This window comes from Burkholderia sp. IMCC1007 (assembly GCF_027257875.1).
Taxonomy (GTDB): Bacteria; Pseudomonadota; Gammaproteobacteria; order Burkholderiales; family Burkholderiaceae; genus Burkholderia.
In genome coordinates this window covers 279086-506858 of the sequence record NZ_JAPVQY010000001.1, presented here as the reverse complement: position 1 = coordinate 506858, position 227773 = coordinate 279086, and the positions used below count along the sequence as shown (strand labels likewise).

Here is a 227773-nt window from a genome sequence, read left to right as displayed (position 1 = left end):
CCCCGCGCTGATGACCGTGCTGACGATGCTGTGGGCCGAGTGGGTTGCATGACGGTGCCGGCCGCAGCGCCGGTCCGCCCCATCGGCGTAACGGTATATCGGCGTATCGGCGCACGCGGGTCGGAGGCCGTCCGGCAGCGCAGCGCGTCAGCGCGATCGGGTTTGCGCGCGGCGGGCATGATCCGCGCAGCCGGACACGGATCTCAACATTTCTTTTCGATTCGAACCCCAAGGTCTAGTAGCATGGGGCTTTCGATCGCGCCGGCATGGCGCAGCAGATTCTTCCTAGCATGCGATTGATTCCGATGTCCCGCCGCGCCGCGACGCTGTCCCTGGCGGCCAGCTGCCTGATGTTGCACGGCTGCGCGTGGTTCGATTCGTGGCTGCCGTTCTCGTACTCGCGTACCCCGCTGGCGAGGGCCGCGTCGCGGCATGGCGCAACGCGCGCCGACGTCGTCCGCGCCGCCGGCAATCCGCGCAGCGTATGGATGGTCCGCAACGGCAGCGGCGTCTGCTACAACTACTTCATCGAGCACGGCAACGATCATCGGCCTTACTTCGTCGTGTTCGACAAGGCCGGCGCCGTCACGCAACACGGCTTCGATACCTGCATGGACGCCGACCGCAAGGGCGTGCTGCAGCCGGGGCAGACCGCTTCCCGATAGCGCGGCGGCCGTCCGCCGCGCCTGCCGTAGCGATCGTGTCGGCCGGGGTTGCCGTCACGCGATCGTATCGACCACGCCGCCGTCCACGCGCAACGCCGCGCCCGTCGTTGCCGATGCCTGCGGCGAGCAGACGTACACGACCAGGTTCGCCACTTCCTCCGTCGTCGCCGGCCGCTGGATGATCGACGTCGCACGCTCGCTGCGCACGAACTCCACTGCAACATCGTCGATGCTGCGGCCCGTTTCGTCGGCCTGCGCCTTCAGCATCGTGCGCACGCCTTCCGACATCGTCGGCCCCGGCAGCACCGAATTGACCGTCACGTTCGTACCGGCCGCGAGCTTCGCGAGCCCGCGCGCAATCGACAGCTGCGCGGTTTTCGTGAACCCGTAGTGAATCATGTCGACCGGGATGTTCAGGCCCGATTCCGACGAAATGAAGACGATGCGCCCCGTATTGCGCGCGAGCATCCCCTTCAGGTAGTGCCGCGCGAGACGCACGCCGGACATCACGTTCATCTGGAAGTAATGGGCCCATTCGTCGTCCTCGATGTCGAAGAACGCTTTCAGCCCGTAGATGCCCGCGTTGTTCACGAGGATGTCGGCGTCCGGCGTGTGCTGCGCGATGCGCGCGGCGCCGGCGGCGTCGGACAGGTCGGCGGCGACGCCGTCGATGTCCGCGTCCGGCACCGCGGCGCGCAGCTGCGCGCGGGCGGATTCGACCGATTGGTCGCTGCGCCCGTTGATCACGACGCGCGCGCCCGCACGCGCGAGCCCTTCGGCGATTGCCAGCCCGATGCCGGCGGTGGAAGCGGTGACGACCGCGGTCTTGCCTTTCAGATCGATGTGCATGAACGTACCGGTTCGAAGAGGGAACGGAACCCGCCGCATGCGCCGCGGCGGCCGGAATTCAAAGCTTAGGCGATCCGGCCGCGACGCGCCCGCTGGTTGCATCGCGCGGCGCACTCTTGTACGGTGTGCGTTCGCCATCCGATCCGGGAGCCTGTCGCGTGAGCCGTTCCGCCAACACCGTTGCCGTGCCGTCGCCATTCTGGCGCGATGCCGCGCTGCCGTTCATCGAGGCGCGCACCGTCGACGACGGGCGGACGATCTGCTACGCGAAACACACGCACGATACGTTTTCGCTCGGCGCGATCGTCGGCGGCACGAGCACCTACCTGAACGGCGCGACGAAAGAGCAGGTCGGGCGCGGCGTGCTCGTGATCATCGATCCGGAACAGGTGCACGCGTGCAACCCGTACGGCCCCGACGCGTGGGCATACCGGATGATCTACGTCGACGTGCCGTGGCTCACGCGGCTGCAGCATTCGCTGGGGCGCGATCCGAACGGCGATTTTCATGGCTTTTCGCCGAAGTCGACGCAACGGCGCGACCTGTTCGCGCAATTCGGCGGGTTCTACCGCACGCTCGTGTCGCCCGCTGTCGACCCGCTCGGCAAGGAAAGCGCGGCGGTCGAATTCTTCACGCGACTGCACGGCGCGCTCGATCGCGACCTGCCTGCGGGCGCCGTGCGCGGCGCCGACAACGCGAAGCTCGCGCGCGCGGCCGACTACATCGCCGCGCATTGCCGGCAGGCCGTCACGCTCGATGCGATCTGCGCGGCCGCCGACCTGTCGCCGTCCTATCTGATTCGCGCGTTCAACGCCCGCTACGGGATGACGCCGCATGCGTTCCTGATCGATCGTCGCGTGCAGTACGGCCGCGCGGAACTGCGCCGCGGCCGGTCGATCGCGGACGTCGCGCTCGATGCCGGGTTCGCGGACCAGGCGCATTTCCAGCGCGCATTTCGACGGATTGCGGCCGCGACGCCGGGGCAGTATCGAAGCGCGGCCAACTGAGCGGGGGGACGGTCGGGCGGGTGCCGGACGCACGCGGCAGACCGCAACCTTGCGCAGCGCAAACCGCACACCGCACACGCAAACGGCACACGCAAACCGCAAACCGCAGCCCCCAAACCGCAGACCCCAAACCGCAGCCCCAAACCGCAGCCCCCAAACCGCCGGCAACGCGCTGCATCAACGTCCGCCGGCGGCGCCTGCCGCAACAACACACTTCGCCGAGACGACCCTAGACGTCGAGCAGATAAAGCGCGCTGCCCGCAAGCAGCAACGCCATCGCGCGGTTGAACAACCGCATCCGCCGCGCGTTCGCGAGCCGGTGCCGCAGCGCTGCGCCCGCATACGCCCAGCACGCGATCGACGCAAAACAGATCACCAGATACAGCGCGGCGAATTGCCAGACCTGCGTGCGGTCGCCGTCGGCCGCATACGCGCCCATCGCGGCCACGCACGCGAGCCACGCTTTCGGATTCAACCACTGCATCGCCGCGCCGGCCGCCGCCGACGGGCCCGCAACGTTCGGCGCGCCCGGATCGGCGGGGTCGGCCGACACCCGGCCGTCGTCGAGCGCGAGCCGCAGTGCGAGGTAGAGCAGGAACGCGATCCCCGACCATTGGGTGGCGGTGGTCAGCATCGGCCAGCGCGCGAGCGCCGCGTGCAGCCCGAGGCCGATCAGCAGGAACAGGGCGACGAAGCCGAGCGTCGCGCCGGCCGCATAGCGCAGGCTTGCGCCGAGACCGTGGCGCGCGCCCGCACTGAGCGCGACGATGTTGACGGGACCGGGTGTGATCGACGACGCCAGCGCGAACGCGGCCATCGAAACCAGCATGCTCATCGGATGTCTCCATGCGAAGGTGAAAGTCGCATCGAGACTAAACACGCGGGGCGGCCCCGTATTGAAGAAAACTGCCCTCGCCGGTGCGGCCGCCGTCAAGGCATCGCGCGCGACGCGGGCGCCGGGTGCAGCGTATGCGGGTCGGTTGCGTCGGCCGCGCGCAGCGGGGTGCCGGCGAACGGCTGCGTCGACACCGAGAAGCCGAACGTATTGATGCCGCCGGAGCACGCGACGAACACGCTGCCGCCGTGCATTTCCGCGACAGCCTTGACGATCGACAGCCCGAGCCCGTGATTCTCCTTGCTGTTCGCGCGCGCTTCCTCGAGCCGGTAGAAGCGCTCGAATACGTGCGAACGCTGCACGGGATCGATCGGCTCGCCGGGATTCGCGACCGACACGTCGACGAGCGTGTCGCGGCGCGTGATCGTCACGTTCAGCGTCGCGCCGGGCGCGGAATGCTGGATCGCGTTGATCAGCAGGTTCGTCATCGCGCGGCGGAACAGCGACGGATCGACGGCCGCGCGCGCGTCGCCGTCCAGTTCGGCGTGCAACTGCGCTTCATCGAGCGGAATCTCGAGGAAGTCGAGCATGCGCCGCACCTCGTCGGCGAGCGACACCTGCTTCAGGTCGGTCGCGCGCTCGCCGCGATCGCTGCGCGACAGGAACAGCATGTCATTGATGATCACGCGCAGCCGTTCGAACTCCTCGAGGTTCGACTGCAGCGTCTGGCGCATCCGGTCGACCGAGCGGTCGCGGCTCGTCAGCGCGACCTGGGTCTGGCCGATCAGGATGCTGATCGGCGTGCGCAATTCGTGCGCGACGTCCGCGTTGAACGCTTCGAGCCGCGCGTAGGTTTGCTGGATGCGTTCGAGCGCGCCGTTGAACGACGCGGCGAGATCGCGCAGCTCGGTGGGCAGCGCGTCGGTATGCAGCCGCTGGCGGCGGTTGGTGGCGCTGACCGCCGCGGCATCCTGCGACAGCCGTTCGAGCGGCGCGAGCCCGAAGCGCGCGACCGCGCGGCTCAGCAGCAGCGTGATGACGGTGGCCGTCGCGATCAGCGCGGCGAGCGTCCACACGAACCGCCGCAGCATCCGCTGCGTGCGCTCGCACGACGTCGCGACGATCAGCTTCAGGTCGGGCCGCTCGCCGCTGCCCTTGACCGCGACGGTCTTCGTCATCACGTCGTAGCTGCTGCCGTTGAGCGCGTACTGCTGGAACGCACCGAACGGTTTGCCGACGGGCACGCCGTCGACCGGATGGCCGAAGCGGAAGTCGGCGTCGGGGCCGTCGACCTGATAGCGCGTCGACCCGTCGGGCGGTTCGAGGTCGGCGAGCTTCTCCTGCATCAGGCGGCCGCGTGCGGCCGTGGTCGCATGCGACACGATCATCTGCGCGACCTTCGCGCGCGTGTCGATCGTCGCGCGCAGTTCGGCGAACAACTGGCGCTCCATCATCACGAACAGCCCGCAGCCGACCAGCGTGAACACGAGCAGCGACACGATGCCGAACATCGCGGAAAGGCGCAGCGTGATCGAGCGTTTCATGGGTGCCTCTCGCTATCGGCGTCGTCGCGCGCCTCGAGCACGTAGCCCATCCCGCGGATCGTGTGCAGCAGTTTCTCCGCGAACGGGCCGTCGAGCTTCGCGCGCAGCCGCTTGATCGCCGTCTCGACGACGTTCGCGTTGCTGTCGAAGTTCACGTCCCACACGAGTTCGGCGATCGTCGTCTTCGACAGCACCTCGCCGCTGCGCCGCGCCAGCACGCCGAGCAGCTGGAATTCCTGCGCGGTCAGGTCGAGGCGCGTGCCGTCGCGGGTCGCGCGGCGGCCGATCAGGTCGACGCGCAGGTCGCCGATCGAGATCAGCGTCGATTCCTGCACGCGCGCGCGGCGCGTCAGCGCGCGCAGCCGCTCGATCAGCTCGAGGAACGAGAACGGTTTGGTCAGGTAGTCGTCGGCGCCGCCGCGCAGGCCGCGCACGCGGTCGTCGACGCGGTCGCGCGCGGTCAGCATGATGACGGGCGTCTGCTTCTGCGCGCGCAACGCGCGCAGCACGCCGAAGCCGTCGAGCTTCGGCAGCATCACGTCGAGCACGACCACGTCGTAGTCGAACTCGACGGCCTTCCACGCGCCGTCCTCGCCGTCGAGCGCGGTGTCCACGACCCAGCCTTCCTCGGTCAGGCCACTTTTAAGGTATTCGACGACTTTCGGTTCGTCTTCGACGATCAGGACTTTCATAGGCTTGTCCGCGTAACCGGGTTAGGGGGCCACGCCCGTTTCGGGCTGCGGCGCCGCCGCCGCGACGGCGGCCGACGCGGCGCTGCCGTCCCAGCCGCCGCCGAGCGCCTTCGCGAGAAACACCACCAGCGCCGCGCGCTGGCCCTGGATCTGCACCGCCTGGCGCTCGCTCGTCAGCAATTGCTGCTCGGCGGTCAGCACGTCGATGAACGGCGCCAGGCCGCCCGCGTAGCGGTCCTGCGCGAGCGACACGAGCTTGCGCGCATCGTCGACGGCGGCCGACGCCTGCTGCGCGGCCTGCGCGAGCACCGACAAGCCCGTCACCGCATTCTGCACCTCCTGGAATGCGGTCAGCACGGTCTGCCGGTAGTTGGCCTGCGCGGCCACGTAGCCGGCCTGCGCGAAATCGACGCCGGCCTTCAGCTTGCCGCCTGCGAACAGCGGCTGGCTGACCGACGCGCCCACCGACCACAGCAGCGCCGGCACGGTGAACAGGCCGGCGAAGCGCGTCGCATCCCAGCCGATGTCGGGCGACAGCGCGATGTGCGGGAAATACGCGGCGCGCGCGACGCCGATCTGCGCGTTCGCGGCGGCCATCGCGCGCTCGGCGGACGCGACGTCGGGGCGCCGCTGCAGCAGGTCGCTCGGCATGCCGGTCGGCAACGGGGGCGCGTTGATCGGCACGACGCGCGCCGGCAGCGAGAACGCAGGGGCCGGCGTGCCGACCAGCGTCGCGATCGCGGTTTCCACCTGCGCGCGCTGCTGGATCAGCAACTGCGCCTGCGTGCGCGTCGCATCGAGCTGCGAGCGCTGCTGCAGCAGGTCGAGGCCCGAGACCGCGCCGAGGTCGTGGCGCGCGCTCACGTAGTCGAGCGCCTTCTGCTGCAGGTCGATCGAGCGCTTGACCACGTCGATCTCGGTATCGAGCTCGCGCAGCGCGAAGTAGCTCGACGCGAGATCGGCGGTCAGCACGAGGCGCGCGTTCGCGAAATCGTCGCGCGCCTGCTCCGAGCTGGCCTGCGCGGATTCGACATTGCGCCGCACGCGGCTGAACAAGTCGAGCTCGTAGCTGACGCTCGCGCCGACCTGGATGTCGTTCTGCACCGTCGACGCGCTCGCCGTCGCGTAGTTGGTCCGCGGCCGGTCGGCGGAGATCTTGAAGCGCTGGCCGCTCGCGTTGAGGTTGACGGCCGGATACTGCGCGGATGCGACCGACGCGAGCGTGGCCTTCGCCTGGTCGTAGCGCGCGGCGACGGCCTTCAGGTTCTGGTTGTTGCGCAGCGCGTCGGCCTCCAGCGCATCGAGCTGCGCATCGCCGAACGCGCGCCACCATGCCGGATCGAGCGGCGCGCGGGCCGGCGCGGCCGGCTGCCAGTACGCGTCGGCCGGATCGAGCCGCCACGCGGCCGGTGTAACGACGTCCGGGCGGTGGTAATCGGGGCCGACGGTGCAGCCGGCGAGGGCCGCGAGCGCGACCGTCGCCGCGGCCGCAACCGCCGCGGGGCGCACGCGCGCGCGCATCGCGATCACGACTTCGCTCCCGCAACCGTGGAGGCCGGCTGCGCGACCGGCGCCTGCACGACGACCGTGTCGCCTTCCGCGAGCGCGTCGCTCGGGTTCGCGACGAGGCGGTCGTTCGGCGTGAGCGGGCCGTCGACTTCGAGCGTCTGGCCGATCGTTCGCACGACCGACACGGCCTTCAGGCGCACGTGGCCGTTCGCATCGACGGTCGCGACCGTCGGCCCTTCGGCACGGAACAGCAGCGTGTTCGCGGGAATCTGCAGGCGGCCGACCGGCGTCATCGGCAGCGTCGCCTGCACGTATGCGCCGGGGAGCAGCCGGCCGTCCGGGTTCGGCAGCGTGATCTCGATCTGCAGCGAACGCGTCGCGACGTCGATCGCCTGCGACGTGCGCGTGATCGTGCCGTCGAAAGTGTGGCCGGCCAGTTCGGCCTGCCCGATGCTCACGTGCTGGCCGAGCTTGACCTGCTGCGCGTACGCCTGCGGCACCTGCACGTACAGGCGCAGCCGGTCGGCCTGCACGACGGTGAACAGCGCGCGGCCCGCGTTGCCGGCGTTCACGAGGTCGCCGACGTCGACGTTGCGCTGCGTGACGATCCCGTCGATCGGCGCGACGATGCGCTGGAAGCCCTTCAGCTCGGTGAGCCGCCGCACGTTCGCGTCGGCCGCGGCGAGGTTCGCGGTGCCCTGGTTGAACGCGCCTTGCCGGTCGTCGAGTTCCTGCTGCGACACCGCATCGCGCTGGCGCAACTGCTGCGCGCGGTCGAACGACGTCTTCGCGAGCGCGAGCGTCGCCTGCGCCTGCTGGCGCTGCGCGGTGGCCTGTGCGAGCTCCTGGTTCAGCTCGGGCGTGTCGAGTTCGGCCAGCACCTGCCCCTGCTTCACGTGCGCGCCGATGTCGGCCTGCCAGCGCAGCACGTAGCCGCTTGCGCGCGCGAAGATCGGTGCCTCGATGAAGCCGCGCAGCGTGCCGGGCAGCGTCAGCTTGCCGCCGCTGGCCGCATCGACCGGATGCACGACGTTCACGTACTGGCGCGTGTTCTGCTCGGCAACGGCGTCGAGCTGGTTGCGGTTCAGCACGTTGACGACGATCGTGCGCGCCGCGCCGGCGGCCAGCAGCACGCCGATCACGATCAGCACGATCCGCCCGCGCCGCGACACCGACGTGCGGCTCGGCAGGTGCATGCCATGTTCATCCACATGGATGCCGACGGAGCTGTGATGTTTCTCTTCCATGAATTGACCGGTCTATAGGCGAAAGTCAGTGTCCGGCCTGGCGCGCGCGCCGGCGGGCCAGCCGCGTATGCACGCCGCCGAACACGAGCGGCACGAACAGCAGCGTCGAAACGGTTGCGAACAGCAGGCCGCCGATCACCGCGCGGCCGAGCGGCGCGTTCTGCTCGGCGCCTTCGCCGAGGCCGAGCGCCATCGGCACCATCCCGATGATCATCGCGAGCGCCGTCATCATCACCGGCCGGATCCGCGTCGCGCCGGCTTCGAGCGCGGCCGTGAGCGGCGGCGCGCCGGCCGCGAGGCGCTGCCGCGCGAACGACACCACCAGAATACTGTTGGCCGTCGCGACGCCCACCGTCATGATCGCGCCGGTCAACGCAGGCACGCTCAGATGCGTGCCGGTGATGAACAGCATCCACGCGATGCCGGCGAGCGCGGCCGGCATCGCGCTGATGATGATCAGCGGGTCGAGCCACGACTGGAAGTTCACGACGATCAGCAGGTAGACGAGCACGATCGCCATCGCGACGCCCGCGCCGAGGCCGATATAGGACGTGCGCATCGTCTCGACCTGGCCGCGCACCGACAGCTCGGTGCCGCGCGGCAGCGTCGCGCGCGCGTCGGACACGACGCGGTCGATCTCGCCGGCGACCGAGCCGAGATCCCGGCCGTCGACGCTCACGTACAGGTCGATCGCCGGCCGGATGTTGTAGTGCGTGATCACGGCCGGGCTTTCCGCCGTGCGAATCTGCACCAGGTTGCCGAGCAGTTGCAGCGGCGTGTCGGTGCGGCCGCTCGCGGCAATCGGCGTGCCGAGCAGGTCGTCGACCGATGCGATGTTGTACTGCGGGGTCTGGATCTGCAGCGGGTACTGGACGCCGGTGCGCGGGTTGATCCAGAACGACGGGGTGGTCTGCGAACTCCCGGACAGCGAGATCAGCATGTTCTGCGCGACGTTCTGCGCCGAGAGATTGAGCTGCTGCATGCGCGTACGGTCCATGTCGGCCAGCAGGGTCGGCTCGTCGTTGCGTTGCAGCACGTGCACGTCGACTGCGCCGGGGATTTGCCTGATCTTTTTCATCAGGCTGCTCGCAATGGTCATGTTACTCGCGAGATCGTTGCCGAGCACCTGCACGTCGATCGCGGCCGGCTGCCCGAAGTTCAGGATCTGCGTGATGATGTCCGACGGCTGGAAGAAGAACTCGACGCCCGGGAAGCGCTGCGGCAGCAGCGTGCGCAATGTTTGCACGTAGTGCGCGGTCGCGCGGTGGCCGGGCTTCAGCGCGATCAGCAGCTCGCCGTCGAGCGTGCCGATCGTGCCGGCGTTGCTGTACGACAGGTTGATGCCGCTCACCGGCAGCCCGAGGTTGTCGACGATCGCACCGAGCTCGTCGGGCGGCACGGTCTCGCGGATCACGCGCTCGACGCGGTCGGCGAGCCGCGCGGTTTCCTCGATCCGGTAGCCCGTCGGCGCACGCATGTGCAGCCGGATGTTGCCGGAGTCGGCGTTCGGGAAGAAGTCGCGGCCGAGCACGAACACGAGGCCGGTCGACAGCACGCAGAAGCCGAGGAAGCAGATCGCGTAGAAGCGGCGGCGCACGAGCAGGATGCTCAGCAGCACGATGTACCACGCGCGCAGCCGCTCGAACGCGTGGTTGAACGCGTGATGGATGCGCGCGAAACGCGACGTCGAACGGCCGGCGTCGGTGTTCGCCTGTTGCGGGCGGAACAGCAGCATCGCGAGCGTCGGCACGAGCGTGCGCGACAGCACGTACGATGCGAGCATCGCGAACACGACGGCTTCCGCGAGCGGCACGAACAGGAAGCGCGCGACGCCGGTCAGGAAGAACATCGGCACGAACACGATACAGATGCACAGCGTCGATACGAACGCGGGCACCGCGATCTCGCCCGCGCCTTCGAGAATCGCTTCGTGCAGGTTCGTCCCCAGATGCAGATGGCGCTCGATGTTCTCGATGGTGACGGTTGCGTCGTCAACGAGAATGCCGACCGCGAGCGCGAGCCCGCCGAGCGTCATGATGTTGATGGTCTCGCCGAGCGCGGACAGCGCGATCAGCGACGTGAAGATCGACAGCGGAATCGAGATCGCGATGATCAGCGTGCTGCGCCAGTTGCCGAGGAACAGCAGGATCATCATCGCGGTCAGCACGGCGGCGATCAGCGCCTCGTGGATCACGCCCTGCACGGCGGCGTTGACGAACACCGACTGATCGAACAGCGGCGTGATCGTGAGCCCTTCGGGCAGCGTCGGGATCACCTTCGGCAGCAGTGCCTTCAGGTCCGATACGACCTTCAGCGTCGACGCGTCGCCGGTCTTCAGGATCGAGATCAGCACGCCGCGCTGGCCGTTCTGGCGCACCACGTTGGTCTGCGGCGCGAAGCCGTCGCGCACCGCCGCGACTTCGCGCAGGTAGGTCGTCGCGCCGTTGACGGTCTGGATCGGCAGGTTGTTGATGTCGGCGATCGTGTCGGCCGACGCGTTCGTGTCGATCCGGTATTCGGTCTGGCCCATCTTCGCAGTGCCGGTCGGCAGCACGAGGTTCTGCGCGTTGATCGTATTGACGATGTCGGCGGGCGTGAGGCCCTTCGCGCGCAGCGCCTGCGGATCGAGATCGATCGCGACGACGCGCGTGCGGCCGCCGTACGGGAACGGGATCTGCGCGCCGCGGACGGTGATCAGTTGCGGCCGCAGGAAGTTCAGCGCGATGTCGGCGAGCGACTGTTCGCTGAGCGTCTTGCTCGACAGCCCGAGCTGGATCACCGGGATGCTCGATGCCGAATAGGTGATCACGAGCGGCGGCGTCGCGCCCTGCGGCATCTGCCGGACGATCGCCTGCGCGGACGACACCGTCTGCGCGATCGCCGTCTGCACGTTCGCGCCCGGTTGCAGGAACACCTTCACGACCGCGATGCCGGGCAGCGACGTCGATTCGATGTGCTGGATGTTGTTGACCGTCGTCGTCAGGATCCGCTCGTGGACGGCCGTGATCCGGTTGGTCATGGCCGTCGCCGAGAACCCGTTGTAATTCCAGATCACGCTGATGACGGGGATGTTCACCGCCGGCAGCACGTCGACGGGCGTGCGCATCAGCGCAAGCGGGGTGGCCAGCACGATCATGATGGCCATCACGATGAACGTGTACGGGCGCCTGAGGGCGAGATTGACGATCCACATGGAGGGAGCGGGACGGGCGGTGATCAGGCGTCGGTGAAGGGAACCCGAATGATAGGCGTCGGGGCTGAACGCGTTACTGACATGAAACTGGCGGAATTGTCAGTTTCGGGCGCGGTGCGGATCGACCGATGGAAACGGGCTGGCGCGGGAGCCGGAAAGCGGCTGCCCGAGCGTCTGCGCACACTGCGTCGACGACGGTTGCGTTCATCGCGCCGCGCTCAGATCTGCTCCATGCCGACCTGCGCGAGCGCGGCCAGGTCGACAACGTCGATCTGGTTGTATGCGAGCCGCAGCACGCCGAGTTTCTCGAGTTGCTGCAGCGCCTGGTTGATCCGCTGTCGCGATACGCCGACGAGCATGCCCAGTTCCTCCTGCGAGATCGCGAGCGACGGGCCGGTGTCCGGATACAGATCGGGATTGAACAGTTGCGCGAGCGCCTGCGCGACCCGTGCATCGACGTCGAGCAGCCGGCTGTTCTGGATCGACGCGATGAACTCGCCCATCCGGTTGTTGAGCTGATGGATCACGAAGCGCGTGAACGGCAGGCTCGTGTCGAGCAGCGCATGGAACGTGTCGACCGGCACGAACAGCACGGTCGAGCGCTGGACCGCGACCACTTCGTATTTGCGCAGCTCGCGCTTGATCACGCTGCCTTCGCCGAACCAGCCGCCCGACGGCACGCCGGAAAACGTGCAGCCGCGGCCCGACGCATTGAAGATCGCCAGCTTCAGCAGCCCGCGATGCACGCCGATCCAGTACTCGGACGGCGCGAGCCGCTGCGCGATCACGTCGCCGGCTTCGCGCTGCTCGGCACGCGACTGCGCGAGCACCAGCGCCTGATGTTCCGGCGCGAGCGCGCGGAACCACGCGCATTGCGCGAACAGCGTCGACAGCGCCGGCAACGGGCCCGGTTCGAACGGCGTGCCGGCCGTGGTGGCCGGGGTGGCGGCCGCGTCGGGCGGCGCAACGAGGTGGTCGTGCATGAGTGCGGGTTTGCGAGGATAGGGATAACGCGCAGCGCGCGAAAGGCACTCTGTCGTTTCGATGACAGACGGCTCACAATAGCGCCCGTTAGGCTGTCGGCAATTGAACCACATCAAAACGAATCGGAGTGCACGCAACACGCACGCCGGCCGAACACGAGACCGATGCGTGCGCCGCGGCGTCGACGCACGCGCCGGTCGACAGACAACGGGAGACAGGATCATGACGCAGATGTTCGAGGCCGGACTCGGCCGCCGCGATGCCAACTACGTGCCGCTCACGCCGATCGACTTCCTGGTCCGCGCGGCCGAAGTCTACGGCGAGCGCCTGGCCATCGTGCACGGCGACGTGCGGCGCACGTGGGGCGAAACCTACACGCGCGCGAAGCAGCTGGCGAGCGCGCTCGCGCAGGCCGGCGTCGCGCGCGGCGACACGGTCGCGGCGCTGCTGCCGAATATCCCGGCGATGGTCGAGGCGCACTTCGGCGTGCCGATGGCCGGCGCGGTGCTCAACACGATCAACACGCGGCTCGACATTTCGTCGGTGCTGTTCATGCTGCGTCACGGCGAAGCGAAGGTGCTGATCGTGGACACCGAATACGCGGATCTCGCGCAGCGCGCGGCGCTCGAGGTGCCGGGCCTGAAGATCGTCAGCGTCGCCGACGCGATGCCGGCCGACCCCGCGCGCTTCGCGGGTGCGACCGACTACGAGGCGTTCGTCGCGGGCGGCGACCCCGACTACGCATGGACGCCGCCCGCCGACGAGTGGGACGCCATCGCGCTGAACTACACGTCCGGCACGACCGGCGACCCGAAGGGCGTCGTCTATCACCATCGCGGCGCGTATCTCGCGGCGATCAGCAACATCCTCGAATGGGACATGCCGAAGCACGCCGTGTATCTGTGGACGCTGCCGATGTTCCACTGCAACGGCTGGTGCTTCCCGTGGGCCGTCGCGGCGCGCGCGGGCGTGAACGTGTGCCTGCGCAAGTTCGATGCGAAGACGGTGTTCGACCTGATCCGCCGCGAGCGCATCACGCATTACTGCGGCGCGCCGATCGTGCAGAGCGCGATCGCGAATGCGCCGGCCGAGCTCCGCGAAGGGATCGATCACACGGTGCACGCGATGGTCGCCGGTGCGGCGCCCGCGCCGGCCGTGATCGCGAAGATGAAGGAGATCGGCTTCGACCTGCTGCACGTGTACGGGCTGACCGAGGTCTACGGCCCGGCGACCGTGTGTGCGAAGCAGGCGCATTGGGAAGCACTGCCCGATGACGAGCGCGCGCGCCTCAATGCGCGGCAGGGCGTGCGCTATCACCTGGAAGCGGGCGCGACGGTGCTCGACCCGGACACGATGGCGCCGGTGCCCGCCGACGGCGAGACGCTCGGCGAGATCATGTTCCGCGGCAACATCTGCATGAAGGGCTACCTGAAGAACCCGAAGGCCACCGACGAGGCGTTCCACGGCGGCTGGTTCCATACGGGCGATCTCGGCGTGCTGACGCCGGACGGCTATATCCGCATCAAGGATCGCCGCAAGGACATCATCATCTCGGGCGGCGAGAACATCTCGAGCATCGAGGTCGAGGACGCGCTGTACCGGCATCCGGCCGTCGCGGTCGCGGCCGTGGTCGCGATGCCCGATCCGAAGTGGGGCGAGGTGCCGTGCGCGTTCGTCGAATTGCGCGAAGGCGCGAGCGCGACCGAGGAGGAGATCGTCGCGCACTGCAAGCAGCTGCTCGCCGGTTTCAAGGTGCCGAAGGCCGTGCGTTTCGGCGAGTTGCCGAAGACGTCGACCGGCAAGATCCAGAAATTCCAGCTGCGCAACGCGGTGGGATCGGACAAGGCGATCGATCTGGCGGGGGACAAGAAGTAACGTCGCTGGCGCGCTTCGTGCGCCCGACGCCTCAGCGCGTCAACGCATCAATGCACGACGAGCCACGCGATCACCAGATACCGGCCGACCTTCGCGATCGTGACGATCGCGAGGAAGGTCGGTAGCGGCTCGCGCAGCACGCCCGCGATCATCGTCAGCGGATCGCCGATCACCGGCGCCCAGCTCAGCAGCAACGACCAGCGGCCATAGCGCCGGTACCAGCCCTCGGCGCGCGCGAGCGCGGCCGGCTTCACCGGAAACCAGCGGCGCTCGCGGAAATGCTCGATGCCGCGGCCGAGCGCCCAGTTGATCGCCGAGCCGGCGACGTTGCCGACGCTCGCGACCAGCACCAGCGCCCACACGGGTTCGCGCCCGGCGAGCAGCAGGCCGGCGAGCACGGCTTCGGACTGGAGCGGAAACAGGGTCGCGGCGACCATCGACACGGCGCACAGGCCGCCGTAAGTGAGCAATTCGGACATCGCGCGATTGTACCGGCCGCGCAGCCGCCGGAACCGGTCACGCGGCGTCGGCGGTGCCGAACAGCGGGTGCGAGATCATCGACTTGTCGACCGGTTCGTCGTTCAGCGTGCTCGCGAGGAGTTCGCCCGCGAGCTGCTGCGGCGAGAACACCATGTCGGGCTTCAGCAGGCGCAGGCGCTCGACGTTGCGCTGCTGGTTCACGAGGCGCCGCCCGCGGGTAGTGACGTGCTTCATGCAATCGCCCGGGCGAGCCGGGCATGTCCAACGAACCAGGCGCTACCCTGAAGCATTCCGCGCCCGGCTGCTTTTTCGAGACGGCGACACCGGGCGACGCGGCACCCGCTCGCGCCGCCGCCCCGTCTCCGGCCTCAGTTCCAGCCGACCATGATCGCGCCCATCCCCACCAGCAGCCCGCCCGTCACGCGATTCATCGCGCGCATCCGCGCCGGCCGTTGCAACGCGCGGCTCAGCCGGTGCGAGAACAGCGCCATCGACGCGACGCCGCCGGCGAACAGCACCGCGAAGGTCGTCGCGAGCAGCAGGAACTGCGCGTTCAGGCTCCAGTCGGCGTTCGGGACGATGAACTGCGGAAAGAACGACGGAAAGAACAGCAGCGTCTTAGGATTCAGCCCGGACGTCGCCACGCCGCGCCAGAACAGCGCGCGCCCGGTGTCGGCGTCGGATGCGGCAACCGCGGTTTCGGCCGACGCGGCACCCGCATTCGCCGGTGCGCGGCTGAGCCATTGCTTGCAGCCGAGCCATACGAGGTACGCGGCGCCTGCCCAGCGCAGCACGGTCAATGCATGTTCGTTGAGATGGACCAGCGAGTTCAGGCACAGCGCGGTCAGCGCGAGTTGCAGCAGCACGGCGAGCGTGCCGCCCCATACGCACGGCAGCGCGCGGCGCCAGCCGGTGCGCAGTGCCTGGTTCATCGTGAGGAGGTTGACGGGGCCGGGGGCGTAGATGAGGACGGCGGATGCAGCGAGGAACGACAGATAAAGCCTGAACGACATGACGGGATAGTACGGGAACAGGGAAGTCGGGCGCCGCCCGGCAGCCGGATAGGCCGCGCGGAGGCGGGGAATTGCATGCCTGCAGGTCCGGCGCCGCAACTCGTGATTGCGGCCAGGCGTCCCGGTGCGAGGGGGTTGTCGCGGAGAGCGTGCCGGACCACAGGCATGGAGAAAATGTATCAAGCGGGCCGGTTAAAAGGCTTCCTGTTTTCCAGCCAAACAGACCCGAAACCGGAATCCTGTTCAGATAGAATGCCGATTTTCAGTAGAAGATTCTTTCTGCCATGGCTACCCGCGAACGCACGCCGAAAACCCTCGACAACCAGGACCGCAAGATCCTCGGTGCACTGCAAAAAAATGCGCGTCTGTCGAACGCCGAACTGGCCGAGCAGATCGGCATGTCGACCACCGCGTGCTGGAACCGCACGCGGCAGCTCGAACTCGACGGCTACATCGACGGGTACGTCGCGCTCGTCAACCAGAAGATGCTCGGCTACGCGGACATCGTGATCCTCGAAGTCACGCTCGATCGCCACGAGGACGACGCGCTGGCGCGCTTCGGCGCCGAACTCGCGGCGCTGCCCGAGGTGCTCGAGGCGTATCTCGTGTCGGGCGAATACGACTACTGGATCAAGGTCGCGGTGGATGGCACGGCCGGCTACGAGCGGTTCCTGCGCGAGAAGCTGTACAGGATTTCGAGCATTCGCCACAGTCGCTCGATGTTCGCGCTGCGGTGCATGAAGGATGTGCCGTCGATTCAGGTATGACGGGACAGCGTCGGCCCGGCGATCCGTCGCGGCGGCGATGGATGCGGCTGTGCTGGGGAAGGACGGCGATCGGGCGGCGCGACGCGTGCGCGCGGCCCTGAACCGGATACGGGCGGGAAAATGCCGACGGGGCCGGAAAATGGATGAATCTTCCGCGGCGCCCCGGGCGCGATGCGACGCTGCGTGATTGCGCGTCGTCAGCGCACGCAGCGGCCAGCCGCGGCGTTCACTGACTGTCAAAACCCTGCCGACCGCATGTCGGCACCGGCCATCGCCCATGGCGCTCGCATCGTGCCGAGGCCATTCGAGTCAGGGCCATGCGGGCCTGTTTGATGAAATTCGTCCGGTGCCCCGATCCCGGGACGCGGCGGCCTTGCGGCGCGCGCCGTGACAAGTAGATCGGGCCGGTAATCGTGCCGCCGGCCGGCGGCCAGTTGCCGCGCTTAGCGCGGCAGGCGTGCGTGTGCTTCAGCGATGACTTCGCAGTTTTCCAGGTGGAGCGCCCAGGCTTCTGCGAGCAGCTCGCCAACGCGTGCGAGCCAGCCAGCGGATTCGGTGGAACGGTTCGAGACATTAGACGTTTGCATGACGAAACCCCGGAGAGGTGGTGGATTAGGGATAACCCTAATCATAAAGAAACTTCACCGCGGTGTGAAATGCGATTTCGTTATATGAGAATTACTGACACTTTTTGTTGCTGCCGCGCAACATGTAACGCACCCCCTGCGGACCGTCGTGGCGCGCACGGGCAACGCGGCCGTGGCGAGCACGGCCTCGCATCGAGGAAACGGCAAAAGGGAAGTCAGGCAGGGGGGCGAGCGGCGGCGGTGCAGCGGTCGTGCGGCGATCAGGCGCCGATCCACCCGAACCGCCACGACAGCCGGCGCGTCGCCGCGAGCAGCGTGTGCGCGAGCGCGCTGTCCGGCCCGCGCGGGAAGCCGCGCGACGAGCCGATGATCGCGATCACGAGCCGGATACTGCCGGTGTGATCGAACACGGGTGCGGCGATCGTGCCGATGCCGGGCACCGGCGCGTCGAACGCAAAATCCAACTCGTCCGCGCGGATTGCCGCAAGCCGCGCGCGAAACGCGTCGTCGACCCGCGTTGCGCTGCCGGCCAGGCGCACCGGCTCGTCGGCCAGCAGTCCGGCCAGCACGTCGTCGGACATGCCGGCCGCGAAGATCCGGCCGATCGCCGTATTGACGAGCGACATCACGGTGCCGACCTGCAGGCTCACGTGCTGCGGCCGAGCCGATTCCTCGAGGCGGATCACGGTCGGGCCGAGCGGCCCGAGCGTCGCGGCAGCCACGCTCATGTCGGTCGCGGCGGCGAGCGCGACGATTTCGGCTTCCGCATCGCGCGTCGGCGACACGCGCTGCATCGCGATCAGCCCGAGTGCCTGTGCGAGCGGCCCGCCGCCGAAGCAGCCCGCGTCGTCGCGGCTCAGCAGGCCGATTTTCTGAAGACTCACCAGATGCGGGAACGCCTTGGCAGCCGGCATCCCGGCCGCCGCCGCGAGATCGCGCAGCGGCAGCGCGCGGCCCGCGGAGACGAGCGCGAGCAGCAGCTCGCCCGTGCTGTCGAGCGCGTTGATTCCGCGTTGCGTCTTCGCGTCGTCGCCGAGTGCGGGCGGCACGCGCGACGTGGCCGGCGCCGCGGCCGGTGCGGCCGGCGGTGCGTCGCGTTCCGCGTCGAGCGACGCGATGGCCTGCCGCGCCGCGTCGCGCAACGCCGTCGCGATCGGGCCGTCCCAGCCGACATCGATCGATCCGGTCGAGCCGATCACGGTCAAGGCGAGTTGCAGGCGCCCGTCCGCGTCCAGCACCGGCACGCACATCGCGCTGACGCCGGGGCTCGGCCGATCGACGCCGCGCTCGATCCCGCGCGCACGAATCGCGTCGCATTCGGCCTGCCGCGCGCCGGCATCGGCCGCCGGCTGCGCGTCTTCCGCGCCGGCGAGCGTGTCGCCCGCGCCGGCCTGGCTGGCCGCCATCGCGTCGAGCTGCGCGGGGTCGCCGAAGGCGCGGAACACGCGGCCGGTGGCGGTCGTGTCGAGCGACATCACCGACCCGACGTGCAGGTTCACATGCAGCGGGTAACCGCCGTGCTCGATGCGCACGATCGTCGGCCCAAGCGCGCCCGGCACCGACAGCGCGACACTCAGGCCCACCGTCTCCGCGAGCCGCGCCGCGTGCGGCAGCGCCGCGCGATAGGCCGGCTGACGCTCGATCGACATCAGCCCGAGCCGCAGCGACAGCGGGCCCGGTTCGTAGTTGCCGGTGATCGCGTCGCGCTTGACGAGCGCGAGGCGCGTCAGGCTCACGAGATAGGTGTGCGCCTGCGCGCTCGACAACTCGGCCTCGGCCGCCAGCTCCGACAGCCCGAGCGGTTTGCGCCGGCGCGCGAACGCGTCGAGCAGCCGGCCGCCGACCTCGACGCTCTGGATGCCGCGCTGCGCCTTGGGCGGCGCGTCGTCTGCGCTGACTTCGTGGTTCTGCACGCGATGATTCTTCCGTTGACGAAACCCCGCATGGTATCCGACGCCATTTCCCGCGCGAGCCCACGCGTTTACCCGTATTAGACAATAGCAAGCGGATTTGCCATTGACAAATATCCGGCGCGGGACGATGATCCGCTCACTCCCCTCAACACATGGCTCGCAGCCACGGAACGCAACATGGCCAAAGCATTCGCATCCCAAGCCGATCTGGAAGAGAAGAAGGTCACCTGGACGAAGCTGTCCGAGAACGCATATGCGTACACCGCCGAAGGCGACCCGAACTCGGGCGTGATCATCGGCGACGACAGCGTGCTGATCGTCGACACGACCGCGACGCCCGCGATGGCGCAGGACCTGATCGCGAAGATCCGCAGCGTGACGGACAAGCCGATCAAGCACGTGGTGCTGTCGCACTACCACGCGGTGCGCGTGCTCGGCGCATCGGCGTATTTCGACGAAGGCGCGCAGCACGTGATCGCGAGCCGCGGCACGTACGAAATGATCGTCGAGCGCGGCGAGGCCGACATGAAGTCGGAGATCGAACGCTTCCCGCGCCTGTTCGCGGGCGTCGAGACGGTGCCGGGCCTCACGTGGCCGACGCTCGTGTTCGAGCGCGAGATCACGCTGTTCCTCGGCAAGCTCGAAGTGAAGATCATGCACGTCGGCTCGGGCCACACGAAGGGCGACACGATCGTCTGGCTGCCGTCGCAGAAGGTGCTGTTCTCGGGCGACCTCGTCGAATACGACGCCGCCTGCTATTGCGGCGACGCCCAGCTCGAACAGTGGCCGGCCACGCTCGAGGCGCTGCGCGCGCTGGGCGCCGAGAAGCTCGTGCCGGGCCGCGGCCCCGCGCTGCTGAATCCGGCCGACGTGAACAAGGGCCTCGACTACACGAAGGACTTCGTGACGACGCTGCTCGAGCAGGGCCGCAAGGCGGTGGAGCGCAAGCTCGACCTGAAGGCATCGATGGCGCTCACGCGCGAAGCGATGGACCCGAAGTTCGGCCACGTGTTCATCTACGAACACTGCCTGCCGTTCGACGTGTCGCGTGCGTTCGACGAGGCGAGCGGCATCACGCATCCGCGCATCTGGACCGCGCAGCGCGACAAGGAAATGTGGGACGCGCTGCAGGACTGAGCGGGTCACGATGGCCGGGCGTCCGGACGGACGTCCCGCCGTTTTCCTGAAGGCCCGTGAACGGCGGCGGCGTTGCGCCGCGGCTCACGGCGCCGATTTCCGGTCTCACAAGAAAGCAGGGCGCATGCACGCCCTCGGAGACTGCCGCGCGCTCGATTCGCGCGGCCCGTTTGGAGAGAGACATGCCCCAATCGCTTCCCGGCGAAGCGACGATCGCGCACGCGAGTGCCACGGCGTCGGCTTCCGCATCTTCCGCATCTCCCGCGTATGCGTCCGGATCCGAATCCGGCGACGCGCCGCTGTTCCGCAAGATCGCATGGCGGATCGTGCCGTTCCTGTTCCTCTGCTACGTCGTGTCGTTTCTCGACCGCATCAACATTGGCTTCGCGCAGTTGCAGATGAAGCACGATCTCGGCTTCAGCGATGCGATGTACGGCCTCGGCGCCGCGGTGTTCTACGTCGGCTACGTATTCTGCGAAGTGCCGAGCAACATGCTGCTCGCCCGCTTCGGCGCACGCCGCACGTTCACGCGGATCATGCTGCTGTGGGGCCTCGCGTCGACCGGCATGATGTTCGTGTCGGAGCCGTCGCATTTCTACGTGCTGCGCTTCCTGCTCGGCGTGTTCGAGGCCGGCTTCTTCCCCGGCATCGTGCTGTACCTGACCTACTGGTTCCCCGCGAACCGGCGCGCGGCGGCGATCTCGGTGTTCTTCGCGGGCGTCGCGGTGGCCGGCGTGCTCGGCGGTCTGATGTCCGGCTGGATCATGCGCGACATGAGCGGCGTGCTCGGGCTGCACGGCTGGCAGTGGATGTTCGCGATCGAAGGCGCGCCGGCCATCGTGCTCGCGTTCTTCGCGTTCGCGTATCTGGTCGACCGGCCGCAGAACGCCAAATGGCTCACGCCCGACGAAAAGGCGCGCGTGGCCGCCCTGTGCGCGGAAAGCCGCACGCACGGCGCCGCGCATGGCGCGCACGACGCGCGCAGCGTGGCGGCCGCGCTCGCGAACCCGCGTGTCTACCTGTTCGCGTTCATCTATTTCGCGCTGACCTGCGCATCGCTGACGCTCAATTTCTGGATGCCGCTGATGATCCGCGACTTCGGCGTGACCGACGTCGTGGCCGTGAGCCTCTACACGGTCGTGCCGAATGCGGTGGGCGCCGTGGGGCTGGTGCTGATCGCGCGCCGCTCGGACCGCACCGGCGAACGCCGCAAGCACTTCGCGTGCTGCACGATCGGCGGCGCGCTCGCGCTCGCCGCATTGACGCTGCATCTGCACAGCTTCGCGGCGATGCTCGCGTGCCTGTCGATCGCGGCGACGCTGATCTTCGCCGCGCTGCCGATCTTCTGGGCCGTGCCGACCCGCTACCTGTCGGGCAACGCGGCCGCGGCCGGGATCGCGCTGATCAGCAGCATCGGGATCACGAGCGGCATCGTCAGCCCGTGGGTGATCGGGATGATCCGCACGCGCACCGGCAGCATGGATCTCGCGGTGTACCTGCTCGCCGCGCTGCTCGCGCTGAGCGGCGCCGCGCTGATGCTCGGCGTGAAGCGCGAACCCGCGCCGCACGACTGAATCGCGCACGGTCGCTGCCGGCGCGCGGCGGCGACCGGCGTTCGATTCGACGGCCCGCATTCGTACCCAGCATTCGCATCCATCGAGGAGACGATCGATGTCAGCCCCCCTTCAAGCGGACGCCGCGCAAGCGGTCGCGTCCGGTTCCGTCACGACGGACAACGACGCGCTGTATCGCCGCATCGGCATGCGGATCGTACCGTTCCTGTTCATCTGCTACATCGTGTCGATCCTCGACCGCAGCAACATCGGCTTCGCACAGTTGCAGATGCGCCAGGATCTCGGCCTGACCGATGCGATGTACAGCCTGGGCGCCGTGCTGTTCTTCGTCGGCTACGTGCTGTTCGAGGTGCCGAGCAACGCGCTGCTGCGCCGCTTCGGCGCGCGCCGCACGTTCGCGCGGATCATGTTCCTGTGGGGCGCGGTGTCGGTCGCGATGATCACCGTCGACAGCGCGAAGCAGTTCTACGTGCTGCGTTTCCTGCTCGGACTGTTCGAGGCCGGTTTCTTCCCGGGTGTCGTGTTCTACCTGACGTACTGGTTTCCGGCGCGCAGGCGCGCGTCGGTGCTGTCGATCTTCTATGCGGGCGTCGCGGTGGCCGGGATGGTCGGCGGGCTGTTGTCGGGCTGGCTGATGCGCGGGATGTCCGGCGTGCTCGGTCTGCACGGCTGGCAATGGATGTTCGCGATCGAAGGCGCGCCCGCGGTCCTGCTCGGCGTGATCGCGTGGTTCTGGCTGTGCGACCGTCCCGAGCACGCGCGCTGGCTGTCCGACGACGACCGTCAACGGCTCGCGGCCGACCTCGCCGCCGATCGCGCCGGTGCACCCGCGCACGTCGCCGGCTCGTTGCGGCAGGTGCTGGCCGAGCCGCGCACCTATCTGTTCGCGTTCATCTATTTCTCGCTGACGACCGCGCTGCTGATGCTGCTGTTCTGGATGCCGCTGATGATTCGCGAATTCGGCATTCACGACGTCGTGCACATCAGCCTGCTGTCGATCGTGCCGAATGCGATCGGCGCGGCCGGGCTGATCGCGATTGCGCGGCGCTCGGATCGCAAGCGCGAACGGCGCCGGCACTTCGCCGCGTGCGCGTTCGGCGGCGCGGTGGCGCTCGCGTTGCTGACGCTGCACCTGCCGAGCATCGTCGCGATGATGGCGCTGCTGTCGATCGCGGCGATGCTGATCTTCGCCGCGCATCCGGTGTTCTGGGCCGTGCCGTCCGCGTATTTCGCGGGGGCCGGCGCGGCGGGCGGGATCGCGCTGATCAGCAGCATCGGCGTATCGAGCGGGATGATCACGCCGTGGATCGTCGGCGTGATCCGCACGCGCACCGGCAACATGGATTCGGCGATGCTGATGATCGCCGGATTGCTGGCCGCATGCGCGGTCGCGATGCTGCTGGGCGTGCGCGCCGCACCGCGCGGCGCAGGCCCCGCCGGCAACTAGCGCGCCGCGATGTAGCGGGGCGCGGGCGTATCGGCCGACAGATGCGGCGCCATCGTGCGGCGCGCGGCGTCGTACGCGTCCCATTCGTCACCCGCGTGCAGCGACGGGATCGTCACAAGCTCGCCGCGATCGAACCCGACCAGCGCCGCATCGACCATGTCCGTCGCCGTCATCACGATTTCCTTCGGCAGGTGCTCGAGCGGCAGGCCGCCCGTCTGCCAGAAATCGGTGGCCGTCGCGCCGGGCAGCACGGCCTGCACCTGCACGCCCTTGTCGGCGAGCTCGTGATGCAGCGACTGGCTGAACGCGAGCACGAACGCCTTGCTGCCGCCGTACACGCCGTTCAGCGTTTCCGGCGAGATCGCGACGATCGACGAAATGTTGATCACCGCGCCGCGGCCGCGTGCGACGAAGCCCGGCACGGCCGCATAGGTCAGCCGCGTGAGCGCGGTCACGTTCAGGTCGATCATCCGCGTCATCGCGTCGACGTCGCTGTCGAGCAGCGGCGCATGCGTGCCGATGCCCGCGTTGTTCACGAGCAGCGTGATGCTCGCGTCCTGTTTCAGCTTCGCTTCGACGGCGGCGAGCGCCGCGCGGTCGTTGAGGTCCGCGTCCACGATCTCGACGCTGCGCTGCGTGTCGTTCGTGATGCGGTCGGCGAGGGCGTTCAGCCGGTCGCGGTTGCGCGCGACCAGGATCAGGTCGTAGCCGCGGCGCGCGAGGCGGTCCGCGTAGACGGCGCCGATGCCCGACGACGCGCCGGTAATGAGGGCGGTACCGCGATGTGCTTGCGTCATGATGTGCTCCGTTTCGGTGAGACGAGGATGGCCGGATGGCGTGAACGCATTCTGGCCTCGAAGCGCTGCGACACAAATGACGTAGATGGGTATGATTCCGGACATCGGGCCAGTCGGCACGAAACGGGAGAACGCAGATGCACCGAATCGGTTTTCTGATCAGCGACGGCTTCCAGATCATGGCGCTCGCCGCGCAGTCGGTGTTCGAGTACGCGAACATGGGGATGGACGCGCCGTTCTACGCGATGCACAACTATTCGGTCGACGGCGGCGACGTGCGCTCGTCGCTCGGGCTGCCGGTCGCCACGCGCGCGCTGCGCGGGCGGCTCGGCGTCGATACGTGGATCGTCGCGGGCGTCAACGATCCGCTCGCCGCGCCGGCGCCGGCCGGTGTCGTCGCCTATCTGCGCCGCGCGAACGGGCAGGCGCGGCGGATCGCCGGCATCTGCACGGGCGCGTTCGTGCTGGCCGAGGCCGGGCTGCTCGCGCAGCGTCGCGCGACCACGCACTGGGCGTTCGGCCGCGACATGCAGCGGCATTACCCGGAGATTCGCGTCGAGGACGACCGGATCTTCATCGTCGATGGCCCGATCTGGACGTCGGCCGGGATGACGGCCGGCCTCGATCTCGCGCTCGCGATGGTGGAAAAGGATCTCGGCGCCGACGCCGCACGGTCGGTCGCGCACAAGCTCGTGATGCACCAGCGCCGCGCCGGCGGCCAGTCGCAGCATTCGGAAATGCTCGATCTCGCGCCGAAATCCGACCGGATCCAGAATGCGCTCAATTACGCGCGGCAGAATCTCGGCCGCGCGCTGACGGTCGAGGATCTGGCCGAGGCCGTGCACCTGAGCCCGCGCCAGTTCAGCCGCGTGTTTACGCTCGAAACCGGGCAGTCGCCCGCGAAGGCGATCGAGCGGTTGCGGCTCGAATCGGCGCGGCTGATGATCGAACAGAGCCGCCATCCGCTCGACGTGATCGCGAAGGAGAACGGCTTTCGCGACCGCCGGCACATGCGCGACGCGTTCGTGCGGGGGTTCGGCGTGCCGCCGCAGGCAATCAGGCGCGACGCGCGGGCGGATGAGCGCGAAACGGCCTGAACCCAGCGGGTCAGGTCAGCGCGTGACGAATGCCGTCGCGTCGTGTGGCGCCGTACGCGCATGCTTGCGCTGGCGCAGCAGCGCGACGCGGCAGTTCTCGCGCGCGGTTTCGCGGCCGTCGTCGTCGAGCAGCACGAGGTCGCCGCGCATCACGTTCAGCGTGATGACATCCTCGCCCGGTGCGCCGAGCGTTTCCGGCGTATGCACGGAGCCGGCCGGTTCCAGCACCGTCGAACCGGCATGCGCGACCCAGTCGTATTCGCGGTAGCGCCACGCGCCCTGCAGCGTATGGACGAACACTTCGCCGTCGTGACGGTGGCGCGGCAGCGTGCCGCCCGCCGGCATCTTCAGCAGCGCGGTCAGCGTGTCCTCGGCCGCATTGATGTGCAGGTATTTGATCGCGAGCCCCGGCAGGTCGGCGCTCATCGGCAGCCACGGCAGCGCGTCGCCGGGCAGGCACGAGATCGGCGGCAAGTCAGTGGAGAGCGGGGCGGACGGCTGCGTCATGGCGAAGGCGGGTGGGAACGGGAAGCCCGCATTATCGCAGAGGCGCTGCGAGCGGCCGAATGGGGTGCGGCGTCGCCACGAAAGCGTGCTCGACGGCCCGATCCTTACACGATGAGATGTACAGTCAAACTGTACAGTTTGACTGTCGATATGCTATCTTGAATTGATGAACTCGCCATTGTCTCCCCCCGAAACGCTCCCGTTGGCCGGTCTCGCCGGCGAACTCCGCATCTCGGTCGGCAAGCTGATGCGGCGGATGCGGGAGCAGACCCATCCGAGCGACCTCACGTCCTCGCAGAAATCGGTGTTGCTGCGGCTCGATCGCGACGGCCCGGCCACGGTGTCGGCGCTTGCGCGTGCCGAAAGCGTGCGCCCCCAGTCGATGCGCGTGACGGTCGCGGCGCTCGAGGCGCTCGGCGCGGTCGACGGAGCAGCCGATCCGACCGACGGCCGGCAGACGCTGATCGCGGTCACACCGGGCTTCCGCAAGGTGCTGCAAGCCAACCGCGCAGCCAAGGACGACTGGCTGCTCCGCGCGCTGCACGCGCAACTGTCGACGGCGGAACAGGCCGAGCTTGCAGCGGCCGTGAAGCTGCTGCAGCGGCTCGCCGAATTCCAGGATCCGGCCCGTCCGTAAACCGTATCGATCCGCCTGAGGCAAGGGCACCCCGCACATGAACCTCCTGCATCTCGTGTCGTACTTCTTCGGCGGCGCGTTTCTCGCGAACGCCGTGCCGCATCTCGTCAGCGGGCTGCGCGGCGAACCGTTCCAGACGCCGTTCGCGAGTCCGCCCGGGCGCGGGTTGTCGTCGTCGGCCGTGAACGTGGTGTGGGGCGTCGTGAACCTCGCGATCGCTTATGCGCTCGTGTGCCGCGTCGGCGATTTCGACCTGAAGCGCACGGCCGACGCGGTGGCGCTCGGTCTCGGCATCCTCGTGCTGGGCTTGTTTCTCGCGCGGCATTTCGGCGAACTGCACAGCGGCAACGCGCCCGACCGGGAGCGGCCATGAGCGTGCCGGCCGCGGGCGTGTTCCGCTCGCTGCGCAGCTTCAACTATCGCGTGTGGGCGATCGGGTCGCTCGTGTCGAACATCGGCACGTGGATCCAGCGCACCGCGCAGGACTGGCTCGTCCTCACGCAGCTCACGCATCACGATGCATCGGCGGTCGGCACCGTGATGGCGCTGCAGTTCGGCCCGCAACTGCTGCTGTTGCCGTGGACCGGCTACGCGGCCGACCGCTTCGACCAGCGCAAGCTGCTGATGGCTACGCAGGCGCTGATGGGTGCGCTGGCGCTCGTGCTCGGCGTGCTGACGGTTACGGGCGCGGTGCGGCTCGAGCACGTGTACGTGTTCGCATTCCTGTTCGGCTGCGCGTCGGCGTTCGACGCACCGGTGCGGCAGACCTTCGTCGCCGAGCTGGTCGGCGACCGCGAGCTCGCGAACGCGGTCGCGCTCAACTCGACGTCGTTCAACGCCGCGCGGATGGTCGGCCCGGCGGCGGCGGGCTTCCTGATCGCATCGGTCGGCACCGGCTGGGCGTTCCTTGCCAACGGGCTCAGCTTCTTCGCGGTGCTGGCGTCGCTGTCGCGGCTTCGGGAAGACGAACTGCGCGCGAACGTGCGGGCAGGCCGCTCGCGCGGTAGTTTGCTGGACGGGTTTCGCTATGTATGGCATCGGCCGGACCTGATGGCGATCCTCGTGATGCTGTTCCTGATCGGCACGTTCGGGCTCAATTTCCAGCTGTTCATTTCGACGATGGCTGCCAGCGTGTTTCACGTCGATGCGCGCGGGTTCGGCTTCCTGTCGTCGATGATGGCGGTCGGCACGATCTCGGGCGCGCTGCTCGCCGCGCGCCGCGAGCAGCCGCGGTTCCGTCACCTGTGGATCGGCGCGACGCTGTTCGGGCTCGGCTGCACGTTCGCGGCGCTGGCGCCCGGCTACTGGTCGTTCGCCGCCGCGCTCGTGCTGACCGGGATCGCCGCGATCACCTTCATGAATTCCACAAACAGCCTGATGCAACTGTCCACCGAGCCGGCGATGCGCGGCCGCGTGATGGCGCTGCGCCTCGCGGTCGCGCTGGGCGGCACGCCGATCGGCGCGCCGGTGGCCGGCTGGGTCGCGAACCATCTCGGCCCGCGTTGGGCGCTCGGCGTCGGCGCGGCGTCCGGCTTTGCCGCGGCGCTCGTCGCGACCCACTTCGTCATGCGCAAGCGCGGGCAGCTGCGCCCGGGAGGCGATGGGGGCTGAACGAAGCCGAACCGGAGCCGAAGCGGGGAGCTGAACCGGAAGCCGAACCCAAGCCGAAGCCGAACCTAAGCCGAACCGAAGTCCAAGCCGAAGCCCAAGCCGAACCGAAGCCGAACCGAAGCCGAACCGAAGCCGAACCGAAGCCGAACCGAAGCCGAACCGAAGCCGAACCGAAGCCGAACCGAAGCCGGAAGCTGAACCGGAAGCCGAAGCCGCCGCTATGCCACCGGCTGCCCCGCCGCATGCGCGGCTTCGAGGCACGACTGGAACAGCAACGCGGCCCGCGACGGTCGCGGCGAGCGCCGCAGCAGGCTCACGAACCGGCACCGGTAATTGAACCGGTGCGGCGCGATCGGCTGCATCAGCCCCTTGTTTTCGAAACTCTCCGCGTAGTGATCGGGCAGGAACCCGAGATAGCGGCCGGACAGTATCAGCGTCGCGATCGACTCCTGGTCCGACGCGGTCGCGCTCCGGGTGAGCTTCGCGCGATGGCTCAGCTCCATGTTCGGCGAATGGAACCCGAGCCCGGCGAACGCGTGGCTGCGGATCGTCGTCCACGTGAGCTTGCCGTGCGGCGCGTCGAAGAGCGGATGCTGGCGGCCGCAGTACAACAGCATCCGCTCGTCGAACAATTCCGAATACACGAGGCTGCCCGAGCTGCGGTGAGCCGGAATGATCCCGACCTGATAGCTGCCGTCGATGATCCCGCGCTCGACTTCGTTGATCGACGCGACATGCAGGTTCAGCGCGACGTCGGGCGCTTCGTCGGCAAACTGGCGGATCGCGTCGCCGAGCCGCGCGTTCGCGTTGGTGGCCGTCTTGTCGAATACGGCGATGTGAATTTCTCCGCCCATCTTGTCGTGAATCCCGTCGATCCTGCTGCGAAATGCCTCCATCGACGCGAGCAGTCGCAGCGTTTCCTCGTACACGGTCTGGCCTTCGGCCGTCAGCGTGAAGCCCGCGCGGCCGCGCCGGCACAGCACGAGGCCGAGGCGCGTTTCCAGATCCTTCACATGCCGGCTGATCGTCGAAATGCCGATATTCAGCTCGAGTTCGGCGGCCGCCATCCCGCCGCACTGCACGACGCCCTTGAAGACCCGCAGCAGCCGCAGATCCATGTCGCTGAGCTGCCCGAGCAGCGCGCGACTCTTCGGTTTCTTTGCTTGCATAATTGTGCAAGTGAACATTGATATTGCGATATTCAAAAGACTAATTGGCGTGCCGACAATGCGCAACATCAACACAAGGAGGAGGGGCGCGCCGCGCCGACCGACATGACCGACACGACCATCGCCAACCAGCACGAAGAGACGAATCTCCGCACCGACGCCGCGTGGCTCGACGCCCACTGGATGCCGTTCACGGCGAACCGCCAGTTCAAGTCGGACCCGCGCATGATCGTGTCGGCGAAGGACGCGTATTACACGGACGGCGAAGGCCGCAAGATCTTCGACGGCCTGTCGGGCCTGTGGTGCACGGGTCTCGGCCACGGCCGCGCCGAAATCACGGAGGCCGTGAGCCGCCAGGTCGCGCAGCTCGACTACGCGCCGGCATTCCAGTTCGGTCATCCGAAGTCGTTCGAGCTGGCGAACAAGATCAAGGAGCTGACGCCGGCCGGCCTCGACTACGTGTTCTTCACCGGCTCGGGCTCGGAAGCGGCCGACACGTCGCTGAAGATGGCCCGTGCGTACTGGCGCGCGAAGGGCAAGGGCACGAAGACGCGCCTGATCGGCCGCGAGAAGGGCTATCACGGCGTGAACTTCGGCGGCATCTCGGTCGGCGGGATCGGCGCGAACCGCAAGCTGTTCGGCCAGGGTCTCGACGCCGATTTCCTGCCGCACACGCAACTCGCGGAAAACAAGTTCTCGCGCGGGATGCCCGAGAACGGCGCCGACCTGGCCGATCGTCTGCTCGACCTGATCACGCTGCACGACGCATCGAACATCGCGGCCGTGATCGTCGAGCCGTTCTCCGGCTCGGCCGGCGTCGTCATCCCGCCGAAGGGCTATTTGAAGCGCCTGCGCGACATCTGTACCGCGCACGACATCCTGCTGATTTTCGACGAAGTCATCACTGGCTTCGGCCGGGCCGGCGCGATGACGGGCGCCGACGCGTTCGGCGTGGTGCCGGACATCATGAACTTCGCGAAACAGGTGACGAACGGCGCGCAGCCGCTCGGCGGCGTGATCGCGACGAAGGAAATCTACGACACGTTCATGGCCGCTGGCGGCCCCGAGTACATGCTCGAGTTCCCGCACGGCTACACGTACTCGGCGCACCCGGTTGCCTGTGCGGCCGGCGTCGCGGCGCTCGACCTGCTCGTGAAGGAAGATGCGGTGAACCGCGTCCGTGATCTGGCGCCGCATTTCGAGGCAGCCGTGCACGGGCTGAAGGGCCAGCGCCATATCGCGGACATCCGCAACTACGGGCTGGCGGCCGGCCTGACGATCGCCGCGCTGCCGGGTGAGCCGGCACGGCGCCCGTACGAGATCGCGATGCGCTGCTGGGCGAAGGGCTTCTACGTGCGCTACGGCGGCGACACGATCCAGCTCGCGCCGCCGTTCATCGCGGAGAAGCGCGAGATCGACAACCTGGTCAACGCGCTGTCCGACGCGCTGAACGAAGTGGACTGAGCCCGCGCTCGTTCCCAGCGATAACCGAATTCACGAAAGAGCCAGAAACATGAAACACGACAGCAATGTGACTTCCACCGTCGGCCACCTGATCGACGGCAAGCGCGTCGACGGCGGCAGCCGGGTCCAGCCGGTGTTCGACCCGGCCACCGGCGAATCGCACAAGAGCGTCGCGCTCGCCGACAAGCTGACCGTCGAAGCCGCGATCGCGTCCGCGCAGGCTGCGTTCCCCGCATGGCGCAACACGCCGCCGCTGAAGCGCGCCCGCGTGATGAGCCGCTTCAAGACGCTGCTCGAGGAGCACGCGGAAGAACTGTGCGCGTTGATCACGGCCGAGCACGGCAAGGTGCTTGCCGACGCGATGGGCGAACTGCAGCGCGGGATCGAGAACGTCGAATACGCGACCTACGTGCCCGAGCTGCTGAAAGGCGAGCACAGCAAGAACGTCGGCCCCGCGATCGATTCGTGGAGCGAATTCCAGGCGCTCGGCGTCGCCGCCGGCATCACGCCGTTCAACTTCCCGGTGATGGTGCCGCTGTGGATGTGGCCGATGGCCGTCGCGTGCGGCAACACGTTCGTGCTGAAGCCCTCCGAGCGTACGCCGTCGTCGACGCTGCGCATGGCCGAGCTCGCGCTCGAAGCCGGCCTGCCGCCGGGCGTGCTGAACGTCGTGAACGGCGACAAGGAAGCGGTCGACACGATCCTGACCGACCCGCGCGTGAAGGCGGTGAGTTTCGTCGGCTCGACGCCGATCGCCGAATACATCTACTCGACCGGCTGCGCGCACGGCAAGCGCGTGCAGGCGCTCGGCGGCGCGAAGAACTTCGCGGTCGTGATGCCGGATGCCGACATCGGCAACGCGGTGAACGCGCTGATGGGCGCCGCGTACGGCTCGTGCGGCGAGCGCTGCATGGCGATTCCGCTCGTCGTCGCGATCGGCGACGAGACGGGCGACAAGGTGGTCGCGGGGCTGAAGGCCGAGATCGAGAAGATGAAGGTCGGCCCCGGCAGCGGCGCGGGCGTCGACATGGGGCCGCTCGTCACGCAGCAGCATTTCGAGAAGGTGACCGGCTTCGTCGAAGCGGGCGTGGCGGCGGGCGCGACGCTCGTCGTCGACGGCCGCGGCGTGAAGGTCGACGGCCACGACGGCGGCTATTACCTCGGCCCGTGCCTGTTCGACGACGTGAAACCCGGCATGCCGATCTATCAGCACGAGATCTTCGGGCCGGTGCTCGGCGTGATCCGCCTGAAGTCGCTCGACGACGCGATGGCGCTGATCGACGCGCACGAATACGGCAACGGCACGTGCCTGTTCACGCGCGACGGCGAAGCCGCGCGCTACTTCAGCGACAACATCCAGATCGGCATGGTCGGCATCAACGTGCCGCTGCCGGTGCCGGTCGCGTACCACTCGTTCGGCGGCTGGAAGCGCTCGCTGTTCGGCGACCTGCACGCCTACGGCCCGGATGCGGTGCGTTTCTACACGAAGCGCAAGACGATCACGCAGCGCTGGCCGTCGGCCGGCGTGCGCGAAGGCACGGTGTTCAGCTTCCCGTCGAACCGCTGAAATTGCGGACGCGCGCCGCGGCTGCGCGCATCGCCCGCCCGCGAGCGGGCGCCGCCGCGTAGCCGGCGTGAAGACGCACAGGCCCGCCCCGGTGTTCGATCGGGGCGGGCCCTTTTACGTGTGCGGCGGTTGCGCCGTCGCGGAACGCGCGGAGAGAACGCTTACGGCGCGACCACGTGCCACACGTTCCTGAAGTTGTCGCCGTTGCGGTCGCCCTGTTTCATGTCCTTCGAGAAGAAATATAGCGGCTTGCCCTTGTACGCCCATTGCGGGCTGCCGTCGTCGCGCTTGACGATCGTGTAGGGCCCGACCGGAACGTCGGTCGCACTGGCCTTGTATGGCGGCCATAGGGTTTCGCATTGGCCCGAACAGGCGCTGGTGCCGCCGTTGGGCTTGTCCTTGTCGAACGTGTAGACGGTCATCCCGTTCGCGGCGACGAGCGCGCCGTTTTCTTCCTTCGTGATCGAACCTTGGGCCGAGGCCGAAACGGATGCGAGGGCGAGCAGGGCGGAACTGACGAGCAGCGCGGCTTTCATGGGTACCTCCTTGTAGTCCGGTGGGCGGCGCCGTCGCGCGCATGGCCGGGCGTGCGCGCACTGGCGGGGAATGGTGCCGGAACGCTGCGCCGTGGCCGCCGGTGCGAGCGACGCGGAGTCGAATGGCGGCAAAACGGGCGCGCTTCTTTCACCATAGGCGGTTTTTGGCGGGGCTGCGAGAAGAACGGGGGCGCATCGGCGCCGCGTATGTCTGACGCACGACATGGGCTTGACAGTCCGGTGACCGCATTCGACGTGCGTCCGAGGCCCGGTGCGACGAGGATGTTGCCGGCTTCGGTCAGCACCGGCTGGCGGCGCGACCCGTCGAACAGCTGCACGTTGTATTCCCTTTCGAGCCTGGATCTGCAGGCTCCCGGCCGACTGCGTGAGGCCGATCGCTTCGCCAGCGCGCGCGAAGGTCAGGTATCGGGCGATCGCGACGAGCGTTCTGATGCGCGTAGCGACACGGGCGAGGTGAGGTGGGTGGCGAAGGGCCGGCATGCGGATTGCTTCGCTGACCGATGTGGCGGATGGCGCCATGCGGATCCGGGCTATCCACAGCCGCCGAAGTTAACGAGCGCGGGCCGGGAGGCTGGCAGACAGCCTGCCCGCGCGTATGGAAACGGGCAACCGCGGCACAGGCCGACCGTAGCGACTGTTGCTGGGCGACGCGTGCGGGTTTCCGTGAATGGTCTCGCGTCGCGCGTGCGCGCATATCTGCGAACGCGGAATCGGTCGCGGTCGTTCACGCCGCCCGTATTCGTTTCATCGATGCGTCGAGGGTGCGCGGCCGTTGCGCGCACGCCGACCCTTCGCGGAGGTAACGACGATGCCTGACGACCCCGGTGAAGTCGCGCGCGCCAGCTATCGCGCGTATGTCGACAAGGACCGCGACGCGATCGAAGCGCTGATCGCGCCGGACTTCCATTTCACGAGCCCGCTCGACAACGGGCTCGGCCGCGATGCGTATCTCGCGCGGTGCTGGCCGAACAGCGCGATGCTCGCCGGTTTCGAGTTCGTCGACGTCGCCGTGCACGGCGAATACGTGTTCGTCGTGTACGAAGCCGTCACGACCGCCGGCAAGCGATTCCGCAATGCCGAGCGATTGCGCGTGCGCGATGGCCTGATCGTCGAGGCCGAGGTGTATTTCGGCTGGTACGTGCCGCACCCGGCGCCCGCCGGCGGGTTCATCGAATCGGGTGGTCGATCGGGTGCTTGATGCGGGGCGGGCAGCCGCCCGACACATCCAGAAGCGGTACATCCGGAACGATTCGTCTTCGGCGAAGCGTCGTACGAACTCGGTCGGCGAGAAGCCCGTGATGCGCCGCGTCGCGCGGCTCGGGTGCGCCTGGTCGGCGAACCCCTCGTCCAGCGCGAGCGTGGCCCAGTCGAGCTGTTGCCCGGCGTCCTGTTTTCCCCGTGCAGCGAAGAACACGCGTGCGGTGCAGGTGGCCGAACGCTGTTCACGCGATGCGGTGGCGTCGAATCGTCGGAATGTGAATGCGTGCCGGCAACGGATTTCGGCGCCGCTGGCGCGGCATCGCGCAGCACCTATGCTTGAAGGGCCCAGGCCGGGCAGAGCCCCAGGAGGATGATCATGCGCATGCTTCTCAACATACGAATCCCTCACGAGCCGTTCAACACGCTGGTGCGCGACGGCAGCGTCGGCGACGTGATCTCGCGAATACTCGACGCGGCGAAGCCGGAGGCCGTGTATTTCACCGAGCAGAGCGGCGCGCGCGGCGCCGTCGTGATCGTCAATCTGGATGATCCGTCGCAGATCCCGGCGCTCGCGGAGCCGTGGTTCCTGATGTTGAATGCAGACTGCGAGTTTCGTGTGGCTATGCTGCCGGACGACCTCCGGAACGCCGGGCTCGCGCAACTCGGCGCGAAGTGGAAGTAGCAGGACGCTGCGCATGACCACGCCCCGCTCGACCACCGGGCGGGACGCATGGCGCGGCGCTCGCGTGCCGAGGACACTGTTGTCGACGGAACATGCGTGACCGCTTCCCCGGATGACCGCGCGTCGACGCGACTCACGAATCGTGCCGGATTCCGCGTCCGTTGCCATCCGTCCTGATCGATGCGCTCATCCGGGTGCATCTTCCCCCAGCGCCTGAATGAACCGCGAAAACAGCTCCGGCTGCGACGAGATCCCGAGCTTCGCGTACAGATGCCGCCGATGCACCTTCACCGTCTCCGGTGAAATCGCGAGCCGCTCCGCGATCGCCTTCGACGAATTGCCGCGCAGCACCATCCGTGCGATCGACATCTCGCGATCGGTCAGCAGACCGGCGCCGAAGCGCGCGAGCGCCTGTTCGACGCGCGCGCCGAGGTCGGCGTCGGGCGTTGCGCGCGCGGCGTCACCCACCAGCCGCCAGTGTTGCCGGATCGCCGCGAGCACCCACGGCATCGCGGCCGTCAGTTTGCCGAGCGGCTCGACGTCGAAGCGCGTCGATGCACCGAGCGACAGCGACAGCAGCATGTCGGGGTTCGGCCGCAGCAGGATCTGGATCTCGTCGTCGCCGACCGCATCGCGGAAATAGCTCAGGAAATATTCGCTGTGCCGGAACAGGTCGGGCGCGACTTCCTCGAGCCGATAGCAGCCGTCGGCGAGCCCGTCGTGCGCGGCCTGCAGGAACGGGTCGAGCAGATATAACCCATTGAGGTAAAGCGGCACCGGCGACGCGCTGTCGGCGCCGCCCGCGTCGTATTCGTCGAGCACGAGCGGCACGCCGTCGCGGCCAATGGCGGTCGCGAGCGCGTTGTCGAACGGCACCATTTCGTTGAGCAGCAGCACCAGGAAACGCCAGAAGCGCGGCTGGCCGAGATGATCGATTGCGCGGCCGAGCGCCTGGTGCATCGCGATTTCGGAGAAGAGACGATCCATACCACCACCGGAGGGCGTAACACGAAGGGGGAATAGCGGTCGTGAATTTGGCTTCCTAGACTGCCACGCAATCAACCGGGCCCGAGTATGGGCGTTCAAAAAAAAGCAGGATAGAAGCTACAGGAGAACGAAATGGCGATGATGTCGGAATCGACGGGCACGCTGCAAGCGACGCCTGCCACGCAAGACGCGCCGCGCGCGTTGTCGCAGACGCTCAGCGTGCGCGACGCAGTGATGATCACCGTATCGGGCGTGACGCCCGCCAGCTCGATCTTCGTGATCGCGCCGTTCGCGATCCAGCAGGCGGGCAGCGGCGCGGTGCTGTCGTTCGTGCTCGGCGGCGTGCTCGCGCTCGCGTTCGCGCTCTGCTATGCCGAACTGAGCGCCGCGCACCGCAGCGCGGGCGGCGAGTACGTGATGGCCAAGCGCGTGTTCGGCACCCTGCCCGGCTACCTGACCTTCATCACGGTGCTGTCCGTCAGCGTGTTCATTCCGGCCGTGCTCGCGAGCGGCGCCGCGCCGTACCTGAACAACGCGCTCGGCACGCACTTCAGCAACCAGTCGGTCGCATTGACGATCGTGCTGCTCAGCTACGTGCTCGGGATGCTGAACATCAAGACGAACGCGTGGATCACCGGCGCGTTCCTCGTCGTCGAGATCGGCGTGCTGATGCTGATCGCGGGGCTCGGCTTCGGCTCCCCGCATCGCGGCGCGGACGTGCTCGTCGCGCCGGTCGTCGTGAGCGGCACTGCGCTGGTGCCCGCCACGCTCGCGGCGATCGTGCCGGCGATCGGTACGGCGATCTTCTGCTACAACGGCTTCGGCTCCGCCGCGTACCTCGCGGAAGACCTGCGCGGCGGCAACCGCAACGTCGCGAAGGCGGTGATCTATTCGCTGCTCGTGATCCTCGTCGTCGAACTCGTTCCGCTCACGGCGATCGTGCTCGGCGCGCCATCGCTGACGGAGCTGACGAAGAGTGCCGACCCGATCGGCTACGTCGTGCGCTCGCTGAGCAATCCGGTGGTGTCGCGCATCGTCAGCGGCGGGATCTTCCTGTCGGTGTTCAACGCGATCATCGCGATCGTGATCACGATGGGGCGCCTGCTCTACAGCAGCGGCCGCCACGCGCTCTGGTCGCGCACCTGCAACCGCGCGTTCTCGACGATCCATCCGCGCTTCGAATCGCCGTGGCTCGCGACGCTCGCGCTGGCGGTGCCATCGGCCGGGCTGGTGTTCGTGTCGAGCCTCGACGAGTTGACGGCATTCACGGTCGACCTGCTGCTGCTGATCTACCTCGTCGTCGGGCTGGCCGCGCTTGCGAGCCGGTACGTGCGCCGCGACGTCGAACATCACTACCGGATGCCACTGTGGCCCGTGACGCCGCTCGTCGCGGTGGCGGGCGCCGCGTACACGCTCTACACGACGCTGGCGACGGCGACGAAGTCGACCGACCTGTTCATCATCGGCGGGCTGCTGGTGGCTGCGCTGGTGATGTACGGCGTCTGGGCGCGCCACAGCGAGGCGTTCCGCTCGCTCTGAACGCCGTGGCGAAACCTTGCCACACCGAAACATCGAACCATTGAAACACTGGAGGAGCTGCATCATGCGCACGAGGGATCTCGGCATCCGCATCGGACTCGGCACGCCGGGCCGCTTCAACGCGATCACGGACGTACCGGGCGTGCGGGTCGGTCATTGCACGCTGAACGTCGAGAACGGCGACGCGTCGATCCGCACCGGCGTCACCGTCATCGAGCCGCGCGCGGGCGCCGCGCACGATGCGCCGTGCTTCGCGGGCGTGCACGTGCTGAACGGCAACGGCGACGCCACGGGCCTCGAATGGATCCGCGAAGCCGGCCTGCTGACGACGCCGATCGCCTATACGAACACGCACAGCGTCGGCGCGGTGCGCGATGCACTGATCGCGAACGAGCGCGAAGCGGCGGCCGGCCGCGTGTACTGGTGCATGCCGGTCGTGATGGAAACCTACGACGGTCTGCTGAACGACATCTGGGGGCAGCACGTGAGCGCCGCGCACGTGCAGCGCGCGCTGGCCGCCGCGCAGTCGGGGCCGGTCGCCGAAGGCGGCGTGGGCGGCGGCACCGGCATGATCTGCCACGAGTTCAAGGGCGGCATCGGCACCGCGTCGCGCGTGACCGCGGCCGACGCAGGCGGCTGGACCGTCGGCGCGCTCGTGCAGGCGAACTACGGCGTGCGCGACATGCTGCGCGTGGCCGGCTATCCGGTCGGCGACGTGCTGCGGCACGTGCATTCGCCGTTCCGCGCAGCAGAAGCGAAAGGCGAGGCCGGCATGGGCTCGATCGTCGTCACGATCGCGACCGACGCACCGTTGCTGCCGCATCAGTGCACGCGCGTCGCGCAGCGCGCGAGCGTCGGGCTCGCGCGCGTGGGCGGCGGCACCGAGGATTCGAGCGGCGACATCTTCGTTGCGTTCGCAACGGGCAACGACGGGCTGCCGGCCGCGAACTACGGCAGCAAGGGCGCGCCGACGACCGGCGTGCGGATGGTGAACAACGACCATATCTCCGCGCTGTTCGTCGCGGCGGCGGAAGCGGTGGAAGAGGCGATCGTGAATGCGCTGGTGGCGGGCGGCGACGTCGAGTCGCGCGGTGTGCGCGTCGAAGGGCTGGGGCATGCGCGCTTGCTGGATGCGTTGCGCGAAGTGGGCTGGCGGCCGGGGCGCGGCGCCTGAAACGGCATGCGCCGCTTCAATCGAAGCGGCGTGGCGAGCGGTGTTGCGGGAGCGACGATCGGCCGGCTCGCCGTGCGTTCGCGCATGCGCTGCGCGAGCGGCGGGCCTGGCCGTGACGACGCGGCGTCATGCTCAACTGCCGAAGTAGACGTTGCAGAAGCTGACCGGGCCGACGCATGCGTTCGGGTCGTCCTGCTTCGATTGCGCACGATCGACGCGGCCTGCAGCCTGTACGGCTTCGGCGCGGTTCGCCTGCTGTTGCGCGTCGTGCTCGGCCGGCGCAGGCTGTGCGTGTGCGACAGCGGCGGTGAGCGAAAGGGCAACGAGGGCGAGGTGCAGCGGCTTCATTTGAGTTTCTCCTGGGTGATTGCCAGTGTTGCTGGCAGTGAGGAAACTATAGGCTCGCACTGCTTGAAGATTAATCGCCGCGGGTGCAGAGCTTATTTCCAAACGGAACAAGGATGACGTTGCGCGCGCATCGATCGACGTCGCCTTTCAACGGCGGTGATGGTTGAACGGCGCGTCCTTGTCCAGCAGCGCGCTGCGGATGAAGTGCAGGCAGCCGACGATGCGCTGCATGCGACGGCGCGCGTCGGGCACCGCGTGCCACGCATGCAGCGTGTGCTGCGCCGCGCGGATCGCGAGGTTCACCGATTTCAGCGTGCGGGCGTGGTGGCTCGGCGTCGGATCGTCGAAGAAGCGCGGCAGCTCGTGCAGCACCGCGTCGATCGACGCGGTCCAGTGCAGCGTCTGCGGCGGTTTCGCTTCACAGAACGCGTGGAGCTCGTCGCGCAGGTCGATGACCGCGTGACCGACTTCGAGCGTCGCCAGCATCCAGCGCAGCGCGTCGCGATGCTGGCGCGTGCGTTGCACGAGCAGCGTGCGAAGCTGCGCCATCAGGTCGTGCGTGCTCGACTGGAAGCGCTGCGCGAGGCTGTCGCGCGCGCCTTCGCACGCGAGCGTGACCTGGCGGCGCAGGTCGTGCGCGATGCGGCCCGTGAGCCACGGCATGCGGGTCGGAAACACGACGGCGAACACGATCGAGCACGCGAGCATCGCGATGACGACCGCCAGGCCGTTGTTGATCAACACCTCGGGTGTATACGCGACGGCATTGTCGGGGCCCGCGAGCAGACAGAAGAACACCGCGAAGCCGATCCCGTAGCCGGACAGCCCCGGGCGCATCGCGAGAAACGCGCCGAGGCCGAGCACGGGCGCGAGCGCCGCGCACAGCAGCGGAAAGCCGTCGATGTTCGGGTACACGTAGCAGAGGAACACGTAGCCGACCGCGGTCGCGAACGCCGCGCCGACGCCCATCTGCGCGACGAACTTCGGCGCGCGCGGCGACGTCGAGCTCAGCGCGCACGCGATGGCGGTGGCGATCACGGCGAGCGAGCCGCTCGGCCATTCGGACGCGAGCCAGAACGCGCTCATCGCGCCGACGGCGACGAGCGTGCGCAGGAACGCGAAGCCGACGAAGAACGCATTGGTCTTCACCGCATAGCGCGTGACCGAGCGTTCGAGCGCGTGATTGTCCTGGTCGAGCGACGCGTAGGTATCCGCATAGCCGAGATATTCGCCGATGAAGCGATACATCAGCTCGATCGCGGTATCGAAGTCGAGCACGCCGCCGGCCGCGTGCACTTCGATCTCGCGGCGCGTCGCGCGCGCGGCCTTCGGCAACGCATCGTGAAAGCGGCGCAGCTCGAGCAGCGCGCCGGTCGTCGACGCGATGCCGCGCTGCCGTTCGTCGCGCAATGCGGCGATCCGTTGCGCGAGCGCATCGATGTGCGGGGCGAGTGCGTCGAGCACGGCATCCGACCGATTCGCGCGCACGCGTTTGATCAGCTGGTGCAGCGCATGCAGCCGCGTGCACGCGTTCATGAATTCGCTGTTCAGCCGAGCGAGCCGGCGGCTGCGCGCGCGAATGCGCGGATCCTCGAACGACGCGAATGCGCGATTGGCCTCGAAGCCGACGATCTCGTCGACGAAATCGGCAAAGCGCCGTTCGAAGTCGCCGCGTGCGAACTCGCCCGACAGCGCGCCGGCCGCGAACGCCGGGAATTTGACGTGACGGGCAGTCAGCGTGCGCATCAGCGCCTTCGCGGAGCTGAGCGGCAGGATCAGCGCGCTGACCGCGCCGGAGCAGGCGATGCCCAGCGCGACTTCTCCGGCGCGCGTGAGCGCCGACTGGAACAGCGTCTGCGGCGTCATGACCGCGGGCAGGCCGATCAGCGCGGCCGTGTAGCCCGCGAGCACGAACCCGTACCAGCGGAAGTGGCGGTTGCGTACCGCGAGCGCGATGCAGGCGCCGATCCACAGCGTGATGCCGGTCATGTACAGCTCCGGCTGCTGCGCGAACAGCCCGCCGAGCGCGAGCGCGGCGACGAGGCCGGCCGCGGTGCCGAGCATGCGGTAGAAGCTCTTCGCGAACACCATCCCCGACAGCGGCTGCATCAGCACGAACACGGTCGTCATCGCCGTGCGCGGCTGCGACATCTCGAGCCGCATCGCGATGCCCATCGCGAGCAGCGCGGCGAGCACGGTTTTCGCGAGGTGCAGCCAGATGAGCCCATCGCTCGCGGCCCAGTCGCGCGCCGCGTCGCCGAGCGGATCCAGCCATCTCCTCCATCGTGCCGGTTCGATGGGAGGTCGCTCGATCGCAGGTTGTGGCTTCATGAAGGAAAAAGGGCGCGTGCGGTGCCGCGGCGCGTCCGGACGGGTCCGTTCGACTGGTGAGGCGCCGATTGTAGGAGTGCGGCGCGCGCGCATTAACGCAGCCACGGGGAAACGATAGTTGCAGGCGACGTAACAATCTGCTGCACCCGCTGGAGGAAAATAGCAGCTCCGCTACAGGTGGCTCACAAGAATGGATACCTTACAAAACATGCGGGTGTTTACGCGCGTCGTCGAGACGGGCAGTTTCACCGCGGCCGCGCAATCGCTGAACTCGACGACGGGCGCGATGTCGCGTGCGGTGTCGGAACTGGAGGCGCGCCTGCGCACCCGTCTGATGAATCGCTCGACGCGCCGTCTCGCGCTGACGTCGGCCGGCGAAAGCTATCTGCGGCGCTGCCGCCAGATCCTCGCCGACGTCGATCGCGCGGAAGAAGAAGCGAGCTGCGCGCACGAACGGCCGGCCGGCGTACTGCGCATGCACAGCTTCGCGAGCGTCGGCCATCACTACGTGATGCCCGCGCTCACGCGCTATCACACGCAGTTTCCGGACGTGTCGATCGAGCTGTCGCTGTCGCAGCGCATGCCCGACCTGTTCGACGGCACGAGCGACATGGCGGTCGTGACCGCGTCGTCGCTGCCCGATTCGGAACTCGTGTCGCACCTGCTCGGCTCGACCTTCAGCATCCTGTGCGCGTCGCCGGAGTACGTGAAGCGGCACGGCGCGCCGGCACGTCCGCAGGATCTCGGCGCGCATGCGTGCCTGACGCTCTGCACGCCGGCCTTTCCGACGCACGAATGGGTGCTCGAGGGCGCCGACGGCGTCGAGCAGATTCACGTTGCCGGGCCGGTGCAGACCAACACCGCCGAATCGCTCGCGCTCGCGATCCGCGACGGGATCGGGATCGGCATGCTGCCGCTGTATTCGGCGATCGACGCGCTGCAGGACGGCACGCTCGTGCGCGTGCTGCCCGCGCACATCCTGCAGAAGATGAACGTGTATGCGCTGTATCCGTCGCGCCGTTTCGTCGACGCGAAGGTGCGCACGTGGGTCGAGATGCTGCGCGCCCAGGTGCCGGGCATGATCGCGCGCGATGTCGACATGCTCGACGCGATCGGCCGCGAACCGCAGGCCGCCTGAGCGCCATTCATACGCGTGTCGCGTACGAACCCCGGCCGTATCGTCACCGGCCGCCTTCCACGATGGCAACCGCGCCCGCGGGACACACGTCATGCGGGCGCGGTGCTGCGCGATGTCTTCACAGCGCGGGCTTCGCGGCAACGCCCGATTCGGTTGCGCCCGCAGCGGCCGGGCCATATGCGGCTTGCGCGGCCTTGTGCTCGGCGAGCCGCTTTGCCGCGAGGCGTTGCTGCGCGGCCATGAGGTCGTCCGGATAGTTGCCCGCGTCGCCGAGCGACGGGTTGTAGCCGACCGACTCGAGGTCGTACAGCTCCTGCAGCACCTGCGCACGCGTGACGGGCGACTTGGCGGACTGCGCGAACGACAGGGCCGGTGCGGCGAGCAGAACGGCAGCGGCGGCGGTTACGACGAGCGATTTCACGATGTTCTCCTGTAGACGGGTGTGAGGCCGGTTCGACGATCGATCCGCGATCCGAACCGTCGACGTCAGTCTATGCAGCGCGCTCGATCGCAAAAACCCCGATTCCAGGGAGGCAGCTTTCCAGATGGCACAACATTGGCGCGCGCTGCCCGCGGCGAACGAATCCGCCGGTTGCGGCAGGTTCGTTGCCGGCGGGCAGCGGTTGCCGATGCCGGTGCCGATCAGAACCGCGTGCGCATGCCGATCGTGCCGACGATCTGATTCGCGGTGCTCGATGCGCCGCCCGACGTGTTGATGAACGCCTGGTAGCCGCGGCCCGATGCGTGCTGGTACATCGCTTCCGCGTACACGTCGGTGCGGCGCGACAGCTTGTACACGGCCTGCAGGTCGACCTGGTGCCACTTCGGATCGGTGCCGTGCCGGCTGTCCGGGTTCGATACGGTGGCGTCCGTGTACACGTAGGCCGCGCCGACGCTGACGGCCGGCGTGACCGCATAGCGCACGTTCACGTCGAAGTTGTTGAACGCGACCTGGCCGGTCGAACCGAACGACCCCGAGTTGTCGTATTGCGAGCGCGTATAGACGAAGCCGACCGTCGCCGGGCCGAACACGTAGCCGATGCCGCCGCCGTACGCACGCATGCGATCCGCACCGACCGACCAGCCGCCCTGGCTCACGCCTTTCGCTTCGACCACGTCGGTCGCGCCGGCGCTCGCGCTCGTCGAGCCCTTCGTGCCGTTCATTTGCAGGTACGCGCCGGCCAGCTTCAACGGGCCGTTCGTGTAGCTCGCCGCGACGCTGTACGCGCGGTTGCCGGCGAAGTTCGTCGAGTTCGAGAAACCGTACAGCGCGCCGACCTTGAAGCCCCCGAGCGTGTCGCTCGTGTACTTGACCGCGTTGTTGATGCGCACCGAGTGGTTCAGGTTGTCGTTGTCGAACGGATGCGCGAAGCCTGTATCGCCGAACTCGCCGGACGTTGCGGACAGCGGCGCGACGAAGTCGACCAGCGTGTCGTACTGGCGGCCGAGCGTCAGCGTGCCGTAGCCGTTGCGGCTCAGGCCGATGTAGGCGTGGCGGCCGAACAGCTTGCCGTCCTGGCCGAGCCCGCCGTTGTTCGCGTTGAAGCCGTTCTCGAGCACGAACAGCGCCTTCACGCCGCCGCCGAGATCCTCGGTGCCGCGCACGCCGAAGCGGCTGCCGTTGATCGTGCCGGTGGCCATGCGCCATTGGGCGGCGCCATTCACGTTGTTCGTGTACGCGATGCCCGCGTCGATCAGGCCGTACAGCGTGACCGAGCTCTGCGCATGGGCGAGCGGGGCGAACAGCGCGGCGGTGCATGCGACGGTAGCGGTGGTTTTTTTCATGTAAGGACTCCTGCGTGTGGGGCTGGCGATCAAGTTCGGCGCAAGTGTAGAGGCATGTGCGCCAGATTCCGGCGGCGGACGCGCGAGTGCACCTTTGCGAGTCGCGCAAAAGTGCGTCACACAGCGTTCACAAACCGGCGCGAGCGCGGCGGGACGTGGTTTTTCGGCTGCGATGCGGCGTGTGGCGCGCGATGGTTGCGCACCCCGTGTCGCGCAGCGACAACATGCACGTTGGCGGGAACGGGAGTTGATTGCCGCAGCGCGTGCGTGGAGAATGAGCAATCCGACGACACGATCCGGAGACATCCGATGACCACGCCCCGCCGCCCGTCCTTCAGCGCCGCGCTATGCTATCGCGACCCGAAAGCCGCGCTCGCGTGGCTCGAGCGCGCATTCGGGTTCCAGCGCCTGATCGTCGTCACCACGCCGGAAGGCGACGTCGCACACGCCGAAATGAAATTCGGCGACGGTGTCGTCATGATCGGCGGTTCGTGGGCCGATTTCATCGCGTCGCCGGAAGACACCCGCGACCGGAACACGCAGAGCGTCCACGTGCATCTCCCCGACGACGCGGACATCGACGCGCATTGCGAACGCGCACGTGCCGCCGGCGCGGAGATCCTGCAGGCACCGGCCGACCAGTTCTACGGCGAGCGCGTGTATCGCGCCCGCGACCCCGGCCGGCACGTATGGACGTTCGGCAAGCACGTGCGCGAGGTGTCGAACGACGAGATGAGCGCGGCGACCGGCCTGAAGATCGAGGATTTCAGATAACGGCCGGGCGCGCTGCGCGAACCGGTTTTCCCCACCCATGCGGCCCCCGGGGCCGCACGACGCCTGGACCCACATGAACCTGTTCAATACACGCCTGCGTGGCCGCGACGGGCTGTTCACGATCGGCATCGACGCCGGCAAGATCGCGCGGATCGACGCGCAAACCGCACCGGTCGCGCCCGTCGGTGCCGACGACGTCGATGCGGGCGGGCGCCTCGCGATTCCGCCGCTCGTCGAGCCGCATATCCATCTCGATGCCGTGCTTACCGCCGGCGAGCCGGCCTGGAACATGAGCGGCACGCTGTTCGAGGGAATCGAGCGCTGGGCCGAACGCAAGGCGACGATCACGCACGAAGATACGAAGACGCGTGCGCACACGGCGATTGGCATGCTGCGCGATCACGGCATCCAGCATGTGCGCACGCACGTCGACGTTACCGATCCGACGCTCGCCGCGCTGAAGGCGATGCTCGAAGTGAAGGACGAAGCGCGCGGGCTGATCGACCTGCAGATCGTCGCGTTTCCGCAGGAAGGCATCGAGTCGTTCGACGACGGGCGCGCGCTGATGGAGCAGGCGATCGAGCTCGGCGCGGACGTCGTCGGCGGGATTCCGCATTTCGAGAACACGCGCGAGCAGGGCGTCAGTTCGATCCGTTTCCTGATGGATCTGGCCGAGCGCACCGGTTGCCTCGTCGACGTGCACTGCGACGAGACCGACGATCCGCATTCGCGCTTTCTCGAAGTGCTCGCGGAAGAAGCGCGCGTGCGCGGGATGGGCGCGCGCGTGACGGCGAGCCACACGACCGCGATGGGTTCATACGACAACGCGTATTGCTCGAAGCTGTTCCGGCTGCTCAAGCGCGCGGGGCTCAACTTCATTTCATGCCCGACCGAGAGCATCCACCTGCAGGGGCGTTTCGACACGTTTCCGAAGCGTCGCGGCGTCACGCGCGTCGCGGAGCTCGACCGCGCGGGCCTGAACGTGTGCTTCGGGCAGGATTCGATCAAGGATCCGTGGTATCCGCTCGGCAACGGCAACATCCTGCGGGTGCTCGATGCGGGGCTCCATATCTGCCACATGATGGGCTACCAGGACCTGCAGCGCTGCCTCGACTTCGTGACCGATCACAGCGCGACGGCGATGCACCTCGGCGACGGTTACGGGATCGCGGTCGGGCGCCCGGCAAACGTCGTCGTGCTCGATGCCGACAGCGATTACGAAGCCGTACGTCGGCAGGCGAAGGCCACGCTGTCGTTGCGGCACGGGAAGGTGATCATGCGGCGCGAGCCGGAGCGGGTGGCTTATCCAGAGTGAGGCGGCCACGGTGGGCGCGGCATTGCCCGCCGCGGAGCATCGGCGCTCTAGTATTCTCAAAATACATGAGTTGATCAGAAAAATACGTTTGTCTCATGAGAAGTCGGCGCCTACGATGCGGTCCTGACGGCGGCGCGCATGGTGCGCGCCGTCTTGTCGCTCCTCGTTCGACGACCTCATGCGCCCCGATCTCCCGTCCGCTCCCGCGTCTTCTTCTCCGTCCACCAGCCCGTTCGTACGGATCGCCGTCGTCACGGTACTGACCGGCGTCGGCGCGGGCTTCGGCGGGATGCTGCTCGCGCTGCTGCTGCACGCGATCCAGCATGTCGCGTACGGCTACAGCCTCCAGCACGTGGTCGGCACCGAGAGCTTTCTCACAGGCGTGACCCAGGCCGATCCGCTGCGCAGGCTTGCGGTGCTGGTCGTGTGCGGGGTCGTCGCGGGCGGCGGCTGGTGGGCGCTGTATCGATATGGGCGGCCGCTCGTCAGTATCCGCCGTGCGGTTCGCGCGGCCGACCCGCGGTTGCCGGTCGTCAGCACGACGGTTCACGCGCTGCTGCAGATCGTCACCGTCGCGCTCGGTTCGCCGCTCGGCCGCGAAGTCGCGCCGCGCGAGATCGGTTCGCTGCTGGCCGGGCAGCTCGCGCACCGTGCGGGCCTCACACCCGCCGACTGCCGGCTGATGGTCGCGTGCGGCGCGGGTGCCGGCCTCGCGGCCGTCTACAACGTGCCGCTCGGTGGCGCCGTGTTCGTGCTCGAAGTGCTGCTCGGCACGTTCGAAATGCGCGCGCTGGTCGTGGCGGTCGTCACGTCGGCGATCGCGGCGGTGGTGGCATGGATCGGTCTCGGCAACGACCACCAGTACGCGGTGCCGCCGTTCGTGCTGAGCGCGCCGCTCGTTGCGTGGTCGATCGTCTGCGGCCCGCTGTTCGGCTTCGCCGCGTACGGCTTCGTGCGGCTCACGACCCGCGCACGGGCCGATGCGCCGAAAGGCCGGTTGCTGCCGCTGCTCGCGCTGATCAACTTCGCGGTGATCGGCGTGCTCGCGATGCGGTTTCCGCAACTGCTCGGCAATGGCAAGGGACCGGCTTCGATGGGTTTCGACGGCTCGCTGACGATCGGTCTTGCTGCGGCGCTGCTCGTGCTGAAGGTGCTGATCGAGGCTGCCAGCCTGCGTGCCGGCGCGGAAGGCGGGTTGCTGACGCCGGGCCTCGCGAACGGCGCGCTGTTGGGTGTCGTGCTCGGCGGGGTGTGGAGCCTCGTGTGGCCGGGTGCGTCGATCGGCGGATGCGCGCTGATCGGCGCGACCGCGTTTCTCGCCGCGTCGATGCAGATGCCGATCACGGCCGTCGTGCTGCTGCTCGAATTCACGCGCGCGAATCACGACAGCCTCGTGCCGATGCTGCTGGCCGTGGCAGGTTCGCTTGTGGCGTATCGGTTTGCGCAGCAGCTGGCGGAGCGACGAGCGACAGCGATCGCAGCCGTCAGCACGCCGGAGGCGGCTGCTCGCTAGCGGGCTCGCGCCAGCGCCCGTGTACGCATCGATGAGCGCGGCGGACCCATGCCACGACGTGGCGTGTCTGGAGGGCGTCTCCTGGGTACGGGAAGCGCACGCACTGCTGACGCATCAATTCCGTTTTGGGGTGGATTAAAGCGCAAAATTCGACCGTAAGACCCAACATTCGGGAATTAGAATTCTTGAGCGCATCCCGCCTATAACTCTATAATGTTGTGAGTTATGACAGATATAGCGCCATAAGCCGCACTATGTTGGAATTAAGCTTTCGCAAGCCCGCTGAAATCGTCACACTGCTTTGCGCGAGGCTTCGCACGGAGCGGCTGGCGTTGCAACTGACGCAGAGCGACGTAGCCGCGCGTGCCGGCGTCGGTGCCAATACCGTGTCCAATCTGGAAGCCGGACGTAATGTGAGCCTCGAGACGGTAGTCCGTGTAGCCATGGTCCTGGGACGCAGCAAGGAACTCGAAGGACTGTTCCTGCCGAAGCTCGATAGCCTGGAAGACGTTCACCGGTATGAAAAGAGTGCCAAACGTCAGCGCGTGAAGAGGGGCAACCCGAAATGATCGAGCGGATCGATGTCTACTACGACGGCTGGGGCGAGGACTGGCTGTGGGGATCGATGGTTTCTACGACGGCGATCACTGGGCGCCCGTTGATCGTATTCGAATATAGCGACGACGCGCGCAAGAGGGGGCTGGAACTGTCGTCTTATGTGCTCCCATTGCATGGCGCGAGGCTGCGCAAGGACTTTCCGTCCCACCAGCTGGGATTGCCCGGCCCAGTCTATGACGCGCTGCCCGACGGCTGGGGCATGTTGCTCATGGACCGCTTGTTCAAACGCCGCGGTCTCAACGCGGCACGCATCGGGCCGATGGAGCGGTTGGCTTACATTGGCAACCATGCGATGGGCGCCATGTCGTTCGAGCCGGTCGCGCCCGAGATCCAGGCACCGCAGCCGGATATTCCTCTTGACCGGCTCGCGGCCGAGGTACAGGAAGTCCTCAATGGTGAGGGCGGCGAATTCCTTCATCAACTGCTGCAGGTGGGCGGCCCTCCGCAAGGTGCCAGGCCGAAGGCCCTCGTCTATCGTGATCCGCAGTCCGGCGTTTTTACCACGGCCGCGGTGGCGGGTTTTGAAGCGTGGTTGGTCAAGTTCCCGGCCCGGCAAGAGCATCCCGAGGTGTGCGCGATCGAAATGGTCTACGCCGAGTGCTTGCGCATGTGCGGCATCGAGACTCCGGACACGCTGCATTTCAATTTGCCTGACGGGATGGCGGCATTTGCGTCCAGGCGTTTCGATCGACGGGACGGTGTGCGCGTGCCCATGCAAAGCGTTGCCGCGTTTACCGGTGCCGATTACAAAACGCCGGGTGCGCTGGACTACGTGAACTTCTTGCGTGCGACTCACATGTGCACCAACGACGTACGCGAGAAGGCGCGGGCGTTTGAACGGGCTGTCTTCAATGTCGCGTTCAACAATCGCGACGATCATCCGAAAAACTTCGCATACGTCATGTCGCGATCCGGCCAGTGGAAACTCGCGCCGGCCTACGACGTGACATTCTGCGAGGGGCCGGGCGGTTACCACCAAATGGACGTCATGGGCGAGGCGCTGCGGATCGACCGGGCGGCATTGCTCGGACTGGCAAAGGAAGCGGAGCTTTCCGCAGCCGCTGCCGGCGACATGATCGACGGGATGTGCGGAGTGGCCAGCCAGTTCTCGGCCATTGCGAAGCGCCGCTACGAGGGGATCATCACAGAAGACACCCTGACGGACATTCAGCGTCGAATCGACGAGAACGTTGCGCTGCTGCGCTAGGGGCAGGAGTTGCCGAAAGCGAATCGGCGAGACGGGCGTTCGTCGGCTCACGGTATCGCACATGCATGATCGCACCGGCTCCTGGCAGCCGGGCGCCATACCTCGCCCTCGTCGTTGAGCTCGTCCCACTCAGCATCCGACGCCGCGCCGGGACGACAAGCCGTTACGACAATCACGCGCAAGCAAAGCGCGGTCTCCGGATAGCCGTTGTACCGCCGCAATGCTTCGAAAAACCCTTGAATTTGTTCGCGGGTCATCGCGGCGACGCTCTCACTGACCGGGAGACGGAGTAGCCCGCGCAGATTGAGGGATTGGCGATCGGATCCATCGGGACAAATGCAGGCGATCACATCGAAGCAAATCACGCGGTTCTGTGCAAGAATCCGCGCGATTCCGCGCACCGAACAACGAACCACACGCGCGGACGTCCCTATCAGGAAACGAGGAGCTCAAGTTGATTCAACGCATTTCCCGCTTTTTCACGCAGGTGGTCCACCGCGTGCTGCCCGACCCGTTGATTTTCGCGATCCTGCTGACGATCGTCACGTTCGCGCTCGCGTTCGGCCTCACGCCGAACACGCCCGCGCAGCTCACGACGATGTGGGGCTCGGGCTTCTGGAACCTGCTCGCGTTCTCGATGCAGATGGTGATGATTCTCGTCACCGGCCACGCGCTCGCGAGTTCGCCGCCCGTGCGGCGCATGCTCGTTGCGCTCGCAAGCACCGCGCGCACGCCGGGGCAGGGCGTGATGCTCGTCGCGTTCGTCGGCGCGCTTGCGTGTGCGATCAACTGGGGCTTCGGCCTCGTGCTCGGCGCGATGCTCGCGCGTGAAGTCGCGCGCCGCGTGGCCGGCAGCGATTACCGGCTGCTCGTTGCGTCCGCATACATGGGCTTCCTGAGCTGGCACGGCGGGCTGTCGGGTTCCGTCCCGCTCGTCGCCGCGACCAAGGGCAATCCGATGGAAAAGACCATCGGGCTGATTCCCGTGTCGCACACGATCTTCACCGGCTACAACGCGTTCATCACGATCGGGCTGATCGTGATGCTGCCGTTTCTCGCGCGGATGATGATGCCGAAGCCCGGCGAGGTCGTCAGCGTCGATCCGGCGCTGCTCGCCGAGCCGCCGAGCGTCGAGCGTCAGCTCGGACCCGACGCGACGTTCGCCGAACGACTGGAAGAGAGCCGCGCGCTGTCGATCTTCGTCGCGGCGCTGTGCGCGGTGTTCCTCGTGCTGCGCTTCATGCAGAAGGGCTTCGCGCTCGACATCGATACCGTGAACCTTGCGTTCCTCGCGGCCGGCATCCTGCTGCACCGGACGCCGATGGCCTATGCGCGCGCGGTGGCCGGCGCGGCGCGCGGCGCGTCCGGGATCATGATCCAGTTCCCGTTCTACGCGGGCATCCAGGCGCTGATGGATCACTCGGGGCTCGCGGGCGTGATCACCAAGTGGTTCGTCGATATCGCGAACGTGCACACGTTCCCGCTGCTTGCGTTCCTGAGCTCGGCCGTGATCAACTTCGCGGTGCCGTCGGGCGGCGGCCACTGGGTCGTGCAAGGGCCGTTCGTGATGCCGGCCGCGCAGGCGCTCGGCGCCGATCTCGGCAAGGCGGCCATGGCGATCGCGTACGGCGAGGCGTGGACCAACATGGCGCAGCCGTTCTGGGCGCTGCCCGCGCTGGCGATCGCGGGGCTCGGCGTGCGCGACATCATGGGGTACTGCGTGACGACGCTGCTGTTTTCGGGCGTGGTGTTCGTCGGGGGAATGTATCTGTTCTGACGGCGCACGCTATCGTGCGCATCGTGCGAATTTTTGGAGCCTGTCATGAAGGGAGTCTGGATTGCGATCGCACTGGCTTGCGCTGTGCTGCCTCTTGCAACGGTGTCGGCAAAGGAAGCGGCTCAAACGTCGCCGGAAGCCGGTTCACGGACATACCTGCAGAACTTCAAGGACATGGTGCTCGCGCAGTGTCTGGCTACCGCCTACAAGCAGGCGCCCGCCGTGAGCAAGGACATCGGCAGCAGCACGAACGCGTTGCGCGACTGGAGCTACTACGACCTGGAGCGCGCGCCGGATGTCGTGCATGCGCTGGTGGCGAAGTACCTTGCGCGCGATTACCGGAATCCGGTTGTCGATTCGGAAGTCGCGGACGTCAAGTTCGACTACCTGAAGTGCATGGATCTGTATCACGGCAAGGAACTGGACACCGCCGCGAAGAAGCTCATCCCGCGCCCGGGCAGCACGTACCGGGCCGAGAACCCGCGATAGGCGACCGCATTCGACCATCGCCGTCCCCGTTCCGATCGGGCAGAATCGACACCCCGATTCCCACCGACGGACACCGCATGCCCGACCCGAACGACCCACCCGCCCGCCGCGCATACGCGAGCTTCGCGCAACGCTACGCGGACATCGCGCCGACCAAGGCGCACAACGCACTCTACGAACGGCCGGCGACGATGGCGCTGCTCGGCGACGTCGACGGCCTGACGGTGCTCGACGCCGGCTGCGGGCCCGGCATCTGCAGCGAGCACCTCGCGCGCCACGGTGCGATCGTGCATGCGTTCGACGTGACGCCGGAGATGGTCGCGCTTGCGCGAACGCGTTGCGCCGGGCTGGCGGTCGACGTCGCGGAAGGCGACCTGGAGGCGCCGCTCGCGTGGTTGCCCGACCAGTCATTCGACAAGATTCTGTGCTCGCTCGCGTTCGACTATGTGCGCGATCTCGCGCCGACGCTGCGCGAATTCCGGCGCGTCGCGCGGCCTGGCGCGACGCTGGCGTTCTCGATGGCGCATCCGATGCGCGACTGGATGGACGAGCGCACGCACGGGGAGGGCACGTACTTCGACACGAACCGGTTCGGCCTCTACTGGTCGGGTTTCGGCGAACCGAAGCCGTATGTCGAAGCCTGGCGCCGCCCGCTTGCCGACATCCTGAACGCGCTCGCCGATGCCGGCTGGCGGCTCGACCGCTTGGTCGAACCGACGCCGCTGCCGGAGATGAAGGCCGTATCCGAACGACTCCATGCGGAGCTGTCGCGCGCACCGGCCTTCCTCTGCATCCGCGCGCGCTGCTGACCCGATGCGGCGCTGGACCGGCGCTCAGTGTTGCGCGGGCGCGTCGGTCAGCGTGCCGAGAAACGCTTCGATGTCCTGGATGTCCTGCGCGGTCATCGCGGGCTTGTCGCCCGGCTTGCGATCGAACGGCGCATCGGTCACGTCGACGTTCGCGCGGTACTTGGCCGGAATATCGTCGTATTCGTCGACCTTGCCGTCCGCGCCGCGCGAATAGAACTTCTGCGGCGAGATGCTGCGCTCGTTGTAGAACGCCATCACCTGATCGAGCGTATGGAACACGCCGTTGTGGAAGAACACGTGGCGCGTCGCGGCGTTGCGCAGCGTCGGCGTGAGGAACATCCCGCAATACTGCGTCTGGTCCTCCAGGTCGTCGCGGAACGGCCCGCACACGCCGAGATCGTAGAACGCCGGGTTGCGGTTCTGCGCGAGCTGCCGGTTGCGCGGCGCGCCGAGCGCCTCGTACTGATAGTCGGTGAACATCGGCGGCAAGCCGTCCTTGCCGGGCTTCGACAGGTGGCAGCCGGCACAGTTGGCCTTGTCCGGATCGTTGAACAGCCGCAGCCCGCGCAGCTCGGCCTGCGTGAGGCGCGCGCGGCCTTCGAGCCAGCGATCGTACTTGCTGTTGTACGGGTGGAACGACGGATCCTCGACCTGATACCGCGCGATCGCGAACATCGCTTCCGACACCGCGAGCTGCGGGCTGTCGAACACGCGCGGCCCGAACAACCGCTCGAACTGCGCGCGGTGCGACGACTGCGCGAGCTTCTGCGCGACGTCGCCGATGCTTGCGTTCGCCATTTCGACCGGATTCAGCAGCGGCCCGAATGCCTGCTGCTGCAGCGTATCGGCGCGGCCGTCCCAGAACATGCCGCCTTGCGGCACGAGCTGCGGTGCCGCCGACGTGCCGGCCACCTTCTGCGCCTTGACGACGCCGGCCGCCGACGCGGCCTGCTGCGCGACGCTCGGCGCGGCGTCGTTTTCGCCGGCATCGGGGCCGATGCTGAAGTTGGGCTGCCGGTACAGGTACATGAGCGACGGCGGCGGACGATAACCCTGCTGCGTCATCGCGAGGCCGCCCGGCTGCACGTCGAGCGCGTTCGGCGGCCCATACGCGTGATCGGGGCTATGGCACGACGCGCACGACTGCTTGCCGGAAGCCGACAGCGACGGATCGACGAACAGCGCGCGTCCCAGTTGCGCGACCGCGGACAACGGCTGCGCGGCCGGCCGCTGCAGCACGACCGGATGCGGATTGGCGCCCGTCCAGTCGGCGACGACGTCGCCGATCGCCGCCGGCGTGCGGGCCGGAAACGCGATCGCGAACGCGCCGTAGCCGAGCACGGCCGCGCCGAGCGCGAGCGCCGTACGGCGCAATGCGCGGGAGGGGGAACGCGGCGCGGCGGCGCCGGATGCGTCGGGAGACGAGTACGCGGGACGAACTGTCATGCTGTCGATCGGAAGCCGGGGTTCGGGCGCCGCATGACGCGGCGCGTGAAATGAAATGGCAACGGCCGGCGCACGAAGCGCCGGCCTGCTGCTGCTTGCTGCGACGTGTTACGCGCTGCCGGTCAGATCGCCGGCGCGGCGCTCAGCACGGTGCCTTGCGTCGGATCGAGATACAGCGGCGCGGTATTCGGCTTCGACGAGAAGTCGAACAGCCCGCGCAGATCGCCCGCCGACGCATCGAACGAACCGCCGCCGATGCGCTGGCCGCCGAGCCAGTTGTCCTCGATGAAGCGCACGACGGACGCCTGGTCGATCTGCGTGTGGTCGACGTAGTTCTGCTTCGCGTACGGCGAGATCACGACCAGCGGAATGCGCACACCCGGGCCGCAGCGGCCGTTCACGGTGCCGCCGTTCACGCCGGTGGTGCCGCCCGAGCCGCACTTGCCGTTGCCGTTCACCTGATCGACCGCGTCGGACGACGCGTGGGTCGGTGCCGTGTACGCGTGGTCGTACCAGCCGTCCGAATCGTCATAGGTGACGATCACGGCGGTGTTCTGCCAGTCGGGCTGCTGCTGCAGGAAGTTGACGACCTTCGTCACGAACGCCTGTTCGTCGAGCGGATCCGAATAGCCTGCGTGCCCGTCCTGTGCGGCAGGCGCCTTCAGGAAGCTGACCGACGGGAAGTTGCCGGCCTTCACGGCCGCGAAGAAGTCGTCGGTGTCGTACTGGTGGTTCGCCGGCTCGGCGGTCTTGCCGTCGGCTTCGACGCTCGAACCGATCGCCGCGACCGAGCTCGGCCGCGTGTGCTGCGGGTTCGACGTCGACCCGTAGTACTGGAACCAGTTGTGGTGCGGGATGTAGTCGGCCGTCGCGGCGTTCACGGCGGTGGCGACCGTGCTGCGCGCGCAGCCCGTCGTGCCGTTGCCGTTGGTCGTCGACAGGTTGAAGCCGCCCATGAAGCCGCCCCACGTGATCTTCGCGCCGTTCAGCAGGTCGCCGATGTTCTTGCCGGTCATCATCGCCTGGTCGGTCGTGCTCGAACACACGTCGTAGCCCGGGTCGACGTCGTTGATCATCGTGAAGCCGCCCTGGCCGTCGTTGATGTAGTAAGAGCTGGCGGCGAGGGTCGACGGCTGTTTCGACGTCTTGACGATCTGCATCCCGTTGGTCTGGCCCGACACGACGTTCAGCGCGCCCGGCGTCGACGGGCCGTACACCGTCGTGTATGCGTTGTCGCTCATCGCGAAGCGCTGCGCGTAGTTCCACAGCGCGGTGACGGTGTTGCCGTCGAAGTAGCCCATCACCTGGCCCTTCGTGCCGAATGCGCCGGCGCCGCCGGACGAGCCCTTGCCGGTGTATTTCGGGAACAGGTCCGCGAGGCCGTTGTCCTCGGCCTGCTGCTCGGCCGTGTATGCGTGGTTCTGGTCGGCGGTCGCGGCCTGCGTGCGATCGAGGCGGAACGGGTTCGCGGCGTCGGTGCCGTTGGCCGTGTTCGTGAAGTTCGGGTTCGCGGTGAGCAGCGTGCCGGACAACCCGTTGATCGCCGGCGTGCCGGGCTTCGCGGTGAATGCCGGTTCGCCCGACGGGTTCGACGCGTTCGGGTAGGTGCCGAAGTAGTGGTCGAACGACACGTTTTCGCCATAGATCACGACGACGTGCTTGATCGGCGTGGCGGTCTGCAGCGCGTCCTGCGACGACACGGCGGGCGTCGACGTGGGATCGTCGCTGCCGCCGCAGGCGAACAGCGCAAGCGCTGCGCCGGCGCAGGCGGTGACGAGCAAGGCTTGACGGAACATCGGGAAGCTCCAGATTGGGTTGCGATGGTGGAGATCGGCCCCGTCGCCGTGTCGGTTCGGCGCGGAGCGCGTCGATAGAGCACCGGCATTGAAACAGCTCGGTATGAAGATATGGGGGCGGAGCGGTTTCGCGAGGGTTGCGTTGCGGTATCGATTTCATTACGGCGCGGAGGGCGGCGAAAGAAAACGGAAAGGGGCGGGGCGTCCGCGACCGTTGCGACACATTCGGCCGGCCCCTCCGATCACTGCCTCGGACGCCATATCGGGCGGGCGATGGCGCGCGGCGGGCGGTGGCTGGCGCCGATCGGGCGGTCTGACGGCGGGTGGTTTTTGACAATCGCGTGACGCATTCATACGATGGACGGCCCGCGGCGACGATTTCGCGTTGCCGACCGTCAGCGAGTATTCAGCGTGCCGATTCCCGTTTTGTTTGCCGTGCTGTGCGCCGCGTTCCTGCACGCGTCATGGAATGCGCTCGTGCGCAGCAGCGGCGACCGGCTGCGTTCGGCCACCGTGCTGCAGATCGCGATCGGGCTGTTCGCGCTGCTGTTCCTGCCGGCCGCCGCGCCGATCTCGCCGGCGAGCTGGGCGTATGTCGTCGCGTCGGCGGCGCTCCACGTCGTCTATACGCTGCTGCTGGTGCGCGCATACGAACACGGCGACCTGACCGTTGCGTACCCGGTCGCGCGCGGCACCGCACCGCTGCTCGTCACGCTGGGCGCGGCGGCGTTCGCCGGCGAGCGGCTGAACGTCGGCGCGCAATTCGGGCTCGTGCTGATCTGCGCGGGGATCATGGCGATCGGGCTGGAGCGAGGACGCGGTGCGCGGCACCGGATGACGCAGGTGCTGCCGACCGCGTTTGCGACCGGCGTGTCGATCGCCGCGTACAGCGTGGTCGACGGGATCGGCGTGCGAGAAAGCGGCAGCACGATCGGCTATACCGCGTGGATGTTCGTGCTGACCGGGCTGATGATGGGCGCGTACTACCGGCTGCGGGCGGGCTCGCTGCGGCTCACGCAGGATGTCGGCGAAACGGCGAAGGCGGCGTGCGGCGGCGTATTCGCGGCGCTCGCGTACGGGATCGTGATCTGGGCGATGGATCGCGCGCCGATGGGCCCGGTGTCGGCGTTGCGCGAGACGAGCGTGGTGTTTGCGGCGCTGATCGCGCGCGTGTATCTCGGCGAGCGGCTGACGCCGCGTCGGGCGGGCGGTTGCCTCGTGATTGCTGCCGGCGCGCTGTTGATCAGTGCGTTCGAAGCGGTGCGGTGAACACGGCGACGATCGAACGACGCACGGCTCGGCGTATCGCTCGACGCGTCAGCTCTCCACCGGCATCGCACTCGTGCACTTGATCTCGTCGAGACACACGCTCGAATGCACGCCGCTCACGCCGGGGATGCGCATCAGCGTTTCGAGCAGGAACGTCGACAGCCCCTTCAGGTCGTGCGCGACGACCTTCAGCACGTAGTCGATATCGCCCGTCACCGAGAAGCATTCCTGAATCTGCGCGAGATCCGACACGAGTTTCTGGAACTTCGACAGATCGCGGATATGCCCGCGCTCCATCGTCACGTGCACGAACGCGGTGACGCCAAAACCGAGCGTATCGGGGCAAAGGCGCGTCTCGTAACGGCGGATCGCGCCGATCTCCTCGAGCCGGCGGTGGCGTCGCAGTGTCTGCGCGGGCGACAGCCCGACGGCCTTCGCGAGGTCGAGGTTCGACGCGCGGCCGTTCTCCTGCAACACCGACAACAAGTGGCGATCGATGCGATCGAGAACCGGTTCAGGCATTTTTGTTTCCTCATCTGTCTCCCGGATGCAATCTTATCTCATAATGTAGGGTTTGCATGAGCGGGTTACGCAACCCGATTTCGCCGTCGCGACGCTAAACTGACGCCGGATTTTCGTGTGCGACCGCAGCAATGCGGCGAGGACGACAGTCGGCGGCCGGTCTGCGGGCCCGTCGACGCGAATCATCGGGCGTTGCCACGCGAAGATTGCAGTCCCCAACCCGGTGGCTCCACGAACGGTCGCCGGCACAGCAAAACAGCGCCCGGCACACCGAGGCGCGCCGCACCGCTTCCGGCGGAGGCGGAGAGAGTGGAGAAGACATGGTTTCTGGAAACGAGAAGGACGGCCTGAAGCGGGGGCTGAAGAATCGCCACATCCAGTTGATCGCGCTGGGTGGCGCACTCGGCACGGGGCTGTTCCTCGGCATCGCGCAGACGATCAAGATGGCCGGCCCGTCCGTGCTGCTCGGCTACGGGGTGGCCGGCATCATCGCATTCTTCATCATGCGCCAGCTGGGCGAGATGGTCGTCGACGAGCCCGTCGCCGGCTCGTTCAGCTACTTCGCCGACAAGTACGTCGGCCACTTCACCGGCTTCCTGTCCGGCTGGAACTACTGGGTGCTGTACATCCTCGTCAGCATGGCCGAGCTGTCGGCCGTCGGGATCTACGTGCAGTACTGGTGGCCGGGCGTGCCGACCTGGGTGTCGGCGCTGGTGTTCTTCGTCGCGATCAACCTGCTGAACCTGGCGAGCGTGAAGTCGTACGGCGAGACGGAATTCTGGTTCTCGATCATCAAGGTTGCCGCGATCGTCGGCATGATCGGCTTCGGCGGCTGGCTGCTCGCGAGCGGCCATGCGGGGCCGGAAGCGAGCGTCGCGAACCTGTGGCAGCACGGCGGCTTCTTCCCGAACGGCGTGTCCGGGCTCGTGATGTCGATGGCGGCGATCATGTTCTCGTTCGGCGGGCTGGAGCTGATCGGCATCACCGCGGCCGAAGCCGACGATCCGAAGCGCAGCATTCCGCGCGCGACCAACCAGGTGATCTACCGGATCCTGATTTTCTACATCGGCGCGCTGGCCGTGCTGCTGTCGCTGTATCCGTGGGAAAAGGTCGTGTCCGGCGGCAGCCCGTTCGTGCTGATCTTCCACGCGCTGAGCAGCAACCTGGTCGCGAACGTGCTGAACGTCGTCGTGCTGACGGCCGCGCTGTCGGTCTACAACAGCGGCGTGTACAGCAACAGCCGGATGCTGTTCGGCCTCGCGAAGCAGGGCAACGCGCCGAAGGTGCTGTGCTCGGTGAACAAGCGCGGCATTCCGCTCGCCGCGCTCGGCGCGTCGGCGCTCGCGACCGGCGTGTGCGTGCTGGTCAACTACTTCATGCCGGGCAAGGCGTTCGAGGTGTTGATGGGGCTCGTCGTGTCGGCGCTGATCATCAACTGGGCGATGATCACGCTGATCCACCTGAAGTTCCGCCAGGCCAAGCGGATCGCCGGAGAGCAGACTTCGTTCCGCAGTCTGGGCTATCCTTTCACGAATTACCTGTGCCTGGCGTTCATGGCCGGCATTCTCGTCGTGATGTACCTGACGCCGGATCTCCGTCTGTCGGTGTACCTGATCCCGGTATGGCTCGCGGTGCTCGCGATCGGGTATCGCTTCCGTCAGAAGAATGCGGGCTATGCGGTGCGCGACGGCGCGTCCGCGCTGACTCCGCGTCGACCGCACTGACACGCAGGCCAGGCCACCCCCGATCATTCTTCCAAACGAGACCGACTCAAGCCATGTTCGAACACATCGACGCGTACCCCGGCGACCCGATCCTGACGCTCAACGAGAACTTCCAGAAAGATCCGCGCGATCAGAAGGTCAACCTGAGCATCGGCATCTATTTCGACGCCGAAGGCCGGATTCCCGTGATGGGCGCCGTGCGCGAAGCCGAAACCGCGCTGCAGCGCGACACCGGCCCGAAGCCCTACCTGCCGATGGTCGGCCTGGCCGCGTATCGCGACGCCGTCCAGTCGCTGGTGTTCGGCGCCGATCACCCGGCGCGTGCCGCCGGCCGCATCGCCACCGTGCAGACGCTTGGCGGCTCGGGCGCGCTGAAGGTCGGCGCGGATTTCCTGAAGCGCTACTTCCCCGACGCGCAGGTGTGGCTCAGCGATCCGAGCTGGGAAAACCACCGCTTCATCTTCGAGCGTGCGGGCTTCACGGTGAATGCGTACCCGTACTACGACGAAGCGACGGGCGGCCTGAAGTTCGACGCGATGCTCGCGGCGATCGACGCGCTGCCGGCGCGCAGCATCGTGCTGCTGCACGCGTGCTGCCACAACCCGACCGGCGTCGATCTCGACGAAGGCCAGTGGGAGAAGCTGATCGACGTGATCGAGGCGCGCGGGCTGCTGCCGTTCGTCGACATGGCGTACCAGGGCTTCGGCGCGGGGCTCGACGCTGACGCGTTCGCGGTGCGCGAGCTGGCCCGCCGCGGCGTGCCGGCGCTCGTCGCGAACTCGTTCTCGAAGAACTTCTCGCTGTACGGCGAGCGTGTCGGCGGCCTGAGCGTCGTCTGCGAGGATGCGGCCGCGGCCGAGCGCGTGCTCGGCCAGCTGGCCGGCGCGGTGCGCTCGAACTACAGCAACCCGCAAACCTACGGTGCGAAGGTCGTGGCGGCCGTGCTCAACACGCCCGCGCTGCGCAAGCAGTGGGAAGAGGAACTCGCGGCGATGTGCCGCCGCATCGCGCGGATGCGCCAGGCGATCCACGACGGCCTGCGCGACCACGTGAGCGGCGAGGCGCTGACGCGCTACGTCAAGCAGCGCGGGATGTTCACCTACACGGGCCTGACCGAATCGCAAGTCGAAGCGCTGCGCGAAGTGCACGGCGTGTACATCCTGCGCTCGGGCCGCATGTGCGTCGCGGGCCTGAACGACTCGAACGTCGGCATCGTCGCGGATGCGATCGGCAAGGTGCTGAAGAGCGGCGTCTGACCGGCGCGCCGGCGTCCCGTCCGCCGGATCGCATTGCCGAAACCGGCTGTCTCCATGCGGAGGCAGCCGGTTTTTTCTTGCGCGGCTGCGGCGCGGCGGTACGATGGACGATCGAACGCGGCGAAGGAGCGGCATGGCTATTCGAATCGTACGGCTCGGCACGCCACGCGCGCCCGGCGAGGGCGTGAGGATCGGCACGGTGCGCCGGCCGCCGCGCGGCGTGCCGAAAGCGGAATTCGCGTCGCGAAACTACTATGATGTATGGTTGCCGACGCTGTCACCGAGCGCCGAGCTCGTCGCGCAGGCGCTGGCAGCCGAGACCGACGCGCAGTGGCACGCGTTCACGCGCCACTTCCGCGCGGAAATGGCGCACGGCGACGCGCCGAAGGTGCTCGACCTGCTTGCTGCGCTGTCCGCAACGAGCGCATTCTCGATCGGTTGTTACTGCGAGGACGAACAGCGTTGCCATCGCAGCGTGCTGCGCGAGCTGCTGGCGGAGCGCGGGGCGACGATCGAGGCCGACGCGGGCTGAATCCGCCCGACCGCGCGCGATGTTGCGTGGGATCGCGTGGCCCGGCGAACCGGTTGACGTGGGTCAAGCAGGCGGCGGTGCACGCCGCTATGCTCTGGTCATGGGGTCGTTACGACGATGACAGGCGGACAGATGCAAATTGCCTTTCCACCGGACCCGCCCGAATACTGCGCGCGCGATCTGGTCGTGGCGTTTTCGGCGCTGGTCGACGGTCGCTGCGTGCAGTGCGCGGTCACGGCCGAAGCACTGGAAGACCATTTCGGCGCGCGCTCGCTGCTCGAGCGCGACTTGCTGGATGCGTTCGACGCGCATCGGTCGGCGATCGAGGCGATGGCACGGAGAATGCTCGAAGAAATCGGCGGTCGGCCGGTGTTGCTGCATAGCGGTCACTTCCGGCTCGACGACTGATACCGCAGGAGGGGGCATGACACTGCAGGGCAATATTCATGAACGCGACTGGTCGGTCGAAGTCGAGACACGGCCGTGCGAATCGGGCCAGTTCCGCTGTCGTGTGTCGGTCGAGCACGGCACGGGGCCGGCGCGCTTTCATCACACGTTCGAGCACAGTCACGCGTACCAGACCGAACACGAGGCGGCGATCGAAGGGCTGCGCGCCGGAATGACGTGGATCGAAATGAAGGCGTCGCAGACGTTCAGCGTGTGAACGGCCGCGTGTCGCTCGATACGGGCGCGCTGTACGGGTAGCGGTGCATTGCGTCGGCGGGAAACACGCGCGGCGCCGCACGTGCGCTAGGGGCCCCCCGCCGCTTGGTACGGCCGGCGCCGCATCCCGCAGCGGGCGCGCCAGTGGGCAGGCAACGCGGTCGACGAGCGGGCAACGCCGTCAGGAGGAGCGAAATGGGCGTGGGCATGCAGATCGTCTGCGTCGGCTGCACGAGCCTGGCCGCGCTGGAAGCCGAGGCGGGTGCGCAACTGGTGCGGCTCGCGCGATTCCGCGCGCGGCTCGGGGATTGCCGCCTGGCGATCGAGGCGCGCACGTCCGTCGACGGGGGCCGGACTTACGACGTGAGGCTGGAACTGGCGATGTACGGCCGTGCGCCGGCATCGCTGCCATGCTGCACCCGTGACGACGCAATCGACGCGCTGCACTGCGCGTTCGCGCAGGCCGAACGCATGCTGGACGCGTGGCAGGCGGGCGACGTCGAAGCGGTCGCGCTTCACGGCGCCGCGACCGGCGACGCGTCGCGATGAAGCGAACTCGAGCGTGACGGCGGTCAGACTTGCGCGAGCGCCTGCGCGTCGATGATCCGCACGCGCTTGCCGCGCGTTTCGACGAGTGCGTCGCGATGGAACCGGGAGAACATCCGGCTGACGGTTTCGAGCTTCATCCCGAGATAGCAGCCGATTTCCTCGCGCGTCATGCGCAGGTTGAATTCCGATGCCGAATAGCCGCGCGCCTCGAAGCGCGCCGACAGGTTCAGCAGGAAGTGCGCGACGCGCTGCTCGGCCGACATCGTGCCCAGCAACAGCATCTGGCTCGATTCGCGCACGATCTCGCTGCTCAGCATCTGATAGAGAAAATGCTGCATCGGCTTCATCTCGCGGCATGCGGCTTCGAGCGCGCCGAACGGGATGATGCACACCACGCTGTCCTCGAGCGCGATCGCATCGCAGCAGTGGTGGCCGCCGCCGATGCCGTCCATGCCGAGCGTTTCCCCTGCGATCTGAAAACCCGTCACGTGCTCGCGGCCGTCACGATGCATCATCACCGTCTTGAACGAGCCTGCGCGCACCGCATAGATGCTGTGAAACGGGTCGCCCGCGCGGAACAGCGCGTCGCCCTGGCGAATCTGCCGCGTCGCGCAGATGATCGCGTCGAGCCGGCCGTACTCGGCGGCCGTCAGGTCAGGCGGCAGGCACATCGAGCGCATCGCGCAGACGGAGCAGCGCGCGCCCGGATGTTTGGCGGCGTCGGCGGACGCAACCGCACGAAGGGCGATGGTTGGCCGGGGCTCGACGTACGGGCCGGCTGCACAGGTGGCGGCGGTGGACATGGGTCGCTCTGGCTCGGTCAGGGATGGTGCTCGCGAGCGTGCACCAGGGATTCGATGACGCGGCATGCGGCGTCGAATTCGGCGGTCTTGTCGAAGAAGTAATCGGCTCCGGCCGCCGCGCATGCCTCCCTGAATGCCGCTGCCGAATGATTCGTCAGCACGATCGTGACGACGCGCGGTACCGCCTTCGACAGCATCCCGATCAGGTCGAGGCCGCTGCCGTCGGCGAGCCGCAGGTCCACGATCACCACGTCCGCGTGGCTGCCGCGGATATGGGTCAGCGCGTCGTGGCCGTCTTCCGCTTCGCCGACGACCACGACGCCGCCGATCGCGCCGACGCGCAGCGCGATCCGTTGCCGGACAGCGACGGCATGATCGACGAGGAACACCCTGAGCGCGGTGGGTGACAGGCTGGCATTCATGCGGGCAGTATCGTGGCCCGCCGCCGAAAAGGAAATCGGCCGAATTGGAAGTTTGTGTAGGCCGCTTCGCCACGTTGTAGGGCGATTCCTACAACGCGTACGGCACGCGGCGGCGCGCGCAGGTCGCGATGACGGGCGCGCGGCAGGCGGGCAGCGGCGCGCTGCCGCCGAATCAGTTGCGCTGGCGCGCGTCCAGTGCGTCGCGCGCCGTGCGGCACGCGGCGAGATCCCACGCCGCACAGCCGACGCTCTTGAACAGCAGCGGGCCGCTGCGCTCGAATGCGCCGCGCAGCACGTCGGCGAGCGACGCGACTTGCTGCCAGTCGACCTGCGCGACGATCAGGTCGCCGGCTTCGTGGCGGGCGCCGGCCGGATCGTCGACGACGAGCCGGCTATGGCGCACGGTGTCGGCGTCGATCTCGGCGGCGTCCGCGGTGAATGCGCCGACGCCGACCACGAGCCGGCCCTCGCGCGCCGCTTCGCGATAGACGGGCGTGCGGCTCGTCGTCAGCGTGACGACGACGTCGATCGCATCGGGAATCGCGTCGCCGTCGAGCGGCACGAGCCGCGGCGCCTGCGCGCGGTGCGCGGCGCAGAACGCGGCTGCGCTGTCGGCGCGCGAGCCGCGCACGTGCAGGCGCGCGTCCGGGAAGATCGCCGCGAGCGCTTCCGCGTGATTGGCGGCCTGCTTGCCGGTGCCAATCAGCAGGATGTCGTGCGGCGCGGCGCCGTGCAGCGCCTCGATGCCGAGCGCCGTGACGGCCGCCGTGCGGCGGCCCGTGACCGTCGGGCCGTCGAGCACGAAGTGCATCGCGCCGGTAGTCGCATCGCACGCGATCACCTGTCCGAGAATGGTCGGTAGCCCGCGGGCGCCGTTGCCGGGGCACACGTTCACAAGCTTGTGGATCGCGAGATCGCGTGCGCTCGACGGCATCGACAGCATCACGCCGCCCGCCTGGAGCGGCACGACCAGCCGCTCGGGGCTGACGATTTCGCCTGCCGCGTATTCGGCGACGGTTTGCCTGAGCGTGGCGAGGAGCGCCGGGTAGTCGAGCAGCGCGGCCGTTTCGGCCGCGTCGAAAGCGGGAATCCGGGAGAGGGCGGTCATCGTGTGGATCGGTTGCGTCGGTGGGCATGGACGACGGGCGCAAGGTGCGCTCGCCACGGAGGCTGCGGTACCGCGACAGCGAATGTTCTGGATCGAATCTATACCAGTTACTGGCCATCCCGCAAGGCGGAAAATCGAACGGATCGCTAATTTTGGTTCTAATATCCGTCCAGATGGCGCTGCGCGTATCGGCACGGGTGTCGCTCCGGTATAGTGCGAACCCATTTCACGTCCACGCCCGCCGCTGCAGGAGCCTGCCGATGATGTCCGCCCGCCCCGAATCGCTCGAAGCCGGTTTCCGGCCGCTGCAGATCTACGAGCAGGTCGCCGAGAAGATCCGCGACGAGATCCGCGCGGGGCGCTACGCGGCCGATTCGAGGCTGCCGTCGGAGCGCGAACTGGCGGCGCTGTTCCAGGTCGGCCGGCCGGCCGTGCGGGAGGCGCTCGGCGCGCTGCAGAACGAAGGCCTCGTGTTCACGAAGCGCAATTCGGGCACCTATGTGGTTTCGGCGCCGCTCGACGTGCTCGCGCGGCGCGGCGACACACACGGCGCGCCCGACGCGGACTTCAGCCCGACGTCGACGCTCGACGTGCGGCTCATTCTCGAACCTGCGATCGCCCGCCTCGCGGCTGCGCACGGCCGCGCCGATCCCGTCGCCGAGGGCTATCTCGCGCAGATGGAAACCATCACCGACGTCGACGATCCGCAGCAGCGCGCGGTGTGGAACGAGAGCGACCGGCTGTTCCACCGGCAGCTCGCGCTGATGACCGGCGACGCGCTGATCGTGAAGATCGCGGACGAAGTCGCGAAGACGATGGACCAGCCGCTGTGGAAACGGCTGAAGGACGACGGAATCTACGATGCCGGCCGCATTCGGCTCTATGTGTCCGAGCACCGGCTGATCTACGAGGCGATCGTGTCCGGCGACGCCGACGCGGCTGCGTTCTATGTCGAGCAGCACATCCGCCGCGTGCGGCGCGACATCGCGCCGAAATGACGCCGCCGTATCGCTCTGGTATCGAAAGTAACCACATCGCCAAAAGTAATTTTGAAATTGCTTGCATGGCGACCACGCGTCGCCTACATTGGTTTCACGCAAAACCAATCAGGAGACGCCATGCGACACGTCTTGACCGCGCTCTCGGTGGCCCTCGCCGCCGGCGCGCTGACTTCCGCCCATGCGCAGGAAGCCGTGATGATCGGCCATTCGGCGCCGCTCACCGGCCCGCAGGCCGCCAACGGCAAGGACAATGAAAACGGCGCGCGGCTGGCCGTCGACGAGCTCAACAAGGCGGGCGTGAAGGTCGCCGGCAAGACCGTCACGTTCAAGCTGGTATCCGAGGACGATCAGGCCGACCCGAAAGCGGGCGTGCAGATCGCACAGAATCTGGTCGACAAGGGCGTCGTCGCGGTGCTCGGGCCGTACAACTCGGGCGTCGCGATCCCGGCATCGCGCGTGTACAACACGGCAGGCGTGCCGATGCTGCCGGTCGCATCGAATCCGGCGCTGACCAAGCAGGGTTTCAAGAACATCTTCCGGATCGGCGCGAGCGACGAACAGCTCGGCGGCACGATGGCAACGTTCGCCGCGCGCACGCTGCATGCGAAGACGGCCGCCGTGATCGACGACCGCACCGCGTACGGGCAGGGCGTGGCCGAGCAGTTCGCGAAAGTCGCGAAGGAGAACGGGATCAAGATCGTCGACCAGGAGTACACGAACTCGTCGGCCACCGACTTCCTCGGCATTCTCACCAAGATCAAGGCCGGCAACCCCGACGTGATCTTCTTCGGCGGCTATGCGGCGCAGGGCGCGCCGATGGCCAAGCAGATGAAGCAGCGCGGCTTGCGCGCGAAGCTGCTCGGCGGCGACGGCATCTGCTCGGCCGATATGGGCAAGGTTGCGGGCGAAGCGGCGTCGATCGTCTACTGCGCGCAGGGCGGCGTCGCGCTCGAGAAGACGGCTGCCGGCCGCGAATTCCTGAAGAAGTACCACGACACCTATCACACGGATACGCAGGTCTACGGCGTCAACTACTACGACGGCATGAAGCTGCTCGCCGACGCGATGGTCAAGGCCGGCACGACCAGCGACAAGGCGAAGCTGATCGCGCAGCTGGCGAAGACGAACTACGTCGGCGTCGCAGGCACCTACTCGTTCGACTCCAACGGCGACCTGAAGGGCGCGCCGACGACCGTCTACGTGATCCGCAACGGCCTGCCCGTGCCGTACGAGAAGTAATCGTCAACCGTCACCGGATGGCGGCGCGGCCGCCGTCCGTCGCTTCACGCATTCGATCGACCATGAAAATTTCCCGCTCCCTGTCCACCGTCGAGGTCCATACCGGCGGTGAAGCGTTCCGCATCGTCACGAGCGGGCTGCCGCGCCTGCCCGGCGACACGATCGTCCAGCGTCGCGCGTGGCTCAAGGAGAACGCCGACGAGATTCGCAAAGCTCTGATGTTCGAACCGCGCGGCCATGCCGACATGTACGGCGGCTACCTGACCGAGCCGGTCTCGCCGAACGCCGATTTCGGCGTGATCTTTCTGCACAACGAAGGCTATAGCGATCACTGCGGGCATGGCGTGATCGCGCTGTCGACCGCGGCGGTCGAACTCGGCTGGGTGCAGCGCACCGTGCCGGAAACGCGCGTCGGCATCGACGCGCCGTGCGGCTTCATCGAGGCGTTCGTCAAATGGGACGGCGAGCACGCGGGGCCGGTGCGCTTCGTCAACGTGCCGTCGTTCATCTGGCAGCGCGACGTGTCGGTCGACACGCCGTCGTTCGGCACCGTGACGGGTGACATCGCGTATGGCGGCGCGTTCTATTTCTACGTGGACGGCGCGCCGTTCGACCTGCCGGTGCGCGAAGCGGCGGTGGACAAGCTGATCCGCTTCGGCGCGGAAGTGAAGGCCGCCGCGAACGCGAAGTATTCGGTCGCGCATCCGGAGATCCCGGAAATCAACCACATCTACGGCACGATCATCGCGAACGCGCCGCGCCATCCGGGCTCGACGCAGGCGAACTGCTGCGTGTTCGCGGACCGCGAGGTCGATCGCTCGCCGACCGGCTCCGGCACCGGCGGGCGCGTCGCGCAGTTGTACCAGCGCGGCTTGCTCGCGGCCGGCGACACGCTCGTCAACGAGTCGATCGTCGGCACCGTGTTCAAGGGACGCGTGCTGCGCGAGACCACCGTCGGCGACATCCCGGCCGTGATTCCGGAAGTGGAGGGCAGCGCGCATATCTGCGGGTTCGCGAACTGGATCATCGACGAACGCGATCCGCTGACCTACGGTTTTCTGGTGCGCTGAGCGTCGGCGCCCGGCTACCGCGTTGTACCAGGCTTGGCGCGCGGTCCCGTCGCGGGACGCGCGCCTTTTTTTGCACCTGAACACGCGCGGCCGGACGCCATTCTCGCGTGCCCAGTGCGGCCACCCGCCGGTGTGCCGCGCGAGTTTTGGTACGATGCAGCCTTTCCAGCAGATCCCCCACCCGCGTGAATCGCCGAAACGTGTCGTCTGTGCGTGACTTTTGTGCCAACTGGGTCGCGCGCGCCCAACCCGTCGCGGCCGCTGCCGCCGTGCCCGTCAAGCGTGTCCTGGCCATTGCCAGGCACCATCTGCGTCATCCGACGCGCCGCAGCGTGCTGCTCGCGGCCGCCGCGGTGCCGGCGCTGTTCGCGCTGTACGTGCTGCTGCTGATCCCGTTCACGCCGGGCATCGGCGACATCCGCAAGGCGCGGGTCGACCAGCCCGCGCAGGTGCTGTCCGCCGACGGCAAGCTGCTGGCGGAATTCAAGCCGTCGAACCGCGAATGGGTGCCGCTCAAGCAGATCTCGCCGCACATGGTCGACGCGCTGATCGCGACCGAGGACCACCGCTTCTACGAGCACCATGGCCTCGACTGGAAGCGCACCGGATCGGCCGCGCTGCATACGTTCTCGGGCGACCGCCAGGGCGGCTCGACGATCACCCAGCAGCTCGCGCGCAACCTGTATCCGGACGAGATCGGCCGTGCGCCGACGCTCACGCGCAAGGTGAAGGAGGCGATCACCGCGCTGAAGATCGAGGCCATCTACAGCAAGGACCAGATCCTCGAGACCTACCTGAATACGGTGCCGTTCCTGTACAACGCGTACGGCGTCGAGATGGCCGCGCGCACCTACTTCGACAAGTCGGCCGACGAACTCGACGTGCTCGACAGCGCGACGCTCGTCGGGATGCTGAAGGGCAACAGCTACTACAACCCGGTGCTGAATCCGGAGCGCGCGCTGCAGCGGCGCAACACGGTGCTCGGCCAGATGGTGAAGTACGGCAAGCTGTCGCCCGCGCAGTTCGCCCAGTTGCAACGCCGGCCGCTGCGCATCGACTTCGAACGCCAGAAGGAGCCGCCGGGGCCCGCGCCGCACTTCGCGCAGCAACTGCGCAAATGGCTGATCGGCTGGGCCGACCGCAACGACTACAACATCTACTCCGACGGGCTGATCGTGCGCACCACGATCGACGCGCGGCTGCAGCAGATGGCGACCCAGGCGCTGACGCAGCAGGCGAACCAGCTGCAGGGCATCGCGAACAACGCGTGGAGCGGCCGCGACGGCTGCGGCACCGACAACGAGGTGTTCCGGACCTTCATGCGCGAGTCGCCCGAGTACAAGGCCGCGCTGGATGCGGGCAAGAACGATGCGGCGGCGATGAAGCAGCTCGCGTCCGATCGCGGCTTCATGCGCGCGCTGTGCAAGGCGAAGACCGACGTGCAGGCCGGCTTCGTCGCGATCGATCCGCGGGACGGGCAGATCCGCGCGTGGGTCGGCAGCCGCGACTTCACGAACGAGCCGTTCGATCACGTCGCGCAGGCGCGGCGTCAGCCCGGCTCGACGTTCAAGGCGTTCGTCTATGGCGCCGCGTTCGCGAGCGGGATGAAGCCGGACGACACGTTCCCCGATCAGCCGGTCGAGATTCCGCTGAAGGGCGGCGAGATCTGGCGCCCGAACGACGACGTGCCGCCGTCGGGCAAGCCGATGACGCTGCGCGACGCGGTCGCGCTGTCGCGCAACCGGATCACCGCGCAGGTGATGGAAAAGGTCGGGCCGGCCGCCGTCGCACGGCTCGCCCGCGACATGGGCGTGCGCGAAAGCCCGCTCGAGCGCGTGCCGTCGCTCGCGCTCGGTACGAGCCCCGTGACGCTGAAGGAAATGGTCGCGTCGTATGCGACGATCGCGAACAGCGGGCTGTATATCGAGCCGCAGATGGTGACGCGCATCGAGACTCGCCAGGGCGACGTCCTCGCCGAGTTCGCGCCGGCGCCGCCCGAGCGCGCGCTCGATGCCGAGACCGACAAGACGCTGCTCGACGTGATGCGCGACGTCGTCACGCGCGGCACCGGCGGCAGCATCCGCACCCGCTTCGGCATTCGCGGCGACGTGGCCGGCAAGACCGGCACGACGCAGGCCAACGCGGACGGCTGGTTCATCCTGATGCAGCCCGGCCTCGTCGCCGGCGCGTGGGTCGGCTTCGACGACGGCCGCGTGACGCTGCGCAGCGACTACTGGGGGCAGGGCGCGCACAGCGCGCTGCCGATCGTCGGCGAGTTCTTCCAGCGCGCGCAGCGTGCCCGGATCATCGACACGAAGGCGAAGTTCGACACCGAGCCGTCGCCGGGCTGGTTCGCGATGGTGCGCGACCGCGTGACGGATGTGTTCGACGGCTGGTTCAAACCCGACGCGAAGCCGCCTGTGCCTGTCAGGACGCAGCGTATCGAGCGTGAACCCGACGCGGAGGCCGACGCTGCGTCGGCTGCTTCCGCCGCATCGGCGCCCGATGCGGCGTCCGGCGGCGTGGTCGAGGAGTGGGTGCCGGCGTCCGAGGTGGCGGCGTCGGCGGCTGCGTTGTCGGCGGGGGCGTCGCAACTGCAACCGACGCAGCCTGCGCAGCCGGGGCAGCCGCCCGCTGCGGGCGGCAGCACGGCAGGCGCGGGCAGCGCAGGCGGCTCAGGCAGCACGGGTAGCGGTGCCGCGCCGGTTGGCACGCCCCCGGCTGCGCCGGCCCAATCGCCAGCACCGGCACCAGCGCCGGCGCCGGCTTCGCCGGACGCCACCGGCGGTTCGGAGTAACCGAGCCGTTCAGGTTTCGCGCGAAGTTGCCGTAATGAAGGCGTTACGACAGCTCGCGCGCTCACCGCGCGCTTTTCCGATGCGGCTTCCCACCGATCACGTCGCGCTCGCGCGCGACGACTTCTCCGCCGGCGTCCCGCTCGGCTTCGATCTCTACGATGCGAGCGGCGCCGCGCTGTTGCCGGCCGGCACGACGCTGCGCGATCCCGCGCAGCACGCATTCCTGTTCGATCATTTCCGCCCTGTGCGCAAGCGCGATGGCGCCGAGTCCGACCCGCGCACGCACGACACCGCGCCGGCCGCGACGCGGATGGGGCTGACGGCAGGCGCCGCGATCGGCATTCGCCGCCGCGTCGGCACGACGCGCGTGCTGCAGCGTTGCCGCCTGATCGGCGTCGGCGCGTCGGGCGTGCTGTTCGTCGAGCTTCAGCCGGCGACGGTGCTCGATTTCGCGCAGGGCGACGACGTCGAGGCGGTTGCGATCGGCCGTTCGGCGGTGTCGCGTTTCGGCGCGACCGTCGAATCGGTGCAGTTGTCCGGTGCCGCGCCGTTCATGGTTCTGTCGCGGCCGGGCTTCGTCGACCGGCTGCGGACACGCGCGGAGCCGCGCGTGCCGGTACGGATCGCGGCGTGCTGTTCGGGCGGCACGGAGGGGGCGGAAAGTATCGGGATCGTCCGCGATCTGAGCCTGAGCGGACTGTCGATCGCCGTCGACCGGCCGATCGCGGCGACCGGCGAGCCGCTGCACGTGCAGCTTCCGTGCATCGCGGCCGACCGCGTCGAGTTGTTGACGCTCGCCGGCACGGTGCGCGCGGTGCACGCCGATGCCGCGGCACCGGCATGGACGCTCCATCACGCTGCGTTCGAGGAAATGGCCGCCACCGACCGGATCCGCCTGAAGGCATTGCTGTTCGATCTGTCGATGGCGTCGGCGGAGGCCGATCCGGTCCGCTGACGTCGATGCGAGACGGCCGTTCGACCTTGACGCAAACCGGGCGGCCGCCAGGCGCGGGTGGCCTGTCCGCCTCTATTGGGGGCGGCCGAAGTGAGTTCGCTTGTATTGCGCTGGAATCCGAGACAATCATCTGACGATTTGATCGAACGCGCGCGAATTGTACGGTTTACGTCAACAGTGTATTAGCGATTTAGGTATTTACCCTGATGCTGGCCGAGCCTAGACTTCACTCATGCGCAACAGACCACGTGTCCCAGGCGCCTGACAAAACAATCTGGAGGTAAGCATCATGAAATCGCTGATCAAGGCAGTTGCACTGGCCGCTCTGGTGGCCGCACCGGTTGTCTCGTTTGCCCAATCGAACCAGCAGCCGCTGACGCGCGCTCAAGTGCGTGCCGAACTGGTCCAGCTCGAAAAGGCCGGCTACAACCCGAACGACTGGATCAACTACCCGGAAAATATCCAGGCCGCACAGGCGAAGATCGCCGCAGCGCAGGGCACGGGCGCGTCGGCTGACGCGACGGGCTACGGCTCGACCCCGCGCGCGACGTCGCAGTCCGGCCAGCGCGTGGTCGTGCCGGCCGCAGCCGACAGTTCGTCGGTGTACTTCGGCCACTAAGCCGTTTGTCGCACGGCGGTTTCCGACCCGCCGTCCGGTCGTATCGAAAAGCCCGCACTCTGAACCGAGTGCGGGCTTTTTTGCGTCCGCGGCGCGCGCGGCACCGGCTGACGGCACCGGCTGACAATCGGATGCGCGTGCGCTAGCATCGCGGTCGGTACCGACGCGGTACGACAGCCGTTGCGCCTGGGGGGCCAGCGCCGGCCTGTCGGCGGCACCGCGTGCCGACGCTCGGCCGCATCGCCGGTCGGGCATCCGGGTTCCACGACATCACGAACAACAAACAATCCAGGAGCATCCATGCGTGTGTTGACCGGCCTGCTGTGCTCGCTGGCGCTGACGGCGAACCTCGCCCATGCGCAGGCGAATTGCGCGGACGCGACGGATCAGGCGGCGATGACCGCGTGTGCCGATCGTGCCTACAAGAAATCCGATGCGGACCTGAACCGCACGTACCAGGCCGTCACCGCTCGGCTGCGCGACGTCCGGCCGCTCGCCGAGAAGCTCGTGAACGCGCAGCGCGCGTGGATCGCGTACCGCGACGCCGAATGCAACTTCTCCAGTGCGAAGGCCGAGGGCGGCAGCGTGTATCCGATGGTCATGTCGACCTGCCTCGACGATCTGACGAAGACGCGCACCGAGACGCTGAAGGGTTATCTGGCGTGCGAGGAAGGCGATCTCGCGTGCCCGGTGCCTGCCAGGTAACGGAAGGGCGCTTCGTTCATCCACACGCATACCGCGCGGCCGCCGCAGCGGTGCCGACTTCGTCCGCTACACGTCGCCGTTACACGTCGTCCGTTACACGTCGTCCGTTTCATCGAGCAGCTTGTGCCGCATCGCGTAGCGGACCAGCGCCGCTTCGTGCGGCATCTGCATCTTTTCCAGGATCCGCGTCTTGTAGGTGCTGACCGTCTTCGCGCTCACGCACAGCGCCTGCGCGATCTCGGTCAGCGTCTGGCCGGCGGCGATGCGCCGGAACACGTCGAACTCGCGATCCGACAGCCGTTGATGCGGCAGCGTTTCGGCCGGCTCGTTCAGGCTCTGCGCGAACTGTTCGGCCATCGCGAGGCTCACGTAGACGCCGCCCGACGCAACCTTCGTGACTGCGCCGACCAGCTCCGCGCTCGCGCTTTCCTTCGTCAGGTAGCCCGACGCACCCGCGCGGAACGCGCGCACCGCGTACTGCTGCTCCGCGTGCATGGTCAGCACGAGCACCCGCAGCGCGGGCTTCTCGTCCTTGATCTGCTTGATCAGTTCGACGCCGTTGCGACCCGGCATCGACAGATCGAGCACGAGCACCTGCGCGGGCGTCGAGCGGACGAGCGCGATCGTCGACGGGCCGTCGCACGCTTCGCCGGCCACCTCGAATCCCGTGGCGTTCTGGAGGATGTGCCGCAGACCGTCTCGCACGAGCGTATGGTCGTCGGCGATGAGCACCTTGATCATGTGAGGGTAGTTTCCTGTTGAACGGTGCTGAGCGGAAACGCGACGGTGATCGAGAAGCCGCGCGCGAGCGCGGTGTCGATCGTCACGGTGCCTCCGAGCATGTGCGCGCGTTCGCGAATGCCGATGAGGCCGAACGATTTGTCCTCGTGGGCCTGCCCGCCCGGCGCCGCGCCGCGGCCGTTGTCCGCGACGCGCAGCACGCAGAAGCCGTCCTCGACGTCGAGCCGCAGCGCGACGCGCGTCGCGTCGGCATGGCGCGCGACGTTCGTCAGCGCTTCCTGGACGATGCGGAACAGCGTGGTCGCGCCTGCGCTGGTGAACGTCAGGCCGCCGGTTTCGATGTGACGTTCGACATCGATGCCGTAGCGGTTCGTGAAGTCGTTCGCAAGCCACTCGATTGCGGGCACGAGGCCGAGATCGTCGAGCATCACGGGCCGCAGGTCGGCCGCGATGCGCCGCACCGATGCGACCGTCGCGTCGATCAGCCGGCGCATGCCCTGCAGGTGCGACAGCATGCCGTCGTCGGGCTGCGCGCGAGCGGGCGCGCGCAGTTGCTGTTCGACGACGGACAAGTCCATCTTCAGCGCGGTGAGTTGCTGGCCGAGGTCGTCGTGCAGCTCGCGCGCGATACGGGTCTTTTCCTCTTCGCGCACGTTCTGCAGGTTCGCGGACAGTTCGCGCAGTTCCTCGCGCGACTGCTTCAGCGCATTCTCGGCGCGCTGTCGCTCGGTGATGTCGCGCAGCATGACCGTGTAGAGCTTGCCCGACGCATCGCGGATCTGCGAGATCGACGCCTCGATCGGGAATTCCTCGCCGTTGCTGCGCAGCCCGAACAGCACGCGCTGACGGCCCATCTGCCGCTCGGACACGCCCGTCACGCCGAACTGGTCGACGTGCTTCGCGTGTGCCGCGCGGAACCGCTCGGGGATGAAGCGCGACAGCGGCGCGCCGATCGCTTCCATTGCCGACACGCCGAACACCTGCTCGGCCATCGGATTGAAGATCACGACCGTCTGCTTCTCGTCGATCGTGATGATCGCCTCCATCGACGAACGGATGATGCCCATCATCCGCGCTTCGTTGAGGATGCCGCGGCTGCTGGCACCGGCGTCGGCACGGCCACGCAGCAGCGCATGGACGAGCGCCGCGAACACGAACGATGCGATCAGTCCCGCCGCGAGCACCGTGCCTGCCGCGCGCTGCGCGCCGGTCGCGCTCGGGCGGCCGTCGGCCGAGTAGGTGAGCGTCAGCACGGTGCCGCCGAAATTCAGCTGGTGGGACCGCCGCATCAGATCCGGCGACATCGATGCCTCGTCGGTCGTCGTCTCGGCGCTCGCGATCGGGAGCGGATCGTTGCCGGCGCTCATCCGCAGATCGAGCCCGCGCTCCGCGTCGAGCGCGCGCTCGATCAGGCGATTCGGACTGACTTCCGCGAACAGCACACCGTCGATGCCGCGCCCGTGCGGACTGGACGACGCGGCGGCCGCGCGCGGCGAGGCCGCCGCGGGCAGGAACAGCGTGAGGGTGCGCGTGTCGCGCGACGTGTCGTCGGCGGCGTGGATGCCGAGCGCGACGTCGCCCGTGCGCAGCGTCCGCGCGAGCGGCGCGGCGTCCGACGCGCCGAAGCGGACGACGACCGAGCTCGACGTCGGGGCGCTGAGCGTGGCGACGGCCAGCGGGCCGGCCGGCATCGGCGCCTTGCCGGCGAGGGCGCTACGCGCGGCTGGCGACAGCGGCGCATAGCCGATCTGCCGGACCGGCGAATAGCCGCTGTCGAGATCGAGCGTGTCGGCATAGCGGCGCCATTGTTCGGGCGTCATTTGCGGCGCGAGACCGAACGCGCCGCGCGCGCTCTCGAGCACGGCCACGCCGGACTGCAGTTCGTGGCGCAGCATCGCCGTCACGCGCGCCGTGCGGCGTTCGAAGCGCGTATGGACGGCCCCTTGCCACTGCTCGCGAACGAGCAGCGCAACGCCGAGCGACAGCGCGGCGCCGACGCACAGCGTGACGACGCCAGCCGGGAGCGGCTGGCGTAACATGGTCTTGAGGCGCGTGGGCTCTCGGGCATCACGCGGCAGGGTTCCACTGGCGGTCATCGATGGCCATTCTGGTGGTCGGGGCGCCTGCGGCACGCAGGCGGCGCGGCAAAACCGGAAAAAATTCGCACCGGCCACGTGCGCGTCTATTTTCGAGATGAAATTGTGCGCGTTTTATATGCTTTTTGTAATAGGGGTCAGTAAAAAGACCATGACCGGCCGTTGCAGCGCGCGTACCGGCCGCGCTTGACGCGCATCAACCGGCGCGTCGGCACGTGGGGCAGACTGTTCGGCAGGCGAGCCGGCATCGGGCCGGTTCGCGGTGACGGGCCGTCGTGGCGCAAAGCGCGACGCAGGCCCGGTCGGAGGGCGGACCATGTACAAGCGGATTTTCGTCGGGCTCGACGGTAGCCCGAGTGCGCGTCTCGCGCTGAACGAGGCGATCCGGATCGCGGCGGCATCCGGCGGCGAAGTGACGTGCGCGTATGTCGTCGAGCACCGGCCGCAGCTCGTCGACGTCGACGCGGGCTTTGCGGCCGCGCGCGACGGCGATGCGGTCGCGTCCGATGCGGCGACGGCGGTGCTCGACGAAGCGAAAGCCGCGCTCGCGCAGCAGCATGTGACGGGCACCGTGCGCGCGCTCGACGCGTACGGCGAAGACGTTGCCGCGGTGCTGATGCGCACGGCTGCGGAAGCCGGCGCCGATCTGATCGTGATGGGAACGAGCGGGCGCCACGGCCTGCGCCGGCTGCTGCTCGGCAGCGTCGCGGAATCGATGCTGCGCGCGGCCGATCGGCCCGTGCTGCTGGTGCGGCACAACGAGGCGGCGGCAGCGGCGACTGCGTGACGGTGGACGGGCGGGCGGCGGCGGGCAGGGCTGTCGTGAGCAGGTTGCGGTAACGCGCGTGATCGCGTAATCGCGTGTTGCGCGCGCTGAGCGTCGCAGCGCGTACGCGCGCGTCGGCATAGCCGCCTCGCGGCACGGCCGGTTGCGTCGCGCCCCATCCTTCTGGCAGCATCGACCCGGGTTCGCTTCCATCATCGTGCGCTGCGTTGCGCGTGCGATCCGGTCGCCGCGTGCATGGCCGCGGCGACCGGCGCAGCGGTACGCCACTCACGGCCTCGCATCGTCGATCGGCCCGCGAGTCGCATACCGGTTCCATACTTCCTCCATATCATCCGCCATGCCGATTTCCGCCGCCGACCTGATTCACCAGTTCCAACTGCAGCCGCATCCGGAAGGCGGCTATTTCAGGGAAACCTACCGCGCGACCGGGTCGGTCCTACGCCCGGCCGACGGTGCGCCGCGCGCCGCGTCCACCGCGATCTACTACCTGTTGTGCGACGGCGCGTATTCGTCGTGGCACCGGATCCGTTCCGACGAGGTCTGGCATTTCTACGCGGGCGATCCGCTCGAAGTGTGGGTGCTCGACGAACAGGACGGGCTGACGATCCACCGGCTCGGCAATCCGCTCACACATCCGGGCACCGTGTTCCAGGCGGTCGTGCCGGCCGGACGCTGGTTCGGCGCGCGCTGCGCGTCGCCGCAGCACGTCGCGCTCGTCGGATGCACGGTGGCGCCGGGCTTCGAGTTCGCGGAATTCGAGCTTGCGGATGCGGCAGCACTGAGCGCCGCCTTCCCCGAGTACGCCGAATATGTCGCGCGGCTCGCGCAGCGTCCCGACGCGTAAGTACGCCGGCGATGATCGTGGCGATCTGCGATCTGCGATCTGCGATCTGCGTCCTGCGACCTGAGAGCTGAGAGCTGAGAGCTGAGAGCTACGACGTGCGACCGGCGACCGGCGATTTGCCACCCGCCACCCGGCGAGCGGCGAGCGGCGAGCGGCAACCACCGCCCACTTGCGGCCGCGCTCGGCCGCGGCCATTCCGCGCGGCATTGGTCAAACCCGTTTAGAATGCCCGTGATGCAGGGTTGGCTGCGGGCGTGCCGCGGCGACCGCTGCCAGCCGTATCGGCGGCCGCCCCAGCCGCACGGTTCGCAAGTCTTCCAGGAGCGCCGCCGTGTGGCACTTTCCCATCGCGATTCCCTCGTCGCTCGGCCCGTGGGCCGTGTTCGCGAGCGTGCTGATCACGCAGCTCGGCGTGCCGGTGCCGGCCGTGCCGATGCTGATTCTGGGCGGCACGATGGCGGCGATGGGGCAGGCGTCCTGGACGAGCATGTTCGCGGCGGCGATCGGCGCGACGATGCTCGCCGATTCGGTGTGGTTCTTCATGGGCCGCACGCGCGGCCGGCGTCTGCTGAACGGGCTCGTGCGTTTTTCGCTGTCGCTCGACACGACGTTGCGCTTCGCGCGTAACGTATTCGAAAGATACGGTGCACCGCTGCTCGTCCTGTCCAAATTTCTGCCGGGCCTCGGGCTCGTGTCGGCGCCGCTGCTCGGCACGACCGCGATCGGCGTCGGCGTATTCCTGTTCTGGGATCTGGCCGGTGCGGCGTTGTGGGCCACGGTGTGGCTCGTCGGCGGCGCGGCCGTGCACGACCAGATCGTGCAGTTCGTGCTGTGGGTGCGCGCGAGCGGCGGCACGATCCTCGACGCATTCCTCGCGATCTTCATCACGTTCCTGCTGTACCGCTGGGTGCGCCGCCTGCAATTCCGCCGTTATCTGGCACAGCTGCGGATCTCGCCGCCGCAGCTCGTCGAGATGATGACCTCCGACGAGCCGCCGCTGATCTTCGACGCGCGTCCGAAGGCGATTCGCGAGCGCGAGCCGTACCGGATTGCCGGCGCGGTGCCGGTCGATCTCGATTCGCCGGACCTGCTGGACCCCGAGGTGCTGAAGCGGCCGATCGTCGTGTACTGCGTGTGCCCCAACGAGGCGACCGCGAAGCGCCTGATCGCCAAGATGCAGCGCAAGAAGATGATCCACAACATCAAGGCGCTGAAGGGCGGGCTCGATGCGTGGGAGAAGCACGGCTATCCGGTCGAGCCGCTGCCGGCCGATCTCGACGCGGCGCGGTATTTCGTGCGACCGGATCACGGCGCCGCGCTCGAAGGCGAATATACGGTGCGGGCGACGTTGTCGAAGTGATGCGCGGAGCCGGTTGCGGCGCTCGAGAGCGCATATTTTTCCCATCTTGATTTATATATTTCCGACAAGCGAATTTCGCGACACTATCGCCGCTTATCTCGCAATGGTTCGACTCACCATATCACGGGCATCCGGCCACAATCGGTTGGTTGGCCCAGTGTCTAGAATTACGTCGCGCCTATCCCAATAAAGTCGCATCCCGCCTCAGAATTAACACTCTGAAAACATTATAAAAATATTAATTCTTCAGCATTTTTCAAAATCTCCCGGTACTAGAGCAACGAAGGCCAATGCGCCGCGTGTCGCATTACTCATTTCTTACAATGCGCGGTGATCGCTTCTGCTAGGATCGTGCGGTGGATATGAGGAGGCCAATTGCGAGCGCTGTCTCGCAATCGCGACATGCGTGAGAGGCGTTGTCGCCCTGACTATCCGTTGCAAGCGCGTTCAAGACCAGACGGCGAATTACGTTCGGTCCTATCGACGCTGAATTAAAATAAGATCGCAAGCGGGGACGCAGTGCGCGTCAATAAGGAATGAACAAGAAATGCTATCGGGTTGTGTTCAATCGCGCGCGCGGCGCGATGATGGTCGTTCAGGAAAACGGTACTTCGCCGCATGCAGCCGGGAATTCTAAAGGCGTGAGCACGCCATCGCGCTTGCGAATCGTTTGGCAGCCGATCGCGATGGCGGCTGCATTGCTGTTTGGCGTGCCGTTATTCAGCTTCGCGCAAATCGCGCCGACTCCGGGCACGAGCACACATGTGATCCAGACACAGAATGGCATCCCGCAGGTGAATATTGCCGCACCGTCGGGCGTTGGCGTATCGGTGAACACGTACAACCAGTTCGATGTACAAAAACCGGGCGCGATCCTGAACAACTCGTCGACGATCGTGAACACGCAGCAGGCGGGGATGATCAACGGCAACCCGAATTTCGGCGCAGGTCAGTCCGCACGGATCATCGTCAATCAGGTCAACAGCAATGCGCCGTCGCAACTGCGAGGTTACGTCGAGGTCGCGGGCAATCGCGCCGAAGTGATCTTGTCGAACAGTGCCGGTATTCAGGTTGACGGCGGCGGGTTCATCAATACGTCGAGAGCGGTTCTCACGACCGGCACGCCGTATTACGGCGCCGATGGCTCGCTTGGTGGATTCAACGTGTCGCGCGGCCTGATCTCCGTCAGCGGTGCTGGCCTGAATGCATCGAATATCGATCAGGTCGACTTGATTTCGCGCGCAGTGCAGGCCAATGCAGCCATTTACGCAAAGAATCTGAACGTCGTCGCAGGTGCGAACCAAGTCAACCACGACACGCTGGCGGCGACACCGATTGCTGGCGACGGTGCCGCATCCGCTATCGCGATCGACGTGAGCCAACTCGGCGGTATGTACGCGAACAGGGTCTTTCTCGTATCGAACGAGAACGGCGTCGGTGTCGCGAACGCCGGGACGATCGCGGCACAAGCGGGCGACCTGACGCTGCAATCCAACGGCCAGCTCGTACTCACCGGCAAGACGACTGCGAGCGGAAATCTCACGGCAACCGCAAATAGTGTTCAAAACAGCGGCACGACGTATGCGCAACAGAGTGCAAACGTTTCAGCAGCCAGTACATTGTCGAACAGCGGCACGCTCGCCGCACAGCAAAATACGACGGTCAGCGCAGGCAGCATCAATTCGACCGGGACGCTCGGCGCAGGTGTAAATAACGATGGTTCCGTCGGGAAAAGCGGCGATCTGAATTTGTCGAGCACCGGCCAATTGACGGCGACCGGGCAGAACGTCGCGGGCGGGAACGCGTCAATTTCGGGCGCTGCCGTGAGCCTCGCGGGTAGCCAGACGGCCGCGGACGGTAACGTGTCGCTGAACGCAAGCGCCGGGGACTTGAACCTCTCGAATGCGATAACGAGTGCGCAGGGCGCTCTCAATGTGAACGCAGCGGGTGCGTTGATCAATGATCGCGGCACGCTGTCGAGCCAAGGCAACGCAACGTTGACCGCGGGCAGCATTTCGAATCAAAGCGGCAAGATCTCGGCGCAAGGTCCGCTGAACGTGCAGTCGAACGGCGCAATCGCGAATCAGGGCGGCACGCTGGTTTCCGAAAGTTCGATGCAGGTGCGCGGCGGTGCAATCGCGAACAACCAAGGCACGATCCAGAGCGCGGCCGGAATGAATATTTCGGGACGCTCGTTGGACAATAGTGCAGGCCGCGTTACGTCGCTGAATTCGGATGGTCTGTCCATTGCGACGACGGGGCAACTGACGAATGCAGCCGGTACGACCGCACTCGGCGCCCAAGGGGGTGCAATCGGTGGCAACGGCGGCGTGGCGATTCAATCGGGCAGCGTCGTGAACCACGGCACAGTCAGTGCGCAAACGAATCTGAACGTCGGCACGCAATCTCTCGACAACGGCAGCGGTACGTTGTCAGCTGCACAAAACGCAGTGATCAATGCGGGTGCGCAGTTGACGAACGGTTCGGGCAGCATCACGGCCGGACGGTCCGCGACCGTGAATGCTGCGACGCTGAGCAACGATGCGGGTTCTGTACAGGCAGCGCAGTTGTCGCTCGCGGCGACGAATTTATCGAACCACGGCGGCACCATTACACAAACCGGGACCGGCGCAATGAATGTCGCCGTCTCGAACACACTCGATAATTCGAGCAACGGCGTTATTCAGACCAACAACACCGACCTGAACCTGACGCCCGCGACGCTGATCAACGACCACGGGAAAATTACTCACGCCGGAAGCGGTGCGCTGTCGATTTCGACCGGCGCATTGTCGAACCAAGGTGGCACGATCGCGACCAACGGTGCATTGAGCCTGAAAGCTGCAGCCGTATCGAATAGTGCAGGTACGCTGGCCGCGCAGCGACAGGCGGCGCTCGACGTACAGTCGCTCGATAACCATGCGGGCGGCTACGTCGGTGCGGACAGCATTACGCTGAAGGCTCAAGGCGCTGTCGATAACCGTGCGGGCACGCTCGAAGCGAACAACGGCGTTTCAGTGACGGCCGACAGTCTCGCGAATGATGGCGGTTCGCTCAAAAACGTGGGCACGAGCGCGCTGTTGGTTACGACGACAAACGCGCTGACGAATACGGCGGGCGGCACCATTGGCGGCAACGGGGACGTGTCGGTGTCGGCCGGCAGCGTCGATAATTCCGGTGGCTCGGTGCTGGCTGGACAGGCGCTTTCGGTGCAGTCGAACGGTGCAATCGCGAATGCAGCTGGTCTTGTTCAGGCGAACGGGAATCTGTCGCTGCGAGCACAGGGCGCGATCAACAACAACGCAGGGCAAATCGAAGCGAACGGCACGAATTCGACGCTCGCGCTGTCGGGGAGCAACGTCGACAACAGCGACGGGCGTATCGCGAATATCGGCAGCGGTGCAACGACGATCGACGGCGGCGCGTCGATCACGAACACGAACGCGTCCGGCAAAGCGGGGGCAGGCACGATCGGCGGCAATGGCGATGTTACGCTGACTGCGCAAACGTTGACGAATGCACAAGGCGGTCAGACGCTTTCCGGCCACGATCTGACGTTGAGCGTTGCGAATAACGTAAGTAATGCGAGTGGTGTACTGTCGGCCGCGAACAACCTCAAGCTGAGCGCGGCAAACGCTGCGCTGTCGAATCAGGCCGGGTCGATCCGTGCAAACGGCGCACTGTCGTTGAACACGGCATCGATCGACAACACGTCCGGCAAAATCGGTAACGACGCAGGCAGCGGCGGCAGTATTTCAATCCAGACCGGCACGTTTGCCAACCAGAACGGCGTTATCGGCAGCGATCAGGACCTGACGTTGACCGCGAGTGCGTTGAACGGTGACGGATCGATCGTAGCAGGCCGAAACGGTACGGTGACGCTCGGTAGCGACTACACGCAGACCACGGCGAACAAGTTGCACGCAAACGGCGACCTCACGTTTTCCACGTCGGGCAAGCTGACGAACGAAGGCGTGCTGGACGCCAACGGTGCGCTGACAGTGAATGCCGCGAACGTTGAAAACCAGGCGGGCGCCGATCTGAATTCCAGCACGACGACAATCAACGTCAACGGCGGCACGATCGATAACGCAGGTCGCATCGAAGGCGATACGGTCGCGACCAACAGCGCGACGCTGAACAACACCGCGACGATCATCGGGCGCGAAATCACCGCCAATGCGAGCACGATCGCCAATACCGGTGCAGCGGCGGTGATCGCCGCAGCCGAACGGGTGAATTTGTACGCGTCCAACCAGTTGTCGAACACGGGCGGCGCGAATGTCTTTAGCGTTGGCGACATCAATATCGCCGCGAACGGTCAGCGAGACGCGAACGGGTTTCTCGCGAACCGTACGCAAAATGTCTTGAATGATCAGTCCACGATCGAAGCGCAAGGCAGTATCGAACTCGCGGCTGGCACGTTCACGAACACGCGTCCGGCTCCGGTGGTGACCACTGAAACCACGAGCACGACGAGCAAGCACGAAACCAAGCGTCAGAAGTACATCGTGTGCGCGACGATGAATGCGGACCCGAACGGCGGGTGCTCGCAGGCAATGTGGGTGAACGGCTATAAGACGCCGCTCACCTCGACCTATAGCCCTTCGCAGGTTGTATCGGAAACATCCGGACCGAACGCGACTGACAAGGTGTTGGTCGTGAACGTGAACGGCAAGCAGCAGACGATTTACTACAACACGCTGACGACCAACGCTGACGGTACGGTTACGGTCAACTATTGGGATGCGTACGACCCGCACGTCAACTACGTTCCGGATACGGAATACACGACGCGCAGCGATGGCCACAACGGGTATCAGCGTGTCGAAATCTGGCGCGATACGACGACCACGGTTCAGCAGGACAAGATTGCAAGCCAGGCGCAGCAAGCGCAACTCGTGGCTGGCAACAACATCGTGATGAACAACGTCGGCACGATCAACAACGAATACAGCTCGATTGCGGCGGGCGGATCGATCAAGATCGGCGATTCGGATGTGTCCGGCAGTGCAGGTTCAGGCAGCTACGGTGGCACGGTCGTGAACAACGTCGCGCGGACGCTGTATCAGTATCAGACCGACAACATCGTATCGATGTACGCGTGGAACGAGGATACGACGCAGGATCGCGGCACGATCGTTCAACCTTCGAAGGTGTATACGCCGGTTGCCATCGGCGGCACTGGCGGCACGATCATCGCCAACCAGTCGGTGATCATCGACGCAAAGGATGTCAACAACCAGAACGTTGCGGCGCAGAATTCTTCGACTGGCGCAACCGGCGGCACGCTTGGAAATAATTCGGCCAATGAGGGCGTATCCGGCGGCAAGCTGACGCCGATCGGAGCCGCAGGCGGCTCATCGACACCGGTTGGCGCGCAGCAATCGGTGGCAAATGCGTCCGGCGCATTGCCGATCACGTTACCGACGAGCGGTCTTTATTCGATTCACGACGCCCCGGGCCAGCCGTATCTGATCGTGACCGATCCGCGCCTGACGAGCTATACGAACTTCATTTCGAGCGACTACATGCTCGGCCAGTTGAACCTGAACCCGGCGAGCATCGAAAAGCGCCTGGGTGACGGGATGTACGAGCAGCAGATGGTGCGCAATCAGATCACGCAACTGACGGGGCGCACTTTCTTGCCGGGCTACGCGAGTGCCGAGGATGAATATCGTGCGCTGATGACGAATGGGGCGAACTACGCAAAAGAGTTCGGCCTGGTGCCGGGGATGGCGCTGACGGCCGCGCAAATGAATGCGCTGACGAGCGATATCGTATGGCTGGTCGATCAGACGGTAACGTTGCCGAACGGCAGCACGACCCACGTGCTGGCTCCTGTCGTCTACATGGCGCAGACGCATGCGAATGATCTGCAACCGACTGGCGCGTTGATCGCGGCGGACGATGTGGAAATTCATGCGACGGGTAGTGCAACGAATTCCGGCGTGATCAAGGGCGGTACGAAAACCGTGCTGACGGCGACGGATATTTTGAATCGTGGCGGTACGATTTCGAGCAGCGGCAAGAACGGCACGACGGTCGTCTCAGCGAGCAATGATCTCGTGAATGCGTCGGGGATGATTACCGGCAATCGCGTCGCAGTGTCGGCCGGTCGCGATATCGTCAATACAACGTTGGTCGATACGGTTGGCGCAACCGGCACGTCGGGTGCGAGCAAGGTCAGCACGAGTCTGGTCGGCCAGCAGGGCACGATAGCGGCAACGGGTGATCTGTCCGTTGAGGCCGCGCGCGATTTGAGCATTCACGGCGCGAATTTGTCGGCGGCCGGCGATGCGCTGGTGACGGCAGGTCGGGATATCAACGTCGATACGGTTCAGTCCACGACGAACCAATCGATGTATCTGAATGATCAGCATCATTGGGAAGAATCCACGACGAAGAACGTGACGAGCGGCATCACCGCAGGCGGCAGCTTGGGGATGCAAAGCGGCAACGACATGACGCTGAAGGGCGCGACTGTATCCGCCGGAAAAGACTTGTCTGCACTTGCAGGCGGGAATTTGACGGCAACGACGGGCTCGGATACCGCGAGGCTCGACAATGTGGCGGCGGACAGCAAGACGCGTAAGGAAGTCGATCACAACTACGACGAGCACGCTGTTGGCACGCAATTCACCGCAGGCGGCAATGCGGCGCTCGCGGCAGCAAGTACCGATGCGTCGAAGGGCAACGTCACGCTAACAGGCTCATCGCTCACGGCAGGCATGACGAACGGCGTCGAAAACGGTACCGGTGCAGCGAACATCGGGGCGACGGGCAACGTCACAATCAACGAGGCTCGCGAGGAACACGACAAATATCAGTCAGTGCAGGTCCAGCGCGGCAGTTTCGTCAGCAGCACGAAAACCGATTCGATGCAGAACACGCAGGCGAATGTCGGTGTCGGCAGTACCGTGTCGGGCAATACGGTCAACATTCAGTCGGGTCATGATTTGACCATTCAGGGCAGCACGGTCGTCGGGACGAACGACGTGAGTCTTGCGGCAGTGAACAATGTCAATATCACGACATCCAAAGATACGGTTTCGCAGGACAGCTACTATCACGAAACGCATTCGGGTATCGGCGCAAGCGGCCTAAGCGTGAGTATCGGCACGCAGAAGAAGGCCGATACGGATCATGCATCGTCGGTTACGAACAACGCGAGCACGGTGGGCTCGCTCAATGGCGATTTGACTATCAAGGCTGGCGATACGTTGCACGTGACAGGTAGCCACTTGATCGCCCGGAAGAATTTGACCGGCGTAGCGTCGAATGTTGTGATCGATTCGGCAACCGATACCAGCAACAGGACCCATAGCGAGACAACCAGTAGCAGTGGCGTCACGCTCGGCTTGTCGGGTAGCATTGGCGATGCGATCAACGGCGCTTACCAACAAGCGCAGGCAGCGAAGAGCGGAAGCGGCGACGGTCGGGCGACGGCCCTGCACGCGATTGCAGCAGCAGGTAATGCTGCGATGGGTGTAGCCGGTCTGACGGGCGGTGCGCTTGCGGGCGGTGGTACACCGAGCATCGGCGTTCAAGTCAGCGTTGGATCGAGCCATAGCCGACTCGATACGTCGGAAAGCCAGACTACGCAACGCGGATCGAGCGTCAGCGCTGGCGGCACTACATCGCTGATTGCGACCGGCAACGGCGCGCCTGGTAGCGGCAATATCACGGTGGCCGGTTCGAACGTTTCCGGCAACGATGTGCTGTTGGCCGCGAAGAATCAGATTGACGTGCAGAACACGACGAACACCGATTCGACGCGCAGTTCGAATTCGTCATCGAGCGCGAGTGTCGGCGTGTCGATCGGCACGAACGGTATCGGGGTGTCGGCCGCCATGTCGCGCGCACATGGTGACGGCAACAGCGATGCGGTGATGCAGAACAACTCGCACGTGACCGGTGCGAATAGCGTGACGCTTGTTAGCGGTGGTGATACGAATGTAATCGGCTCGACCGTATCGGGCCGCACCGTCACTGCGGACGTGGGCGGCAATCTGAACTTGCGCAGCGTGCAGGACACGACCGTCAGTAGCGCGCATCAAAGTAGCGCGGGCGGCGGCATCAGCGTCAGCACGATGGGGGGGAGTGCCAGCTTCAGTTCGTCGCACGGAAACGCGAACGGCAATTACGCGGCCGTGAACGAACAGGCCGGGATTCAGGCAGGTGAGGGCGGGTTCAATGTAAACGTCAAGGGCAATACGGACCTGACGGGCGCGGCGATCGCCAGCACAGCCGATCCGTCGAAAAACACGCTGACGACAGGTACGCTGACCTATCGGGATATCGAAAACCATTCGACCTACAACGCGGATAGCAGCGGTTTTAGCGCGGGCGCAGGCGTTGGTGTCACCGGGAAGTCGATCGGACCGGGATCGGTCAGCGGTGCAGGTGGCGTAACGCCGATGATTTCGCAGTCGGATAGTGATAGTGAAAACGCGACCACACGAAGCGGCGTGAGCGTGGGCACGATCAATATCACTAACCCGGCGGGCCAGACGCAAGACGTGGCAAACCTGAGCCGCGACACGTCGAACCTGAACGGAACGGTATCGAAAACACCGGACGTGCAGAATCTGCTGGATAAGCAAGCCGATACGATGAACGCTGCGCAAGCTGCAGGACAGGTCGTCGCGCAAGGCATCGGCGCTTACGCGGATATGAAGCAGAAGGAAGCCCAACACGCTGCCGATGCGGCCAAGCTGGCAGGCGATACGACGGCGCAAGCCGCCTATCAAGCCGAAGCGGATTCTTGGGACGAAGGCGGAACTAACCGACTTTATCTGCACATAGCAGGCGGTGCGCTGATGGGCGGCTTGGGTGGCGGCGGAGTCGGCCACGCGGCGCAAGGTGCAACTGGAGCAGGACTGGCAGCGTTGCTGGCCGATCAGACGAAGCAGGCCGCAAATGCGGTGGCCGTTGCGACGGATTCGACCGTTGCCGGGAAGGTGTCAGGAAACTTGCTCATCGGCGCATTGGGCGGGCTGGTCGGTGGAACAGCGGGCGCAGCTACTGCTTCGAACGTAAACCTGTACAACCAGTGGAACCATACGGATACCGATACGCTTGAAGAGGCCAGTGGGCAAGGCACGGTTCGTAAGAAAACGACGGCGCTTGATCTTGTATTGCAGAGTATCGCCAATGGGCTGAACGCGGTTATTGGCGTTGGTGGTGGTAAGCCGCCGACGGCGAGTCCGGGACTGGTGTTGGCAGGAGAGGCAGGGGCGGGGGCGGGCGGGCAACTCATTAAGCCGGGCGTTGCGGGGTATGGACCGGATACGGCTACATTGGCAAAAAATGGGCAGCCGTCGGGCGCTAACGATTCCAATACTCCAATGTTGGGCGCTGACGGTACGCAGTTTCCTAGCAAGACCATTTGGAAGGGCGATGGCAAGGAGCGAATCGACGTGGAAAATCCGAATCCGGGTCAGCGTCCGGGCCAAATACACTATCAGGATGATCAAGGAAACAAGTATCTTTACGATCCTAATACGAACTCGTTCCCGGGGGCGCCGAACTCAGTTAACAAGCTGCTAAACAATTCAAGCTTCTATTCCGCAATTCAGAAGGGACTCAGTAAGTACCTTGGGGGTAAATGATGAAAATTAATCGTGCCATGAAGGGGGCATTAAGTGAGTTGAGATTGGACTACCCGCTCAATCCGTCGCTAAAGGGCATCGCAGATAGTGGATTCGATTTGCTTGAAGGATGTTACTTTCTTCATAGTCTATTGGGATCAACGAACGCGACGCGTGGGAGTTTTACCGATTGCACTGGTTACGAATGCTTCGTTAATTCTTTGCATGTTGAAGACTACGTTTCGGTGGCGCCGCTTGCACAGGCTGTCCTGCTCGTGAAAGAGGTGTTTATGGTATGGCATGCAATGCACCGAACATTGCAACTCGTCGCCATCATAAGTGCTGACGAATTTAGTGTTGTGATCAAATTCCATGTCCGGCGACCCGGGGAGCAATGGTTAAGCGATGACATCGATGGTTATGATGATCCAGTTATGTCGATTGATTCAGACGAAGATGTTATTTCTCAAATAGCGACGATTCGATGAAAGGATGCGTCACGTTCGGACGGTTGACATGAGAAAACGACGGCAAGATGCAGCTACGTCATGTTGTGTGCCCTAGGGGTTGAATATGGATACAAAGACGATTGTTGCAGCCAACGTCTTCTCATCGCCCGCCTACGACGAGAAATCCTTTACTGGTGTCTTGCACGAGCGAGGAATCTGGCAAGAGGAACAATATTGGATGCTGGAAGCGGCGTTGTACGCACTCGCCCACGAAAAGACGATCGCAGTTAATCTGTACGCAGAAGTCTTTCTGATTTTCAATTTCGTGATTAATGCGATTTGCTCCCACCTCGACCAGAACGATTTGTATGAAATCGAAAATCTTGATCGTGAGAAGGTTTATGATTTGCGTGAACGAATCCGCATGGTTTTTGAGGGATTTTTTATCAGACCAATGCCGGATCAAGGAGCGTGCTTCGATGAGAGAAATCCGTTGCTCGGGAGTAGGGAGGGAAGTTGATGGCTATGGAACTGAATCGAATCAAAACCTTGTTGCGGGACCTAGCGCTGTCACACGGCTTGACGGATCCTGATCTGCGTGCATGCAACGAAGAAGTGGACGACCTAGAGTGCTATATCAATTGGAAACGGGATCAAGATGAATTGTTCGCGAAAGAAATGCGCCACGTTCAGGATGCCCTCGACCTGTATGACTCCGCCATGAAAAATGGGGACAAGTTGACGGCAAAAGCTGGATTAATCCACGCTGGAATTGCTCTTCAGGGCCTATCTGGTTTTTTTGATGGCTTAATGCACGACGTAAAAAAGCGTATGCCGATCCTCGCTTCGGTTGGCAGGAATTTCCGAGTGATGACTGGAAAGTTCAACCTGAATATGGGTTCAAGGAATGACCGATCAAATCAAGCTAGTTAAGCTGATGGTCAGATCTATTAAGGTCAAGCCATAAAAATGCGAGAGACCAAAAAACTTCCACTCGTGGTTGATCTTGATGGCACGTTGACAACCTCGGATACCTTGATGGAATCCGTGATACGTGTCGTCAAGAGACAACCTACGAACCTACTGCGCCTGCCTTTCTGGCTCGCGGGCGGTCGCGCCACGTTTAAGGCCAAGGTCGCAGAGCATGCCGATTTTCGAGCGGAAATGCTTCCCTACCGCGAATCGCTCATCGACTACCTCACTCACGAACGCGAGAGCGGTCGAAAAATCGTGCTTGCAACTGCCGCACATTGTTCGATCGCTGAGCGTGTGAGCACGCATCTCGGCCTGTTCGATCGTGTCATCGCTACCAGTGGCGGCACGAATCTCAAGGGGGAGGCGAAACTGGCTTGCATTCGCGAGCAGATCGGCGACGACTTCGTGTATGCGGGTGACAGCAAAGCCGACTTGCCCGTTTGGGCCGGCGCGAGAGGGGCCGTACTTGCTGGCGTTTCATTTGATGTCGCCGCAGACGTTCGCAGCCACGTTCCCATCGAACACGAGTTCACGAATGTACGTGCAACGTTCTTGACCTGGTGCAAGGCCCTGCGTGTTCACCAATGGCTAAAGAACCTGCTGCTGTTCGTCCCATTGCTGACGGCCTTTGCATTCCTTGACGTCGACAAAGTTGGCGTGCTCGCACTGGCGTTCTTGTCAATGTCGCTTGGCGCGTCGGCAACCTACATCGGCAACGATCTTTGGGATCTGGACAGCGATCGCAGACATCCAAGAAAGCGCAATCGTCCGTTTGCGAGCGCGGTGTTGTCGATCAGTCAAGGCATCACATGCGCCGCGGTACTGCTGACATTGGCGTTTGCATTGGCGTTGGCGGTGTCAGCCGAATTTACCGGCATGTTCGCGCTCTATCTGTTCCTGACGACGGCGTACAGCTGGCGTTTGAAGTCAGTCGTGCTACTCGATGTGGTCGTTCTGTCATTGCTGTACACGTACCGAATCGTCGCAGGGGCAGTTGCAGCGGAGATTATGGTGAGTCGATGGCTCCTTGCGTTCTCAGTGTTTGCGTTTCTCAGCCTCGCGCTCGTGAAACGTTGCTCCGAGTTGGTGTTCTTGCGCCAAAGCGACAAAAACGCGACGGCCGGTCGGGATTATCGAGTGAGCGACCTCGAAGTCCTTTGGCCGTTTGGCATCGGTGCTTCCCTCGCTGCGGTGGTCGTGTTTGGTCTGTTCATCAACGCCCCGGAAACGGTGGCTCGTTACACGGTTCCGCACCTTCTCTGGTTCGTGCAGATCGGATTGATCTATCTGTTCGGCCGTCTATGGATCGCTACGGTTCGCGGCGTGATGCACGACGATCCGATAGTCCATATTCTCGAGAATCGCGGTAGCTTCAGCATGCTTTGCGTAATGGTGGCGATCGTGCTGGCCGCTCACTTCTTGCCAGCTCCGTGAGCGGCACAATTGCTATGACAGAAAAAAACCGAAACCGCGTGCTGGCGTTCTGCCGCTTCGCCATCGTCTATGTGCTGCTGTTCGTATGCGCGGGAAACATCACCAACAGCATGTTGCTGAAGTGGGGTTTTCGCGACGACCAGAAAGGGGATTTTGCAACAAGCTACAGCCTCGTCGGCATGATGAATGGCGAGGCGCCGAAGCCGTATGTCTATCGCTCGTCGTTCCCGCGAGCCGCAAAATGGGTAGCCGAGCGGCTTGGGCAGGAAAAGCAGGAAAAGCTTTTCAAATCGATCAAACGACATGATTCGCTGCACAACGCCTATTTCACCAGTGTGCCGGACGAATATTGGACACCGATCGTGGCACTCGTCTATCACCTGACGTACATCGCGATCGTGTTGTCGACGCTGTTCGCGCTGTTGCTGATCTACAAGCTGGCCAGACTACATGGCCTGAACTTCGGGCAATCCGTTGGCTTTCTGGCGGCGTTCGGCTTCATCTATCCGCTCACGTTTCAGCAGGGCGGTTACTACTATGACTTTTTCGAACTGCTCGGCGTACTCGGTGCCTGCTATTTCCTGTTGAAGAAGCGGATGCTGGCATGCACGTTGATGGTTTCCATCTTCTCCCTGAACAAGGAAACGTTCTTCCTTGTTCCGCTCGCGCTATTTTTCCTGCACGAGCGCGACGTTCCGGTATTGAAACGAGTCGGTTGGCTGGTGCTGCAGCTTGTGATCTGCGTGGGCACGCGCCATTTTATCATGAGCGGCTACGACGCGAATGCAGGTGGTTTCGTCGAATTTCACGTCTGGGATAACCTGAAATTCTGGCTTAATCCCTTGTCTTACCTGTCGTTCTACAACCTGATCGGCAAGGGCATCTTTACGCCAAGTCTCGAAAATCCGCTGATGCTTGTCCCGCTTGCGGTGTTCTTCGGCTCGGCGTGGCGCGCGACGCCACATCGATACCGTATCTATTTTTTTGCGGCATTCCTGCCGGTGCTGGTGTTGTTCTTCTTTTTCGGCTACCGCGATGAGGCGCGAAACTTTTCGGTCGTCTTTCCCGCCATCGTGCTGATCGCGCTCCATGGCGCGAATCGGTTCAATATGATTTTTGAGGGGAACACGGGCGCATCCGATGACATCCGCACAAACACCAGGCCGCGGCCGGATGTGGCAGTCGTGACGGAGGCCGCGCGGTGAACTGGCTGATCGTCGTCGCAAGTGGCTTTTTCGGTGGTCTCGCGAGCATATTGCTCCGAGTTGCGGCTCTCAAGGGAATCGCACTTGGTGAGTCGAGCATGTTGCCATGGATCGCCCGCGGGGCAGCCATAGGCGCCTACGGTGTCGGGTTCCTCCTTTACGCAATCGCGCTGCGCAAAACAACGCTAGGCGTTGCGTATCCGGCGATGGTGGCGATTTCCATGCTCGTGTTGTTGTCGTTCACGGCATTACACGAACACCTGTTGCGGCCGATGCAGGTCGTCGGTGCTGTCGTCATCCTGATTGGGGTCTGGATGATCACGCGGTACGCGTAATCGAGAGAATCAAATACATGAAGAAGAAGATCCGAGGGAGTTGCCTTGTCGCGGGGTCGTTGCTTATCGCATCGGCCGGTGCGATGGCACAATCGGTACAGCCGCTTGGCAACGAACAACAGGCCCGTCAGCAGGAAGAAGCACGCGAGCGTGAGCGAATCGTTTCCGCGCCGGGCATTCGTTCGAGTGTCGCTGCGAGTGCAGGCTATCCACAGCTTCCGACCGAAACGCCGTGCTTCCGAATTGATCGTTTCACGGTCGACGTTCCCGATTCGCTGCCGGACGGCGTGAAGGCGCAGGGCGCGTCCGTACTGCCCATGGATCGCTTCGCGTTCGCACGTGAATGGCTGGAACACTACACGGGACAGTGTGTCGGCAAGCAAGGGCTTGATGTGCTTGTCAAAGCGTTGTCGCAAGACATTCTTTCGCGCGGGTACATCACGACGCGCGTGCTGCTCCCCGAACAGGATTTGTCGTCCGGTACGTTGAAAGTCTCGCTGATTCCCGGCGTGATCCGACACGTGCGTTTCGCTGACGAAAAACTGCGCGGCACATGGAAAACCGCATTCCCGACGCGCGACGGAGAACTGTTGAACCTGCGCGACCTTGAGCAAGGTCTGGAGCAGATGAAGCGCGTACAGAGTCAAGACGTCTCGATGCAGATCGTTCCGGGCGACGTCCCGGGCGAAAGCGATGTCGTGCTCGACGTGAAACGCGGCAAACCGTGGACTGTAGTGGCATCGATCGACAACTCGGGCACGCGCGCGACCGGCAAGCTGCAAGGCAACCTGTCGATCGGCATCGATAACCCGCTAGGCCTGAACGACATCTTCAACGTCGGCGTGAGCCAGGACCTTGAACTTGGCGACAAGCGCCTTGGTTCGCACGGCTGGAACGGCTTCTACTCGATCCCGTGGGGCTACTGGACCGCGACGTTATCGGCCTACACGAACACGTACTACCAGCAAATCGCTGGCGTGAATCAAACGTTCGTTGCAAGCGGCAATTCGAAGACGATCGATTTCAAACTGGCACGAGTGCTTGCCCGTAGCCAGAACGACGTGTTGGGTGGCTATGTCCGCTTGTCCCGTCGCTTCGGTCAGAGCTTCATCGAAGATACGGAAATCTCGCAGCAGCGGCGCAACAACACGTTCGTTGAATTCGGCCTGACCGACCGTCACTACTTCGACGGGGCGCAGTTCGACGGCACGCTGGCGTACCGACAGGGTGTCGGGGGCTTGGGTGCGCAGGACGACATTCTTGCTGCCGGTGGCGGTCCGACTTACCGCTTCAAGATGGCGGTACTCGATGCGAACCTGTCAGTGCCTTTCGCGATCGTGAAGCAGCCGTTCCGATACGTGACGAGCATCCACGGCCAATATACCGGGAACTCGCTGTACTACATCGATGACTTGACGATAGGCAGTCGCTACACGGTACGCGGTTTCGACGGCGAAACGATGCTGGCGGCGGCACGCGGTTTCTACTGGCGCAACGAGCTGCAGATGTCGATCGGACAAACCGGACAGGCGATTTATGCAGGATTGGACTACGGTCGCGTTTGGGGGCCGCAGCCGGTTGCGTTGGTCGGTACGCAGTTGGCCGGGGCGGTAATTGGCGTCAAAGGCAGCGTAGCGACACGTTTCGGCGGCTACGGTTACGACCTGTTCGCCGGTACGCCGGCCTACAAGCCGTCTGGATTTCCGACCGCACGCGTGACGGTCGGATTTCAGGTGACGGCCCAATTTTGAGCGGGATCGTGACGCTCGTTGCGATCTCACGTTGTATTTCGCACAGTTGACACTGGCGAAGTCCCGACAGCAATCGAAGCAGGAAAATAGGGAACTGACCGGCTTCTGCGGCTAAGCGAGCCATCCGGCACAGGCGCATGCGATGGCCCATGTCATTCAGGCACCTGACCGGTCGGCAACCAGTGACGACCTCTGTCGGTGCGCATGTCCGACGCCACCAAAGCTGGTGGCGTCGCAGTCGCTCTCGTATATCGAGGTCTGTAGATCAGAACGCGCGTGCGATCCCTCGCATTCGAATCCAACCACCACTTTCACCAGCCGCGATTTTCCCCAAAATCGCCTGGCGTGAAACCGCCGATCTTCCCTATAATCCCGCCTGCATATTGCGTGCGCTTGATTGCGCACATTCGACGCGCGTTCGTTCGCGCCGAAGGCGATGGATCCCGTTACCGCTCGTCCCGCCCACAGCCGCATCGGACGGGCCGCTCGAGCGTATTCCGTGAAAGACCCGATCCGTTTTTCCGGATTGTCCCGGGAAATACGGATAATCCACGACAATTCCAACCGAATTGACGCGGCATCCATGTCGTTTCTCATTCGGAAATCGACAACAGGGATTATTTCGTTTTCGGCTGCCGAAATCGGTATGAACGGTCGCGCATTGTCATCGACACAATGACGACGGCCCGCGCGCGGCTGCCAGGAGACGGATTTGAAACAACCAGAAGACCAGCTGCACCGCGGGCTGGAAGAACGGCACATCAACCTGATGGCGCTCGGGGCGACGATCGGCGTCGGCCTGTTCCTCGGCTCGGCCACCGCGATCCGCACGGCCGGCCCGGCCATCCTGCTGACCTACCTACTCGGCGGCATCGCGATCTTCCTGATCATGCGCGCGCTCGGCGAGATGGCGATCACCAACCCGGTCGCCGGCGCCTTCAGCCGCTACGCGCGCGACTACCTCGGCCCGCTCGCCGGTTACCTGACCGGCTGGACCTACTGGTTCGTGTGGATCGTCACCTGCATGGCGGAAATCACGGCGGTCGGCGTCTACATGCACATGTGGTTCCCCGCCGTGCCGAACTGGATCTGGGCGCTCGCGGCGTTGCTGGCGATGGGCTCGGTGAACTTCATCGCGGTCAAACTGTATGGCGAATTCGAGTTCTGGTTCGCGCTGATCAAGATCGTCACGATCGTGCTGATGATCATCGGCGGCGGCCTGATGATCGCGTTCGGAATCGGTAACGGCGGCGTCGCGACCGGCATCTCGAACCTGTGGGCGCACGGCGGCTTCATGCCGCACGGCATCGACGGCGTGATCGGCGCGCTGCCCATCGTGATGTTCGCGTATCTCGGCGTCGAGATGCTCGGCCTCACGGCCGGCGAGGCGCGCAACCCGGAGAAGTCGCTGACGAAGGCCGTGAATTCGGTGTTCTGGCGCGTGCTGATCTTCTACATCGGCGCGCTGTTCGTGATCATGTCGCTGTATCCGTGGGACCGGATCGGCACGCAGGGCAGCCCGTTCGTGATGACGTTCTCGCGGCTCGGGATCCCGGCCGCCGCCGGCATCATCAATTTCGTCGTGCTGACGGCGGCGCTGTCGTCGTGCAACAGCGGCCTGTTCAGCACCGCGCGGATGCTCTACAACCTCGCGCAGCAGGGCCAGGCGCCGGCGCTGCTCGGCCGCGTGAACCGCAACGGCGTGCCGGTGTACGGCGTGCTCGTGTCGGTCGCGTTGCTGCTGATCGGCGTGCTGCTGAACTATCTCGCGCCGCAGCACGTATTCGTGTGGCTGACGTCGGTGTCGACGTTCGGCGCGATCTGGACGTGGTGCGTGATCCTGATCGCACAGATGCGCTTTCGCCGCACCCTGTCGGCCGACCAGGTCGCGCGCCTGCCGATCCGCGTGCCGTTCTATCCGCTCGGTTCGTTCGCCGCGCTGGCGTTCCTTGCGCTGGTCGTCGTGCTGATGGCGTTCGCGCCCGATACGCGCGTCGCGCTCGTGATCGGCCCGGTATGGATCGTGCTGCTGGGCCTCGCGTACGCGGTGTTCTGCGCGAACCGCCCGGCGACGTCGATATCGACGAAGTCGTAAGCGAGCCGGGCGACGAGCGCCGTGCCGCGCACCCGAAGTGCGGTCGCGGCGCAGCGCGGTCCGCGCGTGTGTTGATCGCGATCATGCACGGCCGGCGCGGGCGTCATATGCTGTTTGAATCGCTTGTCCGCGCTTCGCGTGGCCATCCGCCGATCGCTGCGACCGCGCCGGCCGTCCGGCCGTCGCGTGTCACCGCCGCGCGAAGCTCCGGGCGTCGTTTCACGACGATGCACCCGCGAGGAGGCCTTCGCCATGCAACCCACCCCGTCCATCCCGCCGCTCGCCCGGATCGCGCTGGCCGTCGACCCGACGCCGGAATCGCTGTCCGCCGCGCGCTATGTCAGCACGCTGCTGCGTCCCGGCATGCGGGTGCGCATCGTCTGCGCAATCGACAATCCGCGTCTCGTGCTGCCCGACATCCCGCGCATCGACGCGTTGCTGAGCTCGGCGCGCGAGGACATGGCGCGCGAAGCGCAGGCGGTGCTCGAGCGCACGGCCGCGCTGTTCGCCGGTGCCGGCGTGGAACTCGAGCAAACCATCATCGATACGTCGGTCACGGGCGGCACGGTGGCCAACGCGCTCGCGAACGACACGTCGACCTGGCACGCCGACGTGCTCGTGGTCGGCGCGAATCCGCATCACGGGTTGCTGCGGCTCGTCGAAGGCGCGATGTCCGACACGCTCGCCGCCCGCGCACGCTGCGCGTTGCTGATCGTGCCGGTCGGCTACGCGCGGCCGTCGGACGGGCCGCTGCAGCGTCTGATGTTCGCGGTCGACGGCAGCGAGCCGTCGTTGCATGCGGTTCATGTCGGGCTCGGCTTCGCGGCGCCGACGACGCTGCTGTACGCCGCCTACGTCGTCGATCGCGCGGTTCGTCTGACCGATATCGTGCCGGTGCGCGCGCTCGAGGATGCGTATCGCGCGGAGGGCGAGGATGCGCTCGCCCGCATCGGTCCGGTGTTCCACGCCACCGGGAACCCGACCAAGCGCGGCATCGTCGAAACCCGTCCGACCAGCGACGACGTCGCGCACGCGCTGATGCGCGACGCGGTGCACTGGCATGCGGAACTGCTGGTGGTCGGCACGCATGGCCGGCGCGGTATCGCCGCGTGGCTGATCGGCAGCGTCGCGCGCCGCGTTGCGCATCTGGCACAGGTGCCGGTGCTGCTGGTGCGCGGTGCCGCGTGAATGTCGCGATGGCGCACAAGCGAAGCGGACATTCGTTGACCTGTGTCAGAAACGGCGTCATTCGCACGTGAGACATTGACGCAACTTCGCACGTAGAGGGTTCGCGTCCGCGTGCGATGCGTGCGGCCCCGATCCATCGGTCGTGCAGCGCGTTGAACCGTGCCGTCGAAGTCCGCGTTCGAATGCGCGGCCGGCGTCGTCTCGCGCGGATCGTTTTCCGGACCCGGGCCATGCGTCGCGTGGCACGATCCGAGCAAGCACTCTCTGGCACGAGGGTAGGCGGCAGACTGCCGCCTTGGGCGACGGACGGGGTGTCGATCACCCCGTCCGCTTTCCCGGCCCCGTCGAACCACTTTCCTCGCAGGAATATTCTTTTGATGTCGCCGTGCGGAACGGCGCGCAATCGCAGGTACCGGCATGCGATCGCGGATTGCGGATCGGTGTGGATGGCGGCATGCGATGCGCTGTCGTCCATGCTCGGCGGTATGCGCCAGGCGCTACGCGTTCGGCCATCGCTGCCGATGTGCGACGCAGCCGCGCTGCGGCCGCGTGCCACGTCGGCTGCGTTCGTGCGTGCAGGCCCGGGTTTCAGGCCGTTACGTGATGCAAAGCGCGTGCGGCTCGCGCAGACGGCCGGCGCCGCGGCAGGCGCACGCATGGCGATGCGCGCCATGCAGTCGTCCTCGAGTGGCGGGCCTGTGATGGCGTAGGCGCGGCCAACCGGGGCGCGTCTTGCGGCGCGCTCCCGCAACGGCCGGTGCATCGACGGCGGCATCGGCGCGCGCGCACAGTGCGGCGGCGAACCGCTGCAGCGCGAACACCGACCCCGCGACGCTCTGGTATTTTTCGCGGCCGATCTGCCCGTCGAGCGTGACGAGCAAACCCGACTCGCGCGCGAGCGCGAGCAGCGCGTCCAGATCTGCGGGCGGGCGGATGCCGTCCTGCGCCGCGGGTGCGGCGTGCGCATGAGCGCGCCGCTGTCCGTCCCGGGCCCGGAAGTGACTTGATGCCATGATCGGTCTCCTGCGCCGGACCCCGCGTGCCGGCTCGACGGCCGGCTGAGCGATGACCCGGTATGAACGCTCAGTTCATGACTTCAGTATCGGTCCGGCAGCGGGCGTTGCCAATCGGCGCGCGCTGAAGTCGCTGTCAGGCATTGCGCGCCACCTATCGGAATCCGCTGACACGCGCAGCGGCCGATCTGCCGCGGCGCTGCGGTCCGGCACCGCGCGTACGACGCGCAGCGCGCCGGCCGCGCGCATTTCGGCCGACGAATCGTCGCGGGTGCCGACGCTTGACGCCGGCCTTCGGCCGGACTAAGTTCCCCACTGCATCGACGTCGCGCGGCGGTCCATCTCCCGCTCGATCGTCGGTGCCGCGCCTCGGGGTGGCGTGACAGTGCTTCCAATGGCTCGCGGGCGATCCTGCACCGCGGGCGCAGTGCGCGCACCGGTCCATCGGCGGATCGGCGCAGCGGTATGCAACGTACCGTTGAGCGAGCGCAAACACGCTTCGGCGCATCGCACGCCGGGCGGCCGTCCAGTCTCCAAACTTTCGGTAGCGTCATCTTTTCGTTCCTCGACCGTCAGGAGCCCGTTGATGTCACAGGACAAGTTGCTCGAATCACTCAAGGAAGTCGCCGAACGGCGCGCAATCGGCCCCGACCAGTTGCGTACGATGCTCGACGAAGAAGTACGGGCGCTGTCGTCCGACGCACGTGTGCACGACTACATCCACGTGTTCGCGATTCGTCACCTGCGCGAACGGATGCGCAGGCAGGCCGAACTCGAACGCGACACGTCGGCCGGTACGCCGCAACGGGAACCGGATCAGGCGACGAGTCGCCGTCTGTGAAAGACGTCGCGGCGGGCCCGTCTGCCCGCCGCGGCGTCCGCTCGATGGTCCTGACAGCGGGCTTGCGACTATCCGCGAGTTTCGTCAGACGATTCGCCGAATTGTCACGACGGCCTCAAGTAAGCGGCGCGAATGCCGTATACCCGGTGAATTCGTCCACCGGGCGTTCGCGCTCCCTTACCGAGTCGTTGCCATGTTCTCGTCCATCCGGACCCGTATTCTCGCCGCGTGCGTTGCCATCGTCGTATTCGCGCTCGTCGCCACCACGCTGATCAATTACTTCATCGCACGCTCGTACAACGACGACGCGATCGACCGCAACCTCACGTCCGTCGCCAGCGGCCACGTGGTCGGCATCGGCGACTGGGTCGCGACCCGCAGCCAGATGATCGCGTCGCTGCAGGACGCGGCGCTGTCGCCCGATCCGGTGCCCGTATTCAAGCAGATGGCCGCGGCGGGCGGCTTCACGAACGTCTACGTCGGCTACGCGGACAAGGCGTTCCATTTCTCCGACCCGACCGGCATCGGGTCCGACTACGATCCGACCAGCCGTCCGTGGTACAAGCAGGCCGCGCAGGCCGGCAAGCCGGTCGTCACGCCGCCGTACATCGACGCCGGCACCGGCAACCTGGTCGTCACGTTCGCGGTGCCGATCCTGCGCGACGGCGGGCTGAAGGGCGTCGTCGCGGCCGACGTCGCGATGGACAGCGTGATCGCGAACGTGAAGTCGATCCGCCCGACGCCCGCGAGCTTCGGGATGTTGATCGACAGCGCCGGCCACATCGTCGCGCATCCCGACGCGAAGCTCACGCTGAAGCCGGTTGCCGACGTGTCGCCCGATCTCGGCGCGATCAGCGCGGCGTCGCTCGCCGGCGCAAGCGCGCCGGTCGACGTGCACGTCGGCGGCGACGCGAAGCTGGTGCGCGCGCAGGCCGTACCGGGCACCGACTGGTATGCGCTGGTGCTGCTGGACAAATCCGAAGCGACGGCCGGGATGCGCTCGCTGCTGACCGCGTCGCTGATCACGCTGGTGGTGATCGTCGGCGTCGCGTCGCTGATCGTCGGCGCGATCACCACGACCGCGTTCCGCCGCCTGTCGCAGGTGCGTCAGGCGATGGCGTCGATCGGCTCGGGCGCGGGCGACCTCACGCAGCGCCTGCCGGCCGAAGGTCGCGACGAGGTGGCCGACATCGCGCGCTCGTTCAACAGTTTCGTCGACAAGCTGAACGACGTGATGCGCCAGATTCGCGATGCGAGCGAGTCGGTGCGAACGGCCGCGAACGAAATCGCCGCCGGCAACCAGGATCTGTCGTCGCGCACCGAATCGGCGGCGGCGAGCCTGGAGGAAACGGCCGCGTCGATGGAGGAAATCACCGCGACGGTCGGCCAGTCGGCAGCCGCCGCGGGCCAGGCCGACGAACGCGCGGCCGCTGCGTCGCGGATCGCGTCGCACGGCGGCGTGGTCGTGTCGGACGTCGTCGCGACGATGGAGAAGATCGAGGAAGCGTCGGGCCGGATCGGCGACATTATCGGCGTGATCGACGGGATCGCGTTCCAGACCAACATCCTCGCGTTGAACGCGGCAGTCGAAGCGGCACGCGCGGGCGAGCAGGGCCGCGGGTTCGCGGTGGTCGCGCAGGAAGTGCGCAGCCTCGCGCAGCGCAGCGCGCAGGCCGCGCGCGAGGTCAAGGTGCTGGTCGAATCGACGGTCGCGAGCGTGTCGGCCGGGTCGGGGCAGGTGCGCCAGGCCGGCGACACGATGCGCGAGATCGTGTCGAACGTGACGAACGTGACGACGATCATCTCCGAGATCACGCATGCGGCGAACGAACAGACGCGCGGGATTCAGGAAGTGAATCGCGCGGTCACGCAGCTCGACGAAATGGTGCAGCAGAATGCGGCGCTCGTCGAACAGTCGACCGCGGCCGCGACCGCGCTGCAGACGCAGGCGAACGCGCTCGCGTCGACGGTCGGGCAGTTCAAGGTCGCATGACCCGAGCCGGGCGGCGCGATCGGCAATTGCCGGTCCGTGTGCCCGCGATGCGCGTGACGGCGCCCGCCGTCACGTGTTGGCGTCGTCGCGCATCAGCGCGAGACGGTTGTAGAGCGTCTTCAGGCTGATGCCGAGCGCTTTCGCGGCTTGCGGCTTGTTGCCGTCGAAGTGATTGAGCGTCGCCGCGATGAAGCGCTGCTGCACATGGTGCAGCGTCGCACCGAGCGGCAGCGCCATGGCATCGTCCGACGTGAGGTCGGGTAGCATCGACGGCTTCGGCAGCGTGATGTCGATCCCGTCGTCGGCCAGGATGTACGCGCGCTCGATCGTGTTGTGCAGCTCGCGCACGTTGCCGGGCCACGAATACGCGCGCAGCGCGGCGATCGCCGCATCGGTCAACCGCTTGTGCGAACGGTGCCGCGCGTTGAGCGCATCGACGAATTCGTGCGCGATCGTCTCGACGTCGCCGTCCCGCTGGCGCAGCGGCGGCACATACAACGCGAATGCGGCGAGGCGGTAGAACAGGTCCTCGCGCAGCCGCCCGTCGCGCACGGCTTCGGCCGGATTGTGACGCGTCGCGGACAGGATCCGCACGTCGAGCGGAATCGATTCGGTGCCGCCCACCCGCACGATCGTGTTCGATTCGAGCGCCCGCAGCAGCTTCACCTGCAACGCTGCGGGCATTTCCGCGATCTCGTCGAGCAGCAGCGTGCCGCCGCACGCGGCTTCGAAGAATCCTTCGCGCTGCGCGACCGCGCCGGTGAAGCTGCCTTTCTCATGGCCGAACAATTGCGCCTCGGCGATATCGGCCGGAATCGCGCCGCAGTTGACGGGCACGAACGGCCCGTCGCGACGCGTGCTGAGGTCGTGCAGCCGGCGCGCGACGATATCCTTCCCGACCCCGCTTTCGCCGGCAATCATCACGCTCGCGCGAGTCGGCGCGATTTTCTCGATACGGCCGAGCAACGTGCGCATCGCGGCGGAGCGGCCCGACAGCCGGCGTGGGTCGGCGCGCTGTTTCGAACGGTTCGCGGATTCAGCCATGGGTTCAGGCGGGCCGGTTTGAAAATCGGCACCGCACGGTTCCTTCGTTGCAATATTTATCATCGACAGCGCAACGGACCGGAAGGTGCCTCAATATAGAAAATTCCAATGCGCGCGCCGATGCCGCAAGAAATAGGCGATCGCGGCCGGCGGGTCGCCGATGAGTGCATTTTTTACGACGCTTCAATGAAAAATCGAAAGCGACTGCAATTGCATGCGCGCATATGCGCGCTTGACCGATCGGTACCCCGGCCATGTTCCGACGCCGACCGTACCTGCGGCACGGCAGCGAACGTGCCGGCCGCAGGTACGGTCGTTGCGGCGCATTGAAAGCTCGCTCGGCACGCTCGACGGCTTGCCGGACCGCCGAGGCGGTGTGCCGTCGCATCACGGTTGCCGGCGTGATGCAAGGAAACGATGAGGACCTTTACCCGTGAACTGTTGCGGCAGGGTGTATGGGTCGTGCTGGCTGTCGGGGTGGCGTCCGCGCTCCAGGCGTGGGCGATTCGCGTCGTCGGCGTGCATGAACCGTTTGCACCGCTGCCTTTCTATGCCGGTGTCGCAGCCGCCGCCTGGCTGACGTCATTCGCCGGCGGGCTGGCCGCGACGGCTGCCAGCGTGGCCGTGCTCGCCGTGGTGTGGTGGCCGGGCGCGCCGATGGCCACGCTGCTCGCGCAGGCTGGCGCGTTCATCGCAATCAGTTTCGTCGAGTGCATGCTCGTGATGGCCGTGAAGCCGCTGCTCGCGAGCGACCGCCTGCGCGGTGCGGCCGATGCCGCCCAGGACGCCGCGCCGATGCCGCGCCGCGAACCGGCTCCCGCCACGCGCTCGCTCGACGACAACCTGCTGCGTCGCGTGGTCGATGCATCGCCCGACGCGATCGTCGGCGTCGATGCCGGCCGGCGGATCACGAGCTGGAACCCGGCCGCCCGGCGCATCTTCGGCATGGATGCCGCGACCGTGATCGGACAGGACGTGACAAGCCTGATCGCGCCGCGCTGGCTACGCCGGCATCCCGTCCCGGCGTCGTTCGCGAACACGCGCGCGCCTTCCGGCCCGCTCGACATTCTGTGTTTGCGCCGCGACGGCGGCCGCTTTCGCGCGACCGTCGCGGCATCGCCAATCGTCGACGCACAGGGCAACTGCACCGGTTTGTCGATGACGCTGCGCGAGGCGGGCGAGCGTCGCCTCGAAGAGCGGCGCCACGTGCGCTCGTTGCGCGGCGCGCGCGACGCGCGCGTGCAGGCCGACGAGTCGAACCGGATGAAGGACGAGTTGCTGGCCACCGTGTCCCACGAATTGCGCACGCCGCTGAACGTGATCTACGGCTGGGTCGAGGTGCTGCGCAGCGTCGACGGTCAGGGCTTCGCACACCAGGCGATCGACGCAATCGACCGTAGCGCGCGATCGCTGTCGCACATGGTCGGCAACCTGCTCGACGCGTCGTCGCTCGCGACCGGCCGCACGCACCTCGAGCGCGTGCCGGTCGACCTCGTGCGCATCGTGCGAGAAACGGCGCACGAACTCGGCGCGAGTGCCGAGGCGAGCGGGCTCCAGTTGACGACCGAATGCACGATGGCGAACTGCGTGATCTCTGCCGACGGCGAGCGCCTGCGCCAGGTGCTGTCCAACCTGCTGTCGAACGCGTTCAAGTTCACGCCGCCGGGCGGACACGTGAAGATCTCGCTGACGCGCGCGGGCGCGCGCGTCCGGCTGTCGGTCACCGATACGGGGCAAGGCATTTCCGCGGAGCGCCTGCCCCATCTGTTCGATACGTTCAACCGGCCCGAAGGCGCGTCGGCGTCGCCCAAGCGCGGGCTCGGGCTCGGGCTGTCGATCGTGCGCAACATCGCGCGCCTGCACGGCGGCGAAGTCGCGGCAACGAGCGAGGGCGCCGGGCGCGGCACGACGGTCACGGTCATGCTGCCGGTCGACCCGGGCGGCGACGAGTCGTTCGGCCACCCGATGCGGTCGGGCGGCGCATCGACGGCGGTCGCGCTCGACGGCCAGCGCGTGCTCGTGGTCGACGACGACGCGACGACGCGCGCGAGCCTCGCCGCGGCGCTCGAAACGCTGGGCGCTGAAGTGTCGACCGCGCAATCGGGACACGATGCGCTCGACGCCGTCGCGCAGCAGCGCCCGAGCGTCGTGCTGTCCGATCTCGCGATGCCGGACGGCGACGGCTTCTGGCTGGTCGACCATATCCGGCATCTGCCGGACGGCGGCGCACGCCTGCCGGTCGTCGCCGTGACCGCGCATGCGGGCAGCATGGACCGCAGTCGCGTGATGGCCGCCGGCTTCGATGCATATGTGTGCAAACCGGTCGACATGCCGACGCTGGCGAGCGTGATCGTCGACATATCGGCCGGCGACCGGAAGGGCGGAAGCGGATCGCGGCGCTGACGCACGGGCTCGATCCGCTCCCCCGCAGGAGGCGCGATGAAAGGATCGGAAGACCCGCTGCGCGAGGGCGTCCCCCGAGGCGCCGGAACGCATCCCGTGCATACCGCCGGTCGCGCAGATCGCGAGCATACTTATGCTGTCGTGTGCATGGATCGCGATGCGTCGCTGCGCGTCGGCGGACGCAAGCGTTCGGGCGAAGCTCGCGAGCCAGGCGTCGGCCGTCGGCAGCGAGCTGCGCGATGCGACCCTCGTGTCCCGTATCCGGGCCGCGCTCGTCGCCGAGCGGAGGCTGGCGTCCGACGACATCGACGTGCCGGTTCACGGCCGCGTAGCCGAGCTGACGGGCCGATGCCCGATGAGCCGCTACAGGCGACCGCGGTCCGGGGCGTGCACGACGTCGACGGCGTGCGCGGCCTGCGCGACAGGTTGCAGATTCGCCGGAAGTAACGTGATGCGCGGGCAAGCGGCGGGGCCGATCGGGCGTCGCGCGCGTTGCGGCCCTGCGCGGCACCAGCAGGAGGGTTCGACATGGACACCATCATCGCGGGCCGTTTCTCGACGCTCGAGCGGGCGGAGCGCTGCGCGGAACAATTGCGCGGCCACGCCGTGCATCGGGACGACGTGAAGGTCTTCTTTCTCAATCCGCCGGGGCAGCATGCGCTGTTCTGGCTCGGCGGCGACGTCTACGCGGATTCCGCAGCGCGCCCGGGCGGGATCGGCGCGCTGGAGGGCGTGGCCATCGGCGCGATCGTCGGGCTGGTGGGCGCAGCGCTGCTGTATCTCGCCGGGCTCCATTCGCCGCTCGCGTGGATCGGCGTGCCGCTGGTCGGCGGTTACGTCGGCGCGTTGTGCGGTGCGCTCGGCAAGATGAAGGGCGATGCGCCGGAAGGCCATGGTGCGCTGAAGCAATGCGAGAACGGCGTCGTGCTGGCCGCGCACGTCACGCGACGCACGGCGACGTTTGCGGAGCGCACGCTGCTCGCGTGCGGCGCGCTGTCGATCGAGCGCGTCGAAGGCGCATGGCAAAACGGCGCGTGGACCGATTTCTTCACGTCCGAGCATCGCCCCGCATGACGCGCGCGTCTGCAACGTTCGACCGGCCCGGGCCTTCGGCGCAGCCGGCGCTCGGGATCAAACCCGACGGCAAGCGCCGGACCGGATCCCGGTTCATGCGGCGCGTGGGTACAGCGCGCAGGCTGGTGTCGGGCGCGCTCGCGGCGTGTTGCGCGCTGGCGGCGGCGCCCGTGTGGGCGCAGCCGGCGAGCGCGTCGTCGGTGCAGGTCGCGCCGGGCGTCGTGCGCCCCGGCGAGACCGCCGACGAGGCCGACATGACACGGCGTCCGACCGGCATCGACGCCGAATTCGTGGACAAGGCGAGCATCGTCGGCAGGACGCAGTTGCAGGCGGGCCAGCTGGCGCTCGACCGGTCGTCGAACCCGGACGTCAAGGCATTCGCGCGCCGGATGCTCGACGATCACGGCCGCATCGCGGGCACATTGAGCCGGCTCGGCGCGCAAAAGGGCGTGCCCGTACAGGCGCGGATGCTCGTCGATCCCGCGGTGAACGCGCTGCGAAGCAAGCAGGGCCGGGCATTCGACACGGCATACGTCGAACTGGCGGGGCCGCATGCGCACGAGGAAATCGTTCGGCTCTACGAGGCGGAAGCGCACAACGGCCACGACCGGCAGCTTCGCGCGTTCGCTGCCGACACGCTGCCGATGCTGAAGGCGCACCTGACAGCCGCCAGGCAACTCGCGCAGACGGTTGCCGCCGCGCACTAAGGGCCGTACGGCGCAGCACGAGACGCTGCGTGATATGTCAGGGCCGCCGCGTATCGCTTTCCGGGCCGCCCGGTGACGCTTCGTACGGCGGCGCGTCCAGTGCCGTTTCGCCTTCCTCGATCAGCCAGTAAGGCGCCGAGCCGTAATACGCGTGCAGCGCTTCGCCCCATACGGGGTCGGCCATCGTCGGCCAGTTGCCCTGGTCGAAGCCGGGCGCCTCGCGCACCCGTTCGGTCGGCAGCGGCAGCACGAAGCACCGACGTTCCGTGTCGAGCGTGAGCACGTTCCACGGCACCGCGAGCAATTTGTCGCCGATCCCGAGAAAGCCGCCCGACGACACGACCGCATACGCGATCCGACCCGAGCGGACGTCGAGCATGATGTGCGTGACCTTGCCGATGTCGTCGCCGTCCATCGTCAGTACATGGTCGTCTTTCAGCGTGCCGGCAGCCATCACGTCCGGGCCGGGCCCGCCGGCCGAATGGCCGCCGTTGCCGACGATGCGCGCGGGTGCGCGCGACGCTCTGTCCGTTGTCATCGCAGTCTCCAGGTCGAACGGGCGCCGGGCTTGCGCCGGGGCGCCGCACGGGTGAAAGGGCGCCGCTCAGCGACGCCGCGGCAATGACACGTCCTCGAGTGTGTTGGCCAGCTCGTCGCGTGCCGGGCCGCCCGCGCGTGTCGCGATGTCGCCGAGCGACACGATGCCGACGAGCCGCTTGTTGCCGTCGAGCACCGGCATCCGGTGCAACTGCACGTCGGCCATCCGCTGCTGCACGTCGCCGACGCCGTCGTCCTCGACGCACCATTGCACCGGTGCGGATGCGACCGCCGTCACCGGCGTGTCCGGGGAATGGCCGTGCGACAGCGCGCGCACCGCAAGGTCGCGATCCGTCACGATCGCGACGAGCTCGTTGCCGTCGCAAACTGGCAGCACACCGATGTCGAAGCGCTGCATCAATTCGGCCGCATGGCGAATCGTGTCGGTGGGCGCGACGCACACCACGTCGCGCGACATGATCTCGTTGACGCGATACATGAACGCCTCCTTCGTAAGCGGGACGATGCGGGAGCACGATGCGTGCCGCGTCCGGCCGGCACGCGCCGGGCCGGCGCGGCCGGGCTCCGGAGGAATTTGCCAGCGCGCTTGTACATCTTCCACGGCCGGAACCGCGGCCGGGCCGCGAGCGACGTCAGTGGCCGACGCCCGTCATCACGACGATTGCGAGGACCAGCGCGCTCTCGATCGCGGCCAGCGCCGCGACGCCCGCGGCGCCGCTGACTTCATGCCATGCTCGTTCCATGCGTTTCATGTCTTTCGCTCCGGTTGGCCCGGCCTTGCGACACGCTGGCGCGCACCGCAGGCCGGGATGCCGCCGTCAGCCGTGATCGCGGGGCGGTGGTGGGACGTCGGGCGCGCGACGTTTGCGTTCGCCGGACGGTTTGGCGGGGTCGATGCGGGTCGCGCCGCCAACGGCGGGCGGGTCGCTGGCCGGAAACGTCTCTTCGAGCCCTTCGTCGATGCGCTCCTCCGTCTTCTTGTCTTCGGACGGCGGGCGCGACGTGGCGAGCCGAAATGATCCGGCGGCCGGCGACACGGCATCGCGGCGGCCGGTTTCGTGAACGGTCATGATCGAACCTCCTTTATGGTAACGACGGACGCAAGCGCCGTGCCGCGTAGCGGCGGCGGCATGGCCCTTGCAGCCATCGAGCCCGCCGGGACCGACGGACGCGAGGCGCGCCCGCCGCCGGCGTGGACGAGAGGAAATCGTGATGAATGAACCCACGGAAAGGATACGTTACGACGCGAACGTGTGCGGCGGCGATTTCAGTCACGTGCGCGAGCGTTTCGATAGACGGAAGCGCGAATCGTCGATCTATCGTCCCGAGCGGCGCCTGTTCGCCGGCAAGGACGACGTGCGCGAACTGAACCATACCGTCTACGAGGGGCCGGCAAGCGCGCAGCGGGCGCGGGTCGCGCGATGCGCGCCGTCCGATCCGTTCGCGCTCGCGGTGCAGCTTGCCGCGGACGGGCGCACGAGATGGCTCGCGATGGCGGCTTACGACAGGTGAGCGGCCGTGTTGGGTCGCAGGAATCGGCACCGGGCAGGTACGTCGCTTGCGTGCGCTGGCCGCGCCAATCGACACGCGCGAGCCGCCGCGCAGGACTGACATGAATACGCCATCCATGCTGCACCGCCCCGAACCGATCCCCGACGTCGAGCCCGACCCGACGTGGCCCGCGCACGACGATCCGGTGGATCCGCCCGTGCCGCTGGGGCCGCCGCACGGCGATCCGCCGTCGCAGCCGCCGCCGATGCGGATCCCGGGCGGATGCGGCAAACCGCAGCCGGCCGCGCGATCACTGAAAGGAGGACCATCATGGACATTCACGTGCAATCGCCGGACAAGCGCGCGATCGCCCAGGTGCTGGGTCGCTATTTCGAGTCGCGCTCGTTGCGCTATCACATCGAGGAATTGCCGGGCGGCGTGCTGCATATCGGCTTTCGCGCGAGCGGCCGCCCGGTCGCCGTCACCGTGTCGTTCGACGATTCCGCGTACGACGCCTACACGCACTGGGACGCGAGCCAGAAGCAGCTCGCGCTCGGCCGGCTCGCGGACGGCTTCTCGCGGATGATGTCGACACGTAGCCCGGCCGCGCTCGCCGGCGATTACCACGTCGAGCGTTTCTGATTCCGCAACGATCCAACGGCGCGTGCCGGAAGCCGGCAAAGTGCCCGCATCCAGCGGGCGCTTTGCGGCTTCGCGCATGTCGCGTTAGGATGTCCGTTAATTCAGCGCACACTACGTTCGCGCCGTCGGCAGTCTGTCGTGGCAACCGATCAAGCGCGACGCGCTTTCCCTCAGGTTCGTTTTGCGCAACCGGTGGAGACCGCCTTGTCGACCATTGCTCGCCCGTTGTTGTCACCGGCCACGCGCCGGTTCGTATCCGGTCTGTCGGCCTTCGCCGCGCTCGCGGCATCCGGCGCGCGCGACGCGTCGGCGCAGACGCCTTCGCCGCTCGGCGAATGGCAATACTCGGCGGGCGTCCCGCTGCAGAAGCTGTTCAATCCGACCGTCCCCACGTGGCAGGTCAGCGTCGGCGCCGCGATGACGCTGCAGCCGCGCTATGCGGGCTCCGATCGCTATCGCGTGATGGGCGGCCCGAATTTCGACCTGCGCTATCGCGACCTGTTCTTCTTGTCGACGGGCGAGGGGCTCGGCGCGAACGTGCTGCGCGGGCCGAACTGGCGCGTGAGCATGTCGGTCGGCTATGACCTCGGGCGCCGTTCGGCCGACGATCTCGGCCACCTGAACGGCCTCGACAACATCAATGCGGCGCCGGTGATGAAGCTCGCGGCCGACTACGTGATCTCGAAGGATTTTCCGCTCGTGCTGCGTGCCGATGTCCGTCGCAGCATCGGCGGCTCGAACGGCTGGGTCGGCGATTTCTCCGCGTACATGCCGATGCCGGGCAGCAACGAGCATTTCTTCTGGTTTGCGGGGCCCACCGTGTCGTTCGCCGACTCGCGCTACATGAACAGCTGGTTCGGCGTGAGCCAGGGCGCATCGGCGCGCTCCGGCTTGCCGACCTATTCGGCGAGCGCCGGGATGAAGTCGTACGGCGCGGGCGTGACGATGGTCTGGTTCGTCAACAAGCATTGGTTCGTGACGATGGACGGCGCGATCGAACAGCTGGTGGGCCGCGCACGGCGCAGCCCGATCACGCAGCAGTCGACCAACGGCGTATTCGACATGTCGGTGAATTACCAGTTCTGAGCAGTGCCGATCCGGCGGGCAGCGGCGACGTGCGGCATTTTTCGTCACATTTGCTATGATTGCGACCTGTACAAACGTACAGTGATCGATCCCCGTGACACCTGCATCGCCGACGCCCCCGGCGTTTTACTACCTGACCAATTTCGAACGCGCGCTGGCCTGGCTCGGCGAGCGTTACGACGACGTGCTCGACGCGCACGAGCACGCGTTTCTGCGTCATTTCCCGCAGTTGCCGCAGGCATCGCGCGCGTTGCTCGTGCGGATGCTGATGCGCAACGGGTCCGACTTCCGCGCGAGCAAGCTCGGCTACGACGAAATCGGCTGCCCGCACGCCGCCGCCGCGCCGCTCGTCGCACTCGGCTGGGTCGATCCGGCGCCCGCGCTCTCGCTCGACGAACTGTTCGCGCTGTCGACCAAGGCCGATCTGCTGAAGATGTTTCCGGTTCTCGCCGCGCACGCGGGCGAACGCAAGCCCGACTGGCTCGAGCGCCTGCGGCCCGCGCACGATCCCGCGCAACCGCTCGATGCGTGGTTCGAGCAGACCGACGATCGCGTGCTGCGCGTGACGGTCGGCGCGCTGTGCGACCGGCTGCGGCTGATGTTCTTCGGCAATCTGCACCAGGACTGGAGCGAATTCGTGCTCGCCGATCTCGGCGTGTTCCAGTACGAGAGCGTGCCCTTCGCGCCGTCGTCGCGCGCGTTCCAGCAGCGCGACGACGTCGATGCGTATCTCGCGTTGCACGCTTGCCGCGAAGCGCTCGACGCGTGGCCCGATGAGTTGCCGTTCGACGATCTGCTGCGTGCGATCGATGCGGTGAGTTGCACGCAGCCGTGGCTGGCGACGCGCCGCGCGAAGCTGCTGTTCACGCTCGGGCAAATCTGCGAACGCCGCGCCGACTGGCCCGCCGCGCTCGACGCGTATGCGCGCAGCGCGTGGCCGGGCAGCCGCCATCGGCGCATTCGCGTGCTCGAACGCTGCGGACGCGACGACGACGCGCTCGCGCTCGCGCTCGACGCGCGCAACGGCTTCGAAAGCGACGAGGAGCGCCAGCGCGTCGAACGGATGCTGCCGCGTCTGCAGCGGCGCGTCGGGCAGCGGGTCGAACGCGCGCATGCCGCGCCGGACGTGCCGCGCGAAACGTTGGTGCTGGCGCGTCCCGACGCGTTCGCCAGTGTCGAATTCGCGGTGCGCGATCATCTGGCGCAGCCCGACGCGCCGGTTCATTACGTCGAGAACACGCTGATCAATTCGCTGTTCGGGCTGCTGTGCTGGGAGCCCGTGTTCGCGGCCGTGCCCGGCGCATTCTTTCACCCGTTCCAGCGCGGCCCGGCCGACCTGCATGCGCCCGATTTCGCGCTGCGCCGCACCGACGCGTTCGCCGCGTGTTTCGCGCAGCTCGATTCGGGCGCTTATCGCGACACGATCCTGCGTCACTACGCGACGAAGGCCGGGCTGCAATCGCCGTTCGTGTTCTGGGGCGTGCTGACCGACGCGCTGCTCGACGAGGCGCTGGCATGCCTGCCGCCCGAGCATCTGCGGCTGTGGTTCACGCGGCTGCTCGCGGATATCCGCAGCAACCGCTCGGGGCTGCCCGATCTCGTTCGCTTCTGGCCCGGCGAGCGGCGCTACGAGCTGATCGAGGTGAAGGGCCCCGGCGACCGGCTGCAGGACAACCAGACACGCTGGCTCGCGTACTGCATCGCGCACGGCATTCCGGTGCGCGTCGTCGATGTCGAATGGGCGGGCGTCGGTGTCGAACCGACCGAAGCGGCGGGGTTATCCGCATGAGCTATGTCGTCGCGGTGCGGGCGATGTGCGAGTTCACCGCGCGGCGCGGCGATCTCGACCTGCGCTTCACGCCCGCGCCGACCGCGCTCGAAGGCATCGCGGGCCATGGCGCCGTCACGTCGAACCGCGGCGCGCGCTACGAAACCGAGATCGCGCTGACCGGCACGTGGGGCACGCTCACCGTACGCGGCCGCGCGGACGGCTACGATCCGGTCGCGAACCGGCTCGAGGAAATCAAGACCTATCGCGGCAGCCTCGATGCGATGCCGGCCAATCACCGCGCGCTGCACTGGGCGCAGGCGAAGGTCTATGCGCACCTGATGTGCGACGCGCGCGGCCTTCCGGAAATCGACGTCGCGCTCGTGTATTTCGACATCGTGTCCGAGCGCGAGACCGTGCTGACCGAAACCCTCAGCGCGAGCGAGCTGGCCGCGTTCTTCGCCGAGCAGTGCGCATGTTTCGTCGGCTGGGCCGAGCGCGAGACCGCGCATCGCACGGCGCGCGATGCGGCGCTGCGCGCGCTGACGTTTCCGCACGGGCAATTCCGCAGCGGGCAGCGCGAGCTGGCCGTGTCGGTCTATCGCGCGGCGCGCGACGAACGCTGCCTGATGGCGCAGGCGCCGACCGGTATCGGCAAGACCGTCGGCACCGTGTTTCCGTTGCTGAAGGCGTGCGGCGAGGGCGAACTCGATCACGTGTTCTTCCTGACCGCGAAGACGCCCGGCCGTGCACTCGCGCTCGAAGCGGCGACGACGCTCGGCGCCGGCACGCCGGCGCTGCCGCTGCGCGTGCTGGAACTCGTCGCCCGCGACAAGGCGTGCGAGCATCCGGACAGCGCCTGTCACGGCGAATCGTGTCCGCTCGCGCGGGGCTTCTACGACCGGCTGCCGGCCGCGCGCGACGCGGCAATCGGCGCCGGGCTGCTCGATCGCGCGACCGTGCGCGACGCGGCGCTCGCGCACGACGTCTGCCCGTACTACCTCGCGCAGGAGCTGGCGCGCTGGTCGGACATGGTGATCGGCGACTACAACTACTACTACGACGGCAGCGCGATGCTGCATACGCTCGCGCAGCAGAACCAGTGGCGCGTCGGCGTGCTCGTCGACGAGGCGCACAACCTGCTCGATCGCGCGCGCAAGATGTACAGCGCGTCGCTCGACCCGTTCGCGTTCGCCGCCGCGCGCGAGGCCGCGCCGGTGGCGCTGCGCAAGCCGTTCGACCGGCTCGCGCGCGCGTGGGGCGCGCTCAATCGCGCGCAAACCGAACGCTATGCGGCGTATCCCGAGATTCCGGGCCCGATCGTATCGGCGGTGCAGAACCTCGTGTCGGCGATCGGCGAACACCTGACCGATGCGCCGCGCGCGAACGGCGACGCGCTGCTGCGCTTTCATTTCGAGGCGATCCAGTTCGGCGTGCTCGCCGACGCGTTCGACAGTGCGTCGATCTTCGATGCGACGCTGCACGGCGAGCCGCTGCCGCGTCAGTCGGGGCTCGACGGGGTTGCGCCGGCCGCGCGCCGACGCCGCATCCAGTCGACGCTGTGTGTGCGCAACGTGATTCCGGCCGGCTTTCTCGCGTCGCGCTACGAGGCTGCGCGTGCGACCGTGCTGTTTTCCGGCACGCTGAGCCCGTTCCATTTCTATCGCGACACGCTCGGGCTGCCGGCCGATACCGGCTGGCTCGATGTCGACGGGCCGTTTCGCGCCGAGCAACTGACGGTGCGCGTCGCGAGCCACGTGTCGACGCGCTGGCGCGACCGCGACCGTTCGCTCGAACCGATCGCGGACCTGATCGCCGCGCAGTACGCGACGCGGCCCGGCAACTACCTCGGGTTCCTCAGCAGCTTCGACTATCTCGGGCGCGTCGTCGCGCTGATGCAGGCGCGCCATCCGGACGTGCCCGTGTGGGCACAGGCGCCCGGCATGGCCGAAAGCGAGCGCGACGCGTTTCTCGCCCGCTTCGATGCGGGCGGCCGCGGCGTCGGCTTCGCGGTGCTGGGCGGTGCGTTCTCGGAAGGCGTGGACCTTGTCGGCGAGCGGCTGATCGGCGCGTTCATCGCGACGCTCGGGCTGCCGCAGGTCAACGACGTCAACGAGCAGATGCGGCGCGCGATGGACGCGCGGTTCGGCAACGGATACGACTACATGTACCTGTATCCGGGCTTGCAGAAGGTCGTGCAGGCCGCCGGGCGCGTGATCCGCACCGAACACGACGAGGGCGTCGTGCACCTGATCGACGATCGTTACCGGCGGCGCGAGGTGCGCGACCTGCTGCCGAGGTGGTGGCGGATCGGGTGAGGGCGTGGTGTGGGTTGGTATCGGTATCGGCATCGGCATCGGAAGCGCCGGATGCCCGCGCCTACAGCACGTTGAGCATCGCGAGCGCGGTTTCCTGCAGATGCGGCAGCACGCGGCGCACGGCTGCATCGGTCGTCTCCGCGCCGATCGGCATGTTCGTGCTCAGCGCGGCGACGACTTCGCCGTGACGGTTCTTCAGCGGCACCGCGATCCCGCGCACGCCGACCTGCAATTGCTGTTCGATCACCGCGTAGCCTGCATCGCGCGCGTGGTCGACTTGTTCGAGCAGGCGTGCCTTGTTGGTGATCGTGTGCGGCGTGAACGGCGCGAGCGCCGTGTCGTCGAGCCACGTGCGGACGGCTTCCCGATCCGGATGATGGGCGAGCAACACGACGCCTGGCGACGTCAGCGGCGCCGGCACGCGCGCGCCGAGCACGAAGCCCGTCGTCATCACGCGCGATACCCCGTTGCGCGCGATGAACACGAGCTCCCAGCCGTCGAGCACGCTGACGTACGCCGATTCGTTCAGCGACGCGCTCAGTTGCTGCAGATACGGCTGCACGGTGCGCGGCAGGCGCGCCGAGTCGAAGTACGACCAGCCGACTCGCAGCACGCGCGGCGTGAGGCCGTACAGCTTGCCGTCGGTGTACACGTAGCCGAGCGATTCGAGCGTCAGCAGGTAGCGGCGAGCGGCCGTGCGCGTGAGGCCGGTGCGGGCGGCGGCCTGGGTGGGCGTCATGCGCGCGTGCTGGCTGTCGAACGCCTCGAGAATCATCAGGCCTTTTTCGAGGCCGGCAATCCAGTCGCGTCGGTCGAGTTCGGGCTTTTTCATCGTCGGTGGGGGGCCGGTGGGCGGTGTTCGCTCGGGAATGAGCGATTATCGCGCAGATCGAGAACCGTGCGAATACCGTTGGTGACGCTCGATGTGAGTTGCGGGGCGGAATCGAGAAAGGTGGCGGGGCGGGCCAGGGTGGCAGTCCTCGTAGCGGCGTTGCGCTGCGTACCTCGCATCTCCGGCCCTCGCGGCGGCATGACTGCACCGACCAGGAAGGGACGCGCTGCCACGAGGAATCGCCCGGGCGTTCTGCGGAAGCTGCCTGGCGAGTGCGGGGGCGGTGCGAAACAGCGGCGCGATGGTCAGTCGCGCCGCATCCCGAAGGCCGTTATTCGCTGCTCGTCCACTCGACGTTCGCACCGACCGAACGCAGGTTTTCGACGAAATGCGGATGCGCGCGGCGGATCGGCAGCGCATTCATGATTTCCGAGCGGCCTTCGATGCTCGCGGCGACCATCAGCAGCGCGATCGCGACGCGGATGATGTACGGGCTTTCGACGCGTGCCGGCGTCAGTTGCAGGCCGCCGAACGTGATCAGCCGGTGCGGATCCGACAGCAGCACGTGCGCGCCGAACTTCGACAGTTCGCCGGACCAGCCGAGCGCGCCGTCGTAGACCTTGTTCCAGAACATCGCGCTGCCCTCGGCGCGCACGCCGAGCGCGATGAAGATCGGCAGCAGGTCGACCGGCAGGTACGGCCACGGTGCGGCTTCGACCTTGGTCAGGATGTTCTGCGTAAACGGCCGGCGCACGCGCAACGGGCCGTCGCGTTCCGCGCGCGACCAGCCGTCGCGGTGCGTGACGTTCACGCCAAACTTCGCGAACGTGCGGTCGATCAGCGGGAAATGCTCCGGCGACGAGTTGCGTACCGTGATGTCGCCGCCCGTGATCGCACCGAGCGCGAGGAACGTCGCGATTTCGTGGAAGTCCTCGGCGAAGCGGAATTCGCCGCCGCCGAGCTTGGCGCCGCCCGTCACGCACAGGCGCGACGTGCCGATGCCCTCGATCGCGACGCCGATCATCGCGAGGAACTGGCAGAACTCCTGCACGTGCGGCTCGGATGCCGCGTTCATCAGCGTGGACGTGCCGGCTGCAGCCGTTGCGCATAGCGCGAAGTTCTCGGTGGTCGTCACCGACGCGTAGTCGAGCCAGTGGTCGTTGGCCGTCAGCGGGCCGTCGGCGCGGACGATCAGCGAATCGGGCGTGTGTTCGATGTGCGCGCCGAAGCGCTCGAACACTTCGACGTGCGGATCGATTTCGCGCACGCCGAGCGTGCAGCCCTTCACGTCGTTCTCGAGGCGCGCGACGCCGAAGCGCGCGAGCAGCGGCGGAATCAGCATGATCGACGAGCGCATCGCTTCCGGCAGCCGGTGGACGGCCGGATCGAACGTCGTGTTGCAATGGTGGAGTTCGAGGATGCCTGTCGTGAAATCGACCGACACGTCGCTGCCGAGCGCGCGGAAGATGTCGAGGATCTTGCGCACGTCGGTGATGTCCGGCACGCCGACGAGGCGCAGCGGCTGATCGGTCAACAGGGTGGCGCAGAGAATCGGCAGGACGGCGTTCTTGTTCGCGGATGGCTTGATGTCCCCGCGCAGCGGAGTGCCGCCGTGGACGATGAGATTCGACATGATATGGGGGCGTATCGGTGACTGACGTAGGCCCATATGATGCCATTGGTCGGCGGGCGGCGTGGAATGTTCGGAGCGGGAAAAGGGGTTCTGAGCGTGGGATTGACGGTGTTTGACGTTGGGGGATGTCGTGTCGTCCGGTTTGTCCGAGGGGGCGGTGACACGGTGGGAAGTGGCCGGCCGCGCACGCGCCGGCTACCACCAGCGAGATCAGGCAACGGCGCGATCGACAGCCCCATCAGCATCACGGTCAGCACGAGCATCCGCTTGCGGCCGAGCCGGTCGCCGTAGTGGCCGAACACGACGCCGCCGAGCGGGCGGAACAGGAAGCCGACGCCAGACGTCGCGAACGCGGCGAGCGTGCCCATCGTGGGGCTGACTTTCGGGAAGAATTTGGAGTTGAATACGAGTGCGGCGACGATCCCGTACGACAGGAAGTCGTACCGGTCGACGACGGCGCCGACGAAGCTGCCGATCGCGGCCTTGCGAGCCTGACTGCGCGCTCGGGCACGGGCGGCAGTATCAAGGGTGTCGAAGCTTGCGGTCGTGACGAAGTTTCTTGGCACGACGCATCGTGGAATCGTGGCGGCGCCGCGGCCGATGCTGCATTGAAGTCGAACGGTGAACGGAGAATAGGACGTGCGCCGCTTCCCGGCAATTGGCAGACCGGTCAGCGTGCGCGATTAGCGTTCAATTGCGTGCGATTAACGAACGTTTTCCGGATTTGCACTATGCGGCGTGCCAATATCCCGTTCGGCCAGGGTGTGCCGCCGTGAACGATCTGGTTAAAATCTGCACCATTGAAAGTTCGCCCGATCCGCGCGGATGTCCGGCCGTCTCATCGGCCGGATGTGCCGCCCGCGTCGGGCGCCATCCCCATCCACCGCCTGCCTCCGGAGAATGGAATGCCCGGTAATTCCCACCCCCTGTCCAGCGATACGCCGCCCGTTGCCGATTCGGCTGCCAATCCGCTCGGAATGGCCGGCCTGGAATTCGTCGAGTTCGCGGCACCGGTGCCGGAAGCGCTCGCGCAACGCTTCGAGCAGCTCGGGTTCAAGGCGATCGCGCGTCATGTCAGCAAGAACGTCACGCTGTACCGGCAAGGGCAGATGCAGTTCCTGATCAATGCCGAACCCGATTCGTTCGCGGCGCGTTACGCGGAGGAATACGGCACGGGCGTCTGCGCGATCGGCATTCGCGTGGCCAGCGCAAGGCGCTCGTTCGAGCGTGCGATCGAGCTCGGCGCATGGGCGTTCGAGGGCGAGCGGATCGGCGTCGGCGAACTGAAGATACCCGCGATCCAGGGTATCGGCGATTCGCACCTCTATTTCGTCGACCGCTGGCGCGGGCGCGGCGGCCAGCGCGGCGGCGTCGGCGACATCTCGATCTTCGACATCGACTTCCGGCCGATCGACATCGCGACCGCACACACCGATCTCGACTGCGCGGGCACGGGCCTGCAGCAGGTCGACCACTTCACGCAGACGGTCGGCGCGGGGCGTATGCGCGAGTGGCTCGACTTCTATCACGACCTGCTGCACTTCCGCGAAATCCACGAAATCGACGCGCACTGGCATGTGTCTGAAGAATCGCGCGTGATGGTGTCGCCCTGCGGCGCGCTGCGCATTCCGGTCTATGAGGAAGGCACGCGGCGCACCGAGCTGATGCACGCGTATCTGCCGGATCATCCGGGCGAAGGCGTCCAGCACGTCGCGCTGTCGACCGACGACATCCTGGCGAGCGTCGATGCGCTGCGCGCGAACGGCGTCGAATTCATCGAACCGCCCGCACGCTATTACGACGAGGTCGACGCGCGGCTGCCGGGGCACGGTGTCGATCTCGACGCGCTGCGTCGGCGCGCGGTGCTGGTCGACGGCGAAATCGGCGCCGACGGCGTGCCGCGCCTGTTCTTCCAGACCTTCGTCAAACGTCGGCCCGGCGAGATCTTCTTCGAGATCGTGCAGCGCAAAGGGCATCACGGGTTCGGGGAAGGCAACCTCGCGGCGCTCGCTCGCGCCCGCGACGTCGGCTGATCGACCGGCGGCCGCTGTCTCGGCCGGCGGTACGCGGCAAGCAGCAGGCAGCGTCACGCGCCGCCGAGCGTCATGCGCCGCAGGTCATGCGCCGGCGGCCGGCACGCGGTTCGGCGCCGGGTCGTTCGGCTCGCGCAGCACGCACGCGGTGCCGCCCGGCGTGTACATCGACACGACGCAGCGGTTGCACGACGTGCAGCCCGACCGGGCAAGCCGGCCGTCGCGCAGCCCGTTCACGAAATCCGGCTCGAACACGAGCGCGCGGGCCAGCGCGACCGCATCGAACCCTTCGTGCATCGCCAGCGCGACGTTCTCGCGCGAGCGCACGCCGCCGAGATAGGCGAGCGGCATCCGGACGGCCGCGCGCACCTTCCTCGAATGCTCGAGGAAGTACATTTCGCGAAACGCGCCCATCTTCGGCTCGGTGAGCTTCTGCAGCGCCATCGCGGCGCGCACGATCGCATTGTCGGCGTTCGCGCGCGCATCGCCGGGCAGCGGGCTGCCGAACAACTGCCACACCGATTCGACGTTCATCCCGCCGCTCAGCACGAGCAGATGCGCGCCTTCGGCTTCGAGCAGCCGCGCGATCGCGCTCGCGTCGTCGGCCGTCCCGCCGCCGCGCACGCCTTCGGTCACGCCGATCTTGCACACCACGGCGAGATCGCGGCCGACCGCGTCGAGCACGCGGCGCAGCACCTCGACGGGGAACGCCGCACGCCGCGCCGCATCGCCGCCGTACGCGTCGCGGCGGCGGTTGTACAGCGGCGACAGGAACTGGCTCAGCAGGTAGCCGTGCCCCATGTGGATCTCGACCGCGTCGAACCCGGCGTCGCGCGCATGCCGCGCCGCGCGCGCGAATTCGTCGGCGATGGCGGTCATCTGATCGCGCGTCATCGCCTGCTTCAGAAAGCGGCCGCTCATCACGCCGACCTTGTTGAAACCGCCCGACGCGCTCAACGGCCGCTTCGTCGACAGCGACGGCAGGAACGTGAAGCAGCCGCCGTGCGTGATCTGCGCGGACGCTGCCGCGCCGTGCCGATGGACCGCGTCGGTGAGCGCGCGGAATTGCCGGACCGTCGGTGCGTCGAGCTGCGCCTGGTCGACGAACGTACGGCCGTCGTCGCTGATCGCGCAATAGGCGACGGTCGTCAGCGCGGCGCCGCCTTCCGCAATGCGCTCATGAAATCCGACGAGCGCGCGCGAGGGCACGCCGTTCGGCGTCATCCCTTCGTTGGTCGCCGACTTGATCAGCCGGTTGCGCAGTGTCAGCGGGCCGAGCTGAAGCGGTGTGAACGCGGTATCGAGGGCAGGTTGCATGTCGGGCGGGCATCGGGATGGGGCACGGCGACCATTGTGCGCAGTCGGCAGCGGCCCGCATCGTCCGCGCGGATGACCCGCGGCCATGGCCGCGGGCGCGCCGGCCTGGTCAGCCGCCCAGCTTGCGCGCCTGACGGCGCATGCCGTCGAAGATCGCGTCCGCGACGTCCGCCGGGAAACCCGCCGGAATGCGCGACGCGACGTCGGCGATCGCCGGTTCGGTGCGCGCGGCCACATCGGCCATGGCCGCACGGACGTCGTGTTCGGTCAGGCCGACGCGCGCGCCCTGCGCGATCCAGTGGCGCGGCTGGATGTCGCCGATCACGTAGTGGCGATTCTTCCCGCACACGGCCATCGCGAGCCGCGCGCGATGCGGCGACAACTGGTTGCGCCGCGTGCCGATGATCGGGTGCGCGGACAGCACGTCGTACAGCGGCGTGCTGCGATACGTGTTGCCCGGCAGATGCGCGATGCTGAAGTTCTTCGCATGCCCGTCGATCGCGGCGAGCACCCAGAACACGAGCTGCGCGATGAAGAAATGCCGGCGGTCCTGCGCGGCATCGGCGGAATTCGCGAGGATGCCCATGATCGCCGCGATGCCCGGGCCGCCGTCGGACTCGTATTTCGCGCCCGACGGCGTGCCCGTCGCCTGGCACATGTCCTCCTGCGGCAGCCGCAGGATCCACGACCCGTCGCGCGAAGGCCGGCGATCGAAGCGCTCGACGATCAGCGCTTTCTGGTCGTCGAACCGGCCGATGTCGCACGACGCGACCGGCAGGCCGTACGCGGCGACGATCTTCGAACACAGCCATTCGTTCTCGACCGACGTCCGCATGTCGGCCTGCATGTTCCCGACGCGTCCGAGCGGCAGCTTGAAGATATGCGTGGTCGGCGTACTGCCCGACGGCAGCAGCCAGCGCCCGCCGTGGCGCAGCAACGCGGTCTTTTCCTGCGCGCCGGCGATCGACAGGCGCAGTTCGCCGTCCGGCTCCGGATGGCCGGGCAGCGGCGCAGCGGTCGCGTGGCGCAACACGTCGGCCACCGCTGCGTCGTCGAGCGCGGTGCCGTCGATGGCTTCCAGATCGACGGGCATTTCGTCGGGCGGCAGCAGCTGCAGCGCGCCGACGCAATCGCGGCCGATCGACGCGAGCAGTTCGAACGGCGCGGTCGACCCGAGCCGGTAGCGCTGCGCGATGCGGCGGCGGATCGGCTGGCTGTCGGGCAGCAGGTTGTCGAAGTAGTCGGCGACGATCGCGCCCTGGTGCGGCTGGTTGCCCGGCGTGAACGGCAACGACAGCGACAGCGGACGCCCCTGCGGATCGTCGACCCACGACGGCAGGTAGACGAGACGTTCGATGCCGCGTCGAACTTCCCAATAACCGACCGGGATGCCGTTCATCCACAGGTGGAGACGGTCGTGGCGGGGGCGGCGGGCCATCGTCACCAGTCCTCCCGTTTCGGGCCGCGCGGCGTGCCGGGCGTCGCCGCGGCAGGCCGTTTTCGCGACGCGGCGGCCGGTGCGTTGGCGGCGGCCGGCGAGCGGGCCTCGCGGGTATCGGCCACATGCCGGGATGAACGCCGGCGCGCGGCCGGCGCGGGAGCGACATCGGGAGCGACATCGGGAGCGACATCGGCGACATCGGATGCCGGCGCATCGTCGTGCGTGCCCGGTTCGAGCATCACGCGAACGCCGAGCACGTTCAGCACCTTGAACAGCCGTTCGATGCTGACCGCGGACGGATTGGCTTCGAGCTGCGCATACGACTGCTGCGTGACGCCGAGGCGGGCGGCGAGCTGCGCCTGCGTGAACCCCGCCGACTTCCGGAAGCCGACGAGGATCGGGCGCAACTGGCTCAAGGTCTGGACAGGGAATGCCATGGGCTCTCCGCGAAATGACAGGCGATCGTTTGTAATCTGAAAATACAGTCTATGGTATGTATCGTCAAAATACAAACCCAAGACTGTATTTCATAAAAACAAACGATAGCCTGTCGTGCGGAACCCCGCGGGCAAGGCAAGGGCCGCGGTGCGCGCCGCACGGCCGTCAGCCGTGCGTCATGCCGCCCGCAGCGGGGCGGCCCGCACGCTTTCCGGATCGTCGTCGCCGAGCGGGATGAACGCCATGATCTCGAGGTCGTGCCCCGACAGCGCCGGCAACCGGAACGGGCTCGACAGCACGTTCAGGCGCCGCACGCCGAGCTCGCGCAGGATCTGCGAGCCGATCCCCGTCACGCGTCCGTCGCGGCGCGCATGGGCGGCAGGCGTGCGCGTCGCGTCGCCGCGCATGTCGCAGTCGAGCAGCACCGCGACGCCGCAGCCGGCCGCATCGATCCGCTGCAGCGCGGCGTGCAGCGGCCACGAATGCGCGGACGGTTCCGCATCGAGCAGGTCGAGCAGCGAATGGCATTCATGCACGCGCGTCAGCACCGGCGTCGCCGGATCAGGTTCGCCGCGCACCAGCGCGAGATGCGGCGCGCCGTGCACGGTGTCGCGATATTCGATCGCGCGGAAGCGCCCCCACGGCGTATGCAACGGCCGTTCGCCGACGCGTTCGACGAGCGACTCGTGCTCGCGGCGGTAATGGATCAGGTCCGCGATCGTGCCGATCTTTAGCCCGTGCTGCGCGGCGAACGTCTTCAGTTCGGGCAGCCGCGCCATGGTGCCGTCGTCGTTCATCACCTCGCAAATCACGGACGCAGGCGTGAGCCCGGCCAGCGCCGCGAGATCGCAGCCGGCTTCCGTGTGCCCCGCGCGCACCAGCACGCCGCCCGGGCGCGCGGCGATCGGAAACACGTGGCCGGGCTGCACCAGGTCATCGGGACGCGCGCCCGAACGGACCGCCGCGCGAATCGTCCGCGCGCGATCGGCGGCCGAGATGCCGGTCGTCACGCCTTCGGCCGCCTCGATGCTGACGGTGAACGCGGTCCCGAACGGCGTGCCGTTGTGGTCGGCCATCGGCGGCAGGCGCAGTTGCTCGCAGCGCTCGGCCGTCAGCGTCAGGCAGATCAGCCCGCGGCCGAAGCGCGCCATGAAGTTGATCGCGTCGGGCGTCACATGATCGGCGGCGATCACGAGGTCGCCTTCGTTCTCGCGATCCTCTTCGTCGACGAGCAGGACCATCCGCCCCGCACGCAATTCGTCGACGATTTCCAGCGTGCTGGCGAGCGTCATTGCGCCTCCGTTGCGTCGAACGCGTGGCGCAGTGCAGCGGCGCCGAACGTCAGCACGCGGTCCGCTGCATCGACCGCGCCGAGCATGCTCGCGAAGCCGTGCAACTGGCCCGGCCAGCGTACGAGCGACACCGGCGTGCCGGCCTGCGCGAGACGCAGCGCGTACGCCTCGGCTTCGTCGCGCAGCGGGTCGAATTCGGCGCTGACGATGGTGGCCGGCGCCGCGTCCGACAGGTCCGGTACGGCGAGCGGGCTCGCGAGCGGCGACGCGCGATCGGCACCGTCATCGAAATAGTGGCGCTTGAACCAGCGCATCGCGTCCGCCGTCAGGAAATAGCCTTCGCCGAGCGATTCGTACGACGGATGTTCGGTCGCGCAATCGACGACCGGATACAGCAGCAACTGATGCGCGATCGCGATGCCCGAGCCGCGCAACTGCAGCGCGGCGACGGCGGCCAGGTTGCCGCCCGCGCTGTCGCCGGCGACGGCGATCGCGCCCGCGCGCGCGCCGAGATCACGCGCGCTGGCGGCGGCCCAGCGGACGGCATCGCATGCATCGTGCGCAGCTGCCGGGAACCGCGCTTCGGGCGCGAGGCGGTAGTCGACCGACAGCACGAGCGTGCGCGCCCGTCGGGCAAGACTGCGGCACAGGTTCGCGTGCGAGTCGATCCCGCACGCGACGAAGCCGCCGCCATGGAAGAACACGGTCAGCGGCAACGGTCCGTCTGCTTCAGGTCGATACAGCCGTGCGGACAACTCACGACCGGGCGCCGGAATCCGCCAGTCCTCTTCGGCGGCAATCGCGTCGCCGGGCGCGAACGCGCTGCCGCCGGCGAGGCTCGCGCGGTACGCGGGAATGGTCAGTTGATCGAAATCGATCGCGGGCGCTTGCGCGAGCGCGGCGAGCAGCGCTTGCGCCTGAGGGTCGAGCGGCATGGAAACTCCTGTCTGAATCGGGTGCGGTCGGAATCAGGTAAACCCGCGTCGCGGTTTTCCCTGAGCCCGCGCCGGAAGCTTGCCGGCACGGCCTGACGGGCATTCCAGCGCAGCAGGCAGGGCGCCACATCATCCGATTGGACGATGGTCCGCACGCCCGGATAGCCAAAGCTCCCTCTTCAGTGAATGTCCCGATGACGCCGGAATTAAGACACGTCGTAATCATGGCGGCGCGGACGAGTCGCACCGACAACAAGTCGCAAGGAGGATGGAGCGTGCTGATGGAGACGAGATGGGCTCCGCAAGAGAGCCAGTCAACAAGCGAGGAAGCCGACATCGGCGTCGCGGATTTCAGCGAGCTGATGGCGCGCATCTACCAGGGCCCGATGGAAACGCCGCCGTGGGCGGGCGCGCTCGAGATGGTGCGCCGGCTGCTGCAGGCCAACTACGTGACGCTGATCCTGCGCGCAGCGGCGAGCGATCGCCGTGCGCCGCTGTCCGTGCATGCGTCGGAGTTGGGCCCGGTCGTGCCGGGTGACGGCGAGGCGTCGTACAACAACTACTACTATTCGCTCGACCCGTTCGTTGGCCTGCCGGCCGATCGCGTGGTCACGGTCGACGACGTGTTCGGCGATACGGGCTGGCTGTCGAGCGAACTGTACAAGCAGTTCCTGAAGCCGCAGGACGTGCGCTACATCCTCGGCGCGGACCTGCGCACATCGTCGGGCGTCGAATGCCGGTTCCGCGTGTGCCGCAACCACGCGTCGAAGCAGTTCTCCGCGCGCGACAAGGCGATCTGCGCGCTGCTGCTGCCGCACCTGAAGCGCGCGGTCGAACTGCATTCGCGGCTCGATACGGCCGAGGTCGAGCGCTCGATCTACGCGAACGCGATCAACCGGATGCAGATCGGCACGATCACGCTCGACGAGAACGGCACGATCATCGACATGAACAGCGTCGCCGACGAGATCCTGAAGCAGCACAACGGTCTGACGATTGCGCGCGGCACGATCGAGGCGACCGACGCGCAGGAGAATCGCACGCTCAAGCGGCTGATCCGTCACGCGGTGATGGGACACCATGGGACGGCCGCGGCCATCGTCGAGGCGATGCCGATCACGCGCGGGTTCGACAAGCCGCGCCTCGGGTTGCTGGTGCGCACGGTGCTGCTGTCCGACTGGTCCGAGGACAACAAGCGGCGGCCGGCCGTCACGCTGTTCCTGCGCGATCCCGATCGCAAGCCGCAAGGCGCGCAGGAAATCATCCGCAAGCTGTTCGACCTGACGCCCGCCGAGACGTCGCTCGCACTGCTGCTGACCAACGGGCTCACGCTCGAGGAGGCGGCCGAGGAATCGGGGATCAGCAAGAACACCGCGCGCACGCACCTGCGTGCGATCTTCTCGAAGACGGGCGTGACGCGCCAGGCGACGCTCGTGCGGATCCTGCTCGGGAGTGTGGTGCCCCTCGGTTGATCAGGGGCGGTACGTGTTGTGCCGCCACATCGGTATCGAGTGTGCATTCGTCTGCCGATACATCGAGCGCGGGCGACGTGCATACGACAGCAAGACGATCGCGACATCGTGTCGTAAAGCGGCTTGCGAGGCTTGCGCAGTGCGAGCCTCTTTCGCTTCCGATTTCCGATGCACGCGATTTGATGCAGCCGATGGCGGGTATCCGATGTTTTACGCCATCGCATGCAGCGATCGCGCTTCTATCGTCACGACCCACGCGTCGAACGATACGCCCACGCCAACAATGCCGGCCATTGCGCGCAACCGCGCCGGATGAACCCCGCACCCGTGCGGATCACGATCGCACCGATGGCGAGTGCGGCAAGATCGTCGAGACGGCCGAGGCCGACCCATGCGGCGCTCATCGCGAGCGCCGCGAGCAACGCCGACAGCGCATCGGTGCGCACGTGCCAGCCGCTCGCTTCAAGCAGCGCGGAGCTCGTTTCGCGCGCCTTGCGCAGCATCCAGCGCGACAGCGCAGCCTTGCCGGCCAGCGTGAATACGATCAGCGCGAGCGTCATCGCGTCGGGTTGCACGACCGGCGGCGCGTCGAAGCGGTTCGATGCATGGCAGATCATCCGTACGCCCGTCGCGACCAGCAATGCGCCGAGCCCTGCCAGCGCAAGCGGCTCGTAGGTCGGGCGCCGCTCGGGCGGCAGCCGCGCGTCGAACCGGCAGGCGACGAGGATCAGCGCGTCGGCCGCCAGATCGATCGCTGCGTGCGCGACGTCCGCGAGCAGGCCGGACGAATGCGCGGACCACGCCGCGACAGCCTCGGCGGCGAGCAACAGCAGGTTGATCGCGAGACTGACGGCGAGGGCGCGGGACGTGGCCGCATAAACGTGGGACGTGACGCGCGACGTGCGCTGCATGGCGGATTCGTCTGTCGAAATCGTGGGGCAGCCTCGAACGCTACCGGGCGACGATTGCAGGTGCGTGACAGGGCGGGATCGCCGGATCTGCGATGACGCCATGATCGATCGAAGTCATGCACGGACGTCGCCTATCGGGCGAGTGAGGGTTCGGGGTAGCCACGTAGGCGGGCGGGCTGGGCGCGCGTGGTGCTTCAGGAATGCCTTGGAATAGCCGGCGCAGTCTTTCCGCAACGCGCGACAGGAGGCGCAATACGCCAATGCGAATAGCAACAGCGAAGCGGCGAGCGACATTCGGAAACGACGACGGTCACATCGGAAATCTCAACATTATAGAAATAATGTCAAATTATTAAACGTAGGAAGTTCGATATTTAACGGTTTACGTTATATTATTCATGAAAATTCTCAACGCAACCGCTCATGTCCGACCTCACCGCCGACGAATCCCGCCTGATCGCCGAAATCGACCGCCTGAAGGCCGATTTCCCGAAAACCCGCGAGCTGTACCGCGAGGTCTGCGCATTGATGTTCTTCCGCTTCGGGATCACGCCCACCGCGAACCGCCTGTATCAACTCGTGCGCAAGGGCAGCATGAGCACGCCGACGGCGGTTCTCGGCGAGTTTTGGGCGGAGTTGCGGGAAAAGAGCCGGGTTCGCATCGAGCATCCGGATTTGCCGGCCGACTTGCAGGCCGCCGCGGGCGAGCTGGTCGCCGCGTTATGGAGTCGCTCCAGCACCGATGCCGCTGCGGCGCTCGATGCGCTGCGTGCAGAAGTCGAGGCCGAGCGCGTCGCCGCGAAAGTGGAGGTCGCGGGATTGCAGGCCGAACTGTCCCGCACCGAAACGGCGCTGGAGCAGCGCACGGCCGCGTTGCTGGCGGCGCAGGTGCGGATTCAGGAGCTCGAGCAGGCGAGGGCGGCCGACGAAGCATCGCGCCGCGCACTGCAGTCGGAAATCGAGCGACTGAAGGCCGACAACGCGGACGCCGATCGCGCGCTGGCGCAAGCACGTGCCGATTTCACGGCACAACTCGACCGGTTGCGCGACGACGCGGGTCGAGCGGAAGAGCGCTTGCGCGCATCTGAAAAGCGGGCGCTCCAGGAGATCGACCGCGAACGGCTTGCGGCCTCCCGGCTGCAGAAGGAGCTCGATGCCACCGCCGCGCGCGCAGAGCAGCGCGATACGCAGCACCGCAAGGATCTCGCGGCACTGCAGGCGCAACTGGCCGATACGCAGCATCGCTGCGGCATGCTCGAAGGTCAGCTCGACGGTGTGCGCGCGGCCAATGCCACCTATGTCGCCGAACTCGACACGCTGCGCGCCGAACGCGCGTCTCGCGGGCTCGCGCGCAGAGCCCCGGGCCGGCCGGCCGGCGGTGGCCTGCGCGTCGCGAAACCGGTCGCCAGAAAACGTCTGCCAAAACCGGCGTGACGCGCGCGCCACGGTGCGACGAGAACGCGTCCGCGCTGCCGCGCGATTCGGGTAAAGTGCCGCTCAATCCGCCGGCTCGACGTTACTAGACGACCGGTCTAATCGTTGCTAGGATACGCCATCATGAATGCATCTTCGGGCGCGGAAGTCCGCCAGCACATCCTGAATATCGCGAAGCCGATCATGCTCCACAAGGGGTTTTCGGCGGTCGGTCTGAACGAGATTCTCGCCGCGGCGGGCATCCCGAAGGGCTCGTTCTACCATTACTTCGGCTCGAAAGAGGCGTTCGGCGAAGCGCTGCTCGAAGCGTATTTCGAAGGCTACCTGGAGCATCTCGACAACCTGCTCAAGCACCAGGCCGGCACGGGCGCGCAGCGCCTGATGACGTACTGGGGCAACTGGCTGCACACGCAGTGCGCGGACGACCCGGAAGGCAAGTGCCTCGCGGTGAAGCTCGGCGCGGAAGTGTCGGATCTGTCGGAAGCGATGCGCGCGGTCCTGCGGCGCGGCACCGGCCAGATCATCGAGCGCCTCGCGGGCGGCATCGAGGCCGGGCTGGCCGACGGCTCGCTGAGCGGCGTCGACGATCCGGCACACACGGCCGCGATCCTTTACGAGCTGTGGCTCGGCGCAACGCTGCTGGAGAAGATTCACCGCAACCGCAAACCACTCGAACGCGCGATGCGCGAAACGCGACGGATGCTGAATCTGCCGCCCGTCGCGGATGACGAAGCACAGCCGTAACCCGGGCGCGCATTGGCGCGCCTTGTTTTTACACGAATAACTAGACGACTGGTCTACTCAGATCGACGTCTGACTGCTTGACCCGCATGCCTGCGGCTGCGCCGGCCGCTTCCCCGGTACCGCCGCAGGCATTTGCATCACGGTTGTCCAACGTTGGATCCGCTCGTGCCCATTGCACGTCCATTCCTTTGACGGAGGTTCCCATGCCGCAAAACAAGACAGCAAATCGCAGGATCATCCTCAACGCGCGCCCGGTCGGCGCACCCACCACGAACGATTTCCGCACCGAAACCGGCGACGTGCCGACGCCCGGCGCAGGCCAGGTGCTGTTGCGCACGGTGTGGCTGTCGCTCGATCCGTACATGCGCGGCCGGATGAGCGATGCGCCGTCGTATGCGCCGCCGGTCGAACTCGGCGACGTGATGGTCGGCGGCACCGTCAGCCGCGTCGTCGCATCGAACCTGCCTGCGTATCGCGAAGGCGATCTGGTCGTCGCGGGCGGCGGCTGGCAGGACTACTCGCTGTCCGACGGCAGCGACCTGATTCCGCTCGGCCGCGACTTCCCCCATCCGTCGTATGCGCTTGGCGTGCTCGGTATGCCCGGATTCACTGCGTACACCGGGCTGCTGAAGATCGGCGAACCGAAGGCCGGTGAAACCGTGGTGGTCGCCGCTGCGAGCGGAGCCGTGGGCGCGGTGGTCGGCCAGATCGCAAAACTGAAGGGTTGCCGCGTGGTCGGTGTCGCCGGCGGTGCCGACAAGGTCGCGTACGTGAAGGACACGCTCGGCTTCGACGCGTGCGTCGATCACCGCGATCCGCAGTTCGCCGCCAAGCTGAAGGAAGCGTGCCCGAACGGCATCGACGTGTATTTCGAGAACGTCGGCGGCGCCGTGTTCGACGCCGTGTGGCCGCTGCTCAACGATCATGCGCGCGTGCCGGTGTGCGGCATCATCGCGCATTACAACGACGCGGCGTACGACGACACCGCCGTGTCGACCGGCCGTGATCGCGTGCCGGCGCTGATGGGCACGATCCTGCGCAAGCGCATCCGCATGCAGGGTTTCATCATCCTCGATCACTATGCGACCGGGTATGCGCCGTTCCTGAAGGAAATGAGCGAGTGGGTCGCGCAGGGCAAGGTGAAGACGCGCGAGGATGTCATCCCCGATCTTGCCGATGCGCCGAATGCGCTGATCGGCTTGCTCGCCGGCAAGAATTTCGGCAAGGTCGTCGTGCGCGTGGGCCCGGACGAACTCGTCTGACGCGCACCGTCCGCCGGCTGCCGGCCCGCGTCGGATGGCGCGAGCCGGCGGCGGCATTTCTGCATTTCCATAGCATTTCCGTTTCGAAAAGGAGTGAAAGCATGGCGCTTTACGTGATGGCCTCGGTATTCCCGAAACCCGAACATGCGCAGGCCGTCGAGGCCGAATTGCGCGGCATGGTCGCGCAGTCCCGCGCCGAACCCGGCAACCGCCGCTACGACCTGTTCCGCGAACAGGATGGCTCGCCGGCGCTGCACCTGTTCGAGATCTACGACGATCAGGCTGCCTTCGACGCCCACCTCGCCAGCCCGTACTTCACCGCGTTTCGCATCAAGTCGGCCGACTGGTTCGCGGCGCCGCCGGTCATCAAGGTGCTGTCGGACATCGACGCGGCCGAATAACCGACGCTGAACCACCGCCGCGGCTCGCCCCCATCCGGGCCGCGCGACAGCCGCTGCGCAACGCGCGGCGGCGATGAACACACGGCGCGCCGGCCGCGCCGCTTCCCCAATACACCGGCCCCGGAGGCTGAATGGTCACCCTCAACATCAACGGCGAAAACCGCACGGTCGACGCCCCCGACGACATGCCGCTGCTATGGGTCCTGCGCGACGTCGTCGGCCTGACCGGCACGAAATTCGGCTGCGGAATCGCGCAATGCGGCGCGTGCACCGTGCATCTCGACGGCGTCGCGGCGCGCTCGTGCGTGCTGCCGGTCGCAGCCGTCGCGGGCCGCAAGATCACGACGATCGAGGCCGTCGGCGCGACGCCGGCCGGCCAGAAAGTGCAGGAGGCCTGGCGCGAGCTCGACGTCGTCCAGTGCGGCTACTGCCAGTCGGGGCAGGTAATGGCGGCCAGCGCGCTGATCGCATCGAACCCGAGCCCGAGCGACGCCGACATCGACGCGGCGATGGCCGGCAACATCTGCCGCTGCGGCACGTACAACCGGATTCGCGCGGCGGTCAAGCACGCCGCGAAGGGGGCGTGAGATGAAACGACCGTCACGTTCACTTTGTCCGCGCCGCCCCGAGGGGCTGGCCAGCGTCGTCGAAGCTGCGCTGCGGAGGCTGACATGTCACGCGGACTGATCGAAGCCGGTCGGGCCGGCGCGGGCCTGTCGCGCCGCTCGTTCCTCAGGTTCGGCGTATCGCTCGGCGCGGCCGCGGGCGGCGGCTTGCTGCTCGGCTTCAGCATGCCGGCAGCCGGCGATGACGCGCGGCGCTCGGTGATCGGCGGCGATGCCGACGAAAGCGCGCGCGCCGGCGTTTTCGCGCCGAACGCGTTCGTGCAGATCGACCGTAGCGGCAAGGTCACGCTGGTGATGCCGAAGGTCGAAATGGGCCAGGGCGTCTACACCGCGCTGCCGATGCTGATCGCCGAGGAACTCGAGGTGCCGCTGTCCAGCGTGACGCTGGACCATGCGCCGCCGAACGAGAAGCTGTTCCTCGACCCGCTGCTCGGCGGCCAGCTGACGGGCGGTTCGACGTCGGTGCGTTACGCGTGGGAACCGCTGCGCCGTGCAGGCGCGACCGCGCGCACGCTGCTGGTTGCGGCGGCGGCGCAGCAGTGGCACGTCGATCCAGCCGCGTGCCGGGCCGAAAACGGCGAAGTGCGGCATTCGCCGAGCGGCCGGCGCGCATCGTACGGCCAACTCGCGGACGCCGCCGCGAAGCTGCCGGTCCCGAAGGACGTCGCGCTGAAGAAGCCCGACGAGTTCAAGCTGATCGGCCAGCCGGTGAAGCGGCTCGATTCGCCGGAGAAGGTCGACGGCACCGCGCAGTTCGGGCTGGACGTGCGCCTGCCGGGCATGCTGTACGCGGTGATCGTCAACAGCCCGGTGTTCGGCGGCACGGTCGCGAGCGTCGACGACACGGCCGCGCGCACGATCCCGGGCGTGCGCCAGGTCGTACGCGTCGACAACGCGGTCGCGGTGGTCGGCGATCACACGTGGGCCGCGAAGCGCGGCGCATCGGCGCTCGTCGTGAAGTGGAACGAGGGCGCGGACGCGAAGGTGTCGACGAAGGATCTTTTCGCGGATCTCGCGCTGGCGGCGGCGAACGGCAAGGGTGCGGTCGCACGCAAGGACGGCGACGTCGGCAAGGCATTCGCGAACGCGAAGACGCGTGTCGACGCCGTCTATGAACAGCCGTTGCTCGCGCACGCGACGATGGAGCCGGTGAACTGCACGGTGCACGTGCGCGGCGACGGCTGCGAGATCTGGGTCGGCACGCAGGTGCCGACCCGGGCGCGCGATACCGTGCAGCGGCTCACGGGCCTGTCGCCGGAGCGGATCGTCGTGCACAACCACCTGCTCGGCGGTGGCTTCGGCCGCCGGCTCGAAACGGACATGATCGGCCAGGCCGTGAAGGTCGGCAAGCAGGTCAACGCGCCGGTCAAGGTGATCTGGACGCGCGAGGAGGACGTTCAGCACGACATGTACCGGCCGTGCTACTACGACAGGATCTCGGCGGGGCTCGACGCGAACGGCAAGCCGGTCGCCTGGCAGCACCGGATCGTCGGCTCATCGATCCTCGCGCGCTTCGCGCCGCCCGCAGTCAAGGACGGCGTCGATCCCGACGCGGTCGAGGTGGCGTCCGAACTGCCGTACGACCTGCCGAACCAGCTCGTCGACTACGTGCGGCAGGAGCCGCGCCACGTGCCGACCGCGTTCTGGCGCGGCGTCGGGCCGACGCGCAGCACCTTCGTCGTCGAAAGCTTCATCGACGAGCTCGCCGCACAGGCCAAGACCGACCCGGTCCAGTATCGCCGTGCGCTGCTCGACAAGACGCCGCGTGCGCGCCATGTGCTCGACGTCGCGACGAAGGCGGCCGGCTGGGGCACGCCGCTGCCGAAGGGGCAAGGGCGCGGCGTCTCGGTGATGCATGCGTTCGGCAGCTTCTTCTCGATCGTCATCGACGTCGCGGTGGACGACGGGGAAGTGCAGGTGAAGCGTGCGGTGTGTGCGGTCGACTGCGGGATGGTCGTCAATCCGAGCACGATCGACGCGCAGGTGCAGGGCGGCATCATCTTCGGGATCACGGGCGCGCTGTATGGCGAGATCACGATCGAGGACGGTCGCGTCGTGCAGAGCAACTTCACCGACTACCGGATGATGCGCATCAACGAGACGCCGCCGATCGAGGTCCATCTCGTGAAAAGCGCCGAGGCGCCGGGCGGGATCGGCGAACCGGGCACCGCCGCCACGGCGGCGGCATTGTCGAACGCGATCTTCGCGGCAACCGGCAAGCGGCTGCGCAAGCTGCCGGTCGGCAGTCAGTTGAAGACGGCTTGAGGGGAGGGAAGAGCGATGAGAAACCTCACGTTGAACCGTCGGAGTTGCCTGAATGGCGCCGCGCACGCGCTCGGCGCATCGCTGCTGGCGCTGTCCGCGTTGACCGCCGGCACGGTCGCGCAGGCCGCGCAAACGGCGCCGGCCGAGGCCGACAATGCGCTCGTCGCGCGCGGCGCGTATCTCGCGAAAGCGGGCGACTGCGTGGCGTGCCACACCGCGCCGCGCGGCACGCCGTTCGCCGGCGGCCTGAAGATGGTCACGCCGATGGGCGCGATCTACACGACCAACATCACGCCCGACCCGGACACGGGCATCGGCGGGTATACGGAGGCCGAGTTCGCAAGCGCGGTCCGCGCGGGCGTCGCGAAGGACGGCCATCGTCTGTATCCGGCGATGCCGTATCCGTCGTACGCGAAGCTGCGCGACGACGACGTGAAGGCGCTGTACGCGTACTTCATGCACGGCGTCGAACCGGTGAAGCAGGCCAACCGCCCGTCCGACATCCCGTGGCCGCTGAACATGCGCTGGCCGCTCGCGCTGTGGAACATGGTGTTCCTCGACACCACGCCATATGCCGACAAGCCGGCCAGGGACGCGATGTGGAACCGCGGCGCGTACCTCGTGCAAGGGCTCGGCCATTGCGGGTCGTGCCACACGCCGCGCGGCGTCGGCTTCCAGGAGAAGGCGCTCGACGAAAGCGGCGCGGCGTTCCTGTCGGGCGCGGCGATCGACAACTGGTTCGCGTCGAACCTGACCGGCGAGCACAATACGGGGCTCGGCCGCTGGACCGACGCCGATGTCGCGCAGTTCCTGAAGACCGGCGCAAACCGGCATGCGACGGCGTTCGGCTCGATGGTCAGCGTGATCAATCACAGCACGCAAGCGTTGACCGACGACGACCTGACGGCGATTTCCCGGTATCTGAAATCGTTGCCGGCGGCAGGCGGCACGGGCGTGCCGCCTTACCGTTATGATCCGAAGGCGACGCAGGTCGCGCTGGTCCGGCCGGCGAACGATTCCGGCGCGAAGGTGTATAACGCTTACTGCCTGCATTGCCATGGGGCGGACGGCCGCGGCTACGCGCCGCTGCTCGCGCCGATTGCCGGCAATCCGAACGTGCTCGAGGCCGACGCGTCGTCACTGATCAACGTGACGCTGAACGGCAGCGATACGCTCGTGATCGGCGGCGTGCCGTCCGCGTACCCGATGCCGGCGTTCGCGAACCAGCTGAACGACCGGCAGATCGCCGACGTCCTGACGTTCATGCGCGCCGGCTGGAGCAACGGCGCGCCGGCCGTGCAGGCGGCGGACGTCGCGAAACTCCGCAAGGCGACGGCGGCCGCGCATTGAGCGTGGCCGGACGTGGCGGATGACGGCAGGCATGCGTGCCGTGTGCCTGCCGTCGAACCTTGCCGGGTGCAATCGCGCCCGGCTTCGCAGCTCTTTCTGTCAACCCGCGCGCGGCCGTTCGCGGCAGCGCGCGTTTTATCGACGCAAAGTAGGGGTGTCTGGATGGCTAACGTGACTTATACCGATACGCAACTGTTGATCGACGGCGAGTGGGTCGACGCCGCGAGCGGCAAGACGATCGACGTCGTGAACCCGGCGACGGGCAGGGCGATCGGCAAGGTGGCCCACGCGGGCATCGCCGATCTCGATCGTGCGCTGGCTGCCGCGCAGCGCGGTTTCGAAACATGGCGCAAGGTGCCGGCACACGAGCGCGCGGCGACGATGCGCAAGGCGGCCGCCCTGGTACGCGAGCGCGCCGATGCGATCGCGCAACTGATGACGCAGGAGCAGGGCAAGCCGCTGACGGAAGCCCGCGTCGAAGTGCTGTCGGCAGCCGACATCATCGAATGGTTCGCCGACGAAGGCCGCCGCGTGTACGGCCGGATCGTGCCGCCGCGCAATCTCGGCGCGCAGCAGACCGTCGTGAAGGAGCCGGTCGGCCCGGTCGCGGCGTTCACGCCGTGGAATTTCCCGGTCAACCAGGTGGTGCGCAAGCTGAGCGCCGCGCTCGCAACCGGCTGTTCGTTCCTCGTGAAGGCGCCGGAAGAGACTCCGGCATCGCCGGCCGCGCTGCTGCGCGCGTTCGTCGACGCCGGCGTGCCGGCCGGCGTGATCGGTCTCGTGTACGGCGATCCGGCTGAAATTTCGTCGTACCTGATTCCGCATCCGGTGATCCGCAAGGTGACGTTCACGGGCTCGACGCCGGTCGGCAAGCAGCTTGCCGCGCTCGCCGGTCAACACATGAAGCGCGCGACGATGGAGCTGGGCGGCCACGCGCCGGTGATCGTCGCCGAGGACGCGGACGTCGCGCTGGCGGTGAAGGCCGCCGGTGGCGCGAAGTTCCGCAACGCGGGCCAGGTGTGCATTTCGCCGACGCGTTTCCTCGTGCACAACAGCATCCGCGAAGAATTCACGCGTGCGCTGGTCCAGCATGCGCAGGGGCTGAAGGTCGGTAACGGTCTCGAGGAGGGCACGACGCTCGGCGCCCTGGCGAATCCGCGCCGGCTGACCGCGATGGCGTCGGTCGTCGACAACGCGCGCAAGGTTGGCGCGAGCATCGAGACCGGCGGCGAACGGGTGGGCTCGGAAGGCAACTTCTTCGCACCGACCGTGATCTCGAACGTGCCGCTCGAAGCGGACGTGTTCAACAACGAGCCGTTCGGCCCGGTCGCCGCGATCCGCGGTTTCGACAAGCTCGAGGATGCGATCGCCGAAGCGAACCGCCTGCCGTTCGGGCTGGCCGGCTATGCGTTCACGCGCTCGTTCGCGAACGTGCACCTGCTGACGCAGCGCCTCGAAGTCGGGATGCTGTGGATCAACCAGCCCGCGACGCCGTGGCCGGAAATGCCGTTCGGCGGCGTGAAGGATTCGGGTTACGGGTCGGAAGGCGGGCCGGAAGCGCTGGAGCCGTATCTCGTCACGAAGTCGGTGACCGTGATGGCGGTTTAAACGAACAAGGGCGGCTCGAAAACCTCCCGACGCACCTTGAAATTCTCCGCAGAGTTCCTATCTTAAGTTTCGCTCAGGCAGACGCGCGGGCCGCATCAATCCGCGCGCTGCGTGTTTCGATTTGTTTGCCAACGGTCCGGCAGGCGAACTGGAGCGCGTAGGCCCGTTCGCCTCCCGGCTGTACTCAAGGAGGATACGATCGTGAGCGATCTTTACTTCGGAACCGATCTCTTCGGCGAGTTCGACCGCCTGCAGCAGCAGATGGCGCAGCTCTTCGGCGGTTTCCCGTCCAGCATCCGCGCCGGCCGGCTCGGCGCCTTTCCTCAGATCAACATCGGTGCGACCAACGAGTCGATCGAGATCGTCGCGTTCGCGCCTGGCGTGAACGCCAGCGAACTCGACGTATCGATCGACAAGGGCGTGCTGACTATCAGCGGCGAACGCAAATCGCCACAACCCGACACCGGGGGCGAGACGCGTACCTATGCACAGGAGCGCTTCGTCGGCGCGTTCCGGCGCGTGATCGAGCTGCCCGACACAGCTGATCCCGACAAGGTGCAGGCGCACTACGAAAACGGCTGCCTGTTGATCAGTGTCGGCAAGCGCGAGTCGTCCAAGCCACGCGCCATCACTGTCCAGTAATCGGAGGAGCCGATCATGAACGACACGACACAACTGGCTGAGCGCGACCAGTCCGCCGTACAGCGTCGCGACACTGAACAGGCCACGCGCCGCATCACGCTCACCCCGGCCGTCGACATCTACGAGGACAGCCAGGCCGTCACGTTGTGGGCAGATCTACCCGGCGTGACCAAGGACAAGCTGGACGTCAAAGTGCACGACAGCAGCCTCTCGATCGAGGCCGAAGCGGTGGTGCCAACGCCGGCAAATCTGCGGCTGCAACATGCCGAGGTCCGCCGGCCGCATTTCGCCCGAACCTTCACGCTGTCACCGGACTTCGATGCGTCAAAGATCGAGGCGAGCCTGCAGGACGGGGTGTTGAAGCTGACCATCCCGCGCCGCGACGAGGCACGCCCACGGCGCATCGAAATCAAGACCAGCTGAAGCGTCGGCACCGGCAGGTCAGCAGCCGAAGCGGCAGCGCGAGCGTGGCTGGGGCAGTCGAAGCTCCGGACACGCTCGCGAGCTGATCGGCTGGCCGTCAGCTTGAAGCAGATTGATGCTGAATCGGAGGACGCTATGAATCCCGATTTGAAAAAGTGGAACCCCTTCAAGTTTCTTCGCGGCGCTGCCCGCAAGTCCGATGCGGAAGGCGCGGAAAACCCGCCGACAAGCGAACCGTGGCGTGCTCCGTGGCCTGACATTCAGCGGCTGTTTTCACGCGAACCGTGGCGTGCAGTCGAGGAGTTGTTTCATGACCCGTTTGCAGGTCGTGGCGCGCTCGAACGATGGTTTGGCGACTTCAGTTCATCGCGCTTCCAGCCGCGCATCGACGTCGTCGATGAAGGGAAGGTGCTGCGTGTGACCGCCGAACTGCCCGGATTGGAGCGCGAAGATGTGAAGGTGAGCGTCGAGGATGGGGCAATCGTGCTGCGCGGGGAGAAAAAACAGGATGTGCGCAGCGAGGAAAACGGCTGCTACCGGCTGGAGCGCGCCCATGGAAGCTTCGTGCGCACGATCCCGATGCCGGAAAACGCCGACCCGGACCACACCTTGGCGAAGTTTGACAACGGCGTACTCACGTTGACCGTGCCGAAATCGGAGGCGGCGCAGACCGTAAGTCGCACGATCGATATCGGCTAGGCCAAGCACGCACAGTGTCATGGTGGCGATCGGATATTGGAGGAACCAGGGCGTTGGGTCAGTGAGCGGAGCCGGCGAGTCTTTTTGTCGGTTGGTCACGGGTACTTCATCGACGTGCGCGTAGGCTGGCCGACGGTGGCGCATCGTCGGCGCAAAGATACGGTGGTTCGCATGGCTGTCGACGGGGTTCCGGCCTGAGCGGCTGTCGACTCGCCGTTTTGTTTATTTTACATAACGTGAATTATCGAAGTTAAATCGCGGGACTCTGAGTCTGACCCCAAAACCACCGTAATTTTGCCAACGCACGATGCCGTAGCCGGGATTCCTCCCGGCTATTTTTTTGGACAAGAAAAACGATGCGATACCCAAACCTGCGATACGGGAAACATGCTGAGTTTCAACACTACGCCGCCGGCCGCACCCTCGCGCAGCTGGCGCGCGAGCTGCGGCGATCTGAGCGCTGTGTGCGCGACTGGTTGGCTGGACGGGAGCGATTACCGTTCTGGGTGCCCGAGCTGCTGCGTCTACGGCAATTCGAGCACTGGCAGCGCATGCGCGAAATGACTTGGGCGGCTCAGGACGCGAAGGTTTCCGCGCGGGCCTGCGCGCGGCTAGCTGCGTCGCGGCCGTGCGCCGCGAACGATCCGATCATCCAGTATCCGGCCCTGGTGCAGCTGGAGCTGATCCCGGACGCGCCCGAGCCGCGCCGTATTGCCTGACCGACGAGACCCGGCTTATGTCGGGTTTTTTCGTTGTAGCCGGTGATAATTGCCCGCGATCACCCTAGGAGACCAATCCGATGCTTTCCGCTCTCATGCTCGTTTATCAATTTGTCACCAAAGATCCACAGGTAGTCAATGCCGCAGTCAATCGGGCGGTCGCACCTGGCGCCGTTAGCCCGAATGAAATACGTGGCGCGATCGGCGACGTCGCGCATGCGGTGCTGACCTGCTACCACAAGACGGCGCGGATGCAAGGACTGCAGGACACCCGGCTAAGTCTTCAGGAAGCTCCGCAATATGGCGCTGACCAGTCGGATATTTTGGTGATTCGCTACATCGGTATTACCGGCCGACAGTATGTGATGGCTGTCGCCTTGATGGCACGCGGTTCCGGAGATTCCGCCGAAATGCGCGCTGTTGTGATCAAGGACACAGCAGTAATTCCGTACGCGCGAGGATGCCCATTACAGGATTGGACTTCAGTGTCTTGAATCAAAAAGCCCCGGTTTTCCCGGGGCTTTTTCAGTTCAGGCTAATCGTTCCAGCCTGCAGGTTCCCTGCGACATTCCACGCCGAGAATGCCAGCGCGACGACCGCTCCGATAGCGAACGACCCCCAGTGAATTTTCATCACTTCCTCCGGCGAAAGCGGCCCTTGCTGTCGCGGGGCGGCGTACGGCGCTTATGGTGCTTCGACATAGATCCTCCGATCAGTCTGCGATTCCGAGTTTGGCTTCGATCCGCGTAAGGCGTTTCTCAACCCCCAAGATGTAGCGGAAGCAGCCCACCGGCACGACCAGGATCTGCACGATGCTCACGCCGATGGTCAGCCATTGAGCTGCGTCCATAGGCCCTCCGTTACTGGCCGGCCGGCGGCGTCGACGCGCTTTCCGGCGCGAAGACAGCGAACAGGCCGACAAGCGCCTGCAGGATCGCGGCGATCGCACCGACCTTGGTCGGGTTCGCGCCGAGCTGGATCGCGGCCGTCGACGCCGCGGTTGCGATCACGCCGATGCCGGCGTGCGTGCTCGGTTCGCCGAGCCGATCGAATAAGGACATGGCCTTTTTCCCTCCGTTGAAAAATCGTTTCACCACCCCGGCCCCTTGCCGAGGTCGACTGCGTTGCCCGTAACGTCATCCCACCAGTTCTGCACACCCGTCCATTGCTGTCCGAGCCAATCGCGCGTCGCCTGGCCTGCCGCCTGGCCAGCCGCCACCGGGTTGAAGTCCCCCGTTACCGGATCGGTCAACGCAGACGCGCCTGGGATCTGCAGCACGGCATCGGTCAGCGTGCCGTCGACGTTGCTCACGGCCTGCCCCGCCGACGCGACGATCGAGCCGCGCTTCGCGTAGGCCAGGCCGATCAGAATCGCGCCAGCGCCGATCGCGAGCCCTGCTGCGTTCGCTTTGAGAGTCATGGCAGCGTGAACCCGTACGAATTGATGCCGGCCTCTCCCGCCTTCGCGAGCGCGGCCGCGAGGTCCTGCGACATGGCCCCGCTCAACGCGTCCGGATTCCATGCCGTCGACGCGTAAGGGTTGTCGACGGCCAGGGGAGACGGACCGTTCGTCGAGCCGCCGAAATTCAACAGCGACCAGGTGGCACCTCCGTTCGGCGACGTCGGTGCATTCGTGACCGTAGACGTCGGCGCGGCGCCTCCCTGCCCTCGGAAATACCGATACAGCGCGAAGCCGAGCACGGCGACGCCGAGCCCGAGCGCTGCGTTGTTTGCGGTGTCGCTCATGCGAATGCACCTCCCGCAGCCTGATACCACGCCTGCAGCTGTGCCGGGCTCCGGTTGTGCCCCTGTGCGTTCGGCAAGCTCTCGAAGATGACGCCGGTCGCATTGATCTGTGCATACGCGCCATTCAGATCACCGGCTTCGATATACGGAAGTGCGCCCAGGTCCGACAGGTATTGCACCGCGCCGGCATCCTGGCTTTGGGGCGAAAAATCGGGCAGTCCAGCTTCCGCCGCGACCTGGTTCCAGGTTCGGAAGATGAATTGATATGCGCCTGCCGCGGTGCTGACCTTCCCCGGGCGCCACGGGATCGGCACACCGATATTCGGATGTCGGCTGTAGTCGCTAAACGTGCGGCCGCCGTTGATGACGTTGTAGCGGTTGTTCGACTCGGCCATGCGCAGCATGTACAGGAACGCGGACAGGTTCGCGTCGTAGCCGTTGTAATTCGGGTTGTCAGCCGTGCCAAGCATCGTATTCACCGTTCCGTTTAAGTCGCTCCAGGCGCCGGATGCGCTATCGAGCAGGTCAGAAAATCCCAGGTCCGTCGCACTACTCGAATCGCTCGGCGCGACATTCGCGCTGCTCGACTGCGTGTACAGCAACGCAGCCGCGCCAGCAACGAGCACGAGAAAAGGTGCCGCGCTCATGGTGCGAATTCGATAAAGATCGAACCGATCGGCGGTGCGTCGCCAAGCGCCGCCGAGACGGTCGCCACCAACTGATCCCAGAACGACAACGGCGTAATGCCAGTGCCGAGCGTGTCGCCGCTTTGCGCGCCGTGCACGCCCGCAACGTCGATCACACGCGTACCCGCCACCTTCAGATTGATCACGATCGACGCCGGGGCCGGATTCACCGGCGTGGTTTCCGCACTCGGTCGCGACAGCGTGAGCGTCGCGGTCGGCTGCGTGCCGGTATAGGCGCCAACCACATCGATCACCCAGCGCGTCGGTCGCCCCTTGATCTGCGTCCAGTACGCGAGCAGTCCGTCGACGTCCTGCAGGAACAGGAATGGGATCTCCAGACAGTTTCCCTTCCGGTATTTCGTTTCGATCGATACGTCGTCGGCCAAGATATGGCCGGCCAGATCGAGCGCCCCGCCGTAGCTGTTCGCGCTTCGGTTGTCGTAGTACGGCTGGGTGCCACGAATACGCGGCCGCTTCAGGCTCACGTGGCGCACGATGTTCGCGGCGAACACCTCGCCCACGGTCGGCACACCGGTCGCCGATCCGACCACACCGCCGGCCGACCACTCGCCCGCGATGACCGTGTTCCCCGTGGCGGGGTTGTAGTAAATGTCCGATACGCGAATGACCGTCGTCGTCGTCGTGCTCGACAACAAAGATCCCGTATCGAGCCCGCGGATTGTCGGATCGTTGAGCCCGTTTGCGGTCAGCGCAACTTCGATGGTGTTCGCGTTCGCGTCGACGGCCGCGACCGTTACGGAAATCTGGTTGCCTCCCGCGAGGAACGGCAACACGCGTTCGACCTTCGCGATGCTGGTCGCATCAGGTTGAGTCGACCATGCGTTCGTGACGACAGCGGTGCGGGTCGCGCCGGTATAGCTGCCGGCAGCCGTGGAGATCTGCCGATATTGGCCCGCGCCGGTGCCGCGAACGATCCGCACCGAGTAGCCAAGGTAGGTTCCATCAGTCGCCGACGCCGACGCTGGCAGCACGATTTGCGTGCTGTTCGCGCCCGCCTGCGATGGCAGCTGTCCGAGCACTTCATACGGGTCGATCGTGTCGATCGTTGGCCGCTCGATATCGATCGTCTCGACCGCAGTCGAGAGCCCCATGTTGATGTATTGCGAAGCGCGCGGATTTGCGTCGACATCGCCGATCAGGAATTCGCAGTCGTGCGAGACGAACTTGCGCGGGCCAAGCGTCGTGATCGGCCGACGCACGCGGGTGCCGTTCAACAGGGACAGCTTGCGGCACGCCGGCCCGTTGTCGATCTGGCCGATCTCGCAGTTATCGAACAGCACGTGCGACACCTTTTTGTCGACTTCCGAATATTCGACGTGAGAGTCGACGACGCGCACCGTATCCGATTCGGTCGGGTAAAAGTAGCCGTTGATACGGCACGCTTTGATCTCGACCTCAAGGCATCCCGATGTATAGAGCGAGCCGGCAAGCGAGTTCACGACGCCATCGGTCGCGCCTGCACTCGGGCCGAACACGATGTTTTCGAACCCCGCGTACTCACATACGTTGAAGCCGGCGCGGTTCAGCGGCACCAGCCGCGCAGCACCGGTCGCCGCCTGCGGCGCGTTGCTTTGAATATCAAGCCAGTCCTGCCGATATTTGTACTTGGTCGCGCGATCGAACGTGATCGCGCCGGTCGCGATGTTGACCGCCTTCACGCGCAGGAATTCGAAGTAACGCATCGACGCCGGGAAGCCCGACGAACCCTGGTTATAGCCTTCGATCATCACCCACGATCCGATCGCAAAGTTTGCGCTGTCGCTCGGCGTCAGCAGCGTTGCAATGCGCGAGAAGCGCGGCAGCGTCGCGATCGGGTAGCCAGGCACGAAGGTGCCGCCGACGCCTTGCGACGTTCCGTCCAGGTTGAAACCGGGGTTGATATCGAGCGGGATTTGTTGCGTCGTGCTTCCGCTGGTGCTGCTGTTGTACAGCACCGTATTGGCACCGATCAGCTTGAACCAGCGAATGCCCTGCATCCAGTCCGGCCGCGTAAAAGACAGTGTGCCGGCGGGCAATAACAGTTCCGTCCGCTTGTTCGGATTGGCTCGCCCATAGGCGTTGAACGCCATCAGTGAGGCCGTGACGTCGCCGCTTGTCGGGAGCCCGAAATCTCCCAGGCTGATGCGCTCCGCGAACTTGTCCCGATAGGCGCGCGACACCGTGCCTGCGCCAGGCAGTCGATAGCGATTGCTCCGAACGATGCTGGTCATGCAATCACCTGCACATTCGCGGTTGCGCCGCTATCGCTGGTCGCATACCAGTCCAACTGCGGCACATCGGTTTCGATCGCCATATCCCCTGGCGACAGGCGAATCGCGGCATTCGTGGGCGTGACGCCTGGGCCGCCCACGAACAGCATGCCGCTCGACGTTTCTGGATTGGTGATCCGGAGCACTCGACATGCGCCGGCCGCTCGGATATGCACCTGGTTCGGCGCGCTGACGTTGAACGCGGGCACGGCGACCGGTGCGGAGTCAGTGACCGTCGACGCTTGCACCGTGAGCGTAGGAATCGGGTTCGCCGGCGGATTGTTGATCGCGACATTTGATGCCGTGAAGGTCGCCGCCGTCTGCAGCGACACCGGCACAGGGTTGCCGTTACCGTTCCCGATCGTGACGGTCGACTGAAGGAACTGCAGATCAACGTCGCCGTCCGTGATGATGAAGACGACGTTGGTATCGACGGGTACGGTCAACGTGACGCCAGTGAAGCCATTGACGGGCGACGCTTTGAACGACTGGCCGACGCCCTCGACCTCGTACACCTCCGAGTTGCCGGAATCGAACCGCACCGTGACGTTGTTTCCCTGGTCTGCCGACTGCAGGAAGAACACTTTCCCGCTGATTCCGAAACGCTGACCAGGGCCGGCCTTGAGCAGTTGCTTGATGGTCTGCATTACGCGGCCTCCCGCAGCACAGGCGCGAGCACGACCAGGCCGACGACGACGAGCGCGCCGATCACGATCACGCGCTGATTGCCGGTCTTCGCGTCCTGGTATGCGGCGGAAACTTGCTGCGACGAATCCTGATAGGCGGATTGAACCGCCTGCGTGGCTTGCTGGAAGGCCGCCTGTGCGCCAGCGACGCTGTCGAGCGCACCGGTGATTGCGAGCTCGGCCGTGTGCGTGCTCGCGCTCACCGACGATGTACCGATCGCAGTCACATCGGACAGCGCATCGTGCGCGAGGCCGAACGATTGCTGGATCGATCCGGCATCGGTCGGCGTCACGTTGATGTTCACTGAGCCGCCGCTCGAAGCGGTCGCGCCGACGCCACCGCCGCCGACGTCAAGCCGCTGGTCGACGTTCTGGTTGCTCGTCTTCGTTTCGCTGTCCGAGCTGCCGCCGTTGCACGGCGTCGACGGCAGGCCGAGGCGCACCAGGTGGATCTGTTGAGGGCGAAGAATCATTTCAGGTCCTTTCGCATCAGCACGACGTCGCCCTTGCGCCAGGCAGGGTAGAAGCCGTTGTCGATGGCTTTTTTCATGAGGCCGCGCCGACGCGTGCGGAAGGCGATCGAACGGAATCCGTCCGCCTGGCGCTCGACGAGCGCGAGCCCGAATTCGGTCAGGTCGAAACCGGCGCGGCCGGCGGCCGCCTGGATGAACAGTTCATCGCCGTCGACCTTCAGCGACCAGGCGAGCACGGGCACGCCGTCCTGCTCGAGCACGAAGCAATCACCCTTCGCCGCGCAGTCGGCCGCGCCCTCGCCCGTCGTCATCCAGCGATCGACGGGCGAGAACATGGACGCGATTTCCGCGCGTGTCGCCGGGCGCATGGTCAGGCTTTGCGGTGCTTCAGCACGTACCATGCGACCGCCCCGAGCAAGAGGTAGGGAAGGTATTGCTGCAGGATGCCGCTGCCGACCGCCGCGGTGCCGGCCAGCGCAGTATCGAGCGAGCCGCCACCATTCGAAACGACGAACGAGCCGTCGTTAAACGAACTGTTCGTCGTCGAATACGCGCCGGACGGTCCGCCGCCGAGGCCGAGCGAAAGATTCGGCATCCCTGCCCAGGACGGTGCACCCGCAGTGATCGGGGAAGTCATCAGCCCCTCCCCTCGTGATCGAGCAACAGCACCACCAGGCCGATCAACAGCAACATTCCCAGACCATTGCCGTGCGTGAGGCTCGGCCCGGAGCCGACCGGGTACGTCACGCCGTTCGGCGCGCGATAGACCGGCACGGTCCCTTGTGCCGTCAGTCCGTTCGCGATCGCGTCGCCGGCCACGGCGGCGCCTAGCAGCGACTGGAAGCCGGACAGCCACAGAGCGCCATTGCTGCCGCTCGAATCGCTGCCGTTCGTCTGCATCTGGCCGAGCGTCGACGGCAGGCTCGTGTTGTTCGACGCGTCCTGCGCCGTCGCGTATGTGTAGTTCGAGTTCGTCGCGTCGGGGCCATAGATGCCGTACAGCGTCGACGCATCGGCACCGCTCGGGTCGACCGAACCGGAGTCGATGCCGGTCCCGTCGAGGGAGAAGTCGTAGAGCGACATGCCGCCTCCCGTGCGGTTAGCGGTTGATCGGGTCGACGATCTTCGCGTAGCCCGTCAGGAACACCGGCCCGGTCTGCGTGACGACGCGGATGAACACGTTTTTCGACAGCGTCGTGTTCAGCCACTTCTCGCGCATGCCCTGCAGATCGAAGTCGACGACGAACAGGCCCGCCTGCGGCACCTTCTTGTAGTCGACCTGGTCATCCTGGTACACGGCCGGCGTGCCCTCAGAGATGATCACCTGGTTGTTGCGGATCTGCAGCGACTGGATCGAGCCCGCGCCGGCCTGGCCGTAGTTCGACTGGTGCAGGTAGATCTTCGTGATCACCGAGCCGGCCTGCTGCACGGGCAGCGGGATATCGTTCTGACCGACCGTCATCAGCGCGTACGTCGCCGACTGTTCCTTGAAGATCCACGGGTTTTTCGACGGGTCGGCTTCCTGCGCCCAGGCCGTCATGCCGATGCCGGCCGGCGCGGCCGCGTTGATCTTGATTTCCATCGTGCACTGCTGCAGGCCGGCAGTCGCCAAGCACGTGAACAGCTCTTCCTGCACCTGCGTGGACTGGATCGTCACGCCCGCACTGTTTCGCGTCGCCGAGCTTTTCGCGCCGCGCCGCGTGAAGTCGATCAGCGCGACGTTGGTCGGGTTCGACTGCGCCTCGTACAGGTTCTGTGCGAGCAGGTCGGAGCCCGCGACCGCCCAAATCGGCTTTCCGTTTTGCTTGATCGTGATGAGGTCGAGCATCGAGATCAGCAGGCCGCCGGTGAGATACAGCTTGAGGCGCTCGTACGTCGGGCCGCACGGGATCGACAGCAGCGCGGTCTGCCCCGGGTTGACGTTCTGCAGGTTGACGAGTTGTTCTTTGCGCATCGCGCGCTCCTATGTTCGTGATGGGGGACCGGTGCCGTGCGGTGCTTACGAGTTGGCGCCGCCGGGCAGGTACGGGCCAATCACGGGGATCTGGAACACCGACTTTTGGATGAAGGCGCAAAGGGCGACCGTGCCGAGAACGACGATTGCGGTCTTGACGTGCGGGTTTTTCATGTGGACCTCAGGACGTGGGAAAGTCAGATTGCGACGTGGACCAGATCGTGTTGCCGTCGACCAGCTTCCGCGCGGCCGGCCACTTGGAAATGATCCAAGCCGCGACCAGGACGCCGACCGTGGTCGCGATGACTTCCTGGGAGAGCCGCTGTTTCGATGGCAGGTAGGCAGAGAGGGACACGTAGCGCTCTATGGGGTGAAAGAGCCCTCATCGTGCGGACGGGCGCCGGAAATGACAAAAGCCGGGAATCCCTTGTCAGATCAGGGATTCCCGGCTTTCCGGGCCCGCAAAAAACGTTGTTTCGACGCTACTCGAACGACACGGCGCCCGTCGTGACCTCGCCTTTCTCCGCGTCGCGGTGGATGTAGTGGAATTTCTGCAGCCCGAGGATCTCGGCCTTGTCGACGAACAGCACGTCGGCCATCACCTTCGCGTCGGCCACGTTCGACACCGCGTAACAGTGGATCTCGGTGCAATTGCCGAGGAAGTCTTTGTCGACCTGCGCGGGCCGCTGCGAGACGCCGATGAGCGTCATCTCGCGCGAGTGCGCGCCGGCCGTGGTCATGCTCTTCCACGCAGTCGGGGCCTTGTTCGGCTTCGTGACCAGCATCAGCTCTTCGACGATGACGAGCCACCGCTTGAACCCGGGATTCTCCAGGATTCTGCAGAAGCGATCGAACTGCGCTTCGCGCTCCGCATCATCCTGGGACGGCACAAACACCAGGCGCGTCTTACCGGCGGCCAGCGCCTTCACCAGCTCCTGGATCGTGTAGACGCATTCGCCGCCGATCTCCCCCGCGTAGTTGTCCGGCCGGGATTTTTCGAGCGGCGACCAGACTAGCGCCGGGCCACGCCACTTGGGGAGGAAATAGCGCTTGATCCACACACCCTTGCCCGATCGGGAGCGGCCGATCACACCGATGATGCCGCCGTGCCGCGTACCGGCGCGCCGCGTCATGCTGCCTCCAATGTGTCAGCCATCAGCGCACCCGGGTCGCTGCCGAAAGCCGGTTCGACGCTAGGCGCGGCGTCGGGCTGCACGACTGCTGCAGCCGGCATCGGCTCGACGTTCTGCCCGGGCTTCGCCGGTGCCGGCGCGACCGCGCGCACGACGTGATGCTTGCCGGCGCTGCCGGCGGCCGCCGCTTCCATCTGCGCGCGGATACGGCGGTTGCGCAGTGCAAAGCCGAGGCTCCAGGCGAGCGGGACGGTCGCGGCCGCCAGTTTGAGCAGCGGGTGCTGCATCACGTTCGCGACGCCGCCCCAGCCGTAGTACGCATCGCATTCGGCCAGGGCGTCGGCGATCTCGTGCGTGACGTCGTCGGTCCAATCGTCCGTGCACTCCGGCAGCATCTTCAGCACGACGCCGCGCGCCTTGTTCAGCCCGAAGAAGTACTGGTCCGACAGCGACGCGGTTTCCTTCGCGACTTCGGCCTGCAGTTGCTCCTGCTGTTCGTCGGCGAGCGCCTCGCGCTCCGCCGCTTCTTCCTGTCCGATCTGTTCGAGCGCTTTGATATCCATGGTCAGAGCCCTTCGAAGGGAGTGCCGGTGAGCAGCCCGCGCCGCTTCGTTTTCTCCGGGGTTATCTTGGGATCGACGGCCGGAGTCGGACCGCCGGGAGGCGTGGTTTCCCCAGGATTCCCGGGGTTGTCGTCGTATGGGTCGGCCTGCAGCGTGACTTCCTCGCGCACGAAGCGCTGGGAGTGCGCGAGGCCCTCATACTCGAATCGGCACGTGCACCGATCGCACTTGCCGTAGGCGCGTCCGCCCCTGTTCAGCTTGACCCTCACCACTTCCGAGCAGCCCTTCGTCTTGCAGGGAACGGTGCCGATGTACTTTCCGGGTGCGGACATGGGTGCGCCCTCCCCTTAGGCCGACGTGCCGGCCTTCAGCGCGTCGACGGCGGTCTTCGCGCCTTCGGCCAGCGTAACGGCCTGCTGGATCTGCGACAGGTGGCTTTGCAGGGTCGACGTGACGCCCTGGGCGAACGTGTCGATCTTGGCGTCGACGAAGGCCGTCAGCTTGTCGGTCAGCGCCTGTTCGATCGACGCCACATCACCCTTTGCGGCCGCTTCGATCGCCGCGACGCGGCCTTCGATATCGGCGAGCGCGGTATGCACGGCGTCGGCCAACTCGGTGAGCGTCAACGTGTGCGGCAGGTTGCCGGCGATCAGCTCGGCGAGCGATTCGGCCTTCGCTTTCACGGCCGCGATCAGGGATTGGATTTCGGACATGGTCTTCCTCTCAGTGGTGTGCGGCCGCGATCGGCCGGCCGCGTGCCGTTACAGCTTTTCGACTGCCTCGACCAGGCGCTTCACGGCGGAGATCTGTTTCGCCGCCATGCTGCGTTCGAACGGCGTCAGCCTGTCAAACATCGCGCGGAGCGTTGCAGCTTCCTGTTTCGCGTCCTGCAGATCGTCCGCCCATACCTGGGTTTCGATGTGCGGATGCTTGTGTTGATTCGGGTCAGGCATGGGCTTCCCTTTCCGGGTCGTAGAACTTGCGGGTGCGGGCGGACCAATACGGCGCGCTGATCGCACCGCTCGCCCTGCGCTCGTGCTCGCGCGCGAACGCCATGAAGTCGTCGATATCGGCCTGGGCCGTCGACGGGTCGTAGCAGTACTCAGACACGAACGCGAGGAAGCGGCCGAGCATGCTGCGCGCGGTGAGCACGGACAGATCTTCGGCCGAGATCGCGCCGACCACCTCCTCTTCGGGCAGCTGCGCGGCCGCGGCTTCTTCGTCGGACTGTTCGAGCTCGTCGAGGCCAAGAGCGGCCTTCAGGCCAGGCGTCCAGGTCAGCATGCGGCGGCCGGTGAAGGCGGCGACGTATTCACGGAACTGCGCGGCCGCCTGGCCGTCGCCGGCCGCCGCCCACTCGAGCAGCTGGAACGGGTGCGCGCCCTTCTGTCCGCCGCCCATCTTCGCCGCGTTCATCGTCAGCTCGCGCGACAGGCCCCACTTCGTGTCACGGCCGAACTTCGCGACGTACTCAGCCGCGTACTGGCCGCCGCGCACGTCCAGGCCGTGATCGAGCACGTCCGACAGCTGCGACGGCTCGCACAAACCGACCTTCAGCAACGCCTCGTACCAGGCGCGCTTCAGCTCATCGATGAGGCGCGACGCCATGCGGCCGGTGTCGCCTTCCTTCACGTCGCCGAACGCGTCAGGCGTCGCGAACACCAGGGAGTGCGTGTGCGGGTGCCAGCCGTGCGTGCCGAGCGTGATTTCGAGCGCCTTGATCGAGCCGGCGCGCACGCCCTTGCCCAGGATCCGCTTGTACGTGCGGCAGTTCTGGAATTTCTGCATCGCCTTCGCCTGCAGCGCGAGCATGTCGGCGAGCGGCCGCTGGCCCGCTTCGTGCGGGAAGGTGTTCGTCATGAGCCAGACGTAGCCGCCGTTCGCGACGTGCGCCCGCATGCCGTCCGCCACTTCGGCCTGGCGCTGCATGCAGACCTTCAGCGAGCACACCGGGCAGGCCCACACCGAGCCGCACGTCGACACGCCGGCCAGGCTCGCGCCGGAGCCGTCGACGTTGCGGCGCACGCCGAGCGTCTCGCCCGGGGACGTGAGCGCGCGCTGGCACCAGCACGTGCGGTGCTGCGCTTCCTTCGCCGCGGCCGGATCGTAGATGACCGACTGGGAGACGCGCAGGAGATCGTGCAGGCGGCCCTTCGCCTTCGCCCGGGAAACCGCGTCGGTATTGGGCGTGCGGGCCGCGTGTATCGATTTCGCGTTTATACCAAGAAAACCAGACGGCAATTTTTCGGGGGCGGTCATGGTGCGCGCCTCCCCATCCGGAAGGCGCGGCCGAGCGCGCCCACACGCGTGACGCGGCCGCAGCGCGCGCACCGGGTTGCGTTGAGCCACCGGCCGCCGCAGCGCCGGCATTTCCCACCGATCGAAGTCACTGGCCGCCCTCCCGCACTTCGACGTCGCCAATGAAGGCGCGCGCGCCTGGCACGTCCAGGTCGGCCGCGAAGGTGTTGTAGAGCGCCAGGGCCGCGCGAAGCCGCTCGTACGCGACGGCCAGCTGCGCGCGGGCGAACGGATCGTCGCCAGCACGCACGCCCTGGTCGGACGGCAGGAAGCCCCGCTTCGCGTCGATCGCGGTGCGCATGGCGCGCAGCGCGGCCGCAGCGGGCGAGCGGTCGCCTGGTGCGGTTTCGTGATGGACGGGAACGGGGACGGCAGAAGCGCGGCGGGCGCGCGAGGGGCGGGGCTCGCTGGGCTCGGTATAGCCCAGGTCGAGGAAAGCGGATGAGGGGCCGGTCATCGTCAGAACGCCTCCCCTTCGCTGAATTCGGCTTCAGCACGGCACCAGCCGGCGCGCCAGGCGTGCCAGTCGTCGGAGAGCCATTCGTGCGGGTTGTCGTCCAGGACCAGGCCGTTGAAGAAGCCCTGATGGCCACGCTCGTCGGGCGTGAGATCAGTCGTGCGCGGGTTTTCGCGGTATTCCGGGGCGCCGGCCATCAGACACCCCACACGAAAAGGCGAAGGCACCGCGTGCAGGCAGCGCCAGGGCGGCGCATCGAGCCGCAGTGCGTGCAGCGGATCAGGCGCATGGTCCGCCCTCCCCGTCATCCATATGGCGCATCGCGAGCGCGATCACACCGCCGACGACCGCGACGGCGGCCGTCGCGCCCAGGGCAAAGCCGATTCCGAAGGCGAAAAGCACGTCACACCCCCGACCGGAAGAGCCGCGCGACGAGGCAGCGGAACGCAAAAAAGCGGGGCGGCTTCGCTACTAGCCCGCCCCGCTCGCCCGCTCTCGCCTGAGGTGTGTACGGCCCGTCGATCGTGTAGCCGCCCAAGGCGGCCTGGTGAATTTGTAACGGCTCTTTACGCATGATCTGCCCCTGCCTGACCCGTCCCGATTGGGAATCGCCCGGGATGCGCCCCCGTCAGGGCGCGCCGGCGGGGTCAGGACGCCAGCCCCGGGCTTGGTCAGGAGAATAGTTCATACCCATTTCACGTGTCAAACGCTGTTGCACGTGTAATGACCTAACACGTTGCGTGGGTATGACCGTTGAACTACGCTTGACGCCGGGTCAGTAAATTTGTAAGGGGTCTGTCATGAAAACTACTGCTGAGTGGCTGGACGCGCTGAAGGCGCGTCTAGACCTGCCGTCCGACTACGCTGCGGCAAAGGTGCTGGGTGTAACGCGATCGGCTGTGAGCGCATACCGGAACGGCCGCGCGACTTTTGATGATGACGTGGCGTTTCACGTCGCCGAAATTCTGGAAGTGAATCCGCTTGAAGTGATCGTTTCGTCACGCGCGGAGCGTGCGAAGAGTGAGGATCAGCGCGACCAATGGGAGCGCCGCTGGGAAAAATTTTCCAGAAATTTTCGGTCGCTCGTGTTGCCCGCTAACGCCCGCCAGACAACCATCTGCCGGGTGTAGCACGAGCTTTAGTTAGCGATTTAACTTGTCGTGAATTATCAACCGACTTGCTTGTAGTGGCTAGATAGAAATGTCCGCTTTTGGCTAGATAGAAATGTCCGCTTTCGGGCCGCGTAAGCTGACCGGCTGCCGGTTGTCCGGCGCCGGAGGCTGGGATGGCTGCAACGGAGCGGATCACGATGACGATGCGCGAGCTGGACAGGTTCAAGGTCATTCAGGACGTGGCGGACGGCAGGCTCAAGCCGTGGCGTGCGGCGGAACGGCTGGAGTTGACGACGCGGCAGGTTCGCCGGCTGGTCGCCAGATTGCGGGAACGCGGCCCTCAAGGTCTCGTGTCGGGACGGTATGCGAAGCCCAGCAACAACCGGCTGGACGCGATCATTGTGGACCGCGCGCTGTCGATCATTCGTGAGCGCTACGCCGATTTCGGGCCGACGCTGGCCTGCGAGAAGCTGCGCGAATGCACGGCATTGACCTGGCTGTCGAAACGGTTCGTACGCTGATGAGGGCTTCCGGCCTCGGGATTCCACGCAAACGGCGTCCGCCCAAGGTCTACCAACCGGTTCGAGCAGCGGATACGGCAGCGAACGCACTGCGACGACCGAGACCGGTCAATAACTCACTGCGCGACCGGCAATTGGATCAAGGTCGCAGCGCAGTTCTCACAATGGATCTGACCTACGAGCCATCGCCGTACTTGTGTCAGAACAAGTTCGACGGACTCATTTTTCAATAGCGACCGCCGTTCGCGAGCGTCCGACTCAATTCTGTAAGACTAATGGCAGGCCGCTCAAAAACGGCGAGAACTCCCTCGCTTGGCACATGGCGGCCGGAACGGCGTGCGCCGGCAAGAAACAGTCCACGTGCGCAATCGCGGCCGACCCGATCACCCGGGGGTAGTAACGCGGTGTTGCTGCTCGAGGCCCCCCTGCCCCATCACCATATTTCGGCTGTGCCGCAAACTGATCCTCGATATGGGGTAGCCCGCTTTGCCCCGACCGAAAGTTGCCGGACACGAAGACACCGGAACAGTAGACGGGCGAAGGTTCCATTCGGCCCGCCATGGGGCCCGTACGAAGGTTAGATAGTTCCGTAAAGGTCGAAGATATAGCCCTTGGCCGCATGCGGTTCGACGCCGTCGAAGCCATTGTGTTTCGCCAGGATGGCGCCGCGGCGAAATCGATCGACTCGGCGGGATTTCATGCGATTCGTCTTTCATCGCGTAAAGCAAATGCCGCACTATTCTTTGTCGTAACGTACTAAGCTGCTTGGGGGCGTCGAACGCCGCGGCGCCGCCTCACGTTGAGGTCATCGATCGGATTCGCGGCCGCGGTTGGGAGGCTCGTAATGGTCAGCGACGGTTCTTCGGAAAGCGATGCCCCCGCGAACAAAGGCGAAATCGGTACGAATGGCGCCGGTCGACCTGCCGCGGGAGACGAGCAGTCCCCGTATAGCAACCTACGTTTTCATCAAATCTTTCCGGCGCTGACCGATGCCGAGATCGATCGGATGCATCGTTTCGGTGCACTCTGCTGTTATGCGTCGGGCGACATGCTTTATCGAGCGGGCGGCTTCAGTCCTGGCATGTTCGTTTTGCTGTCGGGCACGATTCGCTATGCCGGACGCGATGGGCTGGGGCGTCGACGCTTGCTTCGTACGCAAGTGCAACGGGGCGAGTTCACCTCTGACATCGGCATGCTGTCAGGCAAGCCCGCCCTCGTCGATGCGGAAGTCATCGAAAACGTCGAAGTACTGGTGATCCCGCCAGAGAAACTGCGCGCCCTGATGATTGCGGAGGCCGAACTCGGCGAAAAGATCATGCGCGCGCTGATCTTGCGGCGCGTCGCGGCGATCGAGCGCGGCCAGGGGGCGGTGCTCGTGGGCTCGTCAGACAACCCTCGTCTGCTCGCGCTGCAACACTTTCTGCGGCGCAACGGATTCCCGCATATGACGCTGGACATGGTCGATGCCGATGCCATCGCATTGCTGGAGCGCTTGACCCCACAGAGTGACGATATGCCGCTCGCTATCTGTCCAGATGGTACCGTGCTGCGCAATCCGGACGAGGGGCAGCTCGCCTCTTGTTTAGGACTCTTGCCGGAATTCGATCCCGCACACATTTATGACGTTGCGATCGTCGGCGCCGGTCCAGCGGGTCTCGCGGCGGCCGTGTATGCGGCGTCCGAGGGCTTGTCGGTGGCCGTTTTTGACTGCCGTGCGCCCGGTGGCCAAGCGGGCTTGAGTGCGCGCATCGAAAATTTCCTCGGTTTTCCGACTGGAATTTCGGGGCAAGCGCTAGCCGGGAGAGCATTCATTCAAGCGCAGAAATTCGGTGCTCACATTGCGATCCCGACAGAGGTGAAGGCCTTGCATTGCGAAGAGTATCCGCTCGAAGTGGAACTGGCCAGCTCGCGCCGCGTCGCAGCGCGCACCGTCATCATCGCGAGCGGTGCGGAGTACCGGCGTCCGGCAGTCGACAGGCTTGGGCGCTTCGAAGGTCGCGGCATCTACTACTGGGCGACGCCGATCGAAGCCCGACTATGCCGCAATGAACCCGTGCTGCTGGTCGGCGGTGGCAACTCCGCAGGGCAGGCGGTGGTCTTCCTTGCTTCGCACGCCGCTCATGTCCACGTGATCGTCCGTGGACCGGACCTCGAGCACAGCATGTCACGCTATCTGATCGATCGTATTGCGGCGCTCCCGAACGTCACGATTCATACGAATAGCGAGATCACGACGCTCGAAGGTGAGGAGCGGCTCGAACTGGTCCACTATCGCCGGGGCGACAGTGCTCCAGAAAGCCTCGCGACCCGCCATCTGTTCCTCTTCATCGGCGCAGAACCCAATACGGGCTGGTTACACACGTGCGGCGTGTCGTTGGACGCGAAGGGCTTTGTGCTGACGGGCGCTGACCTGGCGGAAGACGGCACGCGCCCGCTGCTGCTGCCGCTGCAGACGAGCGTCGCAGGAGTATTCGCGATCGGCGATGTCCGCTCGGGTTCAACGAAGCGCGTCGCAGCGGCGGTGGGCGAAGGGGCCGCCGTAGTCGCGCAGATTCACCAGTTTTTGGCAGCGCAGCCGGAGACGGCCGGCGTGTCGGAAGTGGCTGCCAGGATTCGGTAACTGGCCAAGCGATATCGCGGTTCTGAGTGCTGACACAGGGCGCCGGATTCGTTCCAGGTGATTTCGACTGCCTGGATTCGCAGCTAGAACGCATGTCTCTACTCCTGAGGAATAGATCTTATGACGCCCAGCGGTTTACTCTGACGCGGCTGCGAAGCCATGATTCGGGCTGAGTCCCTTGCAACAGAACTCAGCCCTCATCGGTACAGCCGTCAATTCCGACCATCCGACTTCCCAGGGTCAGCTCAGGACGGGTGCGACCTTCCAGTGAAGCGGCAGTATTGCGGCGTTGCGATGCACGAACGCTGTCGCGGAACGCCGGCTGCCCTTCGTTCAATGCGCGGCCGCCGCCGCGTCGCTTGCACCGCCTGCCTTACCCGGCTTCGTGATCCAGATGAGCGGGATGATGACAATCATCACGACCGCGGCGCCGTAGAAGACATCGTTGAGCCCGAGCATCGCCGATTGTGATTGCACGACGCGGTCGAACAATGCATATGACGATCCTTGGCTGAGGCCGAGCATTGAGTGATAGCTGCCCATCTGCGCGTTGAATAGCGGATTGGTCGGGCTCGCTTGCTGAGTCAGGATCTCGTGGTGCATGATCGTCCGGTTGTTCCACACGACGCCCGCGAGCGACGTACCGATACCGCCGAAGAACATCCGTGCGAAGGTCGACAGGCCGGCTGCGGCTGGCACCTTGTCGGCCGGCTGGCCCGACAGGATGATCACGGTCAGCGGCGCGAAGAACAGCGCCATCGGGATACCCTGCAGCAGCGTCGGCAGAATGATGTACCCCTCGCTAATGTCCGTGAAGAAGAACGTGCGCATGTAATAGACGATCGCAAAGCCGACGAACGCGAGTGTGCCGATGACGCGCGCATCCGAGCGCGGCAGGATCTTGCCCATGATCGGTGCGCCGATCACCGCGAAGATGCCGAGCGGCGCTGTCGCCAGACCCGAGTCGACGGCCCGGTAGCCTAGATATTCCTGCATCCACTGCGGCAGCAGCACCAACGTGCCGAAGAAGATCCCGTAGGCGACCGCGATCGAGATCGTGCCGCCGAGGAAGTTGCGCTGCTTGAACAGCGTCAGATCGACGATCGGATTCTTGTCAGTCAGCTCCCAGATGATGAACAGCACCAGGCCCACGACGGCGACGATGGTCAGGACGACGATCGTGTTCGACGAGAACCAGTCGAGGTCCTTGCCCTTGTCGAGCATCACCTGGAGCGACGCGACCCAGACGACCAGCAACGTCAGCCCGACGAAGTCGATCGGCAGTTTGCGGGTGGGCGTATCGCGCTTCCGGTAAAGGAACCACACCATCGTGGCGGCGAACAACCCGACAGGGATATTGATGTAGAAGATCCACGACCATGCGTAACTGTCGGTGACCCAGCCGCCGAGCGATGGCCCGACGATCGGCCCGGTCACGACGATCATCGAGAACAGCGAGAGCGCGAGCGAGGATTTCGATTTCGGCCACGAGCTGAGCAGCAGCGCCTGCGACATCGGGATCAGCGGCCCGGCCACGAGGCCCTGCAGCACCCGGGCCCCCAGCAGGAACGGCAGCGACGGCGCGATGCCGCACAGCCATGACGCAAGCACGAACAGCAGGATCGAGCCGACGAACAGCCGCACCTGCCCCAGCCGCTGCGTCAGCCAGCCGGTCAACGGGATCGCGATGGAGTTCGCCGCAGCGAAAACGGTGATGACCCAGGTGCCCTCGTCGACCGATACGCCGAGGTTGCCCGAGATGGTGGGGATCGCGACGTTGGCGATCGATGAATCGAGCACGGTCATGAAACCCGCGAGGCCCACGCTCAGCGAGCCCAGTGCGAGTGTGATGCCCGTCAGCGGAGGAGGATTCGATTGATTGGTGGTCATGGTGATCATCCGGTTACACTCGGTCCGGCAAAGCAGGCGCGCACTTTGCTGCGCGTCCGCTCGTCGGGCGACGCGAAGTCATTTGTTGGCGGCGATGATGTCGGCGATCGCGGCATCGGCCTTGTCGCCGTACTTCGCGAACACGTCGGTCTTGTAGGTCGACGGCGGATCGGCCTCCGGGCCGGCACTGCCGTGGTCCTTCACGTTGACGTCGACCGTCATCGACAACCCCACGCGCAGCGGATGCTTCTCCAGTTCGTCGGCCGGGATCTCGATCCGCACAGGCAGCCGCTGCACGACCTTGATCCAGTTGCCCGTCGCGTTCTGCGCCGGCAACAGTGACAGCGCCGATCCGGTGCCCGGCGTGAAGCCCACTACCTTGCCGCGGTAGACGGCGGACGAACCGTAGACGTCGGCCGTTAGCTCGACCGGCTGTCCGATGCGGATCTGGCGCAGTTGCCACTCCTTGAAGTTCGCATCGACCCACACCTGATTCAGCGGCACGACCGACATTAGCGCGGCACCCGGCGAAACGCGCTGGCCGACCTGGACCGAGCGCTGTGCGATGTAGCCGGTAACCGGCGCCGGCAGCGTCGTGCGCGAGTAGGCCAGATAGGCATCGCGTACGCGCGCAGCGCTCGCCATCACGTCGGGGTGCTGATCGACCGTCGTGTTGGACGTCAGTGCGAGATTCGAGCCGAGCTGCTGCTTCGCGGCGTCAAGCGCAGCCTGCGCCGATCGGACGGCGTCCTTTGCATGCGCGATGTCCTCTTCTGACACCGCCCCAATCATGCCGGTCGACTGGCGGCGCCGCAGATCGTCCTGCGCCTTCGCGAGATCGGACTGCCGCTCCGCGATGTTCGCGCGGTACTTGTCGTCGTCGACATACAGGCCGTGCACCTTGCGCACGGTCCGGCCCAGATCCGCTTCCGCCTGTTGCAATGCGATCTTCGCGTCCGCGGGATCGATCTGCACGAGCGGCTCGCCGGCCTTCACGATCTGCGTGTTGTCCGCGTTCACTGCGATGACCGTGCCCGACACCTGCGGCGTGATCTGCACGACGTTGCCGTTGACGTACGCGTCGTCGGTTTCGACGTGATAGCGCGCGTCGAGGAAGTAATACGCACCGTATGCAGCGCCGGCGATGCCGAGCGACGCGGCGACCAGCGCGAGCAGCGCCTTGCGCTTGCCCGGGTTCTTCGGTGCTTCGTCGGTCGGTTGCGAATCAGGGGTGTTCATGAATGGCTCCAGGCAAAAGGTGAAATCACGGTTTTTCGTTTGGTGCGGGATACGTGCACGTACCGCTAAAGCAAGCAATCAGTTCGTCGCAGCAGGCCGGGACGGCGCGGGAATCGGTGTTTCGGCGGTCGCGGCCAGACCCGCCTGCGATGCATCGAAGCCACCGCCGAGCGCCTTGATCAGCGCGATCTGCTGACCCCGGCGCCCCATCTCGAGATTGACGACGGCCGTATCGGCGGCCAGCCGGTTGTCGTCCGCGTTCAGCACCTGCAATTGCGGGCTGAGCCCCGACCGGTACCGGGCCACCGCGAGTTGATAGGCCGTGGTTTGCGCATCCAGCGCCTTGCGCGCGTCGACCAGTTGCTGATCGGTCGAGCGGATCTGCGTGACTTGCGTGGCGACGTCGGACAGCGCGCCGATCAGCGTCTGGTTGTAGGTCGCGACGTCGTAGTCGAAGTCCGCGTAGCGGCCCTTGAGTTGCGAGCGCAGTGCGCCGGCGTCGAAGATCGGCAGGTGAATGGCCGGAGTGGCCTGAAACTGCCGGCTGCCCGCCGTCAGGAAGCGCCCCCAGCCGAACGCGTCGAGCCCCGCCGCCAGCGACAGATTGACGTCGGGATAGAACTCGGCCTTCGCTTCCTTCACGTCGTGGACGGCCGCATCGACTTTCCAGTAGGCCGCGACGATGTCCGGCCGACGCGACAGCAGGTCGGCCGGCAGGTTGTCGGGCAGCGCGACGACGTCGCCGCCGTGCAGCGACGGGTTGGCGATCGCGAGGCCGCGGTCGGGGCCTGCGCCGAGCAGCGCGCCCAATTGATAGCGCACGGTCTTGATCTGCCCGTCGAGATCGCTGACGCTCGAGCGGCTCGTCGCGGTTTCGCCGTAGGCGGTCTGCCGCTCGACGTTGCTGTCGAGCCCCGCGTTGACGCGCCCTTCCGTGATGTGCGCGATCGTCTCGCGGTTCGAGACTTCGTGAACCTGGATGTCGCGCAACGCATAGAGCAGCGCGAGCTGGTTGTAGGTGCTCGCGACCGACGCGGCGAGCGTGATGCGTACTTCCTCGGCTTCCGCGTCCGCCACCTTCTGCGACGACACCGCCTGGTGCAGCCGCTCGCGATTCTTGCCCCACAGATCGAGATCCCACGACACGCTGGCCAGCAGGCTGTTCTCGCTCTGCCATGAGCCGCCGTACGGCGGCGGTACGATGCCGTTTTCGGTGTACCGCTGGCGCGTCCACGTATAGCTGCCGTTCGCATTCGGATAGAGCGCCGATTTCGCGGTGCCGATGTAGGCGGATGCCTTTTCGATCCGCGCGCGCGCCTGGTCGATCGTCGGATTACCGCGCAACGCTTCGTCGATCAGCGCCGGCAACTGCGGATCGCCGAACTGGCCGGCCCAGTTCATCGCGGGCCACTTGCCGCCCTCGGCCGGCAGGCTCTGGGTCGCCTCGTACTTCTCCGGCGCCGCGATCTGCTTGTCGCTGTGGATGCCGGCGTAGTTCACGCAGCCGGCCAGACTGAACACCAGCGCCGCAGCGATCCATTCCTTACGAATACCCGACTGCGGCCGGGGGTGCGAGTGATAGGTCGTTTCCATTTTCATTTCCCTCTGGTCGTCAAGTCATTGAACCGATAACAAGTGCATATGCACACATTAGCCAGGCATGTTTCGTGTATCAATATCCGGATTGGCATGAATGAGTTGCCGGAGTGGCCAACTGTCCGACGTGTCGTGCGTCATTCGAAACAGTTCGCGGCGCAGACGCGCCGCCTGCTGTGAACCGAAATCGCGTTCGAAGCTGGCCTGCGCGGCCGCCCAGTGCACGGCGGCTTCATCGAGCTTCTTCGATCCATCTTCGGTCAACACAGCCTGGAGCCGACGTTGGCGGTTCCCTTCTGCCGGCGTCGCCACCAGCCCGCGCCGCAGCAACGGCTTGAGCACCCGTACCAGCGTCGTTCTGTCCATTACCATCGCTTTCGCGAGTTCGGCCATGGTCAGCCCTGCGTTGACGGCGAGCGTGCCTAGGATGCTGAATTGCGTTGGCGTGATGTCGACGGCGGACAGATGGTGCTCGTAGAGCTTCGAGATATGCCGCGAAGCCTGGCGGAGCGCGAAACAGTCATCGTCAAGGAGGTTGATTGAGTGCATGCACACAGCGTAGTACCGCACTCTGCGGAGAACGATGGCGGGTGGGTTACAAGATTGATATCAATTCTCGCAAGAATGCACGGACGATCTCTCGGCACGGGTGGCTGCGGCCACGACGACATGGGCGTCGCCTATGCAGTTCCTGGGACGTCGAAGAAACCGACCGCGTGCTCGATGAACGCACGAACCTTGGCAGGGAGCAGTGTCCGGCTGCTGTACGCAAGCTGGATCTCGATGCCGTCGTCGACGAGCGGGAAGTCGGCCAGCACCCGGACCAGCGTGCCGGACGCCAGTTCGTTTTCCACCAGCGCCATCGGCATGACGCCGAGACCGAACCCCTGCAACACCATTTCGCGGTTGAATGCGGGGCTATTCGACGAAATGTTGAAATGCTGCGCGACGACGAGATCGTCGCCGTCGATCCGGAAGCGCAACTCCGGTTGACGGATCGACGGCGAGATCGGCACGAAGCGATGCGCAGCCAGATCCGACGGATGGACGGGCATCGATGCGGTTTTCAGGTAGTCGGGCGTCGTGACGATAACGAGCGGCATTCGATCGAGTCGCCGCACGACGGTCGTCTCGCTCACGATCATGAACGGGACGACGATGCCGAGGTCGTACCCCTCGCCGACCAGATCGATCGGCCGTTCCGTCAGCGTGACATCCAGCTTGACCTTCGGATGGGCCCGTTCGAACGCGGCGATCAGCGGGACGAGCCAGTAGACCGTCGCGGTCGTGTGTGCGACGAGGCGCAATACGCCGCGCACCTCGCGCGTCTGTGTCGCGACGTCCGCTTCGATCGTGTCGACCTCGTCGAGAATGCGCACGCAGCTGTCGTAGAACCGTTCCGCCGCTTCGGTGAGCGACACGCGGCGCGTCGTCCGGTTCAACAACCGGCACCCCATCCGCTTCTCGAGCGCGGAAATCGTCCGCGACACCGCCGGCGGCGCAATGCCATGGTGATCGGCCGCGCGGGCGAAGCTCTTCAGTTCGACCACGGTGCGGAAAATACGCATGCTTTCGATATAATCCATGGCCGCATCTCGAGAACGGATGGAAGTCGGACGAAACACCGGAAAAAGTCTTCATCACGCTACTCCGGTGGACCTCGTACTTCAACCGAGAAAACCGTTTTTGAGCAGTTTCATCGCCGTTGGTCAGCAATACACGCTACCGGTGGCGGGCGCGAGTTCGCGCTCGACGACGTCCGCCGTGACCACAAACACGTCACGCGCCGCGCCGTGCAGGTGTGGATAGGTTGACTGCTATCGCGGCATCATTCCGAAGCATCCTTGCCATAGCTCCGGTTCGGATTGTCTACGCTCGCGCCACCCATCATCGATCGAAGTGATGACCCGATCCATTTCTCCGCCTGGCCGACGATGTCGTCGATAAGCGCCTTGACGGTCGGCACGTCGTGAATCAAGCCGGCAACCATGCCGCAACTCCAGGCGCCTGAATGCAACAATCCGTCGCGCATTACTTTCGGATAAACACCGGTCACCTGATCAAGGATGTCGTCGATACAAAGCGTGCTACCTTCTCACGCTCAATCTCCAAAAGACGCGCCACACCTGCATTGTTGACGATCTCTTTAACGATGAGTTGCTGCGCGAGTGGAAGCTGACGACTTGCCTCTATCTTGCAAGCGCAGATAGCGCACCCTCGTAGACATCAACTTCGCATTGAACTGCTCCAGGAATCCTGGTAACAATATTGCAGGCCCAGCGGATAGATGAGCATACGTGGCTTCACCCTGGCGGGTGGAGTTGCTTTGCGGTCCGCGGAATATTCGGGCGCCGCCGCCCTGAAGGTCACGCCGCTCGTCGTGACTACGACGCGACGACGAGCTGCGCCTCCGTCGAAGCCGCGGCAATTATGCGCCGATAAGCCCACGGCATATCCGGCCACGCTTGCTCCCGTGTTCATCCCGATCGGTCGCTGATTCGATATCGGCATCGGCACACGCGCGTGCGGCCCGTCACCTCACGCTGCTTGCGCAACGATGTCCACGCTGAAGCAGTTAGAAGATGACGGTACGGCAACCCTCAAAACATATGCCGCAAGCCAGCCATGACGCCGAATTGCGTCGTTCTGAATGCCGAGCTCACGGCATTCACTCCCTGGAACTGCGCGCCGACCAGGCCGCCTCGGTACAGCGAGTAGTCGGCCTCGAGATACGTATCCGTGCGTTTCGTCCAGTTATAGTCCGCGAGCAGCTGGAATTGCGTCGCGTTTCCATCGGATGACTGACTCTTCCCTGTCTGGATCGTACGCCATACGTTCGCGGAAAAATGAGCGGCTGCCCCAACCGGCTGCGTTACCGCACCGAAGAACATCTGTCTCGCACTGAACGTGTTGAATTTGATCGCGGTCAATTCGGCCTCGCTGAAGGGACCATTCGGGAAATTTCCAACGAATGCAGCGTCCTGCCGATTCACGGCCCAACCCGCAATGAGCATCGTGCTACCGACCGTATACGAACCGCCGGCACCCCACGATTTGAAGTGCGCCGAACTGTTTACGGCATCGCGCGAGTCCAGGTATGCGACGCCGACGCGCAATGGAGCGGTGGGCGAATACAGCATCGAGGCCCCGATCTGGCTCCCTGCACCGAACGCGCCAGCGTTACCGCCGAACGCATATGACAGTTCGATCGTCAGATCCTGCCATCGGGCTGCGTACTTGACCATGTTGCTGGTCCATACGCCTTGGGCCATCATGACTTCCGGCCGGAACTGGTAAAAGGTCGGAAGCCACGGATTGGTCACGAACGCACGCATTACGACGTCGGACAGCGGATTGAACTGCCGCCCCATCGTGAGCGATCCGAAGGTATTCGATTGGACCCCGACGATCGCCGTGTTGAACAATGGGTAAGCGGGATCGATGGCCCCAGAGTTCGAAAGAAAGCGATCCTCGATCTGGAACAGCACTTTCGTTCCGCCGCCGATGTCTTCCATGCCCCTGAGTCCGAAATGACTCTCGCTGGCGCCGCTGACAAGGCGAACCTGGGAATCGCCAGCCCGGTCCGCATTCGTCGTGTATCGGATTCCGGAATCCACAAGCCCATAGAGCATCACCGATGATTGGGCAGCCGACGAAGTCGAATACAGCGCCGCGACGGAAATCGCGCCCATGAACATTGCCCCAGTCGAACGCGTGCGCCGTCTACCCGACGGCGAAACCTGCAATTCCAGCCGCGCGCCCGCGCCCGCGCAGTGAGTGCTTTTCGCTCGGAGCCGGCATCTTCCAGCCTCCTCTCTTCTTCGTTCCAGAACAGCGTCGCGGAGCAATCTTCCAACCAGCTTCATGCATGTTCTCCAATTTTTTATTACTTTGCACTGCGAATCATTTTTATCAATTTGGTCGAGCGGAGACTCTTCTGCCATTTGACTGACGCTGCCGGTCGTAGTGCAGGTCCGTAATCAAGGACAGCACCAGAACGGTTCAAGCGCTACGGCGCTACGCTTCCGCTTCCTGCAGAAGTCTCCACTGAATCTTTCCGCTTTCCGTGCGCGGCAAGCTGACGACGAACTGGATCACGCGCGGGACCTTATAGGACGCCATGTGCTCACGCGCCCAAGACACGATGTCGTCCTCCGTCGCATGGGCGCCGCTGCGCAGCACAATGACAGCCTTGACGGACTCGCCACGACGCGAATCGCGGGTCGCAATGACGCACGCCTCCTGGATGGCGGGATGCTCGAACAGCATGGACTCGACCTCAGCCGGCCAAACCTTGTAGCCGGAGGCATTGATCATGCGTTTCAGGCGGTCAACGACGAAAAAGTACCCGTCGCTGTCGACGTAGCCGAGATCTCCCGTACGAAAATACTTCCTGTCGCCAAGCAATACGAATGCATCCCGCGTGGCATCCGGAGCATTCCAGTAGCCGCTGAATACCTGCGGCCCGCTCACGATGATTTCACCCGTTTCCCCGTCGCCACATGGTGCGAGGGTGTTCGGATCGACGATCAGTGCAAACGTGTCGAAGACCGGAACACCCATGCACTGCAACTTGCTCTGCAGTGGCGGATTGATGTGCGTCGCCGCCATGGTTTCGGTCAGCCCATAGCCTTCGACATACGGGATACCCAGGCGGGCACGAATCTGTTGCGCAACGGCTTGCGGCATCGCGGCACCGCCGCCGCTCAGGTAGGTCAGAGAGCGCAAATCGAACCTGTCGAAATCGGCCAAGTTGAGCAAGTCGATGATCATCGTTGGAACGGTGACCCATGTGCTCACCCGATGGCGCTCAATCAGGCGTGCGGCGCATTTCGCGTCCCACCGCGTCATGATCACCATCGTTGCGCCGATAAATAGTGGCATGTTCATGCAGTTCTGCATGCCAGTCACATGGAATAGAGGAACGGAACACAACATCACGCTATCGTTCGCAAGATTCGGCCATTCCGCGCATGAAACGGTCGAATGCATCACGCTTCGATGCGTATGGATACAGCCTTTGGGACGTCCTGTCGTCCCCGACGTATACGGAATGACTGCCTTATCGTCTGCCTGCGCCGTGTGCTCACGTGCTGCGCATGCAAAAGCCAGCGCTTCGCCCCAACCGACGATAGCAACGCGATCGCCGACGGCCGGAGTGCGATATCGCGCACTGTCCTGCATCAACACGTCGGGCAGTGGCAGGTCGGTCCGGTCGGGCAGGTAGTCGGCATAACGTGCGCGGATCACGTGGTCCAGGCAGCCGCACGATGACCCGACATATTCCATCAGTTCCTCTCCGACAAAGGCAACACGGGCACCGCTGTCTTCGACGATGTGTTGCAATTCGGAAGCCCGATTCATCGGATTGATGGGCACGGCGACAGCATCCGCACGTAGAATCGCGTAGAACGCGATGATGAACTGCGGGCTGTTCTGCATGTACAGCACGACGCGATCGCCTCGAGCTACCCCACAGTGCTGCTGCAGAAATCCCGCCAATGCTTCCACTTCACCTCGCAGCTGCCCATAACTAATGGAGCTTCCGTAGTACAGGATGGCGACTTGGTCGGGATGGCGGTTCGCCGATGCATCGAGATTGGCGTACAGTGACGTCGCCGGCACAGATAAATGGCGCGGCATGCCGACCGGCTGGCGCGATGATTTTTCCGTCATGTCTGCTCCGAACAATGGACCATGAAATGCAGCGAGATTGCGCTGTGTATCGGGCTCTCGCGCGCCCGTCACGGGCACGGCGCCCGTGACGGCATGCGCGATCCGCGGCGCCCGAATGGTTCGCGCAGGAAACCGCGTCGCGCGACGCGTGCCGCCGATAGCTCACTTGCGCAGCAATTGGCGACTCCATTGGCCGATTTCCTCGAGCGTATCGGCAGCTTCGGGCAAGAACGGGAAGATTGTGAAGACGTGCACCGAGTCGTCCACCATCTTCAACGTGACGTCGACACCTGCCGCCCGCGCGCGCTCCGCAAAGCGCGTCGCGTCGCTTTCCAACACCTCGCCGCGCACGGCCGAAACGAATATCGGCGGCAGATCGGCGAGATCCGCGAACAGCGGCGACACCATCGGATCCGTTGGCTCGTGGCCCTGAAAATAGGAAGCGACGAGATTGGAGAGCAGCTCGCGACTCGCTGCCGGGTCGTTGCCTGAATTGGCGGTGACTGTAGGGCCCCCAAGCGTCAGATCGGTGAGCGGACAAATTGCAATGACACCGCCCGGCAAAGGCATGCCAGCTCGGCGCAACGCCGCTGCCAACGCCAACGCCAAGCCGCCCCCGGACGATTCGCCGCTCAAAAACACCGTCGATGGATCTATCCCCGTGGCGAGCAACCCTCGATACGCGCTTAGCGCGTCGTCGAACGCCGCCGGATACGGATGCTCCGGCGCAAGTCGATAGTCGACCGAATAGCACGGGCCGTTCATGACGTGCGATAGACGATTCGCGTATTCGACGGAGCTTCGTGCCGAACCAAGCACATAACCGCCGCCATGGAAGTGCAATACGGTTGCCGTGTGTCCTGCCCCGGCGGCCGTCACCCGCAACGCGCTCACTCCGTGGAGATCGACTTCCGTCGCATCGGTGCCGCCGGGCACCGGAAACTGCTCCAGCAGGAACCGTTCGTAAGCCGCACGTTGACCGCGGTCGCCACGGGCGATGTCGTCCGGCGTGAATACCTCTTTCCATAAATCGAATGCGCGCTGGCTTTCGGGACGTGCCATCCGCTTGCCTTCGCGCGCCGCGCTCAGCCCCACAACCTCACCGGCCGGCAATTTGACCGCTTCGAGGATGTCATGCCCCCACGCGAACGACCACGACGCCTCGGCGAGCGGATCGATTCGCGACAGGCCTTTCAAGCGTCCGTTGCGCTGGCGCACGCGCGCTTCATCGGGCTCGTGCGCCCAATCGACGACGAATCGAGCTCCCGCTTGAATACGCGTGGTGCGCGGCTGACGACGTTGCTGGTATTCCTGCAACGCGTCCTGGATACCGGTCGAACCGTGCTTACGAAGGCAAGTGGCGAGAACCCACGCGTCTTCGATCGCCTGGCAGGCGCCTTGCGCAAGATACGGCACCATCGCATGGGCTGCGTCGCCGAGCAGCGCGATTCTTCCGACACTCCACCGCTCGATCGGATCGCGGTGATACATCCCGGTGATGAACGAAGAGTCGACGGCCTCCAGCATCCTTTGCACGGTCGGCTCGGCGCCTTCGAACGAGCGCCGCAGTTGCGCGACGTCCCCGGACTGCGTCCACGATTCACGGCTCACTTCGGTCGCCGGCACCGATGCAAGAATGCTATAGAGGTCCTTACGGACCCAATACGACACGATGTTGCGGCCGACGCCGAACCAGTTGTTCCCCGCAACCGGCAGCTTCAGCCCGGTGAGCCGGTCTGCTGGAATCAGGGAGCGCCACATCAGGATGTTGGCGAACTGCTTCTCCTCGGGTCCGCGCAACGCCGTTCGGACAGCGGAGTGAATGCCGTCGGCACCGATTACGGCGTCGCCGCGAATGACCTCACCATTCTGCAGGGTGACATAGGCCCCGTCGGCGTCCTGGGAAACGGAAGCGCATTCGGCACCGAGGCGAATCACGTCGCGTGGCAACGCCTTCGCCAGCAGATCGACGAGATCGGCCCGGTGAACGTTATAGAGCAGCGCGCCGTAACGCGCCTCCGCTTCCTTCCCGAGCGGTGCCACATACAACAATCGCCCCGTAGACAGCTCGAGATAATCGAACCGTTCGGGGACGGTAGCAACCGCCGCCAACGCGGGTTCCAGCCCCAATTCACGTAGTACGATCGTACCGTTGGCCGCGATCTGGACCCCCGCACCCACCTCCGTCAACTGGGGCGCCCGCTCCAGTACAATTGGCTCGATTCCGTGGCGCAGCAACGCCAGAGCGGTTGTGAGCCCACCAATGCCTCCACCGACGACAACGACTTTCATGCTACTTTCTCCACTCCAGTTAGTTATTTAAGTGTAGTTAGTTAACCAGAAACGGTAAAGTAATGATCGCATCAGGAAAAACCCTTCGGTCGGACGGGGCCGAAACTCGCACGCGCTTGAAAGAGGAAGCCCAGCGGCTTTTCGCGTTACGCGGATTGGATGGCGTGTCCGTTCAGGACATCATTTCCGCTGCCGGACAGCGCAACAGTGCGTCGTTGCGCTATTACTTCGGCAACAAGGTCGAGCTGGCCCGCGAGCTGGTTGTCGACGGGGCCAGGCTCATTGACGAGGATCGGCAAGCGAGACTCGACAGCCTGGAGGCGACCGGAGAGATTACTGTGCGTTCGGTTCTGGATGCGCTGATCAATCCAATGCTCGATCTGGCCGAACGCACGGGCCAGGCGACGTACATACGCATGATCGCCAATCTGCAACTCAACAACCGGGAGTTCCTTCGCGATGCGCTGGATAACAAGTGGAATCTTGGTTACCAGCGCTGCAATACTCAACTGCGACGCCTGCTTCACCATATCCCGCCGGCGATAGTGGACCATCGCCTCTCGCTCGTCAGCATCTACGGCAATGGCGCGCTCGCCGCGTGGGAGGCCAGTCGCGACGACAAGGAGGGCAGCCGGCTTTGGTCGGCAGCTTATGCGGTAGCCAGTATGACGGATACGTTCGAAAGCATGCTCTGCGCTGAGCCCTCGAAAGCGACAGTGGCGCTTTTAGGAGAATCCGGCGGCGACGGCGGCGCCCGCTGACTGGGAATGTGAACGGTTCTTTCTCGACGCGGAGGCTGACCATCGGGCGTAGTGCAGAAACGCCGCGTCAGCGAACATTTACACCCGCATGCCGCCGGCAAGCTGGTTAGGATCCAAGCCCGATCATTCGGGTATTCCCGTGCGTACGCAACTCGAGAAGCGCCGGCTGGGACCAATGACGCGGCGTTTCCCCCGCTGGCTCGGCGTTGTCAATACTACGCGCAAACAGGACCCAGCCCGACTGCCGCCACCAGCAATCCCAGCAACAACGGCGCGCGGGCCCCCAAGTGCATCACCCGCTTCGCCGACAACCCAAGTGAAGCAAATCATCGGCGCTCAACCCCGGCCGAGTCGAAACGCCCGATCAGGCGTCCATCTCGGTTTGCGCGTAATTGAGGAAATATCCGGTGAACACTGTCAGCCCTAGAAATGCGAAAGCTTCCGCCAGATGCTCGTCGCTCCAGCCGGCTTGTCGGGCGGCGCTCCACGTCCCATCGGTAACGTTTCCAGAATGGGCCGCTGCCTCCCTGACCACGCTTGTCAGCACGTCAATTTTCGCGTCGTTCGTCGCGGTGCCTGCCTGCAATGCGGCGATTTGGTCGTCGGTCCAGCCATTCATGCGCGCAAATCGGCTCGCGATATCGACCATGTAGGCATTGCCGACTGTGGCCGCGGTGGCGAGATTCAACGCCCAACTCACCTTGGGCTCGAAAGTGCCGTGCTCAGCAGTCACGGTGCGCAACGATGCGTATGCCGCCAGCACCGCCGGAGTATGCGCCATCTGCGCGTGCAGGTTCATCGGACGCCCTGTCGGGGAGGACTGAGCGATGGCTTGCAAAATGGGACGCGACGCAGCGGGTGCATCGTCCACTGTATGATACGGAATCCTATTCATCTCAAATATGTCAATTTAAACATTATGAACGCTCTTTATAATTCTTGAGCATCGCCCACAAGTCATGCGAACAACGCTAATTCTCCGACATCCCCTTTTCCGCCAGCTCCCTTTTCGCACTTTCGTTCTTGGTCAAATGTGACAGACCCATACCGCGCAGAACGTTCGGAGCCTTGGTGAACTGAATATTGTCGTAGCCAACGATCTCGATCCGATTTCCCCACGGGTCGAGAAAATCCAGAAACGGACCGTCGAGCAACTTGACTCCCGCTGCCTTCAGGGCGGCGTGCGCCGCCGCCTTGTCGTCGACGACGAGGCCGACATGTCGGCCATCATCCACTGGCTGTTTGCGTCCTGCCTGCAATGCGATAAATTGATCGCCGAGATCAATAAACGCCATTGCCTTGCTTTTCCCGCGGAGTTCAAATTCGAAGATTCGGCCATAGAACTCCAGCGCTTCGTCGATATCGCCGACTTCCAGCGCTACGTGGTTGAAGCCGATTGCTCTCGGTTTTGCGAAATCAGTCATTGGATTTTCCTTGTGCAGTGGATGGAAATTTCACAGACGCGATCACAACAATGTTCAATCGCACGAAACGAGACATTTTCACGTGGTCAACTGATCGTGAAGTTGGCTTTGGCCCATTCCGCAAATTTCGTCGGCTGGCGGCCAGCGACCTGGTTCGCGAGCGAGATCGCCTCGCGCGAATCCGAGCCGAGATAAGTGTGTGCTTCGAAATACTCGAGCATCGCTGCGACGCGCTCGGCACCCGGAAACCAGCCAGAAAAAACGTCGTGCGGAACTTGCTTGAATACAAGCTTGTTTCCCTGGCGATTCAGAATCTCGATGATTTCGTTGAAGCTTAGAAAATCACCGACAAGCGGCAAATACTCACCGTGCCCCACGAGATTCGGATGTGCGAACGCACCAGCCACGATGCGGCCAAGCTCAGTGACGTCGCCCATGTGGAAGACTCGTCGCGCGGGATCGAGCGGCAGTGCCCAACCCACGGCGTCGTCCGATTGCTTCTGAGGGGCCATGACGCCGATCAGATTTTGATAATAGAATGACGCGATAACAAACGTGTGGCTGGCAAAGCCGGCTTCGCTCACGATACGCTCAACTTTCGCCTTGTTCGTGAAATGCGGGACGTTGATCTTGCCGAGGCTGATCGTTTCCACGTTCGGAAGCGTCGACCAGATGAAATGCTGCACGCCAGCGCCCTTCGCCGCGCTGACGGCGGCAAGCGCCTGGTCGAATTCCTCGGTGCCTGCTTCCCACGCGTTCGTCACCAGGAAAACACCATGTGCGCCGGAAAATGCGGCCTCGAGCGTTTCCGGACGATTGAAATCCGCCAGAACGACTTCGTCACCGAGCGTCGGATGCTTGGCCGGATTACGGGTCAACGCGCGCACTTTGAATTGGCCACTCTCCTGCAGCGCGCGCACCACCGCACCACCTTGCTGGCCAGTTGCACCGACAACGGCGATCAATTTTCGGGTGTTCGACACAATTGCTCTCCACTCAATATTTTACTGTGGCGCTGCAGCGTCACGACGCAAGTGCAGCAGTCTCCGTCTTCGGCGATGTGATCGCCCGTAGCAGTTTCATGAGACCAGCCTCCGGGTTATTGCTTGAGTGCTTCAGCGGATATGAGCAGTTTGGTCTTCATATTGAAGCCGTACTGCTTGCCGTAGTCGAGGCCGAAGTCGTCGCGGCTGAATTCGCCGACCGCGTCGACACCGCACACTTCACGCTTGAGCATCGGATGCGGCATGCACTTGAGCGCATCGATCTTCAGCGTCAACGGCTTCGTGACGCCGTGCATCGTCAGGTTGCCGACCACCGCCACCGGCTTGTCGCCGTCGAACTTGATCGTGCCCTTGTAGTTCGCCTGCGGGAACTTCGCCGCATCGAAGAACTCGGCGGTCTGCAGGTGCTCGTCGAGCTTCTCGCTGCCCGTGTGGATCGACGCGATGTCGGTCGTCACGTCGACCCTGCCGGTCTTCGCCGCGCGGTCGAGCGTCACGGTGCCGCTCGACTTGTCGAACTTGCCGCGCCAGACCGACAGGCCGCCGATATGGTCAGCCTCGAAGCTCGGGTACGTATGGCTCGGATCGAACTGGTACGTCGCGGTGGCGGCGAACGCCGAGAATGACAGCGAAGCGGCCAGAGTGCCCGCGGCGATGATCAGATGCTTTTTCAACTCTTTCTCCTTGGAACAGCGCCGCGCCATCGCGCGGCAATTGGGTGACGCGAGAACTCGCCGCTTACTTAGTGGCGACGAGATGGAACTTGATCTGCACTTCGTCGGCGACGATCGACGTGTCCTTCCACTCGCCGGTGCCGATGTTGAACGTCGAACGCTTGATCGGCAGCACGCCGTCGAAGGTCATCGAAGACCTTTACCGGCAGGTAAACTAATCACGTTGCTCAGGGTAGTTCGAGCATAAGAGTCTGCTCACCGCAAAGAAAACTCTTCACAAGCTCCTATCACCCGCTCGAACCTGTTCCGAACGGTGCAGCGCCTCGCCATCCAGATCAGTGCAATCACGAATCGGCACCGTGCAGCAGTCGTTCGGCAACGAATGCACCGATTTCGTCTAGCGCTTGCGCCGACGCGTGCAATCGCCCAACGCTGCCGGCAAACCCGTGCGGCATCCCCATCCAGACATCAAGTTTCGCATCGACACCCGCAGCAATTGCCCGCTCGACAAACCGGCGTGAATCGTCAAGCAACACCTCGTCGTCTCCAACATGGACGCGAACAGGGGGCACGCCCGATAACCGGGCATAGAGCGGCGACGCCAGCGGATGTTTCGGATCAGCCGTTCGCAGATACGCATTGACTAGCTCGGCCACCTGCGCGCGCGTAAAAAGCGGATCGGCATCCGCACGCGACTCGTAGGTGTCCGCAGACAGCGTCAGGTCGGTGACGGGCGACAACACAGCTACGCCGACTAGTGTCGCGTCGCCGACGATACGCGCAGCGAGTCCGAGCGCGAGGTCGCCCCCGGCCGAATCCCCCGTGACGGCGATCCGGCGAATTCCTCTTTCGACGAGTCCTCGATAGCTCGCCAATACATCGTCGGTGGCCGCCGGAAACGCATGCTCGGGGGCCAGCCGATAGTCCGGGATGAAGGCCTTCGCTCCGGCCCTTGTTGCAATCTGCGAAACAAAATGGCGAAAGGCGGCAGCAGACCCGAAATTGAACCATCAGGCATGCAGGTGGAGGATCGCATCGTCGGATCGATAATGCCGCGGATACACCCAATAACCGGGCACCCCGCCGATCGTGTCGAATTCAAACGTGGCGCCATCGTGCGGCAACACGCTCTCCATCATCGAATCAAATGAATCTCGCGCTTCGACACCGATTCGTATGCCTTTCGCGGCCCGCATGCCGGCTCGCATCTTTGCAATGACGATCGCATCAGATGGGTCGAGAGCATGCGTCACCACAAAATCCGTCGAAGCGTATGCGGTAGAAAGATTCTTCATCGTCAGCTCATTCAAATCGCAAAGTCATGACAGCAACGGTTCTTGGCGACGGTCGGGACAATGTTTTCCCGCCCGTTGCTTGCACGCCTGCCAGACGATTAGTGGTCCCGACGCTCAGCCGAACAACTTGTTGGCGGTTCGGGCAATCAGCTCGCCCTGATGACGCGCGCCGGCGAGCTCGATCCCGGTCGGCTGCCGCTGCCCCTGCCCGCCCGCGATCGTCGTCGCGCCATACCGGCCATCATCAAAGAAGTCAAGGCACTCAGCCGGCGTCCACCATCACCAACTCAGAATTTTCGAGGGCAGAAATTTCGACAACCGATACATCCGCGATCACCGCGCCGTCGAGCTGACCTACGCGTTCGCCGTTCACTACCACGCTTCCCGACGCGACAACGAGATATGCATGGCGAGTCAAGCTCAACTGCTGCTCGATCTTCTCGCCCTGCTTCAGCGTCGCGCCGAGCACGCGGGCATCCGCACGAATCGCCAGTGCGCCCTCGTCGTCGGGAAAGCCACTCGCCAGTACGACGAAGCGGCCGGACCGGTCACTCTTCGGAAAGCGTTTCGTTCCCCATCCGGGCGTTCCACCGCCTGCACGCGGCACCAGCCAGATCTGATAGAGCTTGAGCGGAATGTCGCCCATATTGAATTCGGCATGGCGGATACCCATGCCAGCGCTCATCACCTGGACGTCGCCTGTGCCGATCGTTCCTTCGGATCCCAAAGTGTCACGATGGCCGAGAACCCCTTGTCGAACATACGTGATGATTTCCATGTCGCGATGACCATGCATCGGAAAACCACTGCCAACGGCAATCTCGTCATCGTTCCAGACAATCAGCGGGCCCAATGCACCGTGTTCGAGATTGCCGTCGGCGCTGACCGCGAAATGGTGTTTCGCGCGCAACCAACCGATATCTCGGCTGTCCAGTGACGCCCATCGTCGATGGATAAGCATTTCCGAATCCTTTTCCTGTCGCCCGCTGCGCGGGTCGTTGCTGGCCGGCGCCGCATTGACATCTGCCAGCACCGCGCGATGTGAGTATGCTAGGCGCGCAACGATTGTCTGCATATCTCCGCATTTAGAACGTATCTTTGCTTCTCATAGAACGATCTCGACGCGAGGACCACCCGTGAACCAGATCACCGACCTCAACGATCTCCGGCCCTTCGCGGAAGTGATCGAACATGGCAGCCTCACGGCAGCAGCCCGCAGCCTCGGCGCGCAGACGTCGAGGCTCAGCCGGTGCATCCGCGCGCTGGAAGAAGAGTTGGGCGTGCGACTGCTGCATCGCACGAGCCGCAGCGTGTCATTGACTGAGACCGGACGGCGGTTCCATCAACATTGCGTTGCGCTTGTCGCAGAATCACGCTGGCATGGATGGAAGAGCTAGCGCCGCCCGAACTGAACGAAGTCGACAACGCGCCGTCGGGACAGCGAGACAAGACAGCGCGGCGGGCGCTGCGAGCAACAAGCAAGCCCGAAGCCGGTGTGTCTTCGTCACTGCGGTACAGCACCGTCCTTCAGCGCCTTCATGAACCACGCGCCGGCGGGACCGGGCGGCTCATCCTTGCGATATACGACAAACATTGGCAGCACTGGTATTGAAGGCTCGAATTTGTCGAGACGGAGCCGTTTTAGCACGCCGGACTCGAGGTCCTCGCGCACCATCGACATCGGCATGTGCCCCCATCCAAATCCGGCCCGAAGAAACACATGCTTCGTATGCATATCCGCCAACTTCCACGTGAACGGCGACAAGACCTCGAAGTTCTTGCCGATCGTCATATCCGTGCTATCGGTGAGCACAAGCTGAACGTGGTGCTCGAGCTCGTGCGTCCTGAAGACACGATCGATTGACGCTAGCGGATGTGTGCTTGCGACGACGGTCACCATGCTCGCGTCCAGAACTTTCTCGGCAGCCAACTCGTCGGGAACGAACGGCATTGATCCGATAATCCCGAGACGACAAGCACCGTCCAGCACTCGCTTCGTCACGCCACCCAGCGCCTCGACAGAGAGGCGCACCGGTGTATCGGGGAACACTTGCGCAAAGGCGTGGACGGCGGCGGTCAGCCGGTCCATCGGATAGAGCGCGTCGACTGACACAGCCAGCTCGGGTTCGAGGCCACCCGACAAATCCCGAGCGCGGGCCTTGAATCCGTCCATTCCGCGCACGACGGCACGTGCTTCGCTGATCAGCACCGCGCCTTCTGCCGTCAACCGCGGATAGCGCCCACTACGGTCGAACAGCGTCACGCCAATCTGCCCTTCGAGATTCGCAAGCGTCTGGCTGACGACCGACTGCGCGCGGCGCAGCCGGCGGCCAGCAGCGGAAAAACTTCCCTCGTCCGCTGCTGCTATGAACGTACGAAGCTGATCAAGGGAAACACCATCCAGCATATGTATCGCTCCTGACGATGGAACGCATCGAAATATTTTGGCTTCTTCTTCACGCGAGCAACGGCTAACCTGCACTGACATAAACCCGACAGGGAACATCAGCACCATGTCTTCTCCGACGGCCAAATTGATCCATTCGCCCGCGCGATCAGGATACGATTCCATCGCCACAAACGATACATTCAGCGTTGAAACGCATCTTCCCGCAACGAGAACGATCGTCGCGCGAACGGCAGGAACGCAGCACGGCCCTGTCAACCGAGTGTTCAGCCCCGGAGATCTCGGCGAACTACTGAAACCTTTCGTCTTTCTCGACTACTTCGAGATTCCTGCCCATACGGGAACGGCATTCTCGATGCATCCCCATTCAGGCATCGCGACGACGACGATCCTCCTCGAGGGCGAAATCCGCTACGAAGACACGACGGGCGCATCGGGGCTCATGTCGGCAGGTAGCGTCGAGTGGATGAACGCCGGCGGCGGCGTCTGGCACGATGGACGCCCGGCGGGCCGCGGCCCGGTACGCGGTTACCAGCTATGGATAGCATTGCCCCGCGAGCAGGAGTTGGCGCCGGCTCAAAGCCAGTACCTGTCTGCAAGCAGTATTCCGCAAGTCGGACCGGCAAGGGTCATACTTGGCCACCATCAGAACATTCAGAGCCCGGTCGCGGCGCCTGCCGGGATTAACTACCTGCACGTGAAGCTGTCGGACGAACAGGTATGGACCTATACGCCGCCGATCGGACACGAGATCGCGTGGGTCAGTGTTCAGCGCGGCTCACTTCGGGCCGCCGGACAATGGCTCAGCGCGGAACTGGCCGTATTCAGCGAGTCGAGCGGTGCGCTGACGTTCAAGGCCCGTGGAGATGCAGAGTTCGTGCTCGCGTCGGCCATCCCTCATCCATACAAACTCTCGCTCGGCTATTACTCCGTCCACACGTCGGAGGAAGCGTTACGTGCCGGCGAACGACGAATCGCCGAAATCGGTATGCAACTTCGCCGTGCCGGGCGAATCGGCTAGCCTGACCGTCTTTATCGTCACTTCACCAATGATCAGGTATAGAGCCGGGGACATGCCCGACGCGCAGTCGCTGTATCGCGATATCGGTGCGCTTGCTGGGCGTGTTCTCATCGCCGCCGGGTTTATCGCCAGCGGAATCGCCAAGCTCGCCTGGCCGTATACCGCGTCAAGCTACATCGACTCGTTCGGGCTCCCAGCGGCCGGGCCAGGATTGATTTTCGCGATGCTATTCGAACTCGCGTGTGGCATTTTGATGATCGTCGGCTATCGAACTCGCGCTGTTTCATCCGTGCTTGCTTCGTATTGCATCGCAACCGCCCTCATTTTCCATCACACGCTTGGCGATTTGAACGAGATGCTTCATTTCGTGAAGAACCTGATGATGGCCGGTGGCCTACTCGGTTTCTCGGCATTCGGTGCCGGCAAGCTCAGCATCGATAGTCGTGTCAGCCGGATATCGGCGCGCCGGTTGCCGATTTCCTGACCGAGAGCCCGGCTCGACAAATCCGGCCGTCGACTTTACGTCAACGCGCCACATACTCCTTCTACCGGTCCGTTCACGAATAATCGATCATGCAAACCGTTCATGCAGGCGGAGCAGTCATTCCCGCCCTGGGTTACGGCACCTATGGAATGCCGGCACTGGACATTTACCGCATTCTTCCAGCCGCCCTCGATGCTGGCTTCCGCCATATCGACACCGCGCAAATCTACGGCAACGAAGCGGCAATCGGAGAATGTATCGCCGCCTCCCACATTCCCCGATCGGAGGTCTTCGTCACGACCAAGGTCTGGGTCAGCAACTATTCGGCGCGAAATTTCGCGGCCTCTGTCGACGATAGCCTTCGCAAGCTCAAGACGGACTATATCGACCTCCTGTTGCTGCACTGGCCAAGTTCGACCGTTCCGCTTGCAGAGCAAATTGAAGCGTTGAACGCGGTAGCAAAATCCGGGAAGGTACGTCACATCGGCGTCAGCAATTTTAATCGTGCGCTGCTGGCTGAGGCCATAAAGCTTTCGACGATACCGCTTGTGACCAATCAATTCGAATACCATCCGTACCTGAAGCAGTCCAAGCTGATCGAAAGCACGAGACAAGCGGGGCTTGCGGTCACGAGCTATTGCGGTATGGCAATCGGCCGAGTCTTTTCCGATGAGGTGCTCAAGGAGGTTGCGGCACGCTACGGCAAGACGGTCGCGCAAATCGTGCTGCGCTGGCTTGTGCAACAAGATGGCGTCGTCGCACTTTCGAGAACATCGAAGGTCGAACGGCTCGCGCAGAACACTGCAATCTTCGATTTCGAGCTGGCCGACGACGACATGTCGGCAATACATCGACTGGCGACGCAAAACAGCCGGATTGTCGATCCGCATGGGCTCGCGCCGGAATGGGACAGCACGACGCCTCGGTAGCGGAGAGCGTCGCGTTCCTCGCGTTCCTTAAGGAAGCCTCGAGCAGCATGCGCACGGCCGCGGGCTCGCTTCGTACATGCCGATGCGCGAGGGCGAAGCGAATTCAAACGTCGCGATCGTCCTCGAAAACGCTAGCTTCCGCAGTCGCATAAGGGCGACGAAATAATGGTCTATTCGACGCCCCGCAACGACCGCGAGCGGCCAACGCGAGACGGGGCCTGTTCGACGCTGCCTACTCGGGGGAAAGCCGGTCATGCCTATCATTGGCGCGGCGCAGCAGCCAACGTGATCCCACCTGATGGAGTCTTCGCTGGCATACACTTCGCGCCCCGTCCGGCTAACGTCCCGACTGAATACGCATCTGCTCAAATATGTCAGGCGATTTGAATCCTTCGACCGGTTGCGTTGGATTCTTCGATAGCATCAAGCGTTCGATGCAATCCCAACGCGTCGTCAAAGCTCGGCGCCGTGCGAGCGCCGGTACGCAGATCATCACCCATCATCCTGTAAATTCCCGCGACATTGCGGGCGGTGACGGCGCCATCGACGCCGAAGTAATACGAATCCGGAACCGGAAGCTCTTGGTAGCCGTCCGTACCTTTTCGGCCGCCTTCGACGCGTAAGGGTGAGATGTTTATCACCGGCGCCTGTTCGACCGCCGCCGTGATGCGCAAGTCGCCTTCGCTGCCATTGATTTCCCACAATAGCCCAGTACCACGCGGCAGCCCGCCGCACAGTTGCATAGACAACGGCACGCCCGACTGAAGCACAGCGTTGATCATTACGTGATCGTGGGTACGCATCGGAACGCTCTCCCCCGTTCCGATTTCGCTCACGACCTTCCGGCGTTGCGATAGCACGGCATCGACCTGCCGGACCGGGCCCAAGACCCACTGCACCGCAGCAATAGCATGCCCGCCGATTACCGAAAGAAGGGTTGCGCCGTTTTTGGAATCCATTGCATAGGCGTCGCCGTACGGAATCTGCTCGCCCCAGCTGAATCCTGCGCCGCTGTATGTCGACGACAGCACATCGCCGACGTAGCCTTCGGCAATCAGCCGGCGAACGAATGCGACTTCAGGCGAGGCAAGCGCTTGCGTTCCCGTGACTGCGACCACGCCTTTCTCGGCCGCGAGTCGTGCGAGTTCAGCGGCTTCTGCTAAACCGTTGCCGAGCGGCCATTCGCAGTAAACGCTTTTTCCGGCCCCAAGCGCCGCCGATACCACCTCCCGATGGTATGGAACCTTGACGGTCACAATGACGACATCGATGTCCGCGGACGCTACGAGCTCAGCCACGCTCGCGAAGGCCTGCGGAATGCCGAAAGCGGCCGCTGCCGCCTGCGAGCTCGCGAGGCTCGTGTTTGCCACACCCACCACCTCGAACTGATCAGCGAGCGCGCGCAATGCGGGAATGTGTGCGGTAGCGGCCCACCCGCGGTCAGCGCTCAGGCCTACGATACCCACACGAAAAGGTTTATCCATTATTTCCTCGAAACCGTAAAATGATCGCGATCCGAAACTCGGGTGCCGGGCCGGATCAAATAAACCCGTACCTGTATGACGGATCGCCTTTATCGCGACGCCCGACGTTGGAGTTCTCGATCGGCGCCAAATTGCCGGGAACAGGATCCATACGCTGGGAATCGAGTACGACCACCCGGTCGGCGATCCGCCATTCCCCATTGCGCCGCTCCATACGGTCGACGTACCGGATGTACACAACCCAGTCCATTGCCGGCTGCTCATCTGTCGGCTTCGTCCGGTGAAACGCGTGCGCGTAGTGCTCGGCATATGCGACATCACCGTCAAGCTGAACATACTGATTGCCGGTGAAGTGCTGCGTGCACTCGAAGTTCGGCAACAATTCCGCCGCCCATTCGATAAACCCTTCCACCCCGCCGTTGTAAGCGCCGTGACGATCGACAGCGTCAGGGTGATAGCACGATCGAACGAGATCCCAGTCCATCCGATCGATGCCCCGGCAGTAGCGAATATGGACGCGCTTGATCTCCGCCTCGTCCAGAAATTGTTGAAGCCGCAAGTCCACTTTGTCTCCCCCGTTTTGGTCTACTTGCCGACGCTTGGGTGCGGCCCGTATTCGCCCGTCTCCATCAGTTGCGACGCCGCAATTGCCTTCGGCGTCCAACGGAGCAGTGCGCCGGTTTCCAGCAACCATGCCTGATAAGTCTCCGGGATGTCCTCGGGCGGGCCATGATGGATCACACCCTTCGGTACCCAAGTCAGGGTGCCAGGTTCCGTACACCCACCCCACGCCCCGGGTCCGCGCACATAACAGATCACCTCGTCGAAATCCGCGTTGATATGAATCGGCGGTCGACTCGACGGGCGCGAGCTAAGATTGAACATCAGGACGTCCCCGGCGTTGGATGCGAGAAAGTGACTCGGTGGCCCGCCGTCCGGCAAATAGGTGAGTACCTGGATCTTGGACAGGTTGATCTTCCACACCGGAACCGATTCCGACAACTGCACGCCAAGAGATAGCGGGTCGTGCGGCATCGTGAAAACCGTGTTTTCTCCGTCGGTGGCCTTCAGAACCAGCTTCGTTGGGCCGCCCACCGGAATGTCCTGACCGACCTTTGCGTAGGTCACGTCTCGCCCGAGGTTGAGCATCCCTGAAGCTGCCGGTGGCGAAAATTTCAGGGCTGACGGGCTCTCGACGATAACGCTGCGCATCTCGTCACCGACGGGCGCGTAACGGTACGCCACCGACCGCGGAATGCAGACAAAGTCTCCCTCCTCCGCCGTCAGGCAACCGACGTCCGTTTCGAATTTCACCGTACCGGACTGGATGAAATGGATCTCGTCCGCTTCGACGTTACGTACCACGTATGGCATGGGTTTGCGTCGACCGGAGACGTGCAACTTCACGCCCTGCTTGGATGTTGCCACGGTGGTCGGAAACGCCGCGGCATCGTCATGATCGTCCGGCTTCAACCAATCGAGCACCGCGCGACGCGGCACGTGAGGCCCTTCTGCCGACAAGTAGTCAGGTGCGTAGGTCGAGCGCGTCACGACCGATAGTGCGCCCAAAAAACCGTCCCGGGTCCACAGCTGCACGGCAGGCGGCTCGCTATTTGTCTTATCAGTCATGGATCAATTTCCTCTGTTGCACGGTCAGAGCGAAAGGCGCCCCGAATGCGGCGCCACCACTGTCAATATCGACGACTATCGAGCCGGCCGGCCAATCAGAGCCCGGTATTCGTTCGCCGTCGCCGGTTTGCGCCCGAGCAAACCCGCGATGTCACGCGCCATATTGAACATTTCAAGATTGCTCGTAAGGCGCTGATCGCTGTTCGGATACTTCCACGGCGTGTCTTCCGTACCGACGCGGACATGCAGCCCCATCATCGTCGCGAGCGTCGTCATATACAGCGACGCACGGCCCGCCGCACATACGCTGATCACGGAGGTGGGGTCAATCTGCCGGATCTGATCGACCATGAGGAACATGTGCTGGGTCATGTCCTTCGCATTGCTCACCCACGTTCCGGAAACCAGCGTGCGGCCGACATTGAACGGCAAGCCGTAGAGAAGCAGCCAGTTGTACGGCTTCTTGAGGATACCCGTGTCGATCAGCTTGCGCTTCGCGAGTTCGATTTCACCCGAACTATGGACGGCCAGTTCGGGCTTGACGCCGACCTCCTCGAGCGTTGCGACCGCCGGCACGGCGAAGGCCTCCGGATGGCCCGGCGCACACGGAGCGACTTCCGTCAGGCCTTCGCGAGCGGGGCTCATGCACATATCGAACGTCGTGCCGTGCAACACATTCACGTTGGGCACGAAGTCGTTGCCGAACCGAGCCCGCAGCGGGTCGATAACCTGCTTGTACGCCTCGACCGGCAGGATATCGCGATCGAGGCGGCGTCCTTGCGCGTCGGTCATGAATGAGAAATCGATGTGAACACCACAGGCGCCGGCTTCGATCACGCGGGTCGCTTCATCCACGTACGCCTGGAACGACGTCGTATCTTCAAAGCGTCCCGAGACAGCGGCGTTGATCGCGACCTTCTCCGGTACGTCCCACTTCGGCTGCAGTTCCGCACCGGCAATGAACTGGTATTCCTCCATTTCGCGCTTGGCGGCTTCCCAGAGTGGCAGTTTTTCCATCATGATGATCCTCAACGGTAGGGGTAGGTAGTGAAGCAGGGCTCGAGATTGATCGAGCCGACGGCAATCAGACATCAACTGCTCGTTTTCTATGCAGTACTAGTCGCCACCATTATTAGCATTCCTTTCTAAAACCACGAAGTAGACGCGTTCCCTGCATGAAACCGCGCCGCGGTTACGCAGCACGGCTATGGCACCTCGATCGAATCAATTGTGATAAGATGATCCCGTCAACAATCGATTTATATCGAATGATGCGATCAAGGATGACAAAAGTCAAGGACACTAGGGAATTCCCTTGAGTCCACCACGGTCGCCCGTTAGATGCTGTGCTCGCGCTTTCGTCGGGCCGCATCCTCACGTCAAGGGATGAGCAAATGGTCAGCTCTTACGACACCGCAATCGATATCGGTTCGAACGCCATCGATCGCTCACGCGGTCCCGGTCCAGATTCCGCAGAGGTTTTTGACGATCGTGGCAGAACCGTTCCGTGGATGACGCGAACGCTCCATCGTCTGTATGACATGGAGGCGCGGAAGATTCTGGATCGGGAAAAAGTGTCCATCGCCCACTGGTACTACCTCAGAGTACTGGCGCAGCGCGGCGAACTAAATCAGCTCGAGTTGAGCAAACGCGTGGGGATCGCGTCGACGACGGCTGTGCCGGCGTTGGACAGCATGGAGAAGCGCGGTTTGGTGAAGCGGACGCGTGATCCGAAAGATCGGCGCAAGTATTACGTTAGCCTCACCGACGACGGCCAGTGCTTGGTGGATAAACTGCTGCCAGAGATCGCCAGCATGATTTGCAGTTCGTTCGACGGCGTGAACGCCAACGACATGCTCGTTTTCTGGCGTACCTTGCATCAAGTCGCGTCGAACCTGATGGCCATGTCGAACAAGGATCCGATCGGGGAGGATCCGATCGTAGACTAGATGACGGCTCCGAGTTGCCACGGCCGTCCGTCCCGCCGCCTGGATTCGGCCATACAGGGCGGTGTATCTTTTGGATCGAACGTCTTCAAGCGTCGATCCTGGCGGTCACATACCGATGTCGAAATAGCGCTGACCCGTTGTTCCACCGCGCCAGTTCCTTCAAGCTCCATCGTTCGCAGAGCGAGCGCCGCGCTCGCCCTGCGGTGAAATGCTTCTTCACGAGTGCCTCTCACCTGGGCGAACGAAACGAATGCAACGCACGAGTTTCCAACAGCAGGTCAAGAGTGCGGTGAGGTTTCCGCAGCTCAATATCCTGCCGGTTACATGCCCGTTGCGGAGCCCGAACGCGAAGCCTCACCAGTTGCGCGGCCGTATCCCGAAGCATCTCCTTGAGCCATGCTGTTCTGCGACTCGACTTTCGCCTGAGCTGCCCGGAGGTTCTCCGGATAGTGGGCCCAGTCCTGCGGGTCATAGCCTGCCTTCCTCAGTTGCGCCAGTTCGGCAATCAACTCTGCAAGAGTTTGCGGTTGGGTGGACTGCGCGAACGACACAACGGGCACAGCAACAAGCGCGGCGATAACGGACATCTTGACGAACGATTTCATGATCACATACCTCTTAAAACTCTGTCAGGAACGCTACATAGAACTTTTCTGTAACGGCTGACTAAATACTATGATCGATCGCTTGTCAGGGTAAGTACCGACATCGCCAATTCACCGTTGCACTGATATCGACAATCAGTACACGTACGACCCACTCCGCTAGCACGCGCGGCGCACTGTAGCGGCTGCGCCCGCTTCGCACCAAGACGTTCCTAACGTCCGACCATTCCCACACCATGCTCAAGCTCAATTGCATGGACTCCTAAAAGCTTCGCAGGGCAGCTAGCCGGCTATCACGAGGTTGCCGGTGTACTGCGTCATTTCAGCGAATCCGTGTGGGGATCAGGGCACCTGCGCCCGCGGTCGAATCGACCAACCAGATGTCCAGCGCGCCGGTGTGTGTGGCGCTAAGTAGATTCCCTAGGATTCTTGACATTGGCAGACCCGAATCGCATCATTCTATGCAAATCGATTCGACAACGAATCATCTCACATGAATCATCCGGCGTGAGGAGATTGAGAGTTGGGTTATGTATAGGACCCAAGCGCCAGACAAATCCGCACGGATCCGATCAGTCGTCCAAGCTGTTTAGTGACGAATTTACCTTCATAACAGCCGATAGATTTTTAACCCAACATCCTTCACCTGAACCGAGGATCGCCATGCCTGGAAAGTTTCGTATCGCGCTGCTTGCTTTGGCGAGCTTTGTGTACCACCCCGCACATGCGGCCGTTGACTCCCTCACGAACCATCAGGGCGACATCACGCCGCTCTGCGGTACGAAACCGATGGTCGTCGGCGTGTCCGACGGGTACGGCGGCAATACCTGGCGCAAAACAGGCTTGGCAGAGGTCAAGGACGAGTTGAGTCATTGCAAGAACGTGAAACGCATCATCTACAGCAACGCGAATGGTGACCCGCAAAAGGCGAACTCCGACATCAATAGCATGGTCGCACAAGGCGTCAACGTGCTGGTGATGCTTCCTGATTTTGGTGCCGTCCAGCTTCCCGCAATGCGCGCAGCCATGAAGGCCGGCGTCGCGGTCGTACCGTACTCTGCGCAGATCGCGGGGACACCCGGACGCGACTATGTGGTCAACGTCGTCGGGGACTCGAAGCAGATCGGCGTGCTGTGGGCCGACTGGCTCGGCACCACTGTCAAGAAAGGCAACGTGGTCTTCATGGGCGGCTCCCCCGGTGCAGCCCCGTCCCGAAACTTCATGGACGGCCTTAGGGATGGGCTCAAGAAATATCCGGAATTGAAGCTGTTGAATGATCAGTTCGTTGTGACGAACTGGAATCCCGTCGACGCTCAAAAGGCGACCGCCGGCCTTATCGCGCAGTACCCACACATCGACGCGGTCGTTACGGACTTTGGCGTGACCGCGCTGGCCGCGGTCAAAGCATTCGAACAGGCGCACCTTACGGTGCCGGCAGTCGCGACCATCGCGAGCGATAACGAGCTGAATTGCCACTATTTGTCGATGAAGAAGTCCGGGACCCCATTTCCCTACTACACGCTTGATGGCACGACAACCTACGTGCGCTTTGCGGTGCGACAGGGGGTAGCCAGCTATCAGGGTGCGTCCGACAAGGAGTCGCCGGTAATTCTGCCCTTCGCATACGCCGACAGCTCCAAGGGCCTCGATCCCAAGTGTGATCCGAACGCGCCGCCCGATGCCGATCTGTCCTCGGCACTTCCTCCTGCGAAGCTCAAGGCAGTGTTCGAACAGTAATGGACGGGGACGAACCATGAATGACCAGAGCACACTGCTTCAGATCGATGGTGTCACGAAGGATTTTCCCGGTGTGCGAGCGCTCGATAACATTACGTTTTCAGTGCTCGCAGGTGAAGTTCACGGTCTGGTTGGCGAAAACGGCGCCGGAAAGTCGACGTTAATGGCAGTCGCGTCGGGCGCCCTCGTCCCGGAAAGTGGCCGTGTCGTGATCAGCGGAATCGCGGCGAAGGGTGATCCCGACTTGGCGCGGCGGCTGGGTTTGGCAATCGTTCGTCAAGAACCGGCGCTGATGCCCGAATTGACGGTCGCCGAGAATCTCTACCTTGGCGTTCCGCCCGAACAGCGTCCGTCTTTGATGAGTACCGTCAAATGGGCGGAACAATTGCTCCGGCAGTGGAGCGACGATGTCGCGATCGATGCGAACGAGCGCGTGTCGAGCTTGAATCCGGAGCAACGCTTCATCGTCGAGATCGTGAAAGCGCTGGCTGCAAAGCCCAAGGTTCTCGTACTCGACGAACCCACCGAGCATTTGCTGGCGGCCGACGTCGACCGCCTGTTCGATCGCATTCGCAACGTGACAGCCTCGGGGTGTGCGGTTGTATATATCTCGCATCGGATCCGCGAAGTACAGAAGATCGCCAACCGTCTCACCGTGCTCCGAGATGGACAAGGGCAAGGCACATATCAGGCCGCCGGGCTGAGCGAACAACAGATCGTCGAACTGATCGTCGGTGGGACGCTCGATCGGGACTTCCCCGCAAAAGTCGGAACGAAAGGCACCGGCGTAGTTCTCGAAGTAGCGTCGCTTTACGGTCCAGGCTTCAGCGATATCTCACTTCGCGTTGGCAATGGAGAAATCGTCGGCCTGGCCGGCATCGACGGCAACGGGCAGCGTGAGTTCATGCGCGCGGTCGCAGGTCTGGCGGCAAGTCGCGGCGGCGTCAAAGTAAAAGGCGTACCTGCGAAGCTCCAAAATTCGCAGGCGGCCGCGGGCGCAGGCATCCGCTACCTGCCGGGAGATCGCCACCGGGAAGGCATCTTCGGCGACCTTTCCGTCCGAGAGAACTTCTCGATCCGCAGCCTTCCGGTCGACGCGATCAAGGGCTGGGTCAGGCAGAGCAGCGAGGCAAGACGCTCTCAACTGGCGGTTACAGATTTCGCCATCAAGACGCCGTCCGTCGACACGGCAATACGCTCGCTGTCCGGCGGCAACCAGCAGAAGCTGGTACTGGCCAGTGTGCTCGCAAGCAATCCCAAGGTCCTCCTCGTCGATGAGCCGACGCAGGGTGTCGACATTGGCGCTCGCATGGAAATTTATAAAGTGCTCCGCGACGCAGCTGTGGCAGGCACGGCCGTCATCGTCGTGTCGTCCGATGCCCTCGAAGTCGCAGGATTATGTGACCGCGTGCTCATATTCTCGCGAGGACACATCGTAAAGGAACTGCGTGATGCGGACGTCAGCGAAAGCAATATCACGTCAGCGGTGCTGACTGCGACAACCGAACGCGACAGAGGTTCATCAAAGATATCGGGCTTCTGGAAGTGGGCGGCCGGAGACTGGGCGCCACTCGTGATGCTTGCCGTGGCAGTCTGCGCGCTCGGCCTGTATGCGTCTCACGTCAACGAAGCCTATCTATCCGCCCGAAATCTGAGCGGAATGCTCGCGCTCGTAGCGACGCTAGCAATCGTCGCCTATGGGCAGCAGACGTTGATGCTTGTCGGCGGGATTGATTTGTCCGTCGGTCCGCTGATGGGGCTGCTGGTCGTCATACAGTCCTTTTTCCTGAACGACGGTGCCACCTTGGGGCATCAGCTATCGGGATGGGCAATCGTACTCGTGGTCGCCGTCGGAGTCGGGTTGTTGAACTGGGTGTTGGTCGATCCGTTCCGGCTCCATCCAATGGTCGCCACGCTCGCCACCTACATGGCATTGCAAGCAGTGTCTCTTCTTCTGCGCCCTATCCCGGGCGGACTCATCGCCGATTCAATGATCGAGGCAATCGGTGCGCAGACCGGCTTTATGCCCGTGATTGCAATCCTTGCGATCGTCCTTGCGATCCTGCTCGAATGGGTTCTCTTCAGGACCCGTCGTGGTCTCGAGTTCCGCGGTGTCGGTTCGCGGATCGACGCGGCCCGCATGGCCGGCGTGCGACCGCATCTGACGTTGCTGATGGCATACGTCGGCTGCTCGCTGCTAGCTGGTGTCGCAGCGGTACCAATGATGGCTCAAGTCGGCACCGGCGATCCGAGCGCGGGCATCAACTACACGCTCGCGAGCATCGCCGCCGTCGTCATCGGGGGTGCAAGTCTCTTCGGGGGGCGCGGTTCCTTCATCGGGTCACTGCTTGGCGCCCTCCTCATTATTCAGGTCAACGTGGTCACCTCCTTTCTGGATATCGGGGACGCCTGGCAATCGTACCTGTTGGGCGGGATGATCCTGGTGTCCGTGGCCCTCTATTCGAAGAGCAGAGAAATGGCGGTAGCAAAATGAGAAAGATCATGAGCAATCGAGCGAACGCCGTGCTGGACCCTGCACAGTTGCCGTCGAACACCAAGCGCGGTCGGATTCCGGCGCACGGCGAGTTCGTGTGGATCTGGTTCGGGCTCGGCCTGCTCTTCGCAGTCAGTTCAGTCGTTGCGCCCGGCACGATGAACGGTGGTTCCATACTGGCGATGCTTCCCTTCGCCGGCATCCTCGCCATCGTCGCAACTGGTCAGACCCTGGTGATCCAGCAACGAGGGCTTGATATGTCGGCCATCGGAATGGTCTCGCTTGCGGGTGTCGTGATGGCACGAGCAGGGTTCAGCTTCAATTCCATCGTCGCCGCCGTGATCGTCACGCTGTGCGTGGGGGTTGCTGTCGGAATCGTCAATGGAACACTAGTTTCCCGTGTTGCGATTACACCGTTGGTCGCTACGTTGGCCGTCAACGCGCTGCTCATCGGCTGCGTGCGATCGCTCACGGGCAACGTACCGGTCAGTGTCCCGACGACCATGCAGACGATCTCGCACGCGCAGTTCGTCGGCCTGCCAGCCAATGTGCTGTTCGCGTTCGCATTCGTGGCGACGGCTTGGGTCATCACGCGGAAAACCGCGGTTGGGCGCAGATTCGTCGCTGTGGGAGTCAATGCACGTGCCGCAGAAGCGGCTGGAGTGAGGGTTCTCCGCTATCGAATCGGAGCCTACATCGCGTCGGCGGTGTGCTTCTCGGCCGCCGGGATGCTTCTGGCGGGCTTCATTGGCAGCGCGTCACAGACGTCCGGCAACGACTACTTATTGCCAGCCATCGCCGCGGTCGTTGTCGGCGGCACACCGTTTACTGGTGGTAAAGGAAGCGTCATCGCGAGTGCGGTCGCAGCGTTGTTCATGGCACAGCTTGGCCAGCTGGTGCTCGCACTAGGAGCGGGGCCGTCGGTTCAGTTGCTCGTGCAGGCGTGCGCCATTCTGCTCGCCACGACCGTGCGCCATCTGCCGAGTGCCCTCAGGACCTTTCGCAAAAAATAACTAGACGAAAGCGGCGACCCTGGCTCAGCAGCTTTCTCGTCCGGGTCCGCCTTGCAGTAATGGTTTGGAGACCTTTTGACAGTTAGGATTCCGATATGAAAAAGATATTACCTTGCGCAGCGCTGATGGTTTGCGGCGTCTGCAACACGTATGCACAGAGCAGCGTGACCTTGTACGGGCGGGTCGCATCCGGCCTCGACTTCGTGACGAACGTCGCGACGCCGAACGGACAGTCAAAAAACAATTACCGGTTCGGCAGCAATCAGTATGGATATAGCTGGTTCGGACTCACCGGTACAGAAGACCTCGGAGGCGGCCTCCATGCCGTGTTCAAGCTCGAAAGCCTGTTCACCTCCGGTACCGGCCAGACGCCGCCAAACACGATCTTTACGCGAGACGCGTATGTGGGTCTGGCCGACGACAGATATGGGAGCATCTGGTTCGGTCGCGCGATGTCGCTGACCGACGAGACCGGCTGGTACATCGATCCGTTCGGCGAACAAGCCACGGGCGTCGGCAACTTTGCATTTGGGCGCGCCTGGGGCCCCCGATCGAACGTCGTCACATACAATTCACCGACTTGGGCCGGATTTTCCTTCCGATTGCAAGACGGATTCGGCAACCAGGCAGGCAACTTCCGTGGTGGACGTCAGTTCAGCGCAAGTTTCGCGTACACGCTGTCGGATTTCGCCGCATACGGCGTATACGAAGAAATTCGCGACAATAACGGAAAGTTCTCCGATCTGTATGCGGCATCGCGCGAATACATGGCGGGCGCCACCTACAAGTTGGGAGCGCTGAAGCTCTACGCCGGCTATCAGTTGCTCGCGTCGTCCGGACAGGATACGGTTTCCACTTCCTTCAATCCTTCGGGTGCGACCCGCAGTCAGCAGGAGTGGCTGGGCGCGACGTACCAGGCCACCACGGCCTTAGCCCTGCAGGCCGGCTGGTTTCACGGCAACGTGAATCACGGCGGCGGCACCGGAAATCTCGGCGTCCTGGGCGCCACCTACAGTCTGTCCAAACGAACGTTCGTCTACCTCACCGTTGGCGCAATGTTTAACGGCAAGAATTCCGCCTTCCCGGTCGAAACAGCAGATTCGCAGCCGCTGCCCGGGCACAATCAACAAGGCGGCTACTTCGGTATCATGCACTACTTCTGATTGCCGAAAGCCAGCGTGGCCGCGGATGCTACCGCTCGTAACCGCCAGGCGGGTTGAATGGCGGTTACGACACGGCGCTCGCCGCACAGAGAACTGGCTCGGTAAAGGTGTCGCTCGACGCCGCTGTCATCGCATCCATCGATGAGCAAATGCCTTTCACCTCGATCCGATCGGTGAAACAGTCAACGAGCAGGCCGCCTGCATCCGCGGAATGACAGCGCCAGCGTTGCCGGCAGTCAATCCACTATCGTGTCGTCATCTTCGGACGCCTGAACGAGGTTCGTCTCGATCTGATGCATGACCTTCCAGAAAACTCGCATGTCCTTCTGGCTGATCCCGTCGAGTGAAGCCGAAATCATGTCGATGAGTGGCGGCAGCATCTCGTCGACCAAGCGTCGGCCCTCGTCCTTCAACCGAATGAAATATCGACGCCTGTCGTTCGGGTCTCGAACTCTTTCCACGAGGCCCCGCTTTTCGAGATTGTCGAGCGCGGGCACGGCCGTAGTCGAGGCAATGCCGACGCGCTTGCTGAGCTCGAGCTGGTTGACCTCGCCTCGCTCGGCCAACACCCGCAGGTAGTACCAATAGGCAATCGGAATGCCTTCCTGGTCGAGAATCGCCTGCGCCCGAGCATCGTAGAGGCGGTGTACGGTTCGGGCCATCCATGGGACGGTCCTGCCACGATCGTCGAACATGTCGGTCGGTTGCTTCGCTGCCGATTTCTGCAGCGGTGGAGCATCAGCGGCCAATTTGGCCGCAGTGGAACTAGCTTTGGGCATTCTCTTATACCTCGACAGGGTGTTGCGTCAATGATCAGGCGCCTGCGCTAAAGAAAAGGGTCGCATGTGCAATGACAGGGTATTCCCCTGATCCCCTTGACTTCACTCATCCCGGAACACATCATTCGATATAAATCGATTCCGACTGGAATCATCTCTACGAAAATGATCCGGCGCGTGAGACATCATACCGCAGTCTTTGCTGGCTCAAGCGTTCAGTTCAAGACCAGGACCCGTATGCAACGACTACTACTCGTATTCATTCTCTGGGTTATGCCGATCGCGCTCCGAATCGCGGCACGCAGGTTTCCCGCCGTGCGTCAGCATCTCGGTTCGGCCCGATGGACGATTCAATTGCGGCTGCGGGACAACAGCGTCGCTCGGCAACTCCGCTTCAAGGATGGGACGGTGGCAGCCAGTTGGGGCCCGGGTCAAGCAAACGATGCGGAGCTCGTGTTCATGGACGTGGCGACAGCACGCCGCATGCTCGCCCCGACTACCGATCACGCGTTCCTGATCGATGCGCTCAAGAACTTCAAGATCACGCAGGGCGGAAGTGATCGAGCCCTGGTGTGGTTCGGCCAGCTCGTGAACACGATGAAAACCGCATCGTGGCGCAAGGGTATGCAGATGAAGGACGGAACCACCCGCTTCGTCACGCTGACCAATGGCGGCCCCGTGTTCGTCTACGTCAAGGACGACAAAATCGTGCGAACGACGCCGATCGACCTTATTGACGAGGATGGCCCGAGTTGGACCCTCTCCGCGAGGGGGCGTCGTTTTTCGCCCGCGCGGCGCGCAACCGTCAGCCCGCACGCGCTGTCGCTCAAATCGCTCGTTTACTCCGACAAGCGGATTCTCTATCCAATGAAGCGCGTCGATTTCGACCCGAACGGCGAACGCAATCCACAGAATCGCGGGATCTCGGGCTATGAACGAATCACGTGGGACGAAGCGCTCGACATCGTCGCGGGAGAAATCCGCCGCATGAAGCAGGAGCATGGACCGGGCGCGATCGCGATGGCCACCGGTGCCCACCATCAATGGGGGAACATCAACTATTACTTGAGCGCGATGCAGCGCTTCGGCAATTTGATCGGATATACGCGCATCGAAATGAGCCCCATCAGCTGGGAAGGTTGGTATTGGGGCGCAATGCACCACTACGGCAACAGCCTACGGCTCGGCACGCCGAGCTTTTACGGCACGACCGAAGATTGTCTCGAGCATGCCGAGGTGATCGTATTCTGGTCGAGCGATCCGGAATCGACCAACGGCGTGTATGCAGGTTTCGAAGGCACGGAACGCCGCTTGTGGGCGAAGCAGCTCGGGATCGAATTCGTTCACATCGATCCTTACCTGACACAATCTGCGCAGCTGCTGGGTGGCAAGTGGCTGCCAATCCGGCCAGGCACTGATTCAGCGTTCGCAATCGCCATCATGCATGAATGGATGATCGGCGGAACCTACGACAAGGAATACGTGGCGTCGAAGACGACGGGCTTCGAAGAATGGCGCGCTTATGTCCTCGGAGAAGAGGACGGCGTTCCCAAGACCCCCGAGTGGCAGGAAGCCGAAACCGGTATTCCGGCAAAGGATGTCCGTAGTCTCGCGCGGTTGTGGGCGTCGAAAAAGACTTACCTCGCGGCCGGCGGCTTGGGTGCGGGCTTCGGCGGTGCCTGCCGCACGGAAACCGGAGCTCAATGGGCGCGCAGTGTCGTGATGATGATGGCGATGCAAGGATGGGGCAAGCCCGGGATCAATTTCGGAAATCTGCAGATCGGTGCGCCGCAGGATCTGAATTTCTACTTCCCTGGGTACGCCGAGGGCGGAATTTCTGGCGATCTGAATTACACCGCGAGCGCTGCCAACAACTACTGCCGCATGCCGCACATCATCACGATAAATCCGGTGAAGCAGTCCATCCCCCGCCAGCGGCTGGCGGAGGCCATCACGGAAGGACATGCCGACGGCTACTTGTGGGAAGGGTTCTCGACTGAAGGACAGTTCGCCCACTATTCGTATCCGCGGCCGGGCTATTCGAAAGTTCACATGTTGTACCGCTATGGCTCGTCGTCGTTCGGCACGGTCCCCGGCTCGAACCGACTTGTCGACGCCTATCGTCATGCGTCGCTCGAATTCGTCGTCAACCAATCCATCTGGATGGAAAACGAAGCGCAGTTCGCGGACATCATCCTGCCGGCATGCACGGCTCTGGAGCGAGACGACATCTCCGAATGGGCGAACTGCGGCGGCTACATTCAGCATGCACAGAGCCAGGTCAATCATCGGATGATGATCATGCAGCACAAATGCATCGAGCCGCTCGGTGAATCCAAGTCGGACTATCAGATCTTCCTGGACATCATGATGCGACTCGGATATGGCGGAATGTACTCGGAGGGTGGTTGCTCCGAATTGACGTGGTGCGAGCGAATGTTCAATTCGACGGACTTGCCGAAGCAAACCACATGGAAGAAGTTTCTGAAAAAGGGCTATCACGTCGTGCCGCCTCCGTCGGAACACGACAAGCAGCCAGTCGACATGCGCTGGTTCGCCGAAGGGCGGCCCAAGGATTTGCCGGAAGCGAATCCTCTCCCCGGCGTGTACTCGCATGCGTTCGGTGAAGGACTTCCCACCCAGTCCGGCAAATTCGAGTTCGTTCCGTCCAGCCTGCGCCGTATCGAGCACATCGATCCGGCCAGGCCGGCGGTAAACCGCTACATCAACCGAGACACCGCGATTCAACGCCCGTTCCCTCTCCAACTCGTGACCAACCATCCGGTCTACAGTTTCCATACACAGGCGGACGGGAAAAACAGTCACATCAGTACGATCAATGAACACCGAATGAATGTCGGAGGATATCGGTACTGGGTATTGCGGATGAGCATTCAAGACGCGGCGGCTCGCGGCCTGAGTTCCGGCGATCTTGTGCGTGTGTACAACGCCCAGGCCTCGGTCATCTGCGCATTGGACGTTTCGCAACTCGTCAAGGGCGGTGTCGCCCGCGGCAACGAATCGTGTGCCGAGCTCGACATCGTTCAGACTTCGATCGGTCCGGTCGACCGCGGGGGGTGCCTGAACCTCCTGACGCCGGGCCGGAAAATGAGTGTGACGGCAGATGGGATCATGCCCAACAGTTGCTGGGTGGAGGTGGAAAAATGGGACTGGACGTTGGAGAACGCGGCATGAGCGGATGGGCACTGATCATCGATGTTTCGCTTTGCATGAACTGTCGAAACTGTGTGATGGCAACCAAGGACGAGCACACCGGGAACTCGTTCCCCGGCTATTCAGCGCCTCAGCCTCCGGAAGGCCTCGATACGATTCGTATCGAACGTCATGTCCGCGGCGAAGGCACCCTCGTCGATGTCACCTACATTCCGAAGACATGCAACCATTGCGATAACGCTCCCTGCATCAAGGCAGCCGCGGATGGTGCGATCTACAAGCGCCCAGATGGTGTCGTCGTGATCGACCCGGAGAAGTCGCGGGGTCGCCGGGAACTGGTTGCGACGTGCCCCTACGGCGTAATCGAATGGAACGAACAGGAGCAGGTGCCACAGAACTGGAATTTCGATGCCCACCTCCTCGACGCCGGCTGGAAAGAGCCGCGGTGTGCGCAAGCGTGCCCCACCAAAGCACTCCGAGCGGTGAATGCAACAAGCACCCAACTGGCGGAAATGGTCGAGAAAGAGCATTTGTCCGTGCTTCGCCCTGAACTGGGCACCAAGCCTCGCGTCTTTTATAAGAATCTTGACGATGCACTCAGCCATCTAGTTGCCGGCAACCTTTGCGAAGACTTGGGCGACGGCAAACTGCGCAATCTGGAGGGCGCTGAAGTTGTCCTGCACGACTCCGCAGATGGAAGCGAGCGTACGACCACAACCGACCATTTCGGCGACTTCCGGTTTTCGGGCCTGACTACACGGACATCCACAATCGAACTTCGGGTTCGCAAGGATGGGAAGGAAAAGGTCGTTGCGACACGTGAGCGCGCTGGCAGTATCAATCTCGGCAGCGTGTTGTATTGATGCCGAATACTCCTCCAGCATCGCATGCAATTGAAAGACAAGGTCGCGGTCATTACCGGCGCAGACAGCGGGATCGGCTTGGCTTCTCCGCGCGGCTATTTTTCGAGGAAGGCGCCAACGTCGTCATCGTCAGCAACAATCCTGAAACGCTGGGCTGCGCGCCCGTCTATCGCGCCTGACGACGCGTACGAGGGCAACCTCTTCGAGCGTCAGGGCCCAATACCGCGCCTGCTGAGAGTTTGGCGACTACACGCCAACTCTCAGCAATCACTACTCCGGCCGTCGGCGATCAGATCGCGAAGCTTTCGAGCGTAGACGGGTGGAAAAGCTCCCGAGCTTCCAGCCGACGGCTGGACAGCCCCTCGGCATAATGGCGTTCCAGGAAGCGATCGACAATCCGCTCGTTTTCCGCGAACCCGTACGACCAGAAATCGGTGCCCATCAGCTTGCGGGCAGCGCGCAATTGGTCTTCGACGAACGGCAGCGTAATCTTCGTGGCGGACGTATCACTCAACCGCTTCAACGCAAGAGCTTTGGACTTCTCGAACCCTTTCATCACTGCTCCCGGCAACCACGGATGACGCTCCACGAGCGTCTTCCTGATGCCGAGCGTGTGCATGATCGGGAAAAGCTTCGTACGCGAATACCAGTCGGCGGCCGCTTTGTGTGGGTCATCGAAGAGATACTTGACCTCCGGGTGCCCACGGTCGAAGCACGACGGCGCGCGCGGACCGATGACCGCATCGATTTCCCCTGCCGCCAGAAGGTCCGAGATCGTCCTCCCTTCGGGCGCATTCTCGAGCCGGACGTCTTCAGGCAGGTTCAGCGTGATCTTCTCGACTCGCGTCGCGTCTTCGTAGCCGCCTCGCACCCACGTCACATCCGCAGCCTTGACGCCGTAATCCTCCTCGAGAAAGAGGCGTACCCAGACGTTAGCCGTCAACTGATACTCGGGCACGCCAATGCGCTTGCCCTTCAAATCGGCAGGACTATCGATGCCGCGGTCCGCCCGCACATAAATCGACGTGTGCCGGAACGCTCGCGACGGAAATACCGGAACGGCAATGTACGGTGACGTCCCGGCCGCGGTCTTCACCGAGTAGCTGCTCAGCGAAAGTTCGCAGATATCGTAGTCCGCATGCCTGAACGCCCGAAAAAAGATCTCCTCAGGGTCCTGCAGCATGAAGATCGGGTCCACGCCCTCGATTTGAACGTCGCCGTCGACCAACGGCCTGATCCGGTCGTAATTGCCCACCGCGACGGAAAGTTGAAGCTTGCTCATTGTTGCTCCCATTCGTTGCTGAAAAAACATCGACGCCCTGACGGCCCGACATCGATCCGGGATCGGCGATATAGATTTATATCGCATAATCCTACTCGGGATCATGCAAGTCAAGAAGCTCGTTCCTGTCGAACATCCGGGTCAGCAACCCGGGGGCAGGTGAATCGCCGGAGAACCCCACACCATGCCGCCCCACGCCACTATCGGCTCGCATCGCGACCCCAGACTGGACCAGGACATTAGGATTTCTTGACATCCACCGCCCTCGAACATATCATTCGATATAGGTTTATCCTATACAGCATCATTTGCGGGATTGATTCATGAGACGTGACGTGTCCTTGCATGACCATCGCATCCACACGCCAACATGAAATGCCCCTTCTACATCTGCCAGCAACGCTTAGATCAGGACATGCACCATGGGCACCGCTACGCCGGAGAACTGGGACCACGAGGTTGACGTAATCATCATGGGCGCGGGTGCAGCCGGTATGACGGCTGCCATCGTTTCGGAGAACGAGGGGCTCGAGCCGCTGGTTCTCGAGAAGACCGACCAGGTCGGCGGCACATCTGCATGGTCCGTCGGCATGATGTGGTTCGTCGACAGCTCGCCGATGCGGACCGCCGGCTTCAAGGATTCGTTAGACAACGCACGGAAATATTTTGCTGCGACGGTCGGCGCTACCGTCGACCGCTCACTGCAAGAGACCTATATTTCGCACGGCCGCGTCGCGCTCGATTATCTGCTGCGCGAGTCGGAACTGGAGGTCGTAGCAGTCGACTACCCCGACTATCACCCGGAACTGGAGGGCGGCATGTTCGGCCGCGCGCACGCGCCGCTCGAATTCGACGGCCGTAAACTCGGCGAGCACTTTAAGGACCTGCGTGCGCCGCTGCCTGCCTTCGCACCGTTCGGCGGCATGATGCTCGATCTCGTCGATCTGCTCCATTTCCTTTCCTTTACGCGCTCCGCACGATCGTTTTTCCATGTCCTGAAGCGCTTCGCCCGCTACGGCATGGACCGGATGAGTCACCACCGCGGTACGCGGCTCGTCGGGGGAAATGCGCTCACGGGCCGACTGTACAAGACGATGCTGGACCGAAAAATCGATGTCTGGCTGCGCGCGTGCGCCACGCGGTTGATCATGGTCGACGGCATGGTCATCGGCGCGGAAGTGACCCGGGACGGCCGCACGGTTCGCGTTCGCGCTCGCCGCGGTGTGGTCATCGCGACGGGCGGTTACCCGGGCAACCTGGCGATGCGCCGGGAGCACTCGCGCCAGCCGACGGTAGAGCTCGGACTGGGCCTGCCCAGCAACATCGGCGAGGGCATCCAGCTCGGCGAATCGGCCGGCGGCAGGATCGACCATAACTCCCGCGACACCGGATATTACGTTCCAGTTTCTGCTTATTCGCGTCGCGGCGGCGGGATGGAACTCTGGGGGCACTTCATGCTTGACCGTCCGAAGCCCGGCTTCATCGCCGTCGGCAAAGACGGCAAGCGCTTCACAAACGAGGCGGCGTCGTACCACGACTTTACGCTGGGCATGTTTGAAGCGGGCGCGATCCCGGCCTACCTGATCGCCGACGCCGCCGCGATAAAGAAATACGGAATCGGTGTCATCCTGCCCGGCAGTATGTCGCTGCGTCGCTATGAGAAGGCTGGGTATCTGTTCAGCGGCCGAACCCTCGGCGAACTCGCGGGCAACATCGGAGTCGACCCGACCGGGCTGGAGCGTACCGTCGCTCGCAATAACCGCTTTGCGTCAAGCGGCATCGACGAGGATTTCGGGAAGGGTTCGTCTGCCTACAACATCTACAAGGGCGACCCGACACACTCCCCCAACCCTTGTCTGGGGGCCATCGAGAAGGGCCCGTTCTACGCCGTGAAGCTGATGCCGGGCGACTTCGGAACAAGCCGAGGCCTCGTGACAGGGTCCAACGGTGAAGTGCTCGACGGCGATAACCGTCCGATTCCTGGCTTGTATGCCTGCGGCAACGACATGAACTCGCCGGTGGGCGGTCACTACATCGGAGCCGGAATCACGCTCGGGCCCGCGGTAACATTCGGATATCTGGCCGCGATCGCTCTTTCCAAAGGCGATGTAGCGGCAGCCGCCAGTCAGTGGGAGCCCGCTTCATCTGTGCATCGGGTCTGATGGTCATCGTCGGTTCGTGCGTCCGACGCATCAAATCATCGATCCGCGCTGCGCAAGAATGCCGCTCAATCGGCCGGAGGCAGTTTTGCCGAAAGGTCCGGAAAGCGAAGCTCGCCTTCATAGGTTTCGGCACCCGCAGCAAGTATCGCTTTCACGCGCGCCTGAATTGCTTCGTTGGCAACACACAGATCGGCCTCGTGCGCTTCCACCAGCAAACCTTCGGAGAAGGAAACGTCGGACCCCATGTCCACGGACTTTTTCAGGTGGGCGATGGTCGTGGGCGGAAAGGTCGCGATACGGCGCGCGAGCTTGTCGACGAATGGCCCCAGTTCGTTGGCGGGCAGCGCACGATTGATATAGCCGTAGTGGTCGGCCAGTTCCGCAGAGAAGTCTTCCCCGCTCAGCAGCACCTCGAGCGCACGCGCGCGGCCCATCCGTCGCGGCAACCGCTGCGTGTTGCCGCCGCCGGGAACGAGCCCGCAGACGACCTCGGGTTGACCGAACACCGCGTTGCCGATCGCCGCGAAACACATGTCCGCGGCCAGCGCGATCTCGCAGCCGCCGCCCCGTGCGATCCCTTCGACCTTCGCGATCACGGCCTTCGGCATGTTGCGCAGGCGCTCGCCGAGCATCTGGGTCAGGCGGAACGTGCGTGTATTCGACGTCGCTTTCGGCGCAGAGCCGACACGGTGCAGGCCCGAGTGGGCGATGAAGAACTTCGGCACGGCGCTTTGCAGCACGACCACGCGCACGCTCGTGTCCTGCTCCAGTTCGCGTGTCACCGCGTCGAATTCCGCCGACAGCGTCTCGTCGAGCAGATTCAGCGGCGGGTAGTTCAGCGTGACGGTCGCGACGCCGCCATCGCGCGCGACTTGGATATGCTTGTAACCGGTATCGCCACTCCCCTGCGAGGGAGCGGATTTCTCGGGCGCAGCGCCACCCGCGGCCGACGCGGGCAACACGCCGGGCGCGAGTGTCGCGGCACCGATGGACTGGACGAATAAACGTCGTGAGAAAGTCGACATGGCAGACTCCTTGGTTGGTTTCATCTCGCCTCGGCAGAGCCACGCCGGGCTCTCAATTCGCGGCGGAGTCGAGTAACGCCAATTCAATCCACTGGCGCAGCGGATTGCGCCGGCACTGCGGATCACGGTGACTGCGCCAGCAATCCGGCACCGTCGAGCGGCATCCGTCAGTTTGAAGAAGCGAGCGTCGCCAACGTCATGATCCTCTTGCCGTCGGAGCCCTTGCAAGGATCCTCCCCGATCGGGGGGCTGCCGCAGCAACCTTGCGCGGCCGCGCGCGATGTTCGGTCCGTCGCGCGCGCCCTCCCCAAACAGGGGGCTGCCATCGCGCCGGGCGATGGGTACTGTTTGTCGCACACACCCTTCGACGCCTGGTCCGGCGCGCCGCTCCATTCTGGAGCAGCGGCACGGCGCATGCCTGTCGAAAAGCGTACCGACACGCTGTCGCTGCATGGTCAGCAGACCGTAGCGGCCGCGCGCGGGACGACACCACGCAATGGTCTGAAATTCAGCTATGAGCAAAACCCAGTCAGCCGCCGACGAGCCGACGCCGGAGTCCGGCCGGCGCGTATTCCTCAAACGCGTCGCCATCGTCCCCGCCGCCGTCGCGATGGGTGCGTGCCATTCGGGCGACGACGCGTCGCCGGAGTTGGCACCGACAGCGACGCAACACGCCGACGACGGCATCCGGCTCGACACCTATCGTCCGGTATTCTTCGCGCCCGAAGAATGGCACTTCGTGCTCGCGGCGGTGGATCGCCTGATCCCGCACGATGACGAGGGTCCCGGCGCGCTGGACCTGAACGTGCCCGTCTTCATCGACAGGCAACTGGAAACCGGCTATGGCTACGCGGCGCACTGGTATATGCAGGGCCCGTTTCGCGCCGCCTCGCCCCTGTTCGGCTATCAGTCGAGGCTCACGCCGCGCGAGCTGTACCGAGCCGGCATCCACGCAACGAACGCACGATGCATGCGCGAGTTCGCCGGCAAGCGCTTTGCCGAACTCGCCGTCGCGGAACAGACCGACGTGCTCGTGCGCCTGGAGTCCGGCTCAATGGCATTCGACGACATCTCGTCGACGGATTTCTTCGCGTTTCTGCTGGAGAACACCCGCGAAGGCTATCTGTCGGACCCGATACACGGCGGCAACAAGGCAATGGGCAGCTGGAAGATGATCGGCTTCCCGGGGGCCAGGGCCGACTTCCTCGACTGGGTCGGGACCGGCAAGCGCTATCCGTACGGCCCGGTCAGCATCGAAGGTCAACAGGGTTGACATGCGTATGCCGCACATCACGAAGCCGGAAGTGGACGCCGTCCTGGTCGGGATGGGCTGGACAGGTTCGATCATGGGGATGGAGCTGGCCGAGGCCGGCTTGACCGTGGTCGGCCTCGAACGCGGCGAGAATCGGGATACGAGCCCCGAGTTCGCGTACCCGGCCATCGCCGACGAGCTCGCCTACATTCAGCGGCGCAAGCTGATGCAGAATCTTGCGCGCGAGACGGTCACGATCCGGCATGCGCCGAACGAAGACGCGTTGCCCTACCGCCAGCTCGGCGCATTCCTGCTGGGTACCGGGGTGGGCGGCTCCGGCGTGCACTGGAACGGGACGACCTGGCGCGCCAATGCTGCCGACCTCAAGATCCGCTCGCACTACCTGCAGCGCTATGGCGCCGGGTTCCTTCCCGGCGACATGACGATCCAGGACTGGCCTTATTCACCGGACGAACTCGAACCGTACTTCGAGCGTATCGAGGCCGTGATGGGCACGTCGGGGAAGGCAGGCAATCTGAACGGCACGCTCGTCGCCGGCGGCAATCCTTTCGAGGCCATGCGCCGGCGCGACTATCCGTGTCCGCCGCTCGCCGACAATTATCCGGCCGCGCTGTTCAAGCACGCGGCAAGCGAAGCCGGTTTCCACCCTTTTCCGATTCCCGCGTCCAATGCGTCGATCGCCTATCAGAATCCGTACGGGATGCAGCTCGGCCCGTGCAACTTCTGCGGCTATTGCGAAGGCTTTGGCTGCTACATGTATGCGAAGGCATCGCCGCAAGCGTGTATCTTGCCCGCGTTGCTGGCCAAACCCAATTTCGAGTTGCGCGACCGATCCCATGTGACGCGTGTGCAACTGGATTCGTCCGGCAAGCGGGCCACCGGCGTGACCTATCTCGATGCACAGGGCCGGGAAGTGTTTCAGCCGGCGCGCATCGTGTTGCTTTGCGCATTCCAGATGCACAACGTGCGCCTGCTGCTGCTGTCCGGGATCGGAACGCCATACGATCCGGTGACGGGAAAGGGAACCGTCGGCAGGAACTTCGCCTATCAGAAGAACAGCGCAGTCTCGCTGTTCTTCGGCAAGGACGTCCACATCGATCCGTTCATCGGCGCCGGCTCAGGGGGCCAGGCCTTCGACGACTTCAATGCGGATCACTTCGATCACTCCGCGGCGGGTTTCGTCGGCGGCGCCTACATCAGCGCGATGGTCACCGGCGGCCGCCCGATCGGCCAGACCCTGCTGCCGGAAGGGACGCCCAGATGGGGATCGGCCTGGAAGAAGGCGCTCAAGGACAACTACCTGCATTCGTTTTCCATCGGTACGGCGGGCTCGGTGATGTCGTACCGCACGAACTACCTGGATCTCGATCCGACCTATCGCGACGCATACGGCCTCCCGCTGCTGCGCATGACATTCGACTGGCACGACAACGAAATGCGCATGACGCGCTTCGTCACCGACAAGGCCGAGCAAGTCGCACGCGCGATGAAGCCGAAATCGATGTCGGTCCATGCCGGCAAGATCGGCGATCACTTCGACATGCGGCCGTACCAGACCACGCATACGACGGGCGGTGCGGTCTGCGGGGATCGTCCGGACACGAGCGTCGTGAACAAGTACCTGCAATCGTGGGACGTGCACAACGTATTCGTGACGGGCGCCTGCGCGTTTCCGCAAAACTGGGCCTACAACCCGACCGGCATGGTCGGCGCGCAAGCGTACTTCGCGGCGCGTGCAATCCGCGAGCAGTATCTGAAGAATCCCGGTCCGCTGCTACCGACATAGGCATTGCAATGAGTGAGCGACGCACGAAACTGGCCGGGATCCCGTTCGGCCTGCTATTGACCTTCGCCGCGCTGGCCACGTGGCTGCAACCGGCCGCCGCGAACGCGCAGGATGCCGCCCAGATCGCGCGCGGCGCGTATCTAGCACGCGTCGGCGATTGCGTGGCCTGCCATACAGCGCGGCGCGATCAGCCATTCGCCGGCGGGCTGCCGATGGAAACGCCGTTCGGCACGATCTATTCGACCAACATCACGCCCGATATCAAGCACGGGATCGGCAACTACAGCTACGACGACTTCGCGGCCGCGTTGCGCAAAGGCGTCGCGAAGGACGGACACCTGCTCTACCCCGCGATGCCGTACCCGTCCTTCTCGAAGGTCAGCGATACCGACACGCGCGCACTCTATGCGTACTTCATGCACGGCGTCCGCCCGATCGGCCAGCCGAATCCGGAGACGCGGCTTCACTTTCCGTTCAACCTGCGCGTGCTGCTCACGGGATGGAATCTTCTGTTTCGGCCCAGTGGCGCCTATCGCCAGGATCCGGCGCAAAGCACGACGTGGAATCGCGGCGCCTATCTCGTTCAAGGGCTCGCGCACTGCGGCGCATGCCATACGCCTCACGGCCTGATGGGCCAGGAGAAGGCCTTCGATGCGCGCGGAACGGACCTGTACCTGAGCGGCTACACGCTCGCGGGCTGGCATGCCCCCGACCTGCGCGCCGGGCGCGGAAGCGGCGCCGGCGCGCTCACACGGGAGCGCATCGTTCAGCTTCTGCGAACCGGACGATCGCACGGCAGCGCCACGTTCGGCGGCATGTCGGAAGTCGTGGAGAACAGCACGCAGTATTTCAGCGACGCCGACCTCGGCGCGGTTGCCGAATACCTCGGCAGCCTCGACCCCGAGCGCGCGCCGCGGACGGCCGCGGCACCATCGCCCAAGCCGGATACGGCCGCGTCGCTGCGCGCTGGCGTCACGCCGACCGGCGGTGCGTTGCTGTATCTGAACAACTGCAATGCGTGCCATCGCTCGGACGGCAGCGGCGCGATGAAAGCGTTTCCCGCGCTGGCCGGCAATGAGATGGTCACGTCCGACGATCCGTCGTCGGTCATTCACGTGATCCTGACCGGCTCGCGGATGCCGTCGACCCGCTCCGATCCTGCGCCGCTGGCGATGCCCGCCTTCGGCTGGCGGCTATCGGACCTGCAGGTCGCCCAGCTCGCAACATTCGTACGCGACAGCTGGGGCAATCGTGCCGGCCCGGTGAGCGCCTCCGACGTCGCGAAGGTCAGGCGACAGATCGACCCGGCGCAATTGAAGCGGATCAGCACGGCCGTCGCGAACGAAGTGAGCGACGGCGGCGCGCCCGGTTCGACCGGCAAATGACATCGGGCGGCAGCCCGTATCGCACGGGCCTCGCCATCCCGCACGCGGTCGAAGGGCTGCGCGGCGCGGCCGCACGATGTCCGGCTTGTTTGACTTGATCATTGGAAACCCATCATGCGATTCACCAGCTTCGTACGCGACGGCACCCCCGGCCTCGCTATCCGCGCCGCCGACGGCCGCTATCTCGGACTGACGCGTGCCGATCCCGACTATCCCGGCGATCTCGACACCGTCGTCTCCGGCGGTCCTGCCGCGCTGGCAGATGCGAATCAACGCCTGCAGTTGACCGGCCGACCGCTCGACCTGGCCGCCTGCACGCTGCTCCCGCCCGTGACGCGGGCGGCGAAGATCATCTGCGTCGGGCTCAACTATGCCGAGCACTCGCAAGAGGCCGGATACGAGGTCCCGTCGTATCCGACGCTGTTCGCGCGCTTCCACAGCAGCCTGACCGCGCACGGCGCAGCGATACGCATGCCGGCGGAATCGGCGCAGCTCGATTACGAAGGCGAGCTGGCGGTCATCATCGGCCGCCGCGGCCGACGCATCGGGAGAAGCGATGCGTTGAACCATGTGGCCGGCTATACGATCTTCAACGACGCGACGCTGCGGGACTTTCAGTTCAAGACGCCGCAATGGACGGTCGGCAAGAACTTCGACGAAACGGGCGCACTGGGCCCCGAGCTGGTGACCGCCGACGAATTGCCGGCGGGCGCGGCCGGCCTCGCGCTGCAGACCCGGCTCAACGGCGTCGTCGTGCAGGAAGCCAATACGAACGACATGATCTTCGACATCGCGACGCTGATCGCCACCATCAGCGAAGTCATGACGCTCGAGCCCGGCGACGTCATCGCGACCGGCACGCCGTCGGGCATCGGCATGGCGCGCAATCCGCCGCTGTGGATGCGCGCGGGTGACGTGTGCGAGGTCGAGATCGAAGGGCTCGGCGTACTCGGGAATACCGTCGTGCAATCGTGATCCGGACGTACCGGCGCGGCGCGCGCCGGTATGCGTTCAGGACGGCTGGATGCCCAGCGCATCGCTCGCGAGGATCATCGCGCCGGCATTGGTCGGTCTCGGCCGCTCCGCCGGACGAAACACGGTGTCACCGGCGACGATCGGCAAATGCGACAGCACGCAGATGCCGCGGCGCGAAGCAATGCCGCGCCGCCAGCGCTGCTCGCCGAAATGCCGGACGCCAGGCTCGACCCAACGAACCACCAGCACGCTTCCATCGCATTCCAGCACCGTCACCCGGGCACCCGCGAACTCGCGGGCGCTACCCACGCGCGGCCCGTCGTTCAGTCGTGAAGTCGCATCAGGCATGTCGCACTCGCAAGCCGGCGCGGTCGAGCACCCTGGGCGCGGTCGACCACGTGTGTTCAATCGGTCACGAGATCCTGACCAGCATCTTGCCGCCGTTGGTCCCGTTCATCAGCCCGATAAATGCCGCCGGTGCATGCGCGACACCGTCGACGATCGTTTCGTCATGCACGATCTGCCCGCCCCTCGACCACGCCGCCATCTCGTCGACGAACGCATCGCGGCGCTGCCGATAGTCGTGCAGCAGGAAGCCGCACCGCCGCTCAAGCGCAGGCTGCTCAGACTTCGCGTACGTGCTCGACCGACGGCGGACCGACGAAGAACGGGCCGGCCAGTTCGCGCCAACGCTGAAAATCGGCTGTCTGGCGAAAGGCGTCGTGCCGTTCCACGCTTTCCCATTGCACCATCAGGCGGTAGCGCGACGGTTGTTCGATACCGCGATACAAACGCAAGCCGTGGCAGCCGGGTGCGCGTTCGATGAGCGCCTTCGCCTCAGCGACCGCACGTTCAAACCCCTGCTCGCCGTTTTGCTGGATGTCGATCTGGGCAATTTCAAAAATCATGGCGGGTTTCTCCACGCGACGCGAACAGTCGCGCAGTGCAATTGAATGACCCAACGATAGCGCTGTCGCGCCGACCGCTCTACCCCCACTCCGGGGGGGTGAAAAAAACTCACAAGGCGTTCATGTTGGCAGCAACGCTGCGACTCGCGAGGCGGGGTGTTTCGCCGCGTCGAGATCGCTTGGTCAGAATGCGGGCGATCGCGCCGGATACCGGCACGCCGCCCGGCGATCCGCTCTGGAGCTTCGATGGCTGCACAAATATCTTCCGCGCTGGTGCCGTTTTTCTTTTCGATGGCGATGGGCTATTTCGCCGGGAAAACGCACGCCGGAAACATGCCGATCGTGTCGATCAACACGATGCTGGTCGATTACGCGCTGCCGTTCGCGCTGTTCGTGTATACCGCGAAGATGCCGCGCGCGGAACTCGCGAGCCATCTGGTGCCCGTCGCGATCATCGTGATCTTCATGCTCGTACCGTACTTCGCGTCGCTCGCGTTGTCGAAGCATGTCTTTCGTGTCGATCCCGGTCGGGCCGCGGTGCGTGCCGTAACGGTCGGCATGCCGAACTTTGCGGCCGTCGGCCTGCCGCTTCTCGTCGCCGTGTACGGCGAGTCGAGCACGTTGACGGTCGCGTTCGCGATCACGATCGCGTCGGTCGTGATGTCTCCGGCGTGCCTGATTCTGCTCGAGCGCGCCCGCGGCACCGAATACGCAGGTCGGCCGAATGCGCGACCGCTCGCCGGCGCGCTGCTCAATACCTTCCTGAAGCCGGTGGTCCTGGCGCCGCTCGGCGGCATCGTCTGCTCGCTGCTCGGATGGCACCTGCCGACGCTGATCGCCCAATCGCTGGGCATCATCGGCGGAACGACGGCCGGTCTCGCGTTGTTCTCCACCGGCCTGATCCTGGCCGCGCTGCCGCTCAGACTGAACCCGGAGGTATGGGTTGCGCTGTTGCTCAGCCACATCGTGCAGCCGCTGCTCGCGTGGCTCTGCGTCCGACTCTTCTCGGTGCCGGCGCCGATGGCAGGTCAGCTGGTGCTGCTGGCGGCGATACCGTGCGGTTCGTTCGGAATCCTGTTCGGGCTCGGCTACGACATCGACGATCCGACCGCGGGCGCGACGCTGGTCGCGTCGAGCCTGCTGTCGGCGGTGACGCTGACGATCACGATCCCGCTGCTCCGCTTCGTCTAGACGCGCCGCCTCGAGGCCGCCGGCGACGCGTGTTCCTGCATGCCGGACAAGCCGGCCACATGTTGGCGTCGTGCGCGCATCTCAGCGCTTGCCGCCGACGATCCGTTGCCATGCGGCGGCCTGTTCATCGCGCACGAGCTGCTCGGCGGACGCGGGCCTGACGGTACGATACGGCGGCGCCTCCGCCTCGATCACCGCGACGATGGCGTCGATCATCTCCGCGGGATCGTGTTGCCGATTCAGTTCACGCGTCGGCCAGTGGGCGACCACGCGCTCGCCCTGGTCCCACCATTGGTCCATGCTTTCCATGCCGGTATCGTTGAAGCCGGTGCGATAGGCGCCGGGGTTGATCGTCACGACTTCGACGCCGTAAGGCTTCAGTTCCTCCTCCATCGCCGCGCAGATGCCTTCGACGGCATACTTCGACGCGGCGTAGGCGCCGTCGAACGGCACCTTGACGAGTCCCGCGACCGACGACATCCAGACGATCCGGCCATGCCCGCGCACGACCATCCTGCGCGCGAATCCCTGCGCGACTTCGAGCGCGGCAAACACATTGGTTTCGAACACCGAGCGAAACACGGCCATCGGAATCTCGACGAGCGGGCCGGATTCCATGATCGCGGCGTTGTTCAGCAGCACATCGATCTCGTGCGTCAACGCATGCGCGCGGTCGATTTCGCTCGTCACATCGAACTTGATGACCTGCATGTCCACCCGGCGTGCGTTGGCCTCCTGCCGCAACGCCCACACCTGCGGCCAGATCTGGCCACCCGCGATCACGCGATGCCCGCGTTCGGCAAGCGCGAATGCGACGCCGCGCCCGAATCCGGACCCCGCGCCGGTTATCAACACCGTCCTGGTCATGCGTCCTCCCGCTTGGTACACGACGATTGCGCCAGCCGGACCGACTCGGACGGCGAACTTGCCAACTACCTTACGGCGTTTCGCGCGGCCGAGGTGCCCCCCCGATCGGGGAGGCGGACCGCATCGCCGCCGCGTATCGGAACCGGCCGGATGCCGTCATTCGCCGCAACACCCGATCCCGGCGAGCGCCTTGTGACACGGCGCTTGCCGGCGAACGGACGCGCGGTTTGCCGGGCCGTGCCCCCCCGTTCAACCGGAAACGGGACAGATCCGCGCAGCGAAATCGCGCCGCATTCTGACTAGACGACTGGTCTACTCGATCGTATGATCCGCCCCGTGGTTCGGCTTCATGGTCCGCCCTCGCATTCATGCGATGCGATGCCTGTGCCGACCCGGCACATCCGCAGGTCAAGCCCTGCGACGTTGCCGGCAAGCGCCCGAGCACTAGACGACTGGTCTACTTTTCGCGTGCGGCGTGCGTTGCCACGTCGTCCCGCGCATCGCGACCGTCACGCGAAAAACCCCCGCCACCGACCCGCACGGTCCGGACGGCGACACCGTCACACAGAGGTCACCCATGCCGCAATCCCCATCCATCAATCGCCGTGTCGTGCTGGCCAGCCGCCCCGTCGGTGCGCCGGCTGCGCACGACTTCCGGCTTGAAACGACAGCCGTGCCGACGCCCGCCGACGGCGAAGTCCTGCTGCAGACGCTGTACCTGTCGCTCGATCCCTACATGCGCTGGCGCATGAGCGACGCGCCGTCCTACGCGCCTCCCGTTGCGCTCGGCGATACGATGGTGGGCGGCACCGTCAGCCGCGTCATCGCATCGAAGCACCCGGCCTTTGCGGTTGGCGACCTGGTGCTTGGCGACAGCGGCTGGCAGGACTACGCGCTCTCCGACGGCGCGGACCTGATGCCGCTCGGCACGGATGTCGAGCACCCGTCCCATGCGCTCGGCGTGCTTGGGATGCCGGGCTTCACCGCCTACACGGGCCTGCTGCAGATCGGGCAGCCGAAGCCGGGCGAAACGGTCGTCGTCGCTGCGGCGACCGGTGCGGTAGGCGCCGTCGTCGGCCAGATCGCGAAACTGAAGGGCTGCCGCGTCGTCGGCATCGCGGGCGACGCGGAGAAATGCCGGTACGCCACCGAGACGCTCGGCTTCGACGTCTGCATCGATCGGCGCGCGCCCGATCTGGCGCGGCAGTTCGCGCAAGCCTGCCCCGACGGCATCGACGTCTACTTCGAGAACGTCGGCGGCGCGATTTTCGACGCCGTGCTGCCGCTCCTCAACGTCGGCGCGCGCGTGCCGCTCTGCGGCCTGATCTCGCAATACAACGACAGCGAACCGGCGCCCGGCCCCGACCGCCTTCCGCGCTTGACCGACACGCTCCTGAAGAAACGGATCCGCATGGAGGGCTTCATCATCCTCGATCACTATGCGACCGGCTATCAGGCGTTCCTGGCCGAAATGGGCGGATGGGTCAAGGCCGGCGAGATCACCCCACGCGAGGACGTCACCGACGGCCTGGAAAACGCGCCGGACGCGCTCATCGGTCTGCTTGCGGGAAAGAACTTCGGCAAGGTCGTCGTGCGCGTCGCCGAAGCCGCTGCGTGAAGCGGATTCACGCATCCATCATTCATCGTCACCCATCAACATCATGAAACTTCTGTTCGTCCTGACCTCCCACGACACCCTCGGTTCGACCGGCGAGAAAACCGGCTTCTGGCTCGAGGAATTCGCTGCCCCTTACTTCACGCTGAAAGACGCCGGCGCCGACATCACGCTTGCGTCGCCGGCCGGTGGCCAGCCGCCGCTCGATCCGAAAAGCGCGGACCCCGCGTTCCAGACCGACGCCACGCGTCGCTTCGAAGCGGATCCGGACGCGCGGGCCGCGCTCGCGGCCACGCAAAAACTGTCCGAGATTGCCGTCGACGGGTTCGACGCGGTGTTCTATCCGGGCGGCCACGGCCCGCTCTGGGATCTCGCCGAAGACGCACGATCGATCTCGCTGATCGAGCAGGCCATCGCGTTGGGCAAGCCGGTCGCGGCCGTGTGCCACGCGCCGGGCGTGCTGCGCCATGCCAAGGGGCCGGACGGCAAGCCGCTCGTCGCCGGCAAGACCGTCACCGGCTTCTCGAATTCGGAAGAGGATGCCGTCGGGTTGACGAATATCGTGCCGTTTCTCGTCGAGGACGAACTCAAGTCGAAGGGCGGCCGCTATTCGAAAGCCGATGACTGGCAACCGTATGTGGTCGTCGACGGCCTGTTGATCACCGGCCAGAATCCCGCGTCGTCCGAACCGGCCGCCCAGGCGCTGTTGAACATGCTGACGCGCGTTTGACCCGCGGCGCGACCGCCGCACCGGCGGCGAACGTCCGGTTCGCCGCCGGTCTCGCGCCGGCACGACATGCGCGGGAGAGCGGTCGCTCGAGCGCTCGGGGCAGCGAACGCGATGCGGGCAGATCCGGAAAAAGCGTTTAACACCACGCGCAACACTCGAGCGCGCGTCCGGAAAATACAATCACGGGCGTCCTGTCGCCGCATGCGTGCATCACGCGCCATCCAACTCATGTCTTCATCGCCCTTCAGATTCATATCATCTATTTCGGATTCCAAATCAGGTGTCGCGATCGCCGATGCCGCCTGCGAATGGGCCCGCACGAACGGCGTCACCTGGCTGTACATCTTCAAGACCCTCCTCGCCGCCCTTCTGGCGCTGGGTGTGGCGATGAAGCTCGAACTCCCGATGCCGCGCACGGCGATGACGACGGTCTTCGTGCTGATGCAGCCGCAAAGCGGCATGGTGCTCGCAAAAAGCCTGTACCGCATCTGCGGCACGATCGTGGGCCTGCTGGCCATGCTGGTGCTGATCGGTCTTTTCGGACAGACGCCGGAGCTCTTCCTCGGTGCAACCGCGCTCTGGATCGGCATTTGCACGGCGGGTGCCGCGCGAAACCGCAACTTCCGGACCTATGGCTTCGTGCTTGCCGGCTACACTGCCGCGCTCATCGGCATCCCGTCATGGCAGCATCCGGACGCGGCCTTTCTTTCGGCGATGACACGCGTGACGGAGGTCACGATCGGGATCCTGAGTTCGGGCGCGGTCAGCGCGCTGGTCTTTCCGCAGCATGTCAGCGAACAGATCAACCGCGTGAACCGCGCACGGTTCACCGCATTCGCGGACGATGTGCTGTCGGTTCTGTCCGGCCGGATCGACCGGTCGTTTCTCGAGGCGCTGAGCGTGCGCATCGTCGACGAAACCGTCAATTCGGAAGCTGCACGCAGCGCCGCGGTTTTCGAAAGCCCCGACACGCGCTTGCGAAACGGCCGCCTGACGCGTCTCAATGCGGAACGCATGGCGGCGTCGACGCGCCTGCACGCATTGAGTCAACTCATCGCCCGACTGCGTGTCGCGCGAGCCGCTGCCGTGCTGACGGAGATCGACGCACTGATCGCTGGTGTCGTGGCGCCGCTCCGACTGGAGCGGCAGGATGCGACGCACGCCGACGACATCGACGCACTCGCCGCCTCGGTGGCCGTCGCCCTCGAACGCTGCCGGATCGCGCTGCCCGAACGCGCGCAGCGGGCGCGAAGCCGACTCGGCGGCAACGCGGCCGTGCTCGACTTCGACACGGCGGTCGACCTGATCGACCGATTTCTGGACAGCTATATCGCCTATGCAAGCACCTATGTATCGCTGAGCGCCACCGCGCACGACCGCGAACAGTGGATGGCGCCATACGAACCGCGAACCAATCCGCTCATCGCGGCAGTCGCCGGCATCCGCGCGATGCTGCTGACGCTCGTGCTGAGCGCGTTCTGGATCGCGACCGCGTGGCCGTCGGGTGCGTTGTTCGTGCTGAACGGCGGCGCAATCTGCGCACTGGTCGCATCTTCCGCGCGCCCGTCCCGCACGGCGTTCCAGATGGCGATCGGCACGGCGTTCGCGTCCGTCATCGGTTCGATCGTCATGTTTGTCGTCTACCCGATCATCGACGGCTTCCCGCTGCTGTGCGTGGTACTGGCTGCGCCGCTCGCACTGGGATGCTGGATGACGACGCGCCCGTCGCTGGCCGGGTACGGCATCGGATACTGCATCTACTTCTGCTTTCTGACGGGGCCCGACAATGTGGTCGCGTACGATCCGACGTCGTTCATGAACGACGCGATCGCGCTGGTCCTGTCGATGCTGATGGCGTCGATCGCATTCGAATTGTTTCTGCCGCCGACGATGCGCGGATTGCGCAAACACCTGCTGGCCGACATGCGCAGGCAGGTCGTGTTCGCATGCACCGAATCGGCCGCGACACTGCGCACGCGCTTCGAAAGCCGCACACGCGACCTCATGTATCAGGTTCGGTCGATTTCGCGTGACGACCGGGCGGCGAACAGCGAGTCAGTCGAATGGTTCCTGTCCGTCCTCGAGATCGGCTCGGCCGTCGTGGACCTGCGCGGCGCGATGGCGATCGAGGCAGCGCGCGCCGGCGCGGATGCCGCACCGGCATGGCTCGACGATTGCGCATCCGTATGCCGCACGATTCGGCTATTGTTCGAGGCGCCGACATCGAAGGCCAGCACCGCTGCGACGCACGCGGTGCGGGTTGCGATCACCACGCTGCAACGGACGATGCAGACCACCGATGCGGCGCGCCCGACGGCACCCCACCTTCAGACGGTGCTCGGTAGCCTGCATTTCATTCACAGCGCGCTTGCGGCACCCGACTCGCCGCTACCGGCGCCGCATGACCACGCGTCGACGCCAGGCCGCGCACGCTGATGCGTTCATCGGCGCGCGTCGGGCATGGCCGTGCGTGCCGATCAGTGCTCGACGGCCCGCTCCGCACCGAGTCCGGTCTGAGCACGGACGAACTGGGCGTCGAAAGCACGCCGCTCCGCGTTGGCCTTCGCACTGCGATCGAGTGTCGATACCACGTAGCTCACCACGAACGCGAGCGGCATCGTAAGCAACGCCGGATGATCATACGGGAACAGGGCGGCCGGATGCCCGAGCACCGACTTCCACACGGCAGGCGACAGAATGACCAGCGAGACCGACGATACGAGCCCGACGATGCCGCCGCAGACGGCGCCACGGCTCGTCAATCCTTTCCAGTACATTGAAAGCACGAGCGGCGGGAAATTCGCCGACGCGGCGACGTTGAACGCCAGTGCGACGAGAAACGCGAGATTCTGCCCCTTGAACAGCAGGCCAAGCACGACGGCGACAACACCGATCGCCAGCGTCGTCCACCGCGTGACGCGAATCTCCGCCGCTCCGCTGGCTTGCCCCTTGCGCAGCACGCTCGCGTAGAGATCGTGCGATACGGCCGACGCGCCCGCCAGTACGAGCCCCGACACCACGGCCAGGATGGTGGCGAACGTCACCGCCGCGAGGAAGCCGAGAAACAGGCTGCCGCCCGTCGCGTTGGCGAGATGCATCGCCACCATGTTGCTCCCGCCGCGCAGCACGCCGCCCACGCGTCCGCCCTCGAAGAACTGCGGGTCGGTGCCGACGATCACGACGCTCGCGAGCCCGATGACGAACATCGCGATGAACATGAAGCCGATGCACGTGCTGGCGACGAATACGCTTTTTCTGGCTTCGCGTGCGTTCGGAACGGTAAAGAAGCGCATCAGGACGTGCGGCAGTCCGGAGAGGCCGAACACCGTCGCAAGCGACATCGAGACGGCCGAAACGGGATCCGAGAACAGGCGGCCCGGCTGCATCAGCGAGTTCCCCGCCTTGTGCACCGAGATCGCCGACTGCGCAAGCCGTTCGAAGCTGAACCCGAAGTGACCGAGCGCCAGCAGCGTCAGCAACGTGCCGCCGAACATCAGCAGGACGGCCTTGATGATCTGAACCCACGTCGTCGCGATCATCCCGCCGAAGGTCACGTAGACGATCATCAGGCATCCGACGCCGACGACCGCATAGTTGTAGTCGACGCCGAACAGCAGTTGAACGAGTTCCCCCGCGCCGACCATCTGGACGATCAGATAGAAAAACACCACCGTCAGCGAACTGACCACGCCCATCCAGCGCGTGCTGACCGGATCGAACCGATAGGCGATGATGTCGACGAACGTGAACCTGCCGAGATTGCGCAGTCGCTCGGCCATCAGGAACAGCATCACCGGCCATCCGACGAAGAAGCCGACGACATAGAGCAGGCCATCGTAGCCTTTTGCATAGACGAGACTCACGACGCCGAGCAACGTCGCTGCGGACATGTAGTCGCCGGCGACCGCAAGGCCGTTCTGAAGTCCGCTGATTCCGCCGCCGGCGGTGAGGAAGTCATTCACCGTCCTCGTGCGGCGCGCGGCCCAGTACGTGATGCCCAGCGTCATGCCGACGAACACCATGAACATGGCGATGGCGGCCAGATTGAGCGGCTGACGCTGCCCTGCCTCGACGACAGGAGCGGCCCACGCAGGACCGCGCGGCGCGGCGGCAAGCGCGAATGCCGCGGTCGATACGCGTGCGATCGATGTCATTGGCCCACCTCGCGAAGCAATTCGCGGGTCAGTCTTTCGAACCGATCGTTCGCCACACGGACATAGAGCCACGTCAGCCCCCATCCCGCGACGATCACGGCAATCGCGAATATCACACCGACCGTCGTGACACTTCCGGTCCACGCGGGGCTGCGCAACAGGTCGGGCCGCAACGCGACCAGCGCGATCAGCCCGAAATACGCACCCAACACGATGATCATCAACACCCAGCCCAGGCGAGCGCGTTCGTCGACCAGCTCACGAAACTTCACATGCTCCCGGATGTGCGAAACTGCACTTGCATTCAACGTCATATGCCTCCTCCATCGCCAATTTTGGAGAATCAGGAATACCGTACGCATCCGTCATCCCGTCAATAGATTCGTTATCCATAGAATCGCGTTCGCTTCTTTTCCCGGCTGAACGTCGCTGCGCGATCGCTTGGACAACTGAGCTTATTGCCGCCATGGGCGAATAGCAGCCCCCTCAGGTGGGGGGCATTGGCGCGGTCGCGCGTTCTCCGGGGAAACACCGACTGGTCCCGGCGACGACCGAAATTCGGGGCTGGCGCGCGTATGGAATTTCAGCGGCAGCGGCGCGACGCGTCCCGCCCCCCGTGCGGGGGGTGGCAAGAACGCGTGTTCGCACGGTATTTCTGACGAATCGCCGCCGCGCTGTGCCCGCCTCCTTTACTCCCCCAATGTCATGAACATTTTCCGGACCGACCTGAATCTGCTCGTGGTGCTCGAACGCATCTACGCCCAGCAGAGCATCACGCGCGCGGCGCAGCAGCTCAATCTCAGTCAATCGGCGGTCAGTCATGCGCTGAACCGGCTGCGCGAACTGCTCGGCGACCCGCTGTTCGAGCGTCACGGCAACGCAATGACGCCCACCCCATTGACGAGAGCGATCATTGCGCGCGTGCGCAATGGTCTGCATACGCTCGAAAGCACGCTGCATGAAGCCAGCCGGTTCGATGTCGCGACGACGGTCAGACGCTTCACGATCGGCATTCTCAATGCGCACGAACCGGTGGTATTGCCGCCGATCGCGCAATACATCGCGAAGCATGCGCCGTCGATCGACGTCGCCGCGGTGCAACACGATCGGCGCGCGATAGAAGCGGATCTTCTCACCGGCGCGCTCGATGCCGTGATCGACGTGCTTCTGCCGCATCCGCAATCCGTTAGGAGTACGCGTCTCTCGACCGACCGTTACGTCGTACTGTGTCGACGCGATCATCCGCGCGTCAGCCAACGCCTCGAGCTCGCCGACTACCTCGCCGAAGAGCACGTGCTCGTGACGAGCCGGCAACGCGGCGGCGGCGCCGAAGATGCCGCACTCATCAAGCTGGGCGCCGAGCGGCGAGTCCGCCTGCGCTGCGTTCGGTACTTCGCCGCGTGCCGTGTCGTCAATCAGACCGATCTGCTGCTGACCATGCCGGAGCGATACGCGCGGCTGCTCAACCAGATGTGCGGCAATCAGATGCTCGAGTGCCCATTCGACGTATCGATCGATACCTATCTCTACTGGCACGCGAATTCCGATGCCGATCCCGCGAATCAGTGGCTGCGGCGGCAAGTGGGCGAAGTATTTAACTCCGGTGACGCGGGCCTGGCGAGTGATACGTGACGCGATGCGCCGCCGCCCGCGTCGGTCGATGCCCGCCCGCTTATCCGCGCAGCTCGCGCCTCAAGATCTTCCCCGTCATGGTTTTCGGCAATTCGTCGATGATCTCGACGATACGAGGATACTTGTACGCTGCCATCCGCTCCTTGCAGTAGGCGATCAACGCGTCGGGCGAGATGTCGGCATGCGGTTTCAGGCTCACAACCGCCTTGACCGTTTCTCCCCGGTAACTATCCGCTACGCCGACGACAGCGGCCTCGCGCACCGCCGGATGCGAATACAGGACGTCCTCGACTTCACGCGGCCACACCTTGTAGCCGCCCGCGTTGATCATGTCTTTCTTGCGATCGACGAGATAGAACCAGCCTTGCTCGTCCATGAAGCCGACGTCGCCGGTCCGGAAGTAGCCGTCGACAATCGCTCGCGCACTCTCGGCCGGTTTGTTCCAGTAACCCGGCACGACCATCGGTCCGCGCGAGATGATCTCGCCGATCTCGCCCGGCGGCAGCGGGTGGCCGGTTTCGTCGCCGATATACGACTCCACGTTGAACACCGGCACGCCGACGGCGAGCGTGCCGGTTGACGGATCGACAGGCGCGTCGCGATCGAGCGGCACGCAGTGCGTCGGCGAGCTCGTCTCGGTCAGGCCGTAGCCGTTGTGAATGGTGTGGCCGAAGCGTTCGCGGAACGCATCGATGACGCTAGGCGGAATCGGCGCACCGCCGGAGTAGATGCGTCGCATCGACACCAGATGCTCGCGCGTCGCATGCGGATGATTCATCAGCGCGATGAAAGCCGTGATCGACCCGATCGTGAATTCCGCACGATTCTCGCGAATCGCATCGAGGATCACGCCCGGCTCGAAACGGCACGCAAGAATCAACGGCGCCGCGCAGATCAATGCCGCACCGATATGTCCGACCAGCCCGGTAATGTGAAACAGCGGCGCGACGCCGAGGATCGGACCGCCCTCGCGCAGCTCGATCCAGTCGCGGTACACCTGCGCGTTGAACGCGAGGTTGCCGTGCGTGTTCATCGCGCCCTTCGGCACGCCGGTGGTGCCCGACGTGTACACGAGCATCGCGACATCCGCTGGCTCGAGCGTGACGGACGGCGGCCGATGGCCGCGATAAGCGGCAATCGTCGTCGACAGATCCTCCACGCCTTGCACCGGCTGCCGTCGCGTACCGGCAAAGAGCCGTGCATCGTGCCGGCTCTGGTATTCGAGTTCGCTCGTGGTCATCACGGCCGGCTGCACCGCCGGCTCGCCGCGCGCGGCGGCTTGGGCTTCCTCCGCGAGAAACGGGTGTACGACGTCCACGTACAGCGATTCGTGACAGATCAGCATTCGCGCGCCCGAATCCGCGAGCAACACGCGCAGCTCGCGCGCGCGGTTCATCGGATTGATCGACACCGCGATCATTCCGAGCTTCCACGCGGCCACCAGCGCGATCACGAACTGCGGCACGTTCTGCAGGTACAGCGCAACGCGGTCGCCGGCTACGCAGCCGCGCTCGCGCCACGCGCTTGCAAGCGCGTCCGATTGCGCATCGAGTTCGGCGTAGGTCAGCACGCCGTCGAAATACAGTATCGCGGCACGCTCGGGCGCCCGCGTGACCGCCGCTCGGAACATGCCGAGTGCGTCGGTATATATCGGCGAGATCGTCGCAGGATGGTCGGCCGCATAGTTCGCGAGCCAGGGCTTGTTGTCATAGGGCGTCATGGACACTCCAGGAGTGGGCGGCGCGGCATCACGTGCGTGCGCCACCGAAATTGCACTGCGCGCCCGGTGCTTGGCAGCGCCGGGCGCGGTCGGACCGGAGTTGAAGCGGCCTACTTGATGACCACCGGGTTGACCGGCGCACCGCTACCGCTGACGACCTTGAGCGGCGCCGCCGTGTAGAGGAACGACCATTGCCCGTCGTCCGCGCAGTCGGCAGCGAGCGGATCGAGTTGTGCGATCTCGGTCAGCGTGACGCCCAGGTTGCGCATCAGCGCGTTATGCAGCGGCAACGCGACGCCCGACTCCGGATCGATCGTCACTTCGTTCGCAATCGTATCCGTGACGAGGTTCGGGATCTCCATCTGCTGGAACCATTGGACGAGCTCCGGGCTGTAGGTCAGGCCGGGCTCGATGAAATTCTTGTAGAACTCGTTCTTGTCTCGCTCATAGAACGAGCCGATCCAGCCGGTGCGGATCACGAGGATGTCGCGCTTTTCAATTGAAACGCGCTGCGCGTCGGCGGCCTCGAGCAGATCGCGATGCGTGAAGGTCTCGCCCGGATCGAGCACGGCCTTGCCGCGGTGCCGGGCGACGTCGATCAGCACGCCGCGCCCGACGACACCGCGCTCCGCGATCGGCAATACGCTCGCCTTCGCGAGGCCGCCGATCGTCGATTTCGCGTCGTAGCCATTCCAGATCTGGTCGCCATACCAGACGTGCCCCAGCGCGTCGTACTGCGTGGAACCCTGCAGATACATGATCATCATGTCGTCCGCATATTCGGCGAGCCCGGGGAACAGCGGCCCCTTGCCGCACATGTAGTGGCCCTTGTCCATCACGTTCATGCGGCATGCCTGGGAGCGGCCCGGCCAGACCGGGTCGCCCTTCGGGTTGCCCATCTGGACCTGCAGCGTGAAGGTCTTGCCGGAACGCACGGCCGCAACGCCGCGCAGCACCTCCGCCTCGGTCAGGTAGTTGAGGGAACCGACTTCGTCGTCGGGCCCCCACTTGCCCCAGTTCTTCGGCGCATCGCGCAACAGTTCAGCCACCTCCGGAACGTTCTTCGACTCCATGCTTCGTCTCCTGTCAAATCAACCGCTTGAATTCCCCGGTCGACTGCATGCAGGAAAGACTTCTGTGCAGACCGCCGAGGTTCGTCGATTTTTTAATGGTTTAAAGCGTAGACAGGCAGAAAAATCGAGGCAAATGAATTGTTTTCATAGCCGTCGATCGATTTCACACATATCTAGTACTAGTACCGTATTTCAGCTTCGCGATGCCGTGATCTACCATCGCTCGGAATGAAGCGGGAATCGTGAACTTACGAATTTCCTAATTCATTTTTTCGAAACGTTTCAAAAAATACCAAATAGTAGAAGTTGAAATTACCTTGGAGACAATCAATGACGTCATTCCGTTCGGGCAATCGGTCAATCGCGCTGGCAGCAGCCCTCCTCGGCGGCGCGGCACCGCACGCCGACGCGCAAAGCACCGTGACGCTTTACGGCATCGTCGACAGCGGAATCCTGTACACGAGCAAGACGGTCGACCCGGCAACCGGACGAAACGCCGGCCATCAGTTTTCGCTGATCAGCGGCGGAATGACGCCATCGCTGTTCGGCCTGAAAGGCAGTGAGGATCTCGGCGGCGGCATGAAGGCGATCTTCACGCTGGAGAGTGGCATCGATCTGGCGAAAGGCGGCTTCACCGATTCGAACGGAAACGTCTTCGGCCGCCATGCGTGGGTCGGTATCGAGAGCGGCGTGGGTACCGTCAAGGCCGGCTTGCAGTTTTCCCCGTTCGTGCTCTCGCTGATCGCGACCGACCCGCGCTCCGTGTCGTTCTTCGGCAGCCAGGTGCCGATCTACGTGAATAACGTGTTCGTGACCGGCATCTTCAACGCGAATGCCATTTCGTATGCGAGCCCCACGATTGCGGGCTTTCAGGGCAATGCGATGCTGGCGTTCGGCGGTGTCGCCAGCAATTTCCAGGCGGGCCGTCAGTACTCGGCGAGCCTGAACTACACGCACGGCCCACTCCTCGTCAGCGCCGCGATGTATAGCGGCAACGCCGGCGGCACGGCGGCGACTACGCCGGTGCCGAGCACGGTCGCATTCTCGGGCCGCACGATCGGTGCCCGTTACGAATTCAACGACCTGACCGTGAATGCGGTGTTCGTCAATTACAAGGTTGCGGGCGCGTTCGACAATCGCGTCTACGGCGGCGGCCTGAGCTACCGATTCACGCCGACGATCCACGCCGACGCTGGCGCGTGGTACACGAGCGACGGGAACGATACCGCGAACCATTCGATTCTGGCCGCAACCGGCGTGACCTACAACCTGTCGAAAGCGACGCTGATTTACGGCCAGTTCGGGTTCGTCAACAACCACGGCAAGATGAACACGGGCCTCTCAACCAACGGCGCGCTCTACGGCGTGTCGGGATCGACGTTCGGCACCGCCGTCGGGATTCGGCATTTGTTCTAGGTCCCGTGCGGCACACGCAGCGGGCCGGGCGGCGCGGGCGCACGTCGACCGCCGCTCCGATCGCCGGCCCTTGCTCGGCGTCGCCGCTTCAAGCACGGGGCTGCCCTTGACCTCGCGGAATGCGCGTCAGTGGCCGTTGCTATTCAGGGTTAGAGGATGTGGTGCAACCGTGAGAGAGAAGCATAGGTGCAACGAAATTGCATTGAAATTCAAATGATCGCTATGCGATTAATGCGAGTGAAATTGTGAAACTATCTTTTCTATAACAATGACTTAAATGCTCAACATTTCCGGTGAGCAGCGCAATTCCGGCTTCAAACGAGTGATTTCGGTCACCCGATTGGCCTTTGCCGGCAGTCAATAGGGGTAAGCGCGGAGCGAGGGTGCCAGGCGATGCTTCACCAAGCGGTTGGCGCTGGCGCGCATCACGTTCAGCCAGACGGGATACTCAGCGCTAGCGCAATCACATTCAAAGCGGCGCGCTCGTAGAGGTCCGGCCGGACTTGCGTCCCGAGCCGCTCGCCGCATGGGTCGTCATGGCCCATCGGCGCAATGGGTCGGCGCGCGTTCGGGCTTTCACGGGATGGATCGAGGGCGATTGGAGAAACTCGCAAGCGGCGCGCTGCTCGTCGCCGGCTGCCGTCTCACCCTCCTCGCCTAGCTGTTCCTGATCGACCGGCGTCGCTTGAGCTTGGCCGCGCCCTTCTTTGCAACCGTGCTGTCCAGCTTCCCCAGCTGCATCTTCGACAACAGGCGTGTCGCGTTGGCCGCGCAATCCACGTCGTCCGGCTTGGATTCAATTTCGGCCATCAACGACACGAGATGCTGCTTGTTCTGGGCCAGACGCAATTCCATGGCCTCGATGTCCCGCACCTTGTGGTGAAGCGCTTCGAGTAGCGCGCCACGTTGCCACTGCATGAGATCGGGCGGCAGCAACATGCGGATCTCGTCCAAGCTGAAGCCGGCTTTTTGCGCGGTCGCCACCAGCCCGAGCACCAGCACCGCGTCGGTCGAATAGATCCGGTAGCCGTTCGGCTGGCGCTCGACTGCGGTCAACAGACCAATACGCTCATAAAAGCGGATGCGCGACGGCGTCAGCCCTGTGCGTTCCGCCAGATCTCCTATCTTCATGATCTCGGTACGAAAGTGTCTAGCCGGGTTGGCATGTTGAGGACCCGTTGTGGGTCTCCGACCACGTCCATGCGAAGCACGATGTTTGCCGCGGGAGGCATACGGATTAACAGCCGGTAGCAATCACTCTAAGATTGAATATGACTTTAAGGTCAAGCGTTCAACGACGAATCGGCACGATTGGTATTCTTGGCCGCCGCGAGGCGATGAAAATTCGGGACCAGACCGGAAGGCCGGTTGCACCTTGCGTGGCCTTTTGTCACGCCACGCAAGGACCGGCAACAGATAGCCCGATCGACTCTCCTTCATCGAGAAAGTCGCTCGCCGCGGGGATCAGCCGACGCCGGCGTCGCCCAGCTTGCTGAAGTCTGGCGTAATACCTGCTTCACGGAGACGGTCGAGCACGCGCTTCTTATTGTCGGCGCATTCGATTTCATCCGGCCTGTTCTCGATAGCCTCGATCACCACAAGCAATTGCGCCTGAGTCTGGTCGAGACGCTTCCGAACACTATCGATCTCAACCACCTTCCGCTTGAGTGCGTCCAGCAACGCACCATGATCCCAAGCGCCCGGGCCAACCGGCAACAACTGCCGAATCTGCTCGAGCGTGAACCCAGCCTGCTGCGCGATAGCGATCATCGCCAGGATCACTTCCGCCTCCGGCGGATACTCCCGATAGCCGTTCGCCTTACGTTCCACCACCCTTATCAAGCCGGCGGCCTCGTAAAAACGGATGCGTGAAGCCGTCAGACCGGTGCGCTTCGCCAACTCTCCGATTTTCACTCTACACCCCAAAAAGCTATTGACATTAACGTTCACTTTAATCCTAAAGTTGCCCCATGACTGCGGGAGCAACACAGCGGATGCTTCGGCGAGCAACCGCACCACGGCCGCGGATCATTTGAAACTGTCTCAACGAAAGGAGCGCATTGTTCCGACCAGGCCTGAGCGAATGGTGGCGCCGGCCTGCGCACTTCCGGTAGCGTGACCAGCCCCGTGATCACGCTGCCGCCTCGTAGATCACCATCATAAAAGGAGTCGCCTTCCAGCAAGCAACAAAAATTGTCAAACACGCAACTGATTCTCAATCTGCATATTGAAAAGGAGTACGGATCATGGCATACGTCACGACGAAGGATGGCGTTCAGATCTTCTACAAGGACTGGGGCCCGCGCGATGCGCAGGTAATCTTCTTCCATCACGGTTGGCCGCTCAGCGCTGACGACTGGGATGCCCAGATGCTCTTTTTCTTGTCGCACGGCTACCGGGTCATCGCGCATGACCGCCGGGGGCACGGACGATCCAGCCAGGTGTGGGACGGTCATGACATGGATCACTATGCCGATGACGTCGCGGCCGTGGTCAACCACCTCGGCGTGCAGGGTGCCGTTCATGTCGGTCACTCCACGGGTGGCGGTGAAGTCATCCACTACGTCGCCCGCCACGGCGAAGATCGCGTCTCCAAGGCCGTGCTGATCAGCGCCGTTCCGCCGCTGATGGTCAAGACCGCAAGCAATCCAGGTGGTTTGCCGAAGGACGTGTTCGACAACCTGCAGGCCCAGCTCGCGGCGAATCGCGCGCAGTTTTACTACGACGTGCCGGCAGGCCCCTTCTACGGCTACAACCGCGCCGGCGCGAAGCCGTCGCAAGGCGTCATCTGGAACTGGTGGCGCCAGGGCATGATGGGCAGTGCCAAGGCGCACTACGACGGCATCGTGGCCTTCTCGCAGACGGATTTCACCGAAGACCTGAAAAGCACTACGATTCCAGTTCTCGTCATGCACGGCGATGACGATCAGATCGTCCCCTATGCTGATTCCGGCCTGCTCTCGGCGAAGCTTGCAAGGAACAGCACGCTGAAGACCTATAAGGGCTTCCCGCACGGCATGCCGACCTCTAACGCCGACACGATCAACGCCGATCTGCTCGAATTCTTGCGCGGCTAATCGCCACGGGTGCCAGGAGGGAACCTCTTCCTGGCACTCCGCTTGCGCCCTCCCTTCCCGTTGCGGGATGCGCGTCGCGCACACGAGTTGATCGACTCTGGCGTGCATATCGGCAAGATCGTTCTCACGGCAGAAGCGATCCTTGCACAATGAACGCAACAGCCTCTCTCGACAGAGGCTGCGTCTGTCTTTAGCTCTTGATGAAATTCCCGACGCGATTTGTTGACGACGTCGATTCCTTCTTTACCGCTCATGACAGCCTCCTTTGGCAATCGAAAGCGGTTACACCGGACCACTCGCCACTAGGACCGCGAACGATCGCGCGCTCCGTTCCCCCGTCGCGCGAACGCATCGACAACGCGCCCCATCCTGCTGCTTGCCCGGCCCATATCGGCTGCCGATCAATTCATCGCCTTCAGCCGCTTGACCACGGCCTCGGCAATTTCCTTGCTCGATTGCGGGTTCTGCCCGGTAATGATCCGGTCGGAACTCACGAACATAAGACGTAAAGGGAAGAAACGCCTTCTTGTACCGAGCACCGCGGCTTACGAGCGAATCCTGCAAAAAGAACGGCACCTGGGACTTCATGCCGGACAGCGCTTCTTCCATGTCGGAGAACCCCGTGACAGGTATGCCCTCGATGAGCGACTTCCCTGCTTCATCCTGCAGCGGCAATAGCGCGGAGACTCCATGGCAAACCGCTGAAACGATGCCGCCTTGGCGATAGATCTGCTCGCTGACGGCCTTCAGTGCCGCGCTATCGGCAAAGTCCCACAACGTACCGTGCCCGCCGGTGAAGTAGATCGCCTTGTAGTTGGATGGGGTAACGGAGGCAGCCGGCAACGTTGCCTTCAGTCGTGCCATGAAGGCGGGATCGCTCAGATGTGCGCGGGCCGAATCGTCGAGGTAAAACGACTTCAGGCTACGCTGGTCGATCGGAACCTCGCCGCCTGCGGGGCTCGCAAAATCCATCTGCAGTCCGGCTGCCTGGGCGACGTCGTAGAAATGCGTCAACTCAGTGAACCAAAGCCCCGTCGTATCGGATCGAGATGGATACTTGGCGTGATTGGTCATCACGACCAGAATCTTGCTGCCAGGCTGCATTGCGCCCTCGCTCTGGATGGAGTCTGCTGCGTACGCGTATCCGCCCGTCAACATCGAGACGACGACGGCGAGCAGCCAGGACCTGGTGAACCAACGCTTGAACATTTCCAAATTCCTCATAGGAGTCGGCGCTGTTTTGACAACACCATCTAACCCGAGCCGCTCGCATATCACGGCGACGCGAAGCGCCTCGGACGAAATCCTAGGATTGAAGTTAAGTTGAATGTCAAGTGGTGTCGTGACGCTGCAGATCCGCGTCGATGAAGGCGTCGGCTGGCTTGATACCGATCGAGCGTCCGTCCTGTTGAATCCGTTTCCCGCATGCCATGCCTGCGTCACACGTCGATCCGACTTCAGATCAGTAAAACGAAGTTTTCATTGGAATCCGTGCATCCCTATCACGCAGTCGCATACGGCATTGCGCGTGAACCACTGCTTGACCTTGAACCGAGCTTCAACGTTAGCCTCGCACCTATCATCATTTGACGCAGGACAACCGACATGCAAACGATACTCGGGACAAACGGCCAAATCGCCACTGAATTGGCGCGACAGTTACGCCTCATGGGTACGAGCGACATCCGCCTCGTGAGCCGTAATCCTCGCAAGGTGAACGACACCGACAATCTGGTGTCGGCCGATCTTCTCGATGCGAGCCAGACCGCGCGGGCAGTCAAAGGCAGCAGCATTGTCTATTTCACCGCAGGCCTTCCGCCGGATACGCAGCTTTGGGAAGCGCAGTTTCCCGTCATGTTGAAAAATGCGCTGGACGCGTGCCGTCAGGAAGGCGCCAAGTTCGCGTACTTCGACAACACCTACATGTATCCCCAGAACAACCTGCTGCAGACGGAGAAGACGTCGTTCGCACCGCTAGGCCCGAAAGGTAAGGTGCGTGCGGCAATGGCGTCCATGGTGCTCGAAGAGATGGCGAAAGGAGACATTCCGGTTCTGATCGGGCGCGCGCCCGAGTTCTACGGCCCGGGCAAGACTCAGAGCTTCACGAATGCACTGATCATCGACAAACTCAAGGCCGGCGAGACGCCCAAGGTGCCATTGCGAGCCGATACTCGGCGAACGCTCATCTGGACGCCCGACGCGAGCCGTGCGCTCGCGACACTGGGCAATACGTCAGATGCGTACGGGCAAACCTGGCATTTGCCGTGCTGCGACAATCGACCGACATACAAGGAGTTTGTCACCATGGCGAGCGAGGCCTTCGGGCGGAAGCCGACCTATACGGTTGTCGGGAAATGGGCATTTTTCGCTGCCGGACTTTTCTCCAAACAAGTTCGCGAGATCAGGGAACTCCTGCCCCGTTACGGGCAAGACAACCTCTTTGATTCCACGAAGTTCAAGCGCCGGTTTCCCAAGTTCGAGACCACAACTTACCGAAAGGGTCTTGAACTGATTCGACGGGAGTCGTAGACGTTCGCCGGCAGCACGTACTTGTCGATATGCGGATTTCTCTCGACGCTTAGCGAGACGCCGCCATGCCAGGCGAAAACCCGCCGCTCAGTTCCCCCCGTAGATATTCCACCAGCGCACGCACTGCGCTAGGCACGACCGGACTATAAGGGCGAATCGCGAAGATATGGTCACCGAATGCGCCCGACGGACGCCACGCGCCGAGCAGCGGCACGAGGTGGCCCGCGTCGATGTCGCGCTGCGCGCTGAAATCCGGCAGCAACGCGATGCCGAGGCCGCCGAGCGCCGCCTCCCGCATCGCTTCGCTATTGTTCGCTGCGAAACAGCCGCGTACGGGCACGCTCACGCGTGCACGCCGCCGGTCGCGCGGCTCGAAGCTCCATGCGGTCGGTTCGTTGCCGCGCAAATAGCACAGGCAGTCGTGATCGACGAGCGCATTCGGATGCTCGGGCGTGCCGCGTCGCGCCAGATACGCGCGGCTCGCGACGAGCAGCGAGCGCGTCTCGCAGAGCTTCCACGCGACATGCGTCTGCGGCGCGGTGGTCGTATGACGAATCGCGAGGTCGAAGCCTTCCTGCGACAGTGAAAACAGCCGGTCCGACAACTCGAGTTCGATGCGCACCGCCGGATACTGCGCGATGAAGGCCGGCAACAGCGGCACGATCCGCTGCCGTCCGAGCGCGACCGGCATCGTCACGCGCACGAGGCCGCGCGGCTCGCCAGCCAGATCCTTCACGCGCGCGAAGTTCATCTCGATCGTCTCGTACGCCTCGCGCGTGCTGTCGACGAGCGTCTGCCCTGCTTCCGTGAGCCGCACGCTGCGCGTGGTGCGCCGCACGAGCGGCACGCCGGCGGCCGCCTCGAGATCGGCGATGCGCTGGCTCATGGCCGCCTTGCTGATGCCGAGCCGCTGCGCCGCAGCAGTGAAGCTGCCGGTCACGGCGAGCACGGTCAGCGAATGGATGTGCGGCCAAAGGGTTTGGGTATTTTGCGAATTCATCGCTCGATTATTCAGTATTCTGAACAGTGAATCAATTGGAGCGGTCTTCTCCAGCCGCCGTCATTTGCCTAGACTGAGGCCTTCCCAATCAGGACCACCGCTCAGGAGACGATTCGATGACCACGGTTCCCGCCTTCACCTCGTCCGACGACGTCGGCCACTACATCGACGGTGCCCGCGTGCCGGGCGCAAGCGGCCGCTTCCAGGACGTGTTCAATCCGGCAGTGGGCAAGGCCGCCCGCCGCGTGGCGCTCGCCGACGACAACGAAGTCGCCCAGGCCGTCGCCGCCGCACAGGCCGCATTCCCGGCGTGGTCGGAGACGCCGCCGATCCGTCGCGCGCGCGTGATGCACCGCTTCCTGCAGCTGATGAACGAGCATCGCGACACGCTCGCCGCGATCATCACCGCCGAACACGGCAAGGTATTCTCCGACGCGCAGGGCGAAGTCGCGCGCGGCATCGACATCATCGAATTCGCCGCCGGCGTGCCGCAACTGCTGAAGGGCGACTTCACCGATCAGGTCAGCACCGGCATCGACAACTGGACGATGCGCCAGCCGCTGGGCGTCGTCGCGGGCATCACGCCGTTCAACTTCCCGTGCATGGTGCCGTGCTGGATGTTCCCGGTCGCACTCGCAACGGGCAACACGTTCGTGCTGAAGCCGAGCGAGCGCGATCCGTCGGCGGCACTGTTCATCGCCGATTTGCTGACCGAGG

Annotated in this window: 207 protein-coding genes and 8 pseudogenes (2 of these 215 cut by a window edge); 109 read left to right on the top strand and 106 right to left on the bottom strand. The window is 64.9% G+C overall.

The annotated features are described in order from the left end of the window. Both O1Q03_RS02515 and O1Q03_RS02510 read left to right on the top strand, forming a co-directional pair. On the top strand, window positions 1-52 hold the final stretch of the coding sequence (locus O1Q03_RS02515; protein WP_269501504.1) for an AI-2E family transporter. The gene continues 1019 nt to the left of window position 1, outside the view; 52 of the gene's 1071 nt are visible here — the last part of the coding sequence; the start codon falls outside the window, past its left edge; its stop codon occupies window positions 50-52. A gap of 238 nt (window positions 53-290) precedes the next feature. Continuing rightward, the gene (locus O1Q03_RS02510; protein WP_269501503.1) at window positions 291-665 is read left to right on the top strand and encodes a hypothetical protein; all 375 of its coding nucleotides are present in this window, start codon (window positions 291-293) and stop codon (window positions 663-665) included. A gap of 54 nt (window positions 666-719) precedes the next feature. On the opposite strand, the gene O1Q03_RS02505 is transcribed toward O1Q03_RS02510, so the two are convergent. Continuing rightward, window positions 720-1514, bottom strand: coding sequence for an SDR family NAD(P)-dependent oxidoreductase (locus tag O1Q03_RS02505; RefSeq protein ID WP_269501502.1), 795 nt, complete (start codon window positions 1512-1514; stop codon window positions 720-722). Between the two features lie 158 nt (window positions 1515-1672). Here O1Q03_RS02505 and O1Q03_RS02500 point away from each other — a divergent pair, with 158 nt between their 5' ends. Next, entirely contained in the window at window positions 1673-2521 is an 849-nt protein-coding gene (locus tag O1Q03_RS02500; protein WP_269501501.1) for an AraC family transcriptional regulator, read from the top strand. Window positions 2522-2750: 229 nt separating this feature from the next. Here O1Q03_RS02500 and O1Q03_RS02495 read toward each other — a convergent pair whose 3' ends face one another. From O1Q03_RS02495 to O1Q03_RS02465, 7 genes are all read right to left on the bottom strand, one after another. Then, complete coding sequence (locus O1Q03_RS02495) at window positions 2751-3356, bottom strand: LysE family translocator (protein WP_269501500.1); 606 nt, start codon at window positions 3354-3356, stop codon at window positions 2751-2753. Window positions 3357-3451: 95 nt separating this feature from the next. Beyond that, a complete protein-coding gene (locus O1Q03_RS02490) occupies window positions 3452-4900 on the bottom strand; it encodes a heavy metal sensor histidine kinase (RefSeq protein ID WP_269501499.1) in 1449 nt (482 codons plus the stop codon). Next, window positions 4897-5592, bottom strand: coding sequence for a heavy metal response regulator transcription factor (locus O1Q03_RS02485; protein ID WP_269501498.1), 696 nt, complete (start codon window positions 5590-5592; stop codon window positions 4897-4899). The genes O1Q03_RS02490 and O1Q03_RS02485 overlap by 4 nt, the downstream gene beginning before the upstream one ends. A gap of 21 nt (window positions 5593-5613) precedes the next feature. Continuing rightward, window positions 5614-7113 (bottom strand): efflux transporter outer membrane subunit, encoded by a 1500-nt coding sequence (locus O1Q03_RS02480; protein ID WP_269501531.1) that lies wholly within the window; start codon window positions 7111-7113, stop codon window positions 5614-5616. A gap of 5 nt (window positions 7114-7118) precedes the next feature. Beyond that, the gene (locus O1Q03_RS02475) at window positions 7119-8348 is read right to left on the bottom strand and encodes an efflux RND transporter periplasmic adaptor subunit (RefSeq protein WP_269501497.1); all 1230 of its coding nucleotides are present in this window, start codon (window positions 8346-8348) and stop codon (window positions 7119-7121) included. 25 nt (window positions 8349-8373) lie between these two features. Continuing rightward, window positions 8374-11541 carry an efflux RND transporter permease subunit gene (locus O1Q03_RS02470; protein ID WP_269501496.1) on the bottom strand — a complete coding sequence of 1056 codons (3168 nt, stop codon included), beginning with the start codon at window positions 11539-11541 and terminating at the stop codon, window positions 8374-8376. Between the two features lie 218 nt (window positions 11542-11759). Further along, complete coding sequence (locus tag O1Q03_RS02465) at window positions 11760-12524, bottom strand: Crp/Fnr family transcriptional regulator (protein WP_269501494.1); 765 nt, start codon at window positions 12522-12524, stop codon at window positions 11760-11762. 223 nt (window positions 12525-12747) lie between these two features. Here O1Q03_RS02465 and O1Q03_RS02460 point away from each other — a divergent pair, with 223 nt between their 5' ends. Continuing rightward, window positions 12748-14400: an acyl-CoA synthetase gene (locus tag O1Q03_RS02460; protein ID WP_269501492.1), complete on the top strand. Its 1653-nt coding sequence runs from the start codon at window positions 12748-12750 to the stop codon at window positions 14398-14400. A gap of 47 nt (window positions 14401-14447) precedes the next feature. On the opposite strand, the gene O1Q03_RS02455 is transcribed toward O1Q03_RS02460, so the two are convergent. The 3 genes and pseudogenes from O1Q03_RS02455 to O1Q03_RS02445 all read right to left on the bottom strand — a co-directional run bounded on the left by O1Q03_RS02455 (window position 14448) and on the right by O1Q03_RS02445 (window position 15893). Continuing rightward, window positions 14448-14879 carry a YqaA family protein gene (locus O1Q03_RS02455; protein ID WP_269501491.1) on the bottom strand — a complete coding sequence of 144 codons (432 nt, stop codon included), beginning with the start codon at window positions 14877-14879 and terminating at the stop codon, window positions 14448-14450. A 37-nt stretch (window positions 14880-14916) separates the two neighbouring features. After that, window positions 14917-15084 (bottom strand): annotated as a pseudogene (locus O1Q03_RS02450) (voltage-gated potassium channel protein); the annotation flags it as partial. Between the two features lie 164 nt (window positions 15085-15248). Further along, on the bottom strand, window positions 15249-15893 hold the full coding sequence (locus O1Q03_RS02445) for a LysE family translocator (protein ID WP_269501489.1): 645 nt from the start codon (window positions 15891-15893) through the stop codon (window positions 15249-15251). A 284-nt stretch (window positions 15894-16177) separates the two neighbouring features. On the opposite strand from O1Q03_RS02445, the gene O1Q03_RS02440 reads away from it, so the two are divergent. Beyond that, window positions 16178-16660 carry an Lrp/AsnC family transcriptional regulator gene (locus tag O1Q03_RS02440; RefSeq protein WP_269501488.1) on the top strand — a complete coding sequence of 161 codons (483 nt, stop codon included), beginning with the start codon at window positions 16178-16180 and terminating at the stop codon, window positions 16658-16660. 847 nt (window positions 16661-17507) lie between these two features. On the opposite strand, the gene O1Q03_RS02435 is transcribed toward O1Q03_RS02440, so the two are convergent. Beyond that, window positions 17508-19160 (bottom strand): IclR family transcriptional regulator, encoded by a 1653-nt coding sequence (locus O1Q03_RS02435; RefSeq protein ID WP_269501486.1) that lies wholly within the window; start codon window positions 19158-19160, stop codon window positions 17508-17510. Window positions 19161-19337: 177 nt separating this feature from the next. Here O1Q03_RS02435 and O1Q03_RS02430 point away from each other — a divergent pair, with 177 nt between their 5' ends. From O1Q03_RS02430 to O1Q03_RS02420, 3 genes are all read left to right on the top strand, one after another. Beyond that, window positions 19338-20297 carry an MBL fold metallo-hydrolase gene (locus tag O1Q03_RS02430; protein ID WP_269501484.1) on the top strand — a complete coding sequence of 320 codons (960 nt, stop codon included), beginning with the start codon at window positions 19338-19340 and terminating at the stop codon, window positions 20295-20297. Window positions 20298-20479: 182 nt separating this feature from the next. Further along, window positions 20480-21871 (top strand): MFS transporter, encoded by a 1392-nt coding sequence (locus O1Q03_RS02425; RefSeq protein ID WP_269501483.1) that lies wholly within the window; start codon window positions 20480-20482, stop codon window positions 21869-21871. A gap of 97 nt (window positions 21872-21968) precedes the next feature. After that, window positions 21969-23318 carry an MFS transporter gene (locus O1Q03_RS02420; RefSeq protein ID WP_269501482.1) on the top strand — a complete coding sequence of 450 codons (1350 nt, stop codon included), beginning with the start codon at window positions 21969-21971 and terminating at the stop codon, window positions 23316-23318. On the opposite strand, the gene O1Q03_RS02415 is transcribed toward O1Q03_RS02420, so the two are convergent. Further along, window positions 23315-24115 carry an SDR family NAD(P)-dependent oxidoreductase gene (locus O1Q03_RS02415; RefSeq protein WP_269501479.1) on the bottom strand — a complete coding sequence of 267 codons (801 nt, stop codon included), beginning with the start codon at window positions 24113-24115 and terminating at the stop codon, window positions 23315-23317. The genes O1Q03_RS02420 and O1Q03_RS02415 overlap by 4 nt on opposite strands. Window positions 24116-24252: 137 nt before the next feature. Here O1Q03_RS02415 and O1Q03_RS02410 point away from each other — a divergent pair, with 137 nt between their 5' ends. Further along, window positions 24253-25212 carry a GlxA family transcriptional regulator gene (locus O1Q03_RS02410; protein WP_269501478.1) on the top strand — a complete coding sequence of 320 codons (960 nt, stop codon included), beginning with the start codon at window positions 24253-24255 and terminating at the stop codon, window positions 25210-25212. A gap of 15 nt (window positions 25213-25227) precedes the next feature. On the opposite strand, the gene O1Q03_RS02405 is transcribed toward O1Q03_RS02410, so the two are convergent. Then, window positions 25228-25719, bottom strand: coding sequence for a 2,4'-dihydroxyacetophenone dioxygenase family protein (locus O1Q03_RS02405; protein ID WP_269501477.1), 492 nt, complete (start codon window positions 25717-25719; stop codon window positions 25228-25230). 166 nt (window positions 25720-25885) lie between these two features. Here O1Q03_RS02405 and O1Q03_RS02400 point away from each other — a divergent pair, with 166 nt between their 5' ends. From O1Q03_RS02400 to O1Q03_RS02390, 3 genes are read left to right on the top strand one after another with little or no spacing between them, the layout of a single operon-like run. Next, entirely contained in the window at window positions 25886-26356 is a 471-nt protein-coding gene (locus O1Q03_RS02400; RefSeq protein ID WP_269501476.1) for a MarR family winged helix-turn-helix transcriptional regulator, read from the top strand. 37 nt (window positions 26357-26393) lie between these two features. Continuing rightward, entirely contained in the window at window positions 26394-26729 is a 336-nt protein-coding gene (locus O1Q03_RS02395) for a hypothetical protein (protein WP_269501475.1), read from the top strand. Continuing rightward, on the top strand, window positions 26726-27967 hold the full coding sequence (locus tag O1Q03_RS02390) for an MFS transporter (protein ID WP_269501474.1): 1242 nt from the start codon (window positions 26726-26728) through the stop codon (window positions 27965-27967). Before O1Q03_RS02395 ends, O1Q03_RS02390 begins: the two co-directional genes overlap by 4 nt. 218 nt (window positions 27968-28185) lie before the next feature. Here O1Q03_RS02390 and O1Q03_RS02385 read toward each other — a convergent pair whose 3' ends face one another. Continuing rightward, window positions 28186-29136, bottom strand: coding sequence for a LysR family transcriptional regulator (locus O1Q03_RS02385; RefSeq protein ID WP_269501473.1), 951 nt, complete (start codon window positions 29134-29136; stop codon window positions 28186-28188). Window positions 29137-29241: 105 nt separating this feature from the next. Here O1Q03_RS02385 and O1Q03_RS02380 point away from each other — a divergent pair, with 105 nt between their 5' ends. Beyond that, the gene (locus O1Q03_RS02380; protein WP_269501472.1) at window positions 29242-30600 is read left to right on the top strand and encodes an aspartate aminotransferase family protein; all 1359 of its coding nucleotides are present in this window, start codon (window positions 29242-29244) and stop codon (window positions 30598-30600) included. A gap of 49 nt (window positions 30601-30649) precedes the next feature. Continuing rightward, complete coding sequence (locus tag O1Q03_RS02375; protein ID WP_269501471.1) at window positions 30650-32167, top strand: CoA-acylating methylmalonate-semialdehyde dehydrogenase; 1518 nt, start codon at window positions 30650-30652, stop codon at window positions 32165-32167. Between the two features lie 161 nt (window positions 32168-32328). Here O1Q03_RS02375 and O1Q03_RS02370 read toward each other — a convergent pair whose 3' ends face one another. Then, entirely contained in the window at window positions 32329-32703 is a 375-nt protein-coding gene (locus O1Q03_RS02370) for a COG4315 family predicted lipoprotein (protein ID WP_269501470.1), read from the bottom strand. Window positions 32704-32975: 272 nt separating this feature from the next. Further along, a pseudogene (locus tag O1Q03_RS40080) lies at window positions 32976-33170 on the bottom strand (LysR family transcriptional regulator); the annotation flags it as partial. A gap of 362 nt (window positions 33171-33532) precedes the next feature. Here O1Q03_RS40080 and O1Q03_RS02365 point away from each other — a divergent pair. After that, entirely contained in the window at window positions 33533-33922 is a 390-nt protein-coding gene (locus O1Q03_RS02365; protein ID WP_269501467.1) for a nuclear transport factor 2 family protein, read from the top strand. A 378-nt stretch (window positions 33923-34300) separates the two neighbouring features. Beyond that, window positions 34301-34606 (top strand): panthothenate synthetase, encoded by a 306-nt coding sequence (locus O1Q03_RS02355; RefSeq protein ID WP_269501465.1) that lies wholly within the window; start codon window positions 34301-34303, stop codon window positions 34604-34606. A 186-nt stretch (window positions 34607-34792) separates the two neighbouring features. Here O1Q03_RS02355 and O1Q03_RS02350 read toward each other — a convergent pair whose 3' ends face one another. Beyond that, the gene (locus O1Q03_RS02350; protein ID WP_269501464.1) at window positions 34793-35593 is read right to left on the bottom strand and encodes a helix-turn-helix transcriptional regulator; all 801 of its coding nucleotides are present in this window, start codon (window positions 35591-35593) and stop codon (window positions 34793-34795) included. 132 nt (window positions 35594-35725) lie between these two features. Between O1Q03_RS02350 and O1Q03_RS02345 the strand changes: the two genes are divergently transcribed. Then, complete coding sequence (locus O1Q03_RS02345; RefSeq protein ID WP_269501463.1) at window positions 35726-37132, top strand: APC family permease; 1407 nt, start codon at window positions 35726-35728, stop codon at window positions 37130-37132. A gap of 64 nt (window positions 37133-37196) precedes the next feature. Further along, window positions 37197-38306, top strand: coding sequence for a P1 family peptidase (locus O1Q03_RS02340; RefSeq protein ID WP_269501461.1), 1110 nt, complete (start codon window positions 37197-37199; stop codon window positions 38304-38306). Window positions 38307-38438: 132 nt separating this feature from the next. Here the strand turns inward: O1Q03_RS02340 and O1Q03_RS02335 are convergent, their stop codons facing one another. Together O1Q03_RS02335 and O1Q03_RS02330 are read right to left on the bottom strand one after the other, a co-directional pair. After that, window positions 38439-38654, bottom strand: a complete 216-nt coding sequence (locus O1Q03_RS02335) for a hypothetical protein (RefSeq protein ID WP_269501460.1) — start codon at window positions 38652-38654, stop codon at window positions 38439-38441. Window positions 38655-38801: 147 nt separating this feature from the next. Then, a complete protein-coding gene (locus tag O1Q03_RS02330) occupies window positions 38802-40985 on the bottom strand; it encodes an FUSC family protein (RefSeq protein WP_269501459.1) in 2184 nt (727 codons plus the stop codon). 190 nt (window positions 40986-41175) lie between these two features. Here O1Q03_RS02330 and O1Q03_RS02325 point away from each other — a divergent pair, with 190 nt between their 5' ends. Beyond that, window positions 41176-42123, top strand: coding sequence for a LysR family transcriptional regulator (locus O1Q03_RS02325; RefSeq protein WP_269501458.1), 948 nt, complete (start codon window positions 41176-41178; stop codon window positions 42121-42123). A gap of 118 nt (window positions 42124-42241) precedes the next feature. Here O1Q03_RS02325 and O1Q03_RS02320 read toward each other — a convergent pair whose 3' ends face one another. Then, window positions 42242-42544 carry a DUF4148 domain-containing protein gene (locus O1Q03_RS02320; protein WP_269501457.1) on the bottom strand — a complete coding sequence of 101 codons (303 nt, stop codon included), beginning with the start codon at window positions 42542-42544 and terminating at the stop codon, window positions 42242-42244. Window positions 42545-42765: 221 nt separating this feature from the next. Further along, window positions 42766-43908: a porin gene (locus tag O1Q03_RS02315; RefSeq protein WP_269501456.1), complete on the bottom strand. Its 1143-nt coding sequence runs from the start codon at window positions 43906-43908 to the stop codon at window positions 42766-42768. A 309-nt stretch (window positions 43909-44217) separates the two neighbouring features. Here O1Q03_RS02315 and O1Q03_RS02310 point away from each other — a divergent pair, with 309 nt between their 5' ends. The 8 genes from O1Q03_RS02310 to O1Q03_RS02275 all read left to right on the top strand — a co-directional run bounded on the left by O1Q03_RS02310 (window position 44218) and on the right by O1Q03_RS02275 (window position 52410). Next, window positions 44218-44682 carry a VOC family protein gene (locus O1Q03_RS02310; protein ID WP_269501455.1) on the top strand — a complete coding sequence of 155 codons (465 nt, stop codon included), beginning with the start codon at window positions 44218-44220 and terminating at the stop codon, window positions 44680-44682. A 73-nt stretch (window positions 44683-44755) separates the two neighbouring features. Further along, window positions 44756-45997, top strand: coding sequence for a cytosine deaminase (gene codA / locus O1Q03_RS02305; RefSeq protein WP_269501454.1), 1242 nt, complete (start codon window positions 44756-44758; stop codon window positions 45995-45997). Between the two features lie 178 nt (window positions 45998-46175). Then, entirely contained in the window at window positions 46176-47510 is a 1335-nt protein-coding gene (locus tag O1Q03_RS02300; protein WP_269501453.1) for a chloride channel protein, read from the top strand. Window positions 47511-47764: 254 nt separating this feature from the next. Next, window positions 47765-48079, top strand: coding sequence for a helix-turn-helix domain-containing protein (locus O1Q03_RS02295; protein ID WP_269501452.1), 315 nt, complete (start codon window positions 47765-47767; stop codon window positions 48077-48079). Continuing rightward, complete coding sequence (locus O1Q03_RS02290; RefSeq protein WP_269501451.1) at window positions 48076-49335, top strand: type II toxin-antitoxin system HipA family toxin; 1260 nt, start codon at window positions 48076-48078, stop codon at window positions 49333-49335. The genes O1Q03_RS02295 and O1Q03_RS02290 overlap by 4 nt, the downstream gene beginning before the upstream one ends. Window positions 49336-49789: 454 nt before the next feature. Continuing rightward, window positions 49790-51112 carry a TIGR00366 family protein gene (locus O1Q03_RS02285; RefSeq protein ID WP_269501450.1) on the top strand — a complete coding sequence of 441 codons (1323 nt, stop codon included), beginning with the start codon at window positions 49790-49792 and terminating at the stop codon, window positions 51110-51112. A gap of 45 nt (window positions 51113-51157) precedes the next feature. Then, complete coding sequence (locus O1Q03_RS02280) at window positions 51158-51601, top strand: type VI secretion system amidase immunity protein Tai4 (protein WP_269501448.1); 444 nt, start codon at window positions 51158-51160, stop codon at window positions 51599-51601. 77 nt (window positions 51602-51678) lie between these two features. After that, window positions 51679-52410 (top strand): class I SAM-dependent methyltransferase, encoded by a 732-nt coding sequence (locus O1Q03_RS02275; protein ID WP_269501447.1) that lies wholly within the window; start codon window positions 51679-51681, stop codon window positions 52408-52410. A gap of 24 nt (window positions 52411-52434) precedes the next feature. On the opposite strand, the gene O1Q03_RS02270 is transcribed toward O1Q03_RS02275, so the two are convergent. Together O1Q03_RS02270 and O1Q03_RS02265 are read right to left on the bottom strand one after the other, a co-directional pair. After that, a complete protein-coding gene (locus O1Q03_RS02270; RefSeq protein WP_269501446.1) occupies window positions 52435-53856 on the bottom strand; it encodes a cytochrome-c peroxidase in 1422 nt (473 codons plus the stop codon). Between the two features lie 122 nt (window positions 53857-53978). Beyond that, on the bottom strand, window positions 53979-55652 hold the full coding sequence (locus O1Q03_RS02265; protein ID WP_269501445.1) for a phospholipase C: 1674 nt from the start codon (window positions 55650-55652) through the stop codon (window positions 53979-53981). Window positions 55653-56009: 357 nt separating this feature from the next. Between O1Q03_RS02265 and O1Q03_RS02260 the strand changes: the two genes are divergently transcribed. Then, entirely contained in the window at window positions 56010-56921 is a 912-nt protein-coding gene (locus O1Q03_RS02260) for an EamA family transporter (RefSeq protein ID WP_269501444.1), read from the top strand. A 48-nt stretch (window positions 56922-56969) separates the two neighbouring features. Here O1Q03_RS02260 and O1Q03_RS02255 read toward each other — a convergent pair whose 3' ends face one another. Beyond that, window positions 56970-57443: an Lrp/AsnC family transcriptional regulator gene (locus O1Q03_RS02255; RefSeq protein WP_006479071.1), complete on the bottom strand. Its 474-nt coding sequence runs from the start codon at window positions 57441-57443 to the stop codon at window positions 56970-56972. Window positions 57444-57763: 320 nt separating this feature from the next. Between O1Q03_RS02255 and O1Q03_RS02250 the strand changes: the two genes are divergently transcribed. The 6 genes from O1Q03_RS02250 to O1Q03_RS02225 all read left to right on the top strand — a co-directional run bounded on the left by O1Q03_RS02250 (window position 57764) and on the right by O1Q03_RS02225 (window position 62167). Beyond that, window positions 57764-59167: an amino acid permease gene (locus tag O1Q03_RS02250; protein ID WP_269501443.1), complete on the top strand. Its 1404-nt coding sequence runs from the start codon at window positions 57764-57766 to the stop codon at window positions 59165-59167. A gap of 53 nt (window positions 59168-59220) precedes the next feature. Further along, the gene (locus O1Q03_RS02245; RefSeq protein WP_269501442.1) at window positions 59221-60423 is read left to right on the top strand and encodes an amino acid aminotransferase; all 1203 of its coding nucleotides are present in this window, start codon (window positions 59221-59223) and stop codon (window positions 60421-60423) included. Between the two features lie 133 nt (window positions 60424-60556). Further along, on the top strand, window positions 60557-60955 hold the full coding sequence (locus O1Q03_RS02240) for a DUF488 domain-containing protein (RefSeq protein ID WP_269501440.1): 399 nt from the start codon (window positions 60557-60559) through the stop codon (window positions 60953-60955). A 117-nt stretch (window positions 60956-61072) separates the two neighbouring features. Continuing rightward, the gene (locus O1Q03_RS02235; protein WP_269501439.1) at window positions 61073-61363 is read left to right on the top strand and encodes a DUF1488 domain-containing protein; all 291 of its coding nucleotides are present in this window, start codon (window positions 61073-61075) and stop codon (window positions 61361-61363) included. Window positions 61364-61379: 16 nt separating this feature from the next. Further along, entirely contained in the window at window positions 61380-61619 is a 240-nt protein-coding gene (locus O1Q03_RS02230) for a UDP-glucose 4-epimerase (protein ID WP_269501437.1), read from the top strand. Between the two features lie 194 nt (window positions 61620-61813). Then, window positions 61814-62167, top strand: coding sequence for a metal ABC transporter ATPase (locus O1Q03_RS02225; protein WP_269501435.1), 354 nt, complete (start codon window positions 61814-61816; stop codon window positions 62165-62167). A 23-nt stretch (window positions 62168-62190) separates the two neighbouring features. On the opposite strand, the gene O1Q03_RS02220 is transcribed toward O1Q03_RS02225, so the two are convergent. From O1Q03_RS02220 to lhpI, 3 genes are all read right to left on the bottom strand, one after another. Next, entirely contained in the window at window positions 62191-62970 is a 780-nt protein-coding gene (locus O1Q03_RS02220; protein ID WP_269501434.1) for a helix-turn-helix domain-containing protein, read from the bottom strand. Window positions 62971-62987: 17 nt separating this feature from the next. Further along, window positions 62988-63392 (bottom strand): response regulator, encoded by a 405-nt coding sequence (locus tag O1Q03_RS02215; protein WP_269501432.1) that lies wholly within the window; start codon window positions 63390-63392, stop codon window positions 62988-62990. Between the two features lie 172 nt (window positions 63393-63564). Beyond that, window positions 63565-64500, bottom strand: coding sequence for a bifunctional Delta(1)-pyrroline-2-carboxylate/Delta(1)-piperideine-2-carboxylate reductase (gene lhpI / locus O1Q03_RS02210; protein ID WP_269501431.1), 936 nt, complete (start codon window positions 64498-64500; stop codon window positions 63565-63567). 260 nt (window positions 64501-64760) lie between these two features. On the opposite strand from lhpI, the gene O1Q03_RS02205 reads away from it, so the two are divergent. The 7 genes from O1Q03_RS02205 to O1Q03_RS02175 all read left to right on the top strand — a co-directional run bounded on the left by O1Q03_RS02205 (window position 64761) and on the right by O1Q03_RS02175 (window position 72887). Next, complete coding sequence (locus O1Q03_RS02205) at window positions 64761-65498, top strand: FadR/GntR family transcriptional regulator (protein ID WP_269501430.1); 738 nt, start codon at window positions 64761-64763, stop codon at window positions 65496-65498. A gap of 120 nt (window positions 65499-65618) precedes the next feature. Continuing rightward, entirely contained in the window at window positions 65619-66740 is a 1122-nt protein-coding gene (locus tag O1Q03_RS02200; RefSeq protein ID WP_269501429.1) for a branched-chain amino acid ABC transporter substrate-binding protein, read from the top strand. Window positions 66741-66802: 62 nt separating this feature from the next. Continuing rightward, window positions 66803-67810 (top strand): trans-3-hydroxy-L-proline dehydratase, encoded by a 1008-nt coding sequence (lhpH, locus tag O1Q03_RS02195; RefSeq protein ID WP_269501428.1) that lies wholly within the window; start codon window positions 66803-66805, stop codon window positions 67808-67810. A 200-nt stretch (window positions 67811-68010) separates the two neighbouring features. Beyond that, window positions 68011-70608, top strand: coding sequence for a penicillin-binding protein 1A (locus O1Q03_RS02190; RefSeq protein ID WP_269501427.1), 2598 nt, complete (start codon window positions 68011-68013; stop codon window positions 70606-70608). Window positions 70609-70687: 79 nt separating this feature from the next. Then, window positions 70688-71563 carry a PilZ domain-containing protein gene (locus tag O1Q03_RS02185; RefSeq protein WP_269501426.1) on the top strand — a complete coding sequence of 292 codons (876 nt, stop codon included), beginning with the start codon at window positions 70688-70690 and terminating at the stop codon, window positions 71561-71563. Window positions 71564-71852: 289 nt separating this feature from the next. After that, entirely contained in the window at window positions 71853-72182 is a 330-nt protein-coding gene (locus O1Q03_RS02180; RefSeq protein WP_269501425.1) for a DUF4148 domain-containing protein, read from the top strand. Window positions 72183-72482: 300 nt separating this feature from the next. Beyond that, entirely contained in the window at window positions 72483-72887 is a 405-nt protein-coding gene (locus O1Q03_RS02175) for a lysozyme inhibitor LprI family protein (protein ID WP_269501424.1), read from the top strand. A 93-nt stretch (window positions 72888-72980) separates the two neighbouring features. On the opposite strand, the gene O1Q03_RS02170 is transcribed toward O1Q03_RS02175, so the two are convergent. Beyond that, window positions 72981-73628: a response regulator gene (locus O1Q03_RS02170; RefSeq protein ID WP_006755659.1), complete on the bottom strand. Its 648-nt coding sequence runs from the start codon at window positions 73626-73628 to the stop codon at window positions 72981-72983. After that, window positions 73625-75724: a PAS domain S-box protein gene (locus O1Q03_RS02165; protein WP_269501421.1), complete on the bottom strand. Its 2100-nt coding sequence runs from the start codon at window positions 75722-75724 to the stop codon at window positions 73625-73627. Before O1Q03_RS02165 ends, O1Q03_RS02170 begins: the two co-directional genes overlap by 4 nt. Window positions 75725-76040: 316 nt before the next feature. On the opposite strand from O1Q03_RS02165, the gene O1Q03_RS02160 reads away from it, so the two are divergent. The 13 genes from O1Q03_RS02160 (at window position 76041) to O1Q03_RS02100 (ending at window position 97740) form a co-directional block, all read left to right on the top strand. After that, entirely contained in the window at window positions 76041-76511 is a 471-nt protein-coding gene (locus tag O1Q03_RS02160; RefSeq protein WP_269501420.1) for a universal stress protein, read from the top strand. A 337-nt stretch (window positions 76512-76848) separates the two neighbouring features. After that, entirely contained in the window at window positions 76849-77355 is a 507-nt protein-coding gene (locus O1Q03_RS02155; RefSeq protein WP_269501419.1) for a cupin domain-containing protein, read from the top strand. Window positions 77356-77686: 331 nt separating this feature from the next. Further along, entirely contained in the window at window positions 77687-78715 is a 1029-nt protein-coding gene (locus tag O1Q03_RS02150; RefSeq protein ID WP_269501417.1) for a DedA family protein/thiosulfate sulfurtransferase GlpE, read from the top strand. A gap of 536 nt (window positions 78716-79251) precedes the next feature. Continuing rightward, window positions 79252-88329 (top strand): hemagglutinin repeat-containing protein, encoded by a 9078-nt coding sequence (locus O1Q03_RS02145; protein WP_269501416.1) that lies wholly within the window; start codon window positions 79252-79254, stop codon window positions 88327-88329. Continuing rightward, complete coding sequence (locus tag O1Q03_RS02140; protein ID WP_269501415.1) at window positions 88329-88796, top strand: hypothetical protein; 468 nt, start codon at window positions 88329-88331, stop codon at window positions 88794-88796. Before O1Q03_RS02145 ends, O1Q03_RS02140 begins: the two co-directional genes overlap by 1 nt. 85 nt (window positions 88797-88881) lie before the next feature. After that, window positions 88882-89277, top strand: coding sequence for an Imm41 family immunity protein (locus O1Q03_RS02135; protein WP_269501414.1), 396 nt, complete (start codon window positions 88882-88884; stop codon window positions 89275-89277). Continuing rightward, entirely contained in the window at window positions 89277-89690 is a 414-nt protein-coding gene (locus tag O1Q03_RS02130; protein ID WP_269501413.1) for a hypothetical protein, read from the top strand. The genes O1Q03_RS02135 and O1Q03_RS02130 overlap by 1 nt, the downstream gene beginning before the upstream one ends. Before the next feature lie 36 nt (window positions 89691-89726). Then, window positions 89727-91166, top strand: coding sequence for a UbiA family prenyltransferase (locus O1Q03_RS02125; RefSeq protein WP_269501412.1), 1440 nt, complete (start codon window positions 89727-89729; stop codon window positions 91164-91166). Between the two features lie 14 nt (window positions 91167-91180). Continuing rightward, window positions 91181-92371 (top strand): hypothetical protein, encoded by a 1191-nt coding sequence (locus O1Q03_RS02120; protein WP_269501411.1) that lies wholly within the window; start codon window positions 91181-91183, stop codon window positions 92369-92371. After that, window positions 92368-92706, top strand: a complete 339-nt coding sequence (locus O1Q03_RS02115) for a small multidrug resistance protein (protein ID WP_269501410.1) — start codon at window positions 92368-92370, stop codon at window positions 92704-92706. Before O1Q03_RS02120 ends, O1Q03_RS02115 begins: the two co-directional genes overlap by 4 nt. Window positions 92707-92789: 83 nt before the next feature. Next, window positions 92790-94457, top strand: coding sequence for a ShlB/FhaC/HecB family hemolysin secretion/activation protein (locus O1Q03_RS02110; RefSeq protein WP_269501530.1), 1668 nt, complete (start codon window positions 92790-92792; stop codon window positions 94455-94457). 712 nt (window positions 94458-95169) lie between these two features. Next, window positions 95170-96552: an amino acid permease gene (locus O1Q03_RS02105; protein ID WP_269501408.1), complete on the top strand. Its 1383-nt coding sequence runs from the start codon at window positions 95170-95172 to the stop codon at window positions 96550-96552. A gap of 252 nt (window positions 96553-96804) precedes the next feature. Continuing rightward, window positions 96805-97740: a universal stress protein gene (locus O1Q03_RS02100; RefSeq protein WP_269501405.1), complete on the top strand. Its 936-nt coding sequence runs from the start codon at window positions 96805-96807 to the stop codon at window positions 97738-97740. Window positions 97741-98336: 596 nt separating this feature from the next. Here O1Q03_RS02100 and O1Q03_RS02095 read toward each other — a convergent pair. Beyond that, a complete protein-coding gene (locus O1Q03_RS02095) occupies window positions 98337-98753 on the bottom strand; it encodes a hypothetical protein (protein ID WP_332112493.1) in 417 nt (138 codons plus the stop codon). Window positions 98754-99339: 586 nt separating this feature from the next. On the opposite strand from O1Q03_RS02095, the gene O1Q03_RS02090 reads away from it, so the two are divergent. Then, window positions 99340-99594 carry a DUF3562 domain-containing protein gene (locus tag O1Q03_RS02090; RefSeq protein WP_269501404.1) on the top strand — a complete coding sequence of 85 codons (255 nt, stop codon included), beginning with the start codon at window positions 99340-99342 and terminating at the stop codon, window positions 99592-99594. A gap of 193 nt (window positions 99595-99787) precedes the next feature. After that, window positions 99788-101587, top strand: coding sequence for a methyl-accepting chemotaxis protein (locus O1Q03_RS02085; protein WP_269501402.1), 1800 nt, complete (start codon window positions 99788-99790; stop codon window positions 101585-101587). A gap of 69 nt (window positions 101588-101656) precedes the next feature. On the opposite strand, the gene O1Q03_RS02080 is transcribed toward O1Q03_RS02085, so the two are convergent. Next, window positions 101657-102631 carry a sigma-54 interaction domain-containing protein gene (locus O1Q03_RS02080; RefSeq protein WP_269501401.1) on the bottom strand — a complete coding sequence of 325 codons (975 nt, stop codon included), beginning with the start codon at window positions 102629-102631 and terminating at the stop codon, window positions 101657-101659. A gap of 417 nt (window positions 102632-103048) precedes the next feature. On the opposite strand from O1Q03_RS02080, the gene O1Q03_RS02075 reads away from it, so the two are divergent. The 4 genes and pseudogenes from O1Q03_RS02075 to O1Q03_RS02065 all read left to right on the top strand — a co-directional run bounded on the left by O1Q03_RS02075 (window position 103049) and on the right by O1Q03_RS02065 (window position 106815). After that, window positions 103049-105034 (top strand): hybrid sensor histidine kinase/response regulator, encoded by a 1986-nt coding sequence (locus O1Q03_RS02075; RefSeq protein ID WP_269501400.1) that lies wholly within the window; start codon window positions 103049-103051, stop codon window positions 105032-105034. 91 nt (window positions 105035-105125) lie between these two features. Further along, window positions 105126-105481: pseudogene (locus tag O1Q03_RS40075) on the top strand (BON domain-containing protein). Between the two features lie 81 nt (window positions 105482-105562). Further along, a complete protein-coding gene (locus O1Q03_RS02070) occupies window positions 105563-106108 on the top strand; it encodes a hypothetical protein (protein WP_269501399.1) in 546 nt (181 codons plus the stop codon). A 95-nt stretch (window positions 106109-106203) separates the two neighbouring features. Next, window positions 106204-106815 carry a DUF4142 domain-containing protein gene (locus O1Q03_RS02065; protein WP_442865728.1) on the top strand — a complete coding sequence of 204 codons (612 nt, stop codon included), beginning with the start codon at window positions 106204-106206 and terminating at the stop codon, window positions 106813-106815. Between the two features lie 37 nt (window positions 106816-106852). Here the strand turns inward: O1Q03_RS02065 and O1Q03_RS02060 are convergent, their stop codons facing one another. From O1Q03_RS02060 to O1Q03_RS02050, 3 genes are all read right to left on the bottom strand, one after another. Further along, window positions 106853-107353, bottom strand: a complete 501-nt coding sequence (locus O1Q03_RS02060) for a PRC-barrel domain-containing protein (RefSeq protein ID WP_269501396.1) — start codon at window positions 107351-107353, stop codon at window positions 106853-106855. Between the two features lie 66 nt (window positions 107354-107419). Further along, a complete protein-coding gene (locus O1Q03_RS02055) occupies window positions 107420-107851 on the bottom strand; it encodes a CBS domain-containing protein (protein ID WP_269501395.1) in 432 nt (143 codons plus the stop codon). A gap of 340 nt (window positions 107852-108191) precedes the next feature. Further along, window positions 108192-108443, bottom strand: coding sequence for a hypothetical protein (locus tag O1Q03_RS02050; protein WP_269501394.1), 252 nt, complete (start codon window positions 108441-108443; stop codon window positions 108192-108194). A 142-nt stretch (window positions 108444-108585) separates the two neighbouring features. Between O1Q03_RS02050 and O1Q03_RS02045 the strand changes: the two genes are divergently transcribed. The 5 genes from O1Q03_RS02045 (at window position 108586) to O1Q03_RS02025 (ending at window position 114678) form a co-directional block, all read left to right on the top strand. Beyond that, window positions 108586-108885 carry a hypothetical protein gene (locus tag O1Q03_RS02045; RefSeq protein ID WP_269501393.1) on the top strand — a complete coding sequence of 100 codons (300 nt, stop codon included), beginning with the start codon at window positions 108586-108588 and terminating at the stop codon, window positions 108883-108885. 309 nt (window positions 108886-109194) lie between these two features. After that, window positions 109195-109506, top strand: a complete 312-nt coding sequence (locus tag O1Q03_RS02040) for a hypothetical protein (RefSeq protein WP_269501392.1) — start codon at window positions 109195-109197, stop codon at window positions 109504-109506. A 204-nt stretch (window positions 109507-109710) separates the two neighbouring features. Continuing rightward, the gene (locus tag O1Q03_RS02035; RefSeq protein WP_269501391.1) at window positions 109711-110592 is read left to right on the top strand and encodes a MipA/OmpV family protein; all 882 of its coding nucleotides are present in this window, start codon (window positions 109711-109713) and stop codon (window positions 110590-110592) included. 94 nt (window positions 110593-110686) lie between these two features. Beyond that, window positions 110687-112381: a VRR-NUC domain-containing protein gene (locus tag O1Q03_RS02030; protein ID WP_269501389.1), complete on the top strand. Its 1695-nt coding sequence runs from the start codon at window positions 110687-110689 to the stop codon at window positions 112379-112381. Further along, window positions 112378-114678, top strand: coding sequence for an ATP-dependent DNA helicase (locus O1Q03_RS02025; RefSeq protein ID WP_269501388.1), 2301 nt, complete (start codon window positions 112378-112380; stop codon window positions 114676-114678). The genes O1Q03_RS02030 and O1Q03_RS02025 overlap by 4 nt, the downstream gene beginning before the upstream one ends. Before the next feature lie 61 nt (window positions 114679-114739). On the opposite strand, the gene O1Q03_RS02020 is transcribed toward O1Q03_RS02025, so the two are convergent. The 3 genes and pseudogenes from O1Q03_RS02020 to O1Q03_RS02010 form a co-directional block, all read right to left on the bottom strand. After that, complete coding sequence (locus O1Q03_RS02020; protein WP_269501387.1) at window positions 114740-115510, bottom strand: IclR family transcriptional regulator domain-containing protein; 771 nt, start codon at window positions 115508-115510, stop codon at window positions 114740-114742. 331 nt (window positions 115511-115841) lie between these two features. Next, complete coding sequence (locus tag O1Q03_RS02015; RefSeq protein WP_269501386.1) at window positions 115842-117143, bottom strand: UDP-N-acetylglucosamine 1-carboxyvinyltransferase; 1302 nt, start codon at window positions 117141-117143, stop codon at window positions 115842-115844. Between the two features lie 227 nt (window positions 117144-117370). Further along, window positions 117371-117709, bottom strand: a pseudogene (locus O1Q03_RS02010) (shikimate transporter); the annotation flags it as partial. A 339-nt stretch (window positions 117710-118048) separates the two neighbouring features. Between O1Q03_RS02010 and O1Q03_RS02005 the strand changes: the two are divergent. Then, window positions 118049-119176: a 4-hydroxyphenylpyruvate dioxygenase family protein gene (locus O1Q03_RS02005; protein ID WP_269501384.1), complete on the top strand. Its 1128-nt coding sequence runs from the start codon at window positions 118049-118051 to the stop codon at window positions 119174-119176. 84 nt (window positions 119177-119260) lie between these two features. On the opposite strand, the gene O1Q03_RS02000 is transcribed toward O1Q03_RS02005, so the two are convergent. From O1Q03_RS02000 to O1Q03_RS01980, 5 genes are all read right to left on the bottom strand, one after another. Continuing rightward, window positions 119261-120493, bottom strand: coding sequence for an NADH:flavin oxidoreductase (locus O1Q03_RS02000; protein ID WP_269501382.1), 1233 nt, complete (start codon window positions 120491-120493; stop codon window positions 119261-119263). Window positions 120494-120602: 109 nt separating this feature from the next. Beyond that, the gene (locus O1Q03_RS01995) at window positions 120603-121931 is read right to left on the bottom strand and encodes a type II toxin-antitoxin system HipA family toxin (RefSeq protein ID WP_269501381.1); all 1329 of its coding nucleotides are present in this window, start codon (window positions 121929-121931) and stop codon (window positions 120603-120605) included. A gap of 2 nt (window positions 121932-121933) precedes the next feature. Further along, window positions 121934-122371 (bottom strand): helix-turn-helix domain-containing protein, encoded by a 438-nt coding sequence (locus O1Q03_RS01990; RefSeq protein ID WP_269501380.1) that lies wholly within the window; start codon window positions 122369-122371, stop codon window positions 121934-121936. 177 nt (window positions 122372-122548) lie between these two features. Then, window positions 122549-123664, bottom strand: a complete 1116-nt coding sequence (ribBA, locus tag O1Q03_RS01985) for a bifunctional 3,4-dihydroxy-2-butanone-4-phosphate synthase/GTP cyclohydrolase II (RefSeq protein WP_269501378.1) — start codon at window positions 123662-123664, stop codon at window positions 122549-122551. Continuing rightward, window positions 123661-124599, bottom strand: a complete 939-nt coding sequence (locus tag O1Q03_RS01980) for an alpha/beta hydrolase (protein ID WP_269501377.1) — start codon at window positions 124597-124599, stop codon at window positions 123661-123663. Before O1Q03_RS01980 ends, ribBA begins: the two co-directional genes overlap by 4 nt. Window positions 124600-124880: 281 nt before the next feature. Between O1Q03_RS01980 and O1Q03_RS01975 the strand changes: the two genes are divergently transcribed. Beyond that, window positions 124881-126071 (top strand): helix-turn-helix transcriptional regulator, encoded by a 1191-nt coding sequence (locus O1Q03_RS01975; protein WP_269501376.1) that lies wholly within the window; start codon window positions 124881-124883, stop codon window positions 126069-126071. 245 nt (window positions 126072-126316) lie between these two features. Here O1Q03_RS01975 and O1Q03_RS01970 read toward each other — a convergent pair whose 3' ends face one another. Beyond that, the gene (locus O1Q03_RS01970) at window positions 126317-126982 is read right to left on the bottom strand and encodes a cation diffusion facilitator family transporter (protein ID WP_269501375.1); all 666 of its coding nucleotides are present in this window, start codon (window positions 126980-126982) and stop codon (window positions 126317-126319) included. A 423-nt stretch (window positions 126983-127405) separates the two neighbouring features. Between O1Q03_RS01970 and O1Q03_RS01965 the strand changes: the two genes are divergently transcribed. The 13 genes from O1Q03_RS01965 (at window position 127406) to O1Q03_RS01905 (ending at window position 139649) form a co-directional block, all read left to right on the top strand. Then, window positions 127406-128416 carry a DNA-binding protein gene (locus tag O1Q03_RS01965; protein WP_269501374.1) on the top strand — a complete coding sequence of 337 codons (1011 nt, stop codon included), beginning with the start codon at window positions 127406-127408 and terminating at the stop codon, window positions 128414-128416. A 123-nt stretch (window positions 128417-128539) separates the two neighbouring features. After that, entirely contained in the window at window positions 128540-129160 is a 621-nt protein-coding gene (locus O1Q03_RS01960; RefSeq protein WP_269501372.1) for a TetR/AcrR family transcriptional regulator, read from the top strand. 203 nt (window positions 129161-129363) lie between these two features. Then, entirely contained in the window at window positions 129364-130422 is a 1059-nt protein-coding gene (locus O1Q03_RS01955) for an NADP-dependent oxidoreductase (protein ID WP_269501371.1), read from the top strand. A 101-nt stretch (window positions 130423-130523) separates the two neighbouring features. Then, window positions 130524-130823: a putative quinol monooxygenase gene (locus O1Q03_RS01950; RefSeq protein ID WP_269501370.1), complete on the top strand. Its 300-nt coding sequence runs from the start codon at window positions 130524-130526 to the stop codon at window positions 130821-130823. 131 nt (window positions 130824-130954) lie between these two features. Further along, entirely contained in the window at window positions 130955-131410 is a 456-nt protein-coding gene (locus O1Q03_RS01945; RefSeq protein ID WP_269501369.1) for a (2Fe-2S)-binding protein, read from the top strand. 84 nt (window positions 131411-131494) lie between these two features. Next, entirely contained in the window at window positions 131495-133714 is a 2220-nt protein-coding gene (locus O1Q03_RS01940) for a xanthine dehydrogenase family protein molybdopterin-binding subunit (RefSeq protein ID WP_269501368.1), read from the top strand. Window positions 133715-133729: 15 nt separating this feature from the next. After that, window positions 133730-135064 (top strand): cytochrome c, encoded by a 1335-nt coding sequence (locus O1Q03_RS01935; protein WP_269501367.1) that lies wholly within the window; start codon window positions 133730-133732, stop codon window positions 135062-135064. 162 nt (window positions 135065-135226) lie between these two features. Next, window positions 135227-136672 carry an NAD-dependent succinate-semialdehyde dehydrogenase gene (locus tag O1Q03_RS01930; protein WP_269501366.1) on the top strand — a complete coding sequence of 482 codons (1446 nt, stop codon included), beginning with the start codon at window positions 135227-135229 and terminating at the stop codon, window positions 136670-136672. Window positions 136673-136873: 201 nt separating this feature from the next. Beyond that, entirely contained in the window at window positions 136874-137314 is a 441-nt protein-coding gene (locus tag O1Q03_RS01925) for an Hsp20/alpha crystallin family protein (RefSeq protein WP_269501365.1), read from the top strand. Between the two features lie 15 nt (window positions 137315-137329). Continuing rightward, a complete protein-coding gene (locus O1Q03_RS01920; RefSeq protein WP_269501364.1) occupies window positions 137330-137737 on the top strand; it encodes an Hsp20/alpha crystallin family protein in 408 nt (135 codons plus the stop codon). Between the two features lie 135 nt (window positions 137738-137872). Continuing rightward, window positions 137873-138436, top strand: a complete 564-nt coding sequence (locus O1Q03_RS01915) for an Hsp20/alpha crystallin family protein (protein WP_269501363.1) — start codon at window positions 137873-137875, stop codon at window positions 138434-138436. Window positions 138437-138792: 356 nt separating this feature from the next. After that, the gene (locus O1Q03_RS01910; protein WP_269501361.1) at window positions 138793-139155 is read left to right on the top strand and encodes a hypothetical protein; all 363 of its coding nucleotides are present in this window, start codon (window positions 138793-138795) and stop codon (window positions 139153-139155) included. Window positions 139156-139235: 80 nt separating this feature from the next. After that, window positions 139236-139649 (top strand): hypothetical protein, encoded by a 414-nt coding sequence (locus tag O1Q03_RS01905; protein WP_269501359.1) that lies wholly within the window; start codon window positions 139236-139238, stop codon window positions 139647-139649. Between the two features lie 218 nt (window positions 139650-139867). Here the strand turns inward: O1Q03_RS01905 and O1Q03_RS01900 are convergent, their stop codons facing one another. The 23 genes from O1Q03_RS01900 to O1Q03_RS01790 form a co-directional block, all read right to left on the bottom strand. Further along, window positions 139868-140005, bottom strand: coding sequence for a hypothetical protein (locus O1Q03_RS01900; protein WP_155623362.1), 138 nt, complete (start codon window positions 140003-140005; stop codon window positions 139868-139870). 10 nt (window positions 140006-140015) lie between these two features. Next, entirely contained in the window at window positions 140016-140216 is a 201-nt protein-coding gene (locus O1Q03_RS01895; RefSeq protein ID WP_269501354.1) for a hypothetical protein, read from the bottom strand. 29 nt (window positions 140217-140245) lie between these two features. Further along, window positions 140246-140575: a hypothetical protein gene (locus O1Q03_RS01890; RefSeq protein WP_269501353.1), complete on the bottom strand. Its 330-nt coding sequence runs from the start codon at window positions 140573-140575 to the stop codon at window positions 140246-140248. Next, the gene (locus O1Q03_RS01885; protein WP_269501352.1) at window positions 140572-140901 is read right to left on the bottom strand and encodes a hypothetical protein; all 330 of its coding nucleotides are present in this window, start codon (window positions 140899-140901) and stop codon (window positions 140572-140574) included. Before O1Q03_RS01885 ends, O1Q03_RS01890 begins: the two co-directional genes overlap by 4 nt. After that, window positions 140898-141548 carry a glycoside hydrolase family 24 protein gene (locus tag O1Q03_RS01880; protein WP_269501351.1) on the bottom strand — a complete coding sequence of 217 codons (651 nt, stop codon included), beginning with the start codon at window positions 141546-141548 and terminating at the stop codon, window positions 140898-140900. The genes O1Q03_RS01885 and O1Q03_RS01880 overlap by 4 nt, the downstream gene beginning before the upstream one ends. Continuing rightward, the gene (locus O1Q03_RS01875; protein WP_269501350.1) at window positions 141545-143818 is read right to left on the bottom strand and encodes a hypothetical protein; all 2274 of its coding nucleotides are present in this window, start codon (window positions 143816-143818) and stop codon (window positions 141545-141547) included. The genes O1Q03_RS01880 and O1Q03_RS01875 overlap by 4 nt, the downstream gene beginning before the upstream one ends. Then, on the bottom strand, window positions 143815-144504 hold the full coding sequence (locus O1Q03_RS01870; protein WP_269501349.1) for a hypothetical protein: 690 nt from the start codon (window positions 144502-144504) through the stop codon (window positions 143815-143817). Before O1Q03_RS01870 ends, O1Q03_RS01875 begins: the two co-directional genes overlap by 4 nt. Beyond that, window positions 144504-145016, bottom strand: coding sequence for a hypothetical protein (locus tag O1Q03_RS01865; protein WP_269501348.1), 513 nt, complete (start codon window positions 145014-145016; stop codon window positions 144504-144506). The genes O1Q03_RS01870 and O1Q03_RS01865 overlap by 1 nt, the downstream gene beginning before the upstream one ends. Beyond that, on the bottom strand, window positions 145013-145276 hold the full coding sequence (locus O1Q03_RS01860) for a hypothetical protein (protein ID WP_269501347.1): 264 nt from the start codon (window positions 145274-145276) through the stop codon (window positions 145013-145015). The genes O1Q03_RS01865 and O1Q03_RS01860 overlap by 4 nt, the downstream gene beginning before the upstream one ends. A 110-nt stretch (window positions 145277-145386) precedes the next feature. Further along, window positions 145387-145653 carry a hypothetical protein gene (locus O1Q03_RS01855; RefSeq protein WP_107313011.1) on the bottom strand — a complete coding sequence of 89 codons (267 nt, stop codon included), beginning with the start codon at window positions 145651-145653 and terminating at the stop codon, window positions 145387-145389. Next, on the bottom strand, window positions 145653-146099 hold the full coding sequence (locus tag O1Q03_RS01850; RefSeq protein ID WP_269501343.1) for a hypothetical protein: 447 nt from the start codon (window positions 146097-146099) through the stop codon (window positions 145653-145655). Before O1Q03_RS01850 ends, O1Q03_RS01855 begins: the two co-directional genes overlap by 1 nt. Window positions 146100-146115: 16 nt before the next feature. Further along, a complete protein-coding gene (locus O1Q03_RS01845; RefSeq protein WP_269501342.1) occupies window positions 146116-146970 on the bottom strand; it encodes a major capsid protein P2 in 855 nt (284 codons plus the stop codon). A gap of 45 nt (window positions 146971-147015) precedes the next feature. Next, on the bottom strand, window positions 147016-147144 hold the full coding sequence (locus O1Q03_RS01840) for a hypothetical protein (protein WP_269501340.1): 129 nt from the start codon (window positions 147142-147144) through the stop codon (window positions 147016-147018). A 7-nt stretch (window positions 147145-147151) separates the two neighbouring features. Continuing rightward, window positions 147152-147325, bottom strand: a complete 174-nt coding sequence (locus O1Q03_RS01835) for a hypothetical protein (RefSeq protein WP_269501338.1) — start codon at window positions 147323-147325, stop codon at window positions 147152-147154. Window positions 147326-147452: 127 nt separating this feature from the next. Beyond that, complete coding sequence (locus O1Q03_RS01830; protein WP_269501337.1) at window positions 147453-148103, bottom strand: hypothetical protein; 651 nt, start codon at window positions 148101-148103, stop codon at window positions 147453-147455. Continuing rightward, entirely contained in the window at window positions 148100-148666 is a 567-nt protein-coding gene (locus O1Q03_RS01825; protein WP_269501336.1) for a hypothetical protein, read from the bottom strand. The genes O1Q03_RS01830 and O1Q03_RS01825 overlap by 4 nt, the downstream gene beginning before the upstream one ends. Window positions 148667-148668: 2 nt before the next feature. Continuing rightward, the gene (locus O1Q03_RS01820) at window positions 148669-148998 is read right to left on the bottom strand and encodes a hypothetical protein (protein WP_269501335.1); all 330 of its coding nucleotides are present in this window, start codon (window positions 148996-148998) and stop codon (window positions 148669-148671) included. Window positions 148999-149013: 15 nt separating this feature from the next. Beyond that, window positions 149014-149379: a hypothetical protein gene (locus O1Q03_RS01815; RefSeq protein WP_269501334.1), complete on the bottom strand. Its 366-nt coding sequence runs from the start codon at window positions 149377-149379 to the stop codon at window positions 149014-149016. A 48-nt stretch (window positions 149380-149427) separates the two neighbouring features. Beyond that, window positions 149428-149619, bottom strand: a complete 192-nt coding sequence (locus O1Q03_RS01810) for a hypothetical protein (protein WP_269501333.1) — start codon at window positions 149617-149619, stop codon at window positions 149428-149430. Beyond that, window positions 149612-150925, bottom strand: coding sequence for a protein rep (locus tag O1Q03_RS01805; RefSeq protein ID WP_269501332.1), 1314 nt, complete (start codon window positions 150923-150925; stop codon window positions 149612-149614). Before O1Q03_RS01805 ends, O1Q03_RS01810 begins: the two co-directional genes overlap by 8 nt. A gap of 127 nt (window positions 150926-151052) precedes the next feature. Then, window positions 151053-151421 carry a hypothetical protein gene (locus O1Q03_RS01800; protein WP_175021027.1) on the bottom strand — a complete coding sequence of 123 codons (369 nt, stop codon included), beginning with the start codon at window positions 151419-151421 and terminating at the stop codon, window positions 151053-151055. A 2-nt stretch (window positions 151422-151423) separates the two neighbouring features. Continuing rightward, window positions 151424-151618 (bottom strand): hypothetical protein, encoded by a 195-nt coding sequence (locus O1Q03_RS01795; protein WP_269501330.1) that lies wholly within the window; start codon window positions 151616-151618, stop codon window positions 151424-151426. An 82-nt stretch (window positions 151619-151700) separates the two neighbouring features. Further along, entirely contained in the window at window positions 151701-151823 is a 123-nt protein-coding gene (locus O1Q03_RS01790; RefSeq protein WP_269501329.1) for a hypothetical protein, read from the bottom strand. Window positions 151824-152221: 398 nt separating this feature from the next. Here O1Q03_RS01790 and O1Q03_RS01785 point away from each other — a divergent pair, with 398 nt between their 5' ends. Together O1Q03_RS01785 and O1Q03_RS01780 are read left to right on the top strand one after the other, a co-directional pair. Then, a complete protein-coding gene (locus O1Q03_RS01785) occupies window positions 152222-152551 on the top strand; it encodes a helix-turn-helix domain-containing protein (RefSeq protein ID WP_269501328.1) in 330 nt (109 codons plus the stop codon). Window positions 152552-152706: 155 nt separating this feature from the next. Continuing rightward, window positions 152707-153113, top strand: a pseudogene (locus O1Q03_RS01780) (helix-turn-helix domain-containing protein); the annotation flags it as partial. A gap of 518 nt (window positions 153114-153631) precedes the next feature. Here O1Q03_RS01780 and O1Q03_RS01775 read toward each other — a convergent pair. Then, the gene (locus tag O1Q03_RS01775) at window positions 153632-153754 is read right to left on the bottom strand and encodes a hypothetical protein (protein WP_269501327.1); all 123 of its coding nucleotides are present in this window, start codon (window positions 153752-153754) and stop codon (window positions 153632-153634) included. Window positions 153755-153898: 144 nt separating this feature from the next. Between O1Q03_RS01775 and O1Q03_RS01770 the strand changes: the two genes are divergently transcribed. Further along, window positions 153899-155674, top strand: coding sequence for an FAD-dependent oxidoreductase (locus O1Q03_RS01770; RefSeq protein WP_269501326.1), 1776 nt, complete (start codon window positions 153899-153901; stop codon window positions 155672-155674). A gap of 333 nt (window positions 155675-156007) precedes the next feature. Here the strand turns inward: O1Q03_RS01770 and O1Q03_RS01765 are convergent, their stop codons facing one another. The 9 genes from O1Q03_RS01765 to O1Q03_RS01725 all read right to left on the bottom strand — a co-directional run bounded on the left by O1Q03_RS01765 (window position 156008) and on the right by O1Q03_RS01725 (window position 168367). After that, entirely contained in the window at window positions 156008-157564 is a 1557-nt protein-coding gene (locus O1Q03_RS01765) for a DHA2 family efflux MFS transporter permease subunit (protein WP_269501325.1), read from the bottom strand. 78 nt (window positions 157565-157642) lie between these two features. Next, window positions 157643-158803 (bottom strand): HlyD family efflux transporter periplasmic adaptor subunit, encoded by a 1161-nt coding sequence (locus O1Q03_RS01760; protein WP_269501324.1) that lies wholly within the window; start codon window positions 158801-158803, stop codon window positions 157643-157645. A gap of 78 nt (window positions 158804-158881) precedes the next feature. Beyond that, window positions 158882-160396 (bottom strand): efflux transporter outer membrane subunit, encoded by a 1515-nt coding sequence (locus tag O1Q03_RS01755; protein WP_269501323.1) that lies wholly within the window; start codon window positions 160394-160396, stop codon window positions 158882-158884. A 57-nt stretch (window positions 160397-160453) separates the two neighbouring features. Further along, a complete protein-coding gene (locus tag O1Q03_RS01750) occupies window positions 160454-160948 on the bottom strand; it encodes a MarR family winged helix-turn-helix transcriptional regulator (protein WP_269501322.1) in 495 nt (164 codons plus the stop codon). Between the two features lie 131 nt (window positions 160949-161079). Next, window positions 161080-161985 carry a LysR family transcriptional regulator gene (locus tag O1Q03_RS01745; RefSeq protein WP_269501321.1) on the bottom strand — a complete coding sequence of 302 codons (906 nt, stop codon included), beginning with the start codon at window positions 161983-161985 and terminating at the stop codon, window positions 161080-161082. Window positions 161986-162227: 242 nt separating this feature from the next. After that, entirely contained in the window at window positions 162228-162389 is a 162-nt protein-coding gene (locus tag O1Q03_RS01740; RefSeq protein ID WP_269501320.1) for a hypothetical protein, read from the bottom strand. Between the two features lie 610 nt (window positions 162390-162999). After that, complete coding sequence (locus O1Q03_RS01735) at window positions 163000-164265, bottom strand: porin (protein WP_332112492.1); 1266 nt, start codon at window positions 164263-164265, stop codon at window positions 163000-163002. A 151-nt stretch (window positions 164266-164416) separates the two neighbouring features. Beyond that, window positions 164417-166075, bottom strand: coding sequence for a long-chain-fatty-acid--CoA ligase (locus tag O1Q03_RS01730; RefSeq protein WP_269501319.1), 1659 nt, complete (start codon window positions 166073-166075; stop codon window positions 164417-164419). 162 nt (window positions 166076-166237) lie between these two features. After that, window positions 166238-168367: an alpha/beta hydrolase fold domain-containing protein gene (locus O1Q03_RS01725; protein ID WP_269501318.1), complete on the bottom strand. Its 2130-nt coding sequence runs from the start codon at window positions 168365-168367 to the stop codon at window positions 166238-166240. Between the two features lie 62 nt (window positions 168368-168429). Here O1Q03_RS01725 and O1Q03_RS01720 point away from each other — a divergent pair, with 62 nt between their 5' ends. After that, the gene (locus O1Q03_RS01720; RefSeq protein ID WP_269501317.1) at window positions 168430-169128 is read left to right on the top strand and encodes a TetR/AcrR family transcriptional regulator; all 699 of its coding nucleotides are present in this window, start codon (window positions 168430-168432) and stop codon (window positions 169126-169128) included. Between the two features lie 364 nt (window positions 169129-169492). On the opposite strand, the gene O1Q03_RS01715 is transcribed toward O1Q03_RS01720, so the two are convergent. The 9 genes and pseudogenes from O1Q03_RS01715 to O1Q03_RS01675 all read right to left on the bottom strand — a co-directional run bounded on the left by O1Q03_RS01715 (window position 169493) and on the right by O1Q03_RS01675 (window position 174486). Beyond that, window positions 169493-169927, bottom strand: a complete 435-nt coding sequence (locus O1Q03_RS01715; protein WP_269501315.1) for a carboxymuconolactone decarboxylase family protein — start codon at window positions 169925-169927, stop codon at window positions 169493-169495. Between the two features lie 172 nt (window positions 169928-170099). Further along, complete coding sequence (locus O1Q03_RS01710; RefSeq protein WP_269501313.1) at window positions 170100-170552, bottom strand: VOC family protein; 453 nt, start codon at window positions 170550-170552, stop codon at window positions 170100-170102. 86 nt (window positions 170553-170638) lie between these two features. Beyond that, on the bottom strand, window positions 170639-171535 hold the full coding sequence (locus O1Q03_RS01705; protein ID WP_269501311.1) for an NmrA/HSCARG family protein: 897 nt from the start codon (window positions 171533-171535) through the stop codon (window positions 170639-170641). A 116-nt stretch (window positions 171536-171651) separates the two neighbouring features. Next, complete coding sequence (locus O1Q03_RS01700) at window positions 171652-172230, bottom strand: YceI family protein (protein ID WP_269501309.1); 579 nt, start codon at window positions 172228-172230, stop codon at window positions 171652-171654. A gap of 64 nt (window positions 172231-172294) precedes the next feature. Then, window positions 172295-172426: pseudogene (locus O1Q03_RS01695) on the bottom strand (YceI family protein); the annotation flags it as partial. A gap of 148 nt (window positions 172427-172574) precedes the next feature. Continuing rightward, window positions 172575-173225: pseudogene (locus O1Q03_RS01690) on the bottom strand (alpha/beta hydrolase); the annotation flags it as partial. 15 nt (window positions 173226-173240) lie between these two features. Then, window positions 173241-173525 carry a hypothetical protein gene (locus O1Q03_RS01685; protein ID WP_269501308.1) on the bottom strand — a complete coding sequence of 95 codons (285 nt, stop codon included), beginning with the start codon at window positions 173523-173525 and terminating at the stop codon, window positions 173241-173243. Window positions 173526-173639: 114 nt separating this feature from the next. After that, a pseudogene (locus tag O1Q03_RS01680) lies at window positions 173640-173759 on the bottom strand (NAD(P)H:quinone oxidoreductase); the annotation flags it as partial. Window positions 173760-173787: 28 nt separating this feature from the next. Continuing rightward, window positions 173788-174486, bottom strand: a complete 699-nt coding sequence (locus O1Q03_RS01675; protein WP_269501528.1) for a pirin family protein — start codon at window positions 174484-174486, stop codon at window positions 173788-173790. A gap of 175 nt (window positions 174487-174661) precedes the next feature. Here O1Q03_RS01675 and O1Q03_RS01670 point away from each other — a divergent pair, with 175 nt between their 5' ends. Further along, complete coding sequence (locus O1Q03_RS01670; RefSeq protein WP_269501307.1) at window positions 174662-174922, top strand: LysR family transcriptional regulator; 261 nt, start codon at window positions 174662-174664, stop codon at window positions 174920-174922. Window positions 174923-175029: 107 nt separating this feature from the next. Here O1Q03_RS01670 and O1Q03_RS01665 read toward each other — a convergent pair whose 3' ends face one another. Beyond that, the gene (locus O1Q03_RS01665) at window positions 175030-175932 is read right to left on the bottom strand and encodes a LysR family transcriptional regulator (RefSeq protein ID WP_269501526.1); all 903 of its coding nucleotides are present in this window, start codon (window positions 175930-175932) and stop codon (window positions 175030-175032) included. A gap of 106 nt (window positions 175933-176038) precedes the next feature. Between O1Q03_RS01665 and O1Q03_RS01660 the strand changes: the two genes are divergently transcribed. The 3 genes from O1Q03_RS01660 (at window position 176039) to O1Q03_RS01650 (ending at window position 178366) form a co-directional block, all read left to right on the top strand. Then, window positions 176039-176953: a pirin family protein gene (locus tag O1Q03_RS01660; protein ID WP_269501306.1), complete on the top strand. Its 915-nt coding sequence runs from the start codon at window positions 176039-176041 to the stop codon at window positions 176951-176953. After that, a complete protein-coding gene (locus tag O1Q03_RS01655; RefSeq protein WP_332112491.1) occupies window positions 176889-177437 on the top strand; it encodes a DoxX family protein in 549 nt (182 codons plus the stop codon). Before O1Q03_RS01660 ends, O1Q03_RS01655 begins: the two co-directional genes overlap by 65 nt. An 89-nt stretch (window positions 177438-177526) precedes the next feature. Next, on the top strand, window positions 177527-178366 hold the full coding sequence (locus O1Q03_RS01650; RefSeq protein ID WP_269501304.1) for an aldo/keto reductase: 840 nt from the start codon (window positions 177527-177529) through the stop codon (window positions 178364-178366). 374 nt (window positions 178367-178740) lie between these two features. Here the strand turns inward: O1Q03_RS01650 and O1Q03_RS01645 are convergent, their stop codons facing one another. From O1Q03_RS01645 to O1Q03_RS01630, 4 genes are all read right to left on the bottom strand, one after another. Next, a complete protein-coding gene (locus tag O1Q03_RS01645) occupies window positions 178741-179850 on the bottom strand; it encodes a Gfo/Idh/MocA family protein (protein WP_269501303.1) in 1110 nt (369 codons plus the stop codon). Window positions 179851-179905: 55 nt separating this feature from the next. Continuing rightward, window positions 179906-180415, bottom strand: a complete 510-nt coding sequence (locus O1Q03_RS01640; RefSeq protein WP_269501302.1) for a nuclear transport factor 2 family protein — start codon at window positions 180413-180415, stop codon at window positions 179906-179908. 20 nt (window positions 180416-180435) lie between these two features. Continuing rightward, window positions 180436-181479, bottom strand: a complete 1044-nt coding sequence (locus O1Q03_RS01635) for a cupin domain-containing protein (RefSeq protein ID WP_269501301.1) — start codon at window positions 181477-181479, stop codon at window positions 180436-180438. Between the two features lie 75 nt (window positions 181480-181554). Next, the gene (locus O1Q03_RS01630) at window positions 181555-182499 is read right to left on the bottom strand and encodes a 3-keto-5-aminohexanoate cleavage protein (RefSeq protein WP_269501300.1); all 945 of its coding nucleotides are present in this window, start codon (window positions 182497-182499) and stop codon (window positions 181555-181557) included. Window positions 182500-182873: 374 nt separating this feature from the next. Between O1Q03_RS01630 and O1Q03_RS01625 the strand changes: the two genes are divergently transcribed. Next, the gene (locus O1Q03_RS01625) at window positions 182874-183428 is read left to right on the top strand and encodes a MarR family winged helix-turn-helix transcriptional regulator (RefSeq protein ID WP_269501299.1); all 555 of its coding nucleotides are present in this window, start codon (window positions 182874-182876) and stop codon (window positions 183426-183428) included. 320 nt (window positions 183429-183748) lie between these two features. On the opposite strand, the gene O1Q03_RS01620 is transcribed toward O1Q03_RS01625, so the two are convergent. Next, on the bottom strand, window positions 183749-184033 hold the full coding sequence (locus O1Q03_RS01620) for a DUF4148 domain-containing protein (protein ID WP_269501298.1): 285 nt from the start codon (window positions 184031-184033) through the stop codon (window positions 183749-183751). Window positions 184034-184696: 663 nt separating this feature from the next. Here O1Q03_RS01620 and O1Q03_RS01615 point away from each other — a divergent pair. From O1Q03_RS01615 to O1Q03_RS01600, 4 genes are all read left to right on the top strand, one after another. Continuing rightward, on the top strand, window positions 184697-185770 hold the full coding sequence (locus O1Q03_RS01615) for a substrate-binding domain-containing protein (RefSeq protein ID WP_269501296.1): 1074 nt from the start codon (window positions 184697-184699) through the stop codon (window positions 185768-185770). A 16-nt stretch (window positions 185771-185786) separates the two neighbouring features. Then, complete coding sequence (locus O1Q03_RS01610; RefSeq protein WP_269501295.1) at window positions 185787-188264, top strand: ATP-binding cassette domain-containing protein; 2478 nt, start codon at window positions 185787-185789, stop codon at window positions 188262-188264. Window positions 188265-188272: 8 nt separating this feature from the next. Continuing rightward, window positions 188273-189277: an ABC transporter permease gene (locus O1Q03_RS01605; protein WP_269501293.1), complete on the top strand. Its 1005-nt coding sequence runs from the start codon at window positions 188273-188275 to the stop codon at window positions 189275-189277. 95 nt (window positions 189278-189372) lie between these two features. Continuing rightward, window positions 189373-190440, top strand: coding sequence for a porin (locus O1Q03_RS01600; protein WP_269501291.1), 1068 nt, complete (start codon window positions 189373-189375; stop codon window positions 190438-190440). A gap of 236 nt (window positions 190441-190676) precedes the next feature. Here O1Q03_RS01600 and O1Q03_RS01595 read toward each other — a convergent pair whose 3' ends face one another. Then, window positions 190677-191135 (bottom strand): MarR family winged helix-turn-helix transcriptional regulator, encoded by a 459-nt coding sequence (locus O1Q03_RS01595; protein WP_269501290.1) that lies wholly within the window; start codon window positions 191133-191135, stop codon window positions 190677-190679. 321 nt (window positions 191136-191456) lie between these two features. On the opposite strand from O1Q03_RS01595, the gene O1Q03_RS01590 reads away from it, so the two are divergent. Continuing rightward, on the top strand, window positions 191457-194414 hold the full coding sequence (locus tag O1Q03_RS01590; protein WP_269501289.1) for a molybdopterin-dependent oxidoreductase: 2958 nt from the start codon (window positions 191457-191459) through the stop codon (window positions 194412-194414). Continuing rightward, window positions 194384-195256: a 4Fe-4S dicluster domain-containing protein gene (locus O1Q03_RS01585; protein WP_269501288.1), complete on the top strand. Its 873-nt coding sequence runs from the start codon at window positions 194384-194386 to the stop codon at window positions 195254-195256. Before O1Q03_RS01590 ends, O1Q03_RS01585 begins: the two co-directional genes overlap by 31 nt. 289 nt (window positions 195257-195545) lie before the next feature. Here the strand turns inward: O1Q03_RS01585 and O1Q03_RS01580 are convergent, their stop codons facing one another. Next, complete coding sequence (locus O1Q03_RS01580; RefSeq protein WP_269501287.1) at window positions 195546-196538, bottom strand: ABC transporter substrate-binding protein; 993 nt, start codon at window positions 196536-196538, stop codon at window positions 195546-195548. Between the two features lie 422 nt (window positions 196539-196960). Here O1Q03_RS01580 and O1Q03_RS01575 point away from each other — a divergent pair, with 422 nt between their 5' ends. Continuing rightward, window positions 196961-198700 (top strand): FAD-binding protein, encoded by a 1740-nt coding sequence (locus tag O1Q03_RS01575; RefSeq protein WP_269501286.1) that lies wholly within the window; start codon window positions 196961-196963, stop codon window positions 198698-198700. A 65-nt stretch (window positions 198701-198765) separates the two neighbouring features. Here the strand turns inward: O1Q03_RS01575 and O1Q03_RS01570 are convergent, their stop codons facing one another. Then, the gene (locus O1Q03_RS01570) at window positions 198766-199749 is read right to left on the bottom strand and encodes an enoyl-CoA hydratase/isomerase family protein (protein WP_269501285.1); all 984 of its coding nucleotides are present in this window, start codon (window positions 199747-199749) and stop codon (window positions 198766-198768) included. Window positions 199750-200239: 490 nt separating this feature from the next. Here O1Q03_RS01570 and O1Q03_RS01565 point away from each other — a divergent pair, with 490 nt between their 5' ends. The 4 genes from O1Q03_RS01565 (at window position 200240) to O1Q03_RS01550 (ending at window position 205144) form a co-directional block, all read left to right on the top strand. Further along, window positions 200240-200998: a gluconate 2-dehydrogenase subunit 3 family protein gene (locus O1Q03_RS01565; RefSeq protein ID WP_269501284.1), complete on the top strand. Its 759-nt coding sequence runs from the start codon at window positions 200240-200242 to the stop codon at window positions 200996-200998. Between the two features lie 7 nt (window positions 200999-201005). Beyond that, window positions 201006-202784, top strand: coding sequence for a GMC family oxidoreductase (locus O1Q03_RS01560; RefSeq protein WP_269501283.1), 1779 nt, complete (start codon window positions 201006-201008; stop codon window positions 202782-202784). A gap of 8 nt (window positions 202785-202792) precedes the next feature. Beyond that, window positions 202793-204169, top strand: a complete 1377-nt coding sequence (locus tag O1Q03_RS01555) for a c-type cytochrome (protein WP_269501282.1) — start codon at window positions 202793-202795, stop codon at window positions 204167-204169. 114 nt (window positions 204170-204283) lie between these two features. After that, window positions 204284-205144, top strand: a complete 861-nt coding sequence (locus O1Q03_RS01550; protein ID WP_269501281.1) for a fumarylacetoacetate hydrolase family protein — start codon at window positions 204284-204286, stop codon at window positions 205142-205144. 36 nt (window positions 205145-205180) lie between these two features. On the opposite strand, the gene O1Q03_RS01545 is transcribed toward O1Q03_RS01550, so the two are convergent. Both O1Q03_RS01545 and O1Q03_RS01540 read right to left on the bottom strand, forming a co-directional pair. Next, the gene (locus O1Q03_RS01545) at window positions 205181-205492 is read right to left on the bottom strand and encodes a DUF3331 domain-containing protein (RefSeq protein ID WP_269501280.1); all 312 of its coding nucleotides are present in this window, start codon (window positions 205490-205492) and stop codon (window positions 205181-205183) included. 275 nt (window positions 205493-205767) lie between these two features. Continuing rightward, window positions 205768-206052, bottom strand: a complete 285-nt coding sequence (locus O1Q03_RS01540) for an antibiotic biosynthesis monooxygenase family protein (protein ID WP_269501279.1) — start codon at window positions 206050-206052, stop codon at window positions 205768-205770. 246 nt (window positions 206053-206298) lie between these two features. Here O1Q03_RS01540 and O1Q03_RS01535 point away from each other — a divergent pair, with 246 nt between their 5' ends. Further along, window positions 206299-207243, top strand: coding sequence for an AEC family transporter (locus O1Q03_RS01535; protein WP_269501278.1), 945 nt, complete (start codon window positions 206299-206301; stop codon window positions 207241-207243). Between the two features lie 81 nt (window positions 207244-207324). On the opposite strand, the gene O1Q03_RS01530 is transcribed toward O1Q03_RS01535, so the two are convergent. Next, window positions 207325-208110, bottom strand: coding sequence for an SDR family oxidoreductase (locus tag O1Q03_RS01530; protein ID WP_269501277.1), 786 nt, complete (start codon window positions 208108-208110; stop codon window positions 207325-207327). Window positions 208111-208687: 577 nt separating this feature from the next. On the opposite strand from O1Q03_RS01530, the gene O1Q03_RS01525 reads away from it, so the two are divergent. From O1Q03_RS01525 to O1Q03_RS01515, 3 genes are all read left to right on the top strand, one after another. Beyond that, a complete protein-coding gene (locus O1Q03_RS01525) occupies window positions 208688-209728 on the top strand; it encodes an NADP-dependent oxidoreductase (protein ID WP_269501276.1) in 1041 nt (346 codons plus the stop codon). A gap of 43 nt (window positions 209729-209771) precedes the next feature. Further along, entirely contained in the window at window positions 209772-210455 is a 684-nt protein-coding gene (locus tag O1Q03_RS01520; RefSeq protein WP_269501275.1) for a type 1 glutamine amidotransferase domain-containing protein, read from the top strand. Between the two features lie 228 nt (window positions 210456-210683). Beyond that, a complete protein-coding gene (locus O1Q03_RS01515; protein WP_269501273.1) occupies window positions 210684-212891 on the top strand; it encodes an FUSC family protein in 2208 nt (735 codons plus the stop codon). A gap of 41 nt (window positions 212892-212932) precedes the next feature. On the opposite strand, the gene actP is transcribed toward O1Q03_RS01515, so the two are convergent. Together actP and O1Q03_RS01505 are read right to left on the bottom strand one after the other, a co-directional pair. Beyond that, window positions 212933-214609 carry a cation/acetate symporter ActP gene (gene actP / locus O1Q03_RS01510; protein ID WP_269501272.1) on the bottom strand — a complete coding sequence of 559 codons (1677 nt, stop codon included), beginning with the start codon at window positions 214607-214609 and terminating at the stop codon, window positions 212933-212935. Beyond that, window positions 214606-214923: a DUF485 domain-containing protein gene (locus O1Q03_RS01505; RefSeq protein ID WP_269501271.1), complete on the bottom strand. Its 318-nt coding sequence runs from the start codon at window positions 214921-214923 to the stop codon at window positions 214606-214608. The genes actP and O1Q03_RS01505 overlap by 4 nt, the downstream gene beginning before the upstream one ends. Window positions 214924-215314: 391 nt before the next feature. Between O1Q03_RS01505 and O1Q03_RS01500 the strand changes: the two genes are divergently transcribed. Continuing rightward, entirely contained in the window at window positions 215315-216241 is a 927-nt protein-coding gene (locus O1Q03_RS01500) for a LysR family transcriptional regulator (RefSeq protein ID WP_269501270.1), read from the top strand. Window positions 216242-216281: 40 nt separating this feature from the next. On the opposite strand, the gene O1Q03_RS01495 is transcribed toward O1Q03_RS01500, so the two are convergent. Next, complete coding sequence (locus O1Q03_RS01495; protein ID WP_269501269.1) at window positions 216282-217961, bottom strand: class I adenylate-forming enzyme family protein; 1680 nt, start codon at window positions 217959-217961, stop codon at window positions 216282-216284. Window positions 217962-218071: 110 nt separating this feature from the next. Beyond that, window positions 218072-219034, bottom strand: a complete 963-nt coding sequence (locus tag O1Q03_RS01490) for a cyclase family protein (protein WP_269501268.1) — start codon at window positions 219032-219034, stop codon at window positions 218072-218074. 330 nt (window positions 219035-219364) lie between these two features. Between O1Q03_RS01490 and O1Q03_RS01485 the strand changes: the two genes are divergently transcribed. Next, window positions 219365-220450, top strand: a complete 1086-nt coding sequence (locus tag O1Q03_RS01485; RefSeq protein WP_269501267.1) for a porin — start codon at window positions 219365-219367, stop codon at window positions 220448-220450. Between the two features lie 657 nt (window positions 220451-221107). On the opposite strand, the gene O1Q03_RS01480 is transcribed toward O1Q03_RS01485, so the two are convergent. After that, a complete protein-coding gene (locus O1Q03_RS01480; protein ID WP_269501266.1) occupies window positions 221108-221581 on the bottom strand; it encodes a MerR family transcriptional regulator in 474 nt (157 codons plus the stop codon). A 333-nt stretch (window positions 221582-221914) separates the two neighbouring features. Beyond that, window positions 221915-222364: a MerR family transcriptional regulator gene (locus O1Q03_RS01475; RefSeq protein WP_269501265.1), complete on the bottom strand. Its 450-nt coding sequence runs from the start codon at window positions 222362-222364 to the stop codon at window positions 221915-221917. 332 nt (window positions 222365-222696) lie between these two features. Between O1Q03_RS01475 and O1Q03_RS01470 the strand changes: the two genes are divergently transcribed. After that, window positions 222697-223527 (top strand): alpha/beta fold hydrolase, encoded by an 831-nt coding sequence (locus O1Q03_RS01470; RefSeq protein ID WP_269501264.1) that lies wholly within the window; start codon window positions 222697-222699, stop codon window positions 223525-223527. A gap of 282 nt (window positions 223528-223809) precedes the next feature. Here O1Q03_RS01470 and O1Q03_RS01465 read toward each other — a convergent pair whose 3' ends face one another. Further along, on the bottom strand, window positions 223810-224736 hold the full coding sequence (locus O1Q03_RS01465) for a type 1 glutamine amidotransferase domain-containing protein (protein ID WP_269501263.1): 927 nt from the start codon (window positions 224734-224736) through the stop codon (window positions 223810-223812). A gap of 396 nt (window positions 224737-225132) precedes the next feature. Between O1Q03_RS01465 and O1Q03_RS01460 the strand changes: the two genes are divergently transcribed. Next, window positions 225133-226056: an SDR family oxidoreductase gene (locus O1Q03_RS01460; RefSeq protein ID WP_269501262.1), complete on the top strand. Its 924-nt coding sequence runs from the start codon at window positions 225133-225135 to the stop codon at window positions 226054-226056. Window positions 226057-226105: 49 nt separating this feature from the next. On the opposite strand, the gene O1Q03_RS01455 is transcribed toward O1Q03_RS01460, so the two are convergent. Next, window positions 226106-227056, bottom strand: a complete 951-nt coding sequence (locus O1Q03_RS01455) for a LysR family transcriptional regulator (protein ID WP_269501261.1) — start codon at window positions 227054-227056, stop codon at window positions 226106-226108. A 116-nt stretch (window positions 227057-227172) separates the two neighbouring features. Between O1Q03_RS01455 and O1Q03_RS01450 the strand changes: the two genes are divergently transcribed. Beyond that, window positions 227173-227773 carry the 5' portion of a CoA-acylating methylmalonate-semialdehyde dehydrogenase gene (locus O1Q03_RS01450; protein ID WP_269501260.1) on the top strand. The gene runs 920 nt beyond the window's last position, so the window shows 601 of its 1521 coding nt (coding positions 1-601); its start codon is at window positions 227173-227175; its stop codon lies off the right edge, out of view.

What these genes read in the sequence shown, in the direction of transcription:
- O1Q03_RS02510 (WP_269501503.1), top strand. Translation starts at nt 291, where the DNA reads ATGCGATTGATTCCGATGTCCCGCCGCGCCGCGACGCTGTCCCTGGCG.
- O1Q03_RS02505 (WP_269501502.1), bottom strand. Translation starts at nt 1,514, where the DNA reads ATGCACATCGATCTGAAAGGCAAGACCGCGGTCGTCACCGCTTCCACC.
- O1Q03_RS02495 (WP_269501500.1), bottom strand. Translation starts at nt 3,356, where the DNA reads ATGAGCATGCTGGTTTCGATGGCCGCGTTCGCGCTGGCGTCGTCGATC.
- O1Q03_RS02490 (WP_269501499.1), bottom strand. Translation starts at nt 4,900, where the DNA reads ATGAAACGCTCGATCACGCTGCGCCTTTCCGCGATGTTCGGCATCGTG.
- O1Q03_RS02485 (WP_269501498.1), bottom strand. Translation starts at nt 5,592, where the DNA reads ATGAAAGTCCTGATCGTCGAAGACGAACCGAAAGTCGTCGAATACCTT.
- O1Q03_RS02480 (WP_269501531.1), bottom strand. Translation starts at nt 7,113, where the DNA reads ATGCGCGCGCGCGTGCGCCCCGCGGCGGTTGCGGCCGCGGCGACGGTC.
- O1Q03_RS02475 (WP_269501497.1), bottom strand. Translation starts at nt 8,348, where the DNA reads ATGGAAGAGAAACATCACAGCTCCGTCGGCATCCATGTGGATGAACAT.
- O1Q03_RS02470 (WP_269501496.1), bottom strand. Translation starts at nt 11,541, where the DNA reads ATGTGGATCGTCAATCTCGCCCTCAGGCGCCCGTACACGTTCATCGTG.
- O1Q03_RS02465 (WP_269501494.1), bottom strand. Translation starts at nt 12,524, where the DNA reads ATGCACGACCACCTCGTTGCGCCGCCCGACGCGGCCGCCACCCCGGCC.
- O1Q03_RS02460 (WP_269501492.1), top strand. Translation starts at nt 12,748, where the DNA reads ATGACGCAGATGTTCGAGGCCGGACTCGGCCGCCGCGATGCCAACTAC.
- O1Q03_RS02455 (WP_269501491.1), bottom strand. Translation starts at nt 14,879, where the DNA reads ATGTCCGAATTGCTCACTTACGGCGGCCTGTGCGCCGTGTCGATGGTC.
- O1Q03_RS02445 (WP_269501489.1), bottom strand. Translation starts at nt 15,893, where the DNA reads ATGTCGTTCAGGCTTTATCTGTCGTTCCTCGCTGCATCCGCCGTCCTC.
- O1Q03_RS02440 (WP_269501488.1), top strand. Translation starts at nt 16,178, where the DNA reads ATGGCTACCCGCGAACGCACGCCGAAAACCCTCGACAACCAGGACCGC.
- O1Q03_RS02430 (WP_269501484.1), top strand. Translation starts at nt 19,338, where the DNA reads ATGGCCAAAGCATTCGCATCCCAAGCCGATCTGGAAGAGAAGAAGGTC.
- O1Q03_RS02425 (WP_269501483.1), top strand. Translation starts at nt 20,480, where the DNA reads ATGCCCCAATCGCTTCCCGGCGAAGCGACGATCGCGCACGCGAGTGCC.
- O1Q03_RS02420 (WP_269501482.1), top strand. Translation starts at nt 21,969, where the DNA reads ATGTCAGCCCCCCTTCAAGCGGACGCCGCGCAAGCGGTCGCGTCCGGT.
- O1Q03_RS02415 (WP_269501479.1), bottom strand. Translation starts at nt 24,115, where the DNA reads ATGACGCAAGCACATCGCGGTACCGCCCTCATTACCGGCGCGTCGTCG.
- O1Q03_RS02410 (WP_269501478.1), top strand. Translation starts at nt 24,253, where the DNA reads ATGCACCGAATCGGTTTTCTGATCAGCGACGGCTTCCAGATCATGGCG.
- O1Q03_RS02405 (WP_269501477.1), bottom strand. Translation starts at nt 25,719, where the DNA reads ATGACGCAGCCGTCCGCCCCGCTCTCCACTGACTTGCCGCCGATCTCG.
- O1Q03_RS02400 (WP_269501476.1), top strand. Translation starts at nt 25,886, where the DNA reads ATGAACTCGCCATTGTCTCCCCCCGAAACGCTCCCGTTGGCCGGTCTC.
- O1Q03_RS02395 (WP_269501475.1), top strand. Translation starts at nt 26,394, where the DNA reads ATGAACCTCCTGCATCTCGTGTCGTACTTCTTCGGCGGCGCGTTTCTC.
- O1Q03_RS02390 (WP_269501474.1), top strand. Translation starts at nt 26,726, where the DNA reads ATGAGCGTGCCGGCCGCGGGCGTGTTCCGCTCGCTGCGCAGCTTCAAC.
- O1Q03_RS02385 (WP_269501473.1), bottom strand. Translation starts at nt 29,136, where the DNA reads ATGCAAGCAAAGAAACCGAAGAGTCGCGCGCTGCTCGGGCAGCTCAGC.
- O1Q03_RS02380 (WP_269501472.1), top strand. Translation starts at nt 29,242, where the DNA reads ATGACCGACACGACCATCGCCAACCAGCACGAAGAGACGAATCTCCGC.
- O1Q03_RS02375 (WP_269501471.1), top strand. Translation starts at nt 30,650, where the DNA reads ATGAAACACGACAGCAATGTGACTTCCACCGTCGGCCACCTGATCGAC.
- O1Q03_RS02370 (WP_269501470.1), bottom strand. Translation starts at nt 32,703, where the DNA reads ATGAAAGCCGCGCTGCTCGTCAGTTCCGCCCTGCTCGCCCTCGCATCC.
- O1Q03_RS02365 (WP_269501467.1), top strand. Translation starts at nt 33,533, where the DNA reads ATGCCTGACGACCCCGGTGAAGTCGCGCGCGCCAGCTATCGCGCGTAT.
- O1Q03_RS02355 (WP_269501465.1), top strand. Translation starts at nt 34,301, where the DNA reads ATGCGCATGCTTCTCAACATACGAATCCCTCACGAGCCGTTCAACACG.
- O1Q03_RS02350 (WP_269501464.1), bottom strand. Translation starts at nt 35,593, where the DNA reads ATGGATCGTCTCTTCTCCGAAATCGCGATGCACCAGGCGCTCGGCCGC.
- O1Q03_RS02345 (WP_269501463.1), top strand. Translation starts at nt 35,726, where the DNA reads ATGGCGATGATGTCGGAATCGACGGGCACGCTGCAAGCGACGCCTGCC.
- O1Q03_RS02340 (WP_269501461.1), top strand. Translation starts at nt 37,197, where the DNA reads ATGCGCACGAGGGATCTCGGCATCCGCATCGGACTCGGCACGCCGGGC.
- O1Q03_RS02335 (WP_269501460.1), bottom strand. Translation starts at nt 38,654, where the DNA reads ATGAAGCCGCTGCACCTCGCCCTCGTTGCCCTTTCGCTCACCGCCGCT.
- O1Q03_RS02330 (WP_269501459.1), bottom strand. Translation starts at nt 40,985, where the DNA reads ATGAAGCCACAACCTGCGATCGAGCGACCTCCCATCGAACCGGCACGA.
- O1Q03_RS02325 (WP_269501458.1), top strand. Translation starts at nt 41,176, where the DNA reads ATGGATACCTTACAAAACATGCGGGTGTTTACGCGCGTCGTCGAGACG.
- O1Q03_RS02315 (WP_269501456.1), bottom strand. Translation starts at nt 43,908, where the DNA reads ATGAAAAAAACCACCGCTACCGTCGCATGCACCGCCGCGCTGTTCGCC.
- O1Q03_RS02310 (WP_269501455.1), top strand. Translation starts at nt 44,218, where the DNA reads ATGACCACGCCCCGCCGCCCGTCCTTCAGCGCCGCGCTATGCTATCGC.
- codA (WP_269501454.1), top strand. Translation starts at nt 44,756, where the DNA reads ATGAACCTGTTCAATACACGCCTGCGTGGCCGCGACGGGCTGTTCACG.
- O1Q03_RS02300 (WP_269501453.1), top strand. Translation starts at nt 46,176, where the DNA reads ATGCGCCCCGATCTCCCGTCCGCTCCCGCGTCTTCTTCTCCGTCCACC.
- O1Q03_RS02295 (WP_269501452.1), top strand. Translation starts at nt 47,765, where the DNA reads ATGTTGGAATTAAGCTTTCGCAAGCCCGCTGAAATCGTCACACTGCTT.
- O1Q03_RS02290 (WP_269501451.1), top strand. Translation starts at nt 48,076, where the DNA reads ATGATCGAGCGGATCGATGTCTACTACGACGGCTGGGGCGAGGACTGG.
- O1Q03_RS02280 (WP_269501448.1), top strand. Translation starts at nt 51,158, where the DNA reads ATGAAGGGAGTCTGGATTGCGATCGCACTGGCTTGCGCTGTGCTGCCT.
- O1Q03_RS02275 (WP_269501447.1), top strand. Translation starts at nt 51,679, where the DNA reads ATGCCCGACCCGAACGACCCACCCGCCCGCCGCGCATACGCGAGCTTC.
- O1Q03_RS02270 (WP_269501446.1), bottom strand. Translation starts at nt 53,856, where the DNA reads ATGACAGTTCGTCCCGCGTACTCGTCTCCCGACGCATCCGGCGCCGCC.
- O1Q03_RS02265 (WP_269501445.1), bottom strand. Translation starts at nt 55,652, where the DNA reads ATGTTCCGTCAAGCCTTGCTCGTCACCGCCTGCGCCGGCGCAGCGCTT.
- O1Q03_RS02260 (WP_269501444.1), top strand. Translation starts at nt 56,010, where the DNA reads ATGGACGGCCCGCGGCGACGATTTCGCGTTGCCGACCGTCAGCGAGTA.
- O1Q03_RS02255 (WP_006479071.1), bottom strand. Translation starts at nt 57,443, where the DNA reads ATGCCTGAACCGGTTCTCGATCGCATCGATCGCCACTTGTTGTCGGTG.
- O1Q03_RS02250 (WP_269501443.1), top strand. Translation starts at nt 57,764, where the DNA reads ATGGTTTCTGGAAACGAGAAGGACGGCCTGAAGCGGGGGCTGAAGAAT.
- O1Q03_RS02245 (WP_269501442.1), top strand. Translation starts at nt 59,221, where the DNA reads ATGTTCGAACACATCGACGCGTACCCCGGCGACCCGATCCTGACGCTC.
- O1Q03_RS02240 (WP_269501440.1), top strand. Translation starts at nt 60,557, where the DNA reads ATGGCTATTCGAATCGTACGGCTCGGCACGCCACGCGCGCCCGGCGAG.
- O1Q03_RS02235 (WP_269501439.1), top strand. Translation starts at nt 61,073, where the DNA reads ATGACAGGCGGACAGATGCAAATTGCCTTTCCACCGGACCCGCCCGAA.
- O1Q03_RS02230 (WP_269501437.1), top strand. Translation starts at nt 61,380, where the DNA reads ATGACACTGCAGGGCAATATTCATGAACGCGACTGGTCGGTCGAAGTC.
- O1Q03_RS02225 (WP_269501435.1), top strand. Translation starts at nt 61,814, where the DNA reads ATGGGCGTGGGCATGCAGATCGTCTGCGTCGGCTGCACGAGCCTGGCC.
- O1Q03_RS02220 (WP_269501434.1), bottom strand. Translation starts at nt 62,970, where the DNA reads ATGTCCACCGCCGCCACCTGTGCAGCCGGCCCGTACGTCGAGCCCCGG.
- O1Q03_RS02215 (WP_269501432.1), bottom strand. Translation starts at nt 63,392, where the DNA reads ATGAATGCCAGCCTGTCACCCACCGCGCTCAGGGTGTTCCTCGTCGAT.
- lhpI (WP_269501431.1), bottom strand. Translation starts at nt 64,500, where the DNA reads ATGACCGCCCTCTCCCGGATTCCCGCTTTCGACGCGGCCGAAACGGCC.
- O1Q03_RS02205 (WP_269501430.1), top strand. Translation starts at nt 64,761, where the DNA reads ATGATGTCCGCCCGCCCCGAATCGCTCGAAGCCGGTTTCCGGCCGCTG.
- O1Q03_RS02200 (WP_269501429.1), top strand. Translation starts at nt 65,619, where the DNA reads ATGCGACACGTCTTGACCGCGCTCTCGGTGGCCCTCGCCGCCGGCGCG.
- lhpH (WP_269501428.1), top strand. Translation starts at nt 66,803, where the DNA reads ATGAAAATTTCCCGCTCCCTGTCCACCGTCGAGGTCCATACCGGCGGT.
- O1Q03_RS02185 (WP_269501426.1), top strand. Translation starts at nt 70,688, where the DNA reads ATGCGGCTTCCCACCGATCACGTCGCGCTCGCGCGCGACGACTTCTCC.
- O1Q03_RS02180 (WP_269501425.1), top strand. Translation starts at nt 71,853, where the DNA reads ATGAAATCGCTGATCAAGGCAGTTGCACTGGCCGCTCTGGTGGCCGCA.
- O1Q03_RS02175 (WP_269501424.1), top strand. Translation starts at nt 72,483, where the DNA reads ATGCGTGTGTTGACCGGCCTGCTGTGCTCGCTGGCGCTGACGGCGAAC.
- O1Q03_RS02170 (WP_006755659.1), bottom strand. Translation starts at nt 73,628, where the DNA reads ATGATCAAGGTGCTCATCGCCGACGACCATACGCTCGTGCGAGACGGT.
- O1Q03_RS02165 (WP_269501421.1), bottom strand. Translation starts at nt 75,724, where the DNA reads ATGACCGCCAGTGGAACCCTGCCGCGTGATGCCCGAGAGCCCACGCGC.
- O1Q03_RS02160 (WP_269501420.1), top strand. Translation starts at nt 76,041, where the DNA reads ATGTACAAGCGGATTTTCGTCGGGCTCGACGGTAGCCCGAGTGCGCGT.
- O1Q03_RS02155 (WP_269501419.1), top strand. Translation starts at nt 76,849, where the DNA reads ATGCCGATTTCCGCCGCCGACCTGATTCACCAGTTCCAACTGCAGCCG.
- O1Q03_RS02145 (WP_269501416.1), top strand. Translation starts at nt 79,252, where the DNA reads ATGAACAAGAAATGCTATCGGGTTGTGTTCAATCGCGCGCGCGGCGCG.
- O1Q03_RS02140 (WP_269501415.1), top strand. Translation starts at nt 88,329, where the DNA reads ATGAAAATTAATCGTGCCATGAAGGGGGCATTAAGTGAGTTGAGATTG.
- O1Q03_RS02135 (WP_269501414.1), top strand. Translation starts at nt 88,882, where the DNA reads ATGGATACAAAGACGATTGTTGCAGCCAACGTCTTCTCATCGCCCGCC.
- O1Q03_RS02130 (WP_269501413.1), top strand. Translation starts at nt 89,277, where the DNA reads ATGGCTATGGAACTGAATCGAATCAAAACCTTGTTGCGGGACCTAGCG.
- O1Q03_RS02125 (WP_269501412.1), top strand. Translation starts at nt 89,727, where the DNA reads ATGCGAGAGACCAAAAAACTTCCACTCGTGGTTGATCTTGATGGCACG.
- O1Q03_RS02120 (WP_269501411.1), top strand. Translation starts at nt 91,181, where the DNA reads ATGACAGAAAAAAACCGAAACCGCGTGCTGGCGTTCTGCCGCTTCGCC.
- O1Q03_RS02110 (WP_269501530.1), top strand. Translation starts at nt 92,790, where the DNA reads ATGGCACAATCGGTACAGCCGCTTGGCAACGAACAACAGGCCCGTCAG.
- O1Q03_RS02100 (WP_269501405.1), top strand. Translation starts at nt 96,805, where the DNA reads ATGCAACCCACCCCGTCCATCCCGCCGCTCGCCCGGATCGCGCTGGCC.
- O1Q03_RS02095 (WP_332112493.1), bottom strand. Translation starts at nt 98,753, where the DNA reads ATGGCATCAAGTCACTTCCGGGCCCGGGACGGACAGCGGCGCGCTCAT.
- O1Q03_RS02090 (WP_269501404.1), top strand. Translation starts at nt 99,340, where the DNA reads ATGTCACAGGACAAGTTGCTCGAATCACTCAAGGAAGTCGCCGAACGG.
- O1Q03_RS02085 (WP_269501402.1), top strand. Translation starts at nt 99,788, where the DNA reads ATGTTCTCGTCCATCCGGACCCGTATTCTCGCCGCGTGCGTTGCCATC.
- O1Q03_RS02080 (WP_269501401.1), bottom strand. Translation starts at nt 102,631, where the DNA reads ATGGCTGAATCCGCGAACCGTTCGAAACAGCGCGCCGACCCACGCCGG.
- O1Q03_RS02075 (WP_269501400.1), top strand. Translation starts at nt 103,049, where the DNA reads ATGAGGACCTTTACCCGTGAACTGTTGCGGCAGGGTGTATGGGTCGTG.
- O1Q03_RS02070 (WP_269501399.1), top strand. Translation starts at nt 105,563, where the DNA reads ATGGACACCATCATCGCGGGCCGTTTCTCGACGCTCGAGCGGGCGGAG.
- O1Q03_RS02065 (WP_442865728.1), top strand. Translation starts at nt 106,204, where the DNA reads ATGCGGCGCGTGGGTACAGCGCGCAGGCTGGTGTCGGGCGCGCTCGCG.
- O1Q03_RS02060 (WP_269501396.1), bottom strand. Translation starts at nt 107,353, where the DNA reads ATGACAACGGACAGAGCGTCGCGCGCACCCGCGCGCATCGTCGGCAAC.
- O1Q03_RS02055 (WP_269501395.1), bottom strand. Translation starts at nt 107,851, where the DNA reads ATGTATCGCGTCAACGAGATCATGTCGCGCGACGTGGTGTGCGTCGCG.
- O1Q03_RS02050 (WP_269501394.1), bottom strand. Translation starts at nt 108,443, where the DNA reads ATGACCGTTCACGAAACCGGCCGCCGCGATGCCGTGTCGCCGGCCGCC.
- O1Q03_RS02045 (WP_269501393.1), top strand. Translation starts at nt 108,586, where the DNA reads ATGAATGAACCCACGGAAAGGATACGTTACGACGCGAACGTGTGCGGC.
- O1Q03_RS02040 (WP_269501392.1), top strand. Translation starts at nt 109,195, where the DNA reads ATGGACATTCACGTGCAATCGCCGGACAAGCGCGCGATCGCCCAGGTG.
- O1Q03_RS02025 (WP_269501388.1), top strand. Translation starts at nt 112,378, where the DNA reads ATGAGCTATGTCGTCGCGGTGCGGGCGATGTGCGAGTTCACCGCGCGG.
- O1Q03_RS02020 (WP_269501387.1), bottom strand. Translation starts at nt 115,510, where the DNA reads ATGAAAAAGCCCGAACTCGACCGACGCGACTGGATTGCCGGCCTCGAA.
- O1Q03_RS02015 (WP_269501386.1), bottom strand. Translation starts at nt 117,143, where the DNA reads ATGTCGAATCTCATCGTCCACGGCGGCACTCCGCTGCGCGGGGACATC.
- O1Q03_RS02005 (WP_269501384.1), top strand. Translation starts at nt 118,049, where the DNA reads ATGCCCGGTAATTCCCACCCCCTGTCCAGCGATACGCCGCCCGTTGCC.
- O1Q03_RS02000 (WP_269501382.1), bottom strand. Translation starts at nt 120,493, where the DNA reads ATGCAACCTGCCCTCGATACCGCGTTCACACCGCTTCAGCTCGGCCCG.
- O1Q03_RS01995 (WP_269501381.1), bottom strand. Translation starts at nt 121,931, where the DNA reads ATGGCCCGCCGCCCCCGCCACGACCGTCTCCACCTGTGGATGAACGGC.
- O1Q03_RS01990 (WP_269501380.1), bottom strand. Translation starts at nt 122,371, where the DNA reads ATGGCATTCCCTGTCCAGACCTTGAGCCAGTTGCGCCCGATCCTCGTC.
- ribBA (WP_269501378.1), bottom strand. Translation starts at nt 123,664, where the DNA reads ATGACGCTCGCCAGCACGCTGGAAATCGTCGACGAATTGCGTGCGGGG.
- O1Q03_RS01980 (WP_269501377.1), bottom strand. Translation starts at nt 124,599, where the DNA reads ATGCCGCTCGACCCTCAGGCGCAAGCGCTGCTCGCCGCGCTCGCGCAA.
- O1Q03_RS01975 (WP_269501376.1), top strand. Translation starts at nt 124,881, where the DNA reads ATGGAGACGAGATGGGCTCCGCAAGAGAGCCAGTCAACAAGCGAGGAA.
- O1Q03_RS01970 (WP_269501375.1), bottom strand. Translation starts at nt 126,982, where the DNA reads ATGCAGCGCACGTCGCGCGTCACGTCCCACGTTTATGCGGCCACGTCC.
- O1Q03_RS01965 (WP_269501374.1), top strand. Translation starts at nt 127,406, where the DNA reads ATGTCCGACCTCACCGCCGACGAATCCCGCCTGATCGCCGAAATCGAC.
- O1Q03_RS01960 (WP_269501372.1), top strand. Translation starts at nt 128,540, where the DNA reads ATGAATGCATCTTCGGGCGCGGAAGTCCGCCAGCACATCCTGAATATC.
- O1Q03_RS01955 (WP_269501371.1), top strand. Translation starts at nt 129,364, where the DNA reads ATGCCGCAAAACAAGACAGCAAATCGCAGGATCATCCTCAACGCGCGC.
- O1Q03_RS01950 (WP_269501370.1), top strand. Translation starts at nt 130,524, where the DNA reads ATGGCGCTTTACGTGATGGCCTCGGTATTCCCGAAACCCGAACATGCG.
- O1Q03_RS01945 (WP_269501369.1), top strand. Translation starts at nt 130,955, where the DNA reads ATGGTCACCCTCAACATCAACGGCGAAAACCGCACGGTCGACGCCCCC.
- O1Q03_RS01940 (WP_269501368.1), top strand. Translation starts at nt 131,495, where the DNA reads ATGTCACGCGGACTGATCGAAGCCGGTCGGGCCGGCGCGGGCCTGTCG.
- O1Q03_RS01935 (WP_269501367.1), top strand. Translation starts at nt 133,730, where the DNA reads ATGAGAAACCTCACGTTGAACCGTCGGAGTTGCCTGAATGGCGCCGCG.
- O1Q03_RS01930 (WP_269501366.1), top strand. Translation starts at nt 135,227, where the DNA reads ATGGCTAACGTGACTTATACCGATACGCAACTGTTGATCGACGGCGAG.
- O1Q03_RS01920 (WP_269501364.1), top strand. Translation starts at nt 137,330, where the DNA reads ATGAACGACACGACACAACTGGCTGAGCGCGACCAGTCCGCCGTACAG.
- O1Q03_RS01915 (WP_269501363.1), top strand. Translation starts at nt 137,873, where the DNA reads ATGAATCCCGATTTGAAAAAGTGGAACCCCTTCAAGTTTCTTCGCGGC.
- O1Q03_RS01910 (WP_269501361.1), top strand. Translation starts at nt 138,793, where the DNA reads ATGCGATACCCAAACCTGCGATACGGGAAACATGCTGAGTTTCAACAC.
- O1Q03_RS01905 (WP_269501359.1), top strand. Translation starts at nt 139,236, where the DNA reads ATGCTTTCCGCTCTCATGCTCGTTTATCAATTTGTCACCAAAGATCCA.
- O1Q03_RS01900 (WP_155623362.1), bottom strand. Translation starts at nt 140,005, where the DNA reads ATGGACGCAGCTCAATGGCTGACCATCGGCGTGAGCATCGTGCAGATC.
- O1Q03_RS01895 (WP_269501354.1), bottom strand. Translation starts at nt 140,216, where the DNA reads ATGTCCTTATTCGATCGGCTCGGCGAACCGAGCACGCACGCCGGCATC.
- O1Q03_RS01890 (WP_269501353.1), bottom strand. Translation starts at nt 140,575, where the DNA reads ATGACTCTCAAAGCGAACGCAGCAGGGCTCGCGATCGGCGCTGGCGCG.
- O1Q03_RS01885 (WP_269501352.1), bottom strand. Translation starts at nt 140,901, where the DNA reads ATGAGCGACACCGCAAACAACGCAGCGCTCGGGCTCGGCGTCGCCGTG.
- O1Q03_RS01880 (WP_269501351.1), bottom strand. Translation starts at nt 141,548, where the DNA reads ATGAGCGCGGCACCTTTTCTCGTGCTCGTTGCTGGCGCGGCTGCGTTG.
- O1Q03_RS01875 (WP_269501350.1), bottom strand. Translation starts at nt 143,818, where the DNA reads ATGACCAGCATCGTTCGGAGCAATCGCTATCGACTGCCTGGCGCAGGC.
- O1Q03_RS01870 (WP_269501349.1), bottom strand. Translation starts at nt 144,504, where the DNA reads ATGCAGACCATCAAGCAACTGCTCAAGGCCGGCCCTGGTCAGCGTTTC.
- O1Q03_RS01865 (WP_269501348.1), bottom strand. Translation starts at nt 145,016, where the DNA reads ATGATTCTTCGCCCTCAACAGATCCACCTGGTGCGCCTCGGCCTGCCG.
- O1Q03_RS01855 (WP_107313011.1), bottom strand. Translation starts at nt 145,653, where the DNA reads ATGACTTCCCCGATCACTGCGGGTGCACCGTCCTGGGCAGGGATGCCG.
- O1Q03_RS01850 (WP_269501343.1), bottom strand. Translation starts at nt 146,099, where the DNA reads ATGTCGCTCTACGACTTCTCCCTCGACGGGACCGGCATCGACTCCGGT.
- O1Q03_RS01845 (WP_269501342.1), bottom strand. Translation starts at nt 146,970, where the DNA reads ATGCGCAAAGAACAACTCGTCAACCTGCAGAACGTCAACCCGGGGCAG.
- O1Q03_RS01840 (WP_269501340.1), bottom strand. Translation starts at nt 147,144, where the DNA reads ATGAAAAACCCGCACGTCAAGACCGCAATCGTCGTTCTCGGCACGGTC.
- O1Q03_RS01830 (WP_269501337.1), bottom strand. Translation starts at nt 148,103, where the DNA reads ATGACGCGGCGCGCCGGTACGCGGCACGGCGGCATCATCGGTGTGATC.
- O1Q03_RS01825 (WP_269501336.1), bottom strand. Translation starts at nt 148,666, where the DNA reads ATGGATATCAAAGCGCTCGAACAGATCGGACAGGAAGAAGCGGCGGAG.
- O1Q03_RS01820 (WP_269501335.1), bottom strand. Translation starts at nt 148,998, where the DNA reads ATGTCCGCACCCGGAAAGTACATCGGCACCGTTCCCTGCAAGACGAAG.
- O1Q03_RS01815 (WP_269501334.1), bottom strand. Translation starts at nt 149,379, where the DNA reads ATGTCCGAAATCCAATCCCTGATCGCGGCCGTGAAAGCGAAGGCCGAA.
- O1Q03_RS01810 (WP_269501333.1), bottom strand. Translation starts at nt 149,619, where the DNA reads ATGCCTGACCCGAATCAACACAAGCATCCGCACATCGAAACCCAGGTA.
- O1Q03_RS01805 (WP_269501332.1), bottom strand. Translation starts at nt 150,925, where the DNA reads ATGACCGCCCCCGAAAAATTGCCGTCTGGTTTTCTTGGTATAAACGCG.
- O1Q03_RS01800 (WP_175021027.1), bottom strand. Translation starts at nt 151,421, where the DNA reads ATGACCGGCCCCTCATCCGCTTTCCTCGACCTGGGCTATACCGAGCCC.
- O1Q03_RS01795 (WP_269501330.1), bottom strand. Translation starts at nt 151,618, where the DNA reads ATGGCCGGCGCCCCGGAATACCGCGAAAACCCGCGCACGACTGATCTC.
- O1Q03_RS01785 (WP_269501328.1), top strand. Translation starts at nt 152,222, where the DNA reads ATGAAAACTACTGCTGAGTGGCTGGACGCGCTGAAGGCGCGTCTAGAC.
- O1Q03_RS01775 (WP_269501327.1), bottom strand. Translation starts at nt 153,754, where the DNA reads ATGAAATCCCGCCGAGTCGATCGATTTCGCCGCGGCGCCATCCTGGCG.
- O1Q03_RS01770 (WP_269501326.1), top strand. Translation starts at nt 153,899, where the DNA reads ATGGTCAGCGACGGTTCTTCGGAAAGCGATGCCCCCGCGAACAAAGGC.
- O1Q03_RS01765 (WP_269501325.1), bottom strand. Translation starts at nt 157,564, where the DNA reads ATGACCACCAATCAATCGAATCCTCCTCCGCTGACGGGCATCACACTC.
- O1Q03_RS01760 (WP_269501324.1), bottom strand. Translation starts at nt 158,803, where the DNA reads ATGAACACCCCTGATTCGCAACCGACCGACGAAGCACCGAAGAACCCG.
- O1Q03_RS01755 (WP_269501323.1), bottom strand. Translation starts at nt 160,396, where the DNA reads ATGGAAACGACCTATCACTCGCACCCCCGGCCGCAGTCGGGTATTCGT.
- O1Q03_RS01750 (WP_269501322.1), bottom strand. Translation starts at nt 160,948, where the DNA reads ATGCACTCAATCAACCTCCTTGACGATGACTGTTTCGCGCTCCGCCAG.
- O1Q03_RS01745 (WP_269501321.1), bottom strand. Translation starts at nt 161,985, where the DNA reads ATGGATTATATCGAAAGCATGCGTATTTTCCGCACCGTGGTCGAACTG.
- O1Q03_RS01740 (WP_269501320.1), bottom strand. Translation starts at nt 162,389, where the DNA reads ATGGTTGCCGGCTTGATTCACGACGTGCCGACCGTCAAGGCGCTTATC.
- O1Q03_RS01735 (WP_332112492.1), bottom strand. Translation starts at nt 164,265, where the DNA reads ATGAAGCTGGTTGGAAGATTGCTCCGCGACGCTGTTCTGGAACGAAGA.
- O1Q03_RS01730 (WP_269501319.1), bottom strand. Translation starts at nt 166,075, where the DNA reads ATGACGGAAAAATCATCGCGCCAGCCGGTCGGCATGCCGCGCCATTTA.
- O1Q03_RS01725 (WP_269501318.1), bottom strand. Translation starts at nt 168,367, where the DNA reads ATGAAAGTCGTTGTCGTCGGTGGAGGCATTGGTGGGCTCACAACCGCT.
- O1Q03_RS01720 (WP_269501317.1), top strand. Translation starts at nt 168,430, where the DNA reads ATGATCGCATCAGGAAAAACCCTTCGGTCGGACGGGGCCGAAACTCGC.
- O1Q03_RS01715 (WP_269501315.1), bottom strand. Translation starts at nt 169,927, where the DNA reads ATGAACCTGCACGCGCAGATGGCGCATACTCCGGCGGTGCTGGCGGCA.
- O1Q03_RS01710 (WP_269501313.1), bottom strand. Translation starts at nt 170,552, where the DNA reads ATGACTGATTTCGCAAAACCGAGAGCAATCGGCTTCAACCACGTAGCG.
- O1Q03_RS01685 (WP_269501308.1), bottom strand. Translation starts at nt 173,525, where the DNA reads ATGAAGAATCTTTCTACCGCATACGCTTCGACGGATTTTGTGGTGACG.
- O1Q03_RS01675 (WP_269501528.1), bottom strand. Translation starts at nt 174,486, where the DNA reads ATGCTTATCCATCGACGATGGGCGTCACTGGACAGCCGAGATATCGGT.
- O1Q03_RS01665 (WP_269501526.1), bottom strand. Translation starts at nt 175,932, where the DNA reads ATGCTGGATGGTGTTTCCCTTGATCAGCTTCGTACGTTCATAGCAGCA.
- O1Q03_RS01660 (WP_269501306.1), top strand. Translation starts at nt 176,039, where the DNA reads ATGTCTTCTCCGACGGCCAAATTGATCCATTCGCCCGCGCGATCAGGA.
- O1Q03_RS01650 (WP_269501304.1), top strand. Translation starts at nt 177,527, where the DNA reads ATGCAAACCGTTCATGCAGGCGGAGCAGTCATTCCCGCCCTGGGTTAC.
- O1Q03_RS01645 (WP_269501303.1), bottom strand. Translation starts at nt 179,850, where the DNA reads ATGGATAAACCTTTTCGTGTGGGTATCGTAGGCCTGAGCGCTGACCGC.
- O1Q03_RS01635 (WP_269501301.1), bottom strand. Translation starts at nt 181,479, where the DNA reads ATGACTGATAAGACAAATAGCGAGCCGCCTGCCGTGCAGCTGTGGACC.
- O1Q03_RS01630 (WP_269501300.1), bottom strand. Translation starts at nt 182,499, where the DNA reads ATGATGGAAAAACTGCCACTCTGGGAAGCCGCCAAGCGCGAAATGGAG.
- O1Q03_RS01625 (WP_269501299.1), top strand. Translation starts at nt 182,874, where the DNA reads ATGGTCAGCTCTTACGACACCGCAATCGATATCGGTTCGAACGCCATC.
- O1Q03_RS01620 (WP_269501298.1), bottom strand. Translation starts at nt 184,033, where the DNA reads ATGAAATCGTTCGTCAAGATGTCCGTTATCGCCGCGCTTGTTGCTGTG.
- O1Q03_RS01615 (WP_269501296.1), top strand. Translation starts at nt 184,697, where the DNA reads ATGCCTGGAAAGTTTCGTATCGCGCTGCTTGCTTTGGCGAGCTTTGTG.
- O1Q03_RS01610 (WP_269501295.1), top strand. Translation starts at nt 185,787, where the DNA reads ATGAATGACCAGAGCACACTGCTTCAGATCGATGGTGTCACGAAGGAT.
- O1Q03_RS01605 (WP_269501293.1), top strand. Translation starts at nt 188,273, where the DNA reads ATGAGCAATCGAGCGAACGCCGTGCTGGACCCTGCACAGTTGCCGTCG.
- O1Q03_RS01600 (WP_269501291.1), top strand. Translation starts at nt 189,373, where the DNA reads ATGAAAAAGATATTACCTTGCGCAGCGCTGATGGTTTGCGGCGTCTGC.
- O1Q03_RS01595 (WP_269501290.1), bottom strand. Translation starts at nt 191,135, where the DNA reads ATGTTCGACGATCGTGGCAGGACCGTCCCATGGATGGCCCGAACCGTA.
- O1Q03_RS01590 (WP_269501289.1), top strand. Translation starts at nt 191,457, where the DNA reads ATGCAACGACTACTACTCGTATTCATTCTCTGGGTTATGCCGATCGCG.
- O1Q03_RS01585 (WP_269501288.1), top strand. Translation starts at nt 194,384, where the DNA reads ATGGGACTGGACGTTGGAGAACGCGGCATGAGCGGATGGGCACTGATC.
- O1Q03_RS01580 (WP_269501287.1), bottom strand. Translation starts at nt 196,538, where the DNA reads ATGAGCAAGCTTCAACTTTCCGTCGCGGTGGGCAATTACGACCGGATC.
- O1Q03_RS01575 (WP_269501286.1), top strand. Translation starts at nt 196,961, where the DNA reads ATGGGCACCGCTACGCCGGAGAACTGGGACCACGAGGTTGACGTAATC.
- O1Q03_RS01570 (WP_269501285.1), bottom strand. Translation starts at nt 199,749, where the DNA reads ATGAAACCAACCAAGGAGTCTGCCATGTCGACTTTCTCACGACGTTTA.
- O1Q03_RS01565 (WP_269501284.1), top strand. Translation starts at nt 200,240, where the DNA reads ATGAGCAAAACCCAGTCAGCCGCCGACGAGCCGACGCCGGAGTCCGGC.
- O1Q03_RS01560 (WP_269501283.1), top strand. Translation starts at nt 201,006, where the DNA reads ATGCCGCACATCACGAAGCCGGAAGTGGACGCCGTCCTGGTCGGGATG.
- O1Q03_RS01555 (WP_269501282.1), top strand. Translation starts at nt 202,793, where the DNA reads ATGAGTGAGCGACGCACGAAACTGGCCGGGATCCCGTTCGGCCTGCTA.
- O1Q03_RS01550 (WP_269501281.1), top strand. Translation starts at nt 204,284, where the DNA reads ATGCGATTCACCAGCTTCGTACGCGACGGCACCCCCGGCCTCGCTATC.
- O1Q03_RS01545 (WP_269501280.1), bottom strand. Translation starts at nt 205,492, where the DNA reads ATGCCTGATGCGACTTCACGACTGAACGACGGGCCGCGCGTGGGTAGC.
- O1Q03_RS01540 (WP_269501279.1), bottom strand. Translation starts at nt 206,052, where the DNA reads ATGATTTTTGAAATTGCCCAGATCGACATCCAGCAAAACGGCGAGCAG.
- O1Q03_RS01535 (WP_269501278.1), top strand. Translation starts at nt 206,299, where the DNA reads ATGGCTGCACAAATATCTTCCGCGCTGGTGCCGTTTTTCTTTTCGATG.
- O1Q03_RS01530 (WP_269501277.1), bottom strand. Translation starts at nt 208,110, where the DNA reads ATGACCAGGACGGTGTTGATAACCGGCGCGGGGTCCGGATTCGGGCGC.
- O1Q03_RS01525 (WP_269501276.1), top strand. Translation starts at nt 208,688, where the DNA reads ATGCCGCAATCCCCATCCATCAATCGCCGTGTCGTGCTGGCCAGCCGC.
- O1Q03_RS01520 (WP_269501275.1), top strand. Translation starts at nt 209,772, where the DNA reads ATGAAACTTCTGTTCGTCCTGACCTCCCACGACACCCTCGGTTCGACC.
- O1Q03_RS01515 (WP_269501273.1), top strand. Translation starts at nt 210,684, where the DNA reads ATGTCTTCATCGCCCTTCAGATTCATATCATCTATTTCGGATTCCAAA.
- actP (WP_269501272.1), bottom strand. Translation starts at nt 214,609, where the DNA reads ATGACATCGATCGCACGCGTATCGACCGCGGCATTCGCGCTTGCCGCC.
- O1Q03_RS01505 (WP_269501271.1), bottom strand. Translation starts at nt 214,923, where the DNA reads ATGACGTTGAATGCAAGTGCAGTTTCGCACATCCGGGAGCATGTGAAG.
- O1Q03_RS01500 (WP_269501270.1), top strand. Translation starts at nt 215,315, where the DNA reads ATGAACATTTTCCGGACCGACCTGAATCTGCTCGTGGTGCTCGAACGC.
- O1Q03_RS01495 (WP_269501269.1), bottom strand. Translation starts at nt 217,961, where the DNA reads ATGACGCCCTATGACAACAAGCCCTGGCTCGCGAACTATGCGGCCGAC.
- O1Q03_RS01490 (WP_269501268.1), bottom strand. Translation starts at nt 219,034, where the DNA reads ATGGAGTCGAAGAACGTTCCGGAGGTGGCTGAACTGTTGCGCGATGCG.
- O1Q03_RS01485 (WP_269501267.1), top strand. Translation starts at nt 219,365, where the DNA reads ATGACGTCATTCCGTTCGGGCAATCGGTCAATCGCGCTGGCAGCAGCC.
- O1Q03_RS01480 (WP_269501266.1), bottom strand. Translation starts at nt 221,581, where the DNA reads ATGAAGATAGGAGATCTGGCGGAACGCACAGGGCTGACGCCGTCGCGC.
- O1Q03_RS01470 (WP_269501264.1), top strand. Translation starts at nt 222,697, where the DNA reads ATGGCATACGTCACGACGAAGGATGGCGTTCAGATCTTCTACAAGGAC.
- O1Q03_RS01465 (WP_269501263.1), bottom strand. Translation starts at nt 224,736, where the DNA reads ATGTTCAAGCGTTGGTTCACCAGGTCCTGGCTGCTCGCCGTCGTCGTC.
- O1Q03_RS01460 (WP_269501262.1), top strand. Translation starts at nt 225,133, where the DNA reads ATGCAAACGATACTCGGGACAAACGGCCAAATCGCCACTGAATTGGCG.
- O1Q03_RS01455 (WP_269501261.1), bottom strand. Translation starts at nt 227,056, where the DNA reads ATGAATTCGCAAAATACCCAAACCCTTTGGCCGCACATCCATTCGCTG.